The 230,686-nt window shown below is 72.0% G+C and carries 178 protein-coding genes, 1 pseudogene and 1 riboswitch (1 of these 180 only partly in view); of the genes and pseudogenes, 73 read left to right on the top strand and 106 right to left on the bottom strand.

Annotated elements, in window-relative coordinates; all coding sequences use genetic code 11:
* Positions 1-134: 134 nt before the first annotated feature.
* A pseudogene (locus OHS33_RS29560) lies at positions 135-882 on the bottom strand (peptidoglycan bridge formation glycyltransferase FemA/FemB family protein); the annotation flags it as partial.
* 211 nt (positions 883-1,093) lie between these two features.
* On the opposite strand from OHS33_RS29560, the gene OHS33_RS29555 reads away from it, so the two are divergent.
* A complete protein-coding gene (locus OHS33_RS29555; RefSeq protein WP_443065368.1) occupies positions 1,094-2,308 on the top strand; it encodes an Ig-like domain-containing protein in 1,215 nt (404 codons plus the stop codon).
* Positions 2,309-2,466: 158 nt separating this feature from the next.
* Here OHS33_RS29555 and OHS33_RS29550 read toward each other — a convergent pair whose 3' ends face one another.
* The 12 genes from OHS33_RS29550 to OHS33_RS29495 form a co-directional block, all read right to left on the bottom strand.
* A complete protein-coding gene (locus OHS33_RS29550) occupies positions 2,467-3,348 on the bottom strand; it encodes an amino acid ABC transporter permease (RefSeq protein ID WP_330333462.1) in 882 nt (293 codons plus the stop codon).
* A complete protein-coding gene (locus OHS33_RS29545; RefSeq protein WP_330333461.1) occupies positions 3,345-3,989 on the bottom strand; it encodes an amino acid ABC transporter permease in 645 nt (214 codons plus the stop codon). The genes OHS33_RS29550 and OHS33_RS29545 overlap by 4 nt, the downstream gene beginning before the upstream one ends.
* A 16-nt stretch (positions 3,990-4,005) precedes the next feature.
* Positions 4,006-4,932 carry a glutamate ABC transporter substrate-binding protein gene (locus OHS33_RS29540; protein ID WP_330333460.1) on the bottom strand — a complete coding sequence of 309 codons (927 nt, stop codon included), beginning with the start codon at positions 4,930-4,932 and terminating at the stop codon, positions 4,006-4,008.
* Positions 4,933-4,941: 9 nt separating this feature from the next.
* Complete coding sequence (locus OHS33_RS29535; protein ID WP_330333459.1) at positions 4,942-5,685, bottom strand: amino acid ABC transporter ATP-binding protein; 744 nt, start codon at positions 5,683-5,685, stop codon at positions 4,942-4,944.
* Between the two features lie 166 nt (positions 5,686-5,851).
* Complete coding sequence (locus tag OHS33_RS29530) at positions 5,852-6,292, bottom strand: DUF6278 family protein (protein WP_330333458.1); 441 nt, start codon at positions 6,290-6,292, stop codon at positions 5,852-5,854.
* 86 nt (positions 6,293-6,378) lie between these two features.
* The gene (locus OHS33_RS29525) at positions 6,379-7,158 is read right to left on the bottom strand and encodes an exodeoxyribonuclease III (protein WP_330333457.1); all 780 of its coding nucleotides are present in this window, start codon (positions 7,156-7,158) and stop codon (positions 6,379-6,381) included.
* Positions 7,159-7,215: 57 nt separating this feature from the next.
* Positions 7,216-7,848 (bottom strand): MBL fold metallo-hydrolase, encoded by a 633-nt coding sequence (locus tag OHS33_RS29520; RefSeq protein WP_330333456.1) that lies wholly within the window; start codon positions 7,846-7,848, stop codon positions 7,216-7,218.
* A gap of 42 nt (positions 7,849-7,890) precedes the next feature.
* The gene (locus tag OHS33_RS29515; RefSeq protein WP_330333455.1) at positions 7,891-8,490 is read right to left on the bottom strand and encodes a hypothetical protein; all 600 of its coding nucleotides are present in this window, start codon (positions 8,488-8,490) and stop codon (positions 7,891-7,893) included.
* Positions 8,487-9,653 (bottom strand): ROK family glucokinase, encoded by a 1,167-nt coding sequence (locus tag OHS33_RS29510; RefSeq protein WP_330333454.1) that lies wholly within the window; start codon positions 9,651-9,653, stop codon positions 8,487-8,489. Before OHS33_RS29510 ends, OHS33_RS29515 begins: the two co-directional genes overlap by 4 nt.
* Positions 9,654-9,668: 15 nt before the next feature.
* Positions 9,669-10,526, bottom strand: coding sequence for an ATP-binding cassette domain-containing protein (locus tag OHS33_RS29505; RefSeq protein ID WP_443065475.1), 858 nt, complete (start codon positions 10,524-10,526; stop codon positions 9,669-9,671).
* Complete coding sequence (locus OHS33_RS29500; protein ID WP_330333452.1) at positions 10,493-11,557, bottom strand: ABC transporter permease; 1,065 nt, start codon at positions 11,555-11,557, stop codon at positions 10,493-10,495. The genes OHS33_RS29505 and OHS33_RS29500 overlap by 34 nt, the downstream gene beginning before the upstream one ends.
* A complete protein-coding gene (locus tag OHS33_RS29495; protein ID WP_443065367.1) occupies positions 11,554-12,564 on the bottom strand; it encodes a sugar ABC transporter substrate-binding protein in 1,011 nt (336 codons plus the stop codon). Before OHS33_RS29495 ends, OHS33_RS29500 begins: the two co-directional genes overlap by 4 nt.
* A gap of 178 nt (positions 12,565-12,742) precedes the next feature.
* Here OHS33_RS29495 and OHS33_RS29490 point away from each other — a divergent pair, with 178 nt between their 5' ends.
* Positions 12,743-13,747 carry a Gfo/Idh/MocA family protein gene (locus tag OHS33_RS29490; RefSeq protein ID WP_330333450.1) on the top strand — a complete coding sequence of 335 codons (1,005 nt, stop codon included), beginning with the start codon at positions 12,743-12,745 and terminating at the stop codon, positions 13,745-13,747.
* Between the two features lie 71 nt (positions 13,748-13,818).
* Here OHS33_RS29490 and OHS33_RS29485 read toward each other — a convergent pair whose 3' ends face one another.
* From OHS33_RS29485 to OHS33_RS29475, 3 genes are all read right to left on the bottom strand, one after another.
* Complete coding sequence (locus tag OHS33_RS29485; protein WP_330333449.1) at positions 13,819-15,012, bottom strand: cytochrome P450 family protein; 1,194 nt, start codon at positions 15,010-15,012, stop codon at positions 13,819-13,821.
* 90 nt (positions 15,013-15,102) lie between these two features.
* The gene (locus OHS33_RS29480) at positions 15,103-16,032 is read right to left on the bottom strand and encodes a DMT family transporter (protein WP_330333448.1); all 930 of its coding nucleotides are present in this window, start codon (positions 16,030-16,032) and stop codon (positions 15,103-15,105) included.
* Positions 16,033-16,157: 125 nt separating this feature from the next.
* Positions 16,158-16,766: a dihydrofolate reductase family protein gene (locus OHS33_RS29475; protein WP_330333447.1), complete on the bottom strand. Its 609-nt coding sequence runs from the start codon at positions 16,764-16,766 to the stop codon at positions 16,158-16,160.
* A 192-nt stretch (positions 16,767-16,958) separates the two neighbouring features.
* Between OHS33_RS29475 and OHS33_RS29470 the strand changes: the two genes are divergently transcribed.
* Entirely contained in the window at positions 16,959-17,717 is a 759-nt protein-coding gene (locus OHS33_RS29470; protein ID WP_330333446.1) for a 3-oxoacyl-ACP reductase family protein, read from the top strand.
* An 86-nt stretch (positions 17,718-17,803) separates the two neighbouring features.
* Here OHS33_RS29470 and alc read toward each other — a convergent pair whose 3' ends face one another.
* Entirely contained in the window at positions 17,804-18,916 is a 1,113-nt protein-coding gene (gene alc, locus OHS33_RS29465; RefSeq protein ID WP_330333445.1) for an allantoicase, read from the bottom strand.
* Positions 18,917-18,919: 3 nt separating this feature from the next.
* Positions 18,920-20,263 (bottom strand): allantoinase AllB, encoded by a 1,344-nt coding sequence (gene allB, locus OHS33_RS29460; RefSeq protein WP_330333444.1) that lies wholly within the window; start codon positions 20,261-20,263, stop codon positions 18,920-18,922.
* Positions 20,264-20,590: 327 nt separating this feature from the next.
* On the opposite strand from allB, the gene OHS33_RS29455 reads away from it, so the two are divergent.
* Complete coding sequence (locus OHS33_RS29455) at positions 20,591-21,397, top strand: IclR family transcriptional regulator (RefSeq protein ID WP_330333443.1); 807 nt, start codon at positions 20,591-20,593, stop codon at positions 21,395-21,397.
* Positions 21,398-21,490: 93 nt separating this feature from the next.
* On the opposite strand, the gene OHS33_RS29450 is transcribed toward OHS33_RS29455, so the two are convergent.
* Both OHS33_RS29450 and OHS33_RS29445 read right to left on the bottom strand, forming a co-directional pair.
* Entirely contained in the window at positions 21,491-22,174 is a 684-nt protein-coding gene (locus tag OHS33_RS29450) for an ABC transporter ATP-binding protein (RefSeq protein WP_330333442.1), read from the bottom strand.
* Positions 22,171-23,274 (bottom strand): ABC transporter permease, encoded by a 1,104-nt coding sequence (locus OHS33_RS29445; protein WP_330333441.1) that lies wholly within the window; start codon positions 23,272-23,274, stop codon positions 22,171-22,173. Before OHS33_RS29445 ends, OHS33_RS29450 begins: the two co-directional genes overlap by 4 nt.
* A gap of 134 nt (positions 23,275-23,408) precedes the next feature.
* On the opposite strand from OHS33_RS29445, the gene OHS33_RS29440 reads away from it, so the two are divergent.
* The gene (locus OHS33_RS29440) at positions 23,409-24,809 is read left to right on the top strand and encodes a sensor histidine kinase (RefSeq protein WP_330333440.1); all 1,401 of its coding nucleotides are present in this window, start codon (positions 23,409-23,411) and stop codon (positions 24,807-24,809) included.
* Positions 24,809-25,438 (top strand): response regulator transcription factor, encoded by a 630-nt coding sequence (locus OHS33_RS29435; RefSeq protein ID WP_330333439.1) that lies wholly within the window; start codon positions 24,809-24,811, stop codon positions 25,436-25,438. The genes OHS33_RS29440 and OHS33_RS29435 overlap by 1 nt, the downstream gene beginning before the upstream one ends.
* Positions 25,439-25,453: 15 nt before the next feature.
* Here the strand turns inward: OHS33_RS29435 and yczR are convergent, their stop codons facing one another.
* Positions 25,454-26,941 (bottom strand): MocR-like transcription factor YczR, encoded by a 1,488-nt coding sequence (gene yczR / locus OHS33_RS29430; protein WP_330333438.1) that lies wholly within the window; start codon positions 26,939-26,941, stop codon positions 25,454-25,456.
* A gap of 89 nt (positions 26,942-27,030) precedes the next feature.
* Between yczR and OHS33_RS29425 the strand changes: the two genes are divergently transcribed.
* The 4 genes from OHS33_RS29425 to OHS33_RS29410 all read left to right on the top strand — a co-directional run bounded on the left by OHS33_RS29425 (position 27,031) and on the right by OHS33_RS29410 (position 31,244).
* Entirely contained in the window at positions 27,031-27,273 is a 243-nt protein-coding gene (locus OHS33_RS29425; protein WP_330333437.1) for a hypothetical protein, read from the top strand.
* The gene (locus OHS33_RS29420) at positions 27,195-27,851 is read left to right on the top strand and encodes a nucleotidyltransferase family protein (protein WP_330333436.1); all 657 of its coding nucleotides are present in this window, start codon (positions 27,195-27,197) and stop codon (positions 27,849-27,851) included. The genes OHS33_RS29425 and OHS33_RS29420 overlap by 79 nt, the downstream gene beginning before the upstream one ends.
* A 250-nt stretch (positions 27,852-28,101) precedes the next feature.
* Positions 28,102-29,721, top strand: coding sequence for a malate synthase A (aceB, locus tag OHS33_RS29415; protein WP_330333435.1), 1,620 nt, complete (start codon positions 28,102-28,104; stop codon positions 29,719-29,721).
* A gap of 332 nt (positions 29,722-30,053) precedes the next feature.
* Complete coding sequence (locus OHS33_RS29410) at positions 30,054-31,244, top strand: hypothetical protein (RefSeq protein ID WP_330333434.1); 1,191 nt, start codon at positions 30,054-30,056, stop codon at positions 31,242-31,244.
* 69 nt (positions 31,245-31,313) lie between these two features.
* Here OHS33_RS29410 and OHS33_RS29405 read toward each other — a convergent pair whose 3' ends face one another.
* On the bottom strand, positions 31,314-33,536 hold the full coding sequence (locus OHS33_RS29405; protein ID WP_330333433.1) for a tetratricopeptide repeat protein: 2,223 nt from the start codon (positions 33,534-33,536) through the stop codon (positions 31,314-31,316).
* A 200-nt stretch (positions 33,537-33,736) separates the two neighbouring features.
* On the opposite strand from OHS33_RS29405, the gene OHS33_RS29400 reads away from it, so the two are divergent.
* Positions 33,737-34,789, top strand: a complete 1,053-nt coding sequence (locus tag OHS33_RS29400; RefSeq protein ID WP_330333432.1) for a radical SAM protein — start codon at positions 33,737-33,739, stop codon at positions 34,787-34,789.
* Positions 34,777-34,965 carry a hypothetical protein gene (locus tag OHS33_RS29395; RefSeq protein WP_330333431.1) on the top strand — a complete coding sequence of 63 codons (189 nt, stop codon included), beginning with the start codon at positions 34,777-34,779 and terminating at the stop codon, positions 34,963-34,965. Before OHS33_RS29400 ends, OHS33_RS29395 begins: the two co-directional genes overlap by 13 nt.
* Here OHS33_RS29395 and OHS33_RS29390 read toward each other — a convergent pair whose 3' ends face one another.
* On the bottom strand, positions 34,966-35,862 hold the full coding sequence (locus OHS33_RS29390) for a hypothetical protein (RefSeq protein WP_330333430.1): 897 nt from the start codon (positions 35,860-35,862) through the stop codon (positions 34,966-34,968).
* Positions 35,863-35,991: 129 nt separating this feature from the next.
* Between OHS33_RS29390 and OHS33_RS29385 the strand changes: the two genes are divergently transcribed.
* Positions 35,992-36,399 (top strand): hypothetical protein, encoded by a 408-nt coding sequence (locus tag OHS33_RS29385; protein WP_330333429.1) that lies wholly within the window; start codon positions 35,992-35,994, stop codon positions 36,397-36,399.
* A 75-nt stretch (positions 36,400-36,474) separates the two neighbouring features.
* On the opposite strand, the gene OHS33_RS29380 is transcribed toward OHS33_RS29385, so the two are convergent.
* From OHS33_RS29380 to OHS33_RS29350, 7 genes are all read right to left on the bottom strand, one after another.
* Positions 36,475-37,866 (bottom strand): nucleobase:cation symporter-2 family protein, encoded by a 1,392-nt coding sequence (locus OHS33_RS29380; RefSeq protein WP_330333428.1) that lies wholly within the window; start codon positions 37,864-37,866, stop codon positions 36,475-36,477.
* A 356-nt stretch (positions 37,867-38,222) separates the two neighbouring features.
* Positions 38,223-39,626 carry an 8-oxoguanine deaminase gene (locus OHS33_RS29375; RefSeq protein WP_330333427.1) on the bottom strand — a complete coding sequence of 468 codons (1,404 nt, stop codon included), beginning with the start codon at positions 39,624-39,626 and terminating at the stop codon, positions 38,223-38,225.
* 188 nt (positions 39,627-39,814) lie between these two features.
* Positions 39,815-40,738 (bottom strand): factor-independent urate hydroxylase, encoded by a 924-nt coding sequence (gene pucL / locus OHS33_RS29370; RefSeq protein ID WP_330333426.1) that lies wholly within the window; start codon positions 40,736-40,738, stop codon positions 39,815-39,817.
* A 2-nt stretch (positions 40,739-40,740) separates the two neighbouring features.
* Positions 40,741-41,130, bottom strand: coding sequence for a hydroxyisourate hydrolase (gene uraH, locus OHS33_RS29365; RefSeq protein WP_330333425.1), 390 nt, complete (start codon positions 41,128-41,130; stop codon positions 40,741-40,743).
* Complete coding sequence (gene uraD, locus OHS33_RS29360; protein WP_330333424.1) at positions 41,127-41,639, bottom strand: 2-oxo-4-hydroxy-4-carboxy-5-ureidoimidazoline decarboxylase; 513 nt, start codon at positions 41,637-41,639, stop codon at positions 41,127-41,129. Before uraD ends, uraH begins: the two co-directional genes overlap by 4 nt.
* A gap of 151 nt (positions 41,640-41,790) precedes the next feature.
* Entirely contained in the window at positions 41,791-42,189 is a 399-nt protein-coding gene (locus OHS33_RS29355; protein ID WP_330333423.1) for a helix-turn-helix domain-containing protein, read from the bottom strand.
* A complete protein-coding gene (locus OHS33_RS29350) occupies positions 42,186-42,437 on the bottom strand; it encodes a hypothetical protein (protein ID WP_330333422.1) in 252 nt (83 codons plus the stop codon). Before OHS33_RS29350 ends, OHS33_RS29355 begins: the two co-directional genes overlap by 4 nt.
* A gap of 125 nt (positions 42,438-42,562) precedes the next feature.
* Here OHS33_RS29350 and OHS33_RS29345 point away from each other — a divergent pair, with 125 nt between their 5' ends.
* The 3 genes from OHS33_RS29345 (at position 42,563) to OHS33_RS29335 (ending at position 46,063) form a co-directional block, all read left to right on the top strand.
* Complete coding sequence (locus OHS33_RS29345) at positions 42,563-43,396, top strand: TIM barrel protein (protein WP_330333421.1); 834 nt, start codon at positions 42,563-42,565, stop codon at positions 43,394-43,396.
* 75 nt (positions 43,397-43,471) lie between these two features.
* Positions 43,472-44,362: a 2-hydroxy-3-oxopropionate reductase gene (locus OHS33_RS29340; protein ID WP_330333420.1), complete on the top strand. Its 891-nt coding sequence runs from the start codon at positions 43,472-43,474 to the stop codon at positions 44,360-44,362.
* A 243-nt stretch (positions 44,363-44,605) separates the two neighbouring features.
* A complete protein-coding gene (locus OHS33_RS29335) occupies positions 44,606-46,063 on the top strand; it encodes a catalase (protein WP_330335253.1) in 1,458 nt (485 codons plus the stop codon).
* A 419-nt stretch (positions 46,064-46,482) separates the two neighbouring features.
* On the opposite strand, the gene OHS33_RS29330 is transcribed toward OHS33_RS29335, so the two are convergent.
* Both OHS33_RS29330 and OHS33_RS29325 read right to left on the bottom strand, forming a co-directional pair.
* The gene (locus OHS33_RS29330) at positions 46,483-47,448 is read right to left on the bottom strand and encodes a nitrilase-related carbon-nitrogen hydrolase (protein ID WP_330333419.1); all 966 of its coding nucleotides are present in this window, start codon (positions 47,446-47,448) and stop codon (positions 46,483-46,485) included.
* On the bottom strand, positions 47,445-48,458 hold the full coding sequence (locus OHS33_RS29325; RefSeq protein WP_330333418.1) for an agmatine deiminase family protein: 1,014 nt from the start codon (positions 48,456-48,458) through the stop codon (positions 47,445-47,447). The genes OHS33_RS29330 and OHS33_RS29325 overlap by 4 nt, the downstream gene beginning before the upstream one ends.
* Before the next feature lie 181 nt (positions 48,459-48,639).
* Here OHS33_RS29325 and OHS33_RS29320 point away from each other — a divergent pair, with 181 nt between their 5' ends.
* A complete protein-coding gene (locus OHS33_RS29320) occupies positions 48,640-49,221 on the top strand; it encodes a TetR/AcrR family transcriptional regulator (RefSeq protein WP_330333417.1) in 582 nt (193 codons plus the stop codon).
* Positions 49,222-49,341: 120 nt separating this feature from the next.
* Here OHS33_RS29320 and gcl read toward each other — a convergent pair whose 3' ends face one another.
* Positions 49,342-51,120, bottom strand: coding sequence for a glyoxylate carboligase (gene gcl / locus OHS33_RS29315; RefSeq protein WP_330333416.1), 1,779 nt, complete (start codon positions 51,118-51,120; stop codon positions 49,342-49,344).
* A gap of 247 nt (positions 51,121-51,367) precedes the next feature.
* On the opposite strand from gcl, the gene OHS33_RS29310 reads away from it, so the two are divergent.
* Positions 51,368-52,108 (top strand): hypothetical protein, encoded by a 741-nt coding sequence (locus OHS33_RS29310; protein WP_330333415.1) that lies wholly within the window; start codon positions 51,368-51,370, stop codon positions 52,106-52,108.
* Between the two features lie 131 nt (positions 52,109-52,239).
* A complete protein-coding gene (locus OHS33_RS29305; RefSeq protein WP_330333414.1) occupies positions 52,240-52,728 on the top strand; it encodes a glutathione peroxidase in 489 nt (162 codons plus the stop codon).
* A gap of 242 nt (positions 52,729-52,970) precedes the next feature.
* Here the strand turns inward: OHS33_RS29305 and OHS33_RS29300 are convergent, their stop codons facing one another.
* Positions 52,971-54,512 (bottom strand): AMP-binding protein, encoded by a 1,542-nt coding sequence (locus OHS33_RS29300; RefSeq protein WP_330333413.1) that lies wholly within the window; start codon positions 54,510-54,512, stop codon positions 52,971-52,973.
* 72 nt (positions 54,513-54,584) lie between these two features.
* On the bottom strand, positions 54,585-55,751 hold the full coding sequence (locus OHS33_RS29295; protein WP_330333412.1) for a winged helix DNA-binding domain-containing protein: 1,167 nt from the start codon (positions 55,749-55,751) through the stop codon (positions 54,585-54,587).
* A 206-nt stretch (positions 55,752-55,957) separates the two neighbouring features.
* On the opposite strand from OHS33_RS29295, the gene OHS33_RS29290 reads away from it, so the two are divergent.
* A complete protein-coding gene (locus OHS33_RS29290) occupies positions 55,958-57,058 on the top strand; it encodes a magnesium and cobalt transport protein CorA (RefSeq protein ID WP_330333411.1) in 1,101 nt (366 codons plus the stop codon).
* 139 nt (positions 57,059-57,197) lie between these two features.
* Here the strand turns inward: OHS33_RS29290 and OHS33_RS29285 are convergent, their stop codons facing one another.
* The 20 genes from OHS33_RS29285 to OHS33_RS29190 all read right to left on the bottom strand — a co-directional run bounded on the left by OHS33_RS29285 (position 57,198) and on the right by OHS33_RS29190 (position 80,264).
* On the bottom strand, positions 57,198-57,785 hold the full coding sequence (locus OHS33_RS29285) for a pentapeptide repeat-containing protein (RefSeq protein WP_330333410.1): 588 nt from the start codon (positions 57,783-57,785) through the stop codon (positions 57,198-57,200).
* 148 nt (positions 57,786-57,933) lie between these two features.
* Entirely contained in the window at positions 57,934-58,647 is a 714-nt protein-coding gene (locus OHS33_RS29280; protein ID WP_330333409.1) for an alpha/beta fold hydrolase, read from the bottom strand.
* A 62-nt stretch (positions 58,648-58,709) separates the two neighbouring features.
* Positions 58,710-59,663, bottom strand: a complete 954-nt coding sequence (locus OHS33_RS29275) for a helix-turn-helix domain-containing protein (RefSeq protein WP_330333408.1) — start codon at positions 59,661-59,663, stop codon at positions 58,710-58,712.
* Positions 59,664-59,710: 47 nt separating this feature from the next.
* Entirely contained in the window at positions 59,711-60,577 is an 867-nt protein-coding gene (locus tag OHS33_RS29270; RefSeq protein ID WP_330333407.1) for an alpha/beta fold hydrolase, read from the bottom strand.
* A 190-nt stretch (positions 60,578-60,767) separates the two neighbouring features.
* Positions 60,768-62,015: a PucR family transcriptional regulator gene (locus OHS33_RS29265; RefSeq protein ID WP_330333406.1), complete on the bottom strand. Its 1,248-nt coding sequence runs from the start codon at positions 62,013-62,015 to the stop codon at positions 60,768-60,770.
* A gap of 137 nt (positions 62,016-62,152) precedes the next feature.
* Positions 62,153-65,032 (bottom strand): helix-turn-helix transcriptional regulator, encoded by a 2,880-nt coding sequence (locus OHS33_RS29260; protein WP_330333405.1) that lies wholly within the window; start codon positions 65,030-65,032, stop codon positions 62,153-62,155.
* Between the two features lie 60 nt (positions 65,033-65,092).
* A complete protein-coding gene (locus OHS33_RS29255; protein ID WP_330333404.1) occupies positions 65,093-65,707 on the bottom strand; it encodes an FMN reductase in 615 nt (204 codons plus the stop codon).
* The gene (locus OHS33_RS29250) at positions 65,704-66,789 is read right to left on the bottom strand and encodes an LLM class flavin-dependent oxidoreductase (protein ID WP_330333403.1); all 1,086 of its coding nucleotides are present in this window, start codon (positions 66,787-66,789) and stop codon (positions 65,704-65,706) included. Before OHS33_RS29250 ends, OHS33_RS29255 begins: the two co-directional genes overlap by 4 nt.
* Positions 66,790-66,894: 105 nt before the next feature.
* Positions 66,895-67,731: an alpha/beta fold hydrolase gene (locus OHS33_RS29245; RefSeq protein WP_330333402.1), complete on the bottom strand. Its 837-nt coding sequence runs from the start codon at positions 67,729-67,731 to the stop codon at positions 66,895-66,897.
* 134 nt (positions 67,732-67,865) lie between these two features.
* Positions 67,866-70,634 carry a helix-turn-helix transcriptional regulator gene (locus OHS33_RS29240; protein WP_330333401.1) on the bottom strand — a complete coding sequence of 923 codons (2,769 nt, stop codon included), beginning with the start codon at positions 70,632-70,634 and terminating at the stop codon, positions 67,866-67,868.
* A complete protein-coding gene (locus tag OHS33_RS29235; protein WP_330333400.1) occupies positions 70,631-71,518 on the bottom strand; it encodes a carbohydrate ABC transporter permease in 888 nt (295 codons plus the stop codon). The genes OHS33_RS29240 and OHS33_RS29235 overlap by 4 nt, the downstream gene beginning before the upstream one ends.
* Positions 71,515-72,477, bottom strand: coding sequence for a carbohydrate ABC transporter permease (locus tag OHS33_RS29230; RefSeq protein ID WP_330333399.1), 963 nt, complete (start codon positions 72,475-72,477; stop codon positions 71,515-71,517). The genes OHS33_RS29235 and OHS33_RS29230 overlap by 4 nt, the downstream gene beginning before the upstream one ends.
* Positions 72,477-73,808 (bottom strand): ABC transporter substrate-binding protein, encoded by a 1,332-nt coding sequence (locus OHS33_RS29225; RefSeq protein WP_330333398.1) that lies wholly within the window; start codon positions 73,806-73,808, stop codon positions 72,477-72,479. Before OHS33_RS29225 ends, OHS33_RS29230 begins: the two co-directional genes overlap by 1 nt.
* Positions 73,809-73,911: 103 nt before the next feature.
* Complete coding sequence (locus OHS33_RS29220) at positions 73,912-74,637, bottom strand: alpha/beta fold hydrolase (protein ID WP_330333397.1); 726 nt, start codon at positions 74,635-74,637, stop codon at positions 73,912-73,914.
* A 75-nt stretch (positions 74,638-74,712) separates the two neighbouring features.
* Positions 74,713-75,462, bottom strand: coding sequence for a GPR1/FUN34/YaaH family transporter (locus OHS33_RS29215; protein WP_330333396.1), 750 nt, complete (start codon positions 75,460-75,462; stop codon positions 74,713-74,715).
* A gap of 16 nt (positions 75,463-75,478) precedes the next feature.
* Entirely contained in the window at positions 75,479-77,365 is a 1,887-nt protein-coding gene (locus tag OHS33_RS29210; protein WP_330333395.1) for an amidohydrolase, read from the bottom strand.
* Positions 77,362-78,315, bottom strand: coding sequence for an alpha/beta hydrolase (locus OHS33_RS29205; RefSeq protein ID WP_330333394.1), 954 nt, complete (start codon positions 78,313-78,315; stop codon positions 77,362-77,364). Before OHS33_RS29205 ends, OHS33_RS29210 begins: the two co-directional genes overlap by 4 nt.
* A 91-nt stretch (positions 78,316-78,406) precedes the next feature.
* Positions 78,407-78,985, bottom strand: coding sequence for a Dps family protein (locus OHS33_RS29200; RefSeq protein WP_330333393.1), 579 nt, complete (start codon positions 78,983-78,985; stop codon positions 78,407-78,409).
* Positions 78,986-79,089: 104 nt separating this feature from the next.
* Entirely contained in the window at positions 79,090-79,596 is a 507-nt protein-coding gene (locus OHS33_RS29195) for a DoxX family protein (RefSeq protein ID WP_330333392.1), read from the bottom strand.
* A 5-nt stretch (positions 79,597-79,601) separates the two neighbouring features.
* Complete coding sequence (locus OHS33_RS29190; RefSeq protein WP_330333391.1) at positions 79,602-80,264, bottom strand: hydrolase; 663 nt, start codon at positions 80,262-80,264, stop codon at positions 79,602-79,604.
* Between the two features lie 308 nt (positions 80,265-80,572).
* Between OHS33_RS29190 and OHS33_RS29185 the strand changes: the two genes are divergently transcribed.
* The 3 genes from OHS33_RS29185 to OHS33_RS29175 all read left to right on the top strand — a co-directional run bounded on the left by OHS33_RS29185 (position 80,573) and on the right by OHS33_RS29175 (position 83,386).
* Positions 80,573-81,217, top strand: coding sequence for a phenylalanine--tRNA ligase beta subunit-related protein (locus tag OHS33_RS29185; RefSeq protein WP_330333390.1), 645 nt, complete (start codon positions 80,573-80,575; stop codon positions 81,215-81,217).
* Positions 81,214-81,960, top strand: coding sequence for a hypothetical protein (locus OHS33_RS29180; RefSeq protein ID WP_330333389.1), 747 nt, complete (start codon positions 81,214-81,216; stop codon positions 81,958-81,960). Before OHS33_RS29185 ends, OHS33_RS29180 begins: the two co-directional genes overlap by 4 nt.
* 79 nt (positions 81,961-82,039) lie before the next feature.
* Positions 82,040-83,386 (top strand): hypothetical protein, encoded by a 1,347-nt coding sequence (locus OHS33_RS29175; protein ID WP_330333388.1) that lies wholly within the window; start codon positions 82,040-82,042, stop codon positions 83,384-83,386.
* Between the two features lie 26 nt (positions 83,387-83,412).
* On the opposite strand, the gene pdxR is transcribed toward OHS33_RS29175, so the two are convergent.
* Positions 83,413-84,837, bottom strand: coding sequence for a MocR-like pyridoxine biosynthesis transcription factor PdxR (gene pdxR, locus OHS33_RS29170; protein WP_330333387.1), 1,425 nt, complete (start codon positions 84,835-84,837; stop codon positions 83,413-83,415).
* Between the two features lie 155 nt (positions 84,838-84,992).
* Between pdxR and OHS33_RS29165 the strand changes: the two genes are divergently transcribed.
* From OHS33_RS29165 to OHS33_RS29120, 10 genes are all read left to right on the top strand, one after another.
* A complete protein-coding gene (locus OHS33_RS29165) occupies positions 84,993-86,258 on the top strand; it encodes an ATP-grasp domain-containing protein (RefSeq protein WP_330333386.1) in 1,266 nt (421 codons plus the stop codon).
* Positions 86,255-87,538 carry an MFS transporter gene (locus tag OHS33_RS29160; protein WP_330333385.1) on the top strand — a complete coding sequence of 428 codons (1,284 nt, stop codon included), beginning with the start codon at positions 86,255-86,257 and terminating at the stop codon, positions 87,536-87,538. The genes OHS33_RS29165 and OHS33_RS29160 overlap by 4 nt, the downstream gene beginning before the upstream one ends.
* 194 nt (positions 87,539-87,732) lie before the next feature.
* Positions 87,733-88,338: a DUF1326 domain-containing protein gene (locus tag OHS33_RS29155; RefSeq protein WP_330333384.1), complete on the top strand. Its 606-nt coding sequence runs from the start codon at positions 87,733-87,735 to the stop codon at positions 88,336-88,338.
* Between the two features lie 489 nt (positions 88,339-88,827).
* Entirely contained in the window at positions 88,828-90,045 is a 1,218-nt protein-coding gene (locus tag OHS33_RS29150) for an ATP-binding protein (protein WP_330333383.1), read from the top strand.
* The gene (locus tag OHS33_RS29145) at positions 90,042-90,938 is read left to right on the top strand and encodes a roadblock/LC7 domain-containing protein (protein WP_330333382.1); all 897 of its coding nucleotides are present in this window, start codon (positions 90,042-90,044) and stop codon (positions 90,936-90,938) included. Before OHS33_RS29150 ends, OHS33_RS29145 begins: the two co-directional genes overlap by 4 nt.
* Entirely contained in the window at positions 90,931-91,326 is a 396-nt protein-coding gene (locus OHS33_RS29140) for a DUF742 domain-containing protein (RefSeq protein WP_330333381.1), read from the top strand. Before OHS33_RS29145 ends, OHS33_RS29140 begins: the two co-directional genes overlap by 8 nt.
* A gap of 3 nt (positions 91,327-91,329) precedes the next feature.
* Entirely contained in the window at positions 91,330-91,890 is a 561-nt protein-coding gene (locus tag OHS33_RS29135) for a GTP-binding protein (RefSeq protein WP_330333380.1), read from the top strand.
* A 10-nt stretch (positions 91,891-91,900) separates the two neighbouring features.
* The gene (locus OHS33_RS29130) at positions 91,901-93,298 is read left to right on the top strand and encodes a cytochrome P450 (RefSeq protein WP_330333379.1); all 1,398 of its coding nucleotides are present in this window, start codon (positions 91,901-91,903) and stop codon (positions 93,296-93,298) included.
* Positions 93,299-93,419: 121 nt separating this feature from the next.
* Positions 93,420-94,667: a cytochrome P450 gene (locus OHS33_RS29125; RefSeq protein WP_330333378.1), complete on the top strand. Its 1,248-nt coding sequence runs from the start codon at positions 93,420-93,422 to the stop codon at positions 94,665-94,667.
* Entirely contained in the window at positions 94,664-95,467 is an 804-nt protein-coding gene (locus OHS33_RS29120; protein ID WP_330333377.1) for an enoyl-CoA hydratase/isomerase family protein, read from the top strand. The genes OHS33_RS29125 and OHS33_RS29120 overlap by 4 nt, the downstream gene beginning before the upstream one ends.
* A gap of 41 nt (positions 95,468-95,508) precedes the next feature.
* Here OHS33_RS29120 and OHS33_RS29115 read toward each other — a convergent pair whose 3' ends face one another.
* A complete protein-coding gene (locus tag OHS33_RS29115) occupies positions 95,509-96,798 on the bottom strand; it encodes an NAD(P)/FAD-dependent oxidoreductase (protein WP_330333376.1) in 1,290 nt (429 codons plus the stop codon).
* A 127-nt stretch (positions 96,799-96,925) separates the two neighbouring features.
* Between OHS33_RS29115 and OHS33_RS29110 the strand changes: the two genes are divergently transcribed.
* Positions 96,926-97,507 carry a MepB family protein gene (locus OHS33_RS29110; protein ID WP_330333375.1) on the top strand — a complete coding sequence of 194 codons (582 nt, stop codon included), beginning with the start codon at positions 96,926-96,928 and terminating at the stop codon, positions 97,505-97,507.
* A gap of 7 nt (positions 97,508-97,514) precedes the next feature.
* Here OHS33_RS29110 and OHS33_RS29105 read toward each other — a convergent pair whose 3' ends face one another.
* The 13 genes from OHS33_RS29105 to OHS33_RS29040 form a co-directional block, all read right to left on the bottom strand.
* Positions 97,515-98,237, bottom strand: coding sequence for a thioesterase II family protein (locus OHS33_RS29105; RefSeq protein WP_330333374.1), 723 nt, complete (start codon positions 98,235-98,237; stop codon positions 97,515-97,517).
* Between the two features lie 15 nt (positions 98,238-98,252).
* On the bottom strand, positions 98,253-99,068 hold the full coding sequence (locus OHS33_RS29100; RefSeq protein WP_330333373.1) for a winged helix-turn-helix domain-containing protein: 816 nt from the start codon (positions 99,066-99,068) through the stop codon (positions 98,253-98,255).
* Positions 99,069-99,151: 83 nt separating this feature from the next.
* Entirely contained in the window at positions 99,152-100,378 is a 1,227-nt protein-coding gene (locus OHS33_RS29095; RefSeq protein ID WP_330333372.1) for a cytochrome P450, read from the bottom strand.
* A 55-nt stretch (positions 100,379-100,433) separates the two neighbouring features.
* Positions 100,434-101,726 carry an MFS transporter gene (locus OHS33_RS29090; protein WP_330333371.1) on the bottom strand — a complete coding sequence of 431 codons (1,293 nt, stop codon included), beginning with the start codon at positions 101,724-101,726 and terminating at the stop codon, positions 100,434-100,436.
* Positions 101,726-102,706, bottom strand: a complete 981-nt coding sequence (locus OHS33_RS29085) for a TauD/TfdA family dioxygenase (protein WP_330333370.1) — start codon at positions 102,704-102,706, stop codon at positions 101,726-101,728. The genes OHS33_RS29090 and OHS33_RS29085 overlap by 1 nt, the downstream gene beginning before the upstream one ends.
* A 49-nt stretch (positions 102,707-102,755) precedes the next feature.
* Positions 102,756-115,175: an amino acid adenylation domain-containing protein gene (locus OHS33_RS29080; RefSeq protein ID WP_330333369.1), complete on the bottom strand. Its 12,420-nt coding sequence runs from the start codon at positions 115,173-115,175 to the stop codon at positions 102,756-102,758.
* Positions 115,176-115,244: 69 nt separating this feature from the next.
* Positions 115,245-115,469 (bottom strand): MbtH family protein, encoded by a 225-nt coding sequence (locus OHS33_RS29075; RefSeq protein WP_330333368.1) that lies wholly within the window; start codon positions 115,467-115,469, stop codon positions 115,245-115,247.
* Between the two features lie 53 nt (positions 115,470-115,522).
* Positions 115,523-125,893 (bottom strand): amino acid adenylation domain-containing protein, encoded by a 10,371-nt coding sequence (locus OHS33_RS29065; protein ID WP_443065366.1) that lies wholly within the window; start codon positions 125,891-125,893, stop codon positions 115,523-115,525.
* A 374-nt stretch (positions 125,894-126,267) separates the two neighbouring features.
* Positions 126,268-127,614 (bottom strand): serine hydrolase domain-containing protein, encoded by a 1,347-nt coding sequence (locus OHS33_RS29060; protein ID WP_330333367.1) that lies wholly within the window; start codon positions 127,612-127,614, stop codon positions 126,268-126,270.
* A 129-nt stretch (positions 127,615-127,743) separates the two neighbouring features.
* Complete coding sequence (locus tag OHS33_RS29055; protein ID WP_330333366.1) at positions 127,744-129,123, bottom strand: sensor histidine kinase; 1,380 nt, start codon at positions 129,121-129,123, stop codon at positions 127,744-127,746.
* Between the two features lie 21 nt (positions 129,124-129,144).
* On the bottom strand, positions 129,145-129,816 hold the full coding sequence (locus OHS33_RS29050; RefSeq protein WP_330333365.1) for a response regulator transcription factor: 672 nt from the start codon (positions 129,814-129,816) through the stop codon (positions 129,145-129,147).
* Between the two features lie 137 nt (positions 129,817-129,953).
* Positions 129,954-131,939, bottom strand: a complete 1,986-nt coding sequence (locus OHS33_RS29045; protein ID WP_330333364.1) for an ABC transporter permease — start codon at positions 131,937-131,939, stop codon at positions 129,954-129,956.
* Entirely contained in the window at positions 131,939-132,685 is a 747-nt protein-coding gene (locus tag OHS33_RS29040) for an ABC transporter ATP-binding protein (protein ID WP_330333363.1), read from the bottom strand. Before OHS33_RS29040 ends, OHS33_RS29045 begins: the two co-directional genes overlap by 1 nt.
* Before the next feature lie 173 nt (positions 132,686-132,858).
* Here OHS33_RS29040 and OHS33_RS29035 point away from each other — a divergent pair, with 173 nt between their 5' ends.
* Both OHS33_RS29035 and OHS33_RS29030 read left to right on the top strand, forming a co-directional pair.
* Complete coding sequence (locus OHS33_RS29035) at positions 132,859-134,139, top strand: sensor histidine kinase (RefSeq protein ID WP_330333362.1); 1,281 nt, start codon at positions 132,859-132,861, stop codon at positions 134,137-134,139.
* Positions 134,127-134,795, top strand: a complete 669-nt coding sequence (locus OHS33_RS29030) for a response regulator transcription factor (protein ID WP_330333361.1) — start codon at positions 134,127-134,129, stop codon at positions 134,793-134,795. Before OHS33_RS29035 ends, OHS33_RS29030 begins: the two co-directional genes overlap by 13 nt.
* A 37-nt stretch (positions 134,796-134,832) precedes the next feature.
* On the opposite strand, the gene OHS33_RS29025 is transcribed toward OHS33_RS29030, so the two are convergent.
* Positions 134,833-135,504: a hypothetical protein gene (locus OHS33_RS29025; RefSeq protein WP_330333360.1), complete on the bottom strand. Its 672-nt coding sequence runs from the start codon at positions 135,502-135,504 to the stop codon at positions 134,833-134,835.
* Between the two features lie 220 nt (positions 135,505-135,724).
* Between OHS33_RS29025 and OHS33_RS29020 the strand changes: the two genes are divergently transcribed.
* Positions 135,725-138,061 carry an immune inhibitor A domain-containing protein gene (locus tag OHS33_RS29020; protein WP_330333359.1) on the top strand — a complete coding sequence of 779 codons (2,337 nt, stop codon included), beginning with the start codon at positions 135,725-135,727 and terminating at the stop codon, positions 138,059-138,061.
* A 175-nt stretch (positions 138,062-138,236) separates the two neighbouring features.
* Positions 138,237-139,871, top strand: a complete 1,635-nt coding sequence (locus OHS33_RS29015) for an ABC transporter ATP-binding protein (RefSeq protein ID WP_330333358.1) — start codon at positions 138,237-138,239, stop codon at positions 139,869-139,871.
* 3 nt (positions 139,872-139,874) lie between these two features.
* On the opposite strand, the gene OHS33_RS29010 is transcribed toward OHS33_RS29015, so the two are convergent.
* Positions 139,875-140,804 carry an oxidoreductase gene (locus OHS33_RS29010; protein WP_330333357.1) on the bottom strand — a complete coding sequence of 310 codons (930 nt, stop codon included), beginning with the start codon at positions 140,802-140,804 and terminating at the stop codon, positions 139,875-139,877.
* A 144-nt stretch (positions 140,805-140,948) separates the two neighbouring features.
* Between OHS33_RS29010 and cbiE the strand changes: the two genes are divergently transcribed.
* The 3 genes from cbiE (at position 140,949) to OHS33_RS28995 (ending at position 143,915) form a co-directional block, all read left to right on the top strand.
* Positions 140,949-142,256, top strand: a complete 1,308-nt coding sequence (gene cbiE / locus OHS33_RS29005; RefSeq protein WP_330333356.1) for a precorrin-6y C5,15-methyltransferase (decarboxylating) subunit CbiE — start codon at positions 140,949-140,951, stop codon at positions 142,254-142,256.
* Positions 142,253-143,002: a precorrin-4 C(11)-methyltransferase gene (gene cobM, locus OHS33_RS29000; RefSeq protein WP_330333355.1), complete on the top strand. Its 750-nt coding sequence runs from the start codon at positions 142,253-142,255 to the stop codon at positions 143,000-143,002. The genes cbiE and cobM overlap by 4 nt, the downstream gene beginning before the upstream one ends.
* Positions 143,003-143,183: 181 nt before the next feature.
* A complete protein-coding gene (locus OHS33_RS28995) occupies positions 143,184-143,915 on the top strand; it encodes a cobalt-precorrin-6A reductase (RefSeq protein WP_330333354.1) in 732 nt (243 codons plus the stop codon).
* A 106-nt stretch (positions 143,916-144,021) separates the two neighbouring features.
* Here the strand turns inward: OHS33_RS28995 and OHS33_RS28990 are convergent, their stop codons facing one another.
* Both OHS33_RS28990 and OHS33_RS28985 read right to left on the bottom strand, forming a co-directional pair.
* Positions 144,022-146,376, bottom strand: coding sequence for an ABC transporter permease (locus OHS33_RS28990; protein WP_330333353.1), 2,355 nt, complete (start codon positions 146,374-146,376; stop codon positions 144,022-144,024).
* Positions 146,377-146,521: 145 nt separating this feature from the next.
* Entirely contained in the window at positions 146,522-147,268 is a 747-nt protein-coding gene (locus OHS33_RS28985) for an ABC transporter ATP-binding protein (RefSeq protein ID WP_330333352.1), read from the bottom strand.
* Between the two features lie 142 nt (positions 147,269-147,410).
* Here OHS33_RS28985 and OHS33_RS28980 point away from each other — a divergent pair, with 142 nt between their 5' ends.
* Together OHS33_RS28980 and OHS33_RS28975 are read left to right on the top strand one after the other, a co-directional pair.
* Entirely contained in the window at positions 147,411-148,619 is a 1,209-nt protein-coding gene (locus tag OHS33_RS28980; RefSeq protein WP_330333351.1) for a sensor histidine kinase, read from the top strand.
* Positions 148,616-149,299: a response regulator transcription factor gene (locus OHS33_RS28975; protein WP_330333350.1), complete on the top strand. Its 684-nt coding sequence runs from the start codon at positions 148,616-148,618 to the stop codon at positions 149,297-149,299. The genes OHS33_RS28980 and OHS33_RS28975 overlap by 4 nt, the downstream gene beginning before the upstream one ends.
* Before the next feature lie 75 nt (positions 149,300-149,374).
* Here the strand turns inward: OHS33_RS28975 and OHS33_RS28970 are convergent, their stop codons facing one another.
* Genes OHS33_RS28970 through cobG form a run of 3 tightly spaced genes read right to left on the bottom strand, consistent with a single transcriptional unit; the run spans position 149,375 to position 152,927 of the window.
* A complete protein-coding gene (locus OHS33_RS28970) occupies positions 149,375-150,922 on the bottom strand; it encodes a precorrin-2 C(20)-methyltransferase (RefSeq protein ID WP_330333349.1) in 1,548 nt (515 codons plus the stop codon).
* On the bottom strand, positions 150,919-151,566 hold the full coding sequence (locus OHS33_RS28965) for a precorrin-8X methylmutase (RefSeq protein WP_330333348.1): 648 nt from the start codon (positions 151,564-151,566) through the stop codon (positions 150,919-150,921). Before OHS33_RS28965 ends, OHS33_RS28970 begins: the two co-directional genes overlap by 4 nt.
* Complete coding sequence (cobG, locus tag OHS33_RS28960; RefSeq protein ID WP_330333347.1) at positions 151,563-152,927, bottom strand: precorrin-3B synthase; 1,365 nt, start codon at positions 152,925-152,927, stop codon at positions 151,563-151,565. The genes OHS33_RS28965 and cobG overlap by 4 nt, the downstream gene beginning before the upstream one ends.
* 520 nt (positions 152,928-153,447) lie before the next feature.
* Positions 153,448-153,582: riboswitch (cobalamin riboswitch) on the top strand.
* A gap of 40 nt (positions 153,583-153,622) precedes the next feature.
* On the opposite strand from cobG, the gene cobN reads away from it, so the two are divergent.
* A complete protein-coding gene (gene cobN / locus OHS33_RS28955; RefSeq protein WP_330333346.1) occupies positions 153,623-157,249 on the top strand; it encodes a cobaltochelatase subunit CobN in 3,627 nt (1,208 codons plus the stop codon).
* Between the two features lie 80 nt (positions 157,250-157,329).
* Here cobN and OHS33_RS28950 read toward each other — a convergent pair whose 3' ends face one another.
* The 3 genes from OHS33_RS28950 to OHS33_RS28940 form a co-directional block, all read right to left on the bottom strand.
* On the bottom strand, positions 157,330-159,012 hold the full coding sequence (locus OHS33_RS28950; protein ID WP_330333345.1) for a trypsin-like serine peptidase: 1,683 nt from the start codon (positions 159,010-159,012) through the stop codon (positions 157,330-157,332).
* A 4-nt stretch (positions 159,013-159,016) separates the two neighbouring features.
* Entirely contained in the window at positions 159,017-159,370 is a 354-nt protein-coding gene (locus OHS33_RS28945; RefSeq protein ID WP_330333344.1) for a hypothetical protein, read from the bottom strand.
* A gap of 127 nt (positions 159,371-159,497) precedes the next feature.
* A complete protein-coding gene (locus tag OHS33_RS28940; protein WP_330333343.1) occupies positions 159,498-160,448 on the bottom strand; it encodes a hypothetical protein in 951 nt (316 codons plus the stop codon).
* Positions 160,449-160,644: 196 nt separating this feature from the next.
* Here OHS33_RS28940 and OHS33_RS28935 point away from each other — a divergent pair, with 196 nt between their 5' ends.
* Positions 160,645-162,903 carry a terpene synthase family protein gene (locus OHS33_RS28935; RefSeq protein WP_330333342.1) on the top strand — a complete coding sequence of 753 codons (2,259 nt, stop codon included), beginning with the start codon at positions 160,645-160,647 and terminating at the stop codon, positions 162,901-162,903.
* Between the two features lie 39 nt (positions 162,904-162,942).
* On the opposite strand, the gene OHS33_RS28930 is transcribed toward OHS33_RS28935, so the two are convergent.
* The 7 genes from OHS33_RS28930 to OHS33_RS28900 all read right to left on the bottom strand — a co-directional run bounded on the left by OHS33_RS28930 (position 162,943) and on the right by OHS33_RS28900 (position 172,592).
* The gene (locus OHS33_RS28930) at positions 162,943-164,211 is read right to left on the bottom strand and encodes a GNAT family N-acetyltransferase (protein ID WP_330333341.1); all 1,269 of its coding nucleotides are present in this window, start codon (positions 164,209-164,211) and stop codon (positions 162,943-162,945) included.
* Between the two features lie 82 nt (positions 164,212-164,293).
* Positions 164,294-165,556 carry a YncE family protein gene (locus tag OHS33_RS28925; protein WP_330333340.1) on the bottom strand — a complete coding sequence of 421 codons (1,263 nt, stop codon included), beginning with the start codon at positions 165,554-165,556 and terminating at the stop codon, positions 164,294-164,296.
* 157 nt (positions 165,557-165,713) lie between these two features.
* Complete coding sequence (locus OHS33_RS28920; protein ID WP_330333339.1) at positions 165,714-166,865, bottom strand: XdhC family protein; 1,152 nt, start codon at positions 166,863-166,865, stop codon at positions 165,714-165,716.
* Between the two features lie 77 nt (positions 166,866-166,942).
* A complete protein-coding gene (locus tag OHS33_RS28915; protein WP_330333338.1) occupies positions 166,943-168,406 on the bottom strand; it encodes an NCS2 family permease in 1,464 nt (487 codons plus the stop codon).
* A gap of 273 nt (positions 168,407-168,679) precedes the next feature.
* The gene (gene pucD / locus OHS33_RS28910) at positions 168,680-171,082 is read right to left on the bottom strand and encodes a xanthine dehydrogenase subunit D (protein WP_330333337.1); all 2,403 of its coding nucleotides are present in this window, start codon (positions 171,080-171,082) and stop codon (positions 168,680-168,682) included.
* Between the two features lie 2 nt (positions 171,083-171,084).
* Positions 171,085-171,693 carry a (2Fe-2S)-binding protein gene (locus OHS33_RS28905; RefSeq protein ID WP_330333336.1) on the bottom strand — a complete coding sequence of 203 codons (609 nt, stop codon included), beginning with the start codon at positions 171,691-171,693 and terminating at the stop codon, positions 171,085-171,087.
* A 2-nt stretch (positions 171,694-171,695) separates the two neighbouring features.
* On the bottom strand, positions 171,696-172,592 hold the full coding sequence (locus tag OHS33_RS28900; protein WP_330333335.1) for an FAD binding domain-containing protein: 897 nt from the start codon (positions 172,590-172,592) through the stop codon (positions 171,696-171,698).
* A 253-nt stretch (positions 172,593-172,845) separates the two neighbouring features.
* Here OHS33_RS28900 and OHS33_RS28895 point away from each other — a divergent pair, with 253 nt between their 5' ends.
* Together OHS33_RS28895 and OHS33_RS28890 are read left to right on the top strand one after the other, a co-directional pair.
* Complete coding sequence (locus OHS33_RS28895) at positions 172,846-174,531, top strand: PucR family transcriptional regulator (protein WP_330333334.1); 1,686 nt, start codon at positions 172,846-172,848, stop codon at positions 174,529-174,531.
* A 182-nt stretch (positions 174,532-174,713) separates the two neighbouring features.
* Positions 174,714-175,469 carry a hypothetical protein gene (locus OHS33_RS28890; RefSeq protein ID WP_330335251.1) on the top strand — a complete coding sequence of 252 codons (756 nt, stop codon included), beginning with the start codon at positions 174,714-174,716 and terminating at the stop codon, positions 175,467-175,469.
* Positions 175,470-176,218: 749 nt separating this feature from the next.
* Here OHS33_RS28890 and OHS33_RS28885 read toward each other — a convergent pair.
* A complete protein-coding gene (locus OHS33_RS28885) occupies positions 176,219-176,902 on the bottom strand; it encodes a GntR family transcriptional regulator (RefSeq protein WP_330333333.1) in 684 nt (227 codons plus the stop codon).
* A 140-nt stretch (positions 176,903-177,042) separates the two neighbouring features.
* Between OHS33_RS28885 and OHS33_RS28880 the strand changes: the two genes are divergently transcribed.
* Positions 177,043-177,891 carry a (2Fe-2S)-binding protein gene (locus OHS33_RS28880; protein ID WP_330333332.1) on the top strand — a complete coding sequence of 283 codons (849 nt, stop codon included), beginning with the start codon at positions 177,043-177,045 and terminating at the stop codon, positions 177,889-177,891.
* Positions 177,892-178,109: 218 nt separating this feature from the next.
* Entirely contained in the window at positions 178,110-179,195 is a 1,086-nt protein-coding gene (locus tag OHS33_RS28875; RefSeq protein WP_330333331.1) for a DUF2637 domain-containing protein, read from the top strand.
* An 80-nt stretch (positions 179,196-179,275) separates the two neighbouring features.
* On the opposite strand, the gene OHS33_RS28870 is transcribed toward OHS33_RS28875, so the two are convergent.
* The 4 genes from OHS33_RS28870 to OHS33_RS28855 all read right to left on the bottom strand — a co-directional run bounded on the left by OHS33_RS28870 (position 179,276) and on the right by OHS33_RS28855 (position 186,968).
* On the bottom strand, positions 179,276-179,734 hold the full coding sequence (locus OHS33_RS28870) for an ATP-binding protein (protein ID WP_330333330.1): 459 nt from the start codon (positions 179,732-179,734) through the stop codon (positions 179,276-179,278).
* Between the two features lie 135 nt (positions 179,735-179,869).
* Complete coding sequence (locus OHS33_RS28865; RefSeq protein ID WP_330333329.1) at positions 179,870-181,612, bottom strand: pyruvate dehydrogenase; 1,743 nt, start codon at positions 181,610-181,612, stop codon at positions 179,870-179,872.
* An 85-nt stretch (positions 181,613-181,697) separates the two neighbouring features.
* A complete protein-coding gene (locus OHS33_RS28860) occupies positions 181,698-183,086 on the bottom strand; it encodes a protein phosphatase 2C domain-containing protein (RefSeq protein ID WP_330333328.1) in 1,389 nt (462 codons plus the stop codon).
* 105 nt (positions 183,087-183,191) lie between these two features.
* Positions 183,192-186,968 (bottom strand): S8 family peptidase, encoded by a 3,777-nt coding sequence (locus tag OHS33_RS28855; RefSeq protein WP_330333327.1) that lies wholly within the window; start codon positions 186,966-186,968, stop codon positions 183,192-183,194.
* Between the two features lie 221 nt (positions 186,969-187,189).
* Here OHS33_RS28855 and OHS33_RS28850 point away from each other — a divergent pair, with 221 nt between their 5' ends.
* From OHS33_RS28850 to OHS33_RS28840, 3 genes are all read left to right on the top strand, one after another.
* Entirely contained in the window at positions 187,190-188,167 is a 978-nt protein-coding gene (locus tag OHS33_RS28850) for a helix-turn-helix domain-containing protein (protein WP_330335250.1), read from the top strand.
* 24 nt (positions 188,168-188,191) lie between these two features.
* The gene (locus OHS33_RS28845; protein WP_330333326.1) at positions 188,192-188,677 is read left to right on the top strand and encodes a DUF456 domain-containing protein; all 486 of its coding nucleotides are present in this window, start codon (positions 188,192-188,194) and stop codon (positions 188,675-188,677) included.
* A gap of 170 nt (positions 188,678-188,847) precedes the next feature.
* On the top strand, positions 188,848-190,803 hold the full coding sequence (locus tag OHS33_RS28840) for a hypothetical protein (protein WP_330333325.1): 1,956 nt from the start codon (positions 188,848-188,850) through the stop codon (positions 190,801-190,803).
* Positions 190,804-191,084: 281 nt separating this feature from the next.
* Here OHS33_RS28840 and OHS33_RS28835 read toward each other — a convergent pair whose 3' ends face one another.
* The 3 genes from OHS33_RS28835 to OHS33_RS28825 form a co-directional block, all read right to left on the bottom strand.
* Positions 191,085-191,465 (bottom strand): VOC family protein, encoded by a 381-nt coding sequence (locus tag OHS33_RS28835; RefSeq protein ID WP_330333324.1) that lies wholly within the window; start codon positions 191,463-191,465, stop codon positions 191,085-191,087.
* 843 nt (positions 191,466-192,308) lie between these two features.
* Positions 192,309-192,521, bottom strand: a complete 213-nt coding sequence (locus OHS33_RS28830; RefSeq protein WP_330333323.1) for a DUF397 domain-containing protein — start codon at positions 192,519-192,521, stop codon at positions 192,309-192,311.
* Complete coding sequence (locus OHS33_RS28825; RefSeq protein WP_330333322.1) at positions 192,518-193,372, bottom strand: helix-turn-helix domain-containing protein; 855 nt, start codon at positions 193,370-193,372, stop codon at positions 192,518-192,520. The genes OHS33_RS28830 and OHS33_RS28825 overlap by 4 nt, the downstream gene beginning before the upstream one ends.
* Positions 193,373-194,162: 790 nt before the next feature.
* Between OHS33_RS28825 and OHS33_RS28820 the strand changes: the two genes are divergently transcribed.
* Positions 194,163-195,344: an rRNA adenine N-6-methyltransferase family protein gene (locus OHS33_RS28820; RefSeq protein WP_330333321.1), complete on the top strand. Its 1,182-nt coding sequence runs from the start codon at positions 194,163-194,165 to the stop codon at positions 195,342-195,344.
* Positions 195,345-195,450: 106 nt separating this feature from the next.
* On the opposite strand, the gene rsgA is transcribed toward OHS33_RS28820, so the two are convergent.
* Together rsgA and OHS33_RS28810 are read right to left on the bottom strand one after the other, a co-directional pair.
* Positions 195,451-196,560, bottom strand: coding sequence for a ribosome small subunit-dependent GTPase A (gene rsgA, locus OHS33_RS28815; RefSeq protein ID WP_330333320.1), 1,110 nt, complete (start codon positions 196,558-196,560; stop codon positions 195,451-195,453).
* A gap of 303 nt (positions 196,561-196,863) precedes the next feature.
* Positions 196,864-197,763 carry an NAD-dependent protein deacetylase gene (locus OHS33_RS28810; RefSeq protein ID WP_330333319.1) on the bottom strand — a complete coding sequence of 300 codons (900 nt, stop codon included), beginning with the start codon at positions 197,761-197,763 and terminating at the stop codon, positions 196,864-196,866.
* A 310-nt stretch (positions 197,764-198,073) separates the two neighbouring features.
* Between OHS33_RS28810 and OHS33_RS28805 the strand changes: the two genes are divergently transcribed.
* Positions 198,074-198,973, top strand: coding sequence for a helix-turn-helix domain-containing protein (locus OHS33_RS28805; RefSeq protein ID WP_330333318.1), 900 nt, complete (start codon positions 198,074-198,076; stop codon positions 198,971-198,973).
* Positions 198,974-199,068: 95 nt separating this feature from the next.
* On the opposite strand, the gene OHS33_RS28800 is transcribed toward OHS33_RS28805, so the two are convergent.
* Both OHS33_RS28800 and OHS33_RS28795 read right to left on the bottom strand, forming a co-directional pair.
* Positions 199,069-200,742, bottom strand: a complete 1,674-nt coding sequence (locus OHS33_RS28800) for an ice-binding family protein (protein WP_330333317.1) — start codon at positions 200,740-200,742, stop codon at positions 199,069-199,071.
* Between the two features lie 601 nt (positions 200,743-201,343).
* Entirely contained in the window at positions 201,344-202,459 is a 1,116-nt protein-coding gene (locus OHS33_RS28795) for a YihY/virulence factor BrkB family protein (RefSeq protein WP_330333316.1), read from the bottom strand.
* A 17-nt stretch (positions 202,460-202,476) separates the two neighbouring features.
* Here OHS33_RS28795 and OHS33_RS28790 point away from each other — a divergent pair, with 17 nt between their 5' ends.
* The 14 genes from OHS33_RS28790 (at position 202,477) to OHS33_RS28725 (ending at position 216,576) form a co-directional block, all read left to right on the top strand.
* The gene (locus tag OHS33_RS28790; protein ID WP_330333315.1) at positions 202,477-204,111 is read left to right on the top strand and encodes an acyl-CoA dehydrogenase family protein; all 1,635 of its coding nucleotides are present in this window, start codon (positions 202,477-202,479) and stop codon (positions 204,109-204,111) included.
* A gap of 360 nt (positions 204,112-204,471) precedes the next feature.
* Entirely contained in the window at positions 204,472-205,731 is a 1,260-nt protein-coding gene (locus OHS33_RS28785; protein ID WP_330335249.1) for a GAF domain-containing protein, read from the top strand.
* 13 nt (positions 205,732-205,744) lie between these two features.
* Positions 205,745-206,308 (top strand): GNAT family N-acetyltransferase, encoded by a 564-nt coding sequence (locus tag OHS33_RS28780; RefSeq protein WP_330333314.1) that lies wholly within the window; start codon positions 205,745-205,747, stop codon positions 206,306-206,308.
* Positions 206,309-206,946: 638 nt separating this feature from the next.
* Positions 206,947-207,030 carry a putative leader peptide gene (locus tag OHS33_RS28775; RefSeq protein WP_309550570.1) on the top strand — a complete coding sequence of 28 codons (84 nt, stop codon included), beginning with the start codon at positions 206,947-206,949 and terminating at the stop codon, positions 207,028-207,030.
* Between the two features lie 218 nt (positions 207,031-207,248).
* On the top strand, positions 207,249-208,952 hold the full coding sequence (locus OHS33_RS28770; protein WP_330333313.1) for a nitrite/sulfite reductase: 1,704 nt from the start codon (positions 207,249-207,251) through the stop codon (positions 208,950-208,952).
* Entirely contained in the window at positions 208,949-209,128 is a 180-nt protein-coding gene (locus OHS33_RS28765) for a hypothetical protein (protein WP_150206678.1), read from the top strand. Before OHS33_RS28770 ends, OHS33_RS28765 begins: the two co-directional genes overlap by 4 nt.
* Positions 209,125-209,823 carry a phosphoadenylyl-sulfate reductase gene (locus tag OHS33_RS28760; protein WP_330333312.1) on the top strand — a complete coding sequence of 233 codons (699 nt, stop codon included), beginning with the start codon at positions 209,125-209,127 and terminating at the stop codon, positions 209,821-209,823. The genes OHS33_RS28765 and OHS33_RS28760 overlap by 4 nt, the downstream gene beginning before the upstream one ends.
* Positions 209,824-209,879: 56 nt before the next feature.
* Positions 209,880-210,425, top strand: coding sequence for an adenylyl-sulfate kinase (gene cysC / locus OHS33_RS28755; RefSeq protein WP_330335248.1), 546 nt, complete (start codon positions 209,880-209,882; stop codon positions 210,423-210,425).
* Complete coding sequence (cysD, locus tag OHS33_RS28750) at positions 210,422-211,360, top strand: sulfate adenylyltransferase subunit CysD (protein ID WP_330333311.1); 939 nt, start codon at positions 210,422-210,424, stop codon at positions 211,358-211,360. The genes cysC and cysD overlap by 4 nt, the downstream gene beginning before the upstream one ends.
* 1 nt (position 211,361) lies before the next feature.
* Positions 211,362-212,705, top strand: coding sequence for a sulfate adenylyltransferase subunit 1 (locus OHS33_RS28745; protein WP_330333310.1), 1,344 nt, complete (start codon positions 211,362-211,364; stop codon positions 212,703-212,705).
* A gap of 223 nt (positions 212,706-212,928) precedes the next feature.
* Positions 212,929-214,053 (top strand): ABC transporter substrate-binding protein, encoded by a 1,125-nt coding sequence (locus OHS33_RS28740; RefSeq protein WP_330335247.1) that lies wholly within the window; start codon positions 212,929-212,931, stop codon positions 214,051-214,053.
* A 49-nt stretch (positions 214,054-214,102) separates the two neighbouring features.
* Positions 214,103-214,903: an ABC transporter ATP-binding protein gene (locus OHS33_RS28735; protein ID WP_330333309.1), complete on the top strand. Its 801-nt coding sequence runs from the start codon at positions 214,103-214,105 to the stop codon at positions 214,901-214,903.
* Entirely contained in the window at positions 214,890-215,801 is a 912-nt protein-coding gene (locus tag OHS33_RS28730) for an ABC transporter permease (protein ID WP_330333308.1), read from the top strand. The genes OHS33_RS28735 and OHS33_RS28730 overlap by 14 nt, the downstream gene beginning before the upstream one ends.
* A gap of 7 nt (positions 215,802-215,808) precedes the next feature.
* Entirely contained in the window at positions 215,809-216,576 is a 768-nt protein-coding gene (locus OHS33_RS28725; RefSeq protein ID WP_330333307.1) for a sirohydrochlorin chelatase, read from the top strand.
* On the opposite strand, the gene OHS33_RS28720 is transcribed toward OHS33_RS28725, so the two are convergent.
* Together OHS33_RS28720 and OHS33_RS28715 are read right to left on the bottom strand one after the other, a co-directional pair.
* Positions 216,513-217,205: an HAD family hydrolase gene (locus OHS33_RS28720; RefSeq protein WP_330333306.1), complete on the bottom strand. Its 693-nt coding sequence runs from the start codon at positions 217,203-217,205 to the stop codon at positions 216,513-216,515. The two genes, OHS33_RS28725 and OHS33_RS28720, sit on opposite strands and share 64 nt — an antisense overlap.
* On the bottom strand, positions 217,202-218,203 hold the full coding sequence (locus tag OHS33_RS28715; protein ID WP_330333305.1) for a ketopantoate reductase family protein: 1,002 nt from the start codon (positions 218,201-218,203) through the stop codon (positions 217,202-217,204). Before OHS33_RS28715 ends, OHS33_RS28720 begins: the two co-directional genes overlap by 4 nt.
* Positions 218,204-218,247: 44 nt before the next feature.
* Here OHS33_RS28715 and OHS33_RS28710 point away from each other — a divergent pair, with 44 nt between their 5' ends.
* Entirely contained in the window at positions 218,248-219,096 is an 849-nt protein-coding gene (locus OHS33_RS28710) for an aldo/keto reductase (protein ID WP_330333304.1), read from the top strand.
* Here the strand turns inward: OHS33_RS28710 and OHS33_RS28705 are convergent.
* Positions 219,093-219,662 (bottom strand): DUF1697 domain-containing protein, encoded by a 570-nt coding sequence (locus tag OHS33_RS28705; protein ID WP_330333303.1) that lies wholly within the window; start codon positions 219,660-219,662, stop codon positions 219,093-219,095. The genes OHS33_RS28710 and OHS33_RS28705 overlap by 4 nt on opposite strands.
* Before the next feature lie 75 nt (positions 219,663-219,737).
* The gene (locus OHS33_RS28700; protein ID WP_330333302.1) at positions 219,738-220,514 is read right to left on the bottom strand and encodes a PE-PPE domain-containing protein; all 777 of its coding nucleotides are present in this window, start codon (positions 220,512-220,514) and stop codon (positions 219,738-219,740) included.
* Positions 220,515-220,690: 176 nt separating this feature from the next.
* On the opposite strand from OHS33_RS28700, the gene OHS33_RS28695 reads away from it, so the two are divergent.
* Positions 220,691-223,222: a helix-turn-helix domain-containing protein gene (locus tag OHS33_RS28695; protein WP_330333301.1), complete on the top strand. Its 2,532-nt coding sequence runs from the start codon at positions 220,691-220,693 to the stop codon at positions 223,220-223,222.
* 97 nt (positions 223,223-223,319) lie between these two features.
* Positions 223,320-224,174, top strand: coding sequence for a phosphotransferase enzyme family protein (locus tag OHS33_RS28690; RefSeq protein WP_330333300.1), 855 nt, complete (start codon positions 223,320-223,322; stop codon positions 224,172-224,174).
* 43 nt (positions 224,175-224,217) lie between these two features.
* Here the strand turns inward: OHS33_RS28690 and OHS33_RS28685 are convergent, their stop codons facing one another.
* Together OHS33_RS28685 and OHS33_RS28680 are read right to left on the bottom strand one after the other, a co-directional pair.
* The gene (locus OHS33_RS28685) at positions 224,218-224,943 is read right to left on the bottom strand and encodes a 3'-5' exonuclease (protein ID WP_330335246.1); all 726 of its coding nucleotides are present in this window, start codon (positions 224,941-224,943) and stop codon (positions 224,218-224,220) included.
* A gap of 311 nt (positions 224,944-225,254) precedes the next feature.
* The gene (locus tag OHS33_RS28680) at positions 225,255-226,526 is read right to left on the bottom strand and encodes an SAV2148 family HEPN domain-containing protein (protein ID WP_330333299.1); all 1,272 of its coding nucleotides are present in this window, start codon (positions 226,524-226,526) and stop codon (positions 225,255-225,257) included.
* A gap of 267 nt (positions 226,527-226,793) precedes the next feature.
* Between OHS33_RS28680 and glgX the strand changes: the two genes are divergently transcribed.
* Entirely contained in the window at positions 226,794-228,908 is a 2,115-nt protein-coding gene (gene glgX, locus OHS33_RS28675) for a glycogen debranching protein GlgX (protein ID WP_330333298.1), read from the top strand.
* On the opposite strand, the gene OHS33_RS28670 is transcribed toward glgX, so the two are convergent.
* The gene (locus OHS33_RS28670) at positions 228,893-230,074 is read right to left on the bottom strand and encodes an MFS transporter (RefSeq protein ID WP_443065365.1); all 1,182 of its coding nucleotides are present in this window, start codon (positions 230,072-230,074) and stop codon (positions 228,893-228,895) included. The two genes, glgX and OHS33_RS28670, sit on opposite strands and share 16 nt — an antisense overlap.
* Positions 230,075-230,249: 175 nt before the next feature.
* Between OHS33_RS28670 and treY the strand changes: the two genes are divergently transcribed.
* Positions 230,250-230,686, top strand: the beginning of a protein-coding gene (treY, locus tag OHS33_RS28665) for a malto-oligosyltrehalose synthase (RefSeq protein WP_330333296.1). It continues 1,765 nt past the right edge of the window; the window shows 437 of its 2,202 coding nt (coding positions 1-437); the start codon lies at positions 230,250-230,252; its stop codon lies beyond the right edge, outside the window.

The following is a 230,686-nucleotide window of genomic DNA, read 5'->3' as shown; positions in this document are numbered from 1 at the left end:
CGCCGGCCACCGCCTCCAGCGCCTTGCCCGCCCGCGTCCTCACGGACGCCTTGAGATTCACACACCCGACCGTAACGACACCCACCCAAATGAACCATCACTCACAAGAGTGGACCAAAGAATCAACAGCCCTCTACCCCGCGCATGTCGTATTCGTCCGCTCCGAGGGCATGTGCGGCACAGAGCATCCGCCACTGCAGGGCGTTGCTGGGGCGGACCTCGCGGCGGTGGGTTCAGGCCCGACCACACGTCGTCGAGGGTGCGGCCCGCCAGCGGGACCCGGAAGACGTGGCGCGGCTGGGCGTCGCCGTCGGATTCGCCGCCGCAACGCTTCCAGCCGAGGGTGCGCAGCCGGTCGGCGAGGGCGGCGCCGACCGGGTCGACCCCGGTGGCCAGGACGTCGGAGACCTCGCGGTCGGGCTCGGTGGCGGACTTGAGGGCGGCCGCGTCCCAGCGCCGGTAGGCGGGGATGGGGCCGATCCGGACGGAGAAGGCACCGGCGGCGCGCAGGTGGCGCATGAGGGGGTTCAGCCGGCGGTCGATGTGGGGGTCGGACCAGTCGGCGACAGGGCCTTCCGGAAGGTAGGCGAAGTATTTCCGGGTGCCGGGGAATTGCCGCAGGAGGAGGAGCCCTGCGCCGGCGAGTTCACCGCCGGGCAAGTGCCATCCGACCCTTTCGGAACGCCAAAGGTCCTTCACCCCGGCCCAGGACGGGTACTGGAGAAAGCTGGCCCGCCGGTGCCGGGAAAGGAAGCCCTGGTATTCGGTGATGGTCAGGCTCCGCACCGTGTGGTCCTGTCGGCCCTGTTGGCCCTGTCGGCTCTGTCGGTCCTGCCGATCCTGTTGGTCCTGCGGGGTGTTGGTCACGAGCAGCGCACACATCGCGGGGGGCCTTCCTGTGCGTCCGAAGGGGATGTACAGGACTCTCACAGCGACCCGTGACCGAAATGCGCGGCCAGCGTGACCGGATGATGACTGTTCCGCTGCGGTACAGGTCACAACCGAATTGCCGATCTTTTTCCGGGAAACCGCAACCTAAAGTCGCGTTGTTCGCTCTTTCTTTGCGAACGATCATCACTTCGGAGGGGTTTCGTTGATCCGCACACGCCGTACCGCATCGTCGCGTCGCCAGGTCCCGGGAGCGCGCGGCCGGAGCGCCGCCCTGGCGGCCACCGCGCTGCTGGCCGCCGCGGCCCTCACCGCCTGCTCGGGCGGATCGGGCGGCACGGGCGACGGTAAGGGCGAGAAGAAGAAGCCGGAGATGGCGATCTCCGTGAACCTGACGGGCGACCAGGTGAAGGCGGGCGAGCCGGTCAAGGTGACGCTCGCCGACGGCAAGTTGGCCCAGGTCAAGGTCACCGACGGCAAGGGCGGGGAGCTGGCCGGGCAGATATCCCAGGACGGGAAGAGCTGGACGTCGGAGCGCAACGCCTCGCCGGGCCAGGACTACAAGGTCGAGGCGCAGAACACCGAGAGCCAGAGCGCGACCACCCAGTTCAAGACGACCGCCGCCGACAAGGTGAACAAGGTCACGATCAACCCGGGCAAGGCCAACCCGGTCGTGGGCATCGCCCAGCCGGTCTCGATCGTCTTCGACAACCCGGTCAAGAACAAGGCCGAGGTCGAGAAGCAGCTGCACGTCACCACCTCGAACAACACCGAGGGTTCGTGGGGCTGGTTCAAGGACTACTCGGGCAACGACCGGGTGGACTGGCGTCCCAAGGACTACTGGAAGTCCGGCACGGACGTGAAGGTCGAGATGAAGCTGAACGGCATCGACTCGGGCGGCGGTTACTTCGTCAAGGACTACAACACCGAGTTCAAGATCGGCAAGGACCGCCGGATGACGGTGGACCTCGACACCAAGAAGATGTCGGTGTCCGAGGACGGCCAGGTGGTCAAGACGATCCCGGTCTCGGCCGGTACGCCGGGCGGCCAGAAGGCCTCCTGGTCCGGGAAGATGGTGCTGATGTCCAAGGAGGGCACCATCCGGATGAACTCCGAGACGGTGGGCCTCGGCAACGCCTACGACAAGGACGTCGACAGCTCGATGCGGCTGACCTGGTCGGGCATGTACGTGCACGCCGCGCCGTGGAACAACGCCAACTTCGGCAGCGCCAACACCAGTTCCGGCTGCGTCGGGATGAGCGACGCCAACGCCGCCGCCTTCTACAAGGAGGCCCAGGTCGGCGACCTGTTCGAGGTCGTGGGCGAGGGCTCCAAGGGCCAGGCCGACATCGGCAACGGCTACGGCGAGTGGAACCTGAGCTGGGCCGACTGGCAGAAGAAGAGCGCGCTCCACGGCTGAGCGGGGCTCCCCGTCGAGCACGACCCCACCGGCGCGCAGCTGACCTTCTGCCCGCCGCGCACCGATCCGTCCTGCGTCTCGGTGCCGCTGCGCGAGCAGTGATCCACGGCTGCCGCCGGGCGGGGTGGCTCTCTCGGGTCCCCCGGGGCCGGCTCCGCCTACCCCACGCCCGGCAGCAGCGTCCCCGGCTCGGCCGGGCCCACCTGGGCGGCCTCGGTCTTGGGGTTGCGCCGCTGGCGCCGGGCCATCCAGGTGGCGAACCAGGACAGCAGCATGCACATGCCGATGTAGATCGGGGAGATGATCATCACGACCGGGATGAAGGGCAGGTCGTAGTCGAGGTTGGAGGCGATCAGCTTGCCCGCGTGCAGGAACTCCTCGTAGGTGATCAGGTAGCCGAGCGAGGTGTCCTTGAGGGCCACCACGAGCTGGCTGATGATGGTCGGCAGCATCGCCCGGACCGCCTGCGGTGCCAGTACGAAGGTCATCACCTGGGTCTTGCGCATGCCCAGGGCGTACGCCGCCTCCCGCTGTCCGCGTTCCACCGAGTTGATGCCCGTACGGAAGACCTCGGCCAGCACCGAGCCGTTGTACAGGGTCAGTCCCGCCACCAGCGCCGGCAGCGGCTGGACCTTCAGCGCCACGAAGATGAAGAAGATCATCACCAGCACCGGCATGGCCCGGAAGAACTCCACGCACAGCGTCGCGGCCCAGCGCACCGGCCGGTGCACGGACAGCCGACCCGTGGCCAGGACCGCGCCGAGGACCAGCGAGAACACCGACGCGTAGGCGAAGGCCTTGAGGGTGTTGCCGAGCCCCTTGAGCAGCAGCCGCTGGATGCCCTCGTACTCGAAGGGGCTCCACTTGGCGGCGGTGAACTGGTCGGTGTCGAAGAGCAGGTAGAGGATCCAGCCGAGCAGGGCCAGGATCACCGCGGTCGACGCCATCCCGTAGAGGAAGTGGCGGCGCTGGGCGAGCGGGCCCGGGATGTCGTAGAGCGCCGTGGACTCCAGGTCCCCGTGCAGCGCGTGTGCGGTCATCGGGCGACTCCCCAGCGCTTCTCCATCACGTTGAAGAGCGCACTGATGGACAGGGTGATGATCAGGTAGCCGACGGCGATCCAGACGAAGGTCCAGATGATGCTGTAGCCCAGCTCGTTGAGCGTCTTGTACGTGCCCAGCAGCTCGGTGACGCTGAAGGCGCCCGCGATCGCCGAGTTCTTCGCGAGGGCGATCAGCGTGGAACCGACGGGCGGGATGACCGAGCGGAAGGCCTGCGGCAGCACCACCGCGCCCAGCGTCTGCCCGAAGGACATGCCGAGGCTCCGGGCGGCCTCGCCCTGGCCCTTGGGCACGGTGTTGATGCCCGAGCGCAGCGCCTCGCAGATGAAGGCGGAGGTGTAGCAGCCGAGCGCGAGGACCGCGAACAGCTGGAAGGGCAGGACCAGTCCGAAGCGGGGCAGGCCCAGCAGGACGGCGAAGAAGAGCAGGGTGAGCGGGGTGTTGCGCAGGACGGTCACCCAGACCGTGCCGAGCACCCGCAGCGAGCCGATCGGCGCGACCCGGAAGGAGGCCATGACGAAGCCGAGGACCAGGGCGAGGAGGGAGGCGTAGACGGTCAGTTCGACCGTGCCGAGGAAACCCTTGCCGTAGAGCGAGAAGTTCTGGGTCAGTACGTCCATGCCGGTACGGCTCCTCTCAGCTCGCGGGGTAGCGGTCGATGGCGGGCGGCTTCGGGGCGGGCACCCCGGACAGGCCGAGGGTGGCGTCGTACGCCTTGGTCCAGTCGCCGTTCTTCTCGTGTGCGGCGAGGGCGTCGTCGAGGGCGAAGCGCAGCGCGTTGTCGGAGCGCGGGACGCCGATGCCGTACGGCTCCTTGGAGAAGGGCTTGCCCACGACCTTCAGCTCGGCCGGCACCTTGGCCGCGTATCCCAGCAGGATCGAGTCGTCGGTGGAGACGGCGTCGACCTGGTAGGTCAGCAGGTTGTCCACGCAGACGGAGTAGGTGTCGTAGGCGACGAGCACCGCCCGGGGGAAGTCCTTCTGCAGGCGCTGGTAGGGGGTGGAGCCGGCGGCCGAGCAGACCTTCTTGCCCGCGAGGTCCGCCGGGCCCTTGATGTCCTTCTCGCCGCGGCGGACCAGGAGCGACTGGCCCGCCATGAAGTAGGGCCCGGCGAAGCCGACCTGCTTCTTGCGGTTGTCGTTGATCGTGTACGTGCCGACGTAGTAGTCGATCTGGCCGTTCTGCAGGGCCGTCTCGCGGTTGGCCGAGGCGATCGTCTTGAACTCGATCGTCTTGGGGTCGAAGCCGAGCGCGGCGGACATCATCTTGGCGATCTCGATGTCGAAGCCGGAGTAGCGGCCGCTCGCGGGGTCCTTCTCGCCCATGTACGGCTGGTCCTCCTTGGCGCCGACCACCAGGTGGCCGCGCCGCTTCGCCTTCTCCCAGTTCCGCGAGCCGGGGAGGCTGAAGGCGCTGTCCACCCGGTAGGCCGGCAGGTCCTCGGGCTGCGGGCCCTTGACCGGGGGGCTGCCGGATTTGCCGCACCCGCTCACCGCGCCCAGCAGGGCGAGGGCCAGGACGAGGGCGCGGGCGGGCAGCCGCGCGGTGCGTGTCGCGTTCACCGGGCCCCCTCAGTGCTTGAGGATCTTGGAGAGGAAGTCCTTGGCCCGCTCGCTCTCGGGGGCGGTGAAGAACGCCTCCGGGGTGCGGTCCTCGATGATCCTCCCGTCGGCCATGAACACGACGCGGTTGGCGGCGGAGCGGGCGAAGCCCATCTCGTGGGTGACCACGACCATGGTCATGCCCTCGCTGGCGAGCTGCTGCATGACCTCCAGCACCTCGTTGATCATCTCCGGGTCGAGGGCGGAGGTCGGCTCGTCGAAGAGCAGCGCCTTGGGGTTCATGGCCAGGGCGCGGGCGATGGCCACGCGCTGCTGCTGGCCGCCGGAGAGCTGGGCGGGGTACTTCTCCGCCTGGTTGGCCAGGCCCACCCGCTCCAGGAGTTCCCGGGACCGCTTGTCGGCCTCCTCGCGGCCGCGCTTCCTGACCTTCTGCTGCGCGAGCGAGACGTTGGCGAGCACGGTCTTGTGCGCGAAGAGGTTGAAGGACTGGAAGACCATGCCCACATCGGCGCGCAGGGCCGCCAGTTCCTTGCCCTCGGCGGGCAGCGGCTTGCCGTCGAGGGTGATCGTGCCCGACTCGATGGTCTCCAGCCGGTTGATCGCCCGGCACAGCGTCGATTTGCCGGAGCCGGAGGGGCCGATGACCACCACCACCTCCCCGCGGCCGACGGTGAGGTTGATGTCCTGGAGGACGTGCAGTTGTCCGAAGTGCTTGTTGACGTCCCGCAGCTCGATCAACGGATCGACGGCCATACGCTGCCCTGCCCACTTGTCGGTGTGTCGAGTCAGCGCAAACTATCCAGCGGCGAGGGCGACTTCACCGCGACACGCTCGACATGCCTAAAAGCGACATAAGTGTCACTGGAGCAGGGGTGGGGCCGGGGTGGGGCCCGGGGCCGGGCCGGAGCCGGGGTCCCGGTCAGCCCTCGGAGGCCTCGGCGTAGATCTGCGACAGCTCGGGGGATCCGGTCATCGCCCAGGACACCCCGGACTCCACCACGTTCAGCTCGCGGCCCGAGGCCAGCCGGATCACCGGCTGGCCGTTCGGCCACACCTGCCAGCCGCAGCCCGGCAGGGTCTTGATGATCACCGTGCCGAGGTAGAAGCCGGCGTCGTTGCCGAGCCAGGGCGTGGCCTCGGGGTCGCGCCGCCAGCGCGGCATCAACTGGTCCAGAGCCTCCAACGAGGCCGGTGTGCCGTCGAGTTCGAGGCCCGCCGCCCGTGCCTGGACGCGCAGCATCTCGCACTCCGCGAACATCTCGCCCACGCCCTCGGGATCGTCCGCGAGGGCGGCGGCCAGGGCCTCGCCGTGCTCGGTCTCGTGCCGGTTCAGCCAGTGGTCCAGGAAGGGGATGTTCATACCGACCAGCCTGGCACCCGTACCGGCCGGGGGCCACAGGGCGCGCCTGGATCGGTGCGATCCCGGCCCGGTGGGCTAAACACCCGCTAGACGTCGAGGTCCACGACGACCGGCGCGTGGTCCGAGGCGCCCTTGCCCTTGCGCTCCTCGCGGTCGACGTAGGCGTCCTTGACGGCCGCGGCGAAGGGGGCGTTCCCGTACACGAGGTCGATGCGCATGCCCTTGTTCTTCGGGAACGCGAGCATCCGGTAGTCCCAGAAGGTGTAGGCGCGGTCGTACTTGAGCGGGCGGGGCATCACGTCGGAGAGCCCGGCCGCGCGCAGGGACTCCAGGGCGGCGCGCTCGGCGGGGGTGACGTGGGTCATGCCCTCGAAGACGGCCGGGTCCCAGACGTCCTCGTCGGTCGGTGCCACATTGAAGTCGCCGAGCACGGCGAACGGACGGGGGCCCGCCGCGTCCTCGGCGACGGCCGAGGTCAGGGCGCGGAACCAGTCCAGCTTGTAGCCGTAGTGGTCGTGCTCCACCTCGCGCCCGTTGGGCACATAGACGGACCAGACGCGCACTCCCCCGCAGGTCGCGGAGATCGCGCGCGGCTCCGCCACGCCCTCGTAGTCCGGGCCGCCGGGCAGCCCGGTGACCACGTCCTCCAGGCCGACCCGGGAGAGCAGGGCCACCCCGTTCCACCGCCCGGTGGCGTTGACGGCCGACTCGTAGCCCAGCTCGCGCAGCTCGGCGTACGGGAACTGCTCGGCGGAGCACTTGGTCTCCTGGACGCAGAGCACGTCGGTGCCGCTGGACTCCAGCCAGGCCAGCAGCCGGGGCAGCCGGGCGGTGATCGAGTTGACGTTGAAGGTGGCGATACGCATGTCCGTAACCTACCGCCCGCCACCGACAGCCACCGGTCGGGCGCTCGGAGGTCCGTCTCAGAGGTCCGTGCTGTCCCCGGCGGTGAGGCGGCTGTGCGGGGCGCCGCCGAGGGAGTCGAGGGCGCGGTCGTAGATCGGCCGGGCGATGTCGGCGAGGTAGGCGTCGTGGATGTCGATGGCGGTGCGCGGCTTGACCTCGCGGACGTAGTCGATCACCTCGGCGACCTTGTTCCAGGGGGCGTGCACCGGCAGCAGCAGGGTGTCGACGGGGACGCCGGGGACGGTCAGCGCGTCCCCGGGGTGGAAGAGCGATCCGTCGACGAGGTAGCCGACATTGGTGACCCGGGGCATGTCGGGGTGGATCACCGCGTGCAGCTCGCCGTGCACCTGTACGTCGAAACCGGCGGCCGTGAAGGTGTCCCCGTGGCCGACGGTGTGGACCCGCCCCGGGTAGGCGGGCGCGAGCCGCTCGGCGACGCTGGCCAGGGTCCACAGCCGGGCCTCGGGGTTCGCGTCGAGGGCGGCCCGCAGCCGGCCCTCCTCGAAGTGGTCGGGGTGCTCGTGGGTGACCAGCAGGACGTCCGCCCCGAGGCCCGCGTCGGGTTCGCTGAAGGCACCCGGGTCGATGACGAGCGTGCGCCCGTCCTTCTCGACCTGGACGCAGGAGTGCAGCCGCTTGGTGAGCTTCATGATCCCCAGGCTAACGGTGGGGGCTCGGCCAGGGGGGCGCTGCTACGGGGTCGCGGTGGAGACGACGTAGACCTTGGGCTTGGCCGGGACGGTCAGGTCGACGGTGATGTCCTGGGTGGGGCGCGGGTCGTTCTGCTCGTGCGTGGCGCCGTACCAGGCGTTCTTCGGGTTCCAGTTCCAGCCCGCGGCCTCGGTGTCGCGCTCGCCGATCGAGACGCCCCGGGTCAGTCCCTCGCGGCTGGTGCCCATCGAGGTGAGGAACTTGTCGAGTTCGTCCGGGGTGATCGCGAACTGCACGTACAGCCTGCTGGTGCGCCAGTTGTTGGTCTCCAGGAAGCCGACCCGCCAGGCCTTGTCCGGGATCGGCACCTCGTAGATGCTGCGCTGCACCTTGGAGGGCCAGCCCGCGCGCACCTTGGTGGCGCCGACCTTGGCCGCCTTCTCCTTGCCGCTCTGGCGGCTCTGCTGGGCGGCGATCGCGAGGTAGCCGGCGGGTACGCCGATCAGCAGCACGATGATGACCGCGGTGATCCAGCGGCGCCGTACGACGTGCCGGCGGGCCTCGGCGGGCGTGGGAACGCCGCCCTCGTCGGGGGCCGGGGCCTGGCGCGGCAGGGTCGGGGGCGGGGGCGGCGGCGTCACGGCTGTTCTGGTCCTTGTTCCTCGGACCCGGCGGCGGCCCGTCGGCCGGCCTGGGCATAGCGTTCGTAGCGTTCGACCCGGCGGCGGTTGGCGCGTCGGAAGCGGCGGGCGACGAGCCGGGAGAGGTCGGCCGCACCGACCATACCGGCCTCGGGGCCGAGCTGGGCCTTCGCGATCCGGGCCTCGGGCCGGTAGCCGCGGCCGGTCAGGTGGCGCCGGAAGGCGTCCCGGGCCGGGCCGATCAGCAGGTCGTCGGCCGCGCTGACCCCGCCCCCGATGACGAAGCACGAGGGGTCGAGGGCGGCGGCGAGGTTGGCGATGCCGACGCCGAGCCACTGGCCGATGTCCTGGAGCAGTTCGACGCACATGGCGTCGCCCTCGCGGGCCAGCTCGGTGATGAGCGGTCCGGTGATCTCCGAAACGTTCCCTCCGACCCGGGCGATCAGGCCGTGGGCGACCGGGGAGTCGGCGGCGGCCAGCTCGCGGGCCTCGCGGACCAGGGCGTTTCCGGAGCTGTACTGCTCCCAGCAGCCGCGGTTGCCGCAGGGGCAGCGGTGTCCGCCGGGGACCACCTGCATGTGGCCGAATTCCCCGGCCACGCCGAACTTGCCGCGCTTGACCCGGCCGTCCTCCAGGATCGCCCCGCCGATGCCGGTGCCGAGCGTGATCATGACGAGGTGGTCCTCGCCGCGCCCGGCGCCGAAGCGCCATTCGGCCCAGGCGGCGGTGTTGGCATCGTTGTCCACCATGACCGGGACCGCGAGCCGGGACTGGAGCGCGTCGCGCAGCGGCTCGTCGCGCCAGGCCAGGTGCGGGGCGAAGAGCACCCGCGAGCGGTCGGCGTCGACCCAGCCGGCCGCGCCGATGCCCACGGCGTGGACGTCGTGGCGGTCGGAGAGGTCCAGGACCAGCTCGACGATGGTGTCCTCGACGACCTTGGGGCTCTTGGACTTGTCGGGGGTCTCGGTGCGGATCTTCTCCAGGATGACGCCGTCGGCGTCGACGACGCCCGCCATCACCTTGGTGCCGCCGATGTCGATGCCGACGGTCGGGACGCGCGGGGCGGTCAGGTGTGACCGGCGCTCACGGGTGCCGACCGTCCGCAGGACGGTGCCTCGCGCCGAGCCACGGTGGGCGAGCGTGAAGTCCCGGTACGTGCTCATCGAGTCCTGTCGTCCCTATGGTGCGGTGGTGCCGGAAGGGTCAGTGTGGGGCGGTGTTGTCCCCGATTCTGCCACCCGCTCCAGCTCGTGGCTCAGTTCGTCCAGTTCCGAGCCGCCGGCCATCTGCCGGGTCAGCTCGTCCAGGGTGATCGAATCGCGGGTGTGGCTGCCCGCCATCGCGCCCCGCTTGAGGAGCACGAAACGGTCTCCGACCAGGTACGCGTGGTGCGGGTTGTGCGTGATCAGGACCACGCCGAGGCCCGCGTCCCGGGCCGCGGCGACGTACTTGAGGACCACGCCGGACTGCTTGACGCCGAGGGCCGCCGTGGGCTCGTCCAGGACGAGGACCTTGGCGCCGAAGTGCACGGCCCGGGCGATGGCCACGCACTGGCGCTCGCCGCCGGAGAGGGTGCCGATCGGCTGGTCGACGTCGCGCAGGTCGATGCCCATGCGCAGCAGCTCGGCGCGGGTGGTCTCGCGCATCAGGGCCACGTCGAGGCGGCGGAAGGGGCCGCGGCCCTTGGTGGGCTCGGAGCCGAGGAAGAAGTTCCGCCAGACCGGCATCAGCGGGACGACCGCGAGGTCCTGGTAGACCGTGGCGATGCCCCGGTCGAGGGCGGCGCGGGGATTGGCCAGAACCGTCTCCTCGCCCTCGATCTCGAAGCTGCCCGCGTCGTGCCGGTGCAGCCCCGCGATGATCTTGATGAGGGTGGACTTGCCCGCGCCGTTGTCGCCGAGGACACAGGTGATCTCGCCCGCCGAGACCTCCAGGGAGACGCCTTCGAGGGCGCGGATGTTGCCGTAGTACTTGCTGACCTCGGTCAGCTTCACCAGTGCCGTCACTTGCTGGCCTCCGCCCGCTTGCGCACCCAGGCATTGAGCAAGGTGGCCAGCAGGAGCATCGCGCCGAGGAAGAACTTGAACCAGTCCGGGTTCCACTGGGCGTACACGATGCCGTTGCTGGTCATGCCGAAGATGAAGGCGCCGACGGCCGAGCCGATGGCCGAGCCGTAGCCGCCGGTCATCAGACAGCCGCCGATGACGGCCGCGATGATGTACAGGAACTCGTTGCCGACGCCCTCGCCGGACTGGACGACGTCGAACGAGAACAGGATGTGCTGGCCCGAGATCCAGGCGCACAGGGCGACGCCCATGTAGAGCCCGATCCGGGTCTTGACCACCGGTACGCCGACCGCGCGGGCCGCGTCGGCGCCACCGCCCACCGCGAAGATCCAGTTCCCGGCGCGGGTGCGCAGCAGGATCCAGGTGGCCACGGCCACCAGGACCAGCCACCACAGGATGGTGACGCGCAGGGTGACCGGGCCGATGGTGAGCTGCGAGGCGAACAGCGAGCGGGCCGAGGAGAAGCCCTCCATGTCGGCGATGGTCTTGGTGGAGACCGAGCCGCTGATCAGCTTGGTGAGGCCCAGGTTCAGGCCGGTCAGCATCAGGAAGGTGCCGAGCGTGATGATGAAGCTGGGCAGTTTCGTCCGGGTGAGCATGAACCCGTTGAAGAACCCGATGGCCAGGGTGACCAGCAGGGACACCCCGACGCCGACCCAGACGTTCGCGGTCAGCTGGTAGGAGAACATCGAACTGAAGAGCGCCGAGCTGGTGACCATCACACCGGCCGAGAGGTCGAACTCGCCGCCGATCATCAGCAGCGCGACCGGGACGGCCATGATCCCGATGGTGGAGGCCGAGTACAGGATCGTGCTGAGGCTGGAGGCCCGCAGGAAGCTGTCGGCGGCGAAGGCGAAGAAGACGAAGACGGCGGCCGCGCCGACGACCGCGCCCAGCTCGGGGCGGCCGAGCAGGCGGCGCACCAGGGAGGCGGGCGCGAGGCGCTCGTCGCGCTCCTTGGCGGGCGGGGTGGGCGGGGCCGCGGGGGCGAGCGTGCTCATCGGGTCACCCGCTTGATGAACTCCTCCAGTTTCGCCGCTTCGGCGCCGGTCACGATCTGCGGGCCGGTGAGCACCGGACGGCCGCCGCCGAGGGTGTTGGCGTTGTAGCGGTAGAGCCAGAGCAGGTCGACGGCCTCGTAGCCCTGGAGGTAGGGCTGCTGGTCGACGGCGAAGCCGAGCACCCCGGACTTCAGGTCGCGGGCGACGGCCTCGTTGAGGTCGAAGGTGTCGATCTCCGCCTTGCTGCCGGCCGCGTCCTTGGCCTTGACCGCGGTGGGCGCGAAGGGCGCGCCCAGGGTGACGACCGAGTCGATGGAGGGGTCGGCCTGGAGCTTCGCCTGGATGGACGCCTGCACGGAGGGCATGTTGGTGCCCTCGACGTACAGGTTCTCCAGGTCGCCGCCGAAGGTCTTCTTGGCCCCGGCGCAGCGCTGCTCGTGGCCGACGTTGCCCTGCTCGTGCAGGACGCAGACGGCCTTCTTCTTGCCGCGCTTGGTCAGCTCGTTGCCGACGGCCTCGCCCGCGATCTCCTCGTCCTGCCCGATGTGGGTCAGGGCGCCGTACTCCTTGGACTGCGCGGAGCCGGAGTTCACCGTGATCACCGGGATGCCCGCCTTGGCGGCCTTGCCGAGGACGTCCTTGAGGGCCTCGGGCTTGGCCAGGCTGACGATGATGCCCTGGACCTTCTGGTCGATGGCGTTCTGCACGAACTGGGCCTGCTGCTGTGCCTGGTCGTCGTGCGCGTAGACGAAGTTGATGTTGTCCTTCGCCGAGGCTTCCTTGGCGCCCTTCTGGACGATGTCCCAGAAGGTGTCGCCATCGCCCGCGTGGGTGATCATCGCGAAGGTCCAGCGCGGGGTGGAGACGGCCGGACGGCCCTGCTCGGCGGCCTTCGCCCGCTCCTCGGCGCGCTTGCCGCCCGTACTGCTGCACCCCGCGAGGGAGGCCCCCAGTACCGCCGCGAGTACGGCGCCCATGACGCGTACCCCTGTCCGAACCCTAGCCACGTCTCCGTGCCCTTCCCTCGTCCTGAAATCCTGCGGTCGCCGCGCCGGTCCCCGGGCGGTCGTCATTGCGGTCATTCCGGTTCCAGCCGCCCAGTATCCGCCACAGTGGACCATGAGGTCGTCATCGGGGCAGGCCGGGCGGATTGACAGGTGACCCGGACGGGGTCACGTTGAGTGCATGCGCATCGGGCTCATCGGTACGGGCCGGATCGGTTCCTTCCATGCCGCGGCGCTGGCCCGCCAGCCGCACGCGGGATCGCTGGTGCTCGCCGACGCCGACCCGGCGCGGGCGGCGCTGCTGGCCGCCCGGCTCGGGGCGACCGCCGCGCCCAGTGTCGACCAGATCTTCACCTGGGGCGTGGACGCGGTGGTGGTGGCGTGTGCGACCGCGGGCCACGCGGAGCTGGTGGTCCGGGCGGTACGGTCCGGGCTGCCGGTGTTCTGCGAGAAGCCCGTCGCCCCTGACCTGGGGCGGAGCCTGGCGGTGCTGCGCGAGGTCGCGGCCGTCGGCGGGGTGCTCCAGGTGGGCTTCATGCGGCGCTTCGACGCCGGGTACGTGACGGCGCGGGAGCTGGTCCGCTCGGGCGCGCTGGGGCGGCTGCACACCGTACGGACGATGACCGCGGATCCGGCGCCGCCGTCCGCCGCGTACCTGGCCGGGTCGGGCGGGCTGTTCCGGGACTGTCTCGTGCACGACTTCGACATGGTGCGCTGGGTGACCGGGCAGGAGGTGACGGAGGTGTACGCGACCGGCTCGGACGCGGGTCCCCCGCGGTTCCGCGAGGCGGGTGACGTGGACACCGCGGCCGCGCTGCTGACCCTGGCCGACGGGACCCTGGTGACCTGCACCGGCGGCCGCTGCAACGGCGCGGGGTACGACGTGCGGATGGAGCTGGCCGGGGAGCTGGACCAGGTCTCGGCCGGGCTGGACGACCGTACGCCGATCGCCTCGACGGAACCGCAGGGCCCGCCCCCGGCGCGCAAACCGTGGACGGGTTTCCTGGAGCGGTTCGGACCGGCCTACGAGGCGGAGCTGGCCGCCTTCGTGAGCCTGGTCCGCGGCGAGGGCCCCAATCCGTGCGACGGCCGGGAGGCCCTGGCCGCGCTGCGGATCGCCGAGGCCTGCGAGCTGTCGCGGCGGGAGCGGCGCCGGGTGACCCTCGCCGAGCTGCCGGACCTCTGAGCGCGTGTTCCCGTACGGCCTGGCGTACGGCCTGGCGTACGGCCTTGTGTACCGCCTCGTGTACGGACCGGTCACCAGCTCACCGGGAGCCGGGTGACGCCCCGCATCAGGCTGCCGCCGACCCATGCGCGCGGGCCGCCGGCCGGGTCCTCGGCCAGGTCGGGGAAACGTTCCAGCAGGGACCGGACGGCGATCGCGCCCTCCATCCGGGCGAGCGGCGCGCCGATGCAGAAGTGCAGGCCGTGCCCGAAGGCCAGGTGGCCCCGCGGGGCGCGGTGGATGTCGAAGGTGTCGGCGTCGGCGAACCGGCCCGGGTCGCGGTCGGCGGCCGCCAGCGAGATCACCACGGTCGACCCGGCCGGGATGACCGTCCCGCCGATCTCCACGTCCTCGCGGGCGTAGCGGTAGGTGGAGTTCTGCACCGGGCCGTCGTAGCGGAGCATCTCCTCCACCGCCCCGCCGAGGAGCCCGTCCCAGTCGGTGCGCAGGACGGCCAGCTGACCCGGGTGGGCGAGCAGGGCCCGTACGCCGTTGGAGATGAGGTTGACGGTGGTCTCGTGGCCCGCGACCAGCAGCAGGAAGGCCATCCCGATCAGCTCGTCGGGGGAAAGGGAGTCGCCGTCGTCGTCGCGGGTGCGGATCAGCTCGCTGAGCAGGTCCTCGCCGGGGGCCTTGGCCTTGGCCTCGACCAGCTCGGCGAGGTACTCGCTCAGCGCGCGGTGGGCGCTGCCGTCCGCGCTCGCGGCGGTCGGGGCGACGATCTCGTTGGACCAGAAGCGGAACCGGTCCCGGTCCAGGTCGGGGACGCCGAGCAGTTCGCAGATCACGGTCATCGGCAGCGGGAAGGCGAGGGCCGCGATGAGGTCGGCGGTGCGCCCGGGGCGGGCGGCCATCGTGTCGAGGAGTTCGTCGGTGACCTGCTGGACACGGGGGCGCAGGGCCTCGATGCGGCGGGCGGTGAAGGCGCGGGCGACCAGCCGGCGCAGCCGGGTGTGCTGCGGGGGGTCGCTCTCCAGCATGTTCGAGTTGGCCGCGGTGACGAGGGTGTCGTCGAACTGGCCGGAACCGCGCCAGTCCTTCGACAGGGCGGGGTGGCCCAGGGCGAGGCGGGCCTCGTCGTGGCCCACGACCAGCCAGCTGGGTTCGAGTTCACCGGCGTACACCGTGACCCGGTGGACCGGTCCGGCCTCGCGCAGCCGGGCGTAGAAGGCGTAGGGGTCGGCGGCGAAGTCCTCGTCGTTCCCACTGATGTCGACTGCTGGCATCGGTCCACCGTACGGCGGCCGTTCACCGGTGGATGCGGCGTTTTCGGCCACTCGTCGAGGTGAGCGGCGGGTGGGCGGCGGGTGGGCCGCTCAGACGGGGTCCGGGACGGCGGTACGACGGCCCCAGGCCGTGCCGGCCAGGACGAGGGCCGCGCCCACGAGCCCCGTGGCGCCCAGGTGTTCGCCGCCGATGGCGATGCCCGCGGCGGCGGCCCACAGCGGTTCGGTGCCGAGCAGCAGGCTGACCCGGGAGGGCGAGGTGCGGCGCAGGGCCCACATCTGCACGAAGAAGGCGAACAGGGTGCAGAAGACGGTGAGGAAGGCGAGCCCCGCCCAGGCGCGGGGGCCGAAGTCGGCGGCCGCGGCCCACGGGGTGGCGCCCGTCCCGGGCAGGGCCGCGAGCAGGGCGAAGACCAGGACCGCGCCGCCGAGCTGAACGGTGGTCAGGGAGAGCGGGTCGGCGTCCTGGACGGCCTTGATCCGCGCGGTCAGCAGCACGTTCAGGGTGCGCGCGAGGGCGGCCCCGAGGATCAGCAGGTCACCGAGGGAGGGGGTGGTGAAGCCCGCGCCCTGGGTGAGCAGCACGACCCCGGTGACGGAGACGCCCGCGGCGGCGAGGAAGGCGGCCGGGGGCCGGACCCGGCGCAGCACGGCTTCGGCGAGCGGGGTGAAGATCATGGCCAGGCTGATGATCAGCCCGGCGTTGGTGGCGGAGGTGTGGACGACCCCGTAGGTCTCCAGCAGGAAGATCGCGCCGAGGACCAGCCCCAGCAGGGCGCCGCCGCGCAGCTGGGCGGGCCGCAGCGCGCGCAGCCGCCGCGCCCCCGCGGCCACGAGGACCGGCAGGATCAGCCCGAACCGCAGGACCAGGACGGCGATCACGGTGTGCGAGGTGGTGACGCCCTTGGCGACGAGGTAGCTGCCGCCCCAGACCAGGGCGACGAGCAGGACGGGCAGGTCGGTGAGCCAGGCACGGCGGGGTGCGAGGCCGGGCGCCGGTACGGCGGCGAGCGTGGACACGGGTCTCCAACGACTGGTGGGAGGTGGAGACTTCGGCGGCTCGCACGGGAGCCGCCACCGTACCGGAGCGGTGGGTGGCGGGTACACCGTGTTTCAGGGGTTGAGAGGGCTCTGCGAAAGTTCCCTCAGTAGGTACCGAAGGTGGCCCGGCCGGCGGGCCGGTAGGTGTGGATGGCCACCCCCACGGCGGTGGTCCGGGAGGCGGTGACCTCGAAGGTGGTGGGCTCGCCCCCGCCCGGGAAGAGCCGCCGCCCGGCCCCCAGGACCACGGGGTAGACCATCAGGTTGAGTTCGTCGATGAGACCGCGGGCGAGCAGCCACCCGACGAGCTCCCCGCTGCCCCAGATGTGCACCTCACCGTCGGTGCTCTCCTTGATCCGGGCGATCTCCGCCTCCAGGTCCGGGCCGAGGACGGTGGTGCCCGCCCACTCGGGGTCCTTGAGGGTGGTGGAGGCCACGTACTTCGGGAGGGTGTTCAGCTTGGCCGCGATGGCGTTGTCCGGGTCGGTCTGCTTCGGCCAGTACCCCGAGAAGATGTCGTAGGTCCGGCGCCCGAGCAGGAAGGCGCCGACGCGGTCGAAGGCCTCGGTGATGAACGTGTTCGCCTCCTCGTCCTCGAAGGGCACCTGCCAGCCGCCGTACGCGAACCCGCCGCTCGGGTCCTCCTCCGTGCCGCCGGGCGCCTGCATCACGCCGTCGAGGGTGAGGAAGGTGATGGGGATCAGCTTTCCCATGATGGCTCGTCTCCTTGCGGGTGGGGCCCGTACCGGCCCGTTCATGGGTTCAGACTCCCGTCCGTCGCGGAACTCATCGGTCCGGCGCGCCTGAACGCGATGTCCGATTCCCGCCAGCGCGGGTACCGCCCCGCCGCTTTCATTGAACTCGCAACCAGTTATGGACGTACGGGTTTACGACGGAGGAACGCCATGAACGGGAACGAGAACGAGAACAGCATGACCGGCCGGGTGGCCCTGGTGACGGGCGGCAGCCGGGGCATCGGCGCGGCGACCGCGCTGCGCCTGGCCGCCGACGGCGCGGACGTGGCGATCACCTATGTCAACGACGCGGCGGCGGCCGCGGAGGTCGTGCACAAGATCGAGGCCTACGGACGCCGCGGCCTGGCCGTACGGTCGGACGCGGGCGACCCGTCGGACGCCGCCGCGGCGGTGGAGCGCACCGTAGCGGAGCTGGGGCGCCTGGACGTCCTGGTCAACAACGCGGGCGTCGGGGTGCTCGGCCCGCTGGAGACGCTGACGGTCGCCGATGTGGACCGGGTGCTCGCGGTGAATGTGCGCGGGGCCTTCCTCTCGGCGCAGGCGGCCGCGGCCCGGCTCGGCCGGGGCGGCCGGATCATCACCATCGGCAGCTGCATGACCCAGCGGGTCCCGGGTCCGGGCGGCTCCCTGTACGCGATGAGCAAGGCCGCGCTGACCGGGCTGACCAAGGCACTGGCCCGGGAGCTGGGCGAGCGGGGCATCACGGCGAACCTGGTCCACCCGGGCCCGGTGGACACCGACATGAACCCGGCCGACGGGCCGTACGCCGCCGGGCAGAGCGCGCTCACCGCGCTCGGCCGCTTCGGCACTCCGGCGGAGGTGGCGGCGACGGTCTCCTTCCTCGCCGGGCCGGACGCGGTCTATGTCACGGGCGCCGAGTTCTCGGTGGACGGCGGCCACGCGGCGTAACTTCCGCGCGAGGCGCCCGTACACGCCTGTGGGGCGCACCGGTTGTCTGACAACCGGTGCGCCCCACAGGGCCGTTCAGTGCGGGATCAGCCGCCCAGCTCCTGGTGACGGGCGCTCAGGGCGGCCGCGCCCTGGTCCGTCAGCGAGCCGAAGAGGCGCAGGCGGGAGAAGCCGCCGTCCGGGAAGATGTCGATGCGGACGTGGCTGCCGACCGCCGGGGCGTCCAGCACGAACCGGTGGTTCGTGTCGGGCTGCAGGCGGGTGCGCGGCAGGAACTCCTGCCACTCGCCCTCCTCGCCGGACTTGATGGAGAGCGAGGCCCAGCCGGCCGAGTTGCCCTTGAGGTAGGCGGTGTCGATCTCGACCGCGCGGATCTCGGACTCGGCGACGAGCTGGTAGCGGATCCAGTCGTTGCCGTTGTCGCGGCGACGGGCGGTCTCCCAGCCGTCGTCCATCTTGCGGGAGCGGCCCGGGGCGATGGTGTTGGTCGGCGGGGAGTAGAAGCGGTTGGACGCGTCCTGGACCGAGCCGCCGTTCTCCAGCGCGACCACGTCGAAGGAGCCGAGCGCGGCGAGCCACCGCGGGTCGGGGACGACCTCGCCGTAGACGCGCAGGCGGGCTACGCCGCCGTCGGGGTGCTGGTTGAGGCGCAGGTGCGTGAAGCGCTGCTCGGCGGACACCTCGAAGCCGTTGGCCGCGTGGCCGCCGACGGCGGTGCGCGGGACGAGGGTCGTCCACTTCACGTCGTCGCCGAGGAGTTCCTCGGGGGTCGGGGCGCCCGCCACCGAGGTGCCCTCGACGGAGACGGCCTGCGGCATGTTGCCGCGGAAGTGCGCGGTGTCGACGACGATGCCGCGGATCACGCCGGGGGCACCGAGGCGGATCAGCGCGTAGTCGTGGTCCTCGGGGGTCGGCCAGGGCTGCTCGGCGGAGACGCCGCGGCGGCGGCGGGTCTCCCAGCCGTCCATGACCTTGCCCTTGTGGCCGAAGTGCTCGGGGTCGAAGTGCGCGGCCTCTTCGATGAGCAGGTTCTCGCGCTCGGCGAAGAACTCGTCGTTGGCGAAGGTGACACCGGCACCCAGGGTGCGGGCGGCAAGGTTCGCGTACTGGGTGAACGGGAAGTCCGCGGTGCGGTAGTCCGCGTACGGGTCGCCGCCCCCGTACGGGTTCGCGTTACCGGTGAAGGAGGGAATCGCCACTTGTCAGTTCTGCCTTTCGAGGAGTCGGCCGGTGGGCTCGTTCGGGGTGCCGTGGTCGGCGATCTGCGTTCCGCGCAGCCAGGTGGACTTCACGACGCCGTGCAGGGTCTTGCCCGCGTACGCCGTGACCCGGTTGCGGTGGTGCAGGTGGGCCGGGTCCACGGTGAAGGTCTCTTCGGGGGCCAGGACGGCGAAGTCGGCGTCGCGGCCGGCCTCGATCGCGCCCTTGCCGGGGAGGCCCGCCAGCTTGGCCGGGGCGGCCGACATCCAGCGGACGACGTCCTCCAGGCTGTGCCCGCGCTCGCGCGCCGCGGTCCAGATCGCCGGGAGACCCAGCTGGAGGGAGGAGATGCCGCCCCACGCGGTCGCGAAGTCGTCCGTCTTCAGGTCCGCCGTGGAGGGCGAGTGGTCGGAGACGATGCAGTCGATGGTGCCGTCGGCGAGCGCCTCCCACAGGAGGTCCTGGTTCGCGGCCTCGCGGATGGGCGGGCAGCACTTGAACTCGCTGGCGCCGTCCGGCACTTCCTCGGCCGTGAGGGTGAGGTAGTGCGGGCAGGACTCGACGGTGATCCGTACGCCCTCGGCCTTGGCGGCGGCGATCAGCGGCAGCGCGTCGGAGGAGGACAGGTGCAGCACGTGGACGCGCGCGTCCAGCCGCCTGGCCTGGGCGATCAGGTTCCCGATCGCGGTGTTCTCGGAGTCCCGCGGGCGGGAGGCGAGGAAGTCGGCGTACTTGGGGCCGGGCACCTGCGGCGCGGACTCCAGGTGGTGCGGGTCCTCGGCGTGCACGATCATCAGGCCGCCGAAGCCGCTGATCTCGGCGAGGGAGGTGGCCAGTTGCTCCTGGTCCAGCTCGGGGAACTCGTCCACGCCGGAGGGCGACAGGAAGCACTTGAAGCCGTAGACCCCGGCGTCGTGCAGCGGGCGCAGGTCCTTGACGTTGTCGGGCAGCGCGCCGCCCCAGAAGCCGATGTCCACGTGCGCCTTGGCGCGGGCGACCTCCTGCTTGACGCGCAGGTTGTCGACCGTGGTGGTCGGCGGGAGGGAGTTGAGCGGCATGTCCAGGATGGTGGTGATGCCACCGGCCGCGGCGGCGCGGGTGGCCGTCCAGAAGCCCTCCCACTCGGTGCGGCCGGGGTCGTTCACATGGACGTGGGTGTCGACCAGGCCGGGGAGCAGTACGTCGTCCCCGAAGTCCTCCAGCCGGGCCCCGGCCGGCACCTCGGCCTCGTACGGCAGTACGGCCGCGATCTTCCCGGCGGCGACGGCGACCGAGGCGGCACGCGTCCCCTCGGGGGTGATGACGCGCGTCGAGCGCAGTACCAGTTCCACGACGTCGGCGGACACCGGAACCTCCCCATCTACTTCCACAGAGCGAAATTCAACGTTCTGTTGACGGAGTCTTCACGGCGATGCGGGGCCAGTCAAGAGTCCCCGGACGGACCACTGACACACCTCCGCCGCAATTGGATGTTTCCACAGGATGGAATTAAGATTTCGCTCTACAGAATGTAGCTACCACCACCGGGGCTCCGGCGGGTGACCTCCCGAGGCGGTACTCCACCCGGACAAACCGCCTCTGACCGGCAAAGACGGCCTGGCCCCGGCACTAGGGCCGGTGCCGACCGCCGGGTAGGCTGCTGCCTTGCCTGCCAGCACCGAAAGGACCGCGCCGTGCCGACGTCCAGCGCCAGCACCACCGACGCTTCCTCCAAGACCCCCGCCGCCAGCGGTGGCGTCCAGTCCCTTGAGCGCGCCTTTGATCTGCTCGAACGCATGGCCGATGCCGGGGGCGAGGTCGGCCTCAGCGAGCTGTCCGCCACCAGCGGACTGCCCCTGCCCACCATCCATCGCCTCATGCGCACCCTCGTGGCGTGCGGCTACGTCCGGCAGCAGCCCAACCGACGGTACTCCCTCGGTCCCCGGCTGATCCGCCTGGGCGAGTCCGCGTCGCGGCTCCTCGGCACGTGGGCCCGCCCCTACCTCGCCCGCCTGGTCGAGGAGACCGGCGAGACGGCGAACATGGCCCTGCTCGACGGGGATGAGATCGTCTACGTCGCCCAGGTGCCCTCGAAGCACTCCATGCGCATGTTCACCGAGGTCGGCCGCCGGGTTCTGCCGCACTCCACGGGCGTGGGCAAGGCGCTGCTCGCGTACACCCCCGCCGACGAGGTACGGGCCCTGCTCGCCCGCACGGGCATGCCCGCCGCGACCGAGAAGACCATCACCACCCCCGAGGGCTTCCTCGCGGCGCTGGAGCAGGTCCGCGAGGTCGGTTACGCCGTCGACGACAACGAGCAGGAGATAGGGGTCCGCTGCCTCGCCGTCTCGGTGCCGAACTCGCCGACGGCCGCCGCGATCTCCATCTCGGGTCCGGCCGGCCGGGTCACCGAGGCCCTGACCGACTCGATCGTGCCGATCCTGCAGGGCATCGCGGCCGAGCTGTCGGTCGCGCTCTCCACGCAGAACCCGGCGCAGTAGCAGGCGGCAGGATCCCGAGCAGGCGAAGACCCCGGCCCCCCTCCCAGGAGGGGGGCCGGGGTCTTCGCCGTCGCCGGATCAGGCCACGTCGGATCAGGCCGCGGGGACGACCTCCGTCAGGCGGCCGTCGGTCATCGTCACCGTGCGGTCCATCCGCTCCAGGTGCGCGTGGTCGTGCGTGACCAGGACCGTCGCCGTCGACCGCTCGCGGGTGAGGGTGACCAGCAGGTCCAGGACCGCCGCGCCGCGCTCGTGGTCCAGGGCGCTGGTCGGCTCGTCGACCAGCAGCACGGAGGGCTCGTTCATCAGGGCGCGGGCGATGTTGACGCGCTGGCGCTGACCGCCGGAGAGCTGGTGCGGGCGCCTGTCGGCCTTGTCCGACAGGCCGACCGCGTCGAGCAGCTCCAGCGCCCGGCGGCGCAGCTGCCGGGAGGGCCTGCCCGAGAGGTGGGCCATCACCTGGAGCTGTTCGGCGGCGGTGAGCGAGGGCAGCAGGTTCGGCTGCTGGAAGACGATCCCGATCCGCTCGCGGCGCAGCCGCGCCTTGTCGGCGGCGCCGAGCGCCGCGGTGTCCTCCCCGGCCACCACGACCTTGCCCGAGTCCGGGGTGACCAGGGTGGCCGCCACCGCGAGCAGGCTGGACTTGCCGGAGCCGGAGGGCCCGACCACCGCGGTGAGGGTGCCCGCGGGGACCTCCAGGCGGACCGCGTCCAAGGCGGTGAGCCGGGCGTCGCCGTCCGGGTAGGTGAGCGTGACGTCGTGCACGAGCAGGGTCATCGGGCGCTCCCGAGGGCGGTCAGCGGGTCGACGGCGGTGATCCGCCGGATGGACAGGGCCGCCCCGACCGCGCCCAGCGCGATCATGATGGCGGCGGGCACCAGGACGGTGGCGGTGTCCAGGACGAAGGGCACGGCTCCGCCGCTGATCAGTACGCCGAACCCGGCGGCGAGCCCGGTGCCGAGGCCGGTACCCACCGCGAGCATCACCACGGCCTGGCCGAGCGCGTCCTTCAGCAGGTACGGGGTGGACGCGCCCAGCGCCTTGAGGACGGCGATGTCCCCGCTGCGCTGGATCGTCCAGACCGTGAAGAAGGCCCCTATGACGAGGGCGGAGATGACGAAGAGGAAGCCGCGCATCAGCTGGAGCGAGCCGTTCTCGGCCTGGTAGGAGCCGATGGCACCGAGTGCCTCGTCGGTGGTCTGGCTCTTGCTGGCGGAGGCCTTGTCACCGGCCGCCCAGTCCACGGCTCCGCCGCCGTCGAGGGCGACGACCGTGGCGAGGGTGTCCATGGACGTACCGGGGTTGCCGATGCGCTGCCAGTCGTTCAGGTCCATCCAGACGACCGGGGTGTGGCTATAGGAGGCGGTCCCGGAGACGGCGCCCACGGTCAGCTCCAGCGAACCGATCTTGAGCTTGGAGCCGGCCGCGAGGCCGCCGAGTTCCTTGGCCGCCTTCTCGGTCAGCAGCACCTGTCCCTGGGCGAGGGGGGCGAGGGCGCCGGGGCGGGCTTTGGGCGCCAGCCGTCCGCCGGGCTCGACGCCGAAGACGGAGACGGCGGCCGTACGCTCCCCCGAGACCGCGTTGGTGGTGCGGATGCCGAGCGGGTCGGCCGAGGTCACCCCCGGCTGCTCGCGCCAGGCCTGCCAGGCGCTCTCGGGAAGCTGGGAATTGGTGAAGGACACCTTCTGGTCACCGGCGGGCGCGGCGAAGGCGAGGCGGGTGGCGGGCAGACCGGTGATGGCCGAGATGTTCTCCCGGGCCAGTCCGGAGGTGAGCCCCGACAACAGGCCCACGAGCAGTGTGATCAGCACCACGACCGCGCCCATCAGGGCGAAGCGGCCTTTGGCGAACCGTAGATCTCTCCATGCGACGAACATGCTTCCCACCTTGGTCTTCCGCGTGGACACAAGGCATCGCGCCACAGTAGCGATCCTCGTATCGAAGGGCGCACGCCGACATCAAACTTTTGGTTGACCGGGGCCGGGCGGGGGCGACCTACGCTGGTCGGGCCATGGAATCCGCCCGTACCACCCACTCTTTCCAGCCGTCGCGACCCGGTCCCGCCGAGCCGCCCGCGGGGCCCGCCGCCGCCGGCCGCACGCTGACGCCCGTCTCGCGGGTGCTGCGCCTGTGCCTGCACGCCCTGTTCTTCGGGCTGATCGCCCTGGCCGCCGCCCGCGCCGTGACCTCGTCCGGGCCCTCTCCCGCGACCTCGTCCGCGGCTTCTTCCGCGCCCGGCGCGGGGTGGGTGGTCGCCGCCTGCGCGGTGCTGGCCGCCGTGTACGTCGCGGGCGTACGGGCGCCCGTCGTGCACCGCTCGCCCCGGGCCGGAGCGCTGTGGCTGGCCGGGCTCGGCGCCGCCTGGGCCGGGCTGCTGGTGGTCTCGCCGGACGGGCTGTGGATCGCGTTCCCGCTGTACTTCCTCGAACTGCACCTGCTGCGGCTGCGCTGGGCCGTCACGGCGGTCGCGCTGACCGCCTGCGCGGCGATCGGGGGCTTCCTGGCGCACAGCGGCACGGTGAACCCGGGGGCGTTCCTGGGGCCGCTCCTGGGCGGCGCCGTGGCGGTGGCGACCGTACTCGGCTACCAGGCCCTGTACCGGGAGAGCGAGCGCCGCCGCGAGCTGATCGAGGAGCTGATCGCCACGCGCGCCGAACTCGCGGCGGCCGAGCGGGGCGCGGGCATCCTGACCGAACGGGAGCGGCTCGCCCGCGAGATCCACGACACCCTCGCCCAGGGCCTCTCGTCCATCCAGCTGCTGCTGCGCGCGGCGGAACGCGCCCTCGGCGACGGCCCGCCCCCGGCGGGGTCGGGGCCGGGCGCGGACGATGACGGCAGGGGCCCCGACGACGGCAGGGTGGCGGCGCTCGGGCACATCGCCCGGGCCCGGGAGGCGGCCCAGGACAATCTGGCGGAGGCCCGGCGGTTCGTCCGGGCGCTGAGCCCGCCCGATCTGGAGCACGGCTCGCTCGCCGCCGCCCTGGAGCGGCTGTGCGTCGGCGCCCCGGGAGTGCGGGCGCGGTTCTCGCTGAGCGGGAGTCCGGCCGTACTGCCGACCCCGTACGAGGTGGCGCTGCTGCGCATCGCCCAGTCCGCGCTGGCCAATGTGGTCCGGCACGCGGGGGCCGGGCGCGCCGAGATCACCCTGACCTTCATGGACGCCTCCGTGACCCTGGACATCGTGGACGACGGCCGGGGCTTCGATCCCGCCGCGGCCCGCTCCGGCGGGAGCGGAGCCGGGGCCGATCGCGGACGCGCGGGCAGTGACGGAGGCAGCGACGGAGGCGGCTTCGGGCTCCCCGCGATGCGTTCGCGCGCCGAGACCCTGGGCGGCCTCTTCACCGTGGAGTCCGCGCCCGGCCAGGGCACCGCCGTGGCCGTCACCCTGCCCCTTCCCGTGGAGGCCCCCTGATGACCATCCGGCTGCTGCTCGCCGACGACCACCCGGTGGTCCGGGCCGGGCTGCGCGCGGTCCTGGACACCGAGCCCGGTTTCGCGGTCGTCGCGGAGGCCGCGACCGCCGAGCGGGCCGTGGAGCTGGCCGCCTCGGAACCGGTGGACGTGGTGCTGATGGACCTCCAGTTCGGCGCCGGAATGCACGGCTCCGAGGCGACGGCCCTGATCACGGCCCGGCCGGGCGCGCCGAGGGTGCTGGTCCTGACGACGTACGACACGGACGCGGACATCCTGGCGGCGGTCGAGGCGGGGGCCTCCGGCTACCTCCTCAAGGACGCGCCGCCCGAGGAGCTGGCCTCGGCGGTCCGGACGGCCGCCGCGGGCCAGTCCGCGCTCGCGCCCGCGGTGGCGCTGCGTCTGATGGACCGGATGCGCACCCCGGCCGAGGCGCTGACCAAGCGGGAGCTGGAGGTGCTCCAGCTGGTCGCCGACGGGCTGTCGAACCAGCAGATCTCCAAGAAGCTCTTCCTCAGCCAGGCCACCGTGAAGTCCCACCTGGTGCACATCTACGCGAAGCTCGGCGTCGATTCGCGCACGTCGGCGGTGGCGGCGGCGGGCGCGCGGCGGCTCATCCGCACGCCCTGACCCCCGGCGGACCTCTTACGCCACCCAGTGCGGGCGCTCGACGGCGGGCGCCAGCGGAACCCCGTCGTGGAGGGCCGCGGCCAGCCGGCGCACGCCCTCGTCGAGGCGGTCGGCGGGGAGGGTGTAGGGAATGCGCAGCCGGTGTTCGAAGGTCCCCGGGTCCACCCCGAAGCGGGCGCCCCGGCCGATGCGGACCCCGCCGGCCTGGGCGCGTTCGGCCAGGGCCGAGCTGACCGGTTCGCCGAGGTCCACCCAGAGCGAGAGGCCGCCGGGCGGCAGCCGCCAGGACCATTCCGGGGTGTGCCGCTGGAGCGAGGCGACCAGCGCGGCCCGCTGCTCGCGCAGCTGCGCGAGCCGCCCGGGCAGCGACCGGTCGAGGCCGTCCAGCAGCGGCAGCGCGACGAGCTGGTCGAGCACCGAACCGGTCATGTCGGTGCACACGCGTACGGTCGTCAGCTCGGCGATCATCTTGGCGGTGGCCCGGATCCAGCCGACCCGGAGCCCGCCCCAGTGCGTCTTGCTCAGCGAGCCGATGGTGACCACGTGGTCGGCGCCGCCGCGCGGGGCGAGCGAGGCCAGCGGCGGCTGCGCGGGCACATCGAGGGCGATGTCGGCGATGGTCTCGTCGACGACCAGCCAAGTGCCGGTGCGGCGGGTGGCGGCGAGCAGCCGCAGCCGCTGCTCCGGGGGCATCAGGGCCCCGGTGGGGTTCTGGAAGTCGGGGATGACGTAGGCGAGGCGCGGCACGGTCTGGCGCAGGGTGGATTCGGCGATCTCCATGTCCCACCCGGCGTCGGAGACGGCGATGGAGGCCGTGCGCAGCCCGGCACGGCGCAGCGCGTCGAGGGCGTTGGCGTAGGTCGGGTTCTCGGTGACCACGCGGTCCCCGGGGCGGCACAGCAGGGTGGTGACGAGCGTGAAGGCCTGCTGGGCGCCAGAGGTGACCAGGATCTGTTCGGGGCGGGTGGGCAGGCCGCGGCGGCTGAAGCGGTCGGCGATGGCCGTGCGCAGGTCGGGCAGGCCGAAGGGGTGATAGCCGGGGCTGCGGGCGAGGGCGGGCAGCCGGGGCGCGGCCCAGGCCAGGGCGTCGGTGAGGCTGCCCTCGGGCGCGCCCATGGCGGCGATGGCGAGGTCGATGCCGGGGTCGCCGTCGGCGCTGTAGCCGCCCGCGCCGACGAGGGAGTGGGCGCCGACCGGGGCGTGGCCGTCGGGGAGTTCCGTCCAGGTCCCGGATCCGCGGCGGCTGCGGACGTATCCGCTCTCGCGCAGCAGGTCGTAGGCGCTGGAGACGGTGGCCCGGCTGGCGCCGACGGCTTCGGCCAGCTCGCGTTCGGCGGGCAGGCGCACGTGCAGGGCGATCCGGCCGTCGAGGATCAGGGTGCGGACGGCGTCGGCGAGGCCCCGGTAGCCGGGGCGGGCGCGGACCTCCGCGGGCAGCAGTGCGGCGAGCTGGCGGCTGCCGATGGTTCTGTCCGCCGTCTGGACCACTCGCCCGTTCGCCATGCCAACCTCCCCTGATTGGCTCTGCCGGCCAGGCCAATCGGAGTCCAGACTCTCGGTATTGGCCCCCGATTGGCAAGGACGTACCGCACATGCTGACCGACCGTGACGAACGCGCGCTGATCCTGGCCACCGAGAACCGGATCTCGGCTCCGGTGCGGATCGGGGCGGCCGCGGCCCGGGCCGGGGCGGCGCTGGCCTCCGTACGCACCCTGCTGCGCCCCTCCCGGCCGGGCCGGGAGAGAGAATCGGAGACATGTCAGACACCTCGGCCTCAGCCGCCGTACCGGCTCCTCCCGTCCCCGCAGTCCACGACTCCTCCGCCCGCCCCGTGATCGCGGGGCTGCTGCTCGCGGCGGGCGGCGGGCGGCGGCTCGGCGGGCGCCCCAAGGCCCTGCTGCCCCACCACGGCCGGCCCCTGGTCGAGAACGCGGTCCGGGTGCTGCGCGAGGCGGGCTGCGCTCCGGTGCACGTCGTGCTGGGCGCCTCGGCGGACGAGGTGCGCGCCCGGGCGGACCTGGCGGGCTGCGTGGTGGTCGACAACCCCGACTGGGCCGAGGGCATGGGCTCTTCACTGCGGGTGGGGCTCGCCTCGCTGGCCGGTACGGACGCGGCCGCGGCCCTGGTGTCGCTGGTGGACCAGCCGGGCATCGGCGCGGTGGCGGTGGCCCGGGTCCGGGCGGCGTACCGCTCCCCCGCGAGTCTGGTCGCCGCGGCGTACGAGGGCGAGCGCGGCCACCCTGTGCTCTTCGGGGCGGACCGCTGGCCGGACATCGCGGCGACGGCGACGGGCGACAAGGGCGCCCGGGTGCACCTGTCGCGACACGCCGACGAGCTGGTCCTCGTGGAATGCGCGGACGTCGCGGAGGCTTTCGACATCGACACGCCCCCCGACCTGGCGCGTCTCGGTTGAGCGCCGTGTGACCGCGGTGGCACCCAGGGCCACCGGAGGGCGGAATCTGTCGACCCGGAGAATCTCGACATCAACAAACCATTGAACTTCCACCATGAGGAAATTACTATCCACTGGTCAGAAGCGCCCTGAACCACAGACGGCGCCCGCGACCGTTTCACGGAACTCTCTCCAGTCCGCGGCACTGCGTGCCGCATGCGCGAGCATTCCCCCGCGGCCGCCAGGCACCGCCGCTGAAGGAGTGACAGTTATGTCCGCACCAGCGCCGTCCCCGCTGGCCATCGTCGATGCCGAGCCCCTGCCCCGGCAGGACGAGGTCCTCACCGAAGCGGCCCTCGCCTTCGTGGCCGAGCTGCACCGGCGGTTCACCCCCCGCCGTGACGAGCTGCTCGCCCGCCGCGCCGACCGGCGCGCCGAGATCGCCCGCACCTCCAGCCTCGACTTCCTCCCGGACACCCGGGAGATCCGCGAGGGCGACTGGAAGGTCGCGCCGGCCCCGGCCGCGCTCAACGACCGCCGCGTGGAGATCACCGGTCCCACCGACCGGAAGATGACCATCAACGCCCTGAACTCGGGCGCCAAGGTCTGGCTCGCGGACTTCGAGGACGCCTCGGCTCCCACCTGGGAGAACGTCGTCACCGGCCAGCTCAACCTGATCGACGCCTACGAGCGCCGGATCGACTTCACCGACGCGCGCACGGGCAAGTCGTACGCCCTGAAGCCCGCGGAGCAGCTCGCCACGGTCGTCATGCGCCCGCGCGGCTGGCACCTGCAGGAGCGCCACCTCCAGATCGACGGCCGCCCGGTCCCCGGCGCCCTCGTGGACTTCGGCCTCTACTTCTTCCACAACGCGCAGCGCCTGATCGACCTCGGCAAGGGCCCGTACTTCTACCTGCCGAAGACCGAGTCCCACCTGGAGGCGCGCCTCTGGAACGAGATCTTCGTCTTCGCGCAGGACTACGTCGGCATCCCGCAGGGCACCGTCCGCGCGACCGTCCTCATCGAGACGATCACCGCCGCGTACGAGATGGAGGAGATCCTCTACGAGCTGCGCGACCACGCGGCCGGCCTGAACGCGGGCCGCTGGGACTACCTCTTCTCGATCGTGAAGAACTTCCGCGACGGCGGCGAGAAGTTCGTCCTGCCGGACCGCAACGCGGTCACGATGACCGCCCCGTTCATGCGGGCGTACACCGAACTGCTCGTGCGCACCTGCCACAAGCGCGGCGCGCACGCCATCGGCGGCATGGCGGCCTTCATCCCGTCCCGCAAGGACGCCGAGATCAACAAGGTCGCCTTCGAGAAGGTCAAGGCCGACAAGGACCGCGAGGCGGGCGACGGCTTCGACGGCTCCTGGGTCGCCCACCCCGACCTGGTCCCGATCGCGATGGCCTCCTTCGACGCGGTGCTCGGCGCCAAGCCGAACCAGAAGGACCGGCTGCGCGAGGACGTCTCGGTCGCCCCGGGCGAACTGATCGCGATCGACTCGCTGGACGCGAAGCCGACGTACGAGGGCCTGCGCAACGCCGTGCAGGTCGGCATCCGTTACATCGAGGCGTGGCTGCGCGGCCTGGGCGCCGTCGGCATCTTCGGCCTGATGGAGGACGCCGCCACCGCCGAGATCTCGCGCTCGCAGATCTGGCAGTGGATCAACGCGGGCGTCGTCTTCGAGAACGGCACCCTGGCCACCGCGGACCTGGCCCGCGAGGTCGCCGCCGCCGAACTCACGGCGATCCGCGCCGAGGTCGGCGAGGAAGCATTCGCGAACGGCAAGTGGCAGCAGGCCCACGACCTGCTCCTCCAGGTCGCCCTCGACGCGGACTACGCGGACTTCCTCACCCTCCCCGCGTACGACCAGCTCACCGGCTGACACTCCGGCCCCGGCCCTCGGCTGAACTCGCACAGCAGCCGAACCCCCGACGGCCACGAAGGTCCGGCCCGGTACCCCAGGTACCGGGCCGGACCTTTTTCACGTTCCACCCCGTTTTCACGTTCCACCCCGCCGCCCCGGCGCCGCCGCCCACCAGGCAAGACCGAACGTACGGTCGGGTGTTACCTCATCGTAATATGCGGCTACCTAGCGGTAACAACGCGCGGCGTGGCACGTTTCCGCTTGCCACCGGCCGGAGGTAACCCCCACTTACCCAGCCATGCGCGGACGTTGTTCCCGACTCCGGCATGGCCGACCGCAGGAGTTCCGCAGTGATCGGATTCCGCACCGTCAGCAAGACCCGGACCGGCCGTCGTGTGCGACGACTCGCCGGGGCCGGACTGGTCCTTCCGCTCGCCTTCAGCGCCCTGCTGGCGGGCGGGGCCGGGACCGCCGCCGCCAGTCCGGGCAACGGGCCCACCGCCGTGGTCTCCATGGGCGACAGCTACATCTCCGGCGAGGCCGGTCGCTGGAAGGGCAACAGCCTGACCAACACCGGCAGTCGGACCGGCACCGACCGCGCCTCGGTCAGCGGCAGCAGCTACGACCCGTCGAAGGTATACGGCGCCACCGCGGGCGGCTGCGACCGTTCGGACTCGGCCGAGGTCCGCAGCGCGGGGCCGGTCGCCGACGTGGCGGTCAACCTGGCCTGCTCCGGGGCGGTCACCGACAACGTGTTCCGCGCCTCGAACGGCGGGGTGTCCTTCAAGGGCGAGGCCCCGCAGGCCGATCAGCTCGCCGGGGTGGCCGCGGCCAACAACGTCAAGGTCATCGCGCTGTCCGTGGGCGGCAACGACCTCGGCTTCGCCGACATCATCAAAGAGTGCGCGTACGACTTCGTGCTCTGGGGCTCCTACTGCTACGACGACCAGCAGCAGGTGGTCGACCAGCAGATGGACGCCGTCATGGCGAAGGTCGGCAAGTCCGTCGACGAGATCCGCGCCGTGATGCGCGGCGCCGGGTACGCCGACAGCGCGTACCGCATCGTGCTGCAGTCCTACCCGTCGCCGATCCCGCGCGGCGCCGAGAACCGCTACACGCAGAGCGACTGGAGCCGGGTGAACACCGGCGGCTGCCCCTTCTGGAACAAGGACTCCGACTGGGCGCGCGACTCGCTCGTGCCGCAGATCGCGAACCGGCTGAAGGCGGTGGCCACGTCCAAGGGCACGGAGTTCCTCGACCTGCGGGACATGATGCAGGGCCGTGAGGTCTGCGCCAAGGCCAGCAAGCAGGTGACCACGGCGGCGCCCGCGTCGGCCAGGACGAGCGAATGGGCGCGCTGGATCGACAGCAGCGAGACCCAGGGGCCCATCCAGGAGGACATGCACCCGAACTACTTCGGGCAGCTGGCCGTCGGGCGCTGCCTCTCGCTGATCTACGCGCAGCCCGCGGGCGGCACCTTCGGCTGCCGCAACACCGCCGGGGGCGACCAGAGCGGGATGTACCTGACCCCGGCCTCGTAAGACCTCGTAGGACCTCGTAGGACCTCGTAGGACCCGTGTGTGACGTCGGACCCGTGTGTGATGTCGTGATCAGTCGGCGGTCCGCTGCTCGCTGATCACGGCATCACACCGGCCCTCGCAGTCGAGCAGCTCGCCCCGCACGTCGGCCGCATCGGGGTGACCGAGGTCTTCGAGGGTCGCGAGCGCGCGGAGCAAGTGGGGCCGTGCTTCGGTGAATTGGCCCCTGCCCTTGAAGGCGCGCGCGAGAATGCGCGAGGTGGCGGCCTCGCTGAGGCGATTGCCGAGTTCCTGGTGCAGCGCGAGCGCCTGTGCGGCGAAGCGGACCGCTTCGTCGAAGCGGCGCAGGGAGAGGTAGGTGTCGGCGAGCTTGTCCAGGACCAGCGCTTCTCCGTAAGCACGACCGAGGTCACGGAAGATCGCCAGAGACCGCTGCAGGGACTCGATCGCTTCGCCTTGGCCGGTATGGCGCCCCAGGGCGCTGTACGCGGGGGCGATGTTCTCCAGGGAGTGCGCGGCCAGAGCGGCATCGCCGTTGCGTTCGGCGGTGATCAGAGCGCGACTCAGATGCTCGATCGCCTCGTCGAAACGACCGAGCGACACCAGACAGTCCCCGATGCTGTTCAGGCACCACCCTTCGTCCTCGCCGGTCTCCCGGCTGAGGGCGAGGGCCTCACGGTTGCGCCGCAGGCTCTCCTCGTACGACCCGCGGTAGGAGAGGGCGGCCCCGAGGGACCGCAAGGTGATCGCCTCGGCATGTACGTCGCCCAGGCGGCGGGCGGCGGCCACGGCCGTCTCGGAGGCCGTGACCCAGTCGGTGGTCGGCCGTCGCAGCTGGAAGAAGGACCTGAGGGCGATCGGCAACTGCCACGCCACGACGAACTCGCCCACCTCGGCGGCCTGGCGGCAGGCCGCGAGGAGATTCGGGAACTCCGTCTCACACCAGCCCATCGCCGCGGCGCGGGACGGGAAGGCGATGGTCAGCTCAGGTGGGGGACGCTCGCCGGGCGTCCGGTCGAAGGGCGTCGGCCCCCTGCGGACGTCGAGGTGCGCGGCGGCCTGCTCAGCCGTGAACAGATACCACGTCAGCAGACGCCGAAGAGCGGCCGAGCGGTCCTGCGGGGATTCCTCGGACACGCGCTCGCGCGCGTAGTCGCGCAGCAGGTCGTGGAACCGGTAGCGATCCGGGCCCGCCGGCTCAAGGAGATGCAGGCCGGCGAGCCCGCCGAGGACACGGGCGCTCTGATGGGGCGGGAGTCCCGTGAGGGCCGCGGCTGCCGGCACGCTGACCTCGGGACCTGAAACCAGTCCGAGAAGGCGAAAGGTCCGCGCCGCCATGGGGGAAAGTTCGCGGTACGACCAGGAGAACACTTCTCGGATCGCCGTCGTCTCGTCGTCGTCGTAGGTGGTCAGGACGTCCAACCGGCGGCCTTCGGAGCCGAGTTCGCGGGCCAGGGCGTCGAGGGGCACCTGCGGATGGAGCGCCGCCCGCTCGGCCGCGATGCGCAGGGCCAGGGGAAGGTGGAAACAATGGCTCGCCAGCCTGGCGGACGCCACGGGTTCCGCGTCGACGCGTTCCCCGCCCAGGATGGAACGCATCAGCTCGGTCGCGTCCCGGGGGGCGAGCGGGCCGACGACGATGCGTCGGGCCCCCTCGCGGACGACAAGACCGGACAGCTGGCTCCGGCTGGTCACGAGCATCAAGGACCCCGAGGTGCCGGGGAGGAGCGGACGCAACTGGGCGGCGCTGCGCGCATTGTCCAGAAAGATGACGAGGCGTCGCCCGCTGACGACGTGGCGGTACAGGGCCGCCCTGGCGTCCAGGTCCGGCGGGATGCTGCCCGGAGGCACATCCAGACTCACGAGGAAATTCTGCAGGGCCTGGTGGGGGGTCAGCGGAGGGCCGGCGTCGTAGCCCTGGAGGTTGAGGTAGAGGTGACCGTCCGGAAAGCGGTCGCGCACGGCGTGGGCCCAGTGGACGGCGAGCGCCGACTTGCCCACTCCCGCGCCGCCGACGACCGCCGCGATCAGCAGGGTTGCCGGTTCCCCGGCACCGGAGGCCGCGAGGAGCGCGTCGAGCCGGGCCAGTTCGGCCGTACGGCCGACGAAGTGGGTGGGTTTCGGGGGAAGTTGCCGCGGCACTGTGACCGCCACCGCCACCGTCACCGGAGCGGGCCGTCCGGTGTGGAAGTGCACACCACCGGAAACGTGGCCCGCCTGGACGACGTTGTCGGCGGTACCGGGAAACTCATTGTGCGAGCCGCCGGATGGATGTGGATCAACACGATCTTTCATGAGGCCGCATCAATCGTCCGAAAGTCGGGGATCCAGCGTACGAGGGCGCGCGGAACGCTGTCCACGGCATTGACACGCTCGGCCGCGACCCCGTTCCATGAAAAATCGCCCCGTACGAAGACCGTAGGAGGGTGTGCGTGCACGCGGCGTCCAGCGGTGACAGTGGGGCGGCTCTCGGGCTGCGACCGTCCGTTCTGGTGATGCAGCCGACGACCTTCTGCAATCTTGACTGCAGATATTGCTACCTGCCCGACCGGGCCGAGCGCCTGGACATGCCGGCCACCGTCAACCGCGCCGCCGCCGGGGCCGTGGCCCGCTGGCGGGACTCGGGGCACGAGGTCGGGGTCCTCTGGCATGCGGGAGAGCCGCTCACGGTCGGTGTCCGGAAGTTCGGCGAGCTGCTCTCCGACTGGCCTCCCGGCACCGCACATCAGATCCAGACGAATGCGACCTTGATCGATGGGGCCTGGTGCGATCTGTTCGACCGGTACGGCGTCCGGGTGTCCGTGAGCATGGACGGGCCACGGGCCATGAACGCGGACAGGGTCACCCGCGGGGGCCACCCCGCCTGGCGAAGGATCGCGGCCGGGATCGCGGTGCTGCGGAGCCGGGGGATCCCCTTTCACCTGCTGTCCGTGGTGCGCGATCCCGCGCCCGAGGTCGCCCGGCTGGTCTACGCCCACGCCTGCGACATCGGAGCGGAGGTGCTGGGAATCCTGCCCGAGGAGACGAAGGGCGCCCATGGCGAAGGCTCATCGGCGGACAGGAGCGCATGGGTGGGCTTCTTCGCCGAGCTCTTCACGCGGTGGCGGGCGAACCCCGTGGTGCGGCTGCGGGAACTCGAATCGGTGGCGAACTCCTACGACGCGGTGCGATCCGGGATCACCGCCGCGGAGGTCCTGAGCATGCCCGTGGAGCCCATTCCCGCCGTGTCGTACAACGGCGAAGTGACGGTCATGTCCCCGGACCTGGCGGGCTTCCGGCATCCACGTCACGGGGCCTTCACGGTGGGCAACGTGCTGCGGCATCCCCTTGAGGAGCTGCTGAGCGGGGCGGGCTCGGTCCCGTGGGTCCGCGAGGCCCTCGCCGGCGTGGACGCCTGTCGCCGAACCTGCCGCTATGCCGTCGCCTGTGGCGGAAGCTGGCCCGCGAACAAGTACTTCGAACTCGGGCGGCTCGACGGCACCGAGACGAATTTCTGCCGGAACCTCCATCAAGCGAAGACCGAAGGAGCGTTACTGTGCCATCCCTGAGCTGCCAACACGCCCCGGAACTCACCATCGAGGACGATCTGCTCGCGCACGGGGAGCAGCTCGAATGGCTGCTGCGGCCGATCCCCCGGGCCGGCACTCCGACCGATCGCGACGGTGGCCTCGTCTTCCACGCGTTCCAGTCGATGAGCCAGACCTGGAGCCGCTCCAGCGCCTGATCACATCCGGGAAAACGCACCCCGCGGGAAGGTTCCGGCGAAGACCAGCGCGCTGGACGGTTTCCGGCGGCCCTCCATCGATCCGTCGTGCAGGGCGAGTCCGGCGGGCAGGACGACCAGCTCTCCCACTTCGGTCGTCCAGACGGCACAGACGATGCGCGACACCTCATCCGGATGTCCGACGAGGAACTCACGGAGCTGCGCGGTGGTCGGTACGTTCCGGCTGTCACCGGGACTGACCCGGTCCGACAGATGCAGGGCGGACATGTTCAGTGCGAAGACCAGTGACCGGGAGCCCGGCCCCAGGTTGTGAATGACGCGCCGGTCCGCGCGCGCGACACGGACGTCGCGGGGATGGCGTTCGCCTTCGCCCTGACCGGTCCAGGCGTTGTCGTAGTGCATGCCCACCCAGCGGGCCACCGCGGGCTCCGAATACCGTGCGATGCGCGGGTCCATCACGGTGGTGGTCCGCGTGCCGCCCCGCGCCGTGAGCACGTCCACCAGCCGTCCCGCATGCGGGCCGAGCGCGTAGCGCGAACCGTGGTGGGGCAGGAAGTCCGGCCGGGCGGCCTCCGCCGAGGCGGCGGCCACCACCCGGTGGTGGGAGCGGTCCAGTGCACCGAAGCCGACACACAGGCCCGCGGGCGTCCCGGGTTCCGCCAGGAACGGTGTGATGCGCCGGAGCCGCCCGGCGGTCAGCGGCGCCGGTGCGTCCGGCACGATCGCATCCCGCGCGAATCCGCCGTGCGCCACCTCTTCCGGCGTCGCCACATGGACGCCGCACACCGACAGCCGGTGCCGGTGCGTCCACAGCCACCCGCCCGGGCAGTCGAGCCTGATCGACCTGTCGTCGACCTGTAAAGAGGCCAGTGCCGCATCCACGGAACCCTCGCTCATGTCCACGGGACTACCCGCGGGGCTCCCTCGCCACTCCTCCCCGCACGGCGGCCGGAGCACCCTCTCCAGCCTCTGCCCGAGGCAGTCGAACGGCGCTATTTTGAAGGGGCGGAGAGGGAGGGGGAGCCCATGTTCGACGCGTCAACGGCACAGGCGGTGGCAGCGGTGGTGACCGCGGCCGCGACCGGTGCCGCGACCGAGGCCGGGCGCGAGGCGTGGACCTCGCTGCTCCGGCTCGCACGGCGGGCCGTCCGGCGCTCACCCGGAACATCCGAAGCGGACCTGCTGCCCGTCGACCCGCGGGATCCGGCTCAGGTCCGGACGCTCGCCGGGCTCGTCCTTGAGGAAGCGGCGCGGGACGACGATTTCGCGGCGGCCCTGGAGAGCTGGACGCGTGTCGTCGGTGCCCGGCTGGGACTCGCCCCGCAGGTGAGCGGCGTACACAACGAGGTGACGGGCAACGCCCAGGTCACCACGGTGATCCAGGCGGGCACCGTACAGGGCGGGATCAGCTTCGGGCAGGGTCCGCCGGCCTAGCGGATGGTGCGCACGCATACGGCGGTGCGTACGCCACGCCCGCAGTGGGTGGCGTGCGCACCGCCGTACGTCCGTTCAATGCGCCGGGACCGCTTCCGGGGCGGTGGCGGGGGCCACGCCCTTCTTGGCGCCCAGGTGATTGAAGGCCAGGTTGAGCACGATGGCCACCACGCAGCCCGTGCTGATGCCGGAGTCGAGGACGACCAGCAGGTCCTTCGGGAAGGCGTGGTAGAAGCCGGGCGCCGCGATCGGGATCAGGCCGATCCCGAGGGAGGCGGCGACTATCAGGGCGTTCTCGCCCTTCTCCATGGCCGCGCCCGCCAGGGTCTGGATGCCGCTGGCCGCGACCGAGCCGAAGAGGACGATGCCCGCGCCGCCGAGGACCGGCAGCGGGACCAGCGCGATGACGGAGGCCGCCATCGGGCACAGGCCCAGCAGGATCAGGATGCCGCCACCGGCCGCGACGACGAACCGGCTGCGCACCTTGGTCATGGCGACCAGCCCGATGTTCTGGGCGAAGGCGCTGCACATGAAGCCGTTGAAGAGCGGGCTGATGGCGCTGCCGAGGGTGTCGGCGCGCAGTCCGCCCTCGATGGTCTTCGCGTCCGCCGGGCGGCCGACGATCTTGCCCAGGGCCAGGATGTCGGCGGTGGACTCGGTCATGCAGACCAGCATGACGATGCACATCGAGATGATCGCGGCGACCTGGAACTGCGGGGCCCCGAAGTGGAACGGGGTCGGGAAGCCGACCAGGTCCGCGCTCTTGATGGGGCCGAAATCGGTCATGCCCAGCGGGATCGCGATGAGCGTGCCGGCGACCAGGCCGAGCAGGATGGCTATCTGCTGGAGGAAACCGCGCAGGAACTTGCGCATCAGCAGGACGATGACCAGGGTGACGGCGGCCAGCCCGATGTTCTTCACCGAGCCGTAGTCGGCGGCGGTGCGGTTGCCGCCCTGGGACCAGTTGAAGGCCACGGGCAGCAGCGACACACCGATGAGGGTGATCACCGTACCGGTGACGACCGGCGGGAAGAAGCGGACCAGTCTGCCGAAGTAGGGGGCCGCGAAGAAGCCCACCAGGCCGGCGACCATGATCGCGCCGAAGATGACGGGGATGGCGTCGGCGCCCTCACCCTTGCCGATGGCGATCATCGGGGTCACACCGGCGAAGGAGACGCCGTTGACGAAGGGGAGTTTGGCGCCGATCTTCCAGAACCCGAGGGTCTGGAGGAGGGTGGCGAGGCCTGCGGTGAAGAGCGAGGCGCCCATCAGGAAGGCGGTCTCGGTCGGGGAGAGACCGACGGCCGGGCCGACGATCATGGGTGGGGCGACCACACCGGCGTACATGGCGGCCACGTGCTGGAGACCGCTCGTGAACATTTTCAGCGGAGGCAAGGTCTCGTCGACCGGGTGCTTCTCCTCCGGTACTGCGACTGCGTCTTTGCGGAACCTGGGCGTTGCGGCCACGGCTTCCTCCGGTCGGTTAAACACGTCGGCAGGGACGTGGGTGTCTTGGAGGTGGTGCGAAAGCTGTGCGAGTCGAGCTTTTGAGCCTGTGTTGAGTTGTCAGTGGTGCGCGGTGTGCGGTGTGCGGTGAGGAGAAACGATTCGCCCGAGTCGTTCTCCGCGAAGGCCGAAGCGGCCGAAGAGCTGGAGGTGCCGTGGCAGTGGCGCGGGGCACGTGCTGCGGAGCAAGTGGCACGAGTCACCGTCCCCGGGGGCGCCGTAGGAACGCGGCACCGCCCGGGACCGGCTGCCGCGGACCCCGCTCGGGTCCGCGGCGACCGGACGGGGGCCGTCCCCCCCGACCGGACTCCCTGGGATCAGGCCTGCGCGGAGATCCGCGCGAGGCGCTGGGCCTCTTCCCGGGTGGACACCGCGATGGCGTCCTCGTCCGCGAAGAGCAGTCGGTTGTTCTCGACGATCTGCTTGCCGTTGACCAGCGACAGGGTCACCGGGGCGGCGGCACCGAAGACCAGCGCGGTCACCGGGTCGGCGATCGAGGAGTGGGCCAGGGTGCTCAGGTTCCACATCACCAGGTCGGCGCACTTGCCGACCTCCAGCGAACCGATGTTGTCGGCGCGGCCGAGGACCTGGGCACCGCCGTAGGTACCGAGGCGCAGGGCCTGGCGCGCGTTGAGGGCGCGCTCGCGGTGGACCGGGTTCAGGCGGTTGATGAGGAGCGCGTTGCGCAGCTCGGTGTGCAGCTCGCCCGACTCGTTGGAGGCGGTGCCGTCCACGCCGAGGCCGACCGGGACACCGGCGGCGAGCATGTCCGGGACGCGGGCGATGCCGGCGGCCAGACGCGCGTTGGAGGACGGGCAGTGCGCGACACCGGTCTTGGTACGGGCGAACGCGGCGATGTCGGAGTCGTTCATGTGGACGCTGTGCGCCATCCACACGTCCTCGCCGAGCCAGCCGGTCGACTCGAAGTAGTCGGTCGGGCCCATGCCGAACAGTTCCTTGCAGAACTGCTCTTCCTCGACGGTCTCCGAGCCGTGCGTGTGCATGCGCACACCCAGGCGGCGGGCCAGCTGGGCGCCCTGCTTCAGCAGCTCGGTGGAGACCGAGAAGGGGGAGCACGGGGCGACGGCGACCTGGGTCATCGCGTCGAAGGAGTAGTCGTGGTACTTCTTCACGGTCGCCTCGGTGTCGGCGAGCGCGCCTTCGAGGGTCTCGACCGCGTGGTCCGGCGGCAGGCCGCCGTCCTTCTCGCTGCGGTCCATCGAGCCACGGGCGAGGGTGAAGCGGACACCCATCTCGGACGCGGCGCGGATGATCGAGCCGGAGAGGTCGCCGGAACCCTTGGGGAAGACGTAGTGGTGGTCCATCGCGGTGGTCACACCACCCTTGGCCATCATCGCCAGGGAGCCCTGCGCGGCCGTGTACGTCATCTGCTCGTCGATGCGCGCCCAGGTCGGGTACAGCGCGACGAGCCAGTTGAAGAGGTTGTGGTCGGTGGCCAGACCACGCGTGATCCACTGGTAGAAGTGGTGGTGCGTGTTGACCAGACCGGGGGTCACGAGGTGCCCGGTGCCGTCGATCCGACGGACGACGTTCTCGAGGTTCTCGGGGGCCTTGCCCGCGCCGATGGACTCGATCTTGTTGCCGGCGACGACGACGTGACCCGAGGCGTACTCGGTGTCCTTCGCGTCGACGGTCGCAATCGCACAGTTCTCGATGACGATGCGCTCTACCGCGCCGTCAATGGCTGCCGATGCTGCCATGGGACTTCCTCGTGCTTTCAGTGGCGGTTGGGGCACGGCAAAGCCCGGGGTTTTGAGTGCCGGAGCCGGGGGCCTTGACAGCTGACAGTACTGCCGCCCCGTGTGTGCGTCCGGGTGCCGATTCACGAAGCTGAAAAGTGTCGCGCGGTCCCGGGGCCACTGCGGAGCCCCGGGACGCGCGTGCCGCGTCAGAGGTTGGTCATGTCCACGGGGATACGGGCGTCGACGCCGTCCCGGAGAACCGTTGCCTCGATCAGACCGTAGGGACGGTCCGCGGCGAAGTACACCTCGTTGTCGTTCTTGAGGCCGAAGGGCTCCAGGTCGACGAGGAAGTGGTGCTTGTTCGGGAGCGAGAAGCGGACCTCGTCGATCTCCGAACGGTGGTTGATCATGCGCGAACCCATCTGGTACAGGGTCTGCTGCAGCGACAGGGAGTAGGTCTCGGCGAAGGCCTGCAGCATGTGCTTGCGGGTCTCGGCGTAGGACTTCTCCCAGTTGGGCATCCGCTGCTCGTCGTCCGACCAGTTGAAGCGCCAGCGGGCGGACACCTGGGTGGCCAGGATCCGGTCGTAGGCTTCCTTGAGGGTCGTGTACTTGTCCTTCACGTAACCCCAGAACTCGGAGTTCGTGGAGTTCATGACGACCAGGTCCTTGAGGCCGGAGATGACCTCCCAGTTCTGGCCGTCGTACGTGATCTGGGTGACCCGGGTCTCCTGGCCCTCACGGACGAAGGAGTGGTTCACCTCGTCGGAGCCGATGAACTTCGAGTTGGCGTCCGAGGTGGCGATCCGGGACCAGGAGTACTCCTCGATCCGGATCCGGGCCTTCTGGATCGGCTCCTGGCTGTTCACGAACCAGCGCGCCAGGTGGATGCCGAACTGCTCGGCGGACTCGATGCCGTACTCCTTGGCGAACGCGTACACCGTGTTCTTGGTGGTGTCCGTCGGAAGGACGTTGGCGTTCGAGCCGGAGTAGTGGACGTCGTCCATGTCGCCGGAGAGGGCGACCGAGACGTTCAGGTCCTTGATGTGGTGGGTGTCGCCGTCCCGCGTGATCTTGACTACGCGGTTCTCTGCTTTGCCGTACTGGTTCTGGCCCAGAATGGTGGCCATGACTAGCTCCCTCGGTAAACGGAGTAGCCGAACGGGTTGAGCAGCAGCGGTACGTGATAGTGCTCGCCCGGGTTCACCGCGAAGGTGATGGTGACCTCGGGGAAGAACGCACCGCTGTCCCTTACGCGGGGGGCGTCCTGCTGTGCCTCGGCTTGCTTCTTTGCGAAGTACGTCTCGGTCTCGAAGTCGAGACGCACGTGGGTGGTGCCCTCCGGCAGGGCCGGCAGGTCCTTGCAGCGGCCGTCCGCGTCGGTGGCGGAGCCACCCAGGGCGGTCCACGCGCCGTCGAGGCCCGTACGGGCCGACAGGGCGATGGCCACGCCTTCGGCGGGGCGGCCGATGCTCGTGTCCAGGATGTGCGTGGACACGGAAGCGGTGGTGTCGGTGCTCATGCGCTCTCTTCCTCGACGAGTCGGGTCAGGCGAATCCGGTTGATCTTCACGAGCTCGCCGCGGGCGATCTCTCGCTCCTGCTCCGGCGAGTGCCCGATCCGGGTCTTGACCGCGTCCCGCATGAACTCACCGGTCGCACCGGTGGCACAGATGAGGAAGACGTGACCGAACTTCTCCTGGTAGGCCAGGTTCAGGTCGAGCAGCTCGGCCTTCAGCTCTTCGGAAGCTCCGGCCATCCCCCGCTGTTCGCGGGCGGAGGTCGGGTCACCAGGCTTCGGCCGGCCGATCGGCGCGTGGCCCCCCATCGCCTCGCCCAGGTCCTCGGCGGTCAGCTCCGCCATGGCGGACTCGTTGGCCGAGAAGAGGGAGTCGACGGTGGTGAAGGGGCGCTGGGCGAGCATCTTGCTCCCCCATGCCGAGCTGGCGCACACCTCGTGCAGCTCAGCCGTGGCCGCGCTGTCGTCCAAGGTGTTGATCCGGGTGAGACCCGGGGTCGGACTCGAAGTCACGGTAGGCCTCCGTGGCCTTGTTGCTTAACGGGCTGGGCATAGCTAACGCCCTCGACAACACGGCGTCAACACTTTGTTGAAACTTCCCGTACACAAAAGCCGCCGCCCGGGTGAATTGGGCGGCGGCTCGTCACCGTGGGTCAGACGGTGTTCACTCCTGGGTCGGCTTACCGGCCGCTTTGGGAGGGTTCGACTCCCGGTTCAAGTAGTTGTAGACCGTGAAACGGCTGACTCCCAGGGCGCCCGCGACCGTTTCCACACCGTGCCGGACCGAGAAGGCGCCGCGCGCCTCCAGTATCCGTACGACGTCCTGCTTGGTCTTGCGGTCCAGCTGCGCCAACGGTACGCCGTGCCGGCGCTCCAGCGCCGCCAGGATGTGGTCCAGCGAGTCGGACAGCTGCGGCAGCCGGACGGCCAGCAGGTCCTGGCCCTCCCAGGCGAGCACGACGTCGTCGGGCTGGGCCAGGGCGGGGTCCATCAGCTCGCCGCCCATCGCGTCCACCAGCGGCTTGACCGCGGCGACGAAGGGGTGGTCGCGGGGCTCGGTCACGGCGTGTCCTCCCCGATCACATTCACCTGGAGGGACACCCGCGTGGCCCCGGCGCCCAGCGCGTCGCGCAGCAGCGCGGTGACCGCGTCCAGCACGGCGGCCGAGTCCCCTTCGGCGGTGTTGCCGAACGGACCGACGTCCATCGCGTCCAGTTGCGCCCGCCGCATGACCTCGCGAGCGGCCACGGCATGGGCAGGAGCCTCTTCGAGATCGAAGGGCTCGGTCGTGAACTCCACTCTCAATCGCACGCGGTCAAGCTACCCCGCACTCGGGACGTTTCGGGAGTCGGCACTTGACAAGTGCGGCGACCTGCTTGCAGTCTTCCATCAAGCAGAAAACAACTTCCGCAATACGGAAGGAGCGCACACCCCTCATGGGATACACGGACCAGCGCTTCGATGTGAACCTCTCGATCCTCTTCACGGAACTCCCGCTTCTGGAGCGTCCCGCGGCTGCCGCCGCGGCCGGCTTCACCGCGGTCGAGCTGTGGTGGCCCTGGATCGAAACCCCCACTCCCGCCCAGTCGGAGCTGGACGCCCTCAAGAAGGCTCTTGAGGACGCCGGCACCCAGCTGGTGGGCCTGAACTTCTACGCCGGTCAGCTGCCGGGACCGGACCGCGGCGCGGTATCCGTGCCCGGCGAGGAATCGGACCGCTTCAACGCCAACATCAACGTGGCGGCGGACTTCGCCGCCTCGGTCGGCTGCAAGGCTCTCAACGCCCTCTACGGCAACCGCGTCGAGGGTGTGGACCCGGCCGTCCAGGACGAGCTGGCCCTGAAGAACCTGGTCGTGGCCGCGCAGGCCGCCGACCGGGTCGGGGCGATCCTCCTGATCGAGACCCTGAACAAGCCCGAGTCGCCGCTCTACCCGCTGGTGAGCGCCCCGGCCGGCATCGAGGTCGTGGACAAGGTGAACGAGGCCACCGGCCTCGGCAACGCCAAGTTCCTGCTCGACCTGTACCACCTGGCGATGAACGATGAGGACCTCTCCGAGGTCATCGAAAAGTACGCCGCCAAGACCGGGCACGTCCAGATCGCGGACAAGCCGGGACGCGGTGCCCCCGGCACCGGCGAGCTGCCCCTTGAGCAGCTCCTGGACCAGCTGAAGAAGGCCGGATACGAGGGCTACGTAGGCCTGGAGTACAAGGCCGCCGACGCCGCCGCGTCCTTCGAGTGGCTGGCCGCCGAGGCCCGCGCCGCGAAGTAAGCGGACAAAGTCCGGGCGATCAGCCAGGCACGCCAGACACTTTTCGTACAAAGCATTAAGAGAAGGACCCTCATCATGAGCAACCTCCCCAAGATTGCCTGGATCGGTCTCGGAATCATGGGCTCCCCCATGGCCGAGAACCTCCTGAAGGCCGGCTACTCGGTCACCGGCTTCACGCTGGAGCAGGACAAGCTGGAGCGCCTCGCCGCCGCCGGCGGCAGCGCGGCCGGCTCGATCGCCGAGGCCGTCGCGGACGCCGACGTCATCATCACGATGGTGCCCGCCTCCCCGCAGGTCGAGGCCATCTCCTACGGTGAGAACGGCATCCTGGAGAACGCCAAGTCCGGCGCGCTGATCATCGACATGTCGTCGATCACCCCGCAGACCTCGGTCGACCTGGCGAAGAACGCTGCCGAGAAGGGCATCCGCGTCATCGACGCGCCCGTCTCCGGCGGCGAGGCCGGTGCCATCGAGGCCGTACTGTCGATCATGGTCGGCGGCGAGCAGGCCGACTTCGACGAGGCGCTCCCGGTCCTGGAGACCCTCGGCAAGGTCATCGTCCTGTGCGGTCCGCACGGCTCCGGCCAGACGGTGAAGGCCGCCAACCAGCTCATCGTCGCGGTGAACATCCAGGCGTGCGCCGAGGCCGTCGTCTTCCTCGAGAAGTCGGGCGTGAACCTCGAAGCCGCTCTGGACGTGCTCAACGGCGGTCTGGCCGGCTCCACGGTCCTGACCCGCAAGAAGGCCAACTTCCTGAACCGCGACTTCAAGCCCGGTTTCCGGATCGACCTGCACCACAAGGACATGGGCATCGTCACCGACGCCGCCCGCAACGTCGGTGCGGCCCTCCCGGTCGGCGCGGTCGTCGCCCAGCTGGTCGCCTCGCTGCGCGCCCAGGGTGACGGCGGCCTGGACCACTCCGCGCTGCTGCGCGCGGTCGAGCGCCTCTCCGGCGCCCAGATCTGAGCCCGCGGCCCGCACGCCGGGCCGCCGCTCCTTCCCCTCCGGGGGACCTGAGTTTCCGGATGGTGCCGGTGCTGACACCTGTCCTGTCGCGCCCAAGCGCCGGCACCGTCCGGATTACCTCTCCTCAAGCCTTTCTCCATCTTTCTTCAACAAACTGTTGACGTTGAGTTCGAGCCGAAATTAGGCTCACTCCGCATGACGGAAGACTCTTTCCGCCAGCAGTTACCCGTACGGAAGGTCACCATGTCGAAGCGCACGCTGACGACCGAGTCCGGCGCCCCGGTCGCCGACAACCAGAACTCCGCCACCGCCGGCGTCGGTGGCCCGCTCCTGATTCAGGACCAGCAGCTCCTTGAGAAGCTCGCCCGCTTCAACCGCGAGCGCATCCCGGAGCGCGTGGTGCACGCCCGCGGTTCGGCCGCCTACGGCCACTTCGAGGTGACGGACGACGTCACCGCGTACACCAGCGCCGCGTTCCTGAACACGGTCGGCAAGAAGACCGAGACCTTCCTGCGGTTCTCCACCGTGGCCGACTCGCTCGGCGGCGCGGACGCTGTGCGTGACCCCCGCGGCTTCGCGCTGAAGTTCTACACCGAAGAGGGCAACTACGACCTCGTCGGCAACAACACCCCGGTGTTCTTCATCAAGGACCCGATCAAGTTCCCCGACTTCATCCACTCCCAGAAGCGCGACCCCTTCACGGGCAAGCAGGAGCCGGACAACGTCTGGGACTTCTGGGCGCACGCCCCCGAGGCGACGCACCAGATCACCTGGCTGATGGGTGACCGCGGTATCCCGGCGTCGTACCGTCACATGAACGGCTACGGCTCCCACACGTACCAGTGGACCAACGCCCAGGGCGAGGCTTTCTTCGTCAAGTACCACTTCAAGACGAACCAGGGCATCCGCTGCCTGTCCTCCGAGCAGGGCGCCGAGCTGGCCGGCCAGGACGGCAACTCGCACCAGACCGACCTGCTCCAGGCGATCGAGCGCGGCGTGAACCCGAGCTGGACCCTCTACGTCCAGATCATGCCCGCCGCCGAGGCCGCGGACTACCGCTTCAACCCGTTCGACCTCACCAAGGTGTGGCCGCACACCGACTACCCGCTGCAGCGCGTGGGCCGTCTGGTCCTCGACCGCAACCCGGACAACGTCTTCGCCGAGGTCGAGCAGTCGGCGTTCTCCCCGAACAACTTCGTCCCGGGCATCACCGCCTCGCCGGACAAGATGCTCCAGGGCCGTCTCTTCGCGTACGCCGACGCCCAGCGCTACCGCCTCGGTGTGAACCACACCCTGCTGCCGGTCAACGCCCCCAAGGCGGCGAAGGCCGAGAACTACGGCCGCGACGGTGTCATGGCGCTGCGCAACGGTTCGCGCCACGACAAGAACTACGAGCCCAACTCGCACCAGGGTCCGGCCGAGACCGGTCTGGCGCTCGGCGCTCCGCTCGCGGTCAGCGGCTACACGGGCACGCACGAGGCCCCGGCCCACACCAAGGACGACGACTTCTTCCAGGCCGGTGAGCTCTACCGCCTGATGTCCGAGGACGCCAAGCAGCGTCTGGTGGCGAACATCGCCGGTGGCCTCTCGCAGGTCACCCTCGAAGACGTCATCGAGAAGAACCTGGCTCACTTCCACGCCGCCGACGCCGACTACGGCAAGCGCGTCGAGGAGGCCGTTCGCGCCCTGCGCGAAGGCTAAGAGCCCCAGGCTGCGTCCGGGATCTGACGGGAGGTCAGGTTCCGGATGCTGAGCCCGCACCGTGGACCCGGATGAGGGGTGGTACGCGGTGAGGGCAGACTGCGCCAGCCCATGCGGCTGGCGCCGCGTGAGGCCCGCGGTGGTGTCGAGCCAGTGCGGTGGTAAAGGCCCAGCGGCTTGTCTCTTGACCTGAGGGAGACGAAGCCAAGGTGTCCTGTCGCCACCACCGCGGTCCCAGCCTCTCCTTATATATAGGGGGCCACGCACAGTGCCCTCTGTATATCCATAGACCCCGCCCGGCGGGTGCGAATGTCCTGTCGCGCCAGCCTCGTCCCGTCGGGCGGTAACAGACCAGAGCGCCGAGTCACGGACGGTCCCGTGACTCGGCGCTTTGTCGTTCCCGCGGCCGGTACGTGCGGTCAGCCGGTCCGCTCCGTGAGCTGCCCGTACAGCTCCGGGCGGCGGGTCTGCATCAGGCCGAACTCCAGCCAGTCCCGGCGCTGGTCCAGGTCGAGATCGGCGACGAGGACGGCGGGGCGCTCGCGCGGGGCGCGCAGCATGACCCGGCCGTACGGGTCGGAGATGAACGAGGACCCGTAGAAGGTGGAGCGGCCCTCGGTGCCGGTCCGGTTGGGGACGATCATGAAGAGGGCGTTGGCCAGGCCGTTGGCGCTGATCGCGTGCTCCCACAGGGGCCGGGTGTCGAAGTCCGGGAGGTCCACCTCGGAGCCGATGGCGGTGGGGTGCACCAGGATCTCCGCCCCGTGCAGGCCGTAGGCGCGGGCCAGCTCCGGGAACCACTCGTCCCAGCAGGTCGGGAAGCCGAACCGGGCTCCTTCGAGGCCGATGACCGGGAATCCGCTGTCACCGGGGCGGAAGCACAGGTCCTCGCGGTAGCCGGGGAAGGCCGGTATGTGGTTCTTGCGGGTACGGGCGACGAGCGTGCCGTCCGCGTCCACGCAGACGGCGGTGTTGTAGCCGAGGCCGCCGTCCTCGGCCCGCTCGTAGAGCGAGGCGTGGACGGTGATGCCGAGGCCGGTGGCCAGTTCGGTGATCAGGGCGACGGTCGGGCCGCTCTCGACGTCCTCCAGATGGCGGGCGGCGCCGTCGGCCATGGGGTCGTCGGTGTTGCAGAAGTAGGGGCTGCGGGTCAGCTCGGGCAGGCAGACCACCCGCGCGCCCTCGGCGGCCGCCAGGGCCACGCCCACGCGCAGCCGCTCGTCGTGCTCGCGCTCGTCGGCGTACCAGCGCGTCTGGACCAGGCCGACGCGCAGCGCGGCGCGTTCGACGGGCTGCAGGCGGGCCGGGGAGCCGAGCGGGGAGCCGTAGCAGGTGAGGAGTTCGTATCCGGTGCCGTTGTCGTATCCGGTGCCGTTGTCGCTCATGCGGTGAGGTCCTTCGGGAGCTGCTGGGTGATGCAGTGGATACCGCCACCGCCGTACGCGAGGACCGGGGCCGGTACGCCGACGACCTTGCGGCCGGGCAGGGCCGCGGCGAGGACGGCGAGGGCCGCCTCGTCCGCCGCGCCGCCGCCGACGGGGACCACGCAGCCGCCGTTGGCCAGGTAGAAGTTGAGGTAGCAGACCTCCACCGGGGTGCCGTCCACCTCGCCGTGGACGGTCTGCGGGACCTTGACGATCTCCAGGGCGCGGCCGCGGGCGTCCGTGCTCGCCTCCAGGACCGCGAGGTTGGCGCGCATCCGGGCGTGATCGGGGTGCGCGGGGTCCTCCGGGAGGGAGACGACGACGGTGGCGGGGGCGACGAAGGCGGCGACGCCGTCGACGTGTCCGTCGGTCTCCGTGTCCTCCAGGCCCCCGTAGGGCAGCCAGATCACCTTCTCCACGCCGAGCCGGCGCTTCAGCTCGTCCTCGATCTCGGCGCGGCTCATCCGCGGGTTGCGGTTGGGGTGGAGCAGGCACTGCTCGGTGGTGATCAGGGTGCCCTCGCCGTCCACGGTGAAGGCGCCGCCCTCCAGGATCATGTGGGAGTGGACGCGCGGGATGCCGAGGCGGTCCAGCAGCAGGCCGGCGAGCTTGTCGTCGGCGGCCCACGGGTGGTGCTTCTCGCCCCACGCGTTGAACCGGAAGTCGACGCCGACGCGGCCGCCGTGCTCGTCGTAGGCGAAGACGGGGCCGGAGTCGCGGAGCCAGGAGTCGTCGAGGGGCAGTTCGGTGACCTCGATGCCGGGGTCGTCGCCGCAGTGGGCGCGGGCCTCTCCGGCGCTGCCGGGGGCGGCGATCATGATGACCGGCTCGAAGGCGGCGATGGCACGGGCCACGGCGGCGTATTCGCGCTTGGCGGCCTCGAAGGCGGGCCCCCACAAGGAGGGACGGGTGGGCCAGGCCATCAGACAGGCTTCGTGCTCGGCCCACTCGGCGGGCATGCGCGGGTTCATCGGAGTACTCCCTCGGTACGGCGGGCCCTGACGCTCGGGCCCTGACGCTCACATCATCTGACTGAAATTTCAGTCAGTCTTCAATCCGCCTGAAAGTCGAGTCAGGAGGTCAGGTGAGAGCTATCGTCATACCTGACTGAAAGGTCAGTCAAGGGGTTACCGACCGGAAGGTGCGATCCGCGTGGCAGATCGTCAAGTGCTGATCCTGGAAGCGGCGGTACGCGTCATCGCGCGCAGCGGCGTCAGAGGGCTGCGCGTCGAGGAACTGGCGGCCGAGGCCGAGGTCTCCACCGCGCTGATCTACTACCACTTCAAGGACCGTGCGGGCCTGATCCGGCGCACCCTCGACTTCATCAGCGCCCGCGCCACCGGCTACACCGACGAGGCCCACAGCGGGGCGCGGGACGCCCGTGCGCTGCTGCTCCAGCTCCTGCTCGGCGAACTCCAGGACACCGCCCGGGTGCGCGAGAACAGCATCGCCTGGGGCGAGCTGCGGGCCAGCGCCATCTTCGACGGCGACCTGCGCGAGACCCTCGCCCGGTCCACGCGCACCTGGTGCCGGGACACCGCCGACGCGGTCGCCGACGCCCAGGCGGCGGGCCTGGCCGAGCTGCGGGCCGACCCGGAGGACGTCGCGGAGCGGCTCACGGCGCTGGTGGAGGGCCTGAGCGAGCGCTGGCTGAGCGGCTCCCTGACGGTGGAGCGGGCCCGCGCCCTGCTCCGCGGCGCGGTGGACGCGGAGCTGGGCCCGCGACCCCTGTAGGGACCCGGGGCAGACGCGGAACGGCCCCCGTTCCTCCTCGCGGAGGGACGGGGGCCGTCTCGTACTGCCTAAACCGGTCTCAGCTGCCCTACGGGCTCTACGGCTCTACGGCTCTACGGCTCAGACCAGCGGGCGGATCGCGGTCGGGGCGTGGCCCGGCTCGGTCGCGATCTCTTCCCACTCGTTGATGGCGTCGATGCCGGCGGCGCCCATCGAGATGTTGGTGACGCGCTCCAGGATCGCCTCGACGACGACCGGGACGCGGAACTCGGCGGCGAGCTTCTTGGCCTGCTCCAGGGCGGCACCCAGCTCGTTCGGGTCCGTGACGCGGATGGCCTTGCAGCCCAGGCCCTCGACGACCTTGACGTGGTCGACGCCGTAGACACCCAGCTCCGGAGAGTTGATGTTCTCGAATTCGAGGTTGACCTGGAAGTTGATGTCCAGGCCGCGCTGCGCCTGGCGGATCAGGCCGAGGTACGCGTTGTTGACGAGCACGTGGACGTAGGGGATGTTGTGCTGCGCACCGACGGCCAGCTCCTCCAGCATGAACTGGAAGTCGTAGTCACCGGAGAGCGCGACGACCGGGGTCGTCGGGTCGGCGGTGGCGACACCGAGCGCGGCCGGGATCGTCCAGCCGAGCGGACCGGCCTGGCCGCAGTTGATCCAGTGGCGCGGCTTGTAGACGTGCAGCATCTGCGCACCGGCGATCTGGGACAGACCGATGGTGGTGACGTAGCGGGTCTCGGGGCCGAACGCCTTGTTCATCTCCTCGTAGACGCGCTGCGGCTTCATGGGGATGTTGTCGAAGTGCGTACGGCGCTGCAGGGTCGCCTTGCGCTCCTGCGTCTCCGCGGCCCACGCCGAGCGGTCGGGGAGCTTGCCCTCGGCCTTCAGCTCCTTGGCGACCTCGACGAACAGCTCCAGCGCGCGCTTCGCGTCGGACGCGAAACCGAAGTCCGGGGCGAAGATCTTGCCGATCTGGGTCGGCTCGATGTCGACGTGGACGAACTTGCGGTCCTTGGTGTAGACGGCCAGGTCACCGGTGTGACGGTTGGCCCACCGGTTGCCGATGCCGAGGACGAAGTCCGAGGCGAGCAGGTTCTCGTTGCCGTAGCGGTGCGAGGTCTGCAGGCCGACCATGCCGGCGTTCAGCTCGTGGTCGTCCGCGATGATGCCCCAGCCCATGAGGGTCGGGATGACCGGGGTGCCGGTCAGCTCGGCAAACTCGACCAGCAGCGCGGAGGCGTCGGCGTTGATGATGCCGCCACCGGCGACGATCAGCGGCTTCTCGGACTCCAGGAGGAACTGGATGGCCTTCTCGGCCTGCGCGCGGGTCGCCTGCGGCTTGTAGACCGGCAGCGGCTCGTAGGTCTCCGGGTCGAACTCGATCTCCGTCAGCTGGACGTCGATCGGGAGGTCGATGAGGACCGGGCCGGGGCGGCCGGAGCGCATCAGGTGGAACGCCTGCTGGAAGACGCCCGGGACCTGCGCGGCCTCCAGGACGGTGGTCGCGGCCTTGGTGACCGGCTTGGCGATCGAGGCGATGTCGACGGCCTGGAAGTCTTCCTTGTGCAGCTTCGCGACCGGGGCCTGGCCGGTGATGCACAGGATCGGGATCGAGTCCGCGATGGCCGAGTAGAGGCCGGTGATCATGTCGGTACCGGCGGGGCCGGACGTACCGATGCACACACCGATGTTTCCGGGGGCGGTACGGGTGTAGCCCTCGGCCATGTGGGAGGCGCCCTCGACGTGACGAGCGAGGGTGTGCTTGATGCCACCGACGTTCTTCAGCTCGCGGTAGAAGGGGTTGATGGCAGCGCCGGGCACGCCGAACGCTTGCGCGACACCTTCGCGCTTGAGGATCTCCACTGCAGCGGCGGCGGCTGTCATACGAGGCATCGAGTACTCCTGCGGGTCAGGCGGGTCAGGCTTTTCCGTCATCCGGAAGTTTTGTTCTGCTATACGGAACAAGCTAAGCGGCGACTTCACGCACGTCAAGGCGGTGGGGAACCCCGGAAACCACCAAAAGCCGCGATCCTCTCGGTGAGTTGTACAAATGGCGGCCCTTCCCGCGGAGCTTCCCCCCGGGCCGTCGCCGGGGGTGGAGGATGGACCCACGCACAGCGACGGAGGGGGCTCACGGCTCATGGCGGAATCGGTTCCGGTGCGCTGCCCGGCGTGCCTGCGCGAGAACGGCTACACCGCTCCGTCCTTCCCCTGCGCCTGCGGGAGCCCGGTCACACCGGCCCTTGATCTCTCGGCGCCGCCCCGGCCGCTGACCCATCGCACCTGGTCAGAGGCCTGGGTGGCGGTCCGGTGCGGGGCGTGCGGGCAGGTGGGCGAGTGGCCGCACCCCGAGGTGGGGTGCACCTCGTGCGGGACGGTGGTGCGGGTTCCGGTGCTCGCGGTGCCTCCCGTGGCCCCGGTGGAGCCGGAGGATCCGCGGGATCCGCGGTCCGCGCACACCCCGCCGCTCCCGGCCGCGAGCGGGCCGCGGCCCGCGTTCCGGCCGGTGACCATCCGTACCGCCGGCGACGCGGTGTCGACGGCCGCGCTGTACCTGCGCTGGCTCGGCTTCCCGGACGTACGCCGCCCCGACGCGCCCACGGCGCCCGCGGGCGCGGTGGACCTGCGGGCGCCCGGGCTGGTCGCCCAGGTGGATCCGACGACGGAGCCCGCCGGGCTGCGGGCGGTGGAGTGCGTCTGGCTGAACGGCCTGACCTCCTCCGCCACCAGCGTCTACTTCTCCCTGGCCGGATATACGCAGGACGCGCGGGCGCGCGCGGACGACCTGGGGATACCACTGTTCGTGATGGACCTGACGGGGATGCCCCAGCCGGTCAACGACCCGGCGGACGAGCTGGTCGGGACGGGGGCCCGGGACTGACCGTGAGGTCAGGGCCTAGGGTCGGGGCCTGGCGTCGAGGACAAGGAACCTTGAGTTTCGGAACACCTCGCGCGCGCGTGTTGTTGGTCCATTTGCCGCGACTGCCGGCCCTGCCTTACAAGGAGAGCGTCTTGAGCCTGTACGACATCCCGCTGACCACCCTGTCCGACGAGCCCACCAGCCTCGGGGCGCACAAGGGCAAGGCGATCCTGCTGGTGAACACCGCTTCCCAGTGCGGGCTGACCCCGCAGTACTCCGGGCTGGCGCGGCTCCAGTTCAAGTACGCCGAGAAGGGGTTCACGGTCATCGGCGTACCGTGCAACCAGTTCGGCGGCCAGGAGCCCGGCACGGCGGACGACATCCAGACGTTCTGCGCCGCCGGTTTCGGCGTCACCTTCCCGATGCTGGAGAAGTCCGAGGTCAACGGGGAGAACCGGCACCCGCTGTACGCGGAGCTGGTGAAGACCGCCGACGCCGAGGGCGAGGCGGGCGACATCCAGTGGAACTTCGAGAAGTTCCTGATCTCCCCCGAGGGCGAGGTCGTCGGCCGCTTCCGTCCGCGCACGGAGCCGGAGGCCCCCGAGGTCATCGCCGCCATCGAGGCGCTCCTGCCGGCCTGACGCAAGGGCCTGACCCATCGGGCCTGACGCGAGGGCCGTCCCGGCCGGGTCTCACCCGGCCGGGACGGGGCGCAGTAACCGGCCCTCGCCCTCGGCCTCGGTGTCCTGCAGGCCGCCACGGGCGCCGGACTGATCCAGGCCGCGCACGCCGTCTCGCCCACGCACCGGGTCCTGGTCCGCCACGTCGTCCGGCTCGGCGCCACCCTGCGCGGCAAGGCCCGCTCCGCCTACGCCGCCCAGGCTCAGTTGACCTCTCGGTCCAGTCCGGACCAGTACGGCTCGCGCAGTTTGAACTTCTGGATCTTGCCCGTGGCCGTGCGCGGGATGGCGGCGCGGAACTCGACGCTCGTCGGTGCCTTGTATCCGGCCATCCGCTGCTTGCAGTGGGCGATGATGTCGGCCTCCTGCGCCGTCGCCCCTTCGGCGAGGACCACGAGGGCCTTGATCGTCTCACCCCACTTCTCGTGCGGCACGCCGATGACCGCGACCTCGGCGACCGCCGGATGGCTGAAGATCGTGTCCTCCACCTCGATCGAGGAGACGTTCTCCCCACCGGTGATGATCACGTCCTTCTTCCGGTCGGCGATCGTCAGGTGCCCGTCCTCCTCGTCCAGCGTGCCGCCGTCACCAGTGTGGAACCAGCCGTCCTCCAGGGCCGCCGAGGTCTCCTCGGGCTTGTCCCAGTAGCCGTCGAGCACGACGTTCGACCGGGCCAGGACCTCGCCGGAGTCGGATACCTTCAGCTTCACCCCGAGCGCCGGCAGCCCCGCCCGGGACAGCTTGCGCGCCCGCTCCTCGGCGGGCAGTTCCGCGTCGGCGGGCCGGGCGCGGTTGAAGGTGAGCAGCGGTGAGGTCTCGGTCAGGCCGTAGATCTGGGTGAACTCCCAGCCCAGTTCGTCGCCCATGCGCTGGATCATCCTGCTCGGCGGGGGCGCTCCGGCGCAGATGATCCGTACGCGGTCGCGGCCCGGGATCTCGCCCTCCCAGGTCGCCGCCGCGTCCAGTACCGCGTTCCAGACGGCGGGCGCGCCGCACATGAGCGTGACGCCGTGCTCCTCGACCCGGCGCAGGATCTCGGCGCCGTCGATCTTGCGCAGGACCACCTGCTTGACGCCGAGTCCGGCCATCACGTACGGCATTCCCCAGCCGTTGCAGTGGAACATCGGCAGCGTGTGCATGTAGACGTCGTGCTCCCACACCCGGGCGTGCAGCCCGAAGGTGAGCCCGTTGACCCAGATGTTGCGGTGGGTGAGCTGCACGCCCTTGGGCCGGGCCGTGGTCCCCGACGTGTAGTTGACCGTCGCGGTGGCGTCCTCGTCCGGCTTCGACCACGGGCGCGGCTCGACGCCGAAGCGCATCAGCCGGTTCTCGGTCTCCTCGCCGAGGACGAAGCGGTGGCGCGCCGTGATGCCGGAGAGCGCGTCGTCCAGCTCCGGGTCGACCAGCAGGACCGAGGCCCCGCTCTGCCGCAGCATGTACTCGATCTCATCGGGCTTGAGACGGAAGTTGACGGGCACACAGATACGGCCGCTCATCGGCACCGCGAACAACAGCTCAAGCATCCGCGCCGAGTTGTGGCTGACCACCGCCACCCGCTCGCCCTCACCCACGCCGAGCGCGTCCAGTCCGGCCTGCCAGGCGCGGACCCGCTCACCGAAGCGTCCGTACGTCGACACGGGCACCGGCGGTCCGGGCTGGTCCGGCTCGTCGATCACACCGGGACTGGAGGAGAATCCCAGCTCCGCCCGGTCGAGGAAGTCCGCGACGGTCATCGGAATGCGCATGGTTCTCTCCTGTGTCTCCTGGATCGGGGGGCGCCTGTCGTACGTAGGGGGAGTCTGGCATGTACCGCCCGGTCAGCCGGTGACCGCCCCGAAGCACACACCGCCGCCAGGGCCCTCGCCCGCCGCCCCGTCCCTCATCCCATCGAGCAGCAACTCCCCTTCCCCGACGATCTCTTGCCGTTGCGCCCCGCTCACCTCGGTGAACAGCTCCACGACGAGCCCCGTTTCCGTCATCTTCCACACCCCGGCGACGAACCCGTCGACGAGGAGGGTGCAGTACGCCTGGTTCCCCCTCCAGGTACGGCCCTTGAGGTGAGCGGGGATCACGCGCGAGCGATCGGCGTGCGAGAGGAGGAGGTTGTCGAACTCGGGGAGGAAGCGCGGTGGCGCGTGCGTGCCGGGGTCGGGGCGGGGCGCGTCCGGCAGGTCGAAGAGTTCCACGCCGTTCTCGTCCCGGAAGACGAGCAGCCCGGGCCGCAGCCGCTCGAAGGCCTCGCGCAGCCGGGTGAGCCCCGCCCAGACCTGCATGTCCTTGACGGACGCGGGCCCGAAGGCGCCGAGGTACCGGAGCACCACCTCGTCGACGGACGCTGCCGGAGGCGACGCGTCGCACCCGGTACTGCCCCTGCCCCCGCCTCCGCCCCTGAGCCAATTGTCCAGGGTGGTGAGCCGGACCTGCCCGGCGCGCCCCCACACCCCGCGCGGCGTGACCTGGACCAGCGGCAGCTTGCAGCGCGCCGCGACGGCCAGCGACGCCGGGTCCGCGTCCGGCCACGCGGCGAGCAGCTCCGTACGGATCTCCGCCATCGTGCGCGGTTCACTGTCGACGAAGGCGCGCGCGAGGCGGGCCAGGCGCTGGAGGTCGACGCCGACGAGCCCCTTTCGGAAGTTCCCGATCTCCCGGTCCCGGGCGGGCTGCACCAGCGGGCGCAGGGTGAGGGCGTCCTCGGCGGTGTGCGTGTGGATCGTGGACCGCATGGTCACCATGCGCACCACCTGCCGCGACTCCATCAGTCCGGCCAGCTCCTCGGGGCGGAACCCGCGGAGGCGCGCGTGGAGTTGGTAGTACGGCGGCTTCACGTTCTGCGCCTGGAGCCCGATGAGATGCGTGACCGCGTCCCGTGCGGAGCACTCGGCGCGGGCGAGGAGCAGCTGACGGGCGAGGGTGGCACGGTTCAGCGCGCGCACACCGAGCACCGGCGCGGCGCGGTCCGCCCGGTGCGATGTCGAGGAGGCCATGGCGCCACGCTAATCCCCGACGCGGACAGTTCCTGTCCTAAAACCCCGACCCACCCACACCCCCACCCGCGCCCACCCCGATACCCGGCATACTCCCCATATCCTGACCACCACACCAACACCTCTCGACCTCACCCGCCTCCCCCTCCCTCCCCCTCCCTCCCCCTCCCTCCCCCTCACCCACCTCCGACCGGAAACGGGACCCGATGCCGGAGCGCCCAGACCGCCGCCGCCCCACACCGCCGCCCCCGTCCGGCTCCACACCCCCGGGCCCGGGGCCGGGGCACCGGAGCGTGGTCGACTCCGCCGTCTACCACGGTGGCCGCAGAGTCGCCTCCCCCTCGGGTCTCGCCGAGACCTTCCGCCGCCTGCGCGAACAGCCCGGCGGCATGGCCTGGATCGGCCTGCACCGCCCGACCGAGGCCGAACTCCACTCCCTGGCCGCCGAATTCAACCTTCACCCCCTCTCCATCGAGGACGCCCTCGAAGCCCATCAGCGGCCCAAGCTGGAGCGCTACGGCGACACCCTCTTCGTGGTCCTGCGCGCGGCCCGCTACGTGGACGCGCTGGAGGAGGTCGACTTCGCCGAGCTGCACATCTTCGTCGGCCCCGACTTCCTGATCACGGTCCGCCACGGCGCCGCCCCGGACCTCCCGGCGGTCCGCCGCCGCATGGAGGAGACCCCGGCCCTCCTGGCCCTCGGCCCGGAGGCAGCCCTGTACGCGATCCTCGACGACGTGGTCGACGGCTACGTCCCGGTCGTCGAGGGCGTCCAGAACGACATGGACGAGATCGAGACCGAGGTCTTCCGCGGCGACCCCGAAGTCTCCCGCCGCATCTACGAACTCTCCCGCGAAATGGTCGAGTTCCAACGCGCCACCCGCCCCCTGGTCGGCATGCTCCACAGCCTGATGGCGGGCTTCGCCAAATACGGCACGGACGAGGAACTCCAGCGCTACCTCCGCGACGTAGCGGACCACGTCACCCACACCAGCGAACGCGTGGACGGCTTCCGCCAGGCCCTCACCGAAATCCTGACGGTCAACGCCACCCTGGTCTCCCAGCAACAGAACGCCGAAATGCGCGCCCTGGCCGAAGCAGGCTTCGAACAAAACGAGGAAATCAAGAAGATCTCCTCGTGGGCCGCCATCCTCTTCGCCCCCACACTGGTCGGCACCATCTACGGCATGAACTTCGATTCCATGCCGGAACTGCACTGGGCCGGGGGCTACCCCTTCGCGATCCTGCTGATGGCGGTCGTCTGCGTCAGCCTGTACGTCATCTTCAAGAAGCGGGACTGGCTGTAGCGACTCGCCGCGCAGCAGGAGCGTCACACGACGCATCGGACACGACCCAGTACCACCGGCACGACGGAGGGCCCTCCCGGCTCACAACGGGGAGGGTTCTTCCGGCGCCCGGCGCTCGCGGTGCCGCGGCCGCCTTGCGTCAGCCGGCAGGGGCGGACGTGCACTGGGGGTGGTTGATGCAGCTGAGATCGGCGCCTTCGAGGTTGGCGCCGGTGAGGTCGGCCTCGGCGAGGTCGGCGTCATGGAGCTTGGCGCGCGTCAGGTTGGCGCTGGCGAAGATGGTGTGGCGGGCCTTGGCGTTGGAGAGGTCGGCGCCTTCGAGGTTGGCGCTCTGGGCGTCGGCGTTGTCGAGGTTGGCGCTGAAGAGGAGCGCGCCCGTCGCCTTCACGCCTCTGAGCTTGGCGTCGCTGAGGTTCGTCTCGGTGAGGTTCGTGTCGGTGAGCGTGGCGTCGGTGAGGTCCGCGGCAGAGAGGTTGGCCCCGAGGAGGTTCGCCCCGGCGAGGTCGGCCTCAGTGAGGTCGGGCTTGACACTGGGGTTGTCCGTGCGCCACTGGTTCCAGTCCGCCACGCTCCTTTTGAGCAGGGCGACTTGGTCGGCATCGGCTCGCTGAGAGGCGACGGCCGCGCGGGGAGTGGGGGTGGCGTGGGCCGCGGGGACGGTCAGCACGTAGCCGGAGAGGATGAGCGCGGCGATGAGGGTACGGCGGACTGTGGTGTTCGTTCGCATCCTGAATTCCTATCGAGTGGGCGAGGTTCCCATTGGGTTGCATGAGCAACTCCAGGCCTGCCCCCGTAAGGGTTCGTCTCACCTTTGGAGGATGGGAGGCACTCTTTTGGGTGCGTCCACGATCCTGCGAATGTCTGACCTGCCGCGATCAGTTCGTCGCTCGGACCGCGTCCCTGATCATGTTGGCGACCCGGGTGGGTTCGGAGAGGGCGACGGCGTGGGAGGCGTCCGGGAGTTCGACGACGACGGCGCCGGCGCGGGCGGCGCCGAAGCGCTGGAGCTCGGGGCTGATCGTGCGGTCCGCGCCGGCCACCAGGGCCCAGGACGGTTTGGTCCGCCAGGCCGCCGTGGACGCGGGCTCGGTGAACGCGGCTGCGGCGAGCGGGCGTTGGGCCACGGCGAGGACGGCCGCGACGTCCTCGGGCACGTCCGCCGCGAAGACGGCGGGAAAGGCCGTCTCCTCGATGGTGACCTCGACCGCCGGGTCGCCGTCGAGGAGCGGGTACGTCCGCTCCTTGAGGTGGCCCGTCAGGGGGGATGGGGGGAAGGTTCCTTGGAGCTGGTCCAGGCTTTCGCCCTCGTGGGGGACGTAGGCGGCCACGTAGACGAGCGCCACGACGTTCTCCGCGGCGCCGGCCACGGTGATCAGCGCGCCGCCGTACGCGTGGCCGACGAGTACGGCCGGGCCGTCGACCTGGGTCAGGACGGAGGCGAGGTAGGCGGCGTCCGACGTCAGGCCCCGTAGCGGGTTCGACGGAGCGATCACCGGGATGCCGCTGCGCAGCAGTTCCGAGATGACGCCTATCCAGCCTGTCGCGTCGGCGAAGGCACCGTGCACGAGGACGACGGTGGGGTTGGGCATGCGAGTTCTCTTCTCGATATCGGGCCACGTGTGGGGCGTCGTCATGACGGCGCACACGGGTCTCAGCGCCCGCGCTCATCCTCGGCGTTGGCGTTGGCGTTGGCGTCGGCGGTCGTCGGCGCGAAAGCCGAGGTCGCCAGCGCCTGCCATTCACTGGGGCTCATGCCGTAGGCCCCGCGGAACGTGCGGCTGAAGTGCGAGGGGCTGCTGAAGCCCCAGCGGTGGGCCACCGCGGCCATGGTGATCCTCCGGTTGGAGCGGCCCAGTTCGAGCCGGCAGACGTCGAGCCTGCGCCGCCGCACCCACTGGCTCACCGTGCTGCCGTCGTTCTGGAAGAGTTTCTGCAGGTACCGGACGGAGATGTGATGGGCGCGTGCGATCGACTCCGGTGAGAGGTCCGGGTCCATCAGATGTTCTTCGATGTGGCCGTGGATGCGGGTCAGCATCTCATTGCCGGTCCCGGTCCCGGACGCGTCGTCGGCCCCGTCCGTCGTGTCCGCTTCGAGCAGCTCCATGACCAGGACGGAGAGGAGGTGTACGGCGGTGCGGGCACGCCGGTCCCCGATCGTGGACCGGCGGAACTCCGCCTTGGCGGCGAGCGCGGTCAGGAAGTCGGACGCCAGCGCCCCGATCCCCTCCCCGCCGCGTACGGGTACGCCGAGCACCCGGTTCAGTTCCGGCTCCGTGACGCCCAGATAGCACCGGGGCACCCGGAAGAAGATCATCTGACAGTCCTCGCCGAACCGCAGCAGATGCCGTCGGGCCGGGTCGCAGAAGACCAGGTCGTTCGGCTCCAACAGGGTTTTGGCGTGCTCGTGGACGACGGTGACGGGCCCGCGGACATGGACGCCGAGGTAGACGTGGGTCCGGTCGCGCGTCTCCGGCATCTCGTCGCGCGTCTCCGGCATCTCGGAGAGCACCTGGACCAGCCACCCCGGGCGGGAGGAGGGCGAGGCCGGACCGGGCGCTTGCCGGGGGACCCGTCCGGGCGCACTGGACGTCAATGTGAGGGTCATGGGGATGGGGATTCCTAGCCGTGGGTGCGGGCGGGTGGAGGGCGGATTCACACCCCGTTCGCCGGCTCCTCGGCCAGGAACTCCTCAACCAGGAACTTCTCCACCACGGCGTTGAAGGCCGACGGGTTCTCCAGGAAGGGGAAGTGCGAACTCGCCACATCGGAGGCGAAGACGTGCAGGCGTGCGCCGGGAATCCGTTCGGCGACGAAGCGCTGCGAATCGGGGTGCACATGGCTCCCCTCACAGCCGATCACCAGGGTCGGCACATCGATCCGGGGCAGCACGTCCCGCCAGTCCTGCGCGCAGTGGTCGAAGAGCAGCGGTACGCCCGCGGAGGCGGGTGTCGACCGGATCTCCTCGCCGACGAAGGCCAGCACCTCGGGGTCGGGCTCGCCGGAGAACATGCCGCGCACGAAGTCGGCGCGAACCGTGTCGCCTTCCGGCCCGGCGAGGGCCGCACCCAGGTACAACAGCCCCGACACGTCGAAGATGGCACCGCAGTCCCGCTGTTCCCGCTCGGTCATCCAGGGCACGGCGGCGACCGCCGCGGGCTGGTCGACGGCGATGAAGCGCCGGATCCGCCCGGTCCCGTACTGGTCGATGAAGCTCCACCACACCGAGACGCCCATGGACCAGCCCAGTGCGTCGAAACGGTCGAGACCGAGGTGGCCGACGAGTTCGAGCACATCGCGGGAGAGCCGGGCGATGCGGTGGCCGTGGCGCGCGGTGCCGGACTTCCCATGGCCGCGGAGGTCGACGGTGACGAGACGGCGACCGGGCGCCAGCCCCTCGATCTGATGCCGGAACATCGCCTGCGTCTGCCCCCAGCCGTGCAGCATCACCAGCGGGACGCCCGCGCCGCCGGTGTCCTGGTACGCGAGCCGTACGCCGTCCGTCGTGATCAGTTCCTTCATGACCTCTCCCCTGGTCAGAGGCGGTACAACGTTCCCGCCCATGCCGAACATCATCGAATGGGGCCCGCCGCCCGCACCACCGCGCGCTGTAGGAATCGGGCCGCGGATCCTCCTCGCTTTGTCGAAGCGAGTGCGTGGTCAGAGTGCGTGGTCAGCGTCCGTGCTCAGAGTGCGTGCTCAGAGTGCGTGCTCAGACGGCCCCGCCGCCGCCCGGGGCGAGGAGTTCCTCGATCCTGAGGCCGAGGTGCAGGGTGAGCCGGTGGGCGCCGTCGTCGAGGTCGGCTCCGGTGATCTCCTGGATCCGGCGCAGGCGGTAGTAGAGCGAAGTCCGGTGGATTCCCAGCGTGTCCGCGGTCCGGGGAACCGATCCCGCGTGTTCGAGGAAGCAGCGCAGGGTGTCCCGCAGCCGGTCGCCGCCATGGGCCCCGCTCAGGGTACGGAGCTGCTTCGGGACCAGGGACGCGTTCAGGGCGTGCTCGGGGAGCTGGAACAGCACCGCGAGCTCCCCGAGCAGTTCCCAGTCGCCGGCGCTCTTCAGGGCGGGCAGTCGGCGGGCCGCGCGGGCCGCCACGAGCGCCTGCTCGTACGACCTCCACGCGTCGTCCAGGCCGGGGTGCCGGCCTCCGACACCGATCACGGGGTCCGCCGACGGGCCCAGGAAGGTGCGGAGTTCGTCGAGGATGCGGGCGGACTGGGCGGCGACCTCGTCCGGGCCGGGTGGGCGGTCGCGGAGCTGGAGCAGCGTCGCGCGTTCCTTGCCGATCGCGATGAGTCCCTGCGCGTCGCGCGTCTGCCGGAACCCCTCCAGGGCTCCCCACAGGGCCGCCTCGGAATGCCGTACGCGTTCCGTCGCGCAGCTCAGTTGGATGACGCTGACCAGGACGTGCTCGGCCGCTCCGAGCAGTCCGAGGTCCTTGCCCCGCCGCCGTGCGGTGGTACGGGCGGCGACGTCGGCACCGACGAGTTCGAGGGCCAGGTCCCGCTCGTCGGCCTTCCGGGCGTCGGTGGCGATGTGCTCTCCGTGCATCTGGGCGGCCATGGCGTCCGCGGCCCGGGCGATGGCCCGTGTCTCGTGCTCCGCGAGCGTCTTGTCGGGCGCGACCACCAGGAGCAGTCCGAGGAGATGCCCGCGCTCGCGCAGGGGCACGACGTAACGGGGCAGCAGTCCGAGATCGTCGCGGCCGTCGATGAATCCGGCCCGGGACCACTGGGTCACGCCCTGGGCGAGGACGTGGCGGATGGCCGCGTTGTCGGCGCGGCCCTGCAACAGGGTGCCGATCCGGACCGGGTCCTCGTCGCCGAAGTGGCGGCTCGTGCAGACCATGCGGACCAGCGGGTCGTCGACGGCGACGGACCGGCCGAGCCGCTCCGCGAGCTCGTCGACGAGCGCCTGGAGCTCGGGGCTGCCGGGGCGGGCCCGCTGGAGCCTTGCGGTCATGCGCTGTTCCTCTCTCGACCAACTGTTCCCCGCGGGCTTTTCCCTTCCGCGGCTCTTGATCAGTCTGAGGAAGCGACGACGTCGGCACATCACACGAATCGTCCATTGCCAGGACGCCCACGGGGGATGCGAAGCGACTACTCTCCGCTGTCGCGGTGCTTCACCAGCCGGGTCAGCTCCCCGCGCGAGGTGATGTCCAGCTTGGTGAAGGTGCGGCGCAGGTGCGAACCCACCGTGTGCGGCGAGAGGGAGAGGTGCTCGGCCACCTGCTGGTTGGTCAGCCCCCGGGCCACGAGCCGTACCACCCGTATCTCCGCGGCCGTCAACTCCGGCCATGCGGGGGAGAGTCCGGCCGTCGAGGGCCGACGGCGGACACCGGCGGCCCGCAGGCGCCGGCGGACGCGTGCGACGTCCCGCTCGGCGCCCGCCCGCGCGTAGAGCGCGAGGGCCGTGTCGAAGTACGGCACCGCTTCGGGCGTGCGGGTGGCCGCCACCTTGCGTCCGGCGTCCTCCAGTGCCGACGCCCGGGCCAACGGCCGGGGGCAGTCCTCGTACAGCAGGACGGCGCGTACGAGGGGGGCGAGGTCGTTGTCGAGGAGCCCCCGGGCGTGCGCGGCGGTGGCGGCGAGGAACGTGAGGCCGGGGTTGAGCACGGCCAGCCGCTCGGCCAGGGCGACTGCCTGCGCGGCCCGTTCGTGCGCGCCGGCGCGCAGCGCCATACGGACGAGGACCGGGGCGTCGGCGGGGTCGACCAGGCCGGCGTAGGCCGGGCGGTCCGCGGCGGGCGACGTCATCACCGCGTCGAGTTCGGCCATGGCACGCTCGGGCCGGCCTTCGAAGTCGGCCATCAGCGCCAGCATCCAGGAGCCGAAGTGCCGGACGGTGGGTGCGCCGTCGCTCCGCATGCGCCTCGCCTCGACCGCGTACGCCCGTGCGGTCCTCTGGTCGTTGGTGTGGAGGGCGACGCGCATCATCACGTACCGGAGCGTGACGTCGGCGAGATTGCCCGGGCCCGGATCGCCGGTCGTCGCGGACGCGGACGCGGCTTCGGCGTCGGCCCGGGCGTCCGTCAGCCGTCCGGCCTCCAGGAGGATGCGCGAGCGGGTCATGAGCCACATGCCGGTGGCCGCCGTCCGGCCCTGCTCCCTGGTGATCCGGATGCCCTCCTCCGCGGCGGCGAGCGCCTGCGCCGAGCGTCCGGTGGTGTGCGACAGGAGGGCGTGCCACAAGGCCTCCGGAACCCACAGCGAGGTGCTGACGCCCAGGGCGTCGGCCAGCGCGGCGGACCGCTCGGCCTGCCGGAACGCCTCGGTCAGGTCCATGCGGTGGAAACTCACCGCCGAGCGGACCGTCGTCAGCGTGGCCTCGGCGGAGCGGTCCCCCGCTGCCGCCGCGGTCTCCCACGCCTCCGCGGCGACCTGCTCGGCCGCCGCGTGCTCGCCCGCCACCGACAGGCCGACGGCGAGCATGGCGAGCAGTCGCCCCCTGAGGTCCACGGGGATCCCGGGCAGTGCCGCCCCGGCGCGGGCCTGGCGGATCGCCTCGGAGAAGTCGAACGGTACGGCGAGGCGTGCCAGGGCGAGGCGTATGCGCGCCTCGTCCTCGGGTCCGAGGGCGCCGGTCGCCAGGGCGGAGGTTCCCAGCTCACGCGCCTGGGCTGCCCGGCCCGTCTGCCAGAGCAGCGGGATCGTCTCGGCGATGACCCGCGGCCGCTCCGGAGCGTCCGCCGTGGTGAGTTCCAGGGCCTTGAGCATGCGTTCCGCGGCGGGTCCGGGAGCGGTGGCCGCGAGTTCCGCCGCGGCGGTGCGCAGCCGGTCGGCCTCCGCCGCGTCTCCCGGCCCCGCTCCCCCGGCCTCCGCCGCACCTGCCCGTGCTCTCCCGGCCGACGGCCCGGGGCGCTCGGCGGGGGCGGCCGCGCTCCCCGGCGGCAGCTCGGCTATGTGACCGCGCAGGGCCTGGCGCAGGGGCAGCGGCAGGCCGGCTTCCACCGCCTCGCGGATCAGGTCGTGGCGGAAGGCGAGGCGATCGCCGCTTTCGGTGAGCAGATCGGCGTCGAGGGATTCCCGTACCGCTGTGATGAGCGCCGCCGAGGACCTGCCGAGCAGTTCGGCCAGAGTTGCGACGGTGACCGGGGCGCCCACGGCGGCCGCCGTCTGGACCAGCTCCCGTGCCTCGCCGGACAGCTGGCCGAGGCGGCGCACGACCGAGGGGAGTTCCCGTGGGGCGGGGGGTCCCGCCGTCAGCCCGGCCGTGCCGTTCTCGATCGTCACGGCCTCCCGCAGCGAGCCGAGCAGCTCGACCAGCAGCTGTGGGACTCCTTCGGCGCGGCGGGCGGCGCGCAGGACGTCCGGGCCGGGAGCGGCGCCGAGGACGTCCTCGGTGATCCGTGTGGTCGCCCGGTCGTCCAGCGCTCCGAGCGCCAGCTCGTGTGCGCCTGCCCGCCGGATCCGGTCCAGGGTCGTGCGCACTCCCGACGGCACGCTGCCGCCGCGCACGGCGACCAGCCACAGGATGGGGTGCGAGGAGAGTCCGGCCGCGAGGGTGTTGAAGGTGAGCAGGGTCAGGTCGTCGCACCACTGGAGGTCGTCGAGGACGACGAGCAGGGGGCCGTTGCGGGCCGTCTCCCGCAGCCGGTCCCCCAGTTCCTGGAGCAGCCAGAAGCGCTGGCCGGGTGTGGTGGCGAGGTCCCTGAGGCGGACGGCGCCGGACAGCGGTTCCGCGCCGGAGAGCAGACCGTCGAGGAGGGGGCCGAGCGGCACGAACTGGTCGTCGGGGTCGGCCGCGCCCTCGAACACCCTCGTCCCCCGCCGCCTCGCGGCTGCCGCGGCCTCCGCGAGGATCCTGGACCTGCCGATGCCGACGGGGCCTTCGACGCGGATGATCCCGCCTTCGCCCCGGTCGAGCGCTTCGAGCCGCGCCTCGATGAAGGCCAGCTCGGCGCCCCTGCCGCGCAGCGGCGTCCCTACGCCGTCGAGTTCCTCGGGCACGGTCCTCGTCGTCACTCGGTTCACGCTCATACGGCCGTTCAGTATGAACCATGTGAACCACCCCGCCGTCGCCCGGCCCGGGGGCCCGTCTCAGTCGAAGCGCAGGTCGGCGAGTTGCCGTTCGAGGACGGTGACCTCGTCTTCGGGCTCTTCACCGGCCGGGCGCGCCACCATGAGCGCGGCGAGCCCGGCGCCCGCCCGGCGGACGCGGCCGGGCAGGCCGTCGGTGTACGCGTCTCCCCGCGAGCCCCAGTCCTCGGAGGCGGCGAACACGGCGGTGGGGACGACGACGGCGCGGAGGTAGGCGAAGAGCGGGCGCACGGCGTGCTCAAGGACCAGGGAGTGGCGGGCGCTGCCGCCCGTCGCCGCGATCAGGACCGGCTTCCCGGAGAGGGCGTCCGGATCGATCACGTCGAAGAAGGACTTGAAGAGACCGCTGTAGGAAGCCGCGAAGACGGGGGTCACGACGATCAGGCCGTCGGCCGCCGTCACCGCGTCGATCGCGGCGCCCAGCCGCGGCGGCGGGAAGCCGGTCACCAGGTGGCTCGCGATGTCGCCGGCCAGTTCGCGCAGCTCCACGACCTCGGTCGACGGCGCCTGCCCCAGGGCGGCGAGTTCGTCGCGGGCCGCTTCGGCCATCCGGTCCGCGAGCAGGCGGGTGGAGGAGGGGGTGCTCAGCCCCGCGGAGACGACGATCAGCTTCATGCGGCGGACACCTCCCGGGCGGCTCGGAGGGACGCGTGCGTGGGGGCCTGCGGCACATCGGCCGGACGTCCCTTCGCGAACTCCTTCCGCAGGACGGGTACGACCTCTTCGCCGAGGATGTCCAGCTGTTCGAGGACGGTCTTCAGGGGCAGGCCCGCGTGGTCCATCAGGAACAGCTGGCGCTGGTAGTCGCCGACGCTCTCCCGGAACGACAGGGTCCGCTCGATGACCTGCTGGGGGGAGCCCACCGTCAGCGGGGTCTGCTCGGTGAAGTCCTCCAGCGACGGGCCGTGGCCGTACACGGGAGCGTTGTCGAAGTAGGGACGGAACTCCCGTACGGCGTCCTGGGAGTTCTTGCGCATGAAGACCTGTCCGCCCAGGCCGACGATGGCGTCCTCGGGCCGACCGTGGCCGTGGTGCGCGAACCGGCGCCGGTAGAGCTGGACCATGCGCCGGGTGTGGTCGGCCGGCCAGAAGATGTTGTTGTGGAAGAAGCCGTCGCCGTGGAAGGCGGCCTGCTCCGCGATCTCGGGGGACCTGATGGATCCGTGCCAGACGAAGGGCGGGACGCCGTCCAGGGGCCGGGGTGTCGAGGTGAAGGCCTGGAGCGGTGTGCGGAACGTGCCCTCCCAGTCCACCACGTCCTCGCGCCACAGCCGCCGCAGCAGCGCGTGGTTCTCCTTGGCGAGGCTGACGCCCTGGCGGATGTCCTGTCCGAACCACGGGTAGACCGGACCGGTGTTGCCGCGTCCCAGCATGAGGTCGACCCGGCCGTCGGCCAGGTGCTGGAGCATCGCGTAGTCCTCGGCGATCTTCACCGGGTCGTTGGTGGTGATCAGCGTCGTGGACGTGGACAGGATCAGCTTCTCGGTGCGGGCGGCGATGTGGCCGAGCAGGGTCGTCGGCGACGACGGGACGAACGGCGGGTTGTGGTGCTCGCCCGTCGCGAAGACGTCCAGGCCGACCTCCTCGGCCTTGAGGGCGATGGCGACCATCGCCTTGATGCGCTCGTGTTCCGACGGCGTACGGCCGTTGGTGGGGTCGGGGGTCACGTCCCCGACGGTGAAGATGCCGAACTGCATGGGGTCTCTGCTCTCCTGGGATCGTCCGGTTCCCGCGCCGGGGAACCGGGGGCCGGGGTGACGCCGGGGACTCCGGCGTCATCCCGGCGGGTCAACGGTGCGGGGTCACTTCGCCAGGAAGGCGAGGAGGGCGGTGTTGACCTCCTCGGCGTGGGTCCACAGCAGACCGTGCGGGGCGCCCTCGATCTCGACGTAGTCCGCCGCCGGGAGCGCCGTGTGGAAGGGGCGCGCGGTGCCCTCGGCGGGCAGGATGCGGTCGGCGGTGCCGTGCAGGATCAGGGCCGGCACGTCGACGGCGGGGATGTCGGCGCGGAAGTCGGTGTACCAGGTCGCCGGCGCGGCGGACGCGGCGAAGGAGCCGCCGCGGGCCGCGGTGTTCCAGCTGTTGCGGACGGCCTCCTCGCTGATGCGGGTGCCCAGGTTCTCGTCGAGGTTGTAGAAGTCGTTGAAGAAGGCCGTGTAGTAGGCGTAGCGGTCGGCCTTGACGGCGGCGACGACGCCGTCGAAGAACTCCTTCGGGGCGACGCCGTCCGGGTTGTCTTCGCTCTGGAGCAGGCAGGGTTCGAGCGAGGCCAGGAAGGCGACCTTGGCGAGCCGGCCGGAGCCGTACGTCGACACGTAGCGGGCGACCTCGCCGGTGCCCATGGAGAAGCCGACCAGGACGGCGTCGTTCAGGTCGAGGGTCTCCATCACGGTGTTCAGGTCGGCCGCGAAGGTGTCGTAGTCGTAGCCGGTCGTCGGCTGCGAGGACTGCCCGAAGCCGCGGCGGTCGTACGTGATCACGCGGTGGCCGGCGTCGAGCAGCGCGGCGCTCTGGCGCTCCCAGGAATGGCCGTCGAGCGGGAAGCCGTGGATGAGGACGACGGGCTGCCCGGCACCCTGGTCCTCGAAGTACAGCTCAACGGGGTTGGTGTTCTCCTGGCCCACGGTGATGTACGGCATGGGGATGCTTCCTCGATTCGGATCGGCTGGTCCGCGCGTCGGAGCGGCGCGGTACGCCCGTCACGCTAGGACCGCTCCCGCACCCGCTGTTGCCGTACCGCGCACCGCACCTGGCACGGGGGCGCAGGGGTCACTCAGCCGCCGGTGGCCGTTCCGGCGTCGCCCTCCGCGAGCGCGATCCGGGCCAGGTGGACCCTGGAGCGCACCGAGAGCTTGCGGAAGACCGACGCCAGATGGGTGTTGACCGTGTGCGGGGAGACGACGAGGGCCTGTGCGGCCGACCGGTTGGTGTGGCCCTCGGCGATCAGCCGGGCCACCTTGCGTTCCGAGGCCGTGAGCGCGTCCCAGCCCTGGCCGGGGTGCGGCCGGGGGCCTCCGGTGCGTCGGCCGGGGCGGCTGGTGACCCGTTCCAGATCGGCCCTGACCCGGTCGGCCCCGGCATCGGCCCCCGCCCGGGCGTAGAGGTCGTGGGCCCTGGTCAGGGCGGGTGTCGCGGCGGGGTCGCCCGCGGTGAGGAGCGCGCGCCCGAGGTCGGCCGATGCGGCGGCGAGGGGCAGCGGCCGGGGGCCGGTGAGGAGGATGCGGACCGACCGCTCCAGGAGTCCGTGGTCGGCGTTCGCCAGGGCGGACGCGTGGGCCGCCGTCCCCTGGGCGGTCGGCACGCCGGGGTTGCGGGTGGCGTGTGCGACGGCCTGGGCCGCGAGGTCCTCGGCCAGGTGCCGGTCGCCGCCGCGCAGGGCGATCCGCACGGCCTGGACGACATGGGGGCGCAGCAGCCGCCATCGGAGGAAGGGGTGGTCACGCTGTACGGATCCGACCAGGTCGGCCGCTGCCGCGTGGTCGCCGTCGGCGTCGGCGACGACGGCCTCGAAGTACCGGTGCGTGGCGTGGTTGCCCGTGTTCGGCCGCTCGGCCACGGCCGTCCGCACGACGTCCAGGTGTTCCCGCGCGGCTTCGCGGTCGCCGCGCAGCATCGCGAGGAGGCCGCGGTTGACGCGGATGTTGACCAGGTTGCCGGGTACGTGGAGGTCCGCTTCGAGCCGCTCGGCGGTGACGAGGTCGGCGTCCGCGTCGTCGAGCCGGCCGAGCCCCATGTTCAGGGTTCCCTGGGCCCAGCTCAGCATGGCGGGGCGCGGGGGAGCGTCGCCCGTCGCCCGGAGCAGTCGCCGTACGGTGTCGAAGTCGTCCGTGTGGCACCGGGCGACGGCCTCCTCGGGCAGGAAGGCCGTGTCGAACACGCTCAGCGCCGTGTGGTGTTCGACGGCGGCGGCGCAGTCGCCCGCGTTGAGGGCGATCTCGCCGAGGCCCCACAGAGCGAGGACGCGGGCCTCCCGGTCGCCGGACCGCTCCGCCTCGGCGAGCGCCCGTTCGCCGGTCTCGCGAGCGGCCTTGAGGTCGCGCCCGCGGGACCGGGCGAGGGCCTGCCGGGCCGTGAGCCGGGCGCGGATCGTCGGGTCGGTGACGGCTGCCAGTGCCGCCGTCGAGCGGCGGGTCAGCTCGTGGATGTCGTCGAGGTGCCACAGCGTGTCGCCGAGTACGGACTGCAGGCGGGCGAAGACGTCCAGGGGCGGCTGCCGGGCGAGCAGCGTGTCGCCGGTGTCCCGTGCCCGGGTGTACCGGCCCGCGCGGGTCAGCGCGACGATGGCCCGTTCTCCCACGTCGAACACCATGGGCGCATGGGGCGGTACGAGTTCCAGGGCGCGTACGGCCAGGTCGGCGGCGAGGTCCGGCATCACGGCGATCACGTCCATGGAGGCCGTGCCGAGCAGCCCGATCGCCTCCTGGTCGCCGGGTTCGGCGCTCTTCAGCAGATGCGGGACCGCGTCGGTGGAGCTCCGGCCCGCCGCGACGAGCCTGCTCGCGGCCTCACGGTGGAGCGCCCGGCGTACGGAGGGGGCGAGATCGGCGTACACCGCCTGGCGGAGCAGGTCGTGGCGGAACAGGAGGCGTTCGCCGTCGTCGTGGAGGAGGGCGGCGGCGATCGCCTCGTCCACTTCGGCGCTGAGTCCGGAGGCGGGCCGGCCGCACAGGGCGGCGGCGTCCGCGAGGGAGAACGCGCGGCCGAGGACCGCGCCGATCCGCAGGAAGTGGAGGGTGTCCGGCCGGAGGCCGGCCAGCCGGTCGCGGACGCCGAGGACCAGCCGCTCCGGCGGCTGCGGCGCGTCCGCGCCCGACGCCGCGATGCCCGTGAGCATCTCGGCCGCGAGGAAGGGGTTGCCTCCCGCCCCGTCGAGGAGTTCCGCGACCCGGGTCGGCACGTCCCCGCCGAGGACGTCCCGTGCCAGCTCCGCCAGGGCCGTGCCGGACAGCGGCCGCAGGGGGAGGGTCGTCGTGCGCGGCCCCTGCCCGTACGGTTCCTGGTCGTCCCTGGCCGTGAGCAGCCAGAGGACCGGCGAGCTGAGCAGCCGGGCCGGCATGACGCTCAGGGCGAACCGGCTCAGCGGGTCGGCCCATTGGACGTCGTCGACCGCGATCAGTACGGGCGCGCGCGCCGAGCGTTCCTCGATCAGCTGGGCCAGCCGTTCGACGAGCCAGATGCGCTGGTCGTGATGGCCCGCGAGGTCCGCGAAGTCGGTGCTGGAGAGCAGCGGCGGGTCACCGTGCAGGAGGCCGGAGGCCAGTGAGGCAAGCGGTGCCAGCTCGTGCAGTTCCTCGGCGCGTCCATGGCTGACGACGAATCCGTGGGCCCGGGCGATCGAGACGGTCTCCTGCAGCAGTACGGTCTTCCCGATCCCGGGCTCGCCCAGGAGCAGCGCGATCGCTCCTCCCTCGCCGCCCCGCACCGCCTCGACCAGGGCGCGCAGCCGCTCCAGCTCGGCTTCGCGGCCCCGCAGCCCGGGCCGGCTGAGCCGCGCGCTCCCACGGGCCGCCGTGCCCGCTCCCCCGGTCCGGCCGGGGCTCATCCCTTGACCGATCCGGCGAGCAGTCCCTTGGCGAAGTGCCGCCGGAGGGAGAAGAAGACGAGCAGCGGGACGAACGCCGCCACGAAGGCTCCCGCGGTGAGCCGCTGCCACTCGTTGCCGTACGTCCCGGCCATGCTCGCCAGTCTGACGGTCATGGGTGCGGTCTCGGCGGTTCCTCCCGACAGCGTCAGGGCCACGAGGAGGTCGTTCCACACCCAGAGGAACTGGATGATGGCGAAGGTGACCAGGGCCGGACGGGCCAGGGGCAGCACGATCCGGAGCAGCAGCGTCCCGTGCGACGCGCCGTCGACGCGGGCGGCCTCGATCAGGTCCCGGGGCAGCCCGGCCAGGAAGTTGTGCAGGAGGAACACGGCGAACGGCAGCGCGAAGGCCGTGTGGGCGAACCAGATCTGGCCGAACCGCGCGGGACCGGTGAGGTTCCACGCAGGCAGGAACAGCCAGCCCCGGGAGAACAGCTTCAGGAGGGGGACCAGCGCCATCTGGAGCGGCACGGCCTGGAGCGCGAAGATGCCGACGACGAGCGCGTCGCGCCCCCTGAAGTCGATCCAGGCCAGGGCGTAGGCCGCGAAGAAGGCCAGCACGAGCGGGAACAGCACCGAGGGAAGGGTGATGACGAGGGAGTTGACGAAGTACTCCGCGAGCCGCCCCGACCCGTTGCCTCCGCCGGACAGCACCTCGCCGTAGTTGTCGAGCGTGAGGTGCGGCGCGGCGAACACGGTCCACCAGCCCGTCGTCTTGATCTCCCGCTCGGGGCGGAACGAGGAGAACAGCAGACCGAGGACCGGTGTGGTCCAGAGGACCGCGATCACGACGGTGGTCAACGAGAAGGCCCGGGAGGCCAGACGCTCCCGGACGCCGTTCACCCCGCCCTCCGCCGCGCCCGGACCTGGTGGGCGACGAAGGGCGTGACGAGGACGAAGAGGAGCACGGCGAGAGCGGCGCCGCGGCCCGTCTCGCCGTAGCGGAAGGTCTGGTCGTACATCTCGTGGGCGATGACGCCCGTGTCGAACTGTCCTCCGGTCATGGTCCTGACGATGTCGAAGGCCTTGAAGGTGCCGATCGCCTGGGCGAGGACCACGACGAGCAGGGTGGGCCTGATCGACGGCACGGTGATCCGCCAGAAGATCTGCCGGGGGGACGCGCCGTCGAGTCGGGCCGCTTCGGTCAGCTCTCCGGGAACGGCCCTGATCGCGCCGGTCAGCAGGACGGCCGCGAAGCCCGTCTGTGTCCACACCATCACCGCGATGAGGAACAGGACGTTCCAGGGAGAGTCCACGAGCCATTGCCTCGGTTCGCCGCCGAACGCGACGCCGAGCCGGTTCAGCAGCCCGATCTGCCCGGCCTCGGCGGGACGGTAGGCGTAGACGAACTTCCAGACGACACCCGCGCCGACGAAGGAGATCGCCATCGGCATCAGGACGAGGGACAGCGCGAACGTTCTGAACCGCGACCGTGCGACGGCCGCCGCGTAGAGCAGGCCGACCGAGGTTGCCAGCGACGGTACGAGCACCACCCAGGCCAGAGTGTTGCGCAGCGCCACCATCGCCCGGGGGTCGGTGACCATCCACAGGTAGTTGTCGAGGCCGGCCCACGCTCCCCCGCTGTCGGTGAACGACAGCGCCAGGGTGCGCAGACCGGGCAGGAGGAGACCCACCGTGAGCAGCAGCAGCGCGGGAGCCAGCAGGATCAGGGCCGCGGCCCTCCTGCGCACCGGCCCCCGGTGCAGCGCCAGCAGGATCAGGGCGACCACCGCCGCGAAGGCGGCGACGCCCTGGAGCAGGTGGAGCAGCTTGGGCTGCTGGGCGACGGCGTCGAACGACATCAGTGGCCCGGCCAGGACCGTTCGATGGAGTCGGCGACCTGGCGGGTGCTCGCGCCGCCGATCCAGTCGACGGATCCCTTCCAGAACGTCCCTGCGCCGACCGAAGCGGGCATCAGGTCCGAGCCGTCGAACCGGAACTGTGTCGCGGGATCCTGGAGCAGCTGGATCGAGAGCCTGTCGACCGGGGTGGCGGCATTCGCGGGATCCACGCCCTTGTTCGCCGAAACGAACGGGCCCTTCTTCATCCGCGTGTTCGCGAAGTCCGCGGAGGCCAGGTACTCCTGGAACGCCCGCACTTCGGGACGGTCGGCGAACGCCGCGGTGAACACGCCACCGCCCAGTACGGGGCGGCTCGCCGGGTCGTCCCCCGGCAGGAGGAAGGCGTAGACGTCCTTGTCCGGTCCGATCCCGGTGCCCTTCGGCCACATGCCGGCATAGAACGAGGCCTGGCGGTGCATCGCACAGTCACCGGAGAGAACCGGTGTGCCGGCCTCCTGGAAGGAGATCGACGCCATCGAACGGGCCGGCCCGAAACCGCCGTTGGCGTACCGGTCGTTCTTGAGGATGGACCCCACGGTGTCCATGGCCCTGATCACCCGCGGGTCGTTGAACGGGATCGTGTGGGCGACCCACTGGTCGTAGACGGCCGTGCCCTGCTGGCGCAGCAGGACGTCCTCGATCCAGTCCGTCACGGGCCAGCCGGTCGCCTGGGCGGACTCGATGCCCGCGCACCACGGCTTGACGCCCGACGCCGCGACCTTCTCCGTCACGTCCATCAGCTCGGACCACGTGCGGGGAACGCTCAGTCCCCTGTCGCGGAAGAACTTCGGCGAGTACCAGACGAACGACTTCACGTTCGCGACCAGCGGCGTGCCGTAGAGGGTGCCGTCCACGGTCGCGTAGCCGTTCCAGTCCGCCGACCAGCCCTGCCGCGCGAGGGCCACGACCCCGGCGCTCGCGGGCTTGAGCTTCCCCGCCCGCGCGAAGCGTTCCAGGAGCCCGGGCTGAGGGAAGAACGCCACGTCGGGCGCGCTCCCGCCGTCGACCCGGAGCTGGATCCGGGCCTCGAACTCCCCGTCCCCCTCGTAGCGGACGTCGATTCCCGTGCAGTCCTCGAAGTCCGCCCAGGCCTCTTCGAACAGGTCGGCCTCCCGGTCCCGGTTCTCCGCGTAGACGGTGACCTTGGTGCCGGGGTGCCTGCCGTACCTGGCGTACGGACCACAGTCCACGGCGGTGTGCGAGTGCGGACCGCTGTCCTGCGGGACACCGCAGGCGGCAGCGAGGGCGGCGAGCGCGATGACGGCGAGCGCGAACCTCGCGCCGAACCTCATGGGCGTATCTCCTCCGATCGCCCGCCGAAGGGTCCTCGAGGGCGATCAGAAGCTACCAGCGCCCGAACATTATCGACTAATCGTTCGATCCTGAACGATCGGGTCAATGGGCGGTGGACCGGGCCGCGTCCTGGATCAGCTCCGCAACGGCCTTGGGCTGGGCGAGCATGACCAGGTGGGAGGAGTCGACCTCGACGGTGGTCATGCCGGCGCGCTCGTACCCGTAGCGCTCCACATCGGGGTTGATCGTGCGGTCGGACGAGGCGACCAGACCCCACGAGGGCTTGGTCTTCCACGCCGCGACGGGCGCCGCCTCCGAGAAGGCACGTGCGGCCAGGGGGCGCTGGGAGACGGCGAGCACCGCGGCGAGGCCGGGGTCGACGTCCGCGGCGAACAGGGCGGGGAACTTCTCGGTCTCCACCGAGACGTCGGTACCGGTCTGGGTGGAGCCGGCCACCGGGAACGGGGTGTAGACGAGCGCGTCGGCGAGGCCGGAGTCCGGGAAGCGGCCCTGCAGCTCGCCCAGGCTCTCGCCCTCCTCCAGCGCGTATCCCGCGAGGTACACCAGTGCGCGGACGTTGTCCTGCGTCCCGGCGAGGGTGATGACGGCGCCGCCGTAGGAGTGCCCGACCAGGATCACGGGGCCTTCGACGGCGCGGATCACCGAGGCGATGTACGCGGCGTCCTCGACGAGGCCGCGGTTGGGCACGGCCGGGGCCACCACGTCCAGGCCGGCGGCGGTCAGTTCGGGGATGACGCGGGAGAAGCTGGAGGCATCGGCGAAAGCGCCGTGGACCAGAACGACGGTGGGGCGGGCGTGCCGGGACATGGGGGAACTCCTCCGTGGGTGAAGGGGGATGGGGATGGGGATGCGGGAGGGTGAAGGCGGGGTGGGTGGCTGCGGTCAGAGCGTGCGGCGCACGCCCGCCTGGCGTTCCATGTTGCGGAGCTGGACGGCCAGGTCGCCTTCCACGGCGAGGTGGGCGGGGCCGCTGCGGCCGATGGGCAGGACCTGCTCGCTGCGCATGTCCTCCAGCATCAGGGCGAACGCCGTGTACATCGCGACCAGCGCCACCACGAAGCCGAGCGCACCGGACGTGCGCGTCAGCCATGCGGCGCCGGTGATGCCCCCGAGGCCGGTGGCCGCCCAGCGGGGGAGGGAGACCGCGAGGACGAGCCACAGCGCACGCTTGGGCCGGGTCACGGCGGTCATCAGGGCCCCGAAGCAGAGGAGCGCCAGGTTGAACACGCCGAGAACCCGAAGGCCGTCGGCCGCGCCGCTGAGCATGATGAGCGAGTAGGGCAGCCAGCTGCCGGCGAAGACCGCCATCAGCGTCGCCGCGATCACGTCACGGGCGCCGAAGGCCAGGACACTCACCAGGAGTTGGAGGACGAAGGCCGGCAGCACGGTGAAGGCGACGGCGGGCCGGGCCGCCTCGTCGAAGAGCCCGAGCTGGAGGCAGCCCGTCATCACCGAGGCGATGGCGATCGTGAAGAAGCCGAGCGGCATGGGTGAGGCGATGGGGCGCAGGTTGATCCGTGTCATCGACCGGAGGTCCGGTTCGAAACGGCGCCCCGGGGGCGCGTCCGGCGAGGTCGCCGGGGTGTCGCCGCTGTCGGCGTCGGCGTCGTCGACTGGGGTTGCTGCGGACATCGGGTGGGTCTCTCTTTCAGTGCGCGAAGCAGGGGTCGACGAAGGACGGCGTCGTGTCGGGGACGGAGCCGCGGGCGACGCGCCAGCGGCGGTGCCGCTCGGACTCGGCGACGGCCTCGGCGACGGCCGATGCCTGGCGGGCGCCGCTCTGGTAGCCGCCGAAGCGGGCCACCGGGCTCCACTCCGGGCTCACCGGCGGCACGGCCTCGTCGAGGCCCTCGTACTCGGCGGTCGCGTAGACGATGCGGCCGCCGACGACGGTGAGGACGGACTCGATGTCGGGGATGACGTCCTCGGGCACGGTGAGGAAGTCGTCCGACAGGATCGCGAGGTCGCCGTAACACCCCTCTCGCAGCACGCCCTTGACGTCCTGCTCGCCGGTGAGCCGCGCTCCGCCCCGGGTGTAGAGGCCGAGGGCGGTCGCCCGGTCGATCAGGTTCCCGGCCGGGTAGAGGGCCGTGCCGCCGACGGTGCGCCCGGTGACCAGCCAGTGGAGCGCGACCCAGGGGTTGTACGAGGACACGCGGGTGGCGTCGGTTCCCGCGGCGACGGTCAGGCCCCGGTCGAGCATGGCCCGGACCGGCGGGGTGTGGGCGGCGGCCTCGGCGCCGTAGCGGTCGAGGAACGCGGCTCCCTGGAAGGACATCCGGTTCTGGACGGAGAGGGCGCCGCCGAGGGCCGCGATCCGGTCGAGGCTGTCGGCCGTGACGGTCTCCGCGTGGTCGAAGAGCCAGCGGTTGCCGCCGGGGAAGAGCCCTTCGGCCGCGAGCTTCTCGAAGACGGCGAGGTCGCGGCGGATCGTCTCGTCGTAGGTCGCGTGGAGCCGGAAGCCCCACCCGTTCTCCAGGAGGAGCCGGACGGCGCTCTCGAATTCGCTCTCGTAGCCGGCGGCGAGTTCGGGCCGGGGCTCGGAGAAGTTCTCGAAGTCGGCGGCGGCCCAGGTCAGGTTCTCTCCGGCGCCGTTGAGCCGGAGCCACTCGTCCCCGTCGCCGGGCTTGACCGTCTCGGTCCAGCGCTTCAGGTCGGCGAGTTCCTGACCGGCCGTCTGCGGGAAGAGGTGGTAGGCGATCCGGAGGGTCAGCTCCCCCGACCGGGCGAGGTCGGCGACCGTGGCGTAGTTGTCGGGGAAGTTCTGGAACCCGCCGGCGGCGTCGACCGCTGACGTCAGTCCGAAGCGGTTCAGCTCGCGCAGGAAGTGGCGCGTCGACGTCCGCTTGTCGGCCTCGTCCAGGGCGGGCGCCTTGGCCAGGGTCGAGTACAGGATGAGGGCGCTCGGGGCGGCGAGGAGGACGCCGTTGGGCTCGCCGTCCCGGCCGCGTACGATCTGCCCGCCGCGCGGGTCGGGGGTCTCCCGGGTGAATCCGGCGGCCTTGACGGCGGCCCGGTTCATCAGCGCGGACTGGTACAGGTGCAGGACGAACACCGGGGTGTCGGGGGCGGCGGCGTTCAGCTCGGCGACGGTCGGCATCCTGCGCTCGGCGAACTGCTCGGCGGTCCAGCCGCCCACCACCCGGATCCACTGCCCCTTCGGGGTGCGGCCGGCCTGCTCGCGCAGCATCGCGAGGGCGTGCCGCAGGCTTCGTACGCCGTCCCAGCGCAGCTCCAGGACGTAGTTCAGGCCGCCCCGGATGACGTGCAGGTGCGAGTCGTTGAGGCCGGGGATCACCCGGCGGCCGAGGGCGTCGACGACCTTGGTCCCCGGCCCGACGAGGTGGGCGAGGTCGTGGTCGTCGCCGAGGGCCGCGACCCGGCCGTCGCGGATCGCGACCGCGCGGGCCCCGGGCCGGTCGGGGTCACCGGTGAAGACCTTGGCGTTGCGGACGAGGAGGTCGGCGTGCCCGTGCTCCCGGCGCGGGGCGGGGACGAGGCCCGCCACCGGCATGCTCGTCGACGGCCCGGTCATGCGAAGGCCTTGCGCAGGGTGTCGACGGCGAGACCGATGGCGAGTTCCGCGGCCCGCGTCTCGCGCAGGGCGTTCAGCATCACGAAGTCGTGGATGACGCCCTGGACGCGCAGGGCCGTGACGGGGACGCCGGCGGCGCGGAGCTTCGCCGCGTACGCCTCGCCCTCGTCGCGCAGGACATCGGCCTCGGCGGTGATGACCAGGGCCGGCGGCAGGCCGCTGAGCTGCTCGGCGGAGGCGCGCAGCGGGGAGGCGGTGATCTGGGCCCGCTCGGCCCCGTCGGTCGTGTACTGGTCCCAGAACCACTTCATGGCGTCGCGGCGCAGGAAGTAGCCCTCGCCGAACCGGTGGTACGACTCGGTGTCGAAGCTCGCGTCCGTGACCGGGTAGAAGAGGACCTGCTGGACGAGCACGACGTCGCCGCGCTGCTTGGCCATCAGGGTGAGGGCGGCGCTCATGTTGCCGCCGACCGAGTCGCCCGCGACGGCGATCCGCGTGCCGTCGAGGTCCTTGTGGTGTCCCTCGCGGGCGACCCACTGGGCGACGCTGTAGTTCTGCTCGATCGCCACGGGGTAGCGCGCCTCGGGCGAGAGGTCGTACTCGGGGAACACCACGGCCGCCCGGGCGCCGACGGCGAGTTCGCGGACGAGCCGGTCGTGGGTGTGGGCGTTGCCGAAGACCCAGCCCGCGCCGTGGATGTAGAGGATGACGGGAAGCGGGCCGGTGACGCCGCGGGGGCGGACGATCCGGGCGCGGACCTCGCCGGTCGGGCCGCCCTGGACGGTGATCCACTCCTCGTCGGCCTCGGGCAGGGGGACGCCCTCGCCGCTCTGGACGCCGTCCACGGCCTTGCGGCCTTCGGCGACGGGGATCTGGTAGAGGTACGGCGGCTGGGCGGTGGCGTCGGCGAAGGCCTGGGCGGCGGGTTCGAGGATCGGACGGGTCGTCATGAGGGGTTCTCCTTCTGGGGGTGTACGAGGGGGCGCGGGCCGGGGGCAGCCGTGACGGCCGCGTCGGCGGCGGGGGCGTCGTCCGTGTCCGTCAGCCGCGCACCAGAGGGGTGTCCACGAGGTGCTCGGCCAGGAACCACACCTGCGCCTCGCCGGTGCGGATGACATCGGAGACGAGCAGGTCGGCGCTGCCCTCGTCGCCCTCCCCGGAGACCCGGGCGGCGGCGTCCCGCGCGTCGGTCAGGATCCGCTCGTGCGCGTCGAGGAGCCGCGACAGCATGACGGGCACCGGCTCCACGCCGTCCGGCGGCCGCGGGATCGCCGTCAGTTCCGCGACGTGGCGCGGGTCCCCGACGGCGACGCCGCCGAGGCTCTGCACCCGCTCGGCCAGCGCGTCCACGATGGCCAGCTGGGCTTCCGCGTGCTTGTCCAGCATCAGGTGGAGCGAGTAGAAGGTCGCCCCGCGCATGAGCCAGTGGTGCTTCTTGTAGAGGGAGTGGAGGATCTGTGTGTCGGCGAGTACGCGGTTCAGCCGCTGGCAGGCGTACATGCGGGTGTCGTGGCCGAGCCCGATCGGCAACTGCTTGAGCGTGCCGAACGCCTGGGTCTCGGCGCCCTTCTGGTGCAGCAGCGGCTGGCCGCCGCCGTGCGGGGTCGTGAGGGTGCCCATCGGGTGTTCCTGTTCGGGAGAGGGAAGGGGAGGGGAAGGGTCCGGCCGACCGGTCGAGGGTAAGCGGGCGGCCGGACCCGGTCCGTGCGGCTCGCGCACAGCGTTCAGCGGTCGGCGATCGCCGGGGCGGAGGGCCGGTGCAGGACGAGCCGGGTGAGGAGTCCGCTGCCGAGACCGGCCACGAGCGCGAGGGCGGCCCACCACAGCGGGTACGGCGCGAGGCCGAGGGCCGCGTCGAGGGACCAGTCGCCGGGGCCGGTGGCGGCGAGGGCGGCGGCGGTGCCGATGAGGACGAGCGGGTACTCGTATCCGTCGTTCTGCACCCAGAGCCCGTGGCGCCATTTCACGGTGAGCGCGACCGTCATGACCCCTATGGCGCCGGTCGCGGCGAGCGGGGTCAGGAGGCCGGCGGCGAGCAGCAGGCCCGATCCGATCTGGCCGCCGCCCGCCGCGAGGGCGGTGAGGGTTCCGCCGCGGAAACCGTCGGAGCGGAACTCCTCCGTGCCGCCGTCGAGTCCCCTGCCACCCAGGTGGGAGCTGATCTTCTGCACTCCGTGGCCGGCGACGAGCAGGCCCACCAGCAGCCGCAGGATCAGAATGCCGGTGTCCAAGGGGGTCAGCCCGCCGCGTGTGCGCCGATGACGGTCTGCGCGTAGACGACGCCCAGGCCGTAGGCACCCGCGTGGGCCTTGACGATCTCCATGACCGCGCCGTACGTCTCCTGGCGCGCCCAGTCGCGCTGCAGCTCCAGGAGGACCTGGACCCAGGTGACCGGGACGGCGCCGGCGGCGATCATCCGCTGGATCGCGTGCTCGTGGGCGGCCGGGCTGACGCCGCCGGAGGCGTCGGAGACCACGTACACCTCGTATCCCTGCTCAAGCGCGGACAGCGCGGGCAGCACCAGGCAGACCTCGGTCCACAGGCCGGACAGGATGATCTTCTTGCGCCCGGTCGCCTTGACCGCCGCCACGAGCGCCTCGTCCTCCCAGGCGTTCATGCTCGTACGGTCGATGGCCTCCTGCTCGGGGAACACCTCGGCGAGCTGGGGCAGCAGGGGCCCGGAGAAGGACTCGGCGGCGACCGTGGTCAGGACGGCCGGCACGTCGAACGCCCGAGCCGCCTTGGCGAGACCCACGGTGCTGTTGATGATCGCGGCGCGATCACCGCTCCCGGTGCCGAAGAACATCTGCGGCTGGTGGTCCACGAAGAGCATGACCGCGTTGTCGGGCGTGAGCAGGTCCTTGCTCGGTGCGGCCTGCACCTTGTTGATGTCGAACATGAGGGGTCCTCTCGAAGCGATCGGTAAAGCGCCCGCCGCGTCCGCGGCCCGGCACTTCTTCACGCTAGGAGCGGCCCGGCCGACCGCGTTGACCTCCTGCGCCCAGGAGTTGGCACGACAGCGCACAACCGGTCGAGGACCGGAGCCCGCGTCCGGCGGTCGACCGGTGGTCGATGTGCGGTGCCGTGCGTCCACATAGTGGGACTGGCCTGGGCCGCACCGTCTCCGGTGGACTTGGGGGGATCGTGTGTGGATGTTGCAATGATCAAGCGAGATGCGCCCAGCACAGCGAACCGGGAGAACCCCCTTTGAAAGCCCCAGCACTGAGCGCAGGCAAGAAGCCGTCCGGAGCGGCCGAGCTGACCCGGTTCACCGCGGTCGTGGCCGCGGTGGACACCGCGGCCCTCAGCACCCTGCTCGAACTGCGGCGCCAGGAGTCGGCGTCGCGGTCCGACGACGTCTTCGAGCGCGCGTCGAAGGTCGCCGAGGTCTATGCCCGGTGGTTCGACGCCCACGGCGTGACCTGTCCGCTGCCCGGCCAGATCGCCACGGCACGCCGCAAAGGACTGCCCGTGATCGCGCCTGCCGTCGATGCCCTGCTGTACGCCGAGCTGACCAGCGGCGTACTGATGGGCGTCCAGGACGCCGACGCCATCGACGGCGACCTGCACTTCGACTGGGCGGCGCAGGGCGAGACCTTCCCCGGCTTCCGCTCCACCGTCACCTGTGCCCAGGACGAGCCCGTCGTCCGGGACGGGGCCGGGATCGTCGCCTCCGTCCTCCAGGGTCCCGACCGCCGGACCAGCGTCACCAAGGACTCCCGGCACCTGGTCTTCACCGTGTACGACGCGCCCGGCCTGGGCGCCGAGGACTTCGACGGCGCCGTACGGCTGCTGAGCGATCTCCTCCAGGACGCCGGAGCCGTCCCCGACGTGCTGGAGGTGAGACTGTGACCGGGACGACCGGCACCTCACTGCCCAGCCGGCACCAGCGGCGCATCCTGATATGCGTCGGCGAGCCGGAGGCGGTCGGGCACGCGGGTGGGCGGGGCGGCCACGCGGGCGGGCATCCGGACGTGTACGCGGCCACGGCCCGCTGGCAGCGCCAGTACGTCGGCGGCGTCTACGTCCGCGTCACGGGCACCCCCGAGCGACAGCGGGCCGTCGTGGCCCGGTTCACCGCCGCGGGGTGCACCCTGCAGGCCACCCACTTCTACCGGCCCGCGGATGTCGGGGCGCTGGCGTCGCTGGCCCGACAGTTACAGACCCTCCCAGCCGAAGTACTGGCCGCCGAGGTCCTGGCCGCCGAAGTCCCGGCCGCCGAGGGCGAGTTCGATCCGGTGCGGGTCGCCGAGCTGCTGATGGTCGGCGCGACCGACGTCGTCGGCCCGTACCCGCAGCGGTACATGGCCGCCGCGCGGGCCGCGGCCTCGTTCGTCAACGACCGGCTCGGCGAGGCCTGGCTGGCACTGCCCATGGTGACGAGGGCCGAGGGGACGGCGTGTGCGACCGGGGGGACGCACACGCCAGGGGGCCACGGGAGCCTGACGGGCTGCACCGAGGGCGAGTTGGAAGACCACTTCGCGGACACGGCGAGGGCACTGGCGGCCGAGACCGAGAGCCGCCTGGAAGTCCTGGACCGGCTCCCGACGCGCGGAGAGAGCGTTCCGTGTCCGGCGGCGGCCCTCTCCGAGTGACCCGCGGGGCCGCGGTCCCGCCGAACCACCGCACCTTGTAACTCATGAGCGCCACAAGCGATCTGGGGGGAACTGCGCGATGCGCACCACCGCTACTCTGCGCGCCGTACTCGATTTCGACCTGACCGACTACATCGGCAACGCTCGCGCCGTCGGGCGCGATCTGCTCGACCCCGCGTTACGCGCCTGGATGGCCCAGGCGTACGAGGACACGGCCGTCCTCCTCGCCCTCGACCGGGACCGGCTCAGCCGCAGCGAATACACGATGCTCCGCTTCGCCGAACTCGTCTTCCAGGCCGAGTGGAAACTGGCCCTCCCCGGGGGCGAGGCACCCCAGGAGGTCGCCTCGCGCGGCGGCGGACCGCTGGACCGGCGCGGCAAGCGCTACCAGCCCTACGGCAACGTACGGCTCCTCAACCACCTGCTCGGCACCAGCAGCCACGCCCCGGACGGGGCCGTCGAGCGGGCCTGCTGGCAGACGATCCGCACCACCGCCGAGAGCTGGCGGGCGTACGAACAGCGCACCCTCGAAGGAACGGAGAAGTGGGCGCAGGACGCCCTGCCCTCCGACCGGCAGCTGACGGAGCGCATCGCACGGCTCGGTTCGCTGGTCTCCCTGACCGCCGGCCGCACGCCCGCGCCGCGACCGGCCGCGCCCGAACCGCCGCGCCACTGGCGGGACTACACACTCTCGCCGCACGGGCCCGCCAACGTGCTGGAGCACCTGGCCGTGCTGCCCCAGACCACGCAGCACGACGAGGTCACCTTCCTGCGGGTGATCCACCTCGTCGAGGCCACCACGTGGGGGGTGCTCGCCCGGGTGATGTCCGCCGCGGAGTGGCTGCGCGGCGGGCGGTGGGAGTACGCCGCCGAGTGCCTGGGGCGTGCGGCGGACCTGGCCGCGGCCCAGACCGAGGCCTTGCTTGTCATGCGCAGGACTATGCCGGTGGAGCACTTCCAGGGTTTCCGGGAGGCGACGGGCGACGCCAGCGCCGTCCAGGCCTTCCCCACCCAGCTGCTGCACATCCACCTGCTCGGGGTCCACCCGGAGAAGACCGGGGCGCTCGCCGAGGCCACGGAGAACGCCTACGTCCTGATGCACCAGAACCCGGACTTCGAACCGCTGCGGGAGCTGCTGCGGTGGGTGCCGGCGGAGGAAGCGGGGCGGCGGGTGCTGGATGCGGCCCACCGCCTCGACCAGGAGCTGTTCGCCTGGCGGAAGATCCACTTCGGCGTCGCGCTGCGCTACCTGCCCACGGAGTCCACGGGCTCGGGCGGCACCTCGGGAGCCCCCTACCTGCGGAGCTTCTACCAGGACAGGCTGTTCGACGAGGACCGGTCGCTGCTTCCGCAGCACCGCTTCGGACCGAGCACCGCCCTCAGCCCCTGGATCCGGTCCCGTCCGGCGCTGTCCCCCTTCAACTGACGGGGACCTTCAACCGACGGGACCCTTCAACTGACGGGGCCCGTCGGCCGCGTCCCGTCGGACTGCTGCGCGTACACCTCCCCGATGCGCCGGATCGCCTCGGAGATGCCCGAGCGGCCCAGGGCCGTGTATCCCAGCACCAGCCCGGGCCGGGCCGTCGTCGGATCGTCGTAGTACGCCCTGCTGCCCTTGACCAGCACGGACCGCTGGAGCGCCTCGGCGACGAGGCGCTCCTCGTCGGTGCTGGGCGGCAGCGCGGCGACGACGTGCAGTCCGGCGACGGGTCCGATCAGGGTCGCGGCCGGCAGGTACTGCTCCACGGCCTGCGTCAGCATGCCGTGCTGGGCCCGGTAGCGCGTGCGCATCTTGCGCAGGTGCCCGTCGAGGAGGCCGCTGCGCAGGAAGTCCGCGAACGCCAGCTGCATCAGGCCGTCGCCGCCCAGGTCGCGCCTGACCCGGATCGTCTCCATCATCGAGGTCAGCGCCGGCGGCAGCACCAGCCAGCCCATCCGCAGGCCGGGAGCGAGGAGTTTGCTCGCCGTGCCGGCGTAGATGACCCGCTCGGGATCGACGGGCTGGAGCGCCAGGTGGCGGCCGCGGTGCTCCAGCCACAGCCCGCCGTCGTAGTCGTCCTCGATGATCCAGCCGCTGGTGTCCCGCGCCCACCGCACCAGCTCCTGCTGGCGCTTGGGCGACATGGGCACGCCGAGCGGGAACTGGTGCGAGGGCGTGACCAGGACGGCCCGCACCCGGCTGGCGTAGAGCTGCTCGATCTCCACCCCCTCCGGCCCCACCGGCACGGCCAGCGTCCGGATCCCGTTCTCCTCGACGAACTGGCGCTGCCGGTCGTGGCTGGGGTCCTCGACCGCCAGCCTGTCGATGCCCAGCTCGCTCAGGGCCGCGCAGATCAGGCCCAGCCCGTGTGCGAACCCGCCCGTCACCATGGTGTTGTCCGGGTGCCCCAGCACACCGCGGACCCGGCCGAGATAGGCGACGAGCTCCGTACGCAGCTGCTCGACGCCGAGCAGCGGCGGATAGCCGAGTCCCTGGTAGCGGGCGGTGGTCACGGCCCGCTGGTAGGAAGCCATCCATTCACGGTGCGGGAAGGTCACCGCGTTGGGCGTGCCCGGCAGCAGGTTGAACCGGGCCGCCGGGATCGCCCGGTCGACCAGCACCACGGGCTTCCTGATCCGGGTGTCGGCGTGGGCCGCCACCCGGGTGCCGGAACCGCGGACCGACTCCAGCAGGCCCTCTCCGGTGAGCTTTTCGTACACCTCGACGACGACACTGCGCGAGACCTTCAGGTCCTGGGCGAGCTGGCGGCTGGACGGAAGCCTGGAGCGGGGCGCCAGCCGGCCCTGCTCCACCTGTCTGCGCAGTTGGTCGGCGATTTGGGAGCCGAGTGGCTCCGGGGTGTCGCGTCGTACCTCCAGAATGACGTGCCACGTCATGCTGTCCCCCCAAATTTACTGTTTGTAGCGGTCGTTACGAATTTACAGCCGGATCCGGATTGGTCCGGTGGCGAGCCGGTCAACTGGCCTGGCGTGCGGGTTTCCCGGTCAGCAGACTGACCAGCCGATACACCCCGCCGAAAGGTCTACGTGCCATGCTCTCCCCCGCGTCACCCTCCTCGTCCCCGTCCTCCTCGTCCCCGCTGCTGGTCCTGATCAGCCCCATGGACCAGGAGACCCGTGGTCATCTGCTGGAGTCCGTGGCACGGGACCACCGGATCTGGCTCTTCTCCGACCGCGAGGTCGGCTGGGAGGCGCCGTTCGTCACCGGGCACACGCGCGTCGACACCCTGGACGCCGACGGCATGACCGAGGCGGCCCGGACCGTGGCCCCGGACGCGATCCTGTGCTGGGACGAGACCCGCATCCTTCCGGCGGCCAAGGTGGCCGGCGCCCTGGGGCTCCCGGGGCTGAGCCCGGAAGCCGTACTGACCTGCCGCGACAAGCACCTGACCCGCCTCGCGGTGGCCGCGGCCGACGGCCCGCAGGCCCGCTCCACCCCGGTGGACACCCTCACCGAGGCGTACGAGGCCGCCGCGGAGACGGGCTACCCGGTCGTGGTCAAGCCCCGGGCGCTCGTGGGCAGCACGGGCACGCGCATGGCCCGCACCCCCGAGGAGCTGGCCGCGATCTTCCCCGCCATCCGGGGGACGACCATGGTCGAGGTGCGCGAGCGCTTCGAGCGGCCCGTGCTCATCGAGGAGTACCTGGACGGCCCCGAGATCAGCGTCGACGCCCTGATCTGGGACGGCGAGGTGACCCCGCTCTTCGTCGCCCGCAAGGAACTGAGCCCGCCGCCCAACTTCGAGGAGGTGGGTCACGCCGTCGACTCCACCGACCCGCTGCTGGCCGACCCGGAGCTGCTGCGCGCCCTGACCACGGTGCACGCCGCCGTCGGGATCACCCGCGGCTGGACCCACTCGGAGTGGCGCCTCACCGCGCGCGGCCCCGCCCTGGTCGAGGTCAACGCCCGCAGCGGCGGCGACTTCATCTCCTACCTCGGCCTGCTGGCCACGGGCTGGGACGCGGGCCTGGCAGCCGCCCGTCTCTCGCTCGGACAGCGCCCCGAGCAGGGCGCCGCGCGCAGCGGAGCCGCCGCCGTGCGCTTCCTCTACCCCGAGGTGGAGACCGTCGTCGGCCGCGTCACCATCGACCGCGACCGGCTGCCCGCGGGCATCGGGATCGCCCGCGTGGTCGCGGAGCCCGGCCACGTCCTGGAGCTCCCGCCCGCCTCGCACACCGGCCGGTACGCCATGCTCGTGGCCTCCGCCGACACCGCCGAGGACTGCCGGGCGACGCTCGACGCCGCCGAGGACGCGGTGCTCCTCGAAGCGGCCGAGCCGGTCCCGGCCCAGCGATGAGCGTGGAGGGGGCGACCCGTACGGGCGATGCCGAGGCGGCAGGCGTCGTCCTCACCTGGCGCGAGGCACCCCTGCCGGTGAAGGCGGTGATCGCCGGAATCATGGTGAACCGGCTCGGTGGCTTCCTCCAGGTGTTCCTGGTGCTCTACATGGTCGGCGGCGGATACCCCGAGGTGCAGGCGGGGTTCGCGCTCGCCGCGCACGGAGCGGGCGCGGTGGCGGGGATCCTCCTCGGCGGCTGGCTCGTCGGGCGGATCGGCGTCCGGGCCTCGATCATCACCTCGATGACGGCCAACGCGGCCCTCACGGCGGCCTTCCTGTACGCCGCTTCGTACCCGGTGATGCTGCTGCTCGCGGCCGGCACCGGCGCGGCGAGCCAGGTCTACCGGCCCGCCTCGGCGGAGCTGGTCAGCCGTCTCACCAGCGAGGAGCGCCGCGTCATGGTCTTCGCCATGTACCGCCTCGCCACCAACATCGGGACCACCGCGGCGCCGCTCATCGGCGCCGCCCTGGTCGCCCAGTCGTACACCCTGCTGTTCTGGGCGGAGGCGGCCGCCGCCCTGGGCGTCGCCGTACTGGGCAGCCGGCTCCTGCCGCGCGACCGGCCCTCGTCCGCGGCCGCGGGCCCGGCCGGGGCGAAGGCGGCCCCGGAGGCGGACGCGCAGGCGCAGGCGGGCCGGGGCGGCTACCGGGCGGTGCTGGCCGACCGGAGCTTCGTCCTGTTCCTGCTCGCCATCCTCGGCTTCTCCGCGGTCTACACCCAGTACCTGTCGACGCTCCCGCTCGCGGTGCGCGAGCGCGGCCTCGACATCTTCGTCTACGGCGTCCTCGTCGCCGTCAACGGCCTGATCGTCATCCTGTGCGAGCTGGTGGTGACCCGGAAGGTGCAGCGGTGGCCGGCCAGGATCGCCACCATCGCCGGAATCCTCGCCGTCGGCGGCGGCCTCGCCGCGTACGCGCTGCCCTGGGGCGTCGCCGGGCTCGTGGCCGCCACGGTGGTGTGGTCGGTCGGTGAGATCATCGGCTCCCCGACCATGACCGCCTACCCCGCGCTGGCCGCGGCGCCGGAGAACCGGAGCCGGTACCTCGGCGCCTCCCAGGCCATGTTCGGGGTGGGCTCCGCCATCGGACCCGCGGCGGGCGTCGCCGCGTGGGCCCTGATGGGCGACACGGTCTGGCTCGCGTGCGGGGCCGTCGCCGCCCTCGCCGCCACCGCCGCCTTCATCGGCATGCCGGGGCCCCGCGACCCGGCGGCATGTCCGCGCGGTGACGGATCGTAGCCGGACCCTCACGGCAGATCACCGACCCGCCGACACGGCCGCTGCCCCCGGGGGATCTCCGCAACGCCGCGGAGATCCACCAGACACCCCCTGAGGCGGCGGCCACCCCGGTGGCGCACCCTCGGCGCGTTGCCGGTAGATCGCCGGGGGCGGAGAATGGGTACCAGAGGTGTGTCTCAGGAAGGGAGCTTCCGATGACATGGCGCATCGAGGGGACGTATTTCGAGAACTGCAATTGCGACATGGTGTGCCCCTGCTCCACCTCCGGCCTCACGGCTCCGGCGGACTACGACCGCTGTCGGGTGCTCCTCGCCTTTCACGTGGACTCCGGCCAGGTCGACGATGTCGACGTGAGCGGTCTGACGGTCGCCGTGGTGGCCGACGCCCCGCCGCTCATGAGCGAGGGCAACTGGCGGCTGGGCATGATCATGGACCAGGCCGCCTCACCCGAGCAGGCGGAAGCGCTCGGGGCGGTCTTTTCCGGTCAGCGAGGCGGCCCGATGCACGACCTCGGCCCGCTGGTCGGCGAGATGCTCGGGCTGGAGGTCGCCCGGATCGACTACGCCGATGACGGCCGGAGCCACCGTGTGAGGATCGGCGACGCGATCGACATCGAAGTCGAGGACTTCGTCTCCCCGCTCGACGCGACGGGGAAGGGCGTCAAGGTCAGCGGGGTCGGATTCCCCGCGGACACCCTGGCGGCCGGGGTCGCGACGAGATCGCGGGTGAAAGCCTTCGGTCTTGAGTTCGCAAACGAAGGGAAGAACGCCTTCTCGGCGCCGTTCTCCTGGGCGGCCTGAATACCAAGCGCGATGCCGTGACGGCTCGCTGGTGATGCCGGGCCCCTTGCCCCCCCCGGGGCCCCTGCCCCGATGCGGGGCGACGCCTGGCACGCGCTCGGCATCGATGGACAGGGGCGTGCGGGTTTCGGTTGACGGTGCCTCACATCGATGTGAGGGATCGTCACCCGTCACGTGAAGAACTGTTTAACGGATCGGTGGCGAAGGGGTGGCCGATAGTCGATCCAGAGGTCGAATGAGCATGTCAACCCGCCGCCAGGCCAACCGGGTTGGCTGGATGGGGCCTCATATCGCGCGTCCGGGGACGAGATGATCCGGTGATAGCATCCCGGCATCTGTGATCTTGATCCGCTTTGACGCAGATGCTGATGTGTGATTGGCCGCGGCTCACCGCATAACCGCAGGTGAGCCGTGGCCATCAGCTGTGTTGCGGGGCCTCGCGAGGTGTATCTGCAGCCGTCCGCATGCCATGCGCCGGGAAAGGTTTCCATGAATCGAGACGCACTTGTGTGGTGCTTGGTTGCAGTGGCGGCGATAGCCGTTGCCGCGGTCGTGGCACTCGTCGCCCGCAACAGAGCACTGGGGGCGAAGAAGCAGCACACCGAGGCCGAACTGAGACAGCAGCTCCTCGCGACGGACAGCCAGCTGCACGCGTCGCACGCCGAGCTGCAGAGGTTCCGGAGCCAGCAGGACGCCACGCTCCGCGAGGCCAAGGAAGCGGCGGAGGAGAACACCAAGTCCGTCCTCAAGGGTGCCGCCAGCCTCCTGCAGAGCCTCGCGGCCGAGCAGACGACGCTCCTGGACGGCATCCAGCGCAAGTACGGCGGACACGCCGTCCTCAGCGACCTGCTGGACGTCAACCACGCCAACGCCCAGATGGCGCGCAAGGCCCAGGGCATCGCCGTCATGTGCGGTGCGCCGCTCGGCCGCCGCAACAGGGCCGCCAGCGTCTACGACGTGGTGCGCAGCGCCCAGGGCCAGATCCGCAACTTCCACCGGGTCGCCATCATGCAGCAGACCAGCCTCGCCCTGAAGGCGTCCGCGGTCGCGCCCGTCGCCCTCGCGGTGGCGGAGCTGCTCGACAACGCCGCCAGCTTCTCGCAGCACGACGCGCCGATCGAAGTGACGTTCCAGCGCGTCCAGAGCAACCTGTGCATCGTCATCGACGACGCCGGTGTGAGCATGAACGACGAAGAGCGGCAGCGGGCGACCGCGCTGCTCTCCGGCGAGGTCGCCCCCCGTCTGTCGCAGCTCGGGACCCAGCCGAAGTTCGGCTTCCCCGTCATCGGCCTGATCGCGCGTCAGCACGGTTTCAAGGTCGACGTCACCGGAGTCTCCCGGTACGGCGGCGTGAGGGCCGTCGTCCTCTTGCCCGAGGAGCTGTGGACCATGGAGGAGATACCGCCCGTCCAGGAGGCTCCGGTCAGCGACATCCGGCGCGCCACCGAGAGCCGGTACACCGCCGAGAGCAGGCCCCCGGGCGCGATGCCGCGCACGACGCACGGTCTGCCCAAGCGCGGCGCGCGCCAGGCGCCCATCGCGAGCGTCCCCGACTCCGGCCCCGACGCCGACACCGCCCCGCCCGCGCCCCGGACCTCCGGGGAGTCGGGCCGCACTTCCGGGCGCGGTCTGGGGGCCTTCCAGCGCGGCACGCTCTCCGGTCGCAGTTTTGACGCCACCTCGTTCGAAGGGCCCGAAGAGGTATGAGCGCAGACCTGTCGTGGATGCTCGAGGACATCGTGCACAACGTGCCCCATGCACGGCACGCGGTGCTGCTGTCCGCGGACGGCCTTCCTCGCGGCGCGACGGAAGGCCTGGCCGAGAAGGAGGTGCGGACCATCTCCGCGGCCATGGCCGGGATGCAGTCGCTCAGCCGGGCGACGGCCCACTTCGCCGGACCGGAGGAGGACCGGCAGTGGAACCAGACCATCATCGAGTTCTCGCACGGCTGGAGCTTCCTGATCGGGGCGGGGCAGGGCTCCTACCTCGCCGCCGCGGCCGCGCCCGATGTGGACATGCAGCAGATCTCCTTCCGCATGCACCGCCTCGTCGCCCGGCTGGGCAACAACCTCACCTCGCCGCCGCGGGTGAGCGCCGAGGACGCCGGCGGCCGGCGGCTGGGCGCCCCCCGGCAGCAGGGCTCCGGTGACACGGGATTCGTCCTCGACGCGCTCGACCGGGTGATCTCCGAGGTCAAGGGCGCCCGTCACGCCGTACTGCTGGGATCGGACGGCCTCCCCCGCGGGGCGACCACCGGGATGAGCCGCGACCTCGCGGACACGATCTCCGCGGCCATGACGGGCATCCACGCCTACAGCCGGGTCACCTCCCGGTTCGCGGGGGCCACCGAGGACGCGCAGTGGCGTCAGACGGTCATCGAGTTCCAGCACGGCTGGATCTTCCTGATGACGGCCGGCCCCGATGCCTTCCTGGCGGCCGCCGCCGAACACGACTGCGACATCGAAGAGTTCACCACGCGTCTGCACGAGGTGGTGCCCAGACTGACCGCGAGCGCCACCGCGACCACCACGATGACCGCGACGGCGAAGGCGACGGCCTCCACGTCCGCGACACAGGGGAAGGGGACAGGCCATGCGTGAGGGGCCCGAACAGGACGAAGAGCTGGAACTGACGTCGCCGTTAGTCCCCCTCTTCGTGATCACGAACGGACGAGCGCTGCCCCCCGACCACGAGTACGAGCACACGACGCTCGTGACGGCGGCCGCGGCGGAGGGCGGGCGGCTCGCGGCGCGCACGCTGTCCCCGGAGGCGGAGCAGGTCATGGACCTGGTCGCGAACGGCTTCCTGTCCGTGGCCGAGGTGGCCGGGCACACGCACCTGCCGCTGGGCATCGTCCGCATCCTGCTGGCGCAGCTGGAGGAGGACAGCCTCATCCTGGCGAGGTCACCGATACCGCGCGCCGAACGTGTCGACAGAGAGCTGGTCAGCGCCGTGCTCGAAGGCCTGAAGAATCGATTCGGAGCGTAGCGCGTGTACTTGGATCCAGATGTCTCCCACGCGGTGAAGATCCTCATAGTGGGGCATTTCGGGGTCGGCAAGACCACCTGCATCGGCAGTCTCTCCGAGATCGAGCCGCTGCGGACCGAGGAGGAGATCACCGAGGCCAGCGTGGGCTTCGATGACCTGTCGGGCACACCCGACAAGAAGACCACCACCGTCGCCATGGACTTCGGCCGGCTCACCCTGAGCGACACCCTGGTGCTCTACCTCTTCGGAACGCCCGGCCAGGAGCGCTTCAAGGAGATGTGGGAGGAGCTCTCCCGGGGCGCTCTGGGGGCGCTGGTCCTCGTCGACCCGGAGCGGCTGCACGAGTCCTTCCCCGTCCTCGACCTCGTCGAGCGTTTCGGCCTGACGTACGCCATCGCCGTGAACCACTTCGAGGGCACCACGCACTACCCGCTCGACGAGGTGCACGAGGCCCTGAACCTCACCGCCGACACCCCTGTCGTGGAGTGCGACGTACGGGACGAGAACTCCTCCGCGCGGGCCCTCATCACCCTCGTGAAACACCTCATGTCCCAACTCGGCTAGGAGCGCAGGAATGCAACAGCCACGTGACCCGCAGGAGATACCCCCCGGCTGCCCCGCGCACGGGAACCTCCCGATGTACGGCCCCTCCTTCGGGGCCGACCCCGACAGCCACTACGCACAGCTGCGCCAGTTCGGTCCCAGTGCGCCCGTGGACATCGCCCCCGACGTCCAGGCCGAGTTGGTCACGAGCTACGACGCCGCCCTGTACGTCCTGCAGAACCCCTCCTCCTTCGTGCGCGACTCCCGCCGCTGGAACGCCCTGAGCGAAGGCCGCGTCCCGGCCGACAGCCCGGCCCTGCCCATGATGGGGTACCGCCCCAACGCGCTCTTCAGTGACGGCGCGGCACATGCCCGGCTGCGGCGGGCGGTCACCGACAGCCTCGCCACGGTCAACGAGCACCAGCTCATCCGGCAGACACAGCAGTCCGCCAACTACCTCATCAGCCAGTTCAGTACGGACGTCCTCGGCCAGGCGGAGCTGATGGCCGAGTACGCCCAGCCGCTGCCCCTGCTGGTCTTCAGCGAACTGTTCGGCTGCCCGCCCGAGATCGGCGACCGCGTGATCGCCGGGATCAGCGGCATCTTCGAGGGAGCACCCGGAGCCGACGCGGTGCTCGGCGGGGCGCTCACCGAGCTGATCGCCCTCAAGCGGCGGCGCCCGACGGACGACCTGACGACGCGTCTGATGGAGCACTCGGCCGAGCTGAGCGACGAGGAGGTGCTGCACCAGCTCGTCACCCTGCTCTCCGGTGGCACCGCGCCGCTGGCCGCGACCATCGGCACCAGCAGCGCCCTGTACCTCAGCGAGGACTGGCAGGTCGGCCTCCCGGTCGAGGACGCGGTCTCCCAGACCCTCTGGAACTACGCGCCGATCGCCAACTACGCGGCCCACTACCCGACCCACGACGTCGAGATCGGCGGCAGGGTGGTCCGGGCCAACGACCCGGTCCTCATCTCCTTCGCCGCGGCCAACACCGACCCGAAGCTGACCGAGCACCGCGAACACCTCAGTGCGAAGGCGCACTTGGCCTTCGGAGCGGGCCCGCACGCCTGCCCCGCCAAGGACCCGGCCTTCATGATCGCCGTCACCGCCGTCGAGACGCTGCTCAACCAGCTCCTCGACGTCGAGCTGCGCGTCCCGTTCAAGGCGCTCACCTGGGCGCCCACGCCGTGGAGCCGCTCGCTGGTCACCCTTCCGATCCGCTTCACCCCGAGGGCCGCCGCCCAGGCGGCCGGAGCCGCCCGGTCCGCGGGGTCCGCCGGATCGCTCGCGGGCCAGTCGCCCCAGCAGCGGACCGCCGCCTCCTCGCCCTCCGGCGCCGGAGCCCCGCGTACGGGCGCGGGCGGCGCGCAGCAGTCCAAGGGCGGCCTGTTCAGCCGCTTCCTGGCCTGGACCAGGGGCGAGTAGGCCACGTGAGGCGGGCGAGTCAAGTGTGATTCTGGTAACCCCCTGAGTACTCAGTGGTAGTGGATGCATTAACGATCATGTGGGTATGCATGGCGGCTGGTTCTCAGAAAGGAGCCGCCATATGGGGGTTGCCACAACTCCGTCGTACGACCGCCGGGCGTCCGCCTCCCTCTTCTCCCGTCTCCGGACGGCCGGAGGGCAGGCCGACCCGTTCCCGGTCTACGCCGAACTCCTCGCACGGGGCGAGGTCGTGCCCGCCCCCTGGGGCGGCTTCGCCGTGACGGGCTTCGCCGCCTGCGACCAGGTGCTGCGCAGCCGTCAATGGCTGGAGCCCGACAGGGAATGGCGGGAGCGCCAGGACGCGGGGACGCGCTGGAACGCGCCCTCCTCGCGCGAGATGAGCCACACGCTCGCCGCGCTCAACTCCCCGGACCACACGAAGGCGCGGCGGGCGGCGGGCACCTTCGACCGCGGCACGGTGGAGCGCATCGGCCGCAATGTGGACCGGACCGCGGATCGGCTCCTCGATGTCTTCACGGAGCGAATACGCACCGGCGAGGCGGACTTCTCGGCGCTCGTCTGCGAGGAGCTGCCGGTGGCCACCATAGGCGACTGGCTCGGACTGCCACAGGCCGACTGGCCCAGGCTGCGCGAGTTGACGCACGATCAGGTCTTCACCCAGGAGCTGCTGCCCTCGGCCAGCCAGCTGGCCTTGTCCGACGCGGCCACGGCCGAACTCCGGACCTATTTCACGGACCTGGTGCGTGAGCGGCGCTCGCGCCCCGGCGATGACCCCGTCTCCCGGTGGATCCGGTCGTGGGACGCGATCGAGCCCGACCGGGACAAGGCCGACGAGGCGGTCTACTTCCTGGTCCTGTTCGTCCTGCTGGCCGCCCTGGAAACCACCGCGACCCTCCTGTCGTCGATGACGCTCCGGCTCGTCGAGAGCCCGGACCGCTGGGACATGGTCGCCGACAACCCGGACCTGGTCGCCGGGTTCGTGGAGGAGACCCTCCGCTACGACCCTCCCACACACGTGATCAGCCGGATCGCCTCGCAGGACTCCGTGCTGGGCGGCATCGAGATCCGCCGCGACGACATGGTCCACCTCATGGTCGGAGCGGCGCACCGGGACCCGGCCAGGCACAAGGACCCGGACCGGTTCGACCCCGAACGGACCCCCGACCACCTGGCGTTCAGCGGTGGCATCCACTACTGCCTGGGCGCGCCGCTGGCCCGCGTCGAGGCCCAGACCCTGCTCCGCCAGCTGATCCGGCGCCTGCCCCGCCTCACCCTCGTACGCCCCCCGTCGATGGCGCCGCGCGTGGCGTTCCGGCGCATCCTGAACCTGGACGTGGCCCTCGCATGACCGAATCGGCCCCCGCACCGGCCCACGCTCCCGCCTCCGCGCGCGCCCGGACCGCTCCCAAGGCGGTGCGCACCGAGCAGGACGGCCCCGTGCTCCACGTCCGCCTCAACCCCTGGGGGCAGAGCGACACGTTGGACACCGCGGTCCTCGACGACCTCATCACCCTCCTGGACGACCTCCACGAGAGACCCGACGTCCGGATCCTGACGCTGTCGTCACTGGGTACGGACTTCTGCCTGGGCGCCGACCGCGGCGAGTACCAGGAGGCGCTGGCCGCCGATCCGTCCGGTGTGGGCCTGCGGCGCATCGCCGACAAGGCACACCGTCTGTGCCAGGCCCTGGAGAACACCCACGCGGTCACCATCGCCCGGCTGCACGGGCGGGTCATCGGCGCGGGTCTCGCGCTCGCCTCCTTCTGCGATCTGCGCGCCGGCGCCGACACCAGCCGCTTCCGCATGCCGGAGGTCGGCATAGGGCTCCCGCCCGCGTGGGGCGGGGCGATGGGGCGGCTGGTCTCCGAGGCCGGGGCCTCCAGGATCCGCGAACTCATGCTCACCAGTGAGGTCTTCGACGCGGACACGGCGCACCGGATCGGTCTGCTCCACCGGACCGCGCCGCTCGACCAGCTGGACACGGTGATCGATGCCTGGACCAGGCCCCTCGTCCGGCGCGCGCCCGAAGCCCTCGTCCTGACCAAACGGATGCTGGCCGGTTACGCACGGGCCGACAGGGCGGCGGACGTCTCCCTGCTCGACTCCCACCTCCTGGCGGCCACCCTGCACCAGCGCACGGGGGGCTGATCCCGCCCCTGCCGGTACGGACGTCCGCGCGGCAGGGCCCCTCACGGCTCCGAGTGGGTCCGGGGGCGTGCCGACGCGGCCGTCCCGCGGTGTCTGATGTTGACGGCGGTGGCCTTGGCCAGGGCCACGGGGCTCAGGAAGCGCATCGGGCCGATCAGGCGGGACGCGAACAGGTGCATGTGCCGCGCCATCGACGCGTCGCGCGCCGCCGCCGAGAACATCAGCCGCTCGCCGGGGTTGAACGGCCGGGCCTTGGCGTAGTCGACGGCCAGGAACTGGTGGCCCCGCAGCCGGCGCCGGTGCGTGCGCGCGTAGAGGGCGAGCGAGCGGTCGAGGTCGCCCCGGCCGGTCGCGGCCGGGGCGACCGCCTCCGCCAGCCACTGCGCGGACTGCAGGGCCCATCCGCACCCGACTCCCCACAGGGGGTCGCTGGTCAGGGCGGCGTCGCCGATCAGCGCGACGCCGGGCGCGGTCGGTTCGCGGCTGATGAGCGGGTAGTCGACCGTCCCGATGATCTTGGATATGCGCTCGGCCCCGTCGATCGGCGGTGCCTCGGGCAGGGCGCGGATGAACGAGAGGAAGCTGCCCTCCAGGTCTTCCCGGAAGGCCGGCAGGTGTTTCTTGTCCGGGAGCACCGCGAGGACGGTCACCCCGTCGTCGTTGGGGAACGCGTACGCCATGTCGGGTTCGAGGAACCACGTCTGGCCGATCCCGCCGTCCAGCGGAAGGTTGCGGAAGTGCGCGAGGTAGCCGAACCGCGTGTTCTCGTGCCGCTGGGTGGGAACCCCGGCGTACTTCGCCACGGCCGAGTCCTTGCCGTCGGCGCCGACGACCAGGCCCGCCCGGATCTCGCGCTCGCCCTGCGGCGCCGAGGCGCGTACCCCCACGGTGCGCCCGGCTTCCCGCACCAGACCGGTCACCTGGTGACCGAGGAGCAGATCGACGCCGGGCGTCCGCGCCGCGAGGGATCTGATCATCGGGTCCAGCGTGCTGCGCCGGATGTTGTACGCGTGCGGCAGCTCGGGCCCCCTCGGCGCCGCCTTCGGCTCGATCCATCCCCAACGGGTGTGCCAGCGGGCGTCGTTGTGCGGTGCGCCCGTCTTCTCCACGGCCGGGATGAGCCCGAGTTCGTCCAGTACCGGGTAGGCGTTGGCCGTGATGGAGTGGGTGCACAGCACCTTGTACGCGTCCGGGTCCGAGCGGCGTTCCAGCAGCGCGACGCGGACACCGCGCCGCGCGAGCAGGATCGCCGCGGCGCTGCCGGCGAGGCTGGCTCCGCTGATGACGACGTCGTAGCCGTGGTCCTGTTCCGCGCTCTCGGGCTTGGTCATGCGCTGATCGCTTCCCTTCGGGTGGGCCTTGCACGGGAGTGGCGCAGTGCACACTGCAGTCAGGAACACGCCCCGTTGTCAAGAGTGCGCGTGATCAAGTGGACGGCGGGCGTGGCAGGGTGGGGGAATGATGACGCGTCGTGTGGATGAGGGGGCCGCCGCTGCCGGGCCGGTGGCGTGGACGGACGAGAGCGGCGTCGTGCACGGGGATCTGCTCGCGGCGAAGGCGCTGCTCTACGATCCCTGCGGGTTCGTCTGTTCGCGGCCGGTGCCGGAGGAGGAGAGCACCGCCTACGCCGCCCACTCGTTCGCGGTCGACGGGCTGGCCGTGCGGTTCCGGGTGGCCAAGGTGACGCCGACCAAGGTGGGGCAGTTCGTCACCGTGTGGAAGCGGGCCCCGGGCGGCGGGCCCATCGCGCCGTTCGACGCCGCCGATGCCGTGGATCTGTTCGTGATCAGTGCTCGGGACGAGGGGGGTTTCGGGCAGTTCGTCTTTCCCGTTGACGCCCTGCGCCGGCACGGGGTGGTCTCCGTGGACGGGCGCGGCGGGAAGCGGGCCTTCCGGGTGTACCCGCCCTGGGTGACCACCGCCAACCGGCAGGCCGGTGCGGCGCAGGAGTGGCAGTCACGCCACTTCCTGCACCTGGACGGGCGTGAGGGCGGGTCCGTCGACTTCGCGCGGGCCCGGGAGCTGTACCGGGGGCGGTAGGGGCCCCCTAGAGCGCGGCCGCCACGGCGCGGCGGGCCACCTCGGGGGCGTGGGCCGTCAGGTAGAAGTGGGCGCCCTCGAAGACCTGGGAGGCGAAGGGGCCCGTGGTGGCCGTCGCCCAGAGGGTGGCCTGGTCCGGGGTGATGCGGGGGTCCGCGTCGCCCGAGAGGGCGAGGACCTCCGCGCGCAGCTTCGGGATGCCGGGGGCGCGGCGGTAGGCGTCGATCAGGCGGTAGTCGTTGCGGATGATCGGGAGGAGCATCTCGCTCAGTTCCGGGTTGTCCCAGACCTGTGCGTTCGTGCCGCCGAGGGCCTTGACGGCCGCGATCAGCTCGGCGTCCGTGTCCTCGCCCGCACCGACCGGGGGCGCGTCCAGGGCGCGGCCCGAGGCGCAGAGCCGGGTGAAGTGCGTGGCGCCCGACGCCTCCAGGCGCAGGAGGGTCTCGTAGGCGACCATCGCGCCCATGCTGTGGCCGAACAGTACGGTGGGCAGCGCGGGTTCGGCGAGGAGTTCGGCACTGGCGCCGGCGGCCAGCGGGGCCAGCTCCCCGACCAGGGGTTCCGTGAAGCGGTTCTCCCGGCCCGGGTACTGCACCGCCAGCAGTTCGACCGACGGGGCCAGGTGCTTGCTCCAGCCGCGGAAGAAGCTCGCGCCGCCGCCCGCGTGCGGGAAGCACACCAGGCGCAGGGTGGGCGCGGCGGGGGACGTGTGGCGGACCAGGTAGGGCATGCGGTGCTCGATTCGTCAGCCGAGGATGGCCTCACCCAGCGGGGTGAGGGTGTGGACCGAGGAGTTCTGTCTGCGTTCGGTGGTCACGAAGCCCGCCCGGCGCAGGACCGTGATGTGTTTGCTGGCCGAGGGGCTGGAGATCTGGAGCCGGTCGGCTATCTCTCCGGTGGAGCGGGCCTTCTGCAGGGTGGCCAGTACGTCGGCCCGGGTGCGGCCCAGCAGGTCGCGCAGGGCCGATTCGCCCTCCTGACCCTGCCACATCGCGGCCGCCGACTCCGGGTCCGGGGTGATGTTGTAGACCAGGATCGGCAGGCCGTGCCAGCCCATGTGGGCATCGATGAGGAAGGGCTGCGGGGCGAACAGCGAGGGCACGATGGTCATTCCGCGCCCGGCGAGATCGGCCGTGCGGGGCGACTGGGAGTTGGCGATGCGCAGCACCGGCGCCGCCCAATGGATGGCCTGGTGGAGGCTGTTCAGTACGTGCTCCATCCCGCCGGCCAGCATGGCCCGCCCGCACGCGTCGCGTTCCGCCTTCAGGGCGCGCAGTATCCGGTCCCAGAAGGGTTCGACCGCGGTGGCGTGGAAGGCGTCCCCGTCACGCGGAGCGGGTGAAGTGAGGGTTTCCAGCAGGGAAAGCGAGGGTTCCATCGCCGAATGCGCGGTGGATGTGCGCCGCATCCGGTGCCGGGTGGTGCGACGCCATTCCGCTAATCCGTCACGTTGCTGCTCACCGAGACGGGCCCATGCGAAATGGGTCTCGAAAGCGACACCGAGCGTGCTGACGACATGAATACGGGCCAGATCCTCGACGTCGAGGCGCAGTTCCAGCAAAGCGACGCTCCCCCAGAATTGATCCTCATGATCATAAACAAATCAGGACAGTCAGCGCCACTCCACGGTCGGCGCCACTCCCGTCAGCGCCACTCCATCGAGACCGGCAGGCTGCTGTAGCCCTGCACCAGGTTCGAGCGCATCCAGCGCACCTCGCCCCGCAGCCGGACGCCCCGCGCCTCGGTGGCCAGTTGGCGCAGCAGTTCCCGCAGCTCGACCCGGGCCAGGGCGGCGCCCAGGCAGTGGTGCGGGCCGGTGCCGAAGCCCAGGTGGCGGTTGGGGGTGCGGTCCGGCAGGAAGGTGTGCGGGTCGGGGAAGAGCCGTTCGTCGCGGTTGGCCGCGGACAGCCAGGCCACCACGGGCTGGCCCCGGCGGACGGGCCGGCCGCCGATCTCGCAGTCCTCCGTGGCCACCCGCAGGACGTGCGCGGCCGGGGAGGTCCAGCGGACCAGCTCCTCCACGGCCCGGTCGGTCTGCCCGGGGTCGGCGTGCAGGGCGTCCAGGGTGCCGGGGAAGCGCTGGGCGACGTGGAAGGCGCCGGTGATCGAGTGCCGGGTCGTCTCGTTGCCGCCGATCAGCACGTTGTCGCAGTTGATCAGCACGTCCTCGGTGCTCAGCCGGCCGTCCGCCAGCAGCGCGCTCACCAGGTCCTGTCCGGGCTCCCGCTGGCGGCGCTCGATCAGCTCGTGGAAGTAGAAGAGGATCTCCGTGTGCGCCTCGGCGGGGGTCATCTTGTCGAAGGAACTGTCCTCCCCGCCGAAGGCGTGGTTCGTCAACTCGATCAGCTGCTCGCGCTCGCCGATCGGTACGCCGATGACCTCGCACACGATCGCGGCGGGCAGCCGGGGGCCGACCTCCAGGGCGATATCGGTGCTTTCCTCGGACTTCAGCCGCTCGATGATCTCCTTGACCTCGTGCCGCAGTACCGATTCGAGTTCGGGGGCCCGCAAGCGGGAAAGGAACGGGCCGATGAGCCGCTTGAGCAGGGAATGCCAGCTGCCCTCGCTGACGACGAGCATCCGGCCGCCGGAGTTGTCGGAGTGTTCGGCGTCGAAGCCGATCATCATGCCGTGTTCGGAGGTGAAGGGCGCCTTCGGGGAGAGGACGGCGGAGACGTCCTTGTGCGAGAAGACCGACCAGAACCCGCTGGGCGAGATGCCGGGTTCGCTCCAGACCATGGCGTCGGAGGCGACGTACTCGCGCCACATCGCGAAGCGGTCGTCGGTCGTGTAGAGGTCCGGGTTCGCCAGATCGAGCTGCTGGGCGGGGGTGGGCACAGGGGCGGGCGCGGGGGCGGGAGTGGTGGTCATGGTGGGGTGTCCGTGCCTGTCTTTCATGAGGGGGAGGTGGGATGGGGGCGGGCCGTCACGCGGGGGTCTTCTCCCGGGCCGCCGCACCGGCCGCGTGCCGCTCCGGCTCCGGGGCCTTGCGCATGACCGGGCTCAGTACGGCCGACAAGGCGATCGCCGCCATGACGGCGGCGCAGCCCAGCAGCCCCGCGGTCCGGCCCGCGAGGTCGAGCAGGACGCCGCCGCCGAGCGGGGCGATCGCGCCCCCGGCGCCGCTGCAGATCCCCGCGACGCTGATCGCCCGCCCCCGGTGGCTGTCGGGGGTGAGCATCAGCAGGTACGTCTGGAAGCAGGCGCTGGCCGTGGGCGCGGCGAAGGCGATCGCGCCCAGCAGGATCCCGGGCGTGTAACCGCCGGGGAGCACCGCGATGCCGACGGTGAGCAGCGCGAACAGCCACAGCACCAGGTGGATGGGCCGGGAGCCGGTCAGCGTCCGCATCAGCAGGGGCGCCGCGAGGGCGCCCAGCAGGCCTCCGACGCCGAGCAGGCCGGCCATGAGGCCGATGAGCCCGGGGTTCATGCCGCTGCTCTGCGCGGAGGCGATGACGATGAAGTAGATGGCGCCGAAGAAGAGGTTCGTCGCCGTGGCGTAGCCGAGGGCGAGCCGCAGGAACGGGTGGCGGGCGATCCAGCGGATCCCCTCCAGCAGTTCCCGACGGCCGCCACCCGGCCCGGCCGGGTCCGCGCCCGCCTCCGCCTCGGGAGCCGCGGGCGCCGTCGGCCGTCGCGGCATGAACAGCAGCAGGACCAGTGCGGCGAGGTGCGCCGCGCAGCCCGCCGCGAACGGGAAGGCGTTCTTCAGCGCCAGCAGGAACCCGCCCGCCGAGGTCCCGGCGAGCTGGCCCGCGTACGTCCGCGCCGAGTTCATGGCGACGGCCTGCGGGAGCTTGGCCGGGGGCACCAGGCTCGGGATCATCGCCTCGCCCGCCGCCATCATCATGGCCGTCGCCGCGCCGTTGACCAGCGCGAGCGCCACCAGCGGGAGCAGGGAGACCTCCCCGGCCCACAGGAGCAGGGCCAGGGCGCCGAAGACGGCGACCAGCGCGGCCTCGCACCACAGCATCACCGAGCGCCGGTCGTACCGGTCGGCGACCGCTCCGGCGGGCAGGCCCGCCAGGAGCATGGCCGCCGCGTCGACGAAGCCGATGATCCCCGCCTGGAAGGGCGAGCCGGTGATCGCGAGGACGATCAGCGGCAGCACGATCAGGGAGGTGCTGTACGCGAACTCGCTGAACGCCTGGCTCGTCCACAGGAGGGTGAACCCGCGACCGCCGCCACCGCGCCTCCCCCCGCCCTGTTCCGCCGCCATCAGGCGAGCAGCCGCGAGCGCGACTTGGTGTGGACGTACGTACGGCGCAGGTCGCGCACCATGCTGGTGCGCTTGAGCCAGCGGTCCGTGCCGTCGTAGCGCGGCGTGAAGGTGTCCCGGCCGTGGATGACCCGGTAGTTGTCGATGAACGCGGCCTCGCCCGGGCTGAGCACGACGCGCTCGGCGGCGGCGGCCAGCTGCCCGGCGGCCTCGTTCATGGCCCGCTCCGCCTCCGCGTCGCCCTCCAGCGGGCTGGTGAAGTCGGCGTCGATCCGCAGGTACGGCGCGTCCTCGGGCCCGAAGAGTACGGACGCCACCTCGTGCGGCCGCTCCTCCAGCGCGGACGGGTGCTCCGCGCTGTGGTCGGGCACCACGTCGTGCGAGTCGTCCGGGAAGAACCGGAACCGGTCCTGGTGCAGCACCTCGCGCAGCGGCTGCGCGACCTCCACCGCGTCGACCGGCGCGACCGTGGTGCCCACCCCGTCCGGGTTGCGCAGGCACATCAGGGCGACGTAGTCGCCGCGGCAGGTGTGGAACACGTCCTCGGTGTGCAGGGTCAGCTGCTGCTCGCTGCTCGCGCTGGTCAGCGAGGCCTCCTGGCCCTTGGACGGGCAGACGTCGTGGACGAGCCGCCCGTTCTGCTGGCTGGTCCAGGCGAAGGGGTCACCGAGCACGGAGGCGATGAGCAGCAGCACGAGTTCCTCGCGGATCGCGGCGCCTTCCTTCTCCGCGATCTGCCAGCTCGGCGGGGTGGGCACGAGGTTCTCGTCGACGGGCAGGTTCGCCACCGCGATCACCGCGTCCTCGGCGGCGCGCGAGGAGACGAGGAACTGCCGTACTCCCACCGGGAGTCGCTCCGCCTCGACGCGTATCGCGTCCGCGTATTCCATCGGTTCCCAGACGGGGTGCGCCGCGAGGAACGCGTCGGCGAGGGTCGCCACGCCCTTCTTCTCTTCGTCGCTCAGCACATAGCGCGCCATGACAATGTCCTTCCGAATCAGTTCTGCATCAAGATCAAGCCGGTTGAGGTCAGTTGCCCGCGACGGCGGCGATCTGCCGCAGGGCGGTGCGGAACGCGTCCGCGAGGGCGCGGACGGTGTCGGGCGAGTGGACGGCGGGGGCGTGCATCCAGTCGACGCGCAGTTCGCCGTCGCTGACGGCGGCCACGATGTCGATGAGGTGCGGGCGCGGCTGCCCGGGCGCCTGGTCGGCGCCGAGGCCCTCGAACCGGTCCCGGACCAGGCCGGTCCCGCCCGCGCCCCCGTCCCACTGACCGAGGTAGTTGAAGCTGATCCGCGGGTACGGGGTGCCGGCGAGGGCGGTGTGCGCCTCGCTGCCGGGAGCCGACAGGTGGCGCAGGGCGCCGTAGCCGATGCCGCGGCCGGGGAGTTTGCGCAGGCCCTTGCGGACCGCCTTCAGGGCCGGGGCCCAGTCGCCCGCCGGGACGTCCAGGGTGACGGGGTAGATGGTGGTGAACCAGCCGACCGTGCGGGAGAGGTCGAGGTCCTCGAAGAGTTCCTCGCGGCCGTGGCCTTCGAGGGCGATGGTGACGGGCTCGCCCGCCCAGTCGCCCAGCACCCGGCCGAGCGCGGCCAGCAGCACGTCGTTGATCCGGGTCCGGAACACCGCGGGCGCCTTCTGCAGCAGGGCCTCGGTCTCGGCGCGGCCGAGCCGTACGGTCTCCACCGCCACCTCGCCGTACACGGCGGCGCGCGGGTCGTGTCCGGCGCCGGACGCGGCGGCCTTGCGCCAGTACGCGGCCTCGTGGTCGAAGCCGCCCTCCCGGACGTGGTCGGCGAGGCGCCGGGCCCACTGCTGGTAGCTGCTGGACTTCGCGCCCAGGTCGACGGCCGTACGGCCCGCCGCGAGCTGTTCGTACGCCGTCGCGAGGTCCTCCAGGACCACCCGCCAGGACACCCCGTCCATCACCAGGTGGTGCACGGCCAGGAACAGCCGGGGCGCGGGGTCCGCGGGCAGCCGCAGGAACACGCCCTTCACCAGGGCTCCGGTCGCCGGGTCGATGGCACGCTGCGCCTCCAACGCGGCGTCGTTCAGGGCCTGTTCCACTTCGCCCCCGGCCGCGATGTCCCGTACGGCGAGCACGTCGGGGACGGCCTCGCCGTACTGCTGGATCCAGGCGCCGGACGCGTCCCGCGTGAAGCGCATGCGCAGCGCGTCGTGCTGGGCGACCACCGCCTCCAGCGCCCCGGCCAGCAACGCGGGGTCGGTGCCGGGGGCCAGGCCCACGTGCACGGACATGGCGTAGTGCCGCGGGTCGACGGTGTGCCCGTCGAAGAACCACCGCTGGATCGGCGTGAGTTCGACGGCTCCCGCCACCTCTGCCGGTTCGGCCGACGGTGCGGCGAGGGCATCGGCGGCCGGGGCGGCGGGCTGCACCACGGCGGCCAGCTCGGCCACGGTCTGGTGGACGAACAGCAGCTTCGACGTGAGCCGCAGCCCGGCCTGACGGGCCCGGGAGATCAGCTGGATGGAGAGGATCGAGTCGCCGCCGAGGTCGAAGAAGTTGTCGTGGACGCCGACCTTCTCGACGCCCAGGACTTCGGCCCATACGGTCGCCAGCGCGTCCTCGGTGTCATCGCGCGGGGCGATGTACTCCGTGCCGAGCTGCTCGGCCTGCACCTCGGGCGCGGGCAGCGCCCGCCGGTTCACCTTCCCGCTCGGCGTGAGCGGCAGCCGGTCCAGGGTGACGAACACCGCCGGGACCATGTAGTCCGGCAGGGATCCCCCGAGGTGGGCGCGGAGTTCGCCGGTGGTCGGCGCACCGTCGGCCACCAGATAGGCGACGAGCCGCTTGTGCCCGTCGGCGCCCTGGTGCGCGGTGACCACGGCCTCCCGGATCGCGGGATGAGACACCAACACCGTCTCGATCTCGCCCAGTTCGATCCGGAAACCACGGATCTTCACCTGGTCATCCGCACGCCCCAGGTACTCCAGGGTCCCGTCCGCGGTCCACCGGGCGACGTCACCGGAGCGGTACATCCGCTCCCCCGGCTCACCGAACGGATTCAACGGGAACCGCTCCTGCGTCAGCTCCGGACGATGCAGATACCCACGCGCCAAGCCACCGCCCGCCACGTGAATCTCACCCGCGACCCCGACCGGAACCGGAGCACCCCGCTCATCCAGCAACAACACCCGATAGCTCGGCAACGGCCGGCCCGCCGGAAGACGCCCACCCGCCACCACATGCGCGGCGGTGATCTCCTGATAGGTGACATGCACGGTCGTCTCAGTGATCCCGTACATGTTCACCAACCGGGCACCCGAGCCGTCGAAGCGCTCGAACCACCCCTGCACGTGCTTCGGCTCCAACGCCTCACCACCGAAGACCACCCACCGCAGGTCAGGCAACAACTCCCCTGAACTACCCACCAATTCACGGAACATCGACGGCGTCTGGCTGAACACCGTCACCCGCTCCGCCCGCAACAACTCCCACATCAACTCCGGGCTCCGCGCCGTGTCCTGCGGAACCACCACCGCACGACCACCCGTGATCAACGCACCCCACAACTCCCACACCGAGAAGTCGAAGGCATACGAGTGGAACACCGACCACACATCACCCGGACCGAACCCGAACAGCCCCTCGCAGTTGGCCAGCAGGTTCAGCACCGTCCGGTGCTCCACCGCCACACCCTTCGGACGCCCCGTCGAACCCGACGTGTAGATGACATAGGCGAGATCCGTCCCGGTCACGGAAGTCACGGGCGGCGTGCCCGGCCGCGCCGCGATGGCTTCGGCGTCCGCGTCCAGATCCACCACCCGGGTTTCCCCGGCGGCGAGTTGAGCGTTCAGTCCCCGGTGCGTGACGAGCAGCTCCGCGCCCGAGTCCGCCAGCATGTACGCCAGCCGGTCCGCCGGGTACGCCGGGTCCAACGGCACATACGCCGCACCCGACTTCATGATCCCCAGCAGCCCCACCACCATCTGGATGCCGCGCTCCACCGACAGCGCCACCAGACGGTCAGGACCAGCACCCAACCCCACCAGATGCGAGGCCAGCCGGTTCGCCCGCTCCTCCAACTCCCGGTAGGTCAACGACTCGTCACCGAAGGACACCGACACCGCATCCGGCGACAGCGCCGCCCGGTCGGCCACGAACCCGTGCACCGTCCCCGCCGGAGCCGCCACACCACCCGACGCGTTCCACTCCCGCACCACCCGGTCGAACTCCCCCGCGGTCAACAGCGGAAGGTCCGCCACCGCCCGGTCCGGGTCCGCGGCGATCCCGCCCAGCAGCACGTTCAAGTGCTCGCCGAAGCGCGCGACGGTGGCCTCGTCGAACAGCTCCGCGCTGTACTCGACGAGCGCCCGAAGCCCGCCCTCGTGCTCCTCGAATTCGAGGGTCAGGTCGAACAGGGCCGTGTCCCGCTCCAGCCGGTAGTCCGTGACCTCGACCGCGCCCAGGGCCGGCTGCATGCCGGGGGCGTTCTGGAGCACCACCATCGCCTGGATGAGCGGGGTACGGCTCGTGTCGCGCTCCGGCTGCAGGGTCTCCACCAGGCGCTCGAAGGGCACCTCCTCGTGCGCGAAGGCGTCGAGGACGGTCTCCTTCACCTGGTCCAGCACCGCCCGGAACGGCATGTCCGGCTCGATGTGCGAGCGCAGCACCACCGTGTTGACCAGGAAGCCGATCAGCTGTTCCAGCTCACCGTTCGCGTTGCCCTGCCCGCCGCGCCCGGCGGACGCGGTGCCGACCGCGATGTCCTGCTGGCCGCTCCAGCGGGCGAAGACCGTCTTCACCGCCGCCGTCAGGGCCATGTAGAGCGTCGCGCCCTGCTCGCGCGCCAGCTCCTTGAGCCCGGCGAGCGTGGCGGCCGGTACCTCGAAGCCGTGGACCGCGCCCGCCGAGGAGCGCACCACCGGCCGCGGCCGGTCGGTGGGCAGTTCCAGCGGTTCGATGCCCGCGAGCCGCTCGCGCCACCAGCCGAGCTGCTCCTCCAGCAGCCCGCCGTCCACGAGCCGTTCGCGCTGCCAGGCCGCGAAGTCCGGGTACTGCACGGGTACGTCGGCCAGCGCGGCCGGACGTCCCTCGGTGCGGGCCGTGTACAGCTCGCCGAGTTCGCGGGCGGCGACGCCCATCGACCAGCCGTCGGTGACGATGTGGTGCATGCCGAGGACGCACACGTGCGCGTCGGCGGCCAGCCGGACCAGCAGCACGCGCACCAGCGGCCCGTTCTTCAGGTCGTACGGGCGGACCAGTTCCGCCTGCGCCAGCTCGCGCAGCCGCTCCTCGGTCTGCGCCTCGGCCGTGTGCCACTGCGGCTCCAGCACCGGGTGGACGATCTGTACGCCCTGGCCGGCGACCACGTCGAAGGTGGTCCGGAGCGATTCGTGGCGCGCCACCAGGTCACCGACGGCCGCGCGCAGCGCGGACGCGTCGAGCGGTCCGGTCAGCCGGAGGGCGGCGGCCGAGTGGTACTCGGTGCTGCCCTCGTTGAAGTCCTCCAGGAACCACAGGCGTTGCTGGCCGAAGGACATCGGCAGCAGGCCGTCCCGCGGCGCCACCGGGATTCCGGTGTCCGGCACTGCCGGGGCGGCGTTCCCGGGAGCCAGTCCGGCCGCCAGCAGCGCGACCGTCGGTGCCTCGAAGAGCAGCCGCGGCGAGAGGCTGGTGCCGAGTGCCTGGCGGGCCCGCGACACGACCTGGATGGTCAGGATGGAGTCGCCGCCGAGGTCGAAGAAGTTGTCGTGGACGCCGACCTTCTCGACGTCCAGCACCTCGGCCCATACGTCGGCGAGGATCCGCTCGGTCTCGTCGCGCGGGGCGGTGTACTCCGTGCCGAGCTGCTCGGCCTGCACCTCGGGCGCGGGCAGCGCCCGCCGGTTCACCTTGCCGCTCGGCGTGAGCGGCAGCCGGTCCAGGGTGACGAAGAGCGCTGGGACCATGTAGTCCGGCAGGGTCTCGCCCAGGTGGGCCCGCAGCTCGGCGGTGGGTACAGCGGTGTCCGGGACGAGGTAGGCGACGAGCCGCTTGTGCCCGTCGGCGCCCTGGTGGGCGGTGACCACGGCCTCCCTGATCGCGGGATGAGACACCAACACGGTCTCGATCTCACCGAGTTCGATCCGGAATCCACGGATCTTCACCTGGTCGTCCGCACGCCCCAGGTACTCCAGGGTCCCGTCCGCGGTCCACCGGGCGACGTCACCGGAGCGGTACATCCGCTCCCCCGGCTCACCGAACGGATTCAACGGGAACCGCTCCTGCGTCAGCTCCGGACGATGCAGATACCCACGCGCCAAGCCACCGCCCGCCACGTGAATCTCACCCGCGACCCCGACCGGAACCGGAGCACCCCGCTCATCCAGCAACAACACCCGATAGCTCGGCAACGGCCGGCCCGCCGGAAGACGGCCACCCGCCGCCACATGCGCGGCGGTGATCTCCTGATAGGTGACATGCACGGTCGTCTCAGTGATCCCGTACATGTTCACCAACCGGGCACCCGAGCCGTCGAAACGCTCGAACCACCCCTGCACGTGCTTCGGCTCCAACGCCTCACCACCGAAGACCACCCACCGCAGGTCAGGCAACAACTCCCCTGAACTACCCACCAGCTCACGGAACATCGACGGCGTCTGGCTGAACACCGTCACCTGTTCCGACCGCAACAACTCCCACATCAACTCCGGGCTCCGCGCCGTGTCCTGCGGAACCACCACCGCACGACCCCCCGTGATCAGCGCGCCCCACAACTCCCACACCGAGAAGTCGAAGGCATACGAGTGGAACACCGACCACACATCACCCGGCCCGAACCCGAACAGTCCCTCGCAGTTGGCCAGCAGGTTCAGCACCGTCTGGTGCTCCACCGCCACACCCTTCGGACGCCCCGTCGAACCCGACGTGTAGATGACGTACGCCAGGTGGGAGCCGGTGACCCCGGTCGCGGGGACGGTGGCCGGGCGCGCGGCGATCGCGTCGGCGTCCGTGTCCAGGTCCACCACGACCACGTCGCCCACGGGCAGCTGCCGGTTGAGTCCCCGGTGCGTGACGAGCAGCTCCGCGCCCGAGTCCGCCAGCATGTACGCCAGGCGGTCCGCCGGGTACGCCGGGTCCAACGGCACATACGCCGCACCCGACTTCATGATCCCCAGCAGCCCCACCACCATCTGGATGCCGCGCTCCACCGACAGCGCCACCAGACGGTCAGGACCAGCCCCCAACCCCACCAGATGCGAAGCCAGCCGGTTCGCCCGCTCCTCCAACTCCCGGTAGGTCAACGACTCATCACCGAAGGACACCGCCACCGCATCCGGCGACAACGCCGCCCGGTCGGCCACGAACCCGTGCACCGTCCCCGCCGGAGCCGCCACACCACCCGACGCGTTCCACTCCCGCACCACCCGGTCGAACTCCCCCGCGGCCAGCATGGGCACGGCCGCCAAGGCCTGTCCGGGCTCGGCCGCCATCCCGGTGAGGAGTGCCTCCAGGTGTGCGGCGAGCCGCGCGATGGTGTCCGCGTCGAAGAGTTCGGGGTCGTAGGCCAGCGCGAAGGCCAGCTCCGCGCCCGCGTAGGCGATCAGGTTCAGCGGGAAGTTGGTGACGTCGGCGCCCTCCAGGCCGTGCAGGCGCACACCGTCGCCGGACCCGCTGCCCCCGCCGCCGTCCATCGGGAAGTTCTCGAAGGCGACGAGGCTCTCGAAGAGGTTGGTGCCGCGCGGGGTGCCGCTCCAGCCCTGGATCTGCGGCAGCGGTACGTACTCGAACTGCCGCGCCTCCACCTGGGCCTGCTGCACCCGGGCCAGCCACTCGCCGACCGGCGCGTCCGCGTCCACCTCGACGCGTACGGGCAGGGTGTTGATCAGCATGCCGACCATGGAGTCGACCCCGGCCAGGTCGGCCGGGCGGCCCGAGACGGTCGCGCCGAAGACCACGTCCCGCTCGCCCGAGTAGCGCGAGAGCAGGAGGGCCCAGGCGCCCTGGAGGACGGCGTTCACGGTCAGGCGGTTGTCGCGGGCGAAGGCGTAGAGCCGTTCGGAGGCTTCGGCGGACAGCCAGGTCACCAGCCGCTGCGCGGACTGGGCCCGGTGGGTCGCGGCGGGGCGGCGGTCGAAAGGCAGCGCGGTCGGTTCGGTGACGTCCCCGAGCAGCTCGCGCCAGTAGGCCTCGGCCTCGCCCAGGTCCTGCCGCTCCAGCCAGTCGACGTAGGCGGAGAAGGGCCGGCGGGCGGGCAGGGCGGGCTGTTCGCCCGCGGCCAGGGCCCGGTAGGCGGTGGTGAGTTCGTCGAGCATCTGGAAGGTGCTCCACCCGTCGAGGAGCACGTGGTGCGAGGTCCGCGCGACGCGCACCGAGGTGTCGGAGATCCGTACGAGCGCGAGGCGCATCAGCGGCGCGGCGGACAGGTCGATGCCCCGGGCGCGGTCCTCGGCCAGGTGGCGCTCCAGTGCGCGCGTCTGCTCGTCGGCACTCAGCTCGCGCCAGTCCAGGTGGACGACGGGGAGTTCGGTGCGGCGGTGAATGACCAGCAGCGGCCGGTCGACCCGCTCCCACTCCACCGCGCCGCGCAGGATCTCCAGGTGGTCGCTCACGTGCTGCCAGGCGCGCTCCAGCAGGGCGGGGTCCCGGACCCCGTCGAGGGTGAAGCTCATCTGCTCGAAGTAGGCGCCCGAGCCGGGTTCGGCGAGGGTGTGGAAGAGCATGCCCGCCTGCATCGGGGTCAGCGGGTAGATGTCCTCGATGTCCTGCGCGGCGCTGCCGGGGCCCGCGATCCGGTCCACGTCGGCCTGGGTCAGCGCGGCGAGCGGGAAGTCGGAGGGGGTGGCGCCGCCGCTGTCCGGGAGCAGGCAGTGGGCGATCAGGGCGCGCAGCGCGGTCAGGAACTCCTGGGCGACGCCTTCGACGGTCGAGGGGTCGAAGACCTCGCCGGAGAAGATCCAGGTGAAGCCGAGGGTGCCGGATTCGACCATGCCGACGACGTCGAGGAGGTAGGGGCGGGGCTCGTCGAGTTCGTGGTCGAGGCCGAGTGCCGGGAGGCGGCCCTGGATCAGGCCGTCCTGGCTGGTGGTGCCGTCCCACTGGCCGAGGTAGTTGAAGCTGATCTGCGGGAGCGGGTCGGCGTGCAGGGCGTGGCCCGGGGTGCCGGGTGCGGAGAGGAAGCGCAGGGCGTCGTAGCCCAGGCCCCGGCCGGGTACGGCGCGCAGCTGTTCCTTGACCGACTTGAGGGTCTCGCCCCAGGCCCGGCTGGCGGGGAGGTTCAGCGCGACCGGGAAGTGGGTGGTGTACCAGCCGACGGTGCGGGAGAGGTCGAGGTCGTCGAAGAGTTCCTCGCGGCCGTGGCCTTCCAGGCCGAGGACGAGGCGGTCGCTGCCGGTCCATGCGGCGAGGGTGCGGCCCAGGGCGCTGACGAGGACGTCGTTGATCTGGGTGCGGTAGGCGGAGGGGACGCGCTGGAGCAGGGCCTCGGTCTCCTCGCGGCCGAGGCGCACCTCGACGGTCCGCTCGTGGGCGGTGATGTTGCTGCCGTCGGGGCGGTCCGCGGGGAGGGCGGGGGCGCCCGCCGGATCGACGGCGCGCCAGTGCGCGTACTCGTGGTCGAGGCCGCCGCTCTGGACGTGGTCGGCGAGGCGCCGCGACCACTGCTGGTAGCTGCTGGACTTGGCGCCGAGGTCGACGGCGGCGCCGCCGGAGAGCTGGTCGTAGGCGGTGGCCAGGTCTTCGAGCAGGACGCGCCAGGACACGCCGTCCATGACGATGTGGTGCACGGCGAGGAAGAGCCGGGGCAGCCGGTCGGCGCCGAGGCGGAAGAGGACTCCCCGGACCAGGGCGCCGGTGGCCAGGTCGAGCGCGCGCTGGGCGGCCAGGGCCGCGTCGTTCAGGGGCTGTTCGGCGTCGTCCACGTCGCCGTCGAAGTCCAGGTCGAGGTCCAGGACGGAGAGGATCCCGGTGGGCCTGTCCCCGTACTCCTGGATCCACTCGGCGCCCTCGCGGGTGTACCGCATGCGCAGGGCGTCGTGGTGGGTGACGACCGCGTCGAGGGCGCGCTCCAGCAGGGCCGGGTCGGTGTCCGGGGCGAGTTCGATCTGTACGGACATGGCGTAGTGGTCCGGGTTGACCGTGTGCTCGGCGAGGAACCACCGCTGGATGGGGGTGAGTTCGGCGCGGCCGGTGACCTCGGCGGGCGCGGCGGCGGTGGCCGGGGCGGCCGCGACGGCGGCGCCGGCCAGCGCGGCGATGTTCTGGTGCAGGAAGAGCAGTTTGGAGGTGAGCCGGAGGCCGGCCTGGCGGGCGCGGGACACGACCTGGATGGAGAGGATCGAGTCCCCGCCGAGGTCGAAGAAGTTGTCGTGGATCCCGACCCGCGCGACACCGAGTACGTCGGCCCACACGTCGGCCAGGATGCGCTCGGCCTCGTCGCGCGGAGCGGCGTACTCGGTGCCGGTCCGCCCGGCCTGGGCCTCCGGTTCGGGCAGCGAGCGGCGGTCGACCTTGCCGTTCGGGGTGAGCGGGAGCCGGTCCAGGGTGACGAAGACGGCGGGCACCATGTAGTCGGGCAGCAGCCCGGAGAGGTGGCCGCGGAGCGCCGGGGTGTCGAGCGCCTCGCGCGCGCCGGGGGCGGCGGGGACGACGTACGCGACGAGGCGGCGGCGGCCGGAGTCCTCCTGGCGGGCCAGCACCACGGCGTCGGTGACCTCCGGATGCGTGAGCAGGGCGCTCTCGACCTCGCCCAGTTCGATGCGGAAGCCGCGGATCTTGACCTGGTCGTCGGCGCGGCCGAGGAACTCCAGGTCGCCGCCGGGCAGCAGCCGGGCCCGGTCGCCGGTCCGGTAGAGCCGGTCCCCTGCGACGAAGGGGCTGTCCACGAACCGTTCGGCGGTCAGGTCGGGGCGGCCGTGGTAGCCGCGGCCGATGCCCGCGCCGCCGATCCAGATCTCGCCGGGCACGCCGACGGGTACGGGTGCGCGGCGCGCGTCGAGCACGTACACGCGGGTGTCGGGCAGCGGGCGGCCGATCGGCACGTACACGGTGGAGCGCAGGGTGTCGGCGGTGGGCACGAAGACGGTGGAGTCGACGGTGGCCTCGGTGCCGCCGTAGGCGTTGACGACGACGGCGTCGTGCCGGATCTGGCGCAGCAGGGTGGCGCAGTCCTCGACGCGCCAGGCCTCGGAGCCGACGGAGATCAGGCGCAGCGGCGGGAAGCCGTCACCGCGCCGTTCGACCTCCTGGAGGACGGCGTTCAGCAGGGACGGGACGATCTCCAGTCCGGTGGCGCCGGTTTCGGCGATCAGGTCGAGCAGGGCCGGGGGCTCGGTGGTGACGTCCTTGGAGGCGATGATCAGCGCGCCGCCGAAGGGCAGTGAGCGGATCAGGTCGGCGAAGAAGAGGTCCACGGAGAGGCTGGAGACCGACAGGAAGCGCAACCGGAGGTCCTCCAGGCGGTAGCGCTCGGCCCAGGAGGCGCAGATGTGCCGGACGTTGCGGTGCTCGATGGCGACGCCCTTGGGGTTGCCGGTCGAGCCCGAGGTGTAGATGACGTACGCGAGGTCGTCGGCGGTGACGGTGGTGCGCGGCGCCGTGGCGGGCCGGGCGGCGATCGCCTCGCGGTCGGCGTCGAGGTCGACCAGGCGGGCGCCGGAGCCGGGCAGCCGGTCGCGGACGGCGCTCTCGGTGACGACGAGGCGGGCGCCGGAGTCGGCCAGCATGTAGCCGAGGCGGTCGGCGGGGAAGGCCGGGTCGAGCGGGACGTAGGCGGCGCCCGCCTTGAGGATGGCGAGCAGGCCGACGGCCATGGCCGAGCCGCGGGCGACGCCGAGGCCGACGAGGGAGCCGGGGCCCGCGCCCAGGGCGCTGAGGTGGTGGGCGAGCCGGTTGGCGCGTTCGTCGAGTTCGCGGTGGGTGAGGGTGGCGTCCTCGGCGATGACGGCGACGGCGTCGGGGGTGCGGGCGGCCTGGGCGGCCAGCCGCTCGTGGATCAACTCCGGGGCGACCTGCGCCAGTTCGGTGGCGTTCCAGTCGGTGACGACCTGGTGGTGTTCGGCGTCGGTGAGGAGCGGGAGCGCGCCGACGGCCGTGTCCGGGTCGGCGAGGGCGCCGCCGAGCAGCACCTCCAGGTGGCCGGTCAGCCGGGCGATCGTGCTCTGGTCGAACAGTTCGGTGCTGTACTCGATCAGGCCCTCCAGCCGCCCGCCGCGCTCCTCGAACTCGAAGGTGAGGTCGAAGAGGGAGGCGTCGCGCTCCAGCGGGTAGGCCGTGGTGCGGGCACCGGGCAGGACGAGGGCGTCGGCGGGGGCGTTCTGGAGGACCACCATGGCCTGGACGAGGGCGGTGCGGCTGGGGTCGCGTTCCGGCTGGACGGCCTCGACGAGCTTGTCGAAGGGGACGTCCTCGTGGGCGAAGGCGTCGAGGACGGTGTCCTTGACGCGGCCCAGCAACTCGGCGAAGGACAGCTGGGGTTCGACCTGCGTGCGCAGGACGACGGTGTTGACGAGGAAGCCGACGAGCTGTTCCAGCTCCTGGTGGCCGCGGGCGGCCGAGGAGGTGCCGAGCGCGATGTCCTCCTGGTCGGACCAGCGGGCCAGGACGGCCTTGACGGCGGCCGTCAGCACCATGAAGAGGCTCGCGCCCCGGGCGCGGGCCAGCTCCTGGAGCGCGCCGAGGGTGTGTTCGGGCAGGGAGAAGGCGTGGACGGCTCCGGCGGAGGACCGCACGGCGGGCCGGGGCCGGTCGGTGGGCAGTTCCAGCGGGGCGATGCCCTTCAGCTGTTCGCGCCACCAGTCGGTCTGCCGCTCCAGCAGGCCGCCGTCCTCCAGCCGGCCGCGCTGCCACACCGCGAAGTCCGGGTACTGGACGGGTACGTCGGCCAGCGCGGCCGTACGTCCCTGGACGCGGGCGGTGTACAGCTCGCCCAGTTCGCGGGCGACGATGCCCATGGACCAGCCGTCGGTGACGATGTGGTGCATGCCGAGGACGCACACGTGCGCGTCGGCGGCCAGCCGGACCAGCAGGACCCGGACCAGCGGGCCGCCCGCGAGGTCGTAGGGGCGTGCCATCTCCGCCCGGACGATCTCCCGCGCGCTCTCCTCGCCGTCCGCCTCGGTGGCCGTCCAGCCGGTGTCGAGCACGTCGTGGACGACCTGGCGGGCCTTGCCGTCCTCGGCTCGGAAGGTCGTGCGCAGTGCTTCGTGGCGGGCCACGAGGTCGCCGACGGCCGCGCGCAGCGCGTCCGCGTCGAGCGCGCCGCTGATCCGCAGTGGCAGCGCCGAGTGGTAGTCGGCGCGGCCGGGGTCGAAGTCCTCCAGGAACCACAGGCGTTGCTGCCCGAAGGACAGCGGCAGCCCGTCCCCGCGCGGGGCCGCGGGGATCAGCGGCCCCGCGGCGGCCGCGGCGGCGGCCTGGGCCCGGCCGGAAAGGCGCTGCGCGAGCGACTCCCGGAGCCGGTCGGGCAGGGCGGCTATCCGGTCCGCGCGGGAAGACGGCGTGTTCATCGAGGGATCCCCCAGGGAGTGCGGTTCAGCGGTTCGGAGCGGCGGCCGCCCGTGGCGGCGGAGGCGGTGTCAGGCGCGGGTGGCGGCGGGATCGGAGGCGGCGGCCAGGCTGCGCGGGCGCATGTCGGTCCAGTGGGCCTCGACGTAGGCGAGGCACTCCTCGCGGGGCCGGTCGGCGAGGGCGACGTGCCAGCCCGCGGGGACGGCGGTGCCGGTGGGCCACAGCGAGTGCTGGCCCTCGTCGTTGACCAGGACGCCGTAGGAGCGGTCGGACTGTTCGAAGGGGTTGGACACGAGGGGTCCTTTCGGGTGGGGACGGAAGGGGTGTGGTGGTGCTCAGGAACTGCTCAGGAGCCGTCGGCCGCGTCGGCCGCCGCTTCCAGCTCGGCGAGGATGATCTCCTCGACGGCGTGGGCGGTTTCGGCGACCGTGGGCCGGTCGAAGAGGGACCGCGGGGAGAGGTCGGTGGCGAACACCGCGTTGATCCGGGAGGCCGTGCGCAGGGCGAGCAGGGAATCGCCGCCCAGCGCGAAGAAGTTGTCGTGGACGCCGACCCGTTCGACGCCGAGCAGTTCCGCCCAGGTCTCGGCCAGCACCTCTTCGGTGACGGTGGCCGGGGCCTCGTAGGCCGTGCCGGTGGCGAGGCGCCGCTGCGCCTCCGGGGCGGGCAGTGCCGCGCGGTCGACCTTGCCGTTCGCGGTGAGCGGCAGCGCGGTCAGGCTGGTGAAGGCGGCCGGGAGCATGTGCTCGGGCAGCGAGGCGGCCAGGTGGGCGCGCAGTTCGTCGGCGCCGGGGGCGGGTGCTCCGGCGGCCGGGACCACGTGCGCGACCAGGACCGTACGGCCGGATCCGGCGGGCTCCCCGTCGTTGCGGGCGACGACGGCCGCGTCCCCCACCGCCGGGTGGGCGACGAGCGCGGCTTCGATCTCGCCGGTCTCGACGCGGAACCCGCGGATCTTGACCTGGCCGTCGGTGCGGCCGAGGAACTCCAGGGTGCCGTCGGGCCGCCAGGCCACCAGGTCCCCGGAGCGGTACATCCGCTCCCCCGGAGCGCCGTACGGGTCGGCGACGAAGCGCTCCGCGCTCTGGCCCGGCCGCCCGAGGTAGCCGCGGGCCAGACCGGCGCCCGCGATGTACAGCTCGCCGGGGACGCCGGTCGCGGCGGGTTCCAGGGCGCCCGTCAGGACGTACACCCTGGTGTTGGCGAGCGGCGCGCCGAGCGGGACCGCGCCGTCGCCCGGGGCGCCGCGCAGGTCGTGGGTGGTGGTGAAGGTGGTGGCCTCGGTGGGCCCGTAGCCGTTGGTCAGGCGCAGCCCGGGGTGGGCGTCCAGGACGCGGGCGCAGTGGTCCGGGGAGAGCCGGTCGCCGCCCGCGATGAGCTGGCGCAGTCCGCTGAAGGCGCCGATCGCGTCGTCGGCGACCTGGTGGAACAGGCCCGCGGTGAGCCAGAGGTGGGTGACCTCGTGGTCCTTGAGGAACCGGCCGAGTCCTTCGGCGGTGGGCAGTTCGGCGGGGTGGACGGCCAGCCGGGCGCCGCCGAGCAGCGCGGCCCACAGCTCGAAGGTGGAGGCGTCGAAGGAGAGCGAGGCGAACTGGGCGACGGTGTCGCCGGGGCCGATGTCCGTGTACGCCGCCCCGTGGACGAGCCGTACGACGGCCCGGTGGCTGGTCATGACGCCCTTGGGGGTGCCGGTGGAGCCCGAGGTGTACATGACGTAGGCGAGGGCGTCCGGGGTGGTGGTGACGGCGGGCGCGGTCCCGGGAAGCTCCGCGATCCGCGCCGCGTCGGCGTCCAGGTCGACCGGTACGGCGCCGGGGGCGGCCGGGAGCCGGTCGCGCAGCGCGGTACCGGTGACCAGCAGCCGCACTCCGGCGTCGCCGATCATGTGGGCGAGCCGGTCGGCGGGGTAGCCGGGGTCGAGCGGCAGGTAGGCGGCGCCCGCCTTGAGGACGGCGAGCAGCGCGGTGAGGGCCTGCGGGCCGCGCTCCAGGCACAGGCCGACGAGCTGTTCGGGGCCCGCGCCGAGGGAGACCAGGTGGTGGGCGAGCCGGTTGGCGCGCTCGTCCAGTTCGGCGTAGGTGAGGTGCTCGCCCTGGTGGGTGAGCGCGACGGCGTCCGGCTGCCGGGCGGCGCGGGCCGCGAACAGGCCGTGCAGGGTGGCGTCCGGGAGCGGGCGGGCGGTGTCGTTCCAGGTCCGCAGGGTCAGTTCGGCCTCGGCGTCGGTGTGCATGGCCAGGGCCGCCACCGGCTGGTCGGGGGTGCTGTGCGCGATCGAGGCGAGCAGGGCGTCGAGGTGGCCGCAGATCCGGTCCGCGCCGGGGGCGTCGTACAGCCCGGCGTCGTAGGCCAGGGTGTAGGTCAGTTCGTCGCCCGCGTAGGCGATCAGGTTGAGCGGGAAGTTGGTGGCCTCCGTGCCCTCCAGGCCGTGCAGGCGCAGCCCGTGGGCGGCGGCGGCCTCCTCGTCGACCGGGTAGTTCTCGAAGACGACGAGGCTCTCGAAGAGGCTGGTGCCGCGTGCGACCTCGCTCCAGCCCTGGATCTGCGGCAGCGGTACGTACTCGTACTGCCGGGCGTCGACCTGGGCGCGCTGGACCTCGGCGAGCCAGGCGCCGACGGGGGCGGCCTCGTCGATCCGGACCCGGACCGGCAGGGTGTTGATCAGCATGCCGACCATGGAGTCGACGCCCGCGAGTTCGGTGGGGCGGCCGGAGACCGTCGCGCCGAAGACGACGTCCGGCTCGCCCGCGTGCCGGCCCAGGAGCAGTGCCCAGGCGCCCTGGAGCACGGTGTTGACGGTGATCCGGTGGGTGCGGGCGAAGTCGGCCAGCTCCCGGGAGAGCTGGGGCGACAGCCGCCGCACGGTCCGCCCGGCGGCTCCGGCGCGGTGTCCGCTCGCGGCGCCGCGGACGCCCGGCAGGGGGGTCGGCGCGTGGATTCCGGCGAGCAGTTCCCGCCAGTACGTCTCGGCCTCGGCGAGGTCCTGCCGCTCCAGCCAGGCGACGTAGGCGGAGAAGGGGCGGCGGGCGGGGAGCACGGGCGGCTCTCCGGCGGCGAGGGCGGCGTGCGCGGTGAAGGTCTGGCCGAGCACGTCGAAGGTGGACCAGCCGTCCAGCAGGATGTGGTGGAAGGAGCACACGAGCCGTACGGAGCTGTCGGAGAGCCGGATCAGGGCGAGCCGCAGGAGCGGGGCGGTGCTCAGGTCGAGCGGCCGGGCGCGGTCCTCGGCGAGGAAGGCCCGCAGGCCGCTCTCCTGCTCCTCGGCGGTGCGGGCGCGCCAGTCGAGGTGGGTGACGGGCAGTGCGGCGCGGCGGCCGACGACCATCAGGGGGCGCTCGGTGTCCTGCCAGACGAGCCGGGCGCGCAGCACCTCGGTGTGGTCGGCGACGCTCTGCCAGGCGGCGGCGAGCAGGTGCGGGTCGCTCACCCCGTCTAGGGCGAAGGTCAGCTGCTCGAAGTAGGCGCCGGAGCCGGGTTCGGCGAGGGTGTGGAAGAGCATGCCGGCCTGCATCGGGGTCAGCGGGTGGATGTCCTCCACCTCCCTGGCCGCGGCGCCGGAGCCCGCGATCCGGTCCACCGTGTCCTGGTCGAGCGCGGCGAGCGGGAAGTCGGCGGGGGTGGCGCCCCCGCTGTCCGGGAGCAGGCAGTGGGCGATCAGCTCGCGCAGCGCGGCGAGGAAGGTGTCCGCGAGGTGCTGGACGGCTTCGGTGCGGTGGGTGCCGGGGGCGTGGATCCAGTCGATGCGCAGTTCGCCGTCGGTGACGGCGGCGACGATGTCGATGAGGTGCGGCCGGAGCTGGTCGGGGGCCTGGTCGGCGCCGAGGGCGGCCAGGCGGCTGCGGACCAGGCCGCTGTGGCTGGTGGTGCCGTCCCACTGGCCGAGGTAGTTGAAGCTGACCTGGGGGTGCGGGGCGGTGTGCAGGGCGTGGCCCGGGGTGCCCGGCGCGGACAGGAAGCGCAGGGCGCCGTAGCCGAGTCCCCGGCCGGGGATGGCGCGCAGCTCCTCCTTGAGGTGCTTGAGTGCGGGGCCCCAGTCGCCCGCGGGGACGTCGAGGGTGACGGGGTGGATGGTGGTGAACCAGCCGACCGTGCGGGAGAGGTCGATGTCCTCGAAGAGTTCCTCGCGGCCGTGGCCTTCGAGGGCGACGGTGACGGGGTCGCCCGCCCAGTCGCCGAGGACCCGGCCCAGCGCGGTGAGCAGGACGTCGTTGATCTGGGTGCGGTAGGCGGCGGGGACCCGCTGGAGGAGGGCCTCGGTGTCCGCGCGGCCGAGGCTGACGGAGGCGGTGGCCGCCGCGCCGAAGGTGTTCGGGGCGCTCGCGTCGGCGTCCGCCGTGCCCGTGCCCGTGCCCGGCAGGGCGCGGATCGCCGCGGAGACCTGCTGCCAGTGCGGCAGTTCGTCGTCGAGGGCGCCGCCGCGGACGTGGTCGGCGAGGCGTGCGGACCACTGGCCGTAGCTGCTGGACTTGGCGCCGAGGTCGGGCGTACGGCCCTCGGCGAGCTGCCCGTAGGCGGTGGCGAGGTCTTCGAGGAGCACCCGCCAGGACACCCCGTCCATGACCAGGTGGTGCACGGTGAGGAAGAGGCGCGGCAGCCGGGCCGCGCCGAGCCGCAGGAACACACCCCTGACGAGGGCGCCGCCCGCGAGGTCGAGGGAGCGCTGGGCGGCGCGCGCGGCCTCGTGCAGGGCCTCTTCGCGCGGTGCGTCGCCGAGGGAGGACAGGTCGCGTACGGAGAAGAGCCCGGCCGCACGGTCGGCGCGGTCTGCGTATTCCTGGCTCCATCCGGCGCCGTCGCGGGTGAAGCGCATGCGCAGGGCGTCGTGGTGGGCGACGACCGCGCCGAGGGCGCGTTCCAGCAGGGCGGTGTCGGTGTCGGGGGCCAGTTCGACCTGGACGGACATGCCGTAGTGGTCGGTGTCCACGCTGTGCTCGGCGAAGAACCAGCGCTGGATCGGGGCGAGTTCGGCGCGCCCGGACACCTCGGCCGGAGCGGCGGCGGCGTTCTCGTCGACCGTGGTGACGGCGCCTGCGAGGGCGGCGACCGACTGGTGGACGAACAGCAGCTTGGAGGTGAGCAGCAGCCCGGCCTGGCGGGCCCGGGACACCACCTGGATGGAGAGGATCGAATCCCCGCCGAGGTCGAAGAAGTTGTCGTGGATCCCGACCCGCTCGACACCGAGTACGTCGGCCCAGACCGCGGCCAGGGTCTCCTCGGTCGCGTCGCGGGGCGGGGTGTGCGCGGTGTCCGGGGCCGCGGTCTGCGGCTGCGGCGCGGGCAGGGCGCGGCGGTCGACCTTGCCGCTGGGGGTGAGCGGGAGCCGGTCCAGGGTGACGAACTGGGCGGGCACCATGTAGTCGGGGAGCGATCCGGCGAGGTGGGAGCGGAGTTCGCCGGTGGCGGGGGCGGCGGCGGGGACCGCGGCGGGGCCGCCCTCCGGGGTGCCTTCGGGGCCGCCGTCCGCGCCTTCGGCGACGAGGTAGGCGACGAGCCGCTTGCGGCCCCGGTCGTCCTCGTGGACCACGACGACGGCGTCACGGACGGCGCGGTGGCGGGCGAGGGCGGTCTCGATCTCGCCGAGTTCGATGCGGAACCCGCGCAGTTTGACCTGGTCGTCGGCGCGGCCCAGGTATTCGAGGGCGCCGTCGGCGCGCAGCCGGGCCACGTCGCCCGAGCGGTACATGCGCGCGCCGGGCTCGCCGTACGGGTCGGCGGTGAACCGCTCGGCGGTCAGCCCGGGCCGGCCGTGGTAGCCGCGGGCCAGGTGCGGGCCCGCGATGTACAGCTCGCCGGGGACCCCGACGGGGACGGGCTGGAGCGCGGCGTCGAGGAGCCGGACGCGGGTGTTGGGCAGCGGGCCGCCGATCGGCGGGACCGCTCCGCCCGCCAGCGGCAGGCTCATGGCGGCGACGACGGTGGACTCGGTCGGACCGTACGCGTTGATCATCCGGCGGCCCGGGGACCAGCGGGCGACCAGGTCGCCGGTGCTGGCCTCGCCGCCGACGACCAGGGTCGCCAGCTCTTCCAGGCCCTCGGGGACGAGGGTGGCGACGGCGGAGGGGGCGAGCAGGGCGTGGGTGATCCGGCGTTCGCCGAGGAAGGCCTGGAGGGTCTCGCCGACGATCGGGCCGTGCGGGGGCAGCACCAGGGTGGCGCCCGCGGGCAGCGCCATCAGGACCTCCATGACGGCGCCGTCGAAGGAGGACGAGGCGAACTGCAGGACGCGGCTGTCCTCGGTGACCGCCAGCCGGTCGATCTCGGCGGAGGCGAGGTTGCCGATGCCCGCGTGCGGGACGAGGACGCCCTTCGGGGTGCCGGTCGAGCCGGAGGTGTAGATCACGTACGCCAGGTCCGCCGGGCGCAGCGCCACCTCGGGGGCGGTGGCCGGGCGGGCGGCGAGCGCGTCGCGGTCCGCGGTGAGGTCCACCACGAGGGCGTCGGTGGGCGGCAGTTGGCCCAGGGGTCCGGTCTGGGTGACGACGATCGGGGCGCCGGAGTCCGCGAGCATGAAGGCGAGCCGGTCGGCCGGGTAGCCGGGGTCCAGCGGCAGGTAGGCGGCGCCCGCCTTCATGATGCCGAGGAGGCCGACGACCAGGTCGGCGCCGCGCTCCACGCACAGGCCGACGATCGAACCGGGGCCCGCGCCGTGGGCGGTGAGGTGGTGGGCGAGGCGGTTCGCGGCCTCGTCCAGGTCCCGGTAGGTGAGCGTGGTGCGGGTGTCCTCGACGGCGGGCGCGTCCGGGCGGCGGCGCGCCTGCGCCTCGACGAGCTGCGGGAAGGTCCCGGTCAGCGGCTCGGTGCGGGGGCCGTGCCAGTCCCGTACGACGTGGTCGAACTCCTCGTCGGTGAGCATCGCGAGGGCGGCCAGCGGCTGGTCGGGGGCAGTCGCGGCGGACAGCAGCAGGGTGGAGAGGTGCCCGGCGAAGCGGGCGATGGAGGCCTCGTCGAAGAGGGCCGTGCTGTAGCCGACCTGGGCGGTGAGCGCGCCGTCGGTCTCGAAGAACTCGACGGTGAGGTCGAAGGGCGCGGCCTCGCGGTCCACCGGGTAGCGGGTGGCCGCGACACCGGGGAGTCCGAGGTCCCCGGCGGGGGCGTTCTGCAGCACCACCATCGCCTGGACGAGCGGGGTGCGGCTGGTGTCGCGTTCGGTGCGCACGGCCTCGACGAGGCGCTCGAAGGGCACGTCCTCGTGGGCGAAGGCCTCCAGTACCGTCTCCTTGACCTGGCCGAGGAGCTGCCCGAAGTTCATGTCGGGCTCGACCCGGGAGCGCAGGACGACGGTGTTGACGAGGAAGCCGATCAGGTGTTCCAGGTCGGCCTGGCCGCGGCCCGAGGTGGCGGTGCCGACCGCGATGTCCTGCTGGCCGGAGTAGCGGGCGAAGACGGTCTTGACGGCGGCGGTGAGCGCCATGAAGAGGGTGGCGCCCTGCTCCTGCGCGAGGTGGCGGACGGAGGCGGTGGTGTCGGCGGGGATCGCGAAGGCGTACACGGCTCCGGCGGAGGAGCGCACGGCCGGGCGCGGGCGGTCGGTGGGCAGTTCCAATGGGGCGATGCCGTCGAGGCGTTCGCGCCACCAGCCGAGCTGCCGCTCCAGCAGGCCGCCGTCTTCGAGGCGGCCGCGCTGCCAGGCCGCGAAGTCCGGGTACTGGACGGGTACGTCGGCCAGGGCGGCGGGGCGGCCCTCGGCGCGGGCGGCGTACAGCTCGCCCAGCTCGCGGGTGACGACGCCCATGGACCAGCCGTCGGTGACGATGTGGTGCATGCCGAGGACGCACACGTGCTCGTCGGCGGCGAGGCGGACCAGCAGGACGCGGACCAGCGGGCCGGCCTTGAGGTCGTAGGCGCGGGCGGTCTCGGCGCGCACCAGCTCGCGCAGCCGCTCCTCGCGCAGTGCGGCGGGCGTGTCGGACAGGTCGGCGGTGCGCCACTGCGGGGCCGCCTCGGGCGCGTCCGGCGCGTGGACCACCTGGACGCCGCGGCCGCCGACGACACCGAAGGTGGTGCGCAGCGATTCGTGGCGGGCCGTGAGGTCGGCGGCGGCCGCGCGCAGGGCCGCGGTGTCCAGGGCGCCGGTCAGCCGCAGCCCCAGGGCGGTGTGGTATTCGCCGCTGCCGGGGTCGAAGTCCTCCAGGAACCACAGGCGTTGCTGGCCGAAGGACATGGGGAGGACGCCGTCGCGGGGGATCACGGGGACGGTGGTGTCCTGGACGCTCTCCTCGGGGGCGACGGAGGCGGCGAGCGCGGCGATGGTGGGGGTGTCGAACAGGATGCGCGGGGAGAGTTTGACGCCGAGGGCCCGGCGCATCCGTGCGACGGCCCGCACGGAGAGGATCGAGTTGCCGCCGAGCGCGAAGAAGTCCTCGTGGACGCCGACGCGTTCGAGTCCGAGGACCTCGGCCCAGACGCCCGCGAGGGTTTCCTCGACGGCGTTGCGGGGGGCTCCGGTGTCCGGTTCTGCGTCCCCACCGGCGGATTCGGCGGCGGGGGCGCTCTCGCGGACGGAGCCGGGCGCGGGCAGGGCCTTGCGGTCCACCTTGCCGTTGGGGGTGAGCGGCAGGTCGTCGAGGACCACGATCACCGAGGGGATCATGTGCGCGGGCAGCTCGGCGGCGAGGTGGGTGCGCAGGGCGGCGGCGGTGGGGCGGTGCCCGGCGGCGGCCGAGACGTAGGCCAGCAGGTTGGTGTTGTGGGTGAGGACCACGGCCTGCGCGACGTCGGGGTGGAGGGCCAGCGCGCTCTCGATCTCGCCGAGTTCGATGCGGAAGCCGCGCACCTTGACCTGGTCGTCGGCGCGGCCGAGGTATTCGAGGGTGCCGTCGGGCTGCCAGCGGGCGATGTCGCCGGAGCGGTACATCCGCTCGCCGGGCTGCCCGAACGGATTGGCGATGAAACGTTCCGCCGTGAGGCCGGGACGGCCGTGGTAGCCGCGCGCCAGGCCGATGCCCGCGATGTACAGCTCGCCGCGCACCCCGGCCGGGACCGGGTGCAGGACCTCGTCCAGGACGTAGATCCGGAAGTTCGCGATGGGCGTGCCGATCGGGGGCACGGCCGCGCCGCTGAGCGGGGCGCTCATGGTCGCGCAGACCGTGCTCTCCGTCGGACCGTAGGCATTGATCATCCGGCGGCCCGCGGACCACCGGGCCACCAGGTCACCCGTACTGGCCTCACCGGCGACGATGAGGGTGGTGTCGGCCGGCAGGCCGCCCTCGGGCAGCACGGCGACGGTCGCCGGGGTGAGCGTGGCGTGGGTGACCCCGTGCTCGGCGGCGTAGCCGGCCAGCGGCTCGCCCGGCGCCAGGGTCTCCTTGCTGCCCATGACCAGGGCGGCGCCGGTGAGGAGGCCCATGCAGACCTCCCAGAACGCGGCGTCGAAGCTGGTGGAGGCGAACTGCAGCACCCGGCTCGCGGCGGTGACCTCGAAGGCCTCGGCCTGTACGGCGGCCAGGTTGCCGATGCCCGCGTGCGAGACCAGCACCCCCTTGGGGCGGCCGGTGGAACCGGAGGTGTAGATGGCGTAGGCCAGGTCCTCGGGGGCGAGCGCCACCTCGGGGGCCGTCGCCGGGCGGGCCGCGATCGCGGCGTGGTCGTCGGTCAGGTCGACGAGGACCGCGCCGGTGGCGGGCAGCGCCGCGCGCAGCGCGCGTTCGGTGAGCACGATCCGGGCGCCCGAGTCCTGGAGCATGTAGGCGAGCCGGTCGGCCGGATAGGCCGGGTCGAGCGGGAGGTAGGCGGCGCCCGCCTTCATGATGCCGAGCAGACCGGCCGCCATCGCGGCGCCGCGCTCCACGCACAGGCCGATCAACTCGCCGCGCCCGGCGCCCTGTTCGATCAGGTGGTGGGCGATCCGGTTGGCCCGCTCGTCCAGTTCGCGGTAGCTGACCGTGCCCCGCTCGTCGATGACGGCGCTCGCGTCGGGCCGGGCCGCCGCGTGGGCGGCGTACAGCTCGGGGAAGGTGGCGCGCGGGACCTCGCGGGCGGTGTCGTTCCACTCCCGGACGACCTGCTCGAACTCGCCGTCGGTGAGCATCGGCAGCGCGGACAGCGGGCGGGCGGGGTCGGCGCCCGCCGCGCCGAGCAGCACGCCGAGGTGACCGGCGATCCGGGCGGCGGTGGACGCGTCGAAGAGGGCCGTGCTGTAGCGGATGCGGAGCAGGGCGGCCGCCGGGTCGGCCTCGAAGGACAGGTCGAGCGGGTCGAACTCGCCTGCGTCCTGCGGGAGTTCACCGGTCACGGCGACCACGGCCTGGACGAAGGGGGTGATGCCGGTGTCGCTGTGCGGGGCCAGCGTCCGGGCCAGCTCGTCCAGCGGTACGCCGTCGTGCGCGAGGGCGTCGGCGAGCCGGGCGGTGGTGTCGTCGAGCAGCGCCCGGAAGGGGGCGGACGCCTCGACCGGTACGCGCAGGACGACGGTGTGGCCGGTGCGCGGCGAGGGCACGCCGAGGGCGATGTCCTCCTGGCCGGAGTGGCGCGCCAGCACGGCGATGACGGCGGCGGCCAGGACCGCGGTGGGGCCCGGTCCCGTACCGGTGCCGGGGGCGGCCAGGGCCACCGCGGCGGGGGCCGGGAGCGCGCACTCGTGGGTCGCGGTGCGGGGCCTGCGGATGACCGGGCGCGGCCGGTCGGCGGGCAGTTCGAGGGGGGCGATGCCCTCCAGCCTGTCCCGCCAGAACTCCACCTGACGGGGGAGATCCCGGTTGTCCGACGCGTCGGCGCGAGCCACGTTGTACCTCCAGAAAGGGCGGTTCCGGGCAGGGGAATGCCGGGGCGGGCAGCCCGGGAACCGGTGAGGGGTGCGATGAGGTGAAGCGGAGAAGGGGGGCCGCGCGGGCGGAGCGGAACCGCGCCGCGGCGGAGGGGGATGGGGGACGGGACGGCGGGGAGCGAGAAGCCGAGGAGGGGGCGGGGAGCGGAAAGCGGAGGAAGAGGCGGTGAGGGGAGCGCCGAGGGCGAGGCGCGGTGCGGCCGGGCCGGGTGATCGGGATACGGCCGGACGGTCAGGTCACGGCGTGGCCGCCGCTCGGGGCAGCGGCTACGCCCGGGGCAGCGGCCTTTACCGCCCCGGACACCGCCCGTTACACCTCTGCGGGCCCGGCATTAGAGCGCCGCCACGCGCCGGGCGGAGCGTCCGCCGAGCTGCATCAGGGCGGCCTCGCCGGTGGCCGGGTCGAGGACGAACCGGCCCGCGTACGGGGCCTCTTCGGCGTCGGCGCGCCGGGCGGTGAAGACCAGCCCGTCGTACAGGGTCAGATCGGCGACCAGGCCGGTTCCATCGGAGAGCCGCAGCCCCCGGCCGTCGCCCGCGTCGCCGTGGGCGCGGACGGCGAAGTACGTGTCACCGTTGCGGAATTCGCCGGTCAGTGCTCGGAGGTCCGCGCCGGGCGGGGCCTGCGGGGGCAGGACCGGCCGGTAGTCGCCGACCGGGATGCCCCGTTCACGGAGCCAGTCCACCACGTCGGCCCACATCAGCGTGCCGGTGGTGGAGTTGGTGGTCAGGGCGACGGCGGTGCCGCTCGCCGGGTGGAAGCGGAGGTGGGAGGTGCTGCCGTCGACGGTGCCGTCGTGCCCGAGCCAGTCGCCCTCGGGCGAGGCGTAGTGGGCCAGACCCGGGCCCCAGCCGTCGGCCATCCCGAAGGCATCGGCCGCGGGCACCCGTACGCCCGTCCCGGCGAGCCCCCGCGCGCCCGCCGCGGCGGCGGTCGCGGGATGGGTGCCGAGGTGGAGCCGGGCCAGCGCGATCAGGTCGTCGGCGCTTCCGGCGAGCCCCGCGGCCGGTGCCCAGCTGGGCGGCACGTACAGGTCCGCGGGTCGCGCGACGCGCTCGCCGGGCCGCACGGTGTGGCAGTCGGCGAGGGTGCGGCCGGGGGCCTGCGGGCCGTGCAGGAACAGCGGTTGGATGGCGAGCGGGCGCAGCAGGAGGTTCCCCAGCGCCTGTCGCCACGTCATATCGGTGACGGCTTCGATGACCCGGCCCAGAATGTTGTAACCGGAATTCGAGTACGAAAAGAAGCCGCCCGGTTCGTGCAGCGATCCGGTGGTCGCCATGCTCGCCGCATATCGGGCCAGGGAGGCGTCTTCCGCCCGGTCCGGCTCGTGGTCGGCGATCAGGCCCGCCGTGTGGCTCAGCAGATTCCGCAGGGTGACGGACGATATCGCCTCGTCCGTCGCCGCGTCGAACTCGGCCAGGTACTCCCCGACCGGATCGTCGAGTTCGAGATCCCCGTCGGACTCCAGCCGAGCGACCACCGTGGCGGTAAAGGCCTTGGTGACGGATCCGTAGGCGAATCCCGTGGCGGTGGTGACCGCCTCGGGGCCGCCGGCCCGGACCGCTCCGGCGGCCAGGGAGAGGCTCTCCCCCGCCCGGTGAACGGTCAGTTGCGCGCCGGGAACGGTGTGGTCGTGCGCGAGTTCCCGCAGCCGTTCCGCCGCTTGGTGCGCTTCCACGTCTCTCCCTCATCCCTCCGGTAGGTGCGGCTACCCGCACCCCGGATGGTGCGGCTACCCGTACCCCCACATCCTCGGCCACCCGCTCAAGGAAGGGCAAGGAGTTTCAGCGTGAGGCAAAGACCCAGGTCAGACCTTGTTCAACGACCAGGGAAGGGTGGCCCGGACCGTGGTGGGACCCCCGGCGGGGCTGACCACATCCAGCCGTCCGCCCAGGGCCGCCGCCCGGTCCTCCAGGCCGCGCAGGCCCGTACCGGCGCTGCAGGAGGCTCCGCCGACGCCGTCGTCCGTCACCGAGACGACCAGGTGGTTGTCGTACTGCTCCAGGCTGACGTCGATGGAGGTCGCGCCCGCGTGCTTGACCGTGTTGGCCAGGCATTCCACGATGATGTAATAAGCCGCGGATTCCACATTGACATCCGGCCTGCGCGCCAGCCTGCCGGATACCGATACCGGCACGTGGAATTTCTCGGTCAGTGCGATGACGGCGGCGTCGAGGCCGCGGTCGCTGAGAATGGGCGGCTGGATTCCACGGACCAGATCACGTATCTCGTCGAGGGCCCGGCGGACTTCTTCCCGGGTTTCCTCGATCAGCGCGGTGAGGTATTCCGCGTCATCGCTGCGGCGCTTTTTCGCATAGGAGAGCGTCATCAGGAGCATCGCCAGCCGGGCCTGCGCGCCGTCGTGCAGATCGCGTTCCAGACGCCGGTAATCGGCGTCGTTGACCCGGAGTGCGGCGATGCGCTGGCGTTCCGCGGCCGCCGCCCGGCGCTGCGCCTCGGCCTCGTCGATCCGGCTGAGGATGCGGCGGACCATACGGGCGCGCAGCCGGCCCATCCCGAAGAGCAGGGTGGTCAGGACGGCGAAGGTGACCACGGAGCCGAGGGCGACCAGGATCCGGGTGCCGGGGCCGTCGACCAGGATCGTGTTGCCGGGGCCGAAGGCGAGTTGCTCGGTCGGGCCGACGGGCAGCGCGACGAGGAAGGAGACCACGGGGATCGCCAGTGCGGCCAGCGGGATCAGCCACACCGTGCCGAGCAGCAGTAGGCCCAGGTAGCCGATGTCGTCCCAGTTCGCCTCGGAGGACTCGCGCTGTTCCTCGCGCTGCGCGCTCGCCGGGTGCGGCGGCTCGCCCGGTCCCGGCCGGTCCACGGCCACCGAGTGGGCCAGCAGCCGCTCCAGGTCGGCGACGGCGCGCAGCATCGGGAGGCTGAAGGAGAACCCGTCGCGCAGCGCGGCCATCTTGGCCGGGACCTCCCGCAGCGCCTCGGACAGGGGGCTGCTGCGGGGCGGCCGGTCCGCGGGCGCGCGGCCCGCCCAGCGGGCGAGGGCGGATCCGCCGCGCACGCACAGGGAGAGCGCCCGCGGCAGGCCCACGAGCGGCAGCCAGGAGACGGCGCGCAGCACCAGGGAGACGACGACGAGCGGGGCCAGCAGGAGGCCGACCAGGCTGCCGACGGACAGGTAGATGAGACCGGCCGCGACGCGGTAGGGAGTCGGCAATTTCACGGAACTACGAACCACTACATTTCACTCGGTGATGTCTTGCAGCCGTTCGATGCCGCGCAGATAGTCGAGTACCGCGAGCACCCTGCGGTGATTCTCTCCGGTATTGGGGATCTGCAGCTTCCCGAGAATGGCGGTGACGTGTTTTTCCACGGCGCGTTCGGAAATGCCGAGGCGGTTGACGATTCCGCCGTTGGTGAGGCCGGTGGCCATGAGTTCCAGGACCTGGCGTTCACGGGGCGTCAGCAGGTCCGTGGCCCGCTTCTCCCGCGGGCTGCCCACGAATTGCTTGAAGATGTCGGAGTCCAGGACGGTCTCCCCGGCGCGGACCCGCTGGAGGGCGGAGAGGAACTCGTCGAAGTCGCCCACCCGCTGCTTGAGCAGGTACCCCGTCCCACCTCGGGCGTTGCGGACCAGTTCCTCGGCGTACGTGTGCTCCACGTACTGGGAGAGGAGCAGCACCGCGGTCCCCTCGCAGTGCCGCTGGATCTCGATGGCCGCCCGGATGCCCTCGTCGGTGTGGGTGGGCGGCATCCGGACGTCCAGGATCACCACGTGCGGCCGGGTGGTGCGGACGACGTCGAGCACATTCGTGGTGTCACCCATCGATGCGACGACGTCAATTCCTTCGTCGGCCAGCAGCCTCGCTATTCCTGCTCGCAAGAGCGCGGAATCCTCGGCGATCGCGACGCGCATGGAAACTCCTGCTCGTGAGGATCAGGCCAGTTGACGGGCGCGGCCGTCGAATGGTGAACGTGAAGGGGGTGTGTCTTGTGGGGGGCCAGCATAGGCGCGAGGTGACGGCGAACGCTACGCCGCTCGCCGGGCGGGGCTCACTGCCGGGAAGTGATCGCCGCCACGCCCCCTTGCCGGAGCAGGCGCCCGGTCGCGACGAGGCTGACCACCACGCCCACCAGCACGCAGGACCCGGCCAGGGCGGCGAGCAGGGCCCACGGCACGCTCAGCGGGGGTTCGCCGCCGAGGACGGTGAGCGCGCCCCGGTAGGACCGGGCGCCGATGGTGACGATGGCGGCGGCGATCGCGATGCCCGCCGTGGTGGTGGCGAGGGTCTCCCACACGGCGGTGCGGCGCAGTTGTCCCGCGCTCACCCCGATCATGCGCATCCCGGCGACCTCGCGGCCGCGCCTGCTGTAGGACATGACCAGGGTGCTGGCGACGGCGATCAGCGCGTACAGCGAGGCGGGCCCGGTCAGGACGAGCAACACCAGGCGGTTCAGCCGGTCCTGGCCGGTGGAGTGGTGGTCGAACCAGCGGACGCTCTCGGTGACCTCGACCCGGTCCGGGCCCAGGCGCCGGGTCAGGTCGGCGGCGACCGCGCCGGCCGAGCCCGCGGCCCCCGGATCGAGCAGGACGCTCGCCCGCTCGGGTGCGGCGGCCGCGCCCGCCGCGTCGGCGGCGGGGAGCAGCAGGTGCGGCACCGCCGACCCGCCGTCCAGGACGGCGACGACCTTGGCCTTGACCGTCCGGCCGCCGAAGAGGCCGTACGTCACTTCGGTGCCCGCGTGGCGTCCGTACCAGTCGGCGAACTCCTTGGAGACCGCGACCGTTCCGGGCGCGAGGGCGCCCGCCGTGCCCTCGGTGACGGTGATCCGGTGGGTCCGGGCGAGGGCGGCCGGGTCGGCCACCGCCGCCTGGTCCTTCCACACCTCGATCGCTCCGGCGACCGCCACCTCCAGCGGGGCCGGCGCCGAGACGGCCGCCACCCGCGGATCGGCGCGCAGCGCCGCGAGGTCGGCGGCGCTCAGCCCGCCGCCGCCCACGGGCTCGACGATCAACTGCGCGGCGGTACGGGCCCGGTCGTCGGCCTCGGTGGCGGCGCCGGCGGTGGACAGGACGGTGGTGAACACCCCGACGATGGCGACGATCGCCAGGACCGGTCCCACCAGCGAGGCGGTGCGGCGGCGCGAGGTGGTGACGGAGGCGGCGGCCATCCGTCCGGCGACCGGGTCGGCCCAGCGCAGCGGCAGGGACAGCAGCCGCAGCAGCGGCGGGAGGTAGGCGGGGCCGAGCAGGGTCGCCGCGACGGCCAGTGCCATCGCGCCGAAGAGGGCCAGCGGCGTGGCCGCCTCCGCACCGGAGCCGGGCGCGATGCTCACCATGACGGCGCCGGTGACCAGCAGCGCCGCGCCCGTCACCGCGCGCCCGGCGGTCATCGCCTTGGCGTCCAGGTCGGCCTCGCGCAGGGCCTCGGTGGGCCGGACCCGGGCCGCACGCTTCGAGGCGGCGAAGACGCCCAGTACCGCGATGAGCAGACCGCTGCCCGCGGCGAACACCAGCGGCCACAGCACCGGGCCCGGGTGCAGCTCGACCGGGGAGAGGCCGGTGCTGTTCAGGGCGTCGAGCACGGAGGGCGCGGCCACGGCCGCGGCGAGGCAGCCGGTCACGGCGGCGGGCACGGCCACCGCGAGGGACTCGCCCAGCACCATCCGGCGCACCTGCGGGCCGCCCGCGCCGACAAGGCGCAGCAGCCCCATGTCCCGGCGGCGCAGCGCGATGCCGAAGGCGCAGGTGCCCGCGATGACGAAGACGGTCACGAAGGCAGAGACGACCCCGGCCATCGCCAGGACGCTCTGTACGCCGCCCATGTCCAGGGTCCCGCCGGAGAGGGTACGGGCCGTGCCCGTCCCGTCGGTGAGGGTGACCGAGGGGAGGTCAGCGGCGGGGGCGGGCACCGACCAGGTGGCGGCCAGGGCGGCGGCCGAGACCCCGATGAGCGCCACGCCGAGGGCGAGCGCGACGAACGTACCGACGAACAGCGCCCAGTAGTGGCGCACGGACTGGACCGATATGCGCCACATCAGCGCTCCCAGACGCTGAGCTGGGCGGCGACCGCGTCGGCCGTCGGATGGTCGAGACGGCCGACGACCCGGCCGTCGGACAGGAAGATCACCCGGTCCGCGCAGGCGGCGGCCGCCGGGTCGTGGGTGACCATGGCGACCGTACGGCCCGCCCGGTCCACGGTGTCGCGCAGCAGCGCCATGATCTGCCGGCCGGTCTGCCGGTCCAGGGAGCCGGTCGGCTCGTCGGCGAAGACGATCTCCGGTTCGGCGACCAGGGTGCGGGCGATGGCGACCCGCTGCTGCTGGCCGCCGGAGAGCTGGGCCGGGCGCCGGTCCGCCTTGTCCGCGAGCCCCACCTGCGCCAGTGCCTCCATGACCTTGGCCTTTCGGACCCGGCCACCCTGGAGCCGCAGCGGCAGGGCCACGTTCTCGTAGGTGGTGAGCATGGGCAGCAGGTTGAACTGCTGGAAGACGAAACCGATCCGGTCGCGCCGCACCCGGGTCAGCTCGCGCTCGTCACAGGCCGCGAGGTCGGTGTCACCGAGGAAGACCTGCCCGCTGTCGGGGGTGTCCAGGCCCGCCGCGCAGTGCAGCAGGGTGGTCTTGCCGGAGCCCGAGGGACCCATCACCGCCGTCAGTGCCCGCTGCGGGAAGCCGACGCTGACCGCGTGCAGGACGGGGACCGGGCCCGCGGCGCTCGGGTAGCTCTTGGTCACGGAGGCCATGTGGACGGCGGGCAGCTGGGTATCGGTAAGCAGGGGCATAACCCCAGTTCAGCAGGGTGGACCCGGGTGGCGCAGTGGGTCTGCGCGGAGACCTCGGAGTGGGGTTTCCCCTACCTCCCGCGGGCCCCGCAGACCGCTACAGTCGAGGTCAGACCATGATCCTTGACAGGATCCGCGGTCCGATGCCGACCACGATCCCCGGAGGCCCCGTCATGAGCACCGTCGCCGTCTGGGAGGCCCTGCGGCGGCGCCCCCTGCGCTATCTCGTGTCCCGCTGGCCGCTGCGCGCCTGGGCCTTCCTGCTCGGCGGGACCGTGTGGGGCTTCCTGGTGCTGCTCGGCTTCGCCGCGCTGCTGTTCGTCGGGCTCGGGCTGTCCGTCCTCGGGATCGGACTGGCCGTCCTGATGGGCGCGGCCGTCTTCGGGATCCCGGTCGCCGCCGCCGAGCGGCGGCGGCTGCGTCTGGTGGAGCCGCAGCCGCTGCTCGATCCGCACGGCTCGCTGCCGGGCACGGGCGCCCTGCCCTGGCTGCGGACCCGGCTGCGCGAGCGGGCGACCTGGCGCGAACTGGCGTACGTACCCCTGCTCGGCGTGGTGTTCACCGCCGCCGGGATCGGGTTCACGGCCCTGCTCGGCCTCTCGCTGCTGCTGGTGGCCACCCCGGTGATCGTGTGGGCCATCGCCCCCGACCAGGTGATGCTGCTGCCCGGGCAGGCCGTCGAGGACCCGGTCGCGGCGCTGCCGGGAACCGCCGTCGGACTGCTCGGGCTGCTGGTGGCCGCGTACGCGGGCGGGCTGCTGGCGGGCGCACAGGTGCGGACCGCGCAGTTCCTGCTGTCCGCCCGCGAGGAGGACCTCGGCAGCCGGGTCATCGAACTCACCCGTTCCCGGGCCCGTTTGGTCGACGCCTTCGAGGCGGAGCGGCGCCGGATCGAGCGGGACCTGCACGACGGCGCCCAACAGCAGCTCGTGGCCCTCACCATGACCCTGGGCCTGGCCGAACTGGAGCTGCGCGGGCAGGAGTCGGCGGCCTCCCCGCTGATCGCCCGGGCCCGCGGCGAGGCCCGGCAGGCGCTGGAGCAACTGCGCGGGCTGGTCCGCGGGATCCACCCGCAGGTGCTCACCGACCACGGGCTGGCGGCGGCCGTCGCCGAACTGGCGCTGCGCAACCCGATCCCGGTGAGCGTGGACATCGAACTCCCCGGGCGGCTCCCGTCGCCGGTGGAGACCATGGCGTACTTCACCGTCACCGAGGCCCTCACCAACGCGTCCAAACACAGCGGCGCGGACACGGTCGCGGTGGTCGGGCGGCTGCGCGGTGAACGACTGGTCCTGCTGATCACCGATGACGGGCACGGCGGCGCGGATCCGCTCGCCGGGTCCGGTTTGCAAGGATTGGCGGACCGTGTGGCCATTTTGAAAGGCAGGCTCATCGTGACCAGTCCCGTCGGCGGACCGACCCAGCTCCGTGTGGAGGTCCCGTGCTCCGGCTAGTGCTCGCCGAGGATTCCGTACTGCTGCGGGCGGGGCTGGTCGAGCTGCTGTCCCGGGTCGGCCACGAGGTGGTCGCCGCCGTCGGCGACGCGGAGGAGCTGGCCCGCGCGGTGGACGCGGACCGGCCCGACGTGGTGATCACCGATGTGCGGATGCCGCCCGGTTTCCGCGACGAGGGGCTCAAGGCCGCGCTCGACCTGCGTGCCCGGCACGCGGCGCTGCCGGTGCTGGTGCTCTCGCAGTACGTGGCCACCGCGTACGCCGCCCAGCTGTTCAGCGGTGCTTCCTCGGCCGAAGGGGGCCTGGGCTACCTGCTCAAGGACCGGGTCGGGGAGGTGTCGGAGTTCATGGACGCCCTGGACCGGGTCGCGCAGGGGCAGACCGTCATCGACCCGGAGGTGGTACGGGTCCTGCTCCAGCAGCGGAGCGCGGACCGGCCGCTGGCCCGGCTGACCCCGCGCGAACGGGAGGTGCTGGCCCTGATGGCCGAGGGCCTCAACAACCAGGCCATCGCGCAGCGGCTGACCGTGACGGAGGCCTCGGTGGTCAAGCACGCGGGCAACGTCTTCATGAAGCTGCAACTGGATCCGACGGAGGGCAACCGGCGCGTCCTGGCGGTGCTGGCCCATCTGCGCGGCGAGGCCCCGCCGGGCTGAGTACCCGCCGGGCTGACGGCCCCGCCGCCCCGGGGCGTCAGGCCGGTCGGCGGGCGGCGGGGAGGTCGCGGGCCAGCGGGGAGAGGGCCGCGCAGAAGAGGACGGCGCCGAGCGGGATCAGGTCGAGGCTGGCCACCATGACGGCGGTGCCGAGCACCACGGCGACGGGGCGCCAGGCGGCGATGCGGCGCTGGACGGTGAGCTGCACCACGATCCAGATCAGGCCGAGGTACAGGAACATCGGGACGACCGTGTAGACGAGGGGCATCACCCCGGGGTGGCTCTGGACCTGCTCGAAGAGGCGGTTCATCTCAGGGCGGTCGGCCGAACGGAAGCCGACGACGAGGTCGATGACCGCCTGCGCGGTGACGGCCAGCGTGCCGGCCAGGCCGAGGCCGGTCGCGACGTTCGCGCTCGTCCGCCCCGCGGTGGTGGCCGGTTCGACGAGCCGCCGCAGGCCGAGGAAGACGGCGCCGAAGAGGAGCACCCCGGTCATCAGGAAGAGGTGGCCGGAGGTCCAGGCGAGGTCCGGCTCGTGGTCCGGGGCGGAGAGCCGGATGGCCCCGTAGGCCAGCATGCACAAGGGCGCGGCCACGAAGGCGGCCCGGGTGAGGGCGGTCCGGCGAGGCCCCCAAGTGCGGCTGCTCTCCAGGTGGTTGACGGTCGGTCTGTGGGCTTCGGCCCGGTCGCTCGGCGCTCGCTTCGTCATGTCCCGATCATGTCCGTCGCGGGCGGTACCGGGATATCGGGAATCACCCCGAGCCGACCCCGAGGCACCCCTGATCACCCCGGCCCCCGCAACCCTGAGGCCCCCCAACCCTCAAGACCCCGCAACCCCGAGGATCCCGGCCCCGCAACCCCTATGCGTCACCTGTGACATGTGAAATATTACCTGCGCCCCGGCCGAACTCCCAGAAAGGTCAGCCACGTTGCGCAGACTCGTCGCGGCAGGAGCGGCGATAGCCATCGCCCTCCTCGCCACCCCCGCGCTCTCCCCCGCCGCGCTCGCCGCGGTCCCGCCCGCCCCCGCACCACAGACCACCCGGAGCGAGCAGGCGGCCGCCCCGCCGCCCGCGCCCCTGGAACTCCAGCGCCAGGCCCTGCGCCGCCAGGCCCTCGAAGGCGTCGCCGCGGGGCCCGGCGGCGGCCCCGCGGCCCTGCGGGCCGAGGCGGACGGCACCCTCCCCCGCACCGCCAAGGTCGGCAAGAACTACGTGGAACTGGCCCAGGAACGCAAGGACAAGGTGTTCGTGATCCTGGCCGAATTCGGCGACCAGGTCGACAACACCACGCAGTACGAGGGCAAGCCGCGCTTCGGCGGCACGCCCGGCCCCCTGCACAACACGATCCCCAAGCCGGACAAGAGCGACAACCACACCCTGTGGCGCAAGGACTTCAGCCAGGCCTCCTACCAGCAGCAGTTCTTCTCCGACGCCCCCGGCGCGGTCAGCCTGCGCTCCTACTACGACCTCCAGTCCTCCGGCCGCTACGACATGGACGGCCAGGTCACCGGCTGGGTCAAACTCCCCTGGAACGAAGCCCGTTACGGCACCGACAACTGCGCCGAAGCGGGCCAGTGCCGCACCAACTGGGACCTGGTCCGCGACGCCACCGACGCCTGGTACCGGGGCGAGGTGGCCAAGGGCCGCACCCCGGCCGAGATCAAGGCCGAGCTGGCCGAGTACGACGTCTGGGACCGCTACGACGCCGATCACGACGGCAACTTCAACGAGCCGGACGGCTACCTGGACCACCTCGTCATCGTGCACGCGGGCAAGGACCAGACCTGGGGCGGCGGGGCGCAGGGCAAGGACGCCGTCTGGGCGCACCGCTGGTTCGCCTACTACGACCAGGCCGGCACCGCGGGCCCCGCGGGGAACAAGGCGGGCGGCACCCCGGTCGGCGACACCGGGATCTGGGCGGGTGACTATCTGACCGGCGGCGAGAACAGCGGAGTAGGCCTCTTCGCCCACGAGTTCGGCCACGATCTGGGCCTGCCCGATCTGTACAGCTCGGACGGGGACAACAGCGTCAACTTCTGGTCGCTGATGTCCTCCGCCTCCTACCTCGGCAAGGGCGCCAACACCACCGGCGCCTTCCCCGGCGACCTCGACGCGTGGAGCAAGCTCCAACTGGGCTGGCTCGAATACACCGAAGCCGACGCGGGCCGCAGGACCAAGGCGGTGCTCGGCGTCTCCGGCTACAACACCGAGGATCCACAGGCCCTGCTGGTGCACCTGCCACCCTCGGTGACCCGGACCGAACTGGCCGATCCGTACGAGGGCGCGGCCCAGTGGTGGAGCGGCACCGGGGACTTCATGGACAACACCCTCACGCGCACGGTCGACCTCACCGGGATCCCGGCCGGCGCCCCGGCCCGGCTCGACGCCCGGGTCTGGTACGACGTGGAGAAGGACTTCGACTTCCTCACCGTGGAGGCGTCCACGGACGGCGGCGCGACCTGGGCGGCCCTGCCGGGCACGGTCGGCGGCGCGGCGATCCCCGCGAAGGGGATCTCCGGCACCTCGGGCGGCTGGGCCGAACTCGGGGTGCCCCTGGGCGCGTACGCGGGCAAGAGCGTCTCGCTGCGGCTGCGGGTGACCTCCGACAGCAACACCCACGGCAAGGGCGCGGCCTTCGACGACCTGCGGATCACGGCGGACGGCCGCGAGCTGCTGCGCGACGGCGCGGAGCAGGGCGACAACGGCTGGACCGCCCTCAAGTGGTCGCGCACCGAGGGGCGTTACGGCACCGAGCAGCACCCGCGCGCCTACGTGGTGGAGAACCGGCGCTACACCGGTTTCGGCCAGTACCTCAAGACCGGGCCGTACAACTTCGGGCAGAGCGGCGACACGGTGGAGTTCTACCCCTACCAGCAGGGCGTGCTCATCTGGCTGTGGGACACCGCGTACAGCGACAACACCACCAAGGCGCACCCGGGCGGCGGCCTGCTGCTGCCGGTCGACGCCCGCCCCGAGGCGCTGCGGTTCCCGGACGGCTCGCTGGTCAACGCCCGGGCGCAGACCTTCGACGCGACGTTCTCGCTGCGGCCGAGCGACAAGATCACGCTGCACAAGGCGGGGGCGCCGCTGGTGGTGCCCGCGCGGCCGGGCGTGCCCGTCTTCGACGACCGGCACGGCACGTACTGGAACGCCGACCTGCCGCAGGTCGGGGTGAAGGTGCCGGACACCGGGACCCGGATCTCGGTGGTGAAGGAAGCCTCGGGCGGGGCGCTGACCACGGTGCAGGTGAGCCCGGCCGGCTGAGCCACGCGGGGTCCCGGTGACCGGGACCCGGACGCGGGGATTCCCCGGCGCGGGATGGGGTGCGGGATGTGGTGCGGACTTGGCGGTGCTCCGACTCAGGGGTGTCGGTTACCATCCGTGCTACTCAACCTGCCGCTGTAGCCCCAGAGTTGGCCCGCACCGCCGAGGAATCCCCGTGATCAGCTTCGAAAACGTCAGTGTCAAGTACGACGACGCGCCCCGGTCCGTGCTGCGGGACGTGAACCTGACCGTCAGGGAAGGCGAGTTGTGCCTGGTGGTGGGGCACACCGGCGTCGGCAAGTCCACCCTGCTGGGCGCGGTCAACGGCCTCGTCCCGCACTTCACCGGCGGCACCCTGTACGGCAGGGTGACCGTCGGCGGCCGGGACACCGCCGAGCACGCACCGCGCGAACTCGCCGACCTGGTCGGCGTGGTGGGCCAGGATCCGCTCGACGGTTTCGTCACCGACACCGTGCAGGAGGAGCTGGCCTACGCGATGGAACAGCTCGCCGTGGCACCGGCGGTGCGGCGCGAGCGGATCGAGGAGACCCTCGACCTGCTGGGCCTGACCGGGCTGCGCCACCGGCCCCTGCACGAGCTGTCCGGCAGCCAGCAGCAGCGCGTGGCCATCGGTTCCGTACTGACCGCGCGCCCCCGGGTGCTGGTCCTGGACGAGCCGACCTCCAGTCTCGGCCCGGCGGCGGCCGAGGAGCTGATGGCGGCCGTCACCCGGCTGGCGCGCGAGCTGGGGGTGACCGTGCTGCTCTCCGAGCACCGGCTGGAGCGGGTCGCGCAGTACGCGGACCGGGTGATCCACCTCCCCGGCGACGGGACCGTGGCCTGTGGTCCTCCGGCCGAGGTGTTCCGTACGTCGACGGTCGCGCCCCCGGTGGTGGAGCTGGGGCGGCTCGCGGGCTGGACCCCGCTGCCCCTGTCGGTGGATGACGCCCGGCGGGCGGCCGCGCCGTTGCGGACGGGGCTGGCCGGGCGGACGCCCGCACCGGTGCGCCCCGCCGCCGACCGGGGCGCGTGGACCGGGCGCCCCGAGGCGCTGCGGGCGAGCGCGGTGACCGTGACCCACATGGGGCTGCCCGCCGTGCGCGAGGTGGACCTGGTCCTGCGGTCGGGGGAGGTCACCGCGCTGATGGGCCCGGACGGCTGCGGCAAGTCCTCGCTGCTGTCCGCCCTGCACGGGTCGGGGCCGCGCCGGTCCGGCACCGTGGCGGTCGGCGGCGAGGGGGGCCGGGATCCCGGCGCGCTCCCGGCCGCCGAGGCCCGGCGGCTGGTGTCGATGGTCCCGCAGACGCCCACCGACCTGCTCACGCGGGAGACCGTACGGCAGGAACTCGCCCGGGCGGACGCGGACTCGGCCGGGTCCGGAGCCCGGCCCGCGCGGGAGCTGCTGGACCTGCTGGTGCCGGGGATCGACGACGCCATGCACCCCCGGGACCTCTCGGAGGGCCAGAAGCTGGCGCTCGTCCTCGCCGTCCGGCTCTCGGCGGCGCCGGGGGTGCTCCTGCTGGACGAGCCGACGCGCGGCCTGGACCGCCGGGCCAAGTCGGCGCTGATCCGGATCCTCGACGGGCTGGTGGCGCGGGGCAGGGCGGTGCTGATCGCCACGCACGACGTGGAGTTCGCGGTGCTGGCGGCCGACCGCGTGGTGGTCATGGCGGAGGGCGAGACCGTCGTGGACGGTCCGGCCGCCGATGTCCTGGCGGCCTCCACGGCCTTCGCCCCGCAGCTCGCCGGAATACTCTCCCCGCTCACCTGCCTGACGGTGGACCAGGTCGCGGACCTGCTGGCGCTGTGACGATCAGCTCGCGAGGCCTTCGTACAAGACGGCTGTGAGCTTCTCGGAGGCGGCCCAGAGCGCTTCGCCGGACGTGTCGTCCAGGGTCCACTTCGCCCGCCAGGAACGTACGGGAGCACCGCGCCAGCCGAGCTTCGGCCCGATGAAGTCGTCCGGGCGGACTCCGGGCGCGGTGGCCGCGTACAGGGTGGGGAGCGCGCCGGACCCGGCGGGCTGGGCGACGACGGCGTTCGCGAGCGCCATCATCCGCTCGGTGACCTTGCGGCCCTCCTGCTGCGCGGCGGCGGTCTGGAGGTTGGTGTCCGCGTAGCCGGGGTGGGCGGCGGCCGCGACGATGCCGGAGCCCGCGGCGGCGAGCCGCCGGGACAGCTCGTGCACGAAGAGCAGATTGGCGGTCTTGGAGCGGCCGTAGGCGATCCAACGCCGGTAGTCCCGCTCGCTGTTGAGATCGGTGAGGTCGATGTTCCCGAGGGCGTGGAAGCCGCTGGAGAGGGAGACGATCCGGGCGCCGGGCGTGTGCAGGAGGTGCGGCAGGAGCAGGCCGGTGAGGGCGAAGTGGCCGAGGTGGTTGACCCCGAACTGCGTCTCGAACCCGTCGGCGGTGCGCCCGTACGGCAGGGCCATCACCCCGGCGTTGTTGACGAGGAGGTCGAGGGTGCCCTGCCCGGCGCCGTATCCGGCGGCGAACTCCCTTACGGAGCCCAGGTCGGCGAGGTCGAGCGGGGCGAACTCGGCGTCGGCGCCCGGCACTTCCCGGCGGATCAGGGCCTCGGCGGCCCGGCCGCGGGTCTCGCTGCGGCAGGCCAGCACGACGCGCGCCCCGCGCCGGGCCAGTTCCCGGGCGGCGACGTACCCGATACCGCTGTTGGCCCCGGTGACCACGGCGGTGCGCCCGCTCTGGTCGGGGATGTCCTTCGCTGTCCAGCCCGGCATGGCGCACCCGCTCCTTCGCCCACGACACCGTGGTTACCACTGGTAACCATCTCTGCCTCCACCCTAGCCCCGCACCCCGGTCCGGGGGGTCTGACGGGGGCCAGTAGAGTGCGGTTCCACCCCCTTCCCCCGAGGTACCGCGCCATGAGCCCCCTGCCACCACCCCCCGCGACGACCGGACCGCCCGTCACGGTCGTCGGCATCGGCGCGGACGGCTGGGCCGGACTCACCGGTACCGCCCGGACCGCCCTGACCCGCGCCGACGTGCTGATCGGCGGGCCGCGCCAGCTGGTGCTGCTGCCCGAAGCCGAGTGCGGGGGCGAGCGGGTGTCCTGGCCGAGCCCGCTGCGCCCCGCCGTGCCCCGGCTGCTGGAGAAGTACGCCGGGCAGCGGATCGCCGTGCTGGCGAGCGGGGACCCCATGTTCTACGGGATCGGCCGCGCGCTGTCCGAGGAACTGGGCCCGGACGCCCTGCGGGTCCTCCCGCACCCCTCGTCCGTGTCCTACGCGTGCGCGCGGGCGGGCTGGCCGGTGGAGGACACCGAAGTGGTCACCACCGTGGGCCGGCCGGTGGCCCGGCTCGCCGCCGCCCTGCACGAGGGACGCCGGGTCCTGGTGCTCAGCGCGGGCGCGGGCACCCCGGGCGAGATCGCCGCTCTGCTACGAGAGCGGGGCTTCGGCCCGAGCCTGATGCGGGTCATGGAACAGCTCGGATCCGCTGAGGAACGTACGTACGAGGGCACGGCCGACCGGTGGGAACACGCCCCCGGCGACCCCCTGAACGTGGTGGCCGTCGACTGCCGCCGGGCCGCGGGCGTGCCGCGCCTGGGCGCGGGCCCCGGCCTGCCCGACTCCGCCTACGAGCACGACGGCCAGCTCACCAAGCGCCACGTCCGGGCCGCGACCCTCGCCGCCCTGGCCCCCGCGCCCGGGGAACTCCTGTGGGACATCGGCGGCGGCTCCGGCTCCATCGGCATCGAGTGGATGCGCACCCACCCGGCCTGCCGCACCGTGACGGTGGAGCGCGACCCGGAGCGGGCGGGGCGGATCACCCGCAACGCCGACGCCCTGGGCGTACCCGCCCTGCGCGTCGTCCTCGGCGCGGCCCCGGCCGCCCTCGACGGACTGCCCGCGCCCGACGCGGTGTTCATCGGCGGCGGGCTGACCGCGCCGGGGCTGCTCGACGCGGTGTGGTCGGCGCTGCCGGTGGGCGGACGCCTCGTCGCCAACACGGTCACCCTGGAGTCGGAGGCACTGCTCGCGCAGTGGTACCGGGGCCACGGCGGCGACCTGGTCAAACTCGCCGTCGCACACGCGGTGGCGGTCGGCGCCTTCACGGGCTGGCGCCAGGCGATGGCGGTCACCCAATGGTCGGTGACGAAGTCAGCAGCAGCATCGTCGTCGTCATCACCATCATCGGAACCGGAACCGGAAGCAGAGGACCGCACATGACCGTGTACTTCATCGGAGCGGGCCCCGGGGCCGCCGACCTGATCACGGTGCGCGGCGCGCGTCGGCTCGCGGCCAGTCCCGTGTGCCTGTACGCGGGCAGCCTGGTGCCGCGCGAACTGCTGGCCGAATGCCCGGCGGACGCCCGGCTGGTCGACACCTCGCAGCTCAACCTGGACGAGATCCTGGCCGAGTTGACCGCCGCGCACGCGGCCGGGCTGGACGTGGCGCGGCTGCACTCCGGCGACCCGTCCGTCTTCAGCGCGGTCGCGGAGCAGATGCGGCGCCTCGACGCGGCCGGCATCCCGTACGAAGTCGTGCCGGGCGTACCGGCGTTCGCGGCGGCGGCGGCCGCGCTGAAGCGGGAGCTGACGGTGCCGACCGTCGGGCAGACGGTCATCCTGACCCGGATCGCCCAGCAGGCCACCCCGATGCCGGAGGGCGAGGACCTGGCGACCCTCGGCCGCAGCGGGGCGCTCCTGGTCCTGCACCTGGCCACGCGCTACGTCGACCGGGTGGTCGACGAACTCCTGCCGCACTACGGGGCCGAGTGCCCCGTGGCCGTGGTCGCGATGGCCAGCCGCCCCGACGAACTGATCCTGCGCGGCACCCTGGCGGACATCGCGGACGCGGTGAAATCGGCCGGCCTGGTCCGCACGGCGGTCATCATCGTCGGCCGCACCCTGGCCGCCGCCCAATTCCCGGACAGCCACCTCTACTCCCCAGCCCGCAACCGCCATGCCTGCTGAAGGGCCCCAGCCACATCCAGCCCGCACGGACCCGGGGCCCCAGCCAAATCCAGCCCGTCCGGCGTTTGAGGACCCGCCGGAGGCCCCCACAACCCGCACGGGCCCGGAAGCCCAGCCAAATCCAGCCCGTCCGGCGTTTGAGGACCCGCCGGAGGCCCCCGCGCCCCGCGCGGACCGCCACGTGCTGATCCTCGGCGGCACCACCGAGGCCCGCCACCTCGCCGAAGCCCTCGCGGCGCAGCCACACCGCCTCCACGTCACCACGTCCCTGGCCGGCCGCGTAACCCACCCGACCCGCCCCCCGGGCGACACCCGGATCGGCGGCTTCGGCGGCCCCGACGGCCTCGCCGACTGGCTGCGCGCCCACGCCGTGGACGCGGTCGTCGACGCCACCCACCCCTTCGCGGAGCGGATGAGCTTCAACGCGGCCGCCGCCTGCGCAGCGACCGGCGTCCCCCTCCTCGCCCTGCGCCGCCCCGCCTGGACCCCGTCCCCCGGGGACGACTGGCACCACGTCCCCACCCTCGCCGCGGCCGCCGCCGCCCTGCCCGCCCTGGGCCGCCGCGCGTTCCTGACCACGGGCCGGACGGGGCTGGCCGCCTTCGCGCACCTGGACGGGACCTGGTTCCTGGCCCGTTCCGTGGACGCCCCCACGGCCCCCGCCCCCCGGCACACCGAAGTCCTGCTGGCCCGGGGCCCGTTCACCCTCGACGGCGAGCGCGAGCTGATCCGTGAGCACCGTATCGACGTCTTGGTGACCAAGGCGAGCGGCGGTTCGGCGACCGCCCCGAAACTGGCGGCCGCCCGCGAGGCCGGCATCCCGGTGCTCGTGGTCGACCGCCCCCCGGTCCCGGGGGGCGTGCCGGTGGCCGCCTCCGCCGAGGCCGCCGCGTCCTGGCTGCTGCCCTACTGACCGGGGGAGGTCGGCATGGGCGTTCTTGCCGCGCCGTGCAGTGCCCAGCACGCTTTTGCCGCGGCGGCCAGCGGCTCTGCTCGGTCCTGCTCGGCTCTGCTCGGTCCTACTCGGTCCGCAGCGCGGTGGCGGTCCGGGTCCGTGCCGCCCAGCGGGCCGGTGGCAGTGCGCCGAGCAGGGCGATCACGATCCCGCCGGCCAGCAGGGGGACGAGCAGCCCGGCGGTGTAGACGTGGGACACGCTCGGCGGCAGGTGCCGGCCGATCGCGTTCCCCATCGGGGTCAGCGTCGCCTTCTCCACCGCGACCCCGAGCGGGACCCCGATCAGCCCGGCGATCAGGCCGGTGAGTGTCACCGAGGTCAGCACCATCGCCATGGTCTGCCGGGGCGTCATCCCGAGGGCCTTGAAGATCCCCAGGTCGTGAACCCGCTCCCGGGTGTCCTGCACCACCGTGCTCAGCACCCCGAGCGCGGCGACCGCCATCATCATCAGCGTGAGCGTGGCCACCAGGGCGCCCATGGTGATCACCACGATGTTCTTGCCCCCGCCCGAGTTCGACTGGGCCGAGGCATTCAGCGGGGTCAGCGCGGCGGCGGCCGAGGTGGACCAGTCCGGTCCGCTGACGTTCGGGGCCAGCTCGACGTTGAACTGGTCGATGTGCGGGGTCAGACCGGCGGCGGTGAAGGTGGCCGCATCCGTCATGACCGTGTAGTCGCCCACGTTGGTGTCGAAGTTGATGCCGACGACCTTCAGCGACAGTTGCTTGTTCTGCTGCACCACGGTGACGTCGTCACCGACGTGGATCCCCACCGCCGAGGCCAGCTTGTCGCCGACCACGGCCTCGCCGGGCGCCGCGTACCAGCGGCCGGACAGCAGCTCCAGGTGCGTCCAGGAGAAGTCGCCGGTGACCGTGAACACCCTCGCCGGTTCGCCGCCGGGCGGGGCGGCGACCATGGTCGCGCCGCTGTCGCCCCAGCCGAACGCGGTCTTCGTGCCCGGGATCCCGGCGAGCGCGGCGGCCACCTTGGCGGCGTCCAGGTGCGGGTTGCGCGGGTCGTTGGGGCCGTAGAGACCCCAGGGCACGCCCACGGCGGCTGTGGGTATCACGTACTCCGGCCCGACGTTGAAGCCTGAGGTGCTGGTGTCCAGGTACTTGTTGAACCCGGTCTCCAGCCCCACCGCGAACGTGACGCTCACCACGCCGAACAGCACCGCCGCACCGACCAGTACGGCCCGGGCCGGCCGGGCGAACGGCTGGGCCAGCCCCAGCGACACGGCCCGGGGCAGCGGCAGTCGCGAGGCCAGACGCTGCGCCGCCTGACCGCCCCCGGCCTTGGGGGCGCGGCCGACGACCAGGGCCCGCACCGTCGGCATCCGGCCGGCCCGCAGTGCCGGGATCAAAGCCGCGACGCCGACGATCAGCAGGGTGCCCAGCGGCACCACGGCGCTGACCCACAACGGGATCGTGGCACCGGCCGCACTGGCCGCGCCGAGCTGCTGGGTGGCCCCGCCCAGGATCGGCAGTGCCAGGAGGTTGCCGAAAAGGGTGCCGAGCACCAGGCCGAGTGTCGCCGGGATCATGGCCTGCGCGGTGTAGGCGCGGGCCACCTGCGAAGGGGTGAAGCCCAACGACTTCAGAATCCCGATGCGCCGGATTCCCGAGGTCACAGCCCCGCTGACCACGATCGAGATGATCAGCACCGACATGAACAGCCCGAGGATCCCGAAGCCGATCAGGAACGGCACGTAGGCCTTGGCGTTGCCGGTCGCCTGCTGCTCCGCGGTCAGGTACGACTGTCCGCCCGCGACCGCGCCGGCCGGCGCGGCGGCGGCCACCGCCTGCTTGTCGCCTGTGATGTCGGCGGCGGTCCCGGCCTTGGTGAACCGGTAGAGCATCTGGACGTCGGACTTGGCACCGGCCGCGGTGAGCCGCGCGAAACCGTCGGCGGTGGCGAAGGCGGTCGCGCTGTGGGTCACCGAGTTGGCGAAGCCGACGACCTTGAACGACGGCTTGCCCTGCAGGGAGGAGAACACCACCGAATCGCCGAAGCAGTCGGTGGCATAGTGCTGCCACGGCAGGGCGATCTCGCCCGGGCCGGTCGGCCAGCGCCCCTGGGTCAGCGCCAGTTGGTCCATCCCGGAGGTGCTGCCCAGGTCGGGCCGGGTGGTGACGGTGATCGGACCGTTGTCGTGACCGGCCCCCTCCTTCTTGGGGCAGTCCGTGCCGATCGTCGTGTCCAGGGCGGCGGCGACCGGGTAGGGCCCGGCCGCCTCGGTGACGCCGGCGGCGTGCGCGGTGGCGGCGGCCTGCGCGGCCGTGGCCTTCGAGCCGTCGAACTGGACCGCCAGGTGCGCCCCGTTCCGAGCACTGAAAGCGTGCTCGAACGGGTCCTGCACGACGGCCAGCAGGCCGAGGGAGAGTACTGAGGACGTCACCGCGGCGAACGTCGTCAGAGCCATGACGAGAGACTGGACCCGACGGCGGCCCACGCCGGAACGTACGACCTTGCCCAGGGCGCTCACCGGCTCACCGCCGGCAGCAGGCGGGCCACGGCCCGGAAACCGACCTCGACGACGCGCCGGGGCATCGGCGGCTTGCGCAGTGTCATCGGACCTCTCCCGCCGAACGGGTCAGCGGCGGGCGGGCGGCCAGGCCGGCACCGCTGCCGTCGTTGACGACGTCCCGCTCGACCGCGCCGTCCACCAACTCGATCGTGCGGCGCGCGGTGCTCGCGGCCAGCTGCACGTCGTGGGTCACCAACAAGATGGTCTGGCCCTCGCTGTTCAGGTCCAGCAGCAGCTCGCGCACGTCCTCGGCCGAGCCCGAGTCCAGCGCGCCGGTGGGCTCGTCGGCCAGCAGCAGCGCCGGCTTGTTCATCAGGGCCCTGGCCACCGCCACCCGCTGCCGTTCCCCGCCGGACAGCCGCTGCGGATAGGCCTTGACATGCCGGTCGATGCCCAGCGAGTCGAGCAGCTCGACGGCCCGCCGCTTCGCTTCGCCCTTGCCCATCCCGGCCAGCTGCGCCGGAACCATGACGTTGTCCAACACGGTCAGGTCGTCCAGCAGGTTGAAGAACTGGAAGATCATGCCGATGGAGGCCCGGCGGTACTTCGCCGAACCGGCCTCGCCGAGCTGGTCGACGCGGGTGCCGTCGACGGTCACGGTGCCACTGGAAGGCTTGTCCAGACCCGCGATCAGGTTCAGCAGCGTGGACTTGCCACTGCCGGAATGGCCGAGGATCGCCACGCACTCACCAGCCGCCACGGACAAGGTGACGCCGGCCAGTGCGGGCGGACCGTCGTCGTACTTCTTTGTCGTGTCGCGAAGATCGATCATCGGTGCATTCGTCATGACCACGAACCTAGGAACGGACCACGATCCACCGCGTCGGCCGGCGGATGTCACCTCTTCCCAGGCCATCGGCCCGGGGGCGTATCCGGCGTACATCCCCGGGGCGACGCGCGGAGCCGACGCCACTGAATACGATCTCCGTATGGAACAGCTTCTCCAGCGTCTCTCGACATCGAAGCGCGTGACCTGGCTGATGTCACAGGCCGTGGTGCTGGCCACCACCTGCTTGTACGCGCTGATTCTCGCCTTGACGATGCTGCCCACTGATTGGGCGCACTACGACGGCCAGTTCAGGTTCCCCGGCCTCGCGCCCTTCCAGATGCTCGGTCTCTGCGTCGTGCTCGCCCTGCCGGTTCTGCTGGTGCGCCGTCTGCCGGCGGCGGTCTTCGCGACGGTCCTGGGCGAAGCGGTCCTCGGCGACGCCTTCGGTGCGCGGCCCTTGATCGTGTTCGTCCTGCTCGTCGGCCTGGGCTGGTACCTCGCCGTCCGGCGGCCCAAGGTTGCCGCCGTCGGCTCCCTCGCGGCCGTCGCGGCCGCGTTCTTCAACGACCTCCACGTCCGCGAGCAGACCGTCGGCGACGCGTCCCAGTGGGCCGGGCAGTTCGCGTTGTGGTTCGCGGTCGCGTGGGTCTTCGGGGGGGTGTATCGCAAACGCCGTGAATACCTCGGAGCCCTGCAGGAGCAGACCGCGGCCCGCGTCGTCATGGCCGAGCGGCTGCGGATCGCCCGCGAGCTGCACGACAGCGTCGCGCACAGCATCGGGATCATCACGGTGCTGTCGGGAGCGGCGGCGCGGGTCGTGGAGACCAAGCCCGAGCAGACGCGGCAGGCGCTGCGCGGCATCGAGACCACCAGCCGGGAGACGCTGCTGGAGCTGCAGCGCATGCTCGGGGCGCTACGCCGCGCCGAGCCGGACGACGCCATGCCGCAGGCCGCTCCGCTGGCGCCGGCCGGCAGCCTGGCCGACGTCCCGCAGCTCGTCGAACGCACGGCCGGCGCCGGGGTGCGGGTTCATGTGACCTGGCGGGGCGAGCGGCGTTCACTGCCGCCGGAGATCGAACTGTCGGCGTTCCGGATCATCCAGGAGTCGGTGACGAACGTGGTGCGGCATTCCGGGGCGCGGACGTGCCGGGTCGCGGTCGGTTACGAGTTGGAAGGAGTGAGGATCGAGGTGGTGGACGACGGGGACGACGGTCTCGGCGGGCCGGGCCGTCCAAGGCACTCCGCGGCCGGCGGGAACGGCTTCGGCCTGCTCGGCATGCGCGAGCGGGTGACGTTGCTGTCCGGCCAGTTCAGCGCGGGCCGGCGTCCGGAGGGCGGATTCCTGGTGACGGCGAGGCTTCCGGCATGAGCGTGCGGGTGCTGCTGGTCGACGACCAGCCACTGATGCTGGTCGGGCTCGGGATCCTGATCGGCGACACCGACGACCTGGAGGTGGTCGGCGAGGCCGGCGACGGCCGCGAGGCGGTGCGCCTGGTCCGTGAACTGCGGCCGGACGTCGTGGTGATGGACATCCGGATGCCGGGCATGGACGGGATCGAGGCGACCCGACAGGCGACCGCCGAGCCGGACCCGCCCAAGGTCTTGGTGCTGACGACCTTCGACCACGACGAGTACGTCTACGGCGCACTGCGCGCCGGGGCCAGCGGATTCCTGCTCAAGAGCATGGCCCTGGACGCGATCCTGGAAGCGATCCGCGTGGTGGCCGCGGGCGACGCGCTGATCGCGCCGAGCGTGACCCGACGGCTGATCGCGGACTTCGCCGGAACGTCCGGCCCCGCGGCCCCCGAACCGGACGCCGGGCCGGCCGCGGACTCGAGTCCCCTCGCGGGGATCACCGGCCGGGAGCGCGAGGTGCTGGCACTGGTCGGACAGGGACTGTCGAACCCTGAGATAGCCGAGCGGCTGGTGATCAGCGCGGCGACCGCGAAGACCCATGTCGCGCGTCTGTTCGCCAAGCTCGGGGCTCGGGACCGCGTCCACCTGGCGATCATCGCCTTCGAAACCGGACTCGTGCCGCGTGGACGGTAGGGGCCGACCAACAGCGGGAGCACTCGCGAACACCGTCGTACCAGCACCCTGACCAGCCCGTTCAGGATGGCAAGCTCACTGCGGATAACGCCGCGGCGTCCAGACGATCTGCCGTCCGTCACCGCGCCGCACCGTCCGGGTCTGTGAAGAACCGATGAGCAGCAGCGTCCGCATGTCCACCTGCGCCGGGTCCAGGTCGGCGAGCCGCACGATCCGGATGGACTGCTCGGGCCCGCCGACGTCCCGCGCCAGCACCACCGGGGTGTCCGGCGTGCGGTGTTCCAGCAGCAGCTCGCGGGCCTTGCCGACCTGCCAGGTCCGGCTGCGCGAGCCGGGGTTGTACAGGGCGAGGACCAGGTCGGCCCCGGCCGCCGCGTGCAGCCGTTCCGCGATGACCTCCCACGGCTTGAGCCGGTCGGACAGCGAGATCGTGGCGTAGTCGTGGCCGAGCGGCGCGCCCGCGGCCGCGGCGGCCGCGTTGGCCGCGGTGACCCCGGGCAGCACCCGGACCGGGATGTCCCGGTGCTCCTCCTGCGAGGCCACCTCCAGGACGGCCGTGGCCATGGCGAAGACGCCCGGGTCGCCGCCGGAGACCACCGCGACGCGGTGCCCGCGCCGGGCCAGGTCCAGGGCGAACTCGGCCCGCTCGGACTCGACCTTGTTGTCGGAGCCGTGCCGGATCTGGCCGGGCCGTACGGGCACCCGGTCGAGGTACGTCGTGTACCCGACCAGCACGTCGGCGTCGGCCAGCGCCCGCCGGGTCTCGGCGGTCAGCCACAGCGGCCCGGCCGGGCCGGTGCCCACGACCGCGACCTCGCCGACGGCGCCCGCCGCGGGCACGGGCCGCGAGCCGGGGTTGCCGATGCGGCTCGGCAGCACGGCGACGGCGAAGTACGGCACCGTCTCGGGATCGGTGTCGGCGAGCATGCCGGTGCGCTCACCGGCCATCGTCGCGCGCTCGACGTAGCGCGCCTCGGGCAGCCGGCCGGACTTCTCCATGGCCCGCCGCACGGCGGGGAAGGTGCGCCCGAGCTTCATCACCACGGCGGAGTCGGTGGCGGCCAGACGGGCCGTCAGCTCCTCCTCCGGCAGCGTGCCGGGCAGGATCGTCAGCACTTCCTCGCCCTCGACGAGGGGGGTCTGCAGGCGGGCGGCGGCGGCGCTGACGGAGGTGACCCCGGGGATCACCTCGGTCGCGTACCGGTCGGCGAGCCGCTTGTGCATGTGCATGTACGAGCCGTAGAAGAGCGGGTCGCCCTCGGCGAGCACCGCCACGGTCCGGCCGGCGTCGAGGTGCACGGCGAGCCGGGCGGCGGACTCCTCGTAGAACTCCTCCATCGCCCCCTGGTAACCGCCGGGGTGATCGGTGCTCTCGGTGGTCAGCGGGTAGACCAGCGGCTCTTCGACGTGGTCGGCCCGCAGGTGGGCGGCCGCGATGGAGCGGGCGATGGAGCGTCCGTGCCGGGCGCTGTGGTAGGCGATCACGTCCGCCTCGGCGATCACCTGGACGGCCCGCAGGGTCATCAGGGAGGGGTCGCCGGGGCCGAGGCCCACGCCGTAGAGCCGCCCGGCTCCGGGGGTGCCGGTCGTGCTGGGCGTGCTGGTGGTGCCGGTGGTGCTCATTCTTCCTCGCTCGCGATCGCGTTGACGGCGGCGGCGGCGATGGCGCTGCCGCCGCGCCGCCCCCGGACGATCAGGTGGTCCAGCCCCGAGGGGTGGGCGGCGAGCGCGTCCTTGGACTCGGCGGCGCCGATGAACCCGACGGGTACGCCGATGACGGCGGCGGGGCGGGGCGCGCCCTCCTCGATCATCTCCAGCAGCCGGAAGAGGGCGGTCGGCGCGTTCCCGACGGCGATCACCGCACCCTCCAACAGGCCCCGGTCGCGCCAGAGTTCCAGGGCGGCGGCGCTGCGCGTGGTGCCCATCTTCGCGGCGAGGTCCGGCACTTCCGGGTCCGACAGGGTGCAGATCACCTCGTTGTCGGCGGGCAGCCGCTTGCGGGTGACCCCGCTGGCGACCATGCGGACGTCGCACAGGACGGGCGCCCCGGCGTTCAGCGCGGCGCGGGCGCGCAGCACGACGTCCGGCGTGTAGCCCAGGTCCTTGGTGAGGTCGGTCATCCCGCACGCGTGGATCATGCGTACGGCGACCTGCGACACCGAGGCGGGCAGCCCGGCGAGGTCCGACTCGGCGCGGATCGTGGCAAAGGACTGCCGGTAGATCGCGGCGCCGTCCTTCTCGTACTCGAACACTGTGTACTCGCTCATCTCTTCACTACATCTGTCGCTGTCTGCTGCTGAGTCTGCTGAACCGCGGCGAGGGCGGCGGCCAGCTCGGTGGCGGTGCCCGGTACGCCGTCCCGCACCGCGCGCCCGTCGCCGTGGTCGCCCCCGGCCAGGGCGAGGCCGTATCCGCGGGGCCCGGCGACCAGGTCCACCCAGGCCGCGGCGCGCGGATGTCCGCAGCGCCGCTCGCACCCGGACCAGTGCACGGGCAGCGCCCCGCCCGCCGCGCCCGCCCGGGCCACCACGGCCCGCGCGTCGGCCCGTACGTCGGCGAGCGCCTTCGCGCAGCCCGGCCGCCCGGTACAGGCGGTCACGTTCTCCCACGGGCCGCCGGGGGCGGTGACGAGTCCGGCTCCGGCGAGCCGGGCGAGGGCGTCGGGCGCGGTGGCCGCGTCGACGCCGGGGACGACGATGCCGCGCCAGGGGGTGAGCCGCAGGGTCCCGGCCGCGGCGGCGGCCACATCGGCCAGCAGGCGCCACTGACCGGTGGTCAGCCGCCCGAGGGGGGCCAGTACCGAGAGCGCGACGCGGTCCGCGTCGGGCCCCGCCACCACTCCGGGCCCGGGGCCCGGGGCGGTCCGGCGGGCGAACCCGTCGGCCCGCTCGGCCGAAATGCCGTGCGCGCGCAGCCTGTTGATCAACTCAGCCGATTCCAGGCGGCATTCGGCGGGGAGTTCACTCACCCGCCACGCCTTGGTCCCGGCTTCGCGCACCAGGTCGAGGAAGTACTCGGCGGCCGTCAACGCCGCGCGGGGCGCGTCCTGATGAGCGACCGTCACGGCGTCGGTGTCATCGTGCGTCCACAGCACGGCCGTTCCGGTGGGCAGGGCGTGGACGCTCACATCGGGGGCGAGCGAGGTCACGTCGCCGCGCCCGTCGTCGAGGGCGAAGAGGAAGCGCCCGGAGAGCGCGGCCGCGGCCGGGCTCGCGCACAGCAGCCGGTCCAGCGCGCCGACCCAGGGGGTGACGTCGGTGCGCCCCTGCCGGTCGAGCCCGGACAGGGGTGAGGCGACGATGTTGCGGACGCGTTCGTGGGTGGCGGCCGCGGCGGGCAGCAGGGCGGTGGCGCCGAGCAGGGCGGCCAGTTCGCCGCCGCAGCCCGCGCCGAGGCCGCGCAGCTGCGCGTTGCCGCGCGAGGTGAGGTCGAGGTGCCCGTCCCCGAGCCGGTCCGCCGCGTCGGCGAGTACCCCGGCCGCGTCGGCGGTGAGCAGACCGCCGGGGATCCGGATCCGGGCGAGGTGCCCGTCGTCCGCCGCGTGCAGGCGCAGCGCACCGGGGCAGGCGTCACCGCGGTCCCGTATGACGGGTTCGTCCCGGGATGCGGCGGAGGAGGGCGGGGGCATGGCGGCGAGCATACCCACGATCCGGGCCGCCCGACCTGTGTCCGTCACCACGCCGCCCCTCTCCGCGAAGCCGCCCCGGGCCATGGCTCGGCTCCGGTTCGCGGGTGCGGGTGCGCGGTGCCCGCGCCTTTGCCTCCGGCGGGTCCTCAAACGCCGGACGGGCTGAATTCCCCGGCCCGTCGGGCCGTCGGCGGGTCCTCAAACGCCGGACAGGCTGAATTCCCCGGCCCGTCGGGCCGTGCGGCGCAGCCAACGGAACCAGCGCGGCCACATCCAGCCCGCCCGGCGATTGAGGGCCCGCCGGAGGCCCCACGGCCCGCGCCGGCCTCCGGCGGGCGGCGCCAAGTACCAGCCCCGCCGGCGTTTGAGGCGCCGCCGGAGGCCCCACGGCCCCGCGCCGGCCCACGCACCGCGGCCACCACACGCCCCCGCGCCCCCACCACCCGCACCGCAGGGCACCCCTACCGGCCCCCACCTGCCGTTTGCCCGTCGCGGCACCTAGGATGACCCCCGACGGGCCATTCGGCCCGTCATCGCCGAGGACGGCGACATGGGAGGAAGCCCGGTGCGATTCCGGCGCGGTCCCGCCACTGTGAACCCGGCAGCCGCCAAGCGCGGCCCCGCCGGGTGAGTCAGGAACTCCCGTCGTCCTCACTGCCCGGGGCGCGGAAACCCCGAGGAAGGCCCGCCGCCGCATGATCCTGCTGCTGTCGACGTCCGACACCGATCTGCTCAGTGCCCGCGCCTCGGACGACGGCCCGGTCCCGTACCGGTTCGCGAACCCTTCCCGGCTCCCCCTGGACGACCTCCCCGCGCTGCTCGACGGCGTGGACCTGGTCGTCGTACGCCTCCTCGGCGGCCTGCGCGCCTGGCAGGAGGGGCTCGACCTGCTCCTCGCCGCCGGCCAGACCCGTCCGGTCGTCGTGCTGACCGGCGAACAGGCCCCGGACGCCCAGCTGATGGAGGCGTCCACCGTCCCCATCGGCATCGCGGCCGAGGCCCACGCCTATCTCGCGCACGGCGGCCCCGCCAACCTGGCGCAGCTGGCCCGCTTCCTCTCCGACACGGTGCTGCTGACCGGCCACGGCTTCGACCCGCCCGCCGCCGCCCCCACCTGGGGCCGGCTGGAGCGCGCGGCGGCCCCGGCCACCGGCCCCCGGATCGCGGTGCTCTACTACCGCGCCCACCACATGAGCGGCAACACCGCCTTCGTGCACGCCCTCTCCGACGCCGTCGAGCAGGCGGGCGGCGTGCCCGTCCCGCTGTACGTCTCCTCGCTGCGCTCCCCCGAAGCGGAGCTGCTCGCCGAACTGGCCACCACGGACGCCATCGTGACGACGGTCCTGGCCGCGGGCGGCACCCGCCCCGCCGAGGCCTCGGCGGGCGGCGACGACGAGTCGTGGGACGCGGGCGCGCTCGCCGCGCTCGACGTGCCGATCCTGCAGGCGCTGTGCCTGACCGGTTCGCGCGCCGCCTGGGAGGAGAGCGACGAGGGCCTGTCCCCGCTCGACTCGGCCAGCCAGGTCGCGGTGCCGGAGTTCGACGGCCGCCTGATCACCGTCCCGTTCTCCTTCAAGGAGATCGACGAGGACGGCCTCCCGGCGTACGTCGCCGATCCCGAGCGGGCCGCCCGGGTCGCGGGGATCGCCGTACGCCACGCCCGGCTGCGGCACACCCCGAACGCCGAGAAGCGGATCGCGCTCGTCCTCTCCGCGTACCCCACCAAGCACTCCCGCATCGGCAACGCGGTCGGTCTCGACACCCCCGCCAGCGCCGTCGCCCTGCTGCGCCGACTGATCGCCGAGGGCTACGACTTCGGTCCGGCCGAGGAGATCCCCGGCCTGGTCTCGGGCGACGGCGACGAGCTGATCCGCGCGCTCATCGAGGCCGGCGGCCACGACCAGGACTGGCTCACCGAGGAGCAGCTGGCCCGCAACCCGGTCCGGATCCCGGCCGCCGACTACCGGCGCTGGTACGCCGGACTCCCCGGCGAACTGCGCGACGGGGTCGAGCAGCACTGGGGGCAGGCCCCGGGCAACATGTTCCTGGACCGCTCCCGCACCACCACCGGCGGCGACCCCGACGGTGACATCGTGCTGGCCGCGCTGCGCCGCGGGAACCTGCTCATCCTCATCCAGCCGCCGCGCGGCTTCGGCGAGAACCCGATCGCGATCTACCACGACCCCGATCTGCCGCCCTCGCACCACTACCTCGCCGCCTACCGCTGGATCCAGGCCGCGGCCGAGGACGGCGGCTTCGGCGCCGACGCGATGATCCACCTGGGCAAGCACGGCAACCTGGAGTGGCTGCCGGGCAAGAACGCGGGCCTGTCGGCGGCGTGCGCGCCGGACGCCGCGCTCGGCGACCTCCCGCTCGTCTACCCGTTCCTGGTCAACGACCCGGGCGAGGGCACCCAGGCCAAGCGCCGCGTCCACGCGACCCTGGTCGACCACCTGGTGCCGCCGATGGCCCGCGCGGAGTCGTACGGCGACATCGCGCGCCTGGAGCAGCACCTGGACGAGTACGCGCAGATCTCCTCCATGGACCCGGCCAAGCTGCCGGCGATCCGCGCCCAGATCTGGACCCTGATCCAGGCCGCGAAGCTCGACCACGACCTGGGCCTGGAGGCCCGGCCGGACGACGACGGCTTCGACGACTTCCTGCTCCATGTCGACGGCTGGCTGTGCGAGGTCAAGGACGCCCAGATCCGCGACGGACTGCACGTGCTCGGCGGCGCCCCGGCCGGAACGGACCGGGTCAACCTGGTCCTGTCCATCCTGCGCGCCCGCCAGATCTGGGGCGGTACGACGGCACTTCCGGGCCTGCGCGAGGCGCTCGGCCTGGACGAGGCCGCGCCCACCCGCACCTCCGCCGACGAGGTGGAGGCCGTGGCCCGCACCCTGGTCGAGGCCATGGAGGCGGCCGACTGGGCCCCTTCGGCCGTCGCCGCCGTCGCCGGGGGGCACCCGGCCGGGGTCGCGGACATCCTCACCTTCGCCGCGACCGAGGTCGTCCCGCGCCTCGCGGCCACCACGGACGAACTGACCCACGCGGTGCACGCCCTGGCGGGCGGCTTCGTCCCGGCGGGCCCGTCCGGTTCGCCGCTGCGCGGGCTGGTGAACGTACTCCCCACCGGCCGCAACTTCTACTCGGTGGACCCGAAGGCCGTCCCCTCCCGCCTCGCGTGGGAGACCGGCCAGGCCCTCGCGGACTCGCTGCTGACCCGCTACCGCACGGACAACGGCGAATGGCCCGCGTCCGTCGGCCTCTCCCTGTGGGGGACGAGCGCGATGCGCACGGCGGGCGACGACGTGGCCGAGGCGCTGGCGCTGCTCGGCGTCCGTCCGGTGTGGGACGAGGCCTCGCGGCGCGTGACGGGTGTCGAGCCCATCCCGCTCACGGAGCTGGGCCGCCCGCGCATCGACGTCACGCTGCGCATCTCGGGCTTCTTCCGGGACGCCTTCCCGCACGTCATCGGCCTGCTGGACGACGCGGTGCGGCTGGCGGCGGGGCTGGACGAGCCCGCCGAGGACAACTTCATCCGGGCGCACGCCCAGGCCGACCTGGCCGAGCACGGCGACGAACGGCGCGCGACCACCCGTATCTTCGGCTCGCGCCCGGGCACCTACGGCGCGGGCATCCTCCAGCTGATCGACTCCCGCGACTGGCGCACGGACGCCGACCTGGCGGAGGTCTACACGGTGTGGGGCGGCTACGCCTACGGCCGCGGCCTGAACGGCCGTTCCGCGCGCACCGAGATGGAGACGGCGTACAAGCGCATCACGGTGGCCGCGAAGAACACGGACACCCGCGAGCACGACATCGCCGACTCGGACGACTACTTCCAGTACCACGGCGGCATGGTCGCCACCGTCCGCGCGCTGCGCGGCACGGCCCCCGAGGCGTACATCGGCGACTCGACCCGCCCGGAGACGATCCGCACCCGCACCCTGGTGGAGGAGACCTCCCGGGTCTTCCGCGCCCGCGTGGTGAACCCGAAGTGGATCGAGGCGATGCGCCGCCACGGCTACAAGGGCGCCTTCGAGCTGGCGGCGACCGTGGACTACCTCTTCGGCTACGACGCCACGACCGGCGTGATCGCCGACTGGATGTACGACAAGCTGACGCAGACGTACGTGCTGGACCCGGAGAACCGCGCCTTCCTGGAGGAGGCCAACCCCTGGGCCCTGCACGGGATCGCCGAACGCCTGCTGGAAGCGGAATCCCGCGGCATGTGGGAGAAGCCGGACGCGGAGACCCTGGAGGCCCTGCGCCAGGTGTACCTGGACACCGAGGGCAACCTGGAAGCGGAAGCGGAGTAACGCTCCGCGGACACGACGACGGGCCCACCCGCTCAGGTCATACCTGAGCCGGTGGGCCCGTCGCGTGCCGGTGTCCGGACCTACTTCGGGGTGACCAGCGTCCGTTCGGCGCCGAAGGCGGCACCGGTGTGCGCGTACATCGTGGTCTCGCCGTCGGACCAGCGGATGAGCAGGTCGTCCGCCCAGCCGTTGGAGTCGTAACTGCCCGCCGTCATCACCACGTCGTGGGTCCAGATGCTCGCCGGCGGGGCCATCTGGATCTCGTTGCCGATGCCGCCGGGGCCGGTCTCCTGGAACTGCGAGACCCGGCCGTCCGACCAGCGCACCAGGGTGTCCCAGTTCGCGCCGCCCGTGAAGTCGCCCGCGGTGACCAGCGTGGCCTGCTTCCAGGCGTCGTTCGCGGCCAGCAGCTGGTGCTCCACTCCGAAGCCGCGGTCACCGACGGCGGTGTAGTCGGTGAGTTCGCCGTCGCTCCAGCGCACCAGCAGGTCGGTCACGTTGTTCGCGGTGCCGAAGTTGCCCGCCGCGATCTGGTCGGCGTGGCTCCAGATCGAGCCGGAGTCGGCCAGCTTGATGCCGCCGCCCACACCGTTCGCGCCGACGTCCGGCAGGATCCGTACCTCTCCGGTGCTCCACACGGCCAGCAGGTCGGAGCCGCTGCCGCCGGAGAAGTCGCCGCCCGTCAGGGATTTGACGCCCTGCCAGGTCGGGCCGGGGGCGGCGAGCCTGCTCTCGCCCGAGAAGGCGCCCGTGCCGTCTCCGGTGTAGAGCGTGACCTCGCCGTCGGTCCACACCACGATCAGGTCGCCCTTGCCGTCCCCGGTGTACTCGCCGGAGGCCAGCAGCCGGGCGTGCGACCAGGTCTCGCCGCTGCCCAGGGAGTAGGGCAGCGCGGGCTGCTGGTAGCCGCCGGTGCGGGTGACGTGCTGGCCCTTCTTGGCCTCGTCGTAGAGGCGGAAGAACCAGTCGCCGTGCATGGGGCTGTAGGTGATTTCGTTGTAGGCCGGGTCGCTCTTGTCGACCTTCGGGCCGCCGCCCCAGTAACCGCCGACGTTGCCGATGATCTCGCCGACGCCCGTGGTCCAGTCGATCTTCGAGAACCAGGGGCCGCCGGAGACCCCGCCCCACATCCCGGCACACTTGGCCTGGATCTGGTAGAAGCCCGGCAGCCACTCCGTACGGACCGGGCAACGCACCGCGTGATCCTCGGGGTTGTGGCTGGAGGGGTATCCGACCATCGTCACGTCATTGATGTAACCGGGAGTGCGGGCGAGCGTGTTGCCGCCCACCACGTCCTGGGCGTTCTTCCCCGCCGAGGACGGCTCCAGCCGGCCGAACGCGAAGTCCAGGTCCGAATCCGGGGCAATGCTGTCCTTCACGAAGCGGTTGTCCCTGAAGAAGTCCCCGACCCGGTAGAAGCCGTAGGTCTGCTTGTCCAGGCTGTACTCGGTCCGGTACCAGGGTACGAAGACCCTCGCGGCGCCGTAGGTGCAGTGCCCCGCGGTGAGGATCAGGTTGCGGCCCGGGCTGTCGACGACGCTCGCCGAGCAGGTGTGCGCGCGCATCTCACCGGTATCCGGATCGGCGCTGTATTCGAACAGGACGCCGACGGACTTGGGCCCGAGGATGTGCTCCGCGGTCGGCATGGAGGCCGCCGCGGACAGGGAGCCCGGCTTGGGCAGCTTGGGGGCCTTGGGCGGCGCGGGTGCGACCCGGGCACTGAGCGGCACCGCGGGCCGCGCCGCGTCGACGGCCGAGGCCATGCGTTCAGGCGTCCAGAACTTGATGGCGTCCGCGTCCGTCCATGTCAGGGAGGCTGCCGTCGGCGCCGTGCTCGGTGACCCGCTCGGCGAAGGCGAGGCGGTCGCGCTCGGCGAAGGGGACGTGCTTGCCTTGGGCGCGGGCGCCGAGGGCGTGGACTTGGGCGCCGACGTCGGCGGGGGCGTGGGCGTGGGTATCGCGGACGCGAAGGCCGCGGCCGGGGGCGTCGGCACCGGGGCCGGGCTGGTCGCGGGCGCTGCCTGGGCGACGAAACCGCCGCTCGCCAGGATCAGCGCGGCGCCGGCCAACGAGACGCCCAGACGGCGTATTCGACTGGGTGATGAGGGGTGCAAGGTTCACTTTCCGGTTCATTTGGGCACAACACAACACAGCGGAAATAAAGTCAGGGGCATGACAGGCCGGAGCCAGGGGCCAGAGGGCCGGAGGGCCCGCGGCAGCGGCAGCGGCAGCGGGGCGAGGAGCGTCGTTACGCCGCGTCCGGTCCCTTGTTGCGGCGGCGCCGCGCGAACACGGTCCCGGTCACCGCGGCGAGCACGAGGAGCGCGGCGGCGCCGGCCCCGCCGATCAGCCAGGGCATCCGGTCCGGCACCGGGTCGCCGGCGATGGTGACCTGGCGGGTGGTGGTCTCCTTGCCGTGGTGGCTGACGGCGGTCATCGGGTACGTACCCGCCGCGGTGGCGCGGCGGACCCGGCCGTGGCCCGCGTAGACCGTGCCGCCGTCGTCGCACTTGCAGCCCGGGTCCTCCGGACTGTTCCTCGTGAGGGTCACCGGACCGTCGAACACCGGTGATTTCACCACCACGCTCCGCTCCCCGTCCGCCGCCCGGTAGTCGGTCAGGACCACCAGGGCCTCGGCCCCGGGGCGGACGGCCACCGACGCGTCGCCGCCGATGAACTTGCCCCGCGGACCGAGGACGAACCGGGTGATGTCCGCCGAACCCGGCTCGATGACGGTGAGCGTGGCGGTGGCCACCGTACGGCCCTCACTGCTCGCGGTGACGGGGTACGTCCCGGGCGCGATGTCGGCGCGGACCCGGTACGTGCGCGCCGGATCGGCGGCCCGCCCGGTCCCCGGCTGCCCTCCGGGCTCGGGGACGAACGGCACCGGCTCCGCCAGCGCGGGCGAGGAGACCACCGCCTCCTTCCAGCCCTCGGGCATGCCTTCGAGCCCGATCCAGATCTGGCCGCCCGTCTCGATCTGGGCGAACGGCCCGGAGAAGCCCAGCCGCGGCCCGGCCTCGGAGACGGGCGCCCCGGTGGCCGAGGCCGAGGGTGAGGCCGAGGGTGAGGGTGCCACAGCCGCCACGACCCGGGCCCCGGCGTCGGCGTCGGCGGCGTGGGCCGCCCCCATCGGGGCCACCGCACCCAGCAGGACGAGACCACTCACGCGCATCCCGCACACCCATCGTCTGCTCATGGGAGCACTCTGCCAAGCCCGCTCATGGATCTCCATCACATTCTTCCCGGCCGCGCCACCCAACACCGCACCCGTCACCTGAAGCAGTGAACTACGCCTTGTCCGACCGGAATCAGGGGTAGGGCCGTGCTGATCTCATGCGGGGGCGCGGGGCGGACCCGCGCCCCGCAGCCCCTGACGAAAGGCCGAGCCTCCCGTGACGCAGCCGTTCCAACTGCCGGATTTCTACGTGCCGTATCCGGCACGCCTGAACCCCCATCTCGAATCGGCCCGGTCCCACACCAAGCAGTGGGCGCGGGACCTGGAGATGCTGGAGGGCTCCGGGGTCTGGGAGGAACACGACCTCGATTCGCACGACTACGCGCTGCTCTGCTCCTACACCCACCCCGACTGCGACAGCGAGGCCCTCTCGCTCGTCACCGACTGGTACGTGTGGGTCTTCTTCTTCGATGACCACTTCCTCGAAATGTACAAGCGCTCCCAGGACCGCGAGGGCGCCAAGCACTATCTGGACCGGCTCGCCGCCTTCATGCCCATGGACCTGGCCGACGGCTTCCCGGAGGCCACGAACCCGGTGGAGGCGGGGCTCGCCGACCTGTGGGCACGGACCGTCCCCCACATGTCGATGGACTGGCGGGAACGGTTCTCCTTGAGCACCCGCAACCTGCTCAACGAATCGATGTGGGAACTCGCCAACATCAACATCGGGCGGATCGCGAACCCGCTGGAGTACATCGAGATGCGCCGCAAGGTGGGCGGCGCCCCCTGGTCGGCGGGCCTGATCGAATACGTGTCGGCCGAGGTGCCCGCCCGGATCGCGCACGCGCGCCCGCTCGCGGTGCTGCGCGACGCCTTCTCGGACGCCGTGCACATCAGGAACGACATCTTCAGCTACCAGCGCGAGGTGGCCGACGAGGGCGAACTCTCCAACGCCATCCTGGTGCTGGAGACCTTCCTGGACTGCAGCACCCAGGAGGCCGCCGAGGCCTCCAACGACCTGCTCACCTCCCGGCTCCAGCAGTTCGAGCACACCGCGCTCGCCGAACTCCCCCACCTCTTCGCCGACCACGCCATGGACCCGGCGGAGATCGCGGCGGTCCTCGCCTACGCCAAGGGCCTCCAGGACTGGCAGTCCGGCGGCCACGAATGGCACATGGTCTCCAGCCGCTACATGAACAAGGAGGCGCGGTCCACCAGCCCCGTCACCCTGCCCTTCCTCCCCTCCGGGCTCGGCACCACCGCCCTCGACGTCCGGTCGGTGTTCGCCCCGCGCGCCATGGACATGCGCCGGCGCAGCTTCACGCACGTCCCCTTCGAGCGCACCGGCCCGTCCGTGATCCCGGACATCCGCATGCCCTTCGCCCTCGAACTCAGCCCCCACCACGGGTACGCCCTGGAGGAGTCGGTGGCCTGGTGCCGCCGGATGGGCATGCTCGACCCGCAGCCGGGCGACCCCGCCTCCGCCATCTGGACCGAACAGAAGTTCCGGGGCTACGACTTCGCGCTCTGCTCCGCCGGAATCGACCCGGACGCCACGCCCGAAGCCCTCGCGCTCAACGCGTGCTGGCTGAGCTGGGGAACGTACGGGGACGACTACTACCCCGTCGCCTTCGCCCAGCCGAAGAACCTGACCGCCGCCAAGGCGGCCACCGCCCGGCTGATCGGCATGATCCCGGTGGATCCCGCCGAGGCGCTCGTGCCGGTGACCGCGATGGAGCGCGGGCTCGCCGATCTGTGGCTGCGCACCGCGGCCGGCATGGACCGGGCGGTGCGCGGTGAATTCCGGGCCACGCTCGTGGACATGCTGGAGAGCTGGCTGTGGGAGGTGGAGAACCAGATCCTGAACCGGATCCCGGACCCCGTCGACTACGCCGAGATGCGGCGCGCCACCTTCGGCAGCAACCTGACGATGTACCTGTGCCGGCTCGGCCAGTCCGGACGGGGCATCCCCGAGGAGATCTACCAATCCGGGATCATCCGCTCCCTGGAGAACGCGGCGGCCGACGCCGCGTGCCTGATCAACGACATCTTCTCCTACCAGAAGGAGATCGAGGTCGAGGGCGAGGTGCACAACTACGTGCTCGTCACCCGGAACTTCTTCGACATCGACTACCCCCGGGCCCTGCACATCTGCCACGCCCTCCAGACGCAGCGCACCGAGGAGTTCGAGCACATCGCGCAGACCCAGCTGCCGCTGCTCTACGACGACTGGAAGCTCGACAAGGAGGCCCGGGCCGGACTCGACGCCTACGTCCACGAACTCCAGGACTGGCTCGCGGGCATCCTCAACTGGCACCAGAAGGTCAAGCGTTACCGCGAGGAGGACCTGCACCCGCTGCCGGAGGCCCTCGGCGGCGACATCGGGCTCGGCTCCGGATCCCCGCTGTGGAACCCGGACTTCGGGATGTCGGCGGTCAAGGCGATCGACTCCCTCAGGACCGCGCTGACCTCCTAGAGCCGGCCCACTAGAGCCGGCCCCCTGGAGCCGGCCCCCCTAGAACTCGTCCGCCGTGTGCGGCAGCAGCTCCGTCCGCAGGGCGTCGTCCAGGGCCGCCGCCGCACCCGGTGTCCGCTCCTCGACGAGCCCCGCGGACACCAGTTCCACCACGCGGGTCCCGCCGAGGTAGCAGGCCGCCAGGTCGCGGACGTCGAGCGCCAGGTCCGCGGGCGCCGCGGTGGCCTCGTACGCCGCCCGGCCGGGCCCGGCCGTCAGCCGGAACCGCCCCGCGTTGGCGGGCAGGCGTACGTCGGCCAGCTCCAGCACCAGATCGACCGGCGCGGCCCACGCCCGCGCGGTCAGCGCCGCCCGTACGTCGACCAGCCGCAGCCAGAGCGCCGGGAACTGGCCGGTCACCCGCACCTGGTCCCGGTCGGCGGCGAAGTGCAGCAGCGGATCGTCCAGCGGACGGCCCCGGGCGACCACCTTGCCGGTCAGGTCCAGGGAGGCGAGGCAGCTCCACAGGGCGGCGGCCACGGCCGGGGTGTCCGCCTCCAGTTCCTGGACCTGGACCAGCCCGGGGACCTTGAGGGGCCCGCCGCCGTCCTCCGGCTTCGTCCGGTAGAGGACGTACCCGGCGAGGGGTTCCCCCGTCTTCCCCACCGCGATGATCCGCGGCGGGCTCAGTTCCTCGTCCTCCTCGTCCTCCTCCCGCAGCCATTCCTCGCGCCAGCGGTAGGCGTCCCGGGTCGGGCGGCCGGCGCGCAGCGCGCGGGACGCCTCGTGGTGGGGGCCGAGGACGGCCGGGGCGTCGGCCGGGTCGATCAGGCGCAGCGGGCGCCCGTCGGGGGTGACGCGCAGGGCGAGGGGGCGGGTGGAGTCGATCTCGATGGTGGCGCCCTGGGTGGCCGAGCCGTAGCCGAAGCGGCCGTAGATCAGGGATTCGGAGGCCCAGAGCGCGGCGACGGGCCGCCCGGCGGCGGCCGTGCGGCGCAACATCTCCTCCATCAGCCCGGTCAGGACGCCGCGGCGCCGGTGGGTGGGCGCGACGGAGACGAAGGTGAGGCCGGGGCAGGGCAGGTCCCCGCCGGGCACCGAGAGCCGGAAGCGGTGCGCGGCCATGAAGCCGACGAGCACGTCCCCGTCGTAGGCGGCGAGCCGCTCGCAGCCGAGCAGCATCGTGTGGTGGTGCTCGCGCACCTCCTTCTCGGGGCGGTCGTGGAAGACCATGTACGCGAGTTCCAGGGCCCGGTCGACATCGCCCTCGGGCACCTCGCGAATCTCCACCGACTTGTCTCCGCTCCGCTCCACACGCATGTCCGCCATGATCGGGAGACTAATCGGTCATGGGCGGACTGGTCACCTCAAAATGGCCGGATTCGCCTGCCTGACGGGGAGTCTTCGCCGGTCAGCCCGCGGCCGGGCCCGTCCAGCCCGCCGGGACGTGGCCGAGCCGTACCCGCTGCGGGTGGTCCCCGACCGGTACGGAGACCCGCTTGGCGCCGGTGGCGAAGTCGATGGCCGTGACCCGGTCGGCGCCGCTCTCGGAGATCACGCAGGCCGTCCCGTCGCCGTCGACCGTGGCCCAGTACGGCTTGTCGGCGGGTACCAGCGGCCCTTCGGCGAGGGTGGCCCGGTCCACGACCGTCGCGTAGTTGTCCGTGGTTCCCGCGATGCAGAGCTTGGCGCCGTCGGGGCTCATGGACATGCCGTGGTGGCGGGAGTCGTTGACCCAGGTGGTGCGGTCGGTGCTGGTGGCCGGGTTCTCGGGGAGGGTCTTGATCCGGGTGATCCGGTCGGTGGCCACGTCGTACTCCAGGAACCCGTTGAAGAAGGAGACCTGGAAGTACAGCTTCGACTCGTCGGGGCTGAACGACATGGGGCGGATCGCGTCGGAGAGGTCCGGGCGGCCGAAGGCGTCGAGGCGGGCGCGCATGTCGATCACGCGGACCGTGCGGAAGGTCTGCGCGTCGGCGACGGTGATCTTCCGGTCGCCCTTCGTCCAGTCCAGCCAGGGCGCGTCGAGCGCGGAGGTGACGTCCCCGATGGAGCTGTTCCACAGGTAACGGCCGTCGTGGGTGAAGGTGTTCTCGTGCGGTTTGTCGCCGGTGGCGAAGGAGCCGAGCTGCCGGCCCGTCGCGATGTCCAGGACGTGCACGGTGTTGGCGGTGGAGGCGGAGACCGCGACCCTGGTGCCGTCCGGCGACACCGCCATGTGGTCGGCCCGGTAACCCGCCACCGGGAAGCGCCAGTTGATCCGGCCCGTGCGCAGGTCGACGGAGACGACGTCGGCGAAGCTGGGGCGGGAGACGACGACGGCGCCGCCGTCCGGGGTGGTGTACATGTCGTCCACGAACTGGTCGTGGCCCTCACCGGCGGTGTTGCGGATCCCCAGGAAGAAGCCGAGCTTCACCGGGTTGAGGTAGATCTCCCGGAGCCGCTCCTCCTTGTCGGGGATCACGTTGATCCGGCCGACCTTGCCGAGGTCTCCGGTGGAGGCGAGGACATCGGCGGTCCCCTCCCAGTTGTTCCCGACGAACAGGACCTCGCGCAGGGCGGGTCCGGCCGCGGGCACGGCCGTGGCGGCCGCGGGCGCCGGGCCCGCCGCGAGCAGGGCCGCGGCCAGGGCGCAGACGGCCGGCAGGACGCGTAACGAGGCGGTCCGGGACATTCGCTCAACTCCGTTGCGAGGGGGCTCTGTTACCGGCCGGTAAAATAGGGGCAACGACAAAAAGGCGCAACCCCCACGGGGTCGCGCCCTTCTCTCACATCACCGGGTCAGGGGCTCAGCTCACATCAGGGGCTCAGCGGCTCAACGAGGCTGCGCTTCAAGCGACGACGCCGATCCGGCCGACCACGGTGGCCGAGGCGTCGTGGTGGATCGGGGTGTGGGCGCCGGTGAGGGCGCGCCCGCTGCCGCCGCGGCGGCTGGCGACGATCTCGGCGGCGATGGACAGGGCGGTCTCCTCCGGGGAGCGGGCGCCGAGGTCCAGGCCGATGGGCGAGCGCAGCCGGGCGAGTTCCATCTCGGTGACGCCGACCTCGCGCAGCCGCGCGTTGCGGTCCTCGTGCGTGCGCCGCGATCCCATCGCGCCGACGTAGGCGACCGGAAGCTTCAGGGCCAGTTCGAGGAGCGGTACGTCGAACTTGGCATCGTGCGTCAGCACGCACAGGACCGTACGGGCATCCACCGGGGTGTCGGCGAGGTAGCGGTGCGGCCAGTCCACCACGATCTCATCGGCCTCGGGGAAACGGTTCTTCGTGGCGAACACCGGCCGCGCGTCGCACACCGTCACGCGGTAGCCGAGGAACTTGCCCACCCGCACCAGGGCGGAGGCGAAGTCGATGGCGCCGAAGACGATCATCCGCGGCGGCGGCACGCTCGACTCGACCAGGACGGTGATCGGGCGGCCGCAGAGCCGTCCGTCGGCGCCCATCTCCAGGGTTCCGGTCCGGCCCGCGTCCAGCATCGCGCGGGCCTCTTCGGCGACCGTGCGGTCCAGCTCGGGGTGTCCGCCGAGGGTGCCCTCGTACGGGCCCTCGGAACGGACCAGGATCGCCCGCCCCATCAGTTCGGCCGGACCGTCGGCGATCCGGGCGACCGCGGCCGCCTCGCCCTTGGCCGCGGCGGCCAGCGCCGCCTCGAAGACGGCCCGGGCGGGCGAGTTCACGGGCAGCGGGGTGACCAGGATGTCGATGATTCCGCCGCAGGTCAGACCCACGGCGAAGGCATCGTCATCGCTGTACCCGAAGCGCTCCTGGACGGTCTCGCCGTCTTCGAGCGCCTGCTGGCACAGCTCGTACACCGCGCCCTCCACGCACCCGCCGGAGACCGAACCGATCGCGGTGCCCTCACTGTCGACGGCGAGGGCCGCTCCGGGCTGCCGGGGTGCGCTGCCGCCGACCGCCACGACCGTGGCGACGGCGAAGTCACGTCCCTGCTCGACCCACCGGCTGAGTTCTTCGGCGATGTCCAGCATGTGCGGCCTCCTCGGAGGATCGGGTTTCCGGTGACGGGATTGCGTGGAGGGTCAGGAGTACGTCGGGCTCATGCCGCTCAGTTGACGCCGAGCCAGCCCTCGATCGGGTGGAGCGCGTAGAAGACCACGAAGATCACCGTGAGCGCCCACATGAAGCCACCGATTTCGCGGGCCTTGCCCTGCGCCACCTTGATCGCCACGAAGGAGATGACACCGGCGGCGACACCAGCGGTGATCGAGTACGTGAAGGGCATGAGCACGACGGTCAGGAAGACCGGGATGGACGTGGCGCTGTCGGACCAGTCCACGTGGCGGGCGTTCTGCATCATCATCGCGCCGATGACGACCAGGGCGGCGGAGGCGACCTCACCGGGGACGATCTGGGTGATCGGGGTGAAGAAGAGGCAGGCCGCGAAGAGCAGACCCGAGATGACGGAGGCGAAGCCGGTACGGGCACCCTCGCCGACGCCGGTCGCGGACTCGACGAACACGGTCTGGCCGGAGCCGCCCGCGATGCCACCGATGGCGCCACCGGCACCGTCGATGAACAGTGCCTTGGACAGGCCCGGCATGCGGCCCTTGTCATCGGCGAGCTTGGCCTCGGTGCCGACGCCGATGATGGTGGCCATCGCGTCGAAGAAGCCGGCCAGCACCAGGGTGAAGACGATCATGCCGACCGTCATGACGCCGACGTCGCCCCAGCCGCCGAACTCGACCTTGCCGAAGAGCGAGAAGTCGGGCATGGAGACCGCGGAGCCGGACAGCTCCGGGGGGCCGCTGCGCCAGGCCTTGGGGTCGACGTTCGCCACGGCGTTGACGATGACCGCGACGACGGTTCCGGAGACGATGCCGATCAGGATCGCGCCGGGAACCTTGCGTGCCTGCAGCATGAAGATGGTGAGCAGGGTCACGGCGAAGATCAGGACGGGCCAGCCGGCGAGTTCGCCGGTCGCGCCCAGGCTCACGGGGGGACCGAATTCGGAGCCGTGGCCCACGAAGCCGGCCTTCACGAGGCCGATCAGGGCGACGAACATTCCGATGCCCATGGTGATGGCGTGCTTGAGCGCGAGGGGGATCGCGTTCATGATCATCTCGCGGAGGCCGGTGACGACCAGGAGCATGATCACCACGCCGTACATCACGCACATGCCCATGGCCTGCGGCCAGGTCATGTGGGGCACGACCTGCGAGGAAAGCACACCGGACACGGAGAGTCCGGCAGCGAGGGCCAGCGGCACCTTGCCTACGAAGCCCATCAGGAGGGTGGTCAGGGCGGCGGCGAAAGCCGTGGCCGTGATCAGCCCTTTCTGGCTCAGGGTGTCGCCCGCGACGTCCTTACCCGAGAGGATAAGAGGGTTCAGCAGGAGGATGTACGCCATCGCCATGAAGGTGGTGACGCCGCCGCGCACTTCGCGCGAGACGGTGGATCCTCGGTGCGTTATATGGAAATACCGGTCGAGCCAAGAACGCCCGGCGGGGGTGAGAGAGCCGTCGCCGGCCTCTTCCGCGGTGGTCTTGGGCTCCACAGACGACTGGGTCATGGTGCCTAACTCCCAAGGTTCAAAGGGGCACCCGCATAAAGATTGGAGACGCGGGATTTGGGATGGTGCGTTTGGCTGCACGACCCGGGGGACGGCCCGAGACGAAGCAAAGGATCTGCTACTTCGTTACTGCTGGGTGTTGCGGGGTACTGCGGGTGAAGCGGACCGCGAGCGGTGCGGTACTTCGTACTCCGGGCGGTGCGACCGGCAAGTGTGACGTTCCCTCGTCACACCGCCCGGAGAGTTCGTGGTCCCGGGGGGGGACCGGAATCCCTAGAGGGTTCCGGTGAGCATCTCGGGACGGATCGGGGTCTTGTTGATGTCCAGACCCGTCGCCTGCCGGATCGCCGCGATGACGGCCGGGGTCGACGAGAGGGTCGGGGCCTCGCCCATGCCGCGCAGGCCATAGGGGGCCTTCGGGTCGGCGAGCTCCAGGACGTCGACCGGGATGGTCGGCGTGTCGAGGATCGTCGGGATCAGGTAGTCCGTGAAGGAGGGGTTGCGCACCTTCGCGGTCTTCGGGTCCACGATGATCTCTTCCATGATCGCCACGCCGAGGCCCTGGGTGGTGCCACCCTGGATCTGGCCGACCACGGAAAGCATGTTCAGCGCCTTGCCGACGTCCTGCGCGGTCGCGAGTTCGACGACCTTGACCAGGCCCAGCTCGGTGTCCACCTCGACCACCGCGCGGTGCGCGGCGAAGGTGTACTGGACGTGCCCGTTGCCCTGGCCGGTGACCAGGTCGAAGGGGACGGTCGGGTGGTGGCGGTATTCGAGTTCGAGGTCGATGGCCTCGTCCTCGAGGATCTCGGCGATGTCCGCGAGGACCTCGCCGCCGTCGGTGACGACCTTGCCGCCTTCGAGCAGCAGCTCGGCGGTGGCCCACGCGGGGTGGTAGGAGCCGTTCTTGCGGCGGCCGATCTCCAGGAGCGCCTCGCGGACGGCCTCACAGGTGTTCTTCACCGCGCCACCGGTCATGTACGTCTGCCGCGAGGCGGACGTGGAACCGGCGGAGCCGACCTGGGTGTCGGCCGGGTGGATGGTCACCTGCGTGACGCCCAGCTCGGTACGGGCGATCTGCGCGTGGACGGTGATGCCGCCCTGGCCGACCTCCGCCATGGCCGTGTGGACCATCGCGACGGGCTCGCCGTTGATGACCTCGAGGCGCACGCGGGCGGTCGAGTAGTCGTCGAAGCCCTCGGAGAAGCCGACGTTCTTGATGCCGACCGCGTAGCCGACACCGCGCACGACGCTCTCGCCGTGGGTGGTGTTGGAGAGGCCACCGGGCAGCGCGCGGACGTCCGCGTTCTCGCCGGCGGTCTCCCACTGGCGCTCGGGCGGCAGCGGGCGGGCCTTGACCCGGCGCAGCAGCTCGGCGACCGGCGCCGGAGCGTCCACGACCTGGCCGGTCGGCATGACCGTGCCCATCTCCATGGCGTTCAGCTGGCGGAACTCGACCGGGTCCATGCCCAGCTTCGCCGCGAGCTTGTCCATCTGGGCCTCGTAGGCGAAGCAGGCCTGGACGGCGCCGAAGCCGCGCATCGCGCCACAGGGCGGGTTGTTCGTGTAGAGCGCGATCGCCTCGATGTCCACGTCCTCCAGGACGTACGGACCCACCGAGAGGGAGGACGCGTTGCCCACGACCGCCGGGGAAGCGGACGCGTAGGCGCCGCCGTCCAGGACGATCTTGCACTTCATGTGCGTGAGCTTGCCGTCCTTGGTCGCGCCGTGCTCGTAGTAGAGCTTCGCCGGGTGGCGGTGCACGTGACCGAAGAAGGACTCGAACCGGTTGTAGACGATCTTGACCGGCTTGTTCGTGGCCAGGGCCAGCAGGCACGCGTGGATCTGCATCGAGATGTCCTCGCGGCCGCCGAAGGCACCGCCGACGCCCGAGAGCGTCATGCGGACCTTCTCCGGCGGCAGACCCAGGACCGGGGCGATCTGCCCGAGGTCCGAGTGCAGCCACTGGGTGGCGACGTACAGCTCGACACCGCCGTCCTCGGACGGCACGGCCAGACCGGACTCCGGGCCGAGGAAGGCCTGGTCCTGCATGCCGAAGGTGTACTCGCCCTCGACGATGACGTCGGCGCGCTTGCGGGCCTCTTCCACGTTGCCGCGGATGATCGGCTGGCGGTGCACGATGTTCGGGTGCGGGACGTGACCGATGTGGTGGTCGTCGCGGCCCTCGTGGATCAGCGGCGCGCCGGGGGCGAGGGCGGAGGCCTCGTCCGTGACGAGCGGCAGCTCCTTGTACTCGATCTTGATCTTGGCGGCCGCGCGGCGGGCGGTCTCCGGGTGGTCGGCGGCCACGAGGGCGACCGGCTCACCGTGGTGACGTACCCGGCCGTGGGCGAGAACCGGCGTGTCCTGGATCTCCAGGCCGTAGTTCTTCATCTCGGCGGGCAGGTCGTCGTAGGTCAGCACCGAGTAGACGCCCGGCATCGCCAGGGCCTCGGAGATGTCGATCGAGACGATCTCGGCGTGGGCCACGGTGCTGCGGAGCGTCTGGCCCCACAGCATGTCCTCGTGCCACATGTCCGAGGAGTACGCGAACTCACCGGTCACCTTGAGGGTGCCGTCGGGGCGCAGCGTGGACTCGCCGATGCCGCCCTTGGTGTGCTTCTGCGTGACGTTGGTCGGCGTACCCGCCGGAACCGTGCGCGTGTTCTGGGCCATGGTCAGACCGCCTCAGACTGACGGGCGGCCGCGAGGCGGACCGCGTCGAGGATCTTCTCGTAGCCCGTGCAGCGGCAGAGGTTGCCGGACAGGGCCTCACGGATGTCCTGGTCGGACGGGGAGGAGTTCTCCTCCAGCAGCGCGTCGGCCTGGACCAGGAGGCCCGGGGTGCAGAAACCGCACTGGACGGCGCCGGCGTCGATGAACGCCTGCTGGATGTTGGAGAGTTCGACGCCCTCGCCGGTCTGCGAGTCGCCCGGCTTGGACTGCCAGCGCTTGGCCTCGTCCAGGGAGACGCCGCCCTTGCTGCCGCAGCCGCCGCCGGTGCCGCAGGCACCGCCGTGGCCGTGCTCGTCGCGCTGCTTGGCGAACTCGGCCAGGCCCTCGACGGTCACGACGTCGCGGCCCTCGACCTGACCGGCCGCGACCAGACAGGAACAGACCGGCACGCCGTCGAGACGGACGGTGCAGGAACCGCACTCGCCCTGCTCACAGGCGTTCTTCGAACCCGGCAGGCCCATGCGCTCGCGCAGGACGTACAGGAGGGACTCGCCCTCCCAGACATCGTCGGCTTCCTGCGGACGGCCGTTGACAGTGAAATTGACGCGCATGATTACGCAGCCCCTTCAAGCGAGCGGCCGTTTCCGGTACCGCGGTACTGCTCCCAGGTCCAGACGAGCTGGCGGCGAGCCATGATGCCGACCGCGTGACGGCGGTACTTCGCCGTGCCGCGGACGTCGTCGATCGGGTTGGCCGCGCCGGAGGCGAGGTCACCGAACTGCTTGGCGATCGACGGGGTGATGACCTTGCCGGACTCCCAGAAGCCGCCCTCTTCGAGCGCGGCGTTCAGGAACTCCTCGGCGGCCTTCGCACGGATCGGGGTCGGCGCGGCCGATCCGATGCCGGTGCGGACCGTACGGGTCTCCGGGTGCAGTGCCAGACCGAACGCGCACACCGCGATGACCATCGCGTTGCGGGAGCCGACCTTGGAGTACTGCTGGGGGCCGTCCGCCTTGTCGATGTGGACGGTCTTGATCAGTTCGTCGGCGGCGAGCGCGTTGCGCTTCACACCGGTGTAGAACTCGTCGATCGGGATGAGGCGGGAGCCGCGGACGGACTCCACCTCGACCTGGGCGCCCGCCGCGAGCAGCGCGGGGTGCGAGTCGCCGGCCGGGGAGGCGCAACCGAGGTTGCCGCCGACGCCGCCGCGGTTACGGATCTGCGGAGAGGCGACCGTGTGCGAGGCGAGTGCGAGACCGGGAAGCTCCGTGCGGAGGTTCTCCATGATCTGCGTGTACGGGACGGAAGCGCCGAGCCGGACCACATCCTCGCCGACCTCCCACTCCCGCAGGAGGCCGATGCGGTTCAGGTCCAGAAGGTACTCCGGCCGACGGTGGTCGAAGTTGATCTCGACCATCACATCGGTGCCACCCGCAATCGGCACAGCTGAGGGGTACTCGGCCTTAGCGGCGAGCGCCTCCTCCCAGCTGGCGGGGCGAAGGAAGTCCATGTGCGGCTCTCTTCTTCTTCATCGTATCGATCACTTCAAGCCAACGGGCCCGAAGACCCTCGACTGGTCGTTCACGTGCTGTTAACGCGGTGTGGAGTCAGTACACAAGCCACGCGTCCCTCGGGTGCAGTCACCGAAACCATGAAGGAGTTGGCTGACGGCCTCCCTCGTCTTGTAGATTCGTATGAAAGGCAGGATGCACTGACCTGCCCGATTTCCAACGGCAACATCGAGACAGATCGGCGGCGACATCATGCGGCTGCGCGCACTGCTGGAAACCGAGGCGCTGGGGCTGCGGCTGCTGGGCGGCGAGGACGAGCTCGACCGGACGGTCCGGGGCGTCATGACAACGGACCTGAGGGATCCCAGCCGATACCTCACCGGAGGCGAACTCGTCCTGACCGGCCTGGCCTGGAGGCGAAATTCGGACGACTCCGAGCCGTTCGTACGAATCCTCGCGAGCGCGGGAGTGGCGGGCCTGGCCGCCGGCGAGGCCGAGCTGGGAGACATCCCGGACGACCTGGTATCAGCCTGTCGGCGCAACCGGCTGCCGTTGTTCGCTGTGAACGAAGACGTTGCATTCGCCACGATCACCGAGTACGTCGTACGGCAGGTTTCCGGGGAGCGCGCGGGGGACCTCGCGGCCGTCGTGGACCGCCATCGCCGCCTGATGACCTCCGGTCCCGCCGGCGGGGGCCCCGATGTGGTCCTCGATCTGCTCACCACGGACCTCGATCTGCGCGCCTGGGTGCTGTCCCCCACGGGCAGGCAGATCGCCGGAGCGGGCGAACCGCTGGCGCCCGGCATCTGCGCGGCGCTGGCCAGCGAACACCTGGCGGCGGTCCGGACCGGCCGAAGGGGCCCGCACCGGATCTCCATCCAGGGTATTACCTACTCGCTCTTCCCGATCAGGGGACATGGGCGGGGGCCCGGCCCCGCCGCCCGTGACGTGCGCGAGAGCGTGCTGTCGGACTGGCTGCTGGCCGTCGAGGCCGACGCGGGCGACTGGCCCGCCGAGCGCCTGGACCTGCTCCAGGGCGTCACCCAGCTGATCGCGGTCGAGCGGGACCGGCGCGACGCCGCCCGTACGGTCCGGCGCCGCCTCGCCCAGGAAGTGCTGGAGCTCGTCCAGACGGGCGCCCCGCCCGCCGAGATCGCGGCCCGGCTGCGGGTCGCGGCCCCGGTGCTGCTGCCCGGGCTGGGCGCCGCCCCGCACTGGCAGGTCGTGGTGGCGCGGGTGGACTGGGACGGCGGGGACATCCCCGGCGGTCCGGTGGCCCAGTCGCTGCTGGAGGAGATCCTGGTCGACCCGTCCGTGTCGGGCCCGGAGCCCTCGGACCGGATCGCCGTCGCCCACGCGGGCGACGAGGCGATCGCGCTCGTACCGCTGCCCGCGCTGGCCGCGGACGCCGCGGAGGGCGCGGCCGACAAGGGCCCCGACACCGCGCTGCACGCCGACGAGCTCCTGGCGTCCGTACGGGAGCCCCTGGCGGCCGGTCTCGCCGACGACGGGCGGCTCACGCTCGGCGTCAGCGCGGCGGTGCACTCCGCCGAGGGGCTGCGCGGGGCCCTGGAGGAGGCCCGGCACGCCCGCCGGGTCGCGGCCGCACGGCCGGGCCGGGTCTGCGCCGCGGGCCACCACGAGCTGGCCTCGCACGTCCTGCTGCTTCCGTTCGTCCCGGACGACGTACGCCGTGCGTTCACCGCGCGGCTGCTCGACCCGCTGCGGGACTACGACCGGCGCCACCGGGCGGAGCTGATCCCGACCCTGGAGGCCTTCCTCGACTGCGACGGGTCCTGGACCCGCTGCGCGACCCGGCTGCACCTGCACGTCAACACGCTGCGGTACCGCGTCGGGCGAATCGAGCAGTTGACGGCGCGCGATCTTTCGCGGCTGGAGGACAAGCTGGACTTCTTCCTGGCACTGCGGATGAGCTGATCAGCGGCCCGGCCGGGGGGTCGGCAGGGTGGCCGGGGGCGGCTGACGAGGTGTCCGGACTTTGTGAAAAGGTTCACCCGACCCCTTGGCCGATCAAGTGGATCCGTGCTCTCATTTCGCCCCAGGGCGCGGGCAGCGCGCTGCTTGGCTGCTTTGGGGAGGGCAATGTGGCGGACACCGCCATGTCGGGTGCCGGAATGACCGGGGGAGACGACCCCCTCCAGCGGGCGATATGGCGGCTTCGCTCGCGGGGCTGCTGGACGGATGCGGCGGCCCTGCTGGACGCGCACGCCACGAGCGCCGGACCGGCCGTACAGCGCACCGCGCTGCTGGTCGAGCGGTGCCTGTTCACCGGGCAGGGCTGGGCCGAGGCGGAGGACGCGCTACGGGTCGCCGAAGCCGTGGCCCGGGACGACGACGAGCGCGGCGCGGCCGCCTGTGAACGCGGCCAACTGGCCTACGCCGCCACGGTCCTGGGCGTCCGGGACCGCGCCGACGAGGCGCGCTCCGCGCTGGGACGGGCGGCGGCGCTCCTCGCCCCCGGGTCGCCCACCCGACCACTGCTGGACTTCCGGCGGGGGCTGGTCGCGGAGCACCTCGCCGACTCCCCGCAGGCGGCCGGGCCGGCCTACCGGCGGGCCCACGCGGGGGCCACGGCGCACGGGGACACCCTGCTGCTGTCCTTCACCTGGCGCCACCTGGCCGGGCTCGCGCTGCGGGACGGAGAGCTGGCGGAGGCCCGGCACGGCTTCGCGGAATCGCTCCGCATCCGGGAGGAGCTGGGCTTCCTGGTCGGCACGGCCCCCGCCCTGGCCGCCCTGGCGGAGGCCGAACCCGAGCCGGAAGCCGCCCGCCTCCGCGCCGAAGCCCTCCGCCTCTTCCGCCTCCTGGGCGGCATCCCCACCTGGCTGGCCGCCCACCTGTCCCCCGCGGCCTGACCGGCCCCCCGGGCTCCGCCCGAACCCGCGCCTCAAACGCCGGCGGGGCTGGAGCCGAGCCTGCGCCGCAAGCAGCCCGCCACCTCCAGCCTGCCCGGCACCCCCAGCCCGCCCGGCGTTTGAGGGCCCGCCGGAGGCCACACCGAGGGACACCCGGCAACAGAGCCGCACCCCCGCCGGGCTCCGCCCGGACCCGCGCCTCAAACGCCGGCGGGGCTGGAATGGCGGACCAGCGGCTCAAACATCGGCTGAGCCGAAGCGGTCCCCGCCCCCATCGCTCTCGGGGCTGGAATACCCCGGCCCGGAGCCAGCCGACCACCTCCAGCCCGCCCGCCCGCCGGACATCAACCCGCCACCTCCAGCCTGCCCGGCGATTGAGGGCCCGCCGGAGGCACGTCAGCCCGCCCGGCAATCGAGGGCACGTCCGGACCACACCCTCCAAGCCCGTCAGGCGGGCATCGGTCGACCCTCCGGCAGCCCGCCCGGCAGGCACCGGCCCGCCACCTCCAGCCCGCCCGGCGATTGAGGGCCCGCCGGAGGCACATCCGCCCACGCGGCGAGTGAGGGCCGGTCCGAGCGGGGCACATCCAGCCTGCCCGGCGTTTGAGGGCCCGCCGGAGGCACGTCAGCCCGCCCGGCGATTGAGGGCGCGTCCGGGCCGCACCCCCCGGCCCGCCCGCCGGGCAGCGGGCAGCTGCCCCCGGCCCGCCCGGCGATTGAGGGCGGAGGTGGCTCGGCGCGGCCGGGGGTTAGTGCGGGGGCCAGGCGTAGTGGGCGTGGATCAGGGTTTGCGCCGTGGCCGCGTCGGCGGCGAGAACCGCATCCAGCAGCGCCACATGCTGCCCCGCATCGGTCCGCAGCACCGAGAGCCGGCTGCGGGCAGCCCACTGGATCCGCTGGTGGACCTCGTCCGCCACCCGGATCAGCTGCCCGTTGCCCGCCAGCCCGAGCACCGCCCGGTGAAACGCCCGGTCGGCCTCCGCGTACCCCGGCAGATCACCCGCCTCCGCCGCCGCGACCCCCGCCTCGGCCAGCGGCCGCAGCCCGGCCCAGGCCCCGGGGTCGGCGCCGCGGACCAGCCCCAGCAGCACCGGGACCTCCAGCAGCGCCCGTACCTCGGCCAGCTCGGCCAGCTCGCCGGGGGTCCGGGCGATCACCCGGAAGCCCCGGTTGGGGAGGCATTCCACCGCCCCCTCCAGCGCCAGCTGCTGCATCGCCTCGCGCACGGGCGTCGCGGAGACCCCGAAGCGGTCCCCGAGCGCGGGCCCGGAGTAGATCTCGCCGGGAACGAGGGACCCGTCGACCAGCGCCGCGCGCAGCGCGTCGAGGACCTGCCCGCGGACGGAGTGACGCCGCACCGGCGGGCGGGCGGCGGCGCCCACCCCCTCCGGACGGCTCTGTTCGGGCACCCGGGCTCGGGCCGTGCCGTGCATGCGGTCCTCCTCCGGTCGGGTCCCTGCCTGCGGCTTTCCTCCGAGAATAGGTGACGGAGCGGGGTCACCGCCGATACGGACCGTACGAGATCAGGTAAGGTAAGGCTTACCTGTTAACGATCGCGCGATTCGGTGGTCCCATGGTCCCCACGGCCGTCACGGCAGCCCCCTCCCCCGTCTCGAACGCCTACGCCCGCCTCTCCGAGGTCCACCCGGGGCTGCGGATCACGCAACGCCCCGCCGACGAGCCCACCCCCCGCGGCGCGGGATGGGTCGGCGCGGACGAGCTGGCAGCGGGCGGCCCGGCGCTGGATTCCTTCCTCGCCTGGGACGACGCCCAGGTCCTCCGGGACCACGGCCGCCAGGCCCGCCCCGATGTGATCGCCGGTTTCGGCCTGCACCGCTACGCGTGGCCCGCCTGCCTGCTGTTCACCGTCCCGTGGCTGCTGGCGCGCCGCGTGCCCCGGCTGCCCGCGGACCGGGTCGCCTTCCACCGCACCCGGGGCCTGATGAGCGTCCGCGTCGAGGATTTCGCGTGCCTGCCGGACGATCCGGCCGCCGCGCTCCCCGGGGCCCGGGTCGTCCCCGACGAGGAGGCGCTGCGCGCGGAGGTGCGGGCGGCGGTCGCCGAGCACCTCGGGCCGGTCCTGGAGGGCTTCGGCCCCCGGATGCGGCGCGGCCGCCGAGCGCTGTGGGGCATGGTGACGGACGAGGTCGTCGAAAGCCTCTGGTACGCCGGGCAGCTGCTCGGCGAGGAGGGCCGCGCGCGGGCCGAGCTGGACCTGCTGCTGCCGGGCGCGAACGCCCCGTACACCGGCGGGAGCGGATTCCGTACGCTCACCGGCCCCGCGGGCGAGGAGCTGCCCACCCGCAACCGGGTCGGCTGCTGCCTCTTCTACACGATCCGCCCCGAGGACACCTGTGTCACCTGCCCCCGGACCTGCGACGCGGACCGGGTCGCCCGGCTGACGGCGGGCGCCGCGGCTTGATGCCACGGGCGAAGCCACCCGTTCGGGTGGGGTTATTCGAACGCAATTGACCTTGAACGAGCGGTAGTTCGACCCACAACACCCTATCCGGCGGGCCCCGCCCCCCATTGGCGTCCTCTTGCCCCGAAACCCGCGTGCGGCCCTTGCGCGATCCGCCACTATGGCGCCCGGAAAGCCGCACAGCCGCATAGCCGCATACGCGAGGGCAGGGACACCGCATGAGACTGACCGACATATCGCTGGACTGGCTGCTGCCCGGCAGCCTGCTGATCCTGGGCGTACTTGCGGCAGTGGCGGTGCTGGCCAAGAGCAAGCGCGAGGGCGAGAAGGCCGCGTCCGAGGACAGCTGGGAACGCAGCGAGGACCGCCGCCGCCGCAAGGAGGCCGTCTACGGCACCGCCTCGTACGTCCTGCTCTTCTGCTGCGCGGCCGTCGCCGCGGCGCTCTCCTTCCACGGACTGGTCGGCTTCGGCCGGCAGAACCTCAACCTCTCCGGAGGCTGGGAGTACTTGGTCCCCTTCGGCCTCGACGGCGCCGCGATGTTCTGCTCGGTGCTCGCCGTCCGCGAGGCCAGCCACGGCGACGCGGCCCTGGGGTCGCGGATACTGGTGTGGCTCTTCGCGGGGGCGGCGGCCTGGTTCAACTGGGTGCACGCACCCAGGGGGTTGGGGCACGACGGCGCCCCGCAGTTCTTCTCCGGGATGTCGCTGTCCGCGGCGGTCCTCTTCGACCGGGCCCTGAAGCAGACCCGCCGGGCGGCGCTGCGCGAACAGGGCCTGGTGCCGCGGCCGTTGCCGCAGATCCGGATCGTGCGCTGGCTGCGGGCTCCGCGGGAGACCTTCGGCGCCTGGTCGCTGATGCTGCTGGAGGGCGTACGCACCCTCGACGAGGCCGTCGACGAAGTCCGCGAGGACAAGCGCGAGAAGGCCCAGGACCGGCACCGCAGGCGGGATCAGAACCGGCTGGACCGGGCCCGCATCAAGGCGCTGGGACGGCAGAGCCGTGCCTTCGGCCGCTCACGGGGCCGCCGGATGGAAGAGGCCGGCATGGAGGAACGGGAGATCGCCGACTCCCCCGGCACGACGGCGGCTTCGGCGCCCGCCCTCGGCGCCGAACCGGCCCTGTCCGACGCGGGACAGCTCCCGCTGCGGCGGCGGCCGTCGCTCCAGGCCGTCAACGGCCCGGATCCGGCCGAGCCGGCGTCCCGGACGGTGGACCTCACCGCCGAGGACGACACCCAGACCATCCCCCGGCTCGATTCACTGGAGCGCAAACTGAAGGACCTGGAGCAGCAGTTCGGCTGACGGCGGTCCGGCTGACGGCAGTCCGGCTGACCGGCCACCGTGGCGGCGAGGGCCGGTCCGGGCGCGTGACGTGACGCGGCCTATGCCGGTTCCACCGCCCATGCCGCGTCGGCGCCCGCGTCGATCTCGAACCACACCACCTTGCCCATGGAACCGCCCAGGGCGTCCACTCCCCAGGTGTCGGCGAGGGCCTGCACCAGCACCAGCCCCCGGCCGTGCGTACCGTCGTCGGCGGTCGGTACGAACGGTCTGGGGTGGCGGGCGGCGAAGTCCCGCACTTCCACCCGCAGCCGGGTGGCGGTGAGGCTGGCGAACACCTCGGCCCCCTGCTCGGTGTGGACGAGGGCATTGGTCACGAGTTCGGTGGCGAGCAGTTCCGCCACGTCGGCCGTATCGCTCCGGCACCGATGCCGGAGCAACTCCCGTAATGTCCGGCGTACTTCACCCACCGCTTTCAAGTCCGCCCGGCGCACGCGGCGGGTGATCCACAGCGTGTCCACCGCGCCCGCGTCGACCGTGGCCGACGGTTCCCGCGGCACGGGCCGCCCTCTTCTCGACAGTTTTCCGGTGTTCGCCCCCACCCGCACGGCGACAGCCCTCCGTATCCCGAATCCCTCTCGAACAGGCCTACGGAAGGGCTTCTTCCCACCGTGGCAATCCGCACTCCTTCGGGCTCAAGGCCGGGGCATGTTGCGGAGGTTGGATCGAGCCATCTGGATCATCCGGCCGACGCCGCCGTCGAGCACGATCTTGCTGGCCGAAAGTGCGAAACCGGTGACCATTTCGGCACTGATCCTCGGTGGAATCGACAGGGCGTTGGGGTCGGTCACCACGTCCACCAGAGCGGGTCCCTTGTGCCGGAACGCGTCCTTCAGAGCCCCGGTGAGCTGCTTGGGCTTCTCCACGCGGACCCCGTAGGCCCCCGCCGCGCGGGCGATCGCGGCGAAGTCCGGGTTGTGGTTCGTGGTTCCGTACGAAGGCAGGCCGGAAACCAACATCTCCAGCTCCACCATGCCCAGGGATGAGTTGTTGAAGAGGACCACTTTGACGGGGAGGTCGTACTGCACCAGGGTGAGGAAATCTCCCATCAGCATCGAGAAACCGCCGTCGCCCGACATCGAGACCACTTGACGCCGCCGGTCGATGAACTGTGCCCCGATGGCCTGCGGGAGGGCGTTGGCCATGGAGCCGTGGCTGAAGGAGCCGATGATGCGCCGCTTGCCGTTCGGGGAAAGATAGCGCGCGGCCCACACATTGCACATGCCTGTATCCACAGTGAACACCGCGTCGTCGTCGGCGAGTTCATCGAGGACCGAGGCGACGTACTCGGGGTGGATCGGGGTGTGCTTCTCCACCTTGCGCGTGTACGCCTTGACCACGCCCTCCAGGGCGTCCGCGTGCTTCTTCAGCATCCGGTCCAGGAAGCGCCGGTCCGTCTTGGCCCTGACCCGGGCGTTCAGGCAGCGCAGCGTCTCGCGTACGTCGCCCCAGACCGCGAGGTCCAGCTTGGAGCGGCGGCCCAGGTGTTCGGGGCGCACGTCCACCTGGACGATCTTGACGTCGTCCGGCAGGAAGGCGTTGTAGGGGAAGTCCGTGCCCAGCAGGATCAGCAGGTCGCACTCGTGGGTGGCCTCGTAGGCCGCGCCGTAGCCGAGCAGCCCACTCATGCCGACGTCGTAGGGATTGTCGTACTGGATCCACTCCTTGCCGCGCAGGGCGTGCCCGACAGGTGACTTGATCCGGCCCGCGAATTCCATCACCTCGGCGTGCGCCCCGGCCGTGCCGCTGCCGCAGAACAAGGTGACCTTGTCGGCCGCGTCGATCATCCGGACGAGCGCGTCGATCTCGCCGTCACCGGGCCGCACCGTCGGCCGGGCGGTCACCAGCGCGTGCTCGATCGAGCGCTCGGGCGCGGGCAGCGAGGCGATGTCCCCGGGCAGGGTGACCACGCTGACCCCGCCGCGGCCGATGGCGTGCTGGACGGCGCTCTGCAGCAGCCGGGGCATCTGCTTCGGGTTGGAGATCATCTCGCTGTAGTGACTGCACTCGCGGAAGAGCTGGTCGGGGTGGGTCTCCTGGAAGTAGCCGAGGCCGATCTCGCTGGAGGGGATGTGCGAGGCGAGGGCCAGGACCGGGGCCATCGAGCGGTGGGCGTCGTAGAGCCCGTTGATCAGATGGAGGTTGCCGGGGCCGCAGGAGCCCGCGCAGGCGGCGAGCCGCCCGGTCAGCTGGGCCTCGGCGCCCGCGGCGAAGGCGGCCGTCTCCTCGTGCCGGACCTGGATCCACTCGATGTCGCCGGTCCGGCGGATGGCGTCCACGACCGGATTGAGACTGTCCCCGACGACCCCGTACATCCGGCGCACTCCCGCGCGCACGAGGATGTCGACGAACTGCTCCGCCACGTTCTGCTTGGCCATGGAGGGGGCGCCCTTTCCGGTCCGGCGACGCGGTGCGCGTCCGGCGATGCGGTGTGCGCCTCCCATCCACGCACGGCCGGGCCGGTTACGCCTCCCAGACCGCGGCGGCGGTCCGGTCGTCCGCGTACCCCTTGAGCCGGAGCTGGGTGTCCGCGAGGAAGGCCGCGAGGCCCGGCGGATCCGCCGCGTCCCAGCGCGCGGCCAGCTCGGCGGGCAGGGACGCCTCCTCGCGCATCGGTTCGGCGAGCCCGCTGGAGCAGAGCAGCAGGGTGTCACCCGGCCGGGCCACGGTGGCGCGGAACCGGAAGCCGACCGGGGCGCCCTCCCCCGGCCCGTCCTGCTCCCGCTCGAAGCGGGGCTTCGGCACGGAGAGCGGCGCGGCCGCCCCCGTGGGCTCCAGGTCCTGCCACTGGCCGGCCCGCAGCCGGAACAGCCCGCCGGACCCCGCGCCGAAGCACACCCGGGTCCGGCACTCGGGGTCCACCGGCAGGAGCAGCGCGCGCAGCCCGGCCGTGTACCCCTCCTCGGGCAGCCCCAGCTCGGCGGCGCGGGCCCGCAGCCGCCCGTACCCGCGGTCGGTGAGCCGTTGCAGGCCCGAGCGCAGGGCGTCGCGCCTGCCCGCGCGGATGTCGTCGCCGAGGCGGCCCTGGCTGCGGCCGACGGCGGCCGCGACCCAGCGGCACACCTCGGCGGCGGCGTCCTGGGCGCCGGGCGCGCCGCGGTCCCCGCCCGCCAGGGCGATCAGCACCAGCGCGTCGTCACCGCCGCCGAAGCGGGCGGTGAGCAGCACGTCCCGGCGGGCCTCACCGCGGAAGCGGGCGGAGTCGCCGCGCACGGAGGCGGCCCGCAGCGTGTAGGTCCCGTACCGGGCGCCCTCCAGGACGGTGTCGGGCACGAGGGCGTCGAGGGCGCCCGGGTCCGCCACGGGCAGGGCGCCCGGCTCGGCGGCGTACGTCGGCGCGCGGTCCCCCAGATGGCGTACCTCGGGGCGCGCAGCGGGCGGCGCGGGCGGCCGCGGCGGCGCGACGGAAGCTCCGGCGGCGGGAACCCCGGCGGGCACGGCGAACGGCACAGCGGGAGGTGCGAGCGGTACGGGCGGTGCGGGAGGTGCGGGAGGTACCGCGGGACGGCGCGGATCGACGTACTCCGGTTCCGCCCGGCGCGGCTCCGGCAGCACGGGCAGGGGCGGCATGACGGGCAGGGGCGGCGGGGGCAGCGGCGGGGGCGCGGGCGGCACGTCCACGTCCCCGAGCGCGTACCCGGTCGGCGCCGCCGCCTCCGCCGCCGCCGGTTCTGCCAGAGGCTCCCGCCCTGGCTCCGGCTCCCGCACCAGCACCGACGCCGAGCTGAACCGGCTGTCGAGCGTGTCGGTCGGATCGGCCTGATCGGCCGGATCCACGGGATCGGCCGGCCCGGCGTCCGGGTCCTCGTACAGCTTCTGCCACCAGTTGTCCGCGTCCCCCTGCTGACTCATGCCCCTAGTGTCGGCCGCCCGGGGCGGCGGAAAACGCGGAACGCGCGGAAAGGGGCCCGCCGGGCTACTGCCCGGCGGGCCCCTCGCCCTCAGGTGCCGAACGGATTACCGGACGTCGTAGGCGCGTCCGACCATCTGGGTGACGGTGGCCCCCTTCGCGTCGGTCAGTTCGACCTTCAGCGAGACCGGCTTGCCGCTCGCGCCCGTGTGGTCCACGAGGGCGCTCCACCGGCCGCCGTGCTCGCTGACCTCGGCCTCGGTCCAGTGCTCGTTGTCGTAGGAGTAGGACAGCTTCGCGCTCGTGAGGGCGCCCGGCGCGTAGCCCGCGTGCCCGGTGACGGCGATCCCGATGCGCTGTCCGCCCTTCGCCGCGAGGGTCTTCATGCCGTCCTCGGGGAGGGTGAGCGCCGGGAACAGGATCGGCAGGCTCGTCGAGTACGCCGACGCGTCGAGCGCGGAGCGGAAGGTCCAGGTGGTCCGCACGCCCTGCGAGCGCTGCCAGTCGCGCGCGGGGCCGCCGATCTTCTCCAGGGTCTGGGTGAGTGCGTACGTACCGGCCTCGGCCGGGACCTCGAAGACCCCGGCGTTCGGGTACCAGCTGTCGCCGATCGCCACGCCGTCTCGCGTGAGGGTGAGGCCGCCGATGTCACCGAAGGAGCCCGGCAGCGCGTAGTGGCCGCTGTCGCCCCACATCGCGGAGGAGAAGCCGATCAGATTGCCCTGCCGCTCGGCGGCCAGCACCGGCTTGCCACTCGTGTCGCGGGCACCGACCGGGCCGATGACCCCGTCGTACCAGCTCTCGGAGCGCTGGGAGCCCTTGGTGTAGGTCCGCCGCTGATCGGTCATCAGCTCGCCCCACGGGAAGCTGCTGGAGACCGCGTGGTCCCAGGCGGTGTCCCCGGCGCTGTAGTACTCGGTGCGCTCGCCCGGGACGGCGACGGTGTCCAGGGAGCCGAAGTAGACGGCGGTGCCGAGCGGCCGGTAGGCGCCGGTCAGGTCCATGTAGGCGGAGGCGGCGCCCATCGCGCGGTAGGTGGAGCGGACGCTCCCGAGGTCGCGGTCGTGCACCCGGTAGGTGCGGTCCCCGCGCAGCGGACCCTGTTCGGGCTGGGCGAGGTTGTAGACGTACGGGCTCTTCGCGGTGCCCTTCCAGGTCAGCGTGACCCTGCCCTGCGCGAGCCGGGCCAGCAGCGCCTTGGCCTCGGCGCTCTCGACGGACAGCGCGGGCAGCGAGCCGCCGGTGTAGCCGTTGAAGCCGACCCAGCGGCCGGGGGCGTCGCGGTGGGCGAGGACGGCCTTGGCGCCCGCGGCCTTGGCGTTGTTCGCGAGGTCGTACAGCGAGCCGTCCTCGGCCTTCACGAGGACGATCGCGCCCTTGGCACCGGCCGCGGCCAGCTCGGCGGGGGTGCCGTTGCCCGCGTCGACGAGCGGGGCGCTGCCCTGGCCGTCGAGGTTGTCACTGCCGGTGGAGGCGGTGATCGGGTGCAGCACGGGGCCGCCGGACACCTTCAGTTCGGAGAGCAGGGGCGCGGCCTGGCGCCAGTAGCTGCCGAACTCGAAGCCGCCTTCCGAGGCGCGGCCCTCGACGTCCGCGTAGTACCCGCGGATGGTGCGGCCGCCCATGGCGCTGCCGGCGTGCAGCCAGTTCGGGTCCCAGTTGCGGGCGAAGGCGAGGGTGGTGGCGCGGGTTTCGGTGGGCCGGTCGGCCTCGATCGCGAGCCGTCCGGCGGTGCGGGCGTCCAGTACGACCGTGGTGTCCTTCTTCACCTCGATCTGGGGGCGGCCGAGGTAGGTGAGGGAGTCGGTCATCGCGTTGTCGCCGGTGGCCCCGGCGTCCGGGGTGGCGACGAAGGAGGACAGGAAGTACGAGCCCGGGCGCACCCGGTAGATCTGGTCGGCGGAGCCGTCGTTGAAGCGGCGTTCACCGCTGGCGTCGTCGGTGCCGATGACGTCGAGCGAGGACGGTCCGGCGGCGGGCTCGCCCGCGCGGTCCAGGAGCTTGACGCGCAGGGTGACGGTCTGCGGCTGCACGTACAGCGAGAAGGGGGTCGAGACCCGCAGGCCGCCGGGGCCGGTGGCGATCACCCGGCCGGTGACATCGCCGTACTGGGCGCGCTCCAGGCGGGCCGAGGGGTCGAGGGCGAGGGGCACCTTGACGGTGGCTCCGGCGGGGACGGTCACCGTGCGCCGGTCCAGGCGGGCGAGCTGGCTCTTGACGGCCGAGCCGTCGTTGCCGGTGAGGTGCTCCACGCCGAGCTGGAGGGTGACCGGCGCGCTGCCCGCGTTGGTGTACGGGACCTCGACGGTCGTGCGGTCGCTGCGGTCCTGCGGCCAGTTGTACGCGCCGCCCTGGACGGCGGGGGCGGAGGTGACCGTGGTGTCGATGGCCCGCTTCACGTCGAGGCGCCCGCCGCCGGTCTCCCGGACGTCGCCCGGGATGCCGGTCTCGGCGGAGCCCACGAGCGCGGCCTTGACCTGCTGGGAGGTCCAGTCGGGGTGGCGCTGCTTGACGATGGCGGCGGCGCCCGCGACGTGCGGGGTGGCCATCGAGGTACCGGACATGGACTGGTACGCGTACACCCCGCGGCCGCCCATCGCGGCGGCGGAGATCCCCACGCCGGGGGCGGCGATCTCCGGCTTGAGGGTGTGCTGGAGTCCGGCCGGTCCCCGGCTGGAGAAGGAGGCGGTGGTGTCGTCGCGGTCGACGGCGCCGACGGTCAGCACGCTGGGCGCGCAACCGGGCGAGGAGACCGTGTTGTCGCCGGGGCCGGAGTTGCCCGCGGCGATGACGAACAGGGTGCCGCTGTTCTGGGCCAGCTTCTCGGCGGCGGCGCTCATCGGGTCGTCGCAGGTGGTCTGGGAGGGGTCGCCCAGGCTCATGGAGACGACGTCGGCCTTGCTCTCGACGGCCCATTCCATGCCCGCGATGATCCACGAGTCCTGGCCGTAGCCCGAGTCGTTGAGGACCTTGCCGCTGAGCAGTTGGGTGCCGGGGGCGACGCCCTTCTTGGCGCCGCCGCTGGCGGCGCCGGAGCCGCCGACGGTGGAGGTGGTGTGGGTGCCGTGGCCCTGCCGGTCGGCGTCGGTGTCGGAGTCGGTGAAGTTCTTCGACGCGGCGACCCGGCCCTTGAGGTCGGGGTGGTCGAGGTCGACGCCGGTGTCGAGGACGGCGACCTTGGTGCCGGTCCCGTCGTATCCGGCGGCCCAGGCCGCGGTGGCATTGACCTGCTTGGCCGAACGCTCCAGGTTCGTCCGGACCTTGCCGTCGAGCCACAGCTTCTTCAGGCCGCCCGCGCCGCGCGTGCGGGCGGCGGCCTTGGCCGTGACGTCCGACCAGAAGGTGGCCGCCTGCGCCTTGTCCGCGGAGAGCGCGACCGCGCCGATCGAGCCGAGGACGAGGGAGCGTTCGGCGCCGCGCGGGGCGACCGGGGCGCTGCGGGCCGTGTCCAGGCCGTCGTAGACCGCGATCAGCGGCAGCTTCTTGGCGTGCGCGTCGTCGTAGCCCTGCCGGATCAGGCCGGTGACGTTGAAGAGCTGCTCGTCGACGGTGCCCGCCGCGAGCGCCTTGACCGCGCTCTCGGGGTAGACGTAGACGTCCTTGCCGGACTGCCGGGTCTGCACGAGCGGCTGGGAGCCGTCCTCATGGGGCAGCGCGGTGGCCGCGGTACGGCCCGTGGCGTCCGTGGACACCAGGATCCGGTCGCCGGTGACCAGTGTGACGGTGACCGGTCCGGCGGGCTGGCGGGCCGCCGCCTCGCTGCCGGTCAGCGGTCTCTTCGCCGGCCCGCCGTCGCTCGGCTGCGCCGCCGAGGTTCCGACGGCTGTGACGGCCAGGACGGCCGCCGAGGCCGCTCCCAGCGCCGTGCGCGATATCGGGCGCATCGCTCTCCCCAGGTGAATTCCGGCCAACGGTTGCATTGCACGGCAAAGCTGCCGCGTAAATGGCTTCTGGCCAGCGGATGTTGGTGCTGCGGTGGCGTCACCTTGGCAGAGGGGCGGGGGGTGCGGTGATGATGTCCCACGGCGGGTTTGCGCCGTGGCCGCTTCCCGCCAGGAACGGGCGGGCGGGGACCGGGGACCGGGTGGAGAGTGGGGTGGACGGGTTGCTGGGTGCGATAGGCCTGGACGAGGGCCAGGAGTCGGCGTACCGCGCGCTGGTGGCACTGGGAGCGGCGGAGGTGCCGGACCTCGCGCACCGGCTGACCCTGCCGGTGCCGCAGACCGAACGGGCGCTGCGGCACCTGGAGCGCCAGGGCCTGGCCGCGCAGTCCTCGGCCCGTCCCGGCCGCTGGGTGGCCGCGCCGCCCGGAGTCGCGCTGGGCGCGCTGCTCACCCAGCAGCGGCACGAGCTGGAACAGGCCGAACTGGCGGCCGCCCTGCTGGCCGAGGAGTACCGGGCGGAGGCGGCGGAACCGGCCGTGCACGACCTGGTCGAGGTGGTGACGGGCGCGAGCGCGGTCGCTCACCGGTTCGTCCAGCTCCAGCTCGGCGCGGTGGAAGAGGTGTGCGCCCTGGTCACCGGGCGGCCCCAGGTGATGACGGGCACGGAGAACGAGGCGGAGGAACGGGCCACCGTGCGCGGGGTCGACTACCGCGTGGTGATCGAGCGCGAGGTGCTGACCCTGCCCAGGGGGCTGCGGGAGGCCTCGACGGCGCTGGGCCGGGGCGAACGGATCCGGGTCACGGGGCAGGTCCCGACGAAGCTGGTGATCGCGGACCGGAGCCTGGCCATGGTGCCGCTGACCGCCCGGACCGCGGAACCCGCGGCGCTGGTCGTGCACGCGTCGGGGCTGCTGGAATCCCTGATGGGGCTCTTCGAGGCGGTGTGGCGCGAAGCGCTGCCGCTGCGGCTCGGGGCGGGCGGGACGGTCGACGAGTCGGACGGCGGCCCCGACGCCGTGGACCTGGAGATCCTCTCCCTGCTGCTGGTGGGGATGACCGACGCGAGCGTGGCGAAACACCTGGAGCTGGGGCTGCGGACGGTGCAGCGGCGGGTCAAGGGGCTGATGGAGAGCGCCGGGGTCACGACCCGGATGCAGCTGGGCTGGCACGCGTACGAACGGGGCTGGGTGGCCCGATAGCCCCCGGTCCGTCACGCTGATCAGATGGATCTGCCTCAGCTGCTCCTGGTGGGCCTGGTGCTGCTGCTCGGGGTGCTCGGGGTCCTGGTGCCGGGTGTCCCCGGGACCCTGCTGGTCTGGGCGGGTGTGCTGTGGTGGGCCATGCACGAGCGGACCGCGCCCGCGTGGTCGCTGCTGGTCTCGGCGACGGCGCTGCTGCTGGTGGTCCAGGTGGTGAAGTGGCAGCTCCCGCCGCGACGGCTGCGCGGCGTGGGCGTCACCCGCCGGATGGCGGTGTACGCCGGTACGGGCGCCTTCCTCGGCTTCGTCCTGGTCCCCGTGCTCGGCGCGGTACCGGGCTTCATGGCCGGCATCTACCTCTGCGAACGCCACCGCCTGGGCACCCACGGCGAGGCGGTGACCTCGCTGCGGGCGGTGATGCGGGCGGTCGGGACGAGCGTGCTGGTGGAGCTGTTCGCGTGCCTCCTGGTGATGGGGGCATGGCTGGGGGTCGTCGCGGTGGGTGACTAGCGGCGGGGCCTGGGGCCAGCGTCCAGTGCTGTGGCCCGCTTGGCAGAGTCCCGCCGGATTTCACTGTCCGTAAATGACCTATTGCGGCAGGTGACGACACTGGGAAGATCGCGGTGGCGCACCTCGGTCCGTGCAGAGGGCGGAGGCGTCCGTGGGCGGGGAGGCCTTTCGTGGTGGCTGTGGTGTCTCAGGCGGAGCGCGTGGAGCGGTTGCGGGCGCAGTTGCAGGGTCGGCCCGTCACGGGCCGGGGTCAGCGGCTGGCGACGTCGACGCGCGATTCGGGTCTGCTGTACGGGGTGGTGTTGCGGGCAGCGTCCCGGCTGGACGCGGGCCTGGAACTGACCGACCTGGAAGCAGGGTTGCTGCGCCCGCTGGAGTACGTGTTCAGCGAGCAGGAGATCCGTGAGCTGGGCCGGGTGTACGCCGAGGAGGCGTCCTCGCGCCGGATGGATGAGATCTTCCCTCCGTCGCTGACCGGGCGGTCGGCGGCAGAGGGGTACTCGTTCGCGGATCTACTCAAGGACCTGCCGACGATGAGCGACGCCTCCTCGCAGGCGAACGTGCAGGTGGTGGACGTGGGCGCCGGTGAGGGGACGGAGTCCTTCGACACCGAGGAGTTCCTCCATGGGCAGAAGGAGGCCGGCTGGGGGCTCACCCTGCTGACCTCCTCCGAGCACGCCCAGCCGACCGGTGAGCTGATCCATGCCCGGGTCATCCTGGACAAGTTCCACTGCGTGGAGGACACCAACGAGGTCAACCGGGACGAGATCTACTGGGCCCTGAGCGCGGGCAGCGACGGCTCCGCGAGGAACGCACGCCGGACCAGGGAGTACGGCGCCATCAGCAAGGGCGACTGGGCGACTTTCAAGTCCGATGAAAATGTCCTGCTCGACGGGTCCATCCGCCGCTCCGCGGGTTTCCACATCGCCTGCTGGGAAGCCGATGACAGCGACGGCGACTTCACCAGGGAGCTGTCCCGCAAGCTCGTCCTCATCTCTGGGGAGCTGACGAATTTCGCCTTCTTGATCGATGATTTCCCCGCGGGCCAGTGGGAGAACATGCAGGACTGGATCATGCTGGGCGCGATGATCGCGCGCCTCATCGCCGAACTGATCAACTTCTTCCGCAACGAGGACGACTTCGTCCAGGAACGCACCGTCATCCTCGACCGTGCGGCGATCGCCGAGCTGGCCTCCCGGCCCGGCCGGACCGACTACTTCCGGTTCGAGGGCGACGGCGGCATCTTCGACCTGTACCTCAAGTGGGAGGGGACCCTCCCCACCAACGCCGTGACCACGGTCAAGAACACCGCGGGCACCTGGGGCGCTCCCGCCCGCCTCACTCCCACCGGCGCCACCACCGACACACCCGCCCTCGCCACCTTCAACGGCATCCTGCACTGCGCTGTCCGCGGCGGCACCTACATCTACATCAGCCGCCTCCAGGCGGGCCGGTGGACCGACTTCTACCGTGTCCCGCAGCTCGTCACCCACCACGCCCCGGCCCTGGCCGTCTTCAACAACAGGCTGTACCTGGCCTACACCGGGCAGGGCAGCGATCCGCAACTGCTGTCCTCCGCCGACGGCACCACCTGGTCCTCCCAGGTCCAACTGCCCGGCAGTGCCACCTCCGGCCCCGCCCTGGCCGTACGCGACGGCTACCTGCACTACGCCCGCGGCTACTTCGGAAATCTCGTCTACGACTACTCCGCCGACGCCCGCACCTGGACCAAGCTCAGCCCGGTCCCCGCCGGAGGATCCCCTGGCTTTCACACCTTCCTCCCGCCGGCGATGGCCACCCACCGCGGCAAGCTCTACCTGGCCTACCAGGACCTCTGGACCAACCGGGTCGTCATCAACACCAACACCAACACCGGCTGGGGCACCGCCTTCACCCACAGCGGCGAAGCCTTCGCCGCGCCCTCCCTCACCGTCAGCGGTGACACCCTCCACTGCACCATCCGCGGCTACGACAGCAGGATCTGGCACAGCACCCTCACCGGTGCCAGCACCACCTGGACCAACTTCGAGCGCATCCTCGAAGACCCCACCACCATCTCCGGCCCCGCCATCGGCTCCCTCGACACCGGCGAACTCCACGTGGTCTACCGCGCCGTCGACTTCTGACCGCGGGCGCCCCGGCCGACGCGACGTGCCGGGGGAAATCCGGGCACAGCAATGCCCGCCCTCTGCGCGAGGGCGGGCATTGGGTGACGGGTGACCAGAGCCGGCCGCCCTTGACGGCGTCGACGAAGACGCCCCAGCCGATGCCGCTGAGGACGATCGCGGAGCCGGCGAGGACCTCGACGTGATTCTTGCGGTGAGGTCGGCCGAATTGCCGAACGGCAACGCGAGAGCCCGCAAGGCGTCGAACGGCACTGCCGTAGACGGATGCATCGGCGGCGTCTTCAACTCATCGCGGCTCGGTCGGACTCGCTGCGAAGAACACAGAATTCGTTGCCTTCGGGGTCAGCAAGGACGGCCCAGCCAGAGCCATCGGGATTCCGGTGATCGGTGACAAAGGTGGCACCGAGGCCGAGCAGCCGTTCCACCTCCTGCTCACGCGAGGTCTCAGGGCGCAGACACAGATGGATCCGGTTCTTGATCTTCTTGGACTCGGGCACCTGGTTGAAGTACATCACCGGGCCCTCCACCAGCAGCACCTGAGTCTCCCGGTCACCCGGTTTGTCCTCCGGATGCAGTGGACGGCCGGTCACTCCGCTCCAGAACCGGGCCAGCTCGTAGGCATCCGCACAGTCAATCGCCACGTTCTGCAATACCGAAACCATGCGCGCGAGCCTTCCTCACTTCCACTCCAGACGCCACCGAGTTGCGCGCTGTCGCTCAGGCTCGACGTACGCAGATAGCCTCGGGGCAGTCAGGGGCAGAGCGCGGAGGGCGAGGCCGTCGGCGGATGAGGGCACCTCCGCGGCATCCACGTCGTGATCCACCCGCAGGTCAGTGAACACAGCCGATACGTCGCCGAGTTCGACCATCGTTTTCCGCGCGGCAATGCGTGTGTACGTACCCCTGACTCCGTGATCCGGCGCTACTACCGGCACACCGGCATTGCCGCAGGCGTGGCACCGTCGGCCTTTCAGCTGCACGTCAAAGGCGGCCCTATCGCATGGACCAGAAACTGCCAAGAGTCCACCCCGTCGGGGCGATGGCCACAGTGTCAAAGTTCCACCCCCTGATTTGTACACATGCAGACCGAGACAGGTCGGGGGTGCGGCGAAATAGACTGGCCCCGCGATCAGCGCGATAGGCGTGGGGGCAGCGATGCCGCACGACTTGCGCTTGGAGAGTCTTCTCGCCTCCATACGTACTGGTCGCACCACCTCCAACATGTCTTCATGAATGGCGAGTTGGCTGATCTAGACCCGGCCACCCCTCCTCGCTGCGTAGCGTCGACGCCGACCGGACACCCGCACGTCACGTCGTGATGTTGCGTCCCTTTCTCCATCGGGGGTCACGCAACGGCGCGCGATCGGCCAGCAAGATCGTGCTCGACGGCGGCGTCGGCCGGACGATCCAGATGGCTCGATCCAACCTCCGCAACGTGCCGCGGCCTTGAGGCCACGGGGAGCGGTCCGGGAGCCCGGGCCCCCGAGCCGCCCCCGGGAGTCGGGCTAGAGCTGTCCGGCCTTGACGGCGTCGACGAACGTCGCCCACTGGGAGTCGCCAAAGACCACGGCCGGCCCGGTCGGGCGCTTGGAGTCGCGGACAGGCGCGGCCCCGGCCACGCCATGGGCAATCTCCAGGCAGTTGGCGGCGCCTTCGCTGTAACTGCTCTTCGACCACACGAGGCCGGAAGTGATGGCGGGGGAGATGATCGGCGTCATTTGAGATCCTTCATGATTCTTGCGGTGAGGTCGGCGGACTTGTCGAGCGGCAACGCGTGCGCCCGCAGGTGCTCAAACGCGGTGTTGCAGACCGACACGTCCGCGGCGTCTTCAACGTACAGCGCAGAGACGAGGTGCTCGACAAGGACGACGTCAAGGTCAGCTCGTTCAGAGAAACTCAGCACGGTGAACGGGCCGCTCATCCCCGGGTGAGGCGACGCGGACAGCGGCATGATCTGTATCGAGATGCTCGGCACGTCCATCTGTTCAAGCAGGTGGCCCAGCTGCGCGCGCATGACCCGTGGGGGCAGTTCGGGGTGGAGGACCGCCTCGTGAATGATCGCCCAGACTTCGAGGGGCTGCGATCGGGTCAGTACCGACTGGCGTGCCAGCCGCACCTGCGCCAGCGCCTCAACCTCCCCAGCTGCCAACGTGGGGTTGATGCCCGCGATCGTGGCCCGTGCGTACTCGACCCGCTGAAGAAGTCCTGGGATGAGCTGCGTCTGATACGACCGAAGGGACCGCGCGTCGGCTTCCAGGGCGATCAGCTCGGCGTAGGCCGGCGAGATGATGTCCTTGTAGGTCTGCCACCATCCGCGGCGCGTACCGGCCTGAGCAAGGGCCGCCAGAGCCTCTCGCTTCTCCGCGTCCGACACGCCGTACCTATCGAGCAGCAGGCGCACGACGTCGGGCTTGATGCCCAGCTGTGCGCGCTCAACACGGGACAACCGAGTCTTGTCCCACCCCGGGCCTGCCGCCTGTGCTCCCTCTTCCTGCGTAAGGCCCTTGGCTTCACGCAGGGATCGCAGTTCGGCCCCGAGTCGCCGCTGACGTACTGACGGAGCGCTCATGGCCCCCCCTTCCCCTTGTGCCTCACTGGCTTCCCTGGTCCGAATGCTTCCACACGCATCAGGTCGGCGGCTGCCGCAAATATGCGATTTCGTAAGCCCTGGATGCGTAGTTGCAATACGTGAGTACAACTGCCACGCTGAGTCTGCGAGCACAGTGCGTAGCGGAACGATCGCGGTGAGGGGCGACGTATGTCCTACGAAATGAACGCGCCGATTGTGGCGACCCTGGATCAGCTCTTTCGGTCACCTCCGCTTCCGGCTGCGGACTGTGACGTCTGCGAGGCCTTGATGAGGCAGTGGCGGGAGCTGAAGAACCCGAGGTCGCCGGAGTTCGATCAGTCCCGGGCGTCCGACGTCGCCGTCGAGATCCGGCGGCACCCCACGCATGCGGGTGTCAAGTGAGCGCCGACGGTTACCGCTTCACCGCGGAGTACCTCAGGGAACTGGAAGCGGCCGTAGAGGCCGAGCTCCAGCACAAGCAAGACTCGGTGTTCGCCGTCGCGGCGGCTGAATACACACGCGCCCTTGCCGTGGCCCTCGAACGGCCCGCAGGGCACCCCATGGACCCGTCGTCGGCCGCTTAGCCGGTCGCTCGGCGGAGGGGCGGCGGGGCCCGCGCAGTCGGTGAGGTCGGCACGCGCGTGGTCCTGTCCGCTCCTGTACAGCGCCCGACATGGCGCGGAACACTCTCATTCAGCCCATCCATGATGGGTGGGCCCCGTTCATGTAAACCGGAGAACGACATGACGATGAGTGACGGCAAGCACGCCGGCCCTCCGCAGGACAAGCCGTGGACGCCCCCGACTCCCGCTCCGAGCCCCGACGGCTCCAGGCCGACAAGCAAGTGAACCGGGACATCTGCATTCAGGCTCTGACGACCATGGGCTTGGCCCGTGATCCGTGGATCGCAAGGGCGCTCGCCACAGTGGACCGGGAGGCCTTCGTCCCCCCTGGCGTGTGGCTGTCCGTGGAAAACGCTGACGGACTGTGGCAGTTCGTTGACAAAGGCGTCGACCCCGAGCTGTGGGCCCGTGCGGTCTGGGACCCCCATTGTTCCGTGGTCACGCAGCTGGACGACGGCCGGGTCCAGCCCTCCGGTCCGTCGTCGGGTGACTTCACGTCGTCGGTGTCCGCCCTGGACGTGGTGATGAGGAAGTTGCATCACCTGAACCTTCACCCGGATCATCGGGTTCTGGAGATCGGCTACGGCTCCGGATATCACACAGCTCTGCTCTGTGAGCGGGTCTCGTCAGAGCGAGTGACGGCCGTGGAAGTGGACGAGGCGCTCGCAACTTGGGGCGCGTCCAACCTCAAGGCGGCCGGCTATGCGCCGGAGTTGATTCACGGTGATGGTCTGGAAGGGGCTCGCCCCCTCACGCTCTTCGACCGGGTCATCAATACCGCGTCGTTGCGCCGCGTGCCCTTCGCGTGGATCGAGCAGACTCGCACGGACGGGGTGATCCTCACGCCGTTCGGCACGGCCTACAGCAACGCTGGGCTGCTAAGACTGTCGGTGAACAGGGACGCGGCCCAGGGGCAATTCGTCGGCGAAGCCGCCTACATGTGGGCCCGCAGCGAGCGGCCAGTGGTCGCCTTGCAGCTGTCGGGGGATCCCGTCATCCGGCCGTCGCCCATCGACCCGGCCCAAGTGCTGGGAGGCACGTACCTCCAGGACTTTGCCATCGGTCTTCAGGTCCCGGACGTCACCTGTTCGCACCGTGGCGAGGGGAGCGAGCGTCAAGTTCAGTTTGTCGACGAGGCGGGTACTTCGGCGACCATCGTCAACTACGGCGACTGGTGGGACGCGCACGCCGTCCGCTCCTGGGGGCCGCGGGATCTGTGGGCGGAGGTGACGGCCGCGTACACCTGGTACGAGGAGCACGACCGGCCGCACATCACCCGATTCGGTGTCACGGTCGAGCGGGACGAACAGCGGGTTTGGCTTGACACTCCGGATCAGCTGATCGGTTAGAAACAAGATCGCGCCGGGCCCCGGTCATCTTCGGATGGCCGGGGCTCGTGCGGGGTGGGCGCACCCCCGGGGGCGGGGCCGGGCAGGCCCCGCTCCCCCGGCGGGGTCAGATCGTCCCGCCCCGCTTGGCGGCGTGGTTCGCGCGGCCCACCGCGGATTTCATCCGCCAGTCACGCCGGATCTCCGACCGCAGCCGCGCGTCCGTCTTCGCGACGATGCGCTGGTTCTCCCGGAGCAGCTTCCGGTAGCTCTCCAGCCGCCGCTCCGGCAGCGCCCCCTCCTCGACCGCCCGGAGCACCGCGCACCCCGGCTCGGCCTCGTGCCCGCAGTCGTGGAAGCGGCACTGGGCGGCGTACTCCTCGATCTCGGAGAACACCTGGCCGACGCCCGCCTCCGCGTCGAAGAGGCCGACGCCGCGCAGCCCGGGGGTGTCGATCAGGACCCCGCCGTCCGGGAGGGCGAGCAGGTTGCGGGTGGTGGTGGTGTGACGGCCCTTGCCGTCGACCTCACGGGCGGCCTGGACCGCCATGACCTCCTCGCCGAGCAGCGCGTTCGCGAGGGTGGACTTGCCCGCGCCCGAGATGCCCAGCAGCACGCTGGTGCCGGAGGCGACGATCGCGGTGAGGACGTCCGTACCCTCCCCGGTGAGGGAGGAGACGGTGAGTACGCCGACCCCGGGGGCCGTGGTCTCCACGTCCTCGACGAGGTGGGCGAGGGTGACCGGGTCGGGCACCAGGTCGGCCTTGGTGAGGACGATCAGCGGCTGCGCGCCGGACTCCCACGCGAGGGCGAGGAAGCGTTCGATGCGGCCGAGGTCCAGCTCGACGGCGAGCGAGACCGCGATGATGGCGTGGTCGACGTTGGCGGCGAGGATCTGCCCCTCGGAGCGCTGCGAGGAGGTGGACCGTACGAACGCGGTCCGCCGCGGCAGGTACGCCTTGACGTAACGGGGGTTGCCGACCGCCTCGACGGCGGCCCAGTCACCGGTGCAGATGACCCGCAGCGGGTCGTGCGGGGTGACGAAGGCGGTGTCGGCGCGGACGATGCCGTCCGCGGTCATGACGTCGCACTGGCCGCGGTCGACCCGGACGACACGGCCGGGCACGAGGCCCTGCTCGGCGTACGGCTCGAACTCAGCGGCCCAGGCGTCGTCCCAGCCGTACGGGCTGAGGGCGTGCGAGAGCGAAGCGATCTGCTGGAAGGCAGAAAAAGTCAACGGGAACCCTTAAAACAGGGTGGCCCCGGCAGAACACGCGCGTGGCGCGCGGAAGTTGAGTGAAGGTCAGCCGGAGACCACAGGAAGGAGATTGACGAACGCGTGAGTGCGGGCAGTGCCCTGCGCGACGACAGTCATCAATGGACTCACCTCCTGTGACATACGGATCCGCACGCGGCGGTTCCGGTCCACTCGGCGTGAACGGCTTTACGTTAACCCGCTCCCGCGCCCCCGCGCCAACTCTTTTTCCCCGTCTTTCTCCGAGCCTTTTCCGCCACCTTCGTGGACGGTCACGCCGAACCCTCAGGCCGCACCCCCGCCGGTGCCCGCGAGGCCGAGCCGGTCCGCCACGGTGGTGAGGGCCGCCCCCAGGGGGAGTGCGACCCGGGTGACGGCATGCCGGTCGCCCCGGGTCGGGTCGCGGTTGACGATCAGCACCGGCTTGCCGGCCTCGGCGGCCCGGCGGACGAAACGGAGTCCGGACATCACCGTCAGGGAGGACCCCAGGACCAGCAGCGAGGCCGCCTCGTCCACCAGCTCGCGGCAGCGCGCGACCCGAGGCGGCGGCACGGTTTCTCCGAAGAACACCACGTCGGGTTTGAGGACACCGGCGCACCGCGCACAGGACACCACGGAGAAGTCCCCGACCTGCTCGTCGGTGAGGTCGGCGTCGCCGTCCGGGTTCAGCCCGGCGGCCACCGGATCGAAGCCCGGATTCGCTTCGTCCAGCCGCCGGGCGAGTTCACCGCGCGAGCTGCGGGCCCCGCAGGAAAGGCAGACGACCCGGTCCAGGCCTCCGTGCAGTTCCACCACCCGTTCGCTCCCGGCGGCCTGGTGCAGCCCGTCGACGTTCTGGGTGATCAGCCCCGCGAGGAGCCCGTACCGCTCGAAAGCCGCCACGGCCCGGTGCCCGGCGTTGGGGCGGGCCCGGCCGAAGGTGCGCCGGCCCAGGTGACTGCGCGCCCAGTACCTGCGGCGGGCCCGCGGGTCGGCGGTGAACTCCTGGTAGGTCATCGGGGTGTGCCGGCTCAGGCTCCCGCCCTCGCCCCGGTAGTCGGGGATGCCCGACTCCGTGGACAGGCCCGCCCCGCTGAGCACCACCACGCCGCCGGCCCTCAGCGCGTCGACCACCGGCCCCGGATCCGTGGAACCGGGCGGCAGATCCTCGGGAGGCGTCCAGCTCAGCGTGGGGCGCGTGCGCATGCCGCCAGCGTACGGGAGCACCCGCCCGCCAAGCCGGCCTCGACCGGCAGGACCGTGACGGATCCCGCGCCGTAGGGGTGGCCTCTACTGCTGGCATATTGCGCAGAAACATGAATGCGGCATGCGGTTCATTCTTCTTTATTCGAACCGGAAAATATGGTCGGCCGGGTGGGGAGTGATACGACGTTCAGGTCGTTCCGTGTCCGGTGTGAATCACCGTGCACGACACGGAGTCAAAGCGTATCCGGCAGGCCCTGCCGTGACACTCTGCTCGCCAGTGCAAGGGTTTTCAAGCGGAGGTACGGGTCCCGTGGGCGTCACTGTCAATCCCACCGTCAGCAGACGCCGACTGGGGTCGGAGCTACGTCGGCTCCGGGAGATCAGCGGTCTGACGACGCAGCAAGTGGCGGAGCGCCTGCTGATCTCCCAGCCCAAGATCAGCCTGCTGGAGAACGGCCGCCGCCTCATCAAGCCCCGCGACGTGCGCGATCTCTGCGGGCTGTACGGAGTCCAGGATCAGCAGCTCGTCGACCGCCTGATGCAGCTGGCCAAAGAGTCGGGTCAGCAGGGCTGGTGGAATTCCTACGGTGACATCCCGTACGGCGCCTACATCGGCCTGGAGGCCGAGGCGGCCGCGATCCGGATCTACGAGCCCCTGGTGATCCCGGGCCTGCTGCAGGCCCCCGCCTACGCCCGGGCGGTCATCGCAGGAACGATCCCTCACGCCACTGCCGAACAGGCCGCCACGCGCCTTCAGGTGCGGCTGCGGCGCCAGAGCCGGCTGGGCGACCCGCGCAACCCGCTGCGCTTATGGGCCGTACTGGACGAATCGGCGCTGCGGCGCGTCGTGGGCAGCCGGGAGGTCATGCGCGAGCAGCTGGACCACCTGACCCGTCTCAGCGGCCGGCCGCACATCACCCTGCAGGTTCTCCCTCACGACGTGGGTGCGCACCCGGGTGTCTCGGGACAGTTCTCGCTGCTTGAGTTTTCCGACGCCACCGATGCGAACGTGGTGTATCTGGAAAGGTTCACCAGCGACCTCTATCTGGAGAAACGATCCGAAGTGCGATGCTACAGCGATATGTATGCGCACTTGCAGGCCCAGGCGTTGAGTCCGGCGGATACCCGGCATTTCCTCGACGAAGCCGTCAAGGTGTACGCCGCCGGCACGGAATTCCGGCCCGACGCTCGCGAACTGTCCTGTACGTAGCCGTCCGTGACGAGAACGCCCATGGTCTGGCGATCCGTCCCGAGCGCTCGGGACGGATCGCTCAGCGGCGTGAGGTGGTCACGCCTGCGATGGGGCTAGTCCTGTCGAGTCGTCGCACCTCGCCGGGTTCGCTTCATGGCGAAGAGGGCCGAGCCCCCGACGAAGGCGAGCGCGGCCGCGCAGGCGGCCGTGATGGCGGTCCCGCTGCTCGCGCCGCTCGCGCCGGGCGATGCCGCCCGCGACTGCTGGTCCGTGGCGGCGCTCACATGGGCGAAGTTGACGCTCTTGGGCGTGGAGCCGCGACCCGCACGGCCCAGAGCCTTGTCGGGGCCGCCCGGCAAGAAGTCGGCCCAGGGGGGCTTGCCCTGGTCGTGGTCGTGGTCGTCGGGACCTTGACCGTGTTCGTCCCCGTCGTGGTCGTTGTCGTGGTCGTCGGGGCCTTGACCGTGCTCGTCCTCGTCGTGGTCGTCGGGACCTTGGCCGTGCTCGCCCTTGTGGTGGTCGTGGTGACCGTGGCCGTGCTCGCCCTTGTCACCCTTTTCGCCCTTGTCGCCGCGAGGCCCCTTGGGTCCGGCGGGCCCGGCAGGTCCGGCGGGTCCAGCAGGTCCAGCAGGTCCGGCAGGACCTGCGGGCCCTGCGGAACCGGTGGGTCCGGGGGCTCCGGGAACGCCTGGCCTACCGGTCGGGCCGGGGGCTCCGGTGGGGCCGGGAGCGCCGGGTGAGCCGGTCGGGCCGGGGGCTCCGGGGCTTCCGGGGACACCGGGGGCGCCGGTCGGGCCGGGAGCTCCGGGGACGCCGGGAGCACCGGGGGCGCCAGGCGAGCCGGTGGGACCAGGGGCGCCGGGGCTACCGGGAGCACCGGGTGAGCCGGTCGGGCCGGGAGCTCCGGGGACGCCGGGAGCACCGGGGGCGCCAGGCGAGCCGGTGGGACCGGGAGCTCCGGGGCTACCGGGAGCGCCGGGTGAGCCGGTCGGGCCGGGGGCGCCGGGGCTGCCGGGAGCGCCGGGGCTACCGGGAGCGCCGGGCGAACCCGTGGGACCGGGGGCCCCGGGGCTGCCGGTGGGACCCGGCGAGCCCGTCGGGCCGGGGGCGCCGGTGGGGCCGGGGCTGCCGGTGGGGCCGGGCGAACCCGTCGGTCCGGGAGGACCGGGCGGGCCCACCGCGCAGGCTGCCCTCGTGATGGTGTTGTTGTCCATCGTGACCGCGCCGGTGCGCGCCAGGGCGCGGCCTTCGATCACCGCGCTGTGGTTCAGCGTGATGGACTCCATGGCCAGGATGTTGCCCTTGAACTGCGTGGTCGTGTCGAGGGTGGCGGAGCTGCCCACCTCCCAGAACACGTTGCAGGCGTTCGCTCCGTTGATGAAGGCCACGACGCTTGCCGGAGCAGTGATCAGGGTCGAGGGGATCCGGAAGATGAAGACGGAGTCGGGCTTGTTCTGACCGTCGAGCGTCACCGTTCCGGTGATGTGCAGTTCCGACGAGGCCGAGTAGACGCCGGGCGCCAGCGTCTGTCCGCCGATATCGGCCGTGGCGAGCACGTTCCCGGGTCCCCGGCTGTCCGCGTCGTTGTAGGCGGTGACGAGGTCGGCCTTCGCCTGCATGGCGGCGGCGTCGGTCACGTGCTGTGTTCCGTTGACGATGCCGGGCGGGAAGCCGGTCACCGATGTGCCCGGATGGAGACCCAGGTCGCCGTTGATGATGGTGGGGTTCGTATTGGTGATCGTCGAACCGGCCAGAACCGCGTAGTTGGTGGCGGTACCCAGCCCCACGGGGGCTTCCGCGGCGTAAGCGGGGCTCGGGGCCAGGGAGGCCGCCGCCACGAGCGCCGCGGGGAGCAGGGAGAGCGATCCCCGTTTGAGCAGAGTGCGTTGTGACCTTCTGGTGGGTGGATCCGAGCGGATGACGTCCAATGCCATAGCGGGACCTTTCTCGTTGCTTCGAATCTCACGCCTCCCGAAGAAGGATTCCGAGCGCCGCGGCATGACCGCTCAGGGCCGTAACCCCTACCTGCGCCGCCGCACTGACTCGCCCTGAGCGGGGGACCGCAGAGCGCCCCTCTGCCAGAGGCAGTGATATGCCGTCACCCCGGGGTATTCCCGCATATTGCAGAGCAATAGACCACAAATCACAAAAAATGCTCTACATGAGTGACGCAGCGTCAGGAGAGCGAAGCCGCACATCAGTTCGAATCTGGTTCCACTCCGACGACGAACTCAGGAGGTCTCGGAGCCACGGCTCGCCGAGAGGGTCTGCCCGTCTGCGGCAGATCTCCGGGAACGCTGCCGCGGGCAGGCCTTCTGCCTTCTAGTGCCGCGTCAGGCAACGTTTGCCCCTCAAGGAGCGGCAGGGCGAACGTTGCCTGACGCGGCACTAGTGCTTGCGCAGCCGGGACGTGTAGTCCTCGGGCGGGAGGAACTTGGACCACCGCTCGGGGAACTCGGAGGGCATTCCCGCGTCCTCGTCGTCCTCCGACTCGCCCTCCGCCAGGGCCCGCCAGGCCGCCGCGCGGGCGATGAGCTGGGCGGCCTCGGCCTCCCGGACGCGCTCGTTGGCCTCGCGGGCCGCCGCCGTCGCGAGCGACGGCCAGACCCGGTCGATGGCCGCGTTGACGGCGGCGCCGACCAGGACGGCGAAGGCCGAGATGCCGATCCACAGCAGGACGGCGACGGGCGCGGCCAGGGATCCGTAGATCGTCGGCCCCTCCACCGTGTTCGTGAGGTAGATCCGCAGCAGGAACGAGCCCAGCACCCACATGGCGAGGGCGATCAGCGCGCCCGGCACGTCCTCGATCCACGGCGAACGCACCGGTACGGACACGTGGTAGAGCGTGGTCAGGAAGACGATGGACAGCAGGGTGACGGTCGGCCAGTAGAGCACCGCCACCACTTCCGTGCCCCACGGCACCCACCGCACCACCGCGTCCGGGCCGACCACGAGCAGCGGCAGCACGACGGAGCCGACCAGCAGCGCGACGACGTACAGCACGAAGGCCAGCAGCCGGGTCTTGACGATGCCGCGCTGGCCGTCGAGCCCGTACATGACGGTGATGGTGTCGACGAAGACGTTGACGGCGCGCGAGCCGGACCAGAGGGCGAAGGCGAAGCCGAGCGAGATGAGGTCCGGGCGGGCCTGGCGGGTCACGTCGTCCAGCATGGGTCTGGCGATGTCGTTGACGCCCCGGTCGGAGAGCACGGTGCCGACCGCCCGCAGGATGTTCTCCTCGATGGTCTGCACCGAGGTGGTGCCGCTCCAGCCGTCCACGTAGCCGACCAGACCGAGCAGACCCAGGAACAGCGGCGGCAGCGAGAGGAGCGTGAAGAACGCCGCCTCGGCCGCGAGTCCCAGGATCCGGTACTCGATGCACGAGTTGACCGTGTCCTTGAGCAGCAGCCAGGACATCTTGCGCTTGGAGACGTTGCGATAGAGGGCCCGGGCCCGGTGGAGCCGCCCCGGAGGCCGCTCGGGTGTTTCATTTGCTGGCTGCACCTCCTTACCGTATCGGCATGGCAGCCACCACCCACACAGTCAGCAACCAGGCACCACCCCTGGTCGGGCACGACGTCTACGGCGGCGACCGCGCCCTCACCGAGGGCGTGGAACGGCACCTCGACCCCGAACTCCTCGTGGAAGTACGGGAAGAACTCACCGGACTCGGGCTCGCCGCGGGTTCCGCGCAGGCCCAGGAATGGGGTGCCCAGGCCAACGAGAATCCACCGAAGCTCCGCACACACGACCGGTATGGGAACCGGATCGACGAAGTGGACTTCCACCCTTCCTGGCACCGCCTGCTCGGCCACGCGGTGACGTCCGGGCTGACCGACGCCTGGGGGCGCGAGGCGGGGCACCTGCGGCGCGCCGCCGGGTTCTTCGTCTGGTCGCAGGCCGAGGCCGGCCACGGCTGTCCGGTCTCGATGACCCACGCGGCGGTGCCCGCGCTGCGCACGGACCCGGAACTGGCCGCCGAGTGGGAGCCGCGGCTCACCTCGCACGTCTACGACCAGGGGCTGCGCCCAGCAGGGCAGAAGTCGGGCGTCCTCTTCGGCATGGGGATGACCGAGAAGCAGGGCGGCAGCGACGTGCGCGCCAACACCACCCGGGCGGTGGCGCTGGACGCGTCGGGCGAGTACCTGCTGACCGGGCACAAGTGGTTCTGTTCCGCCCCGATGTGCGACGGGTTCCTCGTGCTGGCGCAGGCGCCGGGCGGGCTGACCTGCTTCCTGGTGCCGCGGGTACTGGCGGACGGAACCCGGAACGTGTTCGCGATCCAGCGGCTGAAGGACAAGCTCGGCAACCGGTCGAACGCGTCCAGCGAGGTGGAGTTCGACGGGACCTGGGCCCGGCGGGTGGGCGAGGAGGGGCGGGGGGTGCGGACCATCATCGAGATGGTCGCCGCGACCCGGCTGGACTGTGTGATCGGTTCGGCCTCGCTGATCCGGCAGGCGCTGACGCAGGCCGTGCACCACACGGAGCACCGCTCCGCTTTCGGAGCGAAGCTCTTCGACCAGCCGCTGATGCGCAACGTACTGGCGGACCTGGCCGTCGAGTCGGAGGCGGCCACCGTGCTGACGCTGCGGCTGGCGGCCGCGTACGACGCGGGCACCGAGCAGGAGCGGGCCTTCCTGCGGATCGCCGTGCCGACCGCGAAGTACTGGGTGACCAAGCGCTGCACGCCGGCCGTCGCGGAGGCGCTGGAGTGCCTGGGCGGCAACGGGTACGTGGAGGAGTCCGGGCTGCCCCGGCTGCTGCGGGAGTCCCCGCTGAACTCGATCTGGGAGGGCTCGGGCAACGTACAGGCCCTGGACGTACTGCGGGCGCTCCAGCGCGAGCCGCAGGCCCTGAACGCGTTCCTCCAGGAGGTCGGCCTCGCCCGGGGCGCCGATCACCGCCTGGACGCGGCCGTGAAGAACCTGCTGACCGAGCTGGCCGACCTGGAGGGGATCGAGGCGCGGGCCCGGCGCGTGGTGGAGCGGATGGCGCTGGTCCTGCAGGGCTCGCTGCTGGTGCGCTGGGCGCCGCCCGCGGTCGCCGACGCGTTCTGCGCGTCCCGGCTCGGCGGGGACTGGGGGGCCGCCTTCGGGACGCTGCCGCACAGTCTGGACCTGCGGGCGGTGGTGGAACGGGCGCGGATCACGGGTTAGGAGAGGTCCCCAAACCGCTCCGGGTCCGGATCCGGGCCCGTCTGCCGGCAGCAGGGTGGCGCCGCGCCGACTCGGCACCACACCTGCTCCGGGTCAGCCCCGAGGAGGAGCCTTCACGCCGCCTGTCGGCGTGACGCACAGTTTCGGTCGGGCGACCGGGGCTTGGCGAGAGTTGCAGACCGTTGCAACCTGTGAGTCCGATGGGGCGCGGTCCACAGGGCAGCACGCAGCGCAGTACGTAGCGCGGTCCGTGGCGCGGTCCGTAGCGCGGTCCGGTTCATTCAGGAGGATCCGGTGGCAACCACTGCAGGTGGCGCGGGTACCGCGGGGGCCGCGGTCGAGGTGGCGCGGCTCGCCGCCATGGACGCGCGCGACGCGGCCCGGCTGCTCAAGGGCGTCCGGGCGGCGGCCCTCGCCGGGGACCGGCCGCCCGCCGCGCCGCGCCCCGAGATCGCCGCGTCGTGGCGGCGGATGATGGCCTGCGGGGTGCACCCCGACCGGGACGCCCGCTCGCGGATGCTGTCGGCGGCGGAGACGGAGGAGCGGCGGCAGGTGTCCCCGCTGCGGGCGCTGCTGCCGGTGCTGCGCGAAGGGCTGCTCCCCGCGCTGGACGAGGCGCTGCACATCATGGTGATCGCCGACGCGGACGGGCGGCTGCTGTGGCGCGAGGGCGCCACCTCGATCCTGCGGCGGGCGGACCGGCTGGGGTTCGGGGTGGGCGCGCACTGGGACGAGGCGGTGGTCGGCACCAACGGGGTCGGCACCGCCCTGGTCACGCGCCGCCCGGTCCAGGTGTTCTCGGCGGAGCACTTCGTCTCCAGCCACCACGACTGGACGTGCGCGGGGGCGCCCGTGCACGATCCGCGCGACGGGCAGCTGCTGGGCGTGGTGGACGTCAGCGGGCCGCTGGCGACCATGCATCCGGCCACCTTGACCTGGGTGGCCTCGGTGGCCCGGCTCGCCGAGCGGGAGCTGCGGATCCGCCACCTGGAGTCCCTGGAGGGGCTGCGGGCGGTGGCGGCGCCGCTGCTGGCCCGGCTGCCGGGGCGGGCGCTGGCCGTGGATCAGCACGGCTGGACGGCGGCGGTCACCGGGCTCGCCCCGGTGGACCGGGTGCCGCTGCCGAAGTCCTTCGGGCCGGGCCTGCAGTGGGTTCCGCAGCTGGGCGACTGCGTGGTGGAGCCGCTGCCCGGCGGCTGGCTGCTGCGGATCGAGCAGGCCCGTACGGGCGCGGCGGCGGGCCGGGTGGTGCTCGACCTGAGCCGGGCGCGGTCCTGGTCGGCGACCGTGTCCGGGGCGGCGGGCAGCTGGACCCAGGAGCTGAGCCCGCGCCACGCGGAGCTGCTGTTCCTGCTGGCGGAGAGCCCTCGGGGGCGGTCGGCGGCGGAGCTGGCGCTGGAGCTGTTCGGGGACGCGACGCGGACGGTGACGGTGCGGGCCGAGATGTCGCGGGTACGCCGCCACCTGGCCGGGGTGCTGACGCACCGGCCGTACCGGTTCGCGGAGGACGTGGAGGTGGAGGTGATCCGTCCGCGGCTGCCCGCCGACCTCCTGCCGCATTCGAGCGCCCCGGCGGTGGTCCGGGCACGGCTCGATGGCGCCGGCGAGTGGGGGGTGTGATTCCCTGACCTGCATGAGCACCCTCACCCTCACCACCTGGTCCCTGGAGATGACCTCGCCGGACGACCTCGTTCCGGCGGCCGTTCCAGGTTCCGAGATCACGATCTCGCGTGCGGAGGTCCCCTCGCCCGAGTTCAGCCGCTTCCTGTACGCCTCGGTCGGCGGTGACATCCACTGGACGGACCGGCTGTCGCTGACCCGGGCGCAGTGGGTGGAGCAGCTGGGCCGTCCGGGGGTGGAGACCTGGGTGGCGTACGACCGGGGGACGCCGGCGGGGTACGTGGAGTTCGACCCGCAGGACGACGGTGTGGTGGAGATCATGTACTTCGGGCTGCTGCCGGAGTTCCGGGGGCGGCGGATCGGTGGCCACCTGCTGTCGGTGGGTGTGGCCCGGGCCTGGGACCTGGCGGACCGGTGGCCGGACCGGGAGCCGACGAAGCGGGTCTGGCTGCACACCTGCAGCCAGGACGGGCCCACCGCGATGGCCAACTACGAGCGGCGCGGCTTCACGCTCTTCCGCACGGAAACGGAATCCAAGCCGGACACCCCGACCCCGGGCCCCTGGCCGGGCGCGTAACCCCTGGCGGGGGGCACCCGCCCAGATTCAGCCCCGCCGGCGTTTGAGGCGCCGCCGGAGGCACCGGCGCCCGCCGGCCTGTTCCCCCGCCGTCCCCCGTCCGCGGGCCCGCCTCCCCTCCGGGGGCGCCTCAATCGCCGGCGGGGCTGGGTTTGGCCGGGGCCCCCGGTGCCGGGGCTGAACTTCGCCCGCCCGGGGGCACACCCCAGCCTCGCCCGGGGCACACCCCAGCCCCGCCGGCGTTTGAGGCGCCGCCGGGGGCACCGGCGCCCGCCGACCCTTCCCCCGCCCGTGCCCCGTCCGCGGCCCCGCCTGCCCTCCGGGGGCGCCTCAAACGCCGGCGAGGCTGGGTTTGGCCGGGGCCGGGTTTGCCCAGGGTTTGGCTTGGCCGGGGTTGGGTTTGCCCGGGGCCGGGTTTGCCCAGGGCTGGGTTTGGCCGGGGGTGGGAGGTGCCGACCCGGGCAGGCTAAATTCAGCCTCGCCGGCGATTGAGGCGCCGCCGGAGGTACGGGCGGCTGCAGTGCCCCCAGGTGCCCCACGAGGTGACCCGGGCCACATGATCTCGCCATGCGGGACGCTTTCGTCCGGATGGTGGACAGTAGTGGACTCCTCCAACAGCCCCATGACACGCTTCCGCCATGAATGGAGCTGGAATTGCCTTGGTGAGTCGGCGGCACGTCGACCTCGGCCGCATGTCCAGCGCCATCTGTCCGGCGAGCTGACGGAACCAGCCACGTCGCACCTCGGCGCCGCCGCCTCCGCGGACGCGCCGATTCCGTAAGCCCCCAGCAGGCCGAGAACCGCCCCCCGCCCACCGGCGAAGGGGGCGCGATCCGCCACACCTGCCAGCGCACTGCCGCGCATCACCGCAGGTCGAAGCCGTGGGGCACCGCCGCTTCGCCTGCCCCTGCCCAGAGCCGCCACCGAAGGACGTACCGCCATGGCCGCCACCCCCGAAACGCCCGCAGCCGCCCCCGCAGCCGCGCGCCGCAAGCCCGGCCGCCACCGCGGCGAGGGCCAGTGGGCCGTCGGCCACCACACGCCCCTCAACGGCAACGAGCAGTTCAAAAAGGACGACGACGGTCTCAACGTGCGGACACGCATCGAGACGATCTACTCCAAGCGGGGCTTCGACTCGATCGACCCCAACGACCTGCGCGGCCGGATGCGCTGGTGGGGCCTCTACACCCAGCGCAAGCCCGGGATCGACGGCGGCAAGACCGCGATCCTGGAGCCGGAGGAGCTGGACGACGAGTACTTCATGCTCCGCGTGCGCATCGACGGCGGCCGTCTGACCACCGAGCAGCTGCGCGTGATCGGCGAGATCTCGCAGGAGTTCGCCCGCGGCACCGCCGACCTCACCGACCGCCAGAACGTCCAGTACCACTGGATCCGCATCGAGGACGTCCCGGAGATCTGGCGCCGTCTGGAGGCGGTCGGCCTCTCGACCACCGAGGCCTGCGGCGACACCCCGCGCGTCATCCTCGGCTCGCCCGTCGCGGGCATCGCCAAGGACGAGATCATCGACGGCACCCCCGCCATCGACGAGATCTACCGCCGCATCGTGGGCAACAAGGACTTCTCCAACCTGCCCCGCAAGTTCAAGTCCGCGATCTCCGGCTCGCCGCTGCTCGACGTGGCGCACGAGATCAACGACATCGCCTTCGTCGGCGTGAACCACCCGGAGCACGGCCCCGGCTTCGACGTCTGGGTCGGCGGCGGTCTCTCCACCAACCCCAAGCTCGGCGTCCGCCTGGGCACCTGGGTCTCGCTGGACGAGGTCCCGGACGTCTACGAGGGCGTCATCTCGATCTTCCGCGACTACGGCTACCGCCGCCTGCGCACCCGCGCCCGGCTGAAGTTCCTCGTCGCCGACTGGGGCCCGGCCAAGTTCCGCCAGGTCCTGGAGGACGAGTACCTCAAGCGCGAGCTGACGGACGGCCCCGCCCCCGAGCAGCCCACCGGCCAGTGGCGCGACCACGTCGGCATCCACCAGCAGCAGGACGGCCGCTTCTACGTCGGCTTCGCCCCCCGGGTCGGCCGCGTGGACGGCGCCACCCTGACCAAGATCGCGGACGTGGCCGAGCGCCACGGCTCGGGCCGGCTGCGCACCACCGCCGAGCAGAAGATGGTCGTGCTCGACATCGACGAGAGCCAGGTCGAGTCGGTCGTCTCCGCCCTGGAGGCGCTGGACCTGCGGGTCAAGCCGTCCCCGTTCCGCCGCGGCACGATGGCCTGCACCGGCATCGAGTTCTGCAAGCTGGCCATCGTCGAAACGAAGGCGCGCGGCGCCTCGCTGATCGACGAGCTGGAGCGCCGCCTGCCGGACTTCGCCGAGCCGCTCACCATCAACATCAACGGCTGCCCGAACGCCTGCGCCCGTATCCAGGTGGCGGACATCGGTCTCAAGGGCCAGCTGGTCCTGGATGACGACGGCAACCAGGTCGAGGGCTACCAGGTGCACCTCGGCGGCGCGCTCGGCCTGGAGGCCGGGTTCGGCCGCAAGGTCCGCGGCCTCAAGGTCACCTCGGAGGGTCTGCCCGACTACGTCGAGCGGGTCGTCACGCGCTTCCAGGAGCAGCGCGAGGACGGCGAGCGCTTCGCGGCCTGGGTCGCGCGCGCCGACGAGAAGAGCCTGGCATGAGCGAGCGCGCCGCACCCTTCTACTGCCCGTACTGCGGCGACGAGGACCTGTTCCCGAACGAACAGGGTCACGGCGCCTGGGAATGCAGGTCATGCAATCGAGCCTTCCAGCTGAAGTACCTCGGGCTGCTGGCCCGCGGACTTCAGTCCAACACCGCTGGAGGGGAAGAGATATGACCACCACTCAAGACGTGGATCTCAAGGCCGTGGCCGAGCAGGCGGGCCGCGACCTGGAGGACGCCTCCGCGCTGGAGATCCTCACCTGGGCGGCCGAGACCTTCGGCAAGAAGTTCGCCGTGACCTCCTCCATGGAGGACGCGGTGGTCGCCCACCTCGCCTCCCGCGCCTTCCCCGGCGTGGACGTGGTCTTCCTCGACACGGGCTACCACTTCGAGGAGACCATCGGCACCCGTGACGCGGTCGAGGCCGTGATGGACGTCAACGTCATCACGCTCACCCCGCGCCAGAGCGTCGCCGAGCAGGACGCCGAGTACGGCCCGAAGCTGCACGACCGGGACCCGGACCTGTGCTGCGCGCTGCGCAAGGTCAAGCCGCTGGAAGAGGGCCTGACGGCGTACGACGCATGGGCGACCGGGCTGCGCCGCGACGAGTCCCCGACCCGGGCGAACACCCCGGTGGTCGGCTGGGACGAGAAGCGGCGGAAGGTCAAGGTCTCCCCCATCGCCCGCTGGACCCAGGACGACGTGGACGCGTACGTCGCCGAGCACGGGGTGCTCACCAACCCGCTGCTGATGGACGGCTACACCTCCGTCGGCTGCGCCCCCTGCACCCGCCGCGTGGCGGCGGGCGAGGACGCGCGGGCCGGCCGCTGGGCCGGGCTGGGCAAGACCGAATGCGGGCTGCACGGCTGATGACCGAGCCGACGACCGAGACCACGAACCGTACGGAACCGACGGAGAACGAGCAGATGAGCGTGAGCGACCAGGGCGCCACGGTGTGGCTGACCGGGCTGCCGAGCGCGGGCAAGACGACCATCGCGTACGCGCTGGCCGAGCGGCTGCGCGGCGAGGGCCACCGGGTGGAGGTGCTCGACGGGGACGAGATCCGCGAGTTCCTCTCCGCCGGGCTGGGCTTCACCCGCGAGGACCGGCACACCAACGTGCAGCGGATCGGCTTCGTCGCCGAACTGCTCGCGAGCAACGGCGTCAAGGCGCTGGTCCCGGTCATCGCTCCGTTCGCGGACAGCCGGGAAGCGGTGCGCAAGCGGCACGCCGCCGAGGGGACGACGTACCTGGAGGTCCATGTGGCCACCCCGGTCGAGGTCTGCTCGGAGCGCGACGTGAAGGGCCTGTACGCCAAGCAGGCGGCGGGCGAGATCTCCGGCCTGACCGGGGTGGACGACCCGTACGAGGCTCCCGAGGCCCCGGACCTGCGGATCGAGTCGCACACCCAGTCCGTGCAGGAGTCCGCGGCGGCACTGTTCGCGCTGCTCAACGAGAGGGGTCTGGCATGACCACCACGGTCGCCCACGTCCACGCCGAGGCGGACGCGCCCTACGCGCTGTCCCACCTGGACGCCCTCGAATCCGAGGCGGTGCACATCTTCCGCGAGGTGGCGGGCGAGTTCGAGAAGCCGGTGATCCTCTTCTCCGGCGGCAAGGACTCGATCGTCATGCTGCACCTGGCGCTCAAGGCGTTCGCGCCCGCGCCGGTCCCCTTCACGCTGCTGCACGTCGACACGGGGCACAACTTCCCCGAGGTGCTGGAGTACCGCGACCGCGCGGTGGCCGAGCACGGACTGCGCCTGCACGTGGCGTCCGTACAGGACTACATCGACGCGGGGAAGCTGCGCGAGCGCCCCGACGGCACCCGCAACCCGCTGCAGACCGTCCCGCTGACCGAGGCGATCCAGCAGCTGCGCTTCGACGCGGTGTTCGGCGGCGGCCGGCGCGACGAGGAGAAGGCCCGCGCCAAGGAGCGGGTGTTCAGCCTCCGCGACGAGTTCTCCCAGTGGGACCCGCGCCGTCAGCGCCCCGAGCTGTGGAACCTCTACAACGGCCGGCACGCGGCCGGTGAGCACGTGCGCGTCTTCCCGCTCTCCAACTGGACCGAGCTGGACGTGTGGCAGTACATCGCCCGCGAGGGCATCGAGCTGCCGGAGATCTACTTCGCCCACGAGCGCGAGGTCTTCCAGCGGCACGGCATGTGGCTGACCGCGGGCGAGTGGGGCGGCCCGAAGGAGGGCGAGGAGACCCAGACGCGGCTGATCCGCTACCGCACCGTCGGCGACATGTCCTGCACCGGCGCCGTCGACTCCGACGCCACCACGCTGGACGCCGTGATCGCCGAGATCGCCGCCTCCCGGCTCACCGAGCGGGGCGCCACCCGCGCCGACGACAAGATGTCCGAGGCCGCGATGGAAGACCGCAAGCGCGAAGGGTACTTCTAACATGACCGCCACCACCGAACCGCTGGCCGACCTGTCGGCCACCACCCTGCTGCGCTTCGCGACCGCCGGATCCGTCGACGACGGCAAGTCCACCCTGGTCGGACGCCTCCTGCACGACTCCAAGTCGATCCTGACCGACCAGCTGGAGGCCGTCGAGGCGGTGTCCGCCCAGCGCGGCCAGGACACCCCCGACCTCGCGCTGCTCACCGACGGCCTGCGGGCCGAGCGCGAGCAGGGCATCACCATCGACGTCGCGTACCGGTACTTCGCCACCGCGCGCCGCCGGTTCATCCTCGCCGACACCCCCGGGCACGTGCAGTACACCCGGAACATGGTCACCGGTGCCTCCACCGCCGACCTGGCCGTGGTGCTGGTCGACGCCCGCAACGGCGTGATCGAGCAGACCCGCCGGCACGCGGCCGTCGCCGCCCTGCTGCGGGTGCCGCACGTGGTCCTGGCCGTCAACAAGATGGACCTGGTCGGCTACGAGGAGAAGGTCTTCGCGGCGATCGCCGAGGAGTTCACCGCCTACGCCTCCGACCTGGGCGTCCCGGAGATCACCGCGATCCCGATCTCCGCGCTGGCCGGGGACAACGTCGTGGAACCCTCCGCGAACATGGACTGGTACGGCGGCCCCACGGTGCTGGAGCACCTGGAGACCGTCCCGGTCAGCCACGACCTCACCGCCTGCCCGGCCCGTTTCCCGGTGCAGTACGTGATCCGTCCGCAGAGCGCCGAGCACCCCGACTACCGCGGCTACGCGGGCCAGATCGCCTCCGGCGTGCTGCGCGTCGGCGAGGCCGTCACCGTCCTGCCGTCCGGCCGTACGAGCACCATCGCGGGGATCGACGCGCTCGGCGAGAGCGTCGACATCGCCTGGGCCCCGCAGTCGGTGACCCTGCGGCTGACGGACGACATCGACATCTCGCGCGGCGACCTGATCGCGCCGTCCGCGAGCGCCCCGGCCACCACGCAGGACGTCGAGGCGACGGTCTGCCACGTGGCCGACCAGCCGCTGTCCGTGGGCGCCCGGGTGCTGCTCAAGCACACCACGCGCACGGTCAAGGCGATCGTCAAGGAGATCCCCTCGCGGCTGACCCTGGACGACCTGTCCCAGCACCCGGCGCCCGGGCAGCTGGTGACCAACGACATCGGCCGCGTGGTCGTCCGTACCGCCGAGCCGCTCGCGCTCGACGCCTACGCCGACTCGCGCCGGACCGGTTCCTTCCTGCTGATCGACCCGGCGGACGGCACCACCCTGGCGGCGGGCATGGCGGGGGCGGCCTTCGCCTCCCGGCCCGAGACCGTCCAGGCTCCCCACGATGACGAAGGGTGGGATTTCTGAGCATGCCGAACGACATGTTCTCGACCTTCGCGAAGGAGGGCGGCCGCGTGGGCAGCGGCGTCCTCGGCAGCGGCCAGGGAGGGGTGGCGCGATGTGCGTGATGACGTACGCGCACCGCATGCGCGCCCACACCCCCCACGAGCTGTACCCGCCCTTGCTCCGCAAACGAAGACGTGCGTCGTGAGACCACGACGCGACGAGAGGAACACCTCCCGTGCCTGCCATCCGTACCACCCGTAAGACCCTGCGCAACGGCGTCATCGCCGCCACCGCCCTGCCCCTGCTGATCGGGGCGCTCGCCTCCTGCGGCTACGGCTCCGAGGCCGCGAAGGACAAGCCCGCCGACAAGCAGGCGAGCGCGGCCCCGGCCGACGCCAAGAAGCTCTCGGCCTCCGAGGTCCGCATCGGCTACTTCCCCAACCTGACGCACGCCACCGCGCTCGTCGGCATCCAGGAAGGCCTGATCGCCAAGGAGCTGAACGGCACCACGATCAAGCCGCAGACCTTCAACGCGGGTCCCTCCGAGATCGAAGCCCTCAACGGCGGCTCTCTCGACATCGGGTTCATCGGCCCCTCCCCGGCCCTCAACGGGTACGTGAAGTCCAAGGGCACCAACCTGCGGATCATCTCCGGCTCCGCCTCCGGCGGCGTGAAGCTGGTCGTGAACCCGGACAAGATCAAGACCCTGGACGACCTCAAGGGCAAGAAGATCGCCACCCCGCAGAAGGGGAACACGCAGGACGTCGCGTTCCTCAACTGGATCGCCGAGAAGGGCTGGAAGGTCGACCCGGAGTCCGGCAAGGGTGACGTCTCCGTCGTCCGCACGGACAACAAGGTCACCCCGGACGCCTTCAAGCAGGGTTCGATCGACGGCGCCTGGGTACCGGAGCCGACGGCCTCCAAGCTCGTGACCGAAGGCGGCAAGGTCCTCCTCGACGAGGGCTCGCTGTGGCCGGAGAACAAGTTCGTGATCACGAACGTCGTCGTGTCGCAGAAGTTCCTCAAGGAGCACCCGGACGTGGTCGAGGCCGTGCTGAGTGGCACGGTGAAGACGAACGCGTGGATCCACGCCAACCAGGACAAGGCGAAGGCCTCCGCCAACGCGGCGCTCAAGGCACTGAGCGGCAAGGAGCTGGAGCCGGCCGTCATCGACCCGGCGTGGCCCAGCATCCTGGTCACCGACGACCCGCTGGCGAGCACGCTGAAGACGGAGTCCGACTGGGCGGTCAAGGCCAAGCTCATCGAGCAGCCCGACCTGGCCGGCATCTACGACCTGTCGCTCCTGAACAAGGTGCTCAAGGCCGCGGGCAAGCCCGAGGTCTCCGACGCCGGTCTCGGCGCCAAGTAACTCCCCCGTCAGCGCAGTTGATCCCCTTGATCCCCAGGAGGTGACGACCATGGCCACCACGCTCGCCAAGGCTGCCGAGGACACCGCAGCGACGACGCCGGCGACGCACGCCGCGCGGATCGAGCACGTCTCGAAGTCCTTCTCCGGCCCGGCCGGTTCGCAGCTCGTCCTGGACGACATCAGCCTCGATGTCGCGCCCGGCGAGTTCGTCACCATCCTGGGGGCCTCGGGGTGCGGTAAGTCCACCCTGCTCAACCTGGTCGCGGGGCTGGACGCGCCGTCCGCGGGGTCGATCGAGACCCCCGGCGGACGGCCCGCCCTGATGTTCCAGGAGCACGCCCTCTTCCCGTGGCTCACCGCGGGCAAGAACATCGAACTCGCCCTGCGGCTGCGCGGGGTGGCCAAGGCCGAGCGCCGTCCGGAGGCGGAGCGGCTGCTGGAGCTGGTCCGCCTCGGCGGCGCGTACGGCAAGCGCGTCCACGAGCTGTCGGGCGGCATGCGCCAGCGCGTGGCGCTCGCCCGGGCGCTGGCCCAGGACAGCCGGCTGCTGCTGATGGACGAGCCGTTCGCGGCGCTGGACGCCATCACCCGCGACGTGCTGCACAACGAGCTGACCCGCATCTGGGCAGAGACGAGCCTTTCCGTCCTCTTCGTGACGCACAACGTCCGCGAGGCCGTACGGCTGGCGCAGCGCGTGGTCCTGCTCTCCTCGCGGCCCGGCCGGGTCGCCAAGGAATGGACCGTCGGCATCCCGCAGCCGCGCCGCATCGAGGACCCGGACGTCGCCGAGCTGTCCGTCGAGATCACTGAACACCTGCGTGGGGAGATCCGCCGCCATGGCCAGCACTGAGATCACCGAACCGGCCGCCAAGGCCGGGGCCAAGGCCACGAGCGACGACCTGGCCGGCCTGGAGGCCGGACTGGACGCGCTCGACGCGGTGCAGACCCACCGCACCCCGGTCCGCGAGGTCCTCGTCAAGAAGGTCCTGCCGCCGGTCGTCGCCGTCGGCCTGGTCCTCGCCGTGTGGCAGATCCTGGTCTCCGCGCACGTCACCGACGCGACCAAGCTGCCCTCGCCGTCCGCGGTGTGGGACGGCCTGTCCGCGATGTGGCTCAAGGGCACCCTGCTGGACGTCATCTGGACCAGCGTGTCGCGCGGTCTGCTCGGCTTCCTGCTGGCCCTGGCCATCGGCACGCCGCTCGGCCTGCTGGTCGCCCGGGTGCGGTTCGTCCGCGCCGCGATCGGCCCGATCCTGCAGGGTCTGCAGTCCCTGCCGTCGGTGGCCTGGGTGCCGCCCGCCGTGATCTGGCTCGGCCTGAACGACTCGATGATGTACGCGGTCATCCTGCTCGGCGCGGTGCCCTCGATCGCCAACGGCCTCGTCGCGGGCCACGACCAGATCCCGCCGCTGTTCCTGCGGGCCGGACGCACCCTGGGCGCCACCGGCCTCAAGGGCACCTGGCACGTGGTCATGCCGGCCTCGCTGCCCGGCTACCTCGCCGGTCTCAAGCAGGGCTGGGCCTTCTCCTGGCGCTCGCTGATGGCCGCCGAGATCATCGCCTCCTCGCCCGACCTGGGCCTGGGCCTGGGCCAGTTGCTGGAGAACGGCCGCAACAACATCGACATGCCCGGGGTGTTCCTCGCGATCATCCTGATCCTGCTCGTCGGCATCGCCATCGACCTGATCATCTTCAGCCCGCTGGAGCGCTGGGTGCTGCGCACCCGCGGTCTGCTGGTCAAGAGCTGACAGCGCCGTGCGTCCCGTTCTGCTGGTCATCGCCCACGGCAGCCGCGACCCGCGGCACGCGGCGACCGTGCACGCCCTCACCGGGCGGGTGCGGGCGCTGCGGCCCGGGCTGCGGGTGGAGACCGCGTTCCTCGACTTCAACGCCCCGTCCGTCCCCCAGGTCCTCTCGGCCCTGTACGCGGACGGGGTGCGGGACGTGGTCGCCCTCCCCCTGCTCCTGACCCGCGCCTTCCACGCGAAGGCGGACGTGCCCGCGGTGCTGGAGCGTTCCCGGGCCGCGCTGCCCGGCCTGTCCGTGCGGGTGGCCGACGTACTCGGCCCCTCGCCCCTGCTGACCGGCGCCCTGGAGCGCCGGCTCGCGGAGGCCGGCCTGCGTCCGGCCGACCGTCCGACCACCGGCGTGGTGCTCGCGTCCGCCGGTTCCTCAGACCCGGAGGCGATCGCGGTGATCGCTGAAATCGCGCGGGAGTGGCGGCACACCGGTTGGTGCGCCGTGCGGCCCGCGTTCGCCTCCGCGGCACTGCCCCGTACGGAAGACGCCGTACGGGCGCTGCGCGCCGAGGGCGCCCGGCGCGTGGTGGTGGCCCCGTACGTGCTGGCCCCCGGGCGGCTGCCGGACCGGATCGCGGCGGGCGCCGCGGCCGCCGGGGCGGACCTGGTGGCCGAGGTGCTCGGCGCCGCCCCCGAGGTGGCCCGGCTGCTGCTGAGCCGCTACGACGCGGCGTCGCTCGCCCCGGCCCGGATCCCGGCCCGGTCCCGGGTACTGTCCGCCTGAGCCGCGCCGCGCGCGAAGGCGAGCGCTAGGATCTCCGGCGCCGCTTCGGCGAGGGTGGTGAAGTGCCGGTGCACGCCGTCCACCGGAGCCGGGGTGTTGACCCCCCAGACCGTCATTCCGGCTGCCAGGCCCGAGCGCACGCCCGAGGGGGCGTCCTCGACCACCAGGCAGTCCCCCGGGTCCGCGCCGAGCAGCTCGGCGGCGCGCAGGTAGGGCGCCGGTGCGGGCTTGCCCTCGGCCACCGCGGCGGCGTCCACGAGCACCCGGGGCAGCGGCAGGCCGGTCCGCTCGAAGCGGCCGCGCACCCGGTGCGCGTAGTTCGAGGTCACCAGCGCCCAGGAGTCCGGCGCGAGCGCCTTCAGCAGGTCCGCCGCGCCGTCGAAGGCTCCGTAGACCCCGGTCCGTACGTCCTCGTCCTCCAGCTCGTGCAGCAGGGCCAGGCAGGCCTGCGGGTCGTGGTCCGGGAGGAGTTCCGCGAAGGTCTCGGTGGGGCGGGTGCGCAGCGCGACCCGGTACACCTCGGCCGGGTCCAGCCCGTACCGCTCGGCCCAAGTGGCCCAGACGCGGCGCTGGTTGGCCACGGCGTCGATCAGGGTGCCGTCCACGTCGAACAGGACGTACGGGCTCACGCGCGGGCCTCCGCCTCGTCGGCGAGGGCGGTGAGGTCGCCGATGCCCATGGCGCCCGGGGGCAGGCTCTCGCGGGCGAAGATGTTGGAGGCGCGGCGCAGCACGTCGTTGACCGGGGTCGGGATCCCGTGCAGCCGCCCCAGCAGGGAGATCTCCCCGTTGAGGTAGTCCGCTTCGATGCTGCCGGTGCCGCGGCGCAGGCTCTGCCAGGACGAGCCGCCGCGCACACCGGGCGGCTGCACGGCCTTGCCGTCGCGCGCCGCCGACTCCTCGGCGGCCGAGGCGTAGCCGATCCCGGCCGCCGCGAAGGCCGCCTTGGCCTCGCGGACCGCCCGCAGCAGCAGCGCGGCCTTGGCGGGGTCCGGCTCGGGGCCGGTGGTGGCCTGGATCGCGTTGCCGAGGTTGCCGAGCAGCTTCGCGTACTTCCAGCGCATCACGTCCTCGGTGACCACCGTCTCGAACCCGGCCCGCTCCAGGTCGGCGCCGATCCGCCGGGCGCGCGCGTCCGCGCCGCCCGCGGCCCGGCCCAGGTGCAGGATCCCGGTGTGCGGGCTGCCGAGGGCGGAGACCGCGCCGGGCTCCAGGAAGCTGGCGGGCAGCCAGACGCACAGTCCGTAGACCCGGTCGAAGCGGCGCAGCGCGAGGCGCTCGCTCTCCACGCCGTTCTGCGCGCAGACCAGCGGCAGCCGCTGGGCGGCGGTGCCGCCGCCGGTGACCTCCGCGTCGCCCCACGCGTCGAGGGCGGCGATGGCGTCCTGGGTCTTGACGGCCAGCAGCAGGACGTCGTCGGGGCGCAGCTCGCCGAGTTCCTCCGGTCCGGTGACCACGGGCAGCCGGTGGACGCGGGTGCCGTCGGCGGTGGTGAGCCGCAGGCCGTCCGCGCGCAGGGCCTCCGCGTGCGGGCCGCGGGCGACGAGGACGGCCTCGCCGCCCGCCTCCGCGAGACGTCCGCCGATGGTGGCCCCGATGGCGCCCGCTCCGATGATGATGTAACGCATGGGGCGAGCCTGGCACACCACGTGTACTGCGTTACGGTCGGGGCATGGTGGACACGGTGTTCAGTCTGGGTGGGGACCTGCCGGTGCGCCGGCTCGGCTTCGGTACGGGCGGCCTGGTCGGCCCCGGGTACTGGGGGCCGCGCGGGGACCGGGAGCAGGCACGGGCGCTGCTGCGCACGGCGGTGGAGCGCGGGGTCGGCCTCATCGACACCGCCGACAACTACGGCCCGGATCTGGCCGAGGAGCTGATCGCGGAGGCCCTGTACCCGTACGCCGACGGCCTGGTCATCGCCACGAAGGGCGGGGTGGTGCGCACGGGCCCCGACGAGTGGCACGTCGCGGGGCGGCCGGAGCAGTTGCGGGCGGCGTGCGAGGCGAGTCTGCGGCGGCTGCGGGTGGACCGGATCGACCTCTACCAGCTGCACCGCTTCGATCCGGCACTGCCGGAGGCCGAACAGCTGGGCGTACTGGCGCAGTTGCGCGCGGAGGGCAAGATCCGGCACATCGGCCTGGACAGCGTGAGCGCCGACCAGCTGGCGCTGGCCCTGGAATCGGAGCCGGTGGCCTCCGTCCAGAACGCCTTCCACCTGCTGGACCGTTCGGCCGCGCCGCTGCTCGCGCTGTGCGAGGCCGAGGGGATCGCCTTCCTCCCCTACTACCCGCTGGGCAGCGGTGCGCTGACCCGCGACGGGTCGGCGGCACTGGCGGCGGTGGCCGCCGCGCACGGGGCCGGGCCGGGGCAGATCGCCCTGGCCTGGCTGCTGCACCGCTCGCCGGTGCTGTGCCCGACGCCGGGCACGGGGTCGCCCGTACACCTGGCGGAGAACCTGGACGCGGCCGCGATCGAGCTGTCCCCGGCGGAGCTGGCCCTGCTGGACGCGCTCGCCGCCTAGCCTTCCGGTGGGTGCTCGGCGGTGAGTTCGACGAGTTTGGCGACCGTGTTCCAGTTGCGGGTGGTGACGTCGAGACCCTTGACCACGGCCGGGCGGGCCAGTGCCTCGCCCAGCTTCGAACGGCCGAGGCCCTCGGGGGCGTAGAGGTAGATCACCCGGTCGCCGACCCGGAACTCCTCCGGGAGGAAGGCGTCTTCGTCGAGCGCGGCGAAGCGTTCCGCCGCGGGCTGCTCGGACGTGAAGGTGACGTGCAGCTGCTTGCCCTCCAGGGTGGCGGCGGGGAAGGGGCAGGCGGCGGCCACGGCCCGCAGGTGCGCGCCGTCGACCACCAGGCAGGGGACGCGGAAGCCGAAGTGGCCCTCGATGGCCGCCTCCAGCTCGCGGGCGAGGACGTCTTCGGACGCGGTCCGGTCCGTGGTGAAGACGGCGTTGCCGCTCTGCAGGTAGGTCTGGACATCCGTGTGGCCGAGCCCCGCCAGGACCTGGCGCAGCTCGGCCATCGGGACCTTCTTGTGCCCGCCGACATTGATGCCGCGCAGCAGGGCGGCGTACGTCCGTGTGGTCATCCCCGAACCATAGGCGCGGGCACTGACACCGCCGTGCTCCGGACCGTCCGGATCGTCCGGATCAGGTCGTTCCGGTCAGGCCGCCGGGTACCAGACGGTGCCGCTGCTGCCGTGGTTCGCGAGGGTGGTCTCGATGATGCTGCCTTCCTGGAAGTACCGCGGGTGCTGCTGGAGGAAGCCGGGGAAGGAGTCCAGGGAGGTCGCGTCGCACACGCCGTCGGTCTGGATGCAGTGGCGCTGGACCGGGACGCCGGTGAACTCCTCCGGGCCGGTACCGGGCGAATACGCCACGAACGGAATGAGGGTCCCCTCGGGCACCAGATGCCAGAAGCCGGTGCCGGGCTGCATCGGGTCGGAGTAGAGCATGCCGTCGACCTGTGAACGGGGCACCTCGGTGCCGTTGGCGGCGATCGTCTGGAGGAGCAGGTCGCCGACCCAGGCGCCCTGGGAGTAGCCCGCGATCGTGAAGGTCGCCGTGGGGTCCGCGCGGTAGGTGCTCTCCAGTGCGGCCCGGGCGTTCCAGTAGCCCTGGTTCACGCTGTCGCCGAAGCTCGGCGCGAACGGGGCGGGCTGCTCGTTGTGGCTGCCGACGAACGGGCCGCCGCTGGCCACGTAGCAGACGGGAACCGCGATGCCGCCGTTCAGGTGCTCGTTCGCGGCCTGGAAGCTCGTGGTGCATTCGGGTTCGTCCGCGGCCGCTCCGGTGCCGCCGATCTCGATGTAGTAGTGGTGCGCCGCCGGTTCGGCGTGCGCGGCGGCCGGTGCGACGGCCGCGGCGGCGAGCACCAGGGCCGTCGAGGCGAGGACTGACTTGAGACGGCGGGCGAGCGTCTGCCGCTTGGTGGTGGACATTCCGGTCGGCTCCCTCGGTACGGGTGGGGCGCCGCGTCGGTGCGGCGACCGGCACTCATCGTGGAGTCGGCGCTGGTCGGCGGACCATGCCAACGACCGGCCATATCTGGCCGATCGCCCGCACCAGGCGTTTTGCCGGTGATCCGGCCGGACATCTGACACGGATGGAAGATCAAGTGACCGGCCGGCTGGGCGCATTGCTCCGCGGACTGCGGCTCGAAGCGGGACTGACGCAGGAGCAGCTGGCCGAGCGGTCCCGGCTGGGGGTGCGGACCATCCACCGGCTGGAGACCGGTACGCCGACCGATGCGCGGATGGGAACGGTGAAGCGGGCCGCGCACGCGCTGGCCGACGCGCTGCGGCGCGACCGCGAACAGGTCTGGGCGGAGCTGATGGCGGCCCGGCAGGGCCCGGGCCCGGTGGCGGGGGCCGATCCCGCGGGGGCCGACCCCGCGCGGGCCGACCCCGCGGTGCCCGGGCCCGTGGCCGCGCCGGGCGTTCCCGTACCGGCGGCGCGTGCGCCCGTACCCGTACCCCTGCCCGTACCCCCGCCGGCGCGGCCGGGGTCGCCGGACGGGGACGCCCTGGCCGGGGTCGCCGGGGTGCTGGCCCACGACGTGTACGGCCGCTGCGTCCGCGAGGAGGAACAGCGCCGCGTCCACGACCCGTTCCCGCTGCCCGTGCGGTTCCGGTCGGCGCCCGAACGGCTGCTGGACCACTGGGACAACATCCACGGCGGGCCGGACGGCTCCCCCGATGAGGCGCTGGACGGCGGGCTGGCCGACATCGCCGCCGTCTACCGGCGCGTGCGGTCGGGGCGGCTGGTCGTGCTCGGCCGGGCCGGCTCCGGCAAGACGGTCCTGGTCCTGCGGTTCGTCCTCGACTACGTGGGCACGCGCGCCGAAGGCGAGCCCGTACCGGTGGTCTTCAGCATCGGATCGTGGGACCCGACCGGCACCACCCTGCGCGACTGGCTGATCGAGCGGCTGCTGCGGGACCACCCGAACCTCGCGGCGCCCGCGCCCGGCGGCGGGGCGCTGGCCGCCGCCCTGGTGGACGCCCGGTGGATCCTGCCGGTGCTCGACGGGTTCGACGAGATCGCCCCCGGGCTCCTCGGCCTCGCCCTGCGCGAACTCAACGCGAGCGCGCTGCCGCTCCTCATGACCAGCCGGACCGAGCAGTTCGCCGAAGCCGTCGAGATCGAGGTGTTCCGCAGGACCGCCGGGATCTCGCTGATGGACCTGACGACCGACGACCTGGCCCACTACCTGCCCCGCACGGCGCGCCCCACCGCACCGGCCGGCCGGGACGCGCAGGCCGTCCGGACGCGGGCCGCCACCGGATGGGACCCCGTCCTGGACCGGCTGCGCACGGACCCGGGCGACGGGCCCGGCGCCCGCCTCGCGGCGGTGCTCAGCACCCCGCTGATGATCCTGCTCGCCCGCACCGTCTACAGCGACACCCCGGCCCAGGACCCGGCCGTCCTGCTGGACACCCGCCGGTTCCCGACCGCGGAGGCGATCGAGGAGCACCTGCTGGCCGGCTTCGTGCCGACCGTCTACCGCCACCGCCCGCCGACCGCCGCTCTCCCCGGAGCCCGGCGCGGGCGGCGGCCCCGCACCTGGGACCCGCACCGCGCCCGGCACTACCTGGGCCACCTCGCCGCGCACCTGGACGACCGGCACGAGCGGCACGGGCGGAACGGGCGCCATGCGCTCCAGGACCTGGCGTGGTGGCAGTTGCGCGATTCCCTGCGGCTGTCCTCGCGCATCGTGGCCGTCGTCCTCGCCTGCTCCCTGGTCACCGCCGTCGCCGACTGGCTGGTCTTCCCGGCCGTCAATCTGGCCGCGGGCCGCGGCGCCGTCTTCGCGCTGGGCGCGGGCCTGCTGGACGCGCTGCTGTTCGGCCCCGCGGTCGGCCTCTCCTTCGGGCTCGTCTACGCGCTCGTGTCGGCGTCCGGGATCAGGGCGTTCGAGCCGTCCCGGATGAGGATGCGGCTGCCCCGGGGACGGGCCGGACGGGGGCGGGCCGGGCGGGGGCGGCGGGCCGCCGGACCGTCCGCCCGCCGGTTCGCCGCCCTGTTCTCGGCCGGTCTGCTGGGCGGCTTCGTGATGGGCCTCGGCTGCGGGCTCGCCTCCACCGCGGGCCCGTGGCTGACCACCGCGCACCGGGCGCCCGACGCGGCGCTGATCGGGGTGACAGCCGTCAACTCCCTGGTGTACGGGCTCGTCTTCGGCCTGGCCGGGGGCCTGGTGCTCGGTCTCGTGGCCGCCCTGGAGACGCCCATCGACCTGGGCTCCGCCGCCACCCCGACGGACCTCCTCGCGATCAACCGCAGCGTCGTGGTGCGCCAGGCCCTGTTCCTGGCGCCGATGCTGACCCTGGTGATCGCCGTCGGCGGGCGGCTGATCACCGAACTGTTCCAGGGGTTCCTCGGCCCCCTCGCCTGGCCCATGGCCGACGGGCTCGCGCTCGGCGCCGTCGGCGGGCTCGCGGGGGCGCTCTCGTACGCCCTGGCCTTCACCGCCTGGGGGCAGTGGGTGCTCCTCACCCGCATCTGGCTGCCCCTGACCGGCCGGCTCCCCTGGGCGACGGTCGCCTTCCTCGACGACGCCTACCGGCGCGGTGTCCTGCGCCAGGTCGGCGCCGTCTACCAGTTCCGCCACGCCCGCCTCCAACGCCAGCTGCGCGGCCGCCCCGTCGGCTGAGCGGCGTGCGGCGCGCGGCGGGATGCGAGACTTGGCCCGTTCACGACGATGCGTACCGCAGCGATGCGTACGGGACCGGGAAGAGCGGCAGGACGGCATGGACGAGGCACGGGCCAGGGACGTACTGACGGCGGCGGGCCTCGGCCGGAAGGCCGAACTGCTCGCCCTGGGCGAGAACGCGGTGTTCGCCGAGGGCGACCTGGTGGTGAAGGTCGGCCGCCCGGATCCGGCGCTGGTGGCCCGGGCGGAGCGGGAGCTGGAGGTGGCGGGCTGGCTCGCCGGGGCCGGGATCGCGGCGGTCCGCGCGGCCGAGCCGGCGCCCCGGCTGGTCGAGGGCCATCCGGTCACCCTGTGGCACCGCCTCCCCGACGCCGTACGCCCGGCCGGACCGGCCGATCTGGCCGCCCTGCTGCGCCGGGTGCACGCCCTGCCCGCACCCCCCTTCGACCTCGCGCGCCGGGACCTGCTGGGCGGGGTCGAGCGCTGGCTGCGGCTGGCCGGTGACGCGATCGACCCCGAGGACGCGGCGTACCTGCGGGCCCGCCGCGACGGCTACGCGGCCGAGGTCGCCGCCCTCACCCCGCACCTGCCCCCGGGCCCGATCCACGGGGACGCGCTCCCCCGCAACGTCCACGTCGGCCCGGACGGGCCGGTCCTGGTCGACCTGGAGACCTTCGCGCTGGACCTGCGGGAGCACGACCTGGTGGTGATGGCCCTCTCCCGCGACCGGTACGGCCTGCCCGCGGAGTCCTACGACGCCTTCGTCGGGGCGTACGGCTGGGACGTGCGCGCCTGGGACGGCTGCGCGGTGCTGCGCGGGGCGCGGGAGACGGCGAGCTGCGCCTGGGTCTCCCAGCACGCCCCGACCAACCCGAAGGCCCTGGCGGAATTCCGTCGCCGTGTCGCCTCGCTGCGCGACCACGACCCCGAGGTCCGCTGGCACCCCTTCTGAGCGACCCGGACGCCCTCCCCTGCCCCGCCCCGGCCGTAGGGCCTCAGCCCCCGGCCGGTATCAGTGCCCGCAGCGGCCACGCCGTGTCGATCACCGCGTCCGGGGTGCCCTCGCGGCGCAGGTAGGCCTCGAAGTCCCGGGCCCAGCGCGCGTGCCAGGTGCCCTGCCGGGTGTGCAGTTCGCCCGGGGCCAGGGCGGCCACCTCGGGGTGGCGGGCCGCTATCGCCCGGGCCACCTGCACCGCGGCCAGCGCGTCCGCGCCCGCGTCGTGGGCGTCCTCCAGGGTGACCCCGTACACCCCGCACACCGCTTCCAGGGTCCGCTTTCCGCGCCGGTAGCGGTCCACGGCCCGGTCGATGGTCAGCGGGTCCACCACCGGCCCGGTCTCCGGTCCGCCCAGCCGCTCGGCCAGGGAGGGCAGCCCGTACCGGGCGAGTTCGGCCGAGAGCATGGTCAGGTCGAAGGCCGCGTTGTAGGCGACGACCACCGCGCCCCGCTCCCAGTGCTCCACCAGTGCCGCCGCGACCTCATCGGCGACCTCCCGCGCCGGGCGGCCCTCGCGGACCGCGTGCTCGGTGCTGATCCCGTGGATCGCCGAGGCCTCCTCCGGGATCGGTATGCCCGGGTCCGCGAGCCAGCCGCGCCGCCCGTGCACCGTCCCGGCGCGCACCTCGATCAGCGCCGCCGTCACGATCCGCGAAGCCCCCGGCTCCGTGCCGGTCGTCTCCAGGTCGAATCCGATCAGCACACCGCCGTGCCAGTCCCCCATGCCGTGGTCGTCCTCCACCCCGTGCCCCTCCCCCGTACACATCCGGTCAACGGCTTTCAGCCTGTCACGCGGCACTGACAGTCCGGTCCCCGGGGTGATGGGGCCGCCTCAGCCTCGCCGGCGTTTGAGGCGCCCCCGGAGGGGAGTGCGGGCGGGAGGCCGGATTCGGCCTGCGGCTGCTCTTCGCCTCCGGCGGGCCCTCAAACGCCGGGCAGGCTGGGTTTGCCCCCGGGCGGGACCGACGCAGGTCAGGCGGGCTGGGTTTGCCCCGGGCGGGACCGACGCAGGTCAGGCGAGCAGGCTGGGTTGTGTCACGACACCGGCCGGGAGTCCTCCCACACCGACTCGAATTCCTCCCGGTAGGTCGTGAACAGCCCGTGGTCCGCGTCGCGCGGCACCCCCCGGCCGCCGCCGCGCAGCACCAGGACCGGGGCCTCCATCCCGCGCGCCCGGCGCAGGTAGGACTGGACGACCGCGATGCCCGAGGATTCGCCCTCCACCAGGTAGGCCGTGAAGCGCGGGGTCTCGTCGAAGACGTGGATCTCGAAGCGGGAGGGGTCCCGAAGCCCCGCCCGGACCCGTCGCACGTGGAGGATGTTCATCTCCACCGAGCGGCTCAGTTCCCCCTTGCGCAGCCCCAGCTCGCGCTCGCGCCGCTTGACGGCGCTGCTCGCCGGGTTGAGGAAGAGCAGCCGCACCCGGCAGCCCGCCTCGGTGAGCCGGACGAGTCTTCGGCCCGAGTAGTTCTGGACGAGCAGGTTCAGGCCTATCCCGATGGCGTCGAGGCGGCGGGCCCCGCCGAACAGGTCCTCGGCCGGGAGCTGGCGCTGGAGCCGCACCCGGTCGGGGTGGACGGAGATGACGTCGGCGTACCGGTCGCCGACCAGGTCCTCGACGGCGTCGATCGGCAGCCGGTCGGCCGACGGGCTGCCCGCGCCGCCGCCGAGGACGTCGAGCAGGCGCGCCGAGGCCCGTTCGGCCTGTTCGAGCACCGGGCGGGACAGGGCCCGGTTGCGGGAGACCACGTTGCGCGTGACCTCCAGCTCGTCGAGGGCCTGCTCGATCTCGCGCCGGTCGTCGAAGTACGGCTCGAAGCAGGGCCAGTGCTGGACCATCAGCTCCCGCAGCTGCGGCAGGGTCAGGAAGCTCAGCACGTTGTCGTCGGCCGAGTCGAGCAGGTAGCCCTTGCGGCGGCTGACCTCGCGGACGGCGACGGCGCGCTGCACCCACTCCTGCCCGGCCGGCCCGGCGGCCGCGACCACCCAGTCGTCCTGGCCGTGCACGGGTTCGTAGATCGGCCGGAGCACCGCCCCGACCACGGCCCGCAGCCGCTGTTCGATCAGGTTGAGCCAAATGTAGGCCCGGCCCGCGCGCTGGGCCCGGGTGCGGACCTCGCTCCACGCGTCCGCGCCCCAGTCCAGCTCGGCCCCGGTCCGGGCACTCCCCGCACTTCCGGTCTCCGCCGGACCCGCCAGGGAGACCGCCCCGGCCGCCGCGCCGCCGGGTACACCCCCCGGAGCGTCCGCCGGACCGCCCTCGTGACCGCTGTCACCAGGGGGAAGCTCCAGACCTCCCGAGCTCACCCGCGCACCGCCTCCCGCTTCTGGATCGCCCGCCTCCAACGATCAAGGAAGGGTATCCCGCGCGCACGGCCCGGTGCAGCCGGATGGCCCGTACACCGGCCCCCCGTTGACCCATTATCCGATGCGCGCATGGTCCGCTGACCCGCATATCGGCTCTACGGCGTCACCCGGTAGGACCCTCCCAAGTCCCCGCGTACCTCCGCTCTTTCGGGGAAGATCTGGCGGAGACGTAGTCCGACGCCGGATCAGATTGGAAGAGTCGCATCTATGCAGGTCTGGCCAGGACAGGCGTATCCCCTGGGTGCCACCTATGACGGGGCGGGCACCAATTTCGCGGTCTATTCCGAGGCCGCACGGCGCATCGAGCTGTGCCTGCTCCACGACGACGGCTCGGAGACGGCCGTCGAACTGCGCGAGACGGACGCCTTCGTCCGGCACGCCTATCTGCCCGGGGTGATGCCGGGGCAGCGCTACGGCTTCCGGGTGCACGGCCCGTACGAGCCCGAGCGCGGGCAGCGCTGCAACCCGGCCAAGCTGCTGCTGGACCCGTACGCGCGGGCCATCAGCGGCTCGGTCGACTGGGGCGAGCAGGTGTACGGCTACCACTTCGGGCGGCCCGATTCGCGCAACGACCTGGACTCCGCGCCGCGCACGATGACCTCGGTCGTGGTGAACCCGTACTTCGACTGGGCCAACGACCGGCCGCCGCGGACCGAGTACCACCACACGGTGCTGTACGAGGCCCACGTCAAGGGACTGACCATGCGTCATCCCGATCTCCCCGAGGAACTGCGCGGGACGTACGCCGCCCTCGCCCACCCGGCGGTCATCGGGCACCTGACCAAGCTGGGGGTGACGGCGCTGGAGCTGATGCCGGTGCACCAGTCGGTCAACGACCACCGGCTGTTCAACGACGGGCTCAGCAATTACTGGGGCTACAACACCATCGGGTTCTTCGCCCCGCACAACGGCTACGCCTCCGGGGACCGGGGCCAGCAGGTGCTGGAGTTCAAGTCGGCGGTGCGGGCCCTGCACGAGGCGGGCATCGAGGTGATCCTCGACGTGGTCTACAACCACACCGCCGAGGGCAACCACCTGGGGCCGACCCTGTCCTTCCGGGGCCTGGACAACGCGTCCTACTACCGGCTCGGGGAGGACGCCCGCTACTACACGGACACCACCGGCACCGGGAACTCGCTGCTCATGCGGTCCCCGCACGTCCTCCAGCTGATCATGGACTCGCTGCGCTACTGGGTCACCGAGATGCATGTGGACGGGTTCCGCTTCGACCTGGCGGCGACCCTGGCCCGCCAGTTCCACGAGGTGGACCGGCTCTCCTCGTTCTTCGACCTGGTCCAGCAGGACCCGGTGGTCAGCCAGGTGAAGCTGATCGCCGAGCCCTGGGACCTGGGCGAGGGCGGCTACCAGGTGGGCAACTTCCCGCCGCTGTGGACCGAGTGGAACGGCAAGTACCGCGACACCGTCCGGGACCTGTGGCGCGGCCAGCCGCGCACGCTCGCCGAGTTCGCGGGGCGGCTCACCGGCTCCTCCGACCTCTACCAGGACGACGGCCGCCGCCCGCTCGCCTCGATCAACTTCGCCACCTGTCACGACGGTTTCACCCTGCACGACCTGGTCTCCTACAACGACAAGCACAACGAGGCCAACCGGGAGGGCAACCGGGACGGCGAGAGCCACAACCGGTCCTGGAACTGCGGGGCCGAGGGGCCCACGGAGGATCCCGAGGTGCTGGAGCTGCGCGCCCGCCAGATGCGCAACTTCGTGGCCACGCTGATGCTGTCGCAGGGCGTGCCGATGCTGAGCCACGGCGACGAGTTCGCCCGCAGCCAGGGCGGCAACAACAACGCCTACTGCCAGGACAACGAGCTGTCCTGGGTGACCTGGCCGGAGCCGGGCAAACCGGCGCCCGGGCTGCTGGAGTTCACCCGGCAGATGGTGTGGCTGCGGCGCGACCACCCGGTGTTCCGGCGGCGCCGGTTCTTCCACGGGCGGCCGGTCGAGGGGACCGACGACGAGCTGTCGGACATCGCCTGGTTCACCCCGCACGGCGAGCCGATGCGGGCGCGCGACTGGCAGGCCCAGCACGCGAGGGCGCTGACGGTGTTCCTGAACGGGGAGGCGATCTCCGAGCCGGGGACCCGCGGCGAGCGGATCACCGACGACTCGTTCCTGCTGATGTTCAACGCGGGCGCGGACCCGCAGGACTTCGCGGTCCCGGCGGGGCACGGCGCGCGCTGGCGCCTGGTCGTGGACACGGCGCGGGCGGACGTACTGCCACCCGGCACCGGGCCCCAGTACGGGGCCGGTGACCGGGTGGCGCTGACGGGACGGAGTCTGGTGGTGCTTCAGCGCCCGGCGTAGGACCCGCGCGGGGCGGCGGGCGCGGCGGGCGCGGCGGCCGCCCCGGCCGGGTGGGTACGGGCGGCGGGCACCCGGGAGAGGAGGGCGATGGCCAGGCACAGCGCGGCCGCGCCCACGGCGACCGCGAAGGCTCCGGCGGGCCCGTACCACTCGGCGAGCCGCCCGGAGACGGCGAGGGCGGCGGCCTGTCCGGCGACCAGCGAGCTGGCGGCGAAGGCCATCGACTCGGCGAGCCGGCCGGGCGCCACCGCGCGCTCGGTCAGGGCGAAGGCTGTGATCAGGTGGGGTGCGTAGGCCGCGCCGAGGACGGTGACGACGGCGTACAGGCTCCAGAGGCTGTCGACGGCCAGGAGCGGGGCGGACAGCACGAGGGCGGCCGCGGTGGCCACCCGCCAGCGCAGCCGCAGCCCGAACCGGGCGGGCAGCGCGCCCAGCGAGAGGCCGACGACCGCGCTGACCACGCCCATCGCGGCGTACACGATCCCGGCCTGGCCGGGGGCGCCGAGGCGCTCGGTCAGCGAGGCGATCCCCGCCTGGCAGGCGCCGAACATGGCGCCCTGGAGCGCGAGCGAGCCCCGGACGGCGTACACGATCCGGGGGTGGCGGGGGCGGCCGGCCTTCGCGGCGCGGGCGGGCGCGGGCGATCCGGCCGTGACGGCGGCGGTCGGGTGCAGGGCGTAGGCGCTGCCGAAGGCGACGACGAGGACGGCGGCGCCCACGAGGGCCACCGCCGGGTGCGCGACGAGGACGGCGAGCCCGACGAGGGCCGGGCCGAAGACGAACGACACCTCGTCCAGGGTGCCTTCGAGGGAGTGGACGGCCCCGATCACGCTCTCGTCGGCCCCGGCGCGGTGCGCGAGGGCGACCGAGCGGGTCCGGGCGAGCGGGCCGATCAGGGGTATGGAGGCCCCGGTGACGGCTCCGATCGCGGCGAGCGGGACCGTATCGAGGCCTGCGAGGGCTCCGGCGACCAGCGCGCCGGTGGCGAGGGCGTTGACGGCGGCCGCGGCCAGGACGACGGGCCGCTGGCCGTGGCGGTCGGCGAGGCGGCCCAGCAGCGGGCCGCACACCACCTGGCCCGCGGAGAGCGCGCCGCCGACGATGCCCGCGGTGGCGAGGGAGCCGCTGGTCTGGACGACCAGCAGGACGCTCCCGAACTGGGACATGGCGACGGGAAGACGGGCGAAGAAGGATACGAGCGGCAGGAGGGGCCCGGTGAGGGCGATGACTTTTCGATAGGTGTCGACGGTTCCAAACACCTGAGGAACGTTAACCCGGCGCAGTCACCCGGATGCATTGGGTCATGGCACGGAATCCGGCAGGCTGGGTACGTACGTTCTCATGAGCCAGCAGCCCGCCACCGTGCGCCCGACCGCCACCTACCGACTCCAGCTGCGCCCGGAATTCCCTTTCGCCGCGGCTTCGGCCGCCGTCCCCTACCTCGCCTCGCTCGGGGTCTCCCACCTGCACCTGTCCCCGGTGCTGGAGGCGGTGCCCGGGTCCTCCCACGGCTACGACGTGGTCGACCACACCCGGGTCCGGGCGGAGCTGGGCGGTGAGGAGGGCCTGCGCGCGCTCGCCCGCACGGCCCGCGCGCACGGCCTCGGCCTGGTCCTGGACATCGTCCCGAACCACATGGCCGTCCCGGCGCCCTTAAACCTCAACCGGCCGCTGTGGGAGGTGCTCCGGGAAGGGCCCGGGTCGCCGTACGCGCGCTGGTTCGACATCGACTGGGAGGTGAACGGCGGGCAGCTGCTGCTGCCGGTGCTGGGCGAGCC

This window comes from Streptomyces sp. NBC_00536 (assembly GCF_036346295.1).
In the GTDB taxonomy this organism is placed as follows: domain Bacteria; phylum Actinomycetota; class Actinomycetes; order Streptomycetales; family Streptomycetaceae; genus Streptomyces.
Note: the sequence above shows the minus strand (reverse complement) of the source record. Positions and strands in the feature narration are given on the sequence as shown.

Bases quoted from the DNA above. Each gene is read 5' to 3' on its own strand.
- OHS33_RS29550 (WP_330333462.1), bottom strand. From the start codon at position 3,348: ATGACCGCACACGCGCTGCACGGGGACCTGGAGTCCACGGCGCTCTAC.
- OHS33_RS29545 (WP_330333461.1), bottom strand. From the start codon at position 3,989: ATGGACGTACTGACCCAGAACTTCTCGCTCTACGGCAAGGGTTTCCTC.
- OHS33_RS29535 (WP_330333459.1), bottom strand. From the start codon at position 5,685: ATGGCCGTCGATCCGTTGATCGAGCTGCGGGACGTCAACAAGCACTTC.
- OHS33_RS29530 (WP_330333458.1), bottom strand. From the start codon at position 6,292: ATGAACATCCCCTTCCTGGACCACTGGCTGAACCGGCACGAGACCGAG.
- OHS33_RS29525 (WP_330333457.1), bottom strand. From the start codon at position 7,158: ATGCGTATCGCCACCTTCAACGTCAACTCGATCACCGCCCGGCTGCCC.
- OHS33_RS29520 (WP_330333456.1), bottom strand. From the start codon at position 7,848: ATGAAGCTCACCAAGCGGCTGCACTCCTGCGTCCAGGTCGAGAAGGAC.
- OHS33_RS29510 (WP_330333454.1), bottom strand. From the start codon at position 9,653: ATGAGCACGTACCGGGACTTCACGCTCGCCCACCGTGGCTCGGCGCGA.
- OHS33_RS29500 (WP_330333452.1), bottom strand. From the start codon at position 11,557: ATGAGCACGCTCGCCCCCGCGGCCCCGCCCACCCCGCCCGCCAAGGAG.
- OHS33_RS29490 (WP_330333450.1), top strand. From the start codon at position 12,743: ATGCGCATCGGGCTCATCGGTACGGGCCGGATCGGTTCCTTCCATGCC.
- OHS33_RS29485 (WP_330333449.1), bottom strand. From the start codon at position 15,012: ATGCCAGCAGTCGACATCAGTGGGAACGACGAGGACTTCGCCGCCGAC.
- OHS33_RS29475 (WP_330333447.1), bottom strand. From the start codon at position 16,766: ATGGGAAAGCTGATCCCCATCACCTTCCTCACCCTCGACGGCGTGATG.
- OHS33_RS29470 (WP_330333446.1), top strand. From the start codon at position 16,959: ATGAACGGGAACGAGAACGAGAACAGCATGACCGGCCGGGTGGCCCTG.
- OHS33_RS29450 (WP_330333442.1), bottom strand. From the start codon at position 22,174: ATGACCCTGCTCGTGCACGACGTCACGCTCACCTACCCGGACGGCGAC.
- OHS33_RS29445 (WP_330333441.1), bottom strand. From the start codon at position 23,274: ATGTTCGTCGCATGGAGAGATCTACGGTTCGCCAAAGGCCGCTTCGCC.
- OHS33_RS29440 (WP_330333440.1), top strand. From the start codon at position 23,409: ATGGAATCCGCCCGTACCACCCACTCTTTCCAGCCGTCGCGACCCGGT.
- OHS33_RS29435 (WP_330333439.1), top strand. From the start codon at position 24,809: ATGACCATCCGGCTGCTGCTCGCCGACGACCACCCGGTGGTCCGGGCC.
- yczR (WP_330333438.1), bottom strand. From the start codon at position 26,941: ATGGCGAACGGGCGAGTGGTCCAGACGGCGGACAGAACCATCGGCAGC.
- OHS33_RS29425 (WP_330333437.1), top strand. From the start codon at position 27,031: ATGCTGACCGACCGTGACGAACGCGCGCTGATCCTGGCCACCGAGAAC.
- OHS33_RS29420 (WP_330333436.1), top strand. From the start codon at position 27,195: ATGTCAGACACCTCGGCCTCAGCCGCCGTACCGGCTCCTCCCGTCCCC.
- aceB (WP_330333435.1), top strand. From the start codon at position 28,102: ATGTCCGCACCAGCGCCGTCCCCGCTGGCCATCGTCGATGCCGAGCCC.
- OHS33_RS29405 (WP_330333433.1), bottom strand. From the start codon at position 33,536: ATGAAAGATCGTGTTGATCCACATCCATCCGGCGGCTCGCACAATGAG.
- OHS33_RS29400 (WP_330333432.1), top strand. From the start codon at position 33,737: ATGCAGCCGACGACCTTCTGCAATCTTGACTGCAGATATTGCTACCTG.
- OHS33_RS29390 (WP_330333430.1), bottom strand. From the start codon at position 35,862: ATGAGCGAGGGTTCCGTGGATGCGGCACTGGCCTCTTTACAGGTCGAC.
- OHS33_RS29385 (WP_330333429.1), top strand. From the start codon at position 35,992: ATGTTCGACGCGTCAACGGCACAGGCGGTGGCAGCGGTGGTGACCGCG.
- OHS33_RS29375 (WP_330333427.1), bottom strand. From the start codon at position 39,626: ATGGCAGCATCGGCAGCCATTGACGGCGCGGTAGAGCGCATCGTCATC.
- pucL (WP_330333426.1), bottom strand. From the start codon at position 40,738: ATGGCCACCATTCTGGGCCAGAACCAGTACGGCAAAGCAGAGAACCGC.
- uraH (WP_330333425.1), bottom strand. From the start codon at position 41,130: ATGAGCACCGACACCACCGCTTCCGTGTCCACGCACATCCTGGACACG.
- OHS33_RS29345 (WP_330333421.1), top strand. From the start codon at position 42,563: ATGGGATACACGGACCAGCGCTTCGATGTGAACCTCTCGATCCTCTTC.
- OHS33_RS29340 (WP_330333420.1), top strand. From the start codon at position 43,472: ATGAGCAACCTCCCCAAGATTGCCTGGATCGGTCTCGGAATCATGGGC.
- OHS33_RS29335 (WP_330335253.1), top strand. From the start codon at position 44,606: ATGTCGAAGCGCACGCTGACGACCGAGTCCGGCGCCCCGGTCGCCGAC.
- OHS33_RS29330 (WP_330333419.1), bottom strand. From the start codon at position 47,448: ATGAGCGACAACGGCACCGGATACGACAACGGCACCGGATACGAACTC.
- OHS33_RS29325 (WP_330333418.1), bottom strand. From the start codon at position 48,458: ATGAACCCGCGCATGCCCGCCGAGTGGGCCGAGCACGAAGCCTGTCTG.
- gcl (WP_330333416.1), bottom strand. From the start codon at position 51,120: ATGCCTCGTATGACAGCCGCCGCCGCTGCAGTGGAGATCCTCAAGCGC.
- OHS33_RS29310 (WP_330333415.1), top strand. From the start codon at position 51,368: ATGGCGGAATCGGTTCCGGTGCGCTGCCCGGCGTGCCTGCGCGAGAAC.
- OHS33_RS29300 (WP_330333413.1), bottom strand. From the start codon at position 54,512: ATGCGCATTCCGATGACCGTCGCGGACTTCCTCGACCGGGCGGAGCTG.
- OHS33_RS29295 (WP_330333412.1), bottom strand. From the start codon at position 55,751: ATGGCCTCCTCGACATCGCACCGGGCGGACCGCGCCGCGCCGGTGCTC.
- OHS33_RS29290 (WP_330333411.1), top strand. From the start codon at position 55,958: ATGCCGGAGCGCCCAGACCGCCGCCGCCCCACACCGCCGCCCCCGTCC.
- OHS33_RS29285 (WP_330333410.1), bottom strand. From the start codon at position 57,785: ATGCGAACGAACACCACAGTCCGCCGTACCCTCATCGCCGCGCTCATC.
- OHS33_RS29280 (WP_330333409.1), bottom strand. From the start codon at position 58,647: ATGCCCAACCCCACCGTCGTCCTCGTGCACGGTGCCTTCGCCGACGCG.
- OHS33_RS29275 (WP_330333408.1), bottom strand. From the start codon at position 59,663: ATGACCCTCACATTGACGTCCAGTGCGCCCGGACGGGTCCCCCGGCAA.
- OHS33_RS29270 (WP_330333407.1), bottom strand. From the start codon at position 60,577: ATGAAGGAACTGATCACGACGGACGGCGTACGGCTCGCGTACCAGGAC.
- OHS33_RS29265 (WP_330333406.1), bottom strand. From the start codon at position 62,015: ATGACCGCAAGGCTCCAGCGGGCCCGCCCCGGCAGCCCCGAGCTCCAG.
- OHS33_RS29260 (WP_330333405.1), bottom strand. From the start codon at position 65,032: ATGAGCGTGAACCGAGTGACGACGAGGACCGTGCCCGAGGAACTCGAC.
- OHS33_RS29255 (WP_330333404.1), bottom strand. From the start codon at position 65,707: ATGAAGCTGATCGTCGTCTCCGCGGGGCTGAGCACCCCCTCCTCCACC.
- OHS33_RS29250 (WP_330333403.1), bottom strand. From the start codon at position 66,789: ATGCAGTTCGGCATCTTCACCGTCGGGGACGTGACCCCCGACCCCACC.
- OHS33_RS29245 (WP_330333402.1), bottom strand. From the start codon at position 67,731: ATGCCGTACATCACCGTGGGCCAGGAGAACACCAACCCCGTTGAGCTG.
- OHS33_RS29240 (WP_330333401.1), bottom strand. From the start codon at position 70,634: ATGAGCCCCGGCCGGACCGGGGGAGCGGGCACGGCGGCCCGTGGGAGC.
- OHS33_RS29230 (WP_330333399.1), bottom strand. From the start codon at position 72,477: ATGTCGTTCGACGCCGTCGCCCAGCAGCCCAAGCTGCTCCACCTGCTC.
- OHS33_RS29225 (WP_330333398.1), bottom strand. From the start codon at position 73,808: ATGAGGTTCGGCGCGAGGTTCGCGCTCGCCGTCATCGCGCTCGCCGCC.
- OHS33_RS29220 (WP_330333397.1), bottom strand. From the start codon at position 74,637: ATGTCCCGGCACGCCCGCCCCACCGTCGTTCTGGTCCACGGCGCTTTC.
- OHS33_RS29215 (WP_330333396.1), bottom strand. From the start codon at position 75,462: ATGTCCGCAGCAACCCCAGTCGACGACGCCGACGCCGACAGCGGCGAC.
- OHS33_RS29210 (WP_330333395.1), bottom strand. From the start codon at position 77,365: ATGACCGGGCCGTCGACGAGCATGCCGGTGGCGGGCCTCGTCCCCGCC.
- OHS33_RS29205 (WP_330333394.1), bottom strand. From the start codon at position 78,315: ATGACGACCCGTCCGATCCTCGAACCCGCCGCCCAGGCCTTCGCCGAC.
- OHS33_RS29200 (WP_330333393.1), bottom strand. From the start codon at position 78,985: ATGGGCACCCTCACGACCCCGCACGGCGGCGGCCAGCCGCTGCTGCAC.
- OHS33_RS29190 (WP_330333391.1), bottom strand. From the start codon at position 80,264: ATGTTCGACATCAACAAGGTGCAGGCCGCACCGAGCAAGGACCTGCTC.
- OHS33_RS29175 (WP_330333388.1), top strand. From the start codon at position 82,040: ATGCGCACCACCGCTACTCTGCGCGCCGTACTCGATTTCGACCTGACC.
- pdxR (WP_330333387.1), bottom strand. From the start codon at position 84,837: ATGACGTGGCACGTCATTCTGGAGGTACGACGCGACACCCCGGAGCCA.
- OHS33_RS29165 (WP_330333386.1), top strand. From the start codon at position 84,993: ATGCTCTCCCCCGCGTCACCCTCCTCGTCCCCGTCCTCCTCGTCCCCG.
- OHS33_RS29160 (WP_330333385.1), top strand. From the start codon at position 86,255: ATGAGCGTGGAGGGGGCGACCCGTACGGGCGATGCCGAGGCGGCAGGC.
- OHS33_RS29155 (WP_330333384.1), top strand. From the start codon at position 87,733: ATGACATGGCGCATCGAGGGGACGTATTTCGAGAACTGCAATTGCGAC.
- OHS33_RS29150 (WP_330333383.1), top strand. From the start codon at position 88,828: ATGAATCGAGACGCACTTGTGTGGTGCTTGGTTGCAGTGGCGGCGATA.
- OHS33_RS29145 (WP_330333382.1), top strand. From the start codon at position 90,042: ATGAGCGCAGACCTGTCGTGGATGCTCGAGGACATCGTGCACAACGTG.
- OHS33_RS29140 (WP_330333381.1), top strand. From the start codon at position 90,931: ATGCGTGAGGGGCCCGAACAGGACGAAGAGCTGGAACTGACGTCGCCG.
- OHS33_RS29130 (WP_330333379.1), top strand. From the start codon at position 91,901: ATGCAACAGCCACGTGACCCGCAGGAGATACCCCCCGGCTGCCCCGCG.
- OHS33_RS29125 (WP_330333378.1), top strand. From the start codon at position 93,420: ATGGGGGTTGCCACAACTCCGTCGTACGACCGCCGGGCGTCCGCCTCC.
- OHS33_RS29120 (WP_330333377.1), top strand. From the start codon at position 94,664: ATGACCGAATCGGCCCCCGCACCGGCCCACGCTCCCGCCTCCGCGCGC.
- OHS33_RS29115 (WP_330333376.1), bottom strand. From the start codon at position 96,798: ATGACCAAGCCCGAGAGCGCGGAACAGGACCACGGCTACGACGTCGTC.
- OHS33_RS29110 (WP_330333375.1), top strand. From the start codon at position 96,926: ATGATGACGCGTCGTGTGGATGAGGGGGCCGCCGCTGCCGGGCCGGTG.
- OHS33_RS29105 (WP_330333374.1), bottom strand. From the start codon at position 98,237: ATGCCCTACCTGGTCCGCCACACGTCCCCCGCCGCGCCCACCCTGCGC.
- OHS33_RS29095 (WP_330333372.1), bottom strand. From the start codon at position 100,378: ATGACCACCACTCCCGCCCCCGCGCCCGCCCCTGTGCCCACCCCCGCC.
- OHS33_RS29090 (WP_330333371.1), bottom strand. From the start codon at position 101,726: ATGGCGGCGGAACAGGGCGGGGGGAGGCGCGGTGGCGGCGGTCGCGGG.
- OHS33_RS29085 (WP_330333370.1), bottom strand. From the start codon at position 102,706: ATGGCGCGCTATGTGCTGAGCGACGAAGAGAAGAAGGGCGTGGCGACC.
- OHS33_RS29080 (WP_330333369.1), bottom strand. From the start codon at position 115,175: ATGAACACGCCGTCTTCCCGCGCGGACCGGATAGCCGCCCTGCCCGAC.
- OHS33_RS29050 (WP_330333365.1), bottom strand. From the start codon at position 129,816: ATGCGCGTCGCGATCGCCGAGGATTCCGCGCTCTTGCGAGCAGGAATA.
- OHS33_RS29045 (WP_330333364.1), bottom strand. From the start codon at position 131,939: ATGTGGCGCATATCGGTCCAGTCCGTGCGCCACTACTGGGCGCTGTTC.
- OHS33_RS29040 (WP_330333363.1), bottom strand. From the start codon at position 132,685: ATGCCCCTGCTTACCGATACCCAGCTGCCCGCCGTCCACATGGCCTCC.
- OHS33_RS29035 (WP_330333362.1), top strand. From the start codon at position 132,859: ATGAGCACCGTCGCCGTCTGGGAGGCCCTGCGGCGGCGCCCCCTGCGC.
- OHS33_RS29025 (WP_330333360.1), bottom strand. From the start codon at position 135,504: ATGACGAAGCGAGCGCCGAGCGACCGGGCCGAAGCCCACAGACCGACC.
- OHS33_RS29010 (WP_330333357.1), bottom strand. From the start codon at position 140,804: ATGCCGGGCTGGACAGCGAAGGACATCCCCGACCAGAGCGGGCGCACC.
- cbiE (WP_330333356.1), top strand. From the start codon at position 140,949: ATGAGCCCCCTGCCACCACCCCCCGCGACGACCGGACCGCCCGTCACG.
- cobM (WP_330333355.1), top strand. From the start codon at position 142,253: ATGACCGTGTACTTCATCGGAGCGGGCCCCGGGGCCGCCGACCTGATC.
- OHS33_RS28990 (WP_330333353.1), bottom strand. From the start codon at position 146,376: ATGGCTCTGACGACGTTCGCCGCGGTGACGTCCTCAGTACTCTCCCTC.
- OHS33_RS28985 (WP_330333352.1), bottom strand. From the start codon at position 147,268: ATGACGAATGCACCGATGATCGATCTTCGCGACACGACAAAGAAGTAC.
- OHS33_RS28980 (WP_330333351.1), top strand. From the start codon at position 147,411: ATGGAACAGCTTCTCCAGCGTCTCTCGACATCGAAGCGCGTGACCTGG.
- OHS33_RS28975 (WP_330333350.1), top strand. From the start codon at position 148,616: ATGAGCGTGCGGGTGCTGCTGGTCGACGACCAGCCACTGATGCTGGTC.
- OHS33_RS28970 (WP_330333349.1), bottom strand. From the start codon at position 150,922: ATGAGCACCACCGGCACCACCAGCACGCCCAGCACGACCGGCACCCCC.
- OHS33_RS28965 (WP_330333348.1), bottom strand. From the start codon at position 151,566: ATGAGCGAGTACACAGTGTTCGAGTACGAGAAGGACGGCGCCGCGATC.
- cobG (WP_330333347.1), bottom strand. From the start codon at position 152,927: ATGCCCCCGCCCTCCTCCGCCGCATCCCGGGACGAACCCGTCATACGG.
- cobN (WP_330333346.1), top strand. From the start codon at position 153,623: ATGATCCTGCTGCTGTCGACGTCCGACACCGATCTGCTCAGTGCCCGC.
- OHS33_RS28950 (WP_330333345.1), bottom strand. From the start codon at position 159,012: ATGGCCTCGGCCGTCGACGCGGCGCGGCCCGCGGTGCCGCTCAGTGCC.
- OHS33_RS28940 (WP_330333343.1), bottom strand. From the start codon at position 160,448: ATGAGCAGACGATGGGTGTGCGGGATGCGCGTGAGTGGTCTCGTCCTG.
- OHS33_RS28930 (WP_330333341.1), bottom strand. From the start codon at position 164,211: ATGGCGGACATGCGTGTGGAGCGGAGCGGAGACAAGTCGGTGGAGATT.
- OHS33_RS28925 (WP_330333340.1), bottom strand. From the start codon at position 165,556: ATGTCCCGGACCGCCTCGTTACGCGTCCTGCCGGCCGTCTGCGCCCTG.
- OHS33_RS28920 (WP_330333339.1), bottom strand. From the start codon at position 166,865: ATGCTGGACATCGCCGAAGAACTCAGCCGGTGGGTCGAGCAGGGACGT.
- OHS33_RS28915 (WP_330333338.1), bottom strand. From the start codon at position 168,406: ATGACCCAGTCGTCTGTGGAGCCCAAGACCACCGCGGAAGAGGCCGGC.
- pucD (WP_330333337.1), bottom strand. From the start codon at position 171,082: ATGGCCCAGAACACGCGCACGGTTCCGGCGGGTACGCCGACCAACGTC.
- OHS33_RS28905 (WP_330333336.1), bottom strand. From the start codon at position 171,693: ATGCGCGTCAATTTCACTGTCAACGGCCGTCCGCAGGAAGCCGACGAT.
- OHS33_RS28900 (WP_330333335.1), bottom strand. From the start codon at position 172,592: ATGGACTTCCTTCGCCCCGCCAGCTGGGAGGAGGCGCTCGCCGCTAAG.
- OHS33_RS28895 (WP_330333334.1), top strand. From the start codon at position 172,846: ATGCGGCTGCGCGCACTGCTGGAAACCGAGGCGCTGGGGCTGCGGCTG.
- OHS33_RS28890 (WP_330335251.1), top strand. From the start codon at position 174,714: ATGTCGGGTGCCGGAATGACCGGGGGAGACGACCCCCTCCAGCGGGCG.
- OHS33_RS28885 (WP_330333333.1), bottom strand. From the start codon at position 176,902: ATGCACGGCACGGCCCGAGCCCGGGTGCCCGAACAGAGCCGTCCGGAG.
- OHS33_RS28880 (WP_330333332.1), top strand. From the start codon at position 177,043: ATGGTCCCCACGGCCGTCACGGCAGCCCCCTCCCCCGTCTCGAACGCC.
- OHS33_RS28875 (WP_330333331.1), top strand. From the start codon at position 178,110: ATGAGACTGACCGACATATCGCTGGACTGGCTGCTGCCCGGCAGCCTG.
- OHS33_RS28865 (WP_330333329.1), bottom strand. From the start codon at position 181,612: ATGGCCAAGCAGAACGTGGCGGAGCAGTTCGTCGACATCCTCGTGCGC.
- OHS33_RS28860 (WP_330333328.1), bottom strand. From the start codon at position 183,086: ATGAGTCAGCAGGGGGACGCGGACAACTGGTGGCAGAAGCTGTACGAG.
- OHS33_RS28855 (WP_330333327.1), bottom strand. From the start codon at position 186,968: ATGCGCCCGATATCGCGCACGGCGCTGGGAGCGGCCTCGGCGGCCGTC.
- OHS33_RS28845 (WP_330333326.1), top strand. From the start codon at position 188,192: ATGGATCTGCCTCAGCTGCTCCTGGTGGGCCTGGTGCTGCTGCTCGGG.
- OHS33_RS28835 (WP_330333324.1), bottom strand. From the start codon at position 191,465: ATGGTTTCGGTATTGCAGAACGTGGCGATTGACTGTGCGGATGCCTAC.
- OHS33_RS28830 (WP_330333323.1), bottom strand. From the start codon at position 192,521: ATGACGCCGATCATCTCCCCCGCCATCACTTCCGGCCTCGTGTGGTCG.
- OHS33_RS28825 (WP_330333322.1), bottom strand. From the start codon at position 193,372: ATGAGCGCTCCGTCAGTACGTCAGCGGCGACTCGGGGCCGAACTGCGA.
- OHS33_RS28810 (WP_330333319.1), bottom strand. From the start codon at position 197,763: ATGCGCACGCGCCCCACGCTGAGCTGGACGCCTCCCGAGGATCTGCCG.
- OHS33_RS28790 (WP_330333315.1), top strand. From the start codon at position 202,477: ATGGCAGCCACCACCCACACAGTCAGCAACCAGGCACCACCCCTGGTC.
- OHS33_RS28785 (WP_330335249.1), top strand. From the start codon at position 204,472: ATGGACGCGCGCGACGCGGCCCGGCTGCTCAAGGGCGTCCGGGCGGCG.
- OHS33_RS28780 (WP_330333314.1), top strand. From the start codon at position 205,745: ATGAGCACCCTCACCCTCACCACCTGGTCCCTGGAGATGACCTCGCCG.
- OHS33_RS28775 (WP_309550570.1), top strand. From the start codon at position 206,947: ATGAATGGAGCTGGAATTGCCTTGGTGAGTCGGCGGCACGTCGACCTC.
- OHS33_RS28770 (WP_330333313.1), top strand. From the start codon at position 207,249: ATGGCCGCCACCCCCGAAACGCCCGCAGCCGCCCCCGCAGCCGCGCGC.
- OHS33_RS28765 (WP_150206678.1), top strand. From the start codon at position 208,949: ATGAGCGAGCGCGCCGCACCCTTCTACTGCCCGTACTGCGGCGACGAG.
- OHS33_RS28760 (WP_330333312.1), top strand. From the start codon at position 209,125: ATGACCACCACTCAAGACGTGGATCTCAAGGCCGTGGCCGAGCAGGCG.
- cysC (WP_330335248.1), top strand. From the start codon at position 209,880: ATGAGCGTGAGCGACCAGGGCGCCACGGTGTGGCTGACCGGGCTGCCG.
- cysD (WP_330333311.1), top strand. From the start codon at position 210,422: ATGACCACCACGGTCGCCCACGTCCACGCCGAGGCGGACGCGCCCTAC.
- OHS33_RS28745 (WP_330333310.1), top strand. From the start codon at position 211,362: ATGACCGCCACCACCGAACCGCTGGCCGACCTGTCGGCCACCACCCTG.
- OHS33_RS28735 (WP_330333309.1), top strand. From the start codon at position 214,103: ATGGCCACCACGCTCGCCAAGGCTGCCGAGGACACCGCAGCGACGACG.
- OHS33_RS28730 (WP_330333308.1), top strand. From the start codon at position 214,890: ATGGCCAGCACTGAGATCACCGAACCGGCCGCCAAGGCCGGGGCCAAG.
- OHS33_RS28715 (WP_330333305.1), bottom strand. From the start codon at position 218,203: ATGCGTTACATCATCATCGGAGCGGGCGCCATCGGGGCCACCATCGGC.
- OHS33_RS28710 (WP_330333304.1), top strand. From the start codon at position 218,248: ATGGTGGACACGGTGTTCAGTCTGGGTGGGGACCTGCCGGTGCGCCGG.
- OHS33_RS28705 (WP_330333303.1), bottom strand. From the start codon at position 219,662: ATGACCACACGGACGTACGCCGCCCTGCTGCGCGGCATCAATGTCGGC.
- OHS33_RS28700 (WP_330333302.1), bottom strand. From the start codon at position 220,514: ATGTCCACCACCAAGCGGCAGACGCTCGCCCGCCGTCTCAAGTCAGTC.
- OHS33_RS28690 (WP_330333300.1), top strand. From the start codon at position 223,320: ATGGACGAGGCACGGGCCAGGGACGTACTGACGGCGGCGGGCCTCGGC.
- OHS33_RS28685 (WP_330335246.1), bottom strand. From the start codon at position 224,943: ATGGGGGACTGGCACGGCGGTGTGCTGATCGGATTCGACCTGGAGACG.
- glgX (WP_330333298.1), top strand. From the start codon at position 226,794: ATGCAGGTCTGGCCAGGACAGGCGTATCCCCTGGGTGCCACCTATGAC.
- OHS33_RS28670 (WP_443065365.1), bottom strand. From the start codon at position 230,074: ATGTCCCAGTTCGGGAGCGTCCTGCTGGTCGTCCAGACCAGCGGCTCC.